The sequence below is a fragment of the Ensifer sp. ENS07 genome, assembly GCF_014852185.1.
GTDB classification, from domain to species: Bacteria; Pseudomonadota; Alphaproteobacteria; order Rhizobiales; family Rhizobiaceae; genus Ensifer; species Ensifer adhaerens.
Map to the genome: position 1 here is coordinate 56,700 of NZ_JACVBE010000012.1, position 180,128 is coordinate 236,827.

The 180,128-nt window shown below is 63.3% G+C and carries 173 protein-coding genes and 2 pseudogenes (1 of these 175 only partly in view); 100 read left to right on the forward strand and 75 right to left on the reverse strand.

The features are described from left to right. From IB277_RS27975 to IB277_RS28005, 7 genes are all read left to right on the forward strand, one after another. Positions 1–82 carry the end of an FAD-binding oxidoreductase gene (locus IB277_RS27975; RefSeq protein WP_060584815.1) on the forward strand. 1,166 nt of this gene lie to the left of the window's left edge, so 82 of the gene's 1,248 nt are visible here — the last part of the coding sequence; its start codon lies off the left edge, out of view; it ends in the stop codon at positions 80–82. A 13-nt stretch (positions 83–95) separates the two neighbouring features. Continuing rightward, positions 96–1,097, forward strand: a complete 1,002-nt coding sequence (locus IB277_RS27980; protein ID WP_060521880.1) for a 4-hydroxyproline epimerase — start codon at positions 96–98, stop codon at positions 1,095–1,097. Further along, positions 1,094–2,785 (forward strand): aconitase X, encoded by a 1,692-nt coding sequence (locus IB277_RS27985; RefSeq protein ID WP_060529346.1) that lies wholly within the window; start codon positions 1,094–1,096, stop codon positions 2,783–2,785. Before IB277_RS27980 ends, IB277_RS27985 begins: the two co-directional genes overlap by 4 nt. 85 nt (positions 2,786–2,870) lie before the next feature. After that, entirely contained in the window at positions 2,871–3,074 is a 204-nt protein-coding gene (locus IB277_RS27990) for a hypothetical protein (protein ID WP_192372179.1), read from the forward strand. Between the two features lie 269 nt (positions 3,075–3,343). Beyond that, complete coding sequence (locus IB277_RS27995; RefSeq protein WP_034798403.1) at positions 3,344–5,293, forward strand: PrkA family serine protein kinase; 1,950 nt, start codon at positions 3,344–3,346, stop codon at positions 5,291–5,293. 25 nt (positions 5,294–5,318) lie between these two features. Continuing rightward, complete coding sequence (locus IB277_RS28000; protein WP_060584813.1) at positions 5,319–6,641, forward strand: YeaH/YhbH family protein; 1,323 nt, start codon at positions 5,319–5,321, stop codon at positions 6,639–6,641. A gap of 12 nt (positions 6,642–6,653) precedes the next feature. Next, on the forward strand, positions 6,654–8,201 hold the full coding sequence (locus tag IB277_RS28005; protein ID WP_034798401.1) for a SpoVR family protein: 1,548 nt from the start codon (positions 6,654–6,656) through the stop codon (positions 8,199–8,201). A 132-nt stretch (positions 8,202–8,333) separates the two neighbouring features. On the opposite strand, the gene IB277_RS28010 is transcribed toward IB277_RS28005, so the two are convergent. Beyond that, the gene (locus IB277_RS28010) at positions 8,334–9,251 is read right to left on the reverse strand and encodes a LysR family transcriptional regulator (protein ID WP_051659435.1); all 918 of its coding nucleotides are present in this window, start codon (positions 9,249–9,251) and stop codon (positions 8,334–8,336) included. A 321-nt stretch (positions 9,252–9,572) separates the two neighbouring features. Between IB277_RS28010 and IB277_RS28015 the strand changes: the two genes are divergently transcribed. Beyond that, positions 9,573–12,029, forward strand: coding sequence for a penicillin-binding protein 1A (locus IB277_RS28015; RefSeq protein ID WP_192372181.1), 2,457 nt, complete (start codon positions 9,573–9,575; stop codon positions 12,027–12,029). A gap of 1 nt (position 12,030) precedes the next feature. Continuing rightward, positions 12,031–13,767, forward strand: coding sequence for a penicillin-binding protein 2 (locus tag IB277_RS28020; RefSeq protein ID WP_051659434.1), 1,737 nt, complete (start codon positions 12,031–12,033; stop codon positions 13,765–13,767). Positions 13,768–13,822: 55 nt separating this feature from the next. Here the strand turns inward: IB277_RS28020 and IB277_RS28025 are convergent, their stop codons facing one another. Continuing rightward, on the reverse strand, positions 13,823–14,509 hold the full coding sequence (locus tag IB277_RS28025; RefSeq protein WP_034798399.1) for a TetR/AcrR family transcriptional regulator: 687 nt from the start codon (positions 14,507–14,509) through the stop codon (positions 13,823–13,825). Positions 14,510–14,653: 144 nt separating this feature from the next. On the opposite strand from IB277_RS28025, the gene IB277_RS28030 reads away from it, so the two are divergent. The 3 genes from IB277_RS28030 to IB277_RS28040 are packed head-to-tail and all read left to right on the forward strand — an operon-like array spanning position 14,654 to position 17,632. Then, complete coding sequence (locus IB277_RS28030; RefSeq protein ID WP_034798492.1) at positions 14,654–15,664, forward strand: efflux RND transporter periplasmic adaptor subunit; 1,011 nt, start codon at positions 14,654–14,656, stop codon at positions 15,662–15,664. Positions 15,665–15,671: 7 nt separating this feature from the next. Further along, positions 15,672–16,913, forward strand: a complete 1,242-nt coding sequence (locus tag IB277_RS28035) for an ABC transporter permease (protein WP_034798398.1) — start codon at positions 15,672–15,674, stop codon at positions 16,911–16,913. After that, on the forward strand, positions 16,910–17,632 hold the full coding sequence (locus IB277_RS28040) for an ABC transporter ATP-binding protein (RefSeq protein ID WP_112976622.1): 723 nt from the start codon (positions 16,910–16,912) through the stop codon (positions 17,630–17,632). Before IB277_RS28035 ends, IB277_RS28040 begins: the two co-directional genes overlap by 4 nt. Before the next feature lie 11 nt (positions 17,633–17,643). Here the strand turns inward: IB277_RS28040 and IB277_RS28045 are convergent, their stop codons facing one another. From IB277_RS28045 to IB277_RS38720, 5 genes are all read right to left on the reverse strand, one after another. Then, positions 17,644–19,692 carry a calcium-binding protein gene (locus tag IB277_RS28045; protein ID WP_060521875.1) on the reverse strand — a complete coding sequence of 683 codons (2,049 nt, stop codon included), beginning with the start codon at positions 19,690–19,692 and terminating at the stop codon, positions 17,644–17,646. 302 nt (positions 19,693–19,994) lie between these two features. Next, entirely contained in the window at positions 19,995–20,390 is a 396-nt protein-coding gene (locus tag IB277_RS28050) for a cupin domain-containing protein (RefSeq protein ID WP_034798394.1), read from the reverse strand. Positions 20,391–20,573: 183 nt separating this feature from the next. Further along, a complete protein-coding gene (locus IB277_RS28055) occupies positions 20,574–20,978 on the reverse strand; it encodes a DUF1236 domain-containing protein (RefSeq protein WP_060584803.1) in 405 nt (134 codons plus the stop codon). A gap of 607 nt (positions 20,979–21,585) precedes the next feature. Next, the gene (locus IB277_RS28060) at positions 21,586–21,771 is read right to left on the reverse strand and encodes a hypothetical protein (protein ID WP_034798488.1); all 186 of its coding nucleotides are present in this window, start codon (positions 21,769–21,771) and stop codon (positions 21,586–21,588) included. 77 nt (positions 21,772–21,848) lie between these two features. Beyond that, on the reverse strand, positions 21,849–21,971 hold the full coding sequence (locus IB277_RS38720) for a hypothetical protein (RefSeq protein WP_255381169.1): 123 nt from the start codon (positions 21,969–21,971) through the stop codon (positions 21,849–21,851). A gap of 128 nt (positions 21,972–22,099) precedes the next feature. On the opposite strand from IB277_RS38720, the gene minC reads away from it, so the two are divergent. The 3 genes from minC (at position 22,100) to minE (ending at position 24,040) form a co-directional block, all read left to right on the forward strand. Further along, entirely contained in the window at positions 22,100–22,852 is a 753-nt protein-coding gene (gene minC, locus IB277_RS28065) for a septum site-determining protein MinC (RefSeq protein WP_034798390.1), read from the forward strand. Positions 22,853–22,967: 115 nt separating this feature from the next. Next, complete coding sequence (gene minD, locus IB277_RS28070) at positions 22,968–23,783, forward strand: septum site-determining protein MinD (RefSeq protein WP_034798389.1); 816 nt, start codon at positions 22,968–22,970, stop codon at positions 23,781–23,783. Next, on the forward strand, positions 23,780–24,040 hold the full coding sequence (minE, locus tag IB277_RS28075; RefSeq protein ID WP_034798387.1) for a cell division topological specificity factor MinE: 261 nt from the start codon (positions 23,780–23,782) through the stop codon (positions 24,038–24,040). Before minD ends, minE begins: the two co-directional genes overlap by 4 nt. A gap of 147 nt (positions 24,041–24,187) precedes the next feature. Here minE and IB277_RS28080 read toward each other — a convergent pair whose 3' ends face one another. Then, complete coding sequence (locus tag IB277_RS28080) at positions 24,188–24,925, reverse strand: cupin domain-containing protein (protein ID WP_371813695.1); 738 nt, start codon at positions 24,923–24,925, stop codon at positions 24,188–24,190. Positions 24,926–25,176: 251 nt separating this feature from the next. After that, positions 25,177–26,268, reverse strand: a complete 1,092-nt coding sequence (locus IB277_RS28085; RefSeq protein ID WP_034801767.1) for a citrate synthase/methylcitrate synthase — start codon at positions 26,266–26,268, stop codon at positions 25,177–25,179. A gap of 75 nt (positions 26,269–26,343) precedes the next feature. On the opposite strand from IB277_RS28085, the gene IB277_RS28090 reads away from it, so the two are divergent. The 3 genes and pseudogenes from IB277_RS28090 to IB277_RS28100 all read left to right on the forward strand — a co-directional run. Continuing rightward, the gene (locus IB277_RS28090) at positions 26,344–27,474 is read left to right on the forward strand and encodes a citrate synthase (protein WP_060584600.1); all 1,131 of its coding nucleotides are present in this window, start codon (positions 26,344–26,346) and stop codon (positions 27,472–27,474) included. Positions 27,475–27,800: 326 nt separating this feature from the next. Beyond that, positions 27,801–28,247 (forward strand): hypothetical protein, encoded by a 447-nt coding sequence (locus IB277_RS28095; protein WP_090425993.1) that lies wholly within the window; start codon positions 27,801–27,803, stop codon positions 28,245–28,247. A 193-nt stretch (positions 28,248–28,440) separates the two neighbouring features. After that, positions 28,441–29,619 (forward strand): annotated as a pseudogene (locus IB277_RS28100) (Do family serine endopeptidase); the annotation flags it as partial. Between the two features lie 81 nt (positions 29,620–29,700). Here the strand turns inward: IB277_RS28100 and IB277_RS28105 are convergent. Then, positions 29,701–30,732: an AraC family transcriptional regulator gene (locus IB277_RS28105; protein WP_112985987.1), complete on the reverse strand. Its 1,032-nt coding sequence runs from the start codon at positions 30,730–30,732 to the stop codon at positions 29,701–29,703. 196 nt (positions 30,733–30,928) lie between these two features. Here IB277_RS28105 and IB277_RS28110 point away from each other — a divergent pair, with 196 nt between their 5' ends. Further along, a complete protein-coding gene (locus IB277_RS28110; RefSeq protein ID WP_034801709.1) occupies positions 30,929–31,990 on the forward strand; it encodes an alpha/beta fold hydrolase in 1,062 nt (353 codons plus the stop codon). 126 nt (positions 31,991–32,116) lie between these two features. Here IB277_RS28110 and IB277_RS28115 read toward each other — a convergent pair whose 3' ends face one another. Further along, the gene (locus IB277_RS28115) at positions 32,117–32,758 is read right to left on the reverse strand and encodes a dihydrofolate reductase family protein (protein WP_192372185.1); all 642 of its coding nucleotides are present in this window, start codon (positions 32,756–32,758) and stop codon (positions 32,117–32,119) included. Positions 32,759–32,865: 107 nt separating this feature from the next. Between IB277_RS28115 and IB277_RS28120 the strand changes: the two genes are divergently transcribed. Then, positions 32,866–33,189 (forward strand): helix-turn-helix transcriptional regulator, encoded by a 324-nt coding sequence (locus tag IB277_RS28120; protein ID WP_060521861.1) that lies wholly within the window; start codon positions 32,866–32,868, stop codon positions 33,187–33,189. A 9-nt stretch (positions 33,190–33,198) separates the two neighbouring features. Beyond that, positions 33,199–33,678, forward strand: coding sequence for an SRPBCC family protein (locus IB277_RS28125; protein WP_034801716.1), 480 nt, complete (start codon positions 33,199–33,201; stop codon positions 33,676–33,678). Positions 33,679–33,819: 141 nt separating this feature from the next. Here IB277_RS28125 and pcaD read toward each other — a convergent pair whose 3' ends face one another. The 9 genes from pcaD to IB277_RS28170 form a co-directional block, all read right to left on the reverse strand. Beyond that, positions 33,820–34,605, reverse strand: coding sequence for a 3-oxoadipate enol-lactonase (pcaD, locus tag IB277_RS28130; protein ID WP_134886316.1), 786 nt, complete (start codon positions 34,603–34,605; stop codon positions 33,820–33,822). A gap of 165 nt (positions 34,606–34,770) precedes the next feature. Then, a complete protein-coding gene (locus IB277_RS28135) occupies positions 34,771–36,105 on the reverse strand; it encodes an MFS transporter (RefSeq protein ID WP_082566574.1) in 1,335 nt (444 codons plus the stop codon). A gap of 36 nt (positions 36,106–36,141) precedes the next feature. Continuing rightward, positions 36,142–36,930: a benzoate diol dehydrogenase BenD gene (gene benD, locus IB277_RS28140; protein WP_034801719.1), complete on the reverse strand. Its 789-nt coding sequence runs from the start codon at positions 36,928–36,930 to the stop codon at positions 36,142–36,144. Then, positions 36,927–37,955 carry a benzoate 1,2-dioxygenase electron transfer component BenC gene (benC, locus tag IB277_RS28145; RefSeq protein WP_112977089.1) on the reverse strand — a complete coding sequence of 343 codons (1,029 nt, stop codon included), beginning with the start codon at positions 37,953–37,955 and terminating at the stop codon, positions 36,927–36,929. Before benC ends, benD begins: the two co-directional genes overlap by 4 nt. Positions 37,956–37,989: 34 nt before the next feature. Further along, on the reverse strand, positions 37,990–38,478 hold the full coding sequence (gene benB, locus IB277_RS28150; RefSeq protein WP_034801721.1) for a benzoate 1,2-dioxygenase small subunit: 489 nt from the start codon (positions 38,476–38,478) through the stop codon (positions 37,990–37,992). Continuing rightward, positions 38,475–39,833, reverse strand: coding sequence for a Rieske 2Fe-2S domain-containing protein (locus IB277_RS28155; protein WP_112977090.1), 1,359 nt, complete (start codon positions 39,831–39,833; stop codon positions 38,475–38,477). The genes benB and IB277_RS28155 overlap by 4 nt, the downstream gene beginning before the upstream one ends. A 100-nt stretch (positions 39,834–39,933) precedes the next feature. Beyond that, complete coding sequence (gene catA, locus IB277_RS28160; protein ID WP_034801723.1) at positions 39,934–40,872, reverse strand: catechol 1,2-dioxygenase; 939 nt, start codon at positions 40,870–40,872, stop codon at positions 39,934–39,936. Positions 40,873–40,947: 75 nt separating this feature from the next. Beyond that, positions 40,948–41,238: a muconolactone Delta-isomerase gene (gene catC / locus IB277_RS28165; RefSeq protein ID WP_034801725.1), complete on the reverse strand. Its 291-nt coding sequence runs from the start codon at positions 41,236–41,238 to the stop codon at positions 40,948–40,950. A gap of 10 nt (positions 41,239–41,248) precedes the next feature. Next, entirely contained in the window at positions 41,249–42,430 is a 1,182-nt protein-coding gene (locus tag IB277_RS28170) for a muconate/chloromuconate family cycloisomerase (RefSeq protein ID WP_060584588.1), read from the reverse strand. 159 nt (positions 42,431–42,589) lie between these two features. On the opposite strand from IB277_RS28170, the gene IB277_RS28175 reads away from it, so the two are divergent. Next, entirely contained in the window at positions 42,590–43,525 is a 936-nt protein-coding gene (locus IB277_RS28175) for a LysR family transcriptional regulator (protein WP_192372222.1), read from the forward strand. Here the strand turns inward: IB277_RS28175 and IB277_RS28180 are convergent. The 6 genes from IB277_RS28180 to IB277_RS28205 all read right to left on the reverse strand — a co-directional run bounded on the left by IB277_RS28180 (position 43,518) and on the right by IB277_RS28205 (position 49,353). Beyond that, complete coding sequence (locus tag IB277_RS28180; protein ID WP_089042900.1) at positions 43,518–44,399, reverse strand: xylose isomerase; 882 nt, start codon at positions 44,397–44,399, stop codon at positions 43,518–43,520. The two genes, IB277_RS28175 and IB277_RS28180, sit on opposite strands and share 8 nt — an antisense overlap. Continuing rightward, positions 44,399–45,604 (reverse strand): NAD(P)/FAD-dependent oxidoreductase, encoded by a 1,206-nt coding sequence (locus IB277_RS28185; protein WP_113136389.1) that lies wholly within the window; start codon positions 45,602–45,604, stop codon positions 44,399–44,401. The genes IB277_RS28180 and IB277_RS28185 overlap by 1 nt, the downstream gene beginning before the upstream one ends. A 222-nt stretch (positions 45,605–45,826) precedes the next feature. After that, on the reverse strand, positions 45,827–46,771 hold the full coding sequence (locus IB277_RS28190; RefSeq protein WP_060529331.1) for a substrate-binding domain-containing protein: 945 nt from the start codon (positions 46,769–46,771) through the stop codon (positions 45,827–45,829). A gap of 79 nt (positions 46,772–46,850) precedes the next feature. Further along, the gene (locus IB277_RS28195; RefSeq protein WP_034801776.1) at positions 46,851–47,162 is read right to left on the reverse strand and encodes a MocE family 2Fe-2S type ferredoxin; all 312 of its coding nucleotides are present in this window, start codon (positions 47,160–47,162) and stop codon (positions 46,851–46,853) included. Between the two features lie 8 nt (positions 47,163–47,170). Continuing rightward, entirely contained in the window at positions 47,171–48,205 is a 1,035-nt protein-coding gene (locus IB277_RS28200) for a sterol desaturase family protein (RefSeq protein WP_060584590.1), read from the reverse strand. A 146-nt stretch (positions 48,206–48,351) separates the two neighbouring features. After that, positions 48,352–49,353, reverse strand: a complete 1,002-nt coding sequence (locus tag IB277_RS28205) for a LacI family DNA-binding transcriptional regulator (protein WP_060521854.1) — start codon at positions 49,351–49,353, stop codon at positions 48,352–48,354. A 150-nt stretch (positions 49,354–49,503) separates the two neighbouring features. On the opposite strand from IB277_RS28205, the gene IB277_RS28210 reads away from it, so the two are divergent. Continuing rightward, positions 49,504–50,229 carry a glutathione S-transferase gene (locus IB277_RS28210; protein ID WP_060521853.1) on the forward strand — a complete coding sequence of 242 codons (726 nt, stop codon included), beginning with the start codon at positions 49,504–49,506 and terminating at the stop codon, positions 50,227–50,229. Positions 50,230–50,241: 12 nt separating this feature from the next. Here the strand turns inward: IB277_RS28210 and IB277_RS28215 are convergent, their stop codons facing one another. Beyond that, positions 50,242–50,484, reverse strand: a complete 243-nt coding sequence (locus IB277_RS28215; RefSeq protein WP_060521852.1) for a hypothetical protein — start codon at positions 50,482–50,484, stop codon at positions 50,242–50,244. Positions 50,485–50,634: 150 nt separating this feature from the next. Next, a complete protein-coding gene (locus tag IB277_RS28220; protein WP_060521851.1) occupies positions 50,635–51,594 on the reverse strand; it encodes an MBL fold metallo-hydrolase in 960 nt (319 codons plus the stop codon). A 91-nt stretch (positions 51,595–51,685) separates the two neighbouring features. Between IB277_RS28220 and IB277_RS28225 the strand changes: the two genes are divergently transcribed. Next, complete coding sequence (locus IB277_RS28225; RefSeq protein WP_112977093.1) at positions 51,686–52,597, forward strand: LysR family transcriptional regulator; 912 nt, start codon at positions 51,686–51,688, stop codon at positions 52,595–52,597. A 65-nt stretch (positions 52,598–52,662) separates the two neighbouring features. Here IB277_RS28225 and IB277_RS28230 read toward each other — a convergent pair whose 3' ends face one another. Together IB277_RS28230 and IB277_RS28235 are read right to left on the reverse strand one after the other, a co-directional pair. Beyond that, complete coding sequence (locus IB277_RS28230) at positions 52,663–53,043, reverse strand: DUF427 domain-containing protein (protein ID WP_034801745.1); 381 nt, start codon at positions 53,041–53,043, stop codon at positions 52,663–52,665. 78 nt (positions 53,044–53,121) lie between these two features. After that, a complete protein-coding gene (locus IB277_RS28235) occupies positions 53,122–53,874 on the reverse strand; it encodes a DUF599 domain-containing protein (RefSeq protein ID WP_082584675.1) in 753 nt (250 codons plus the stop codon). 200 nt (positions 53,875–54,074) lie between these two features. On the opposite strand from IB277_RS28235, the gene IB277_RS28240 reads away from it, so the two are divergent. The 11 genes from IB277_RS28240 (at position 54,075) to leuB (ending at position 65,291) form a co-directional block, all read left to right on the forward strand. Continuing rightward, entirely contained in the window at positions 54,075–54,758 is a 684-nt protein-coding gene (locus IB277_RS28240; protein ID WP_034801749.1) for a GntR family transcriptional regulator, read from the forward strand. Further along, positions 54,755–56,200, forward strand: a complete 1,446-nt coding sequence (locus IB277_RS28245; RefSeq protein WP_112977094.1) for an aldehyde dehydrogenase family protein — start codon at positions 54,755–54,757, stop codon at positions 56,198–56,200. The genes IB277_RS28240 and IB277_RS28245 overlap by 4 nt, the downstream gene beginning before the upstream one ends. An 80-nt stretch (positions 56,201–56,280) precedes the next feature. After that, on the forward strand, positions 56,281–57,027 hold the full coding sequence (locus tag IB277_RS28250) for a glucose 1-dehydrogenase (RefSeq protein ID WP_192356996.1): 747 nt from the start codon (positions 56,281–56,283) through the stop codon (positions 57,025–57,027). Between the two features lie 56 nt (positions 57,028–57,083). Then, entirely contained in the window at positions 57,084–58,559 is a 1,476-nt protein-coding gene (locus IB277_RS28255; RefSeq protein WP_192372187.1) for an ABC transporter substrate-binding protein, read from the forward strand. A gap of 137 nt (positions 58,560–58,696) precedes the next feature. Beyond that, positions 58,697–59,647 carry an ABC transporter permease gene (locus IB277_RS28260; RefSeq protein WP_034801757.1) on the forward strand — a complete coding sequence of 317 codons (951 nt, stop codon included), beginning with the start codon at positions 58,697–58,699 and terminating at the stop codon, positions 59,645–59,647. Next, positions 59,647–60,507, forward strand: a complete 861-nt coding sequence (locus IB277_RS28265) for an ABC transporter permease (RefSeq protein ID WP_060521844.1) — start codon at positions 59,647–59,649, stop codon at positions 60,505–60,507. The genes IB277_RS28260 and IB277_RS28265 overlap by 1 nt, the downstream gene beginning before the upstream one ends. Continuing rightward, positions 60,504–61,520: an ABC transporter ATP-binding protein gene (locus IB277_RS28270; RefSeq protein ID WP_060608125.1), complete on the forward strand. Its 1,017-nt coding sequence runs from the start codon at positions 60,504–60,506 to the stop codon at positions 61,518–61,520. Before IB277_RS28265 ends, IB277_RS28270 begins: the two co-directional genes overlap by 4 nt. Beyond that, entirely contained in the window at positions 61,517–62,491 is a 975-nt protein-coding gene (locus IB277_RS28275; RefSeq protein ID WP_192372189.1) for an oligopeptide/dipeptide ABC transporter ATP-binding protein, read from the forward strand. Before IB277_RS28270 ends, IB277_RS28275 begins: the two co-directional genes overlap by 4 nt. Positions 62,492–62,501: 10 nt before the next feature. Next, positions 62,502–63,890 (forward strand): amidase, encoded by a 1,389-nt coding sequence (locus IB277_RS28280; protein WP_089042908.1) that lies wholly within the window; start codon positions 62,502–62,504, stop codon positions 63,888–63,890. Positions 63,891–63,901: 11 nt separating this feature from the next. Next, on the forward strand, positions 63,902–64,117 hold the full coding sequence (locus IB277_RS28285; protein WP_134886311.1) for a hypothetical protein: 216 nt from the start codon (positions 63,902–63,904) through the stop codon (positions 64,115–64,117). 64 nt (positions 64,118–64,181) lie between these two features. Beyond that, a complete protein-coding gene (gene leuB / locus IB277_RS28290; RefSeq protein ID WP_192339325.1) occupies positions 64,182–65,291 on the forward strand; it encodes a 3-isopropylmalate dehydrogenase in 1,110 nt (369 codons plus the stop codon). Between the two features lie 116 nt (positions 65,292–65,407). Here the strand turns inward: leuB and IB277_RS28295 are convergent, their stop codons facing one another. The 10 genes from IB277_RS28295 to IB277_RS28340 all read right to left on the reverse strand — a co-directional run bounded on the left by IB277_RS28295 (position 65,408) and on the right by IB277_RS28340 (position 75,432). Then, complete coding sequence (locus IB277_RS28295; RefSeq protein ID WP_192356993.1) at positions 65,408–66,157, reverse strand: SDR family oxidoreductase; 750 nt, start codon at positions 66,155–66,157, stop codon at positions 65,408–65,410. A 20-nt stretch (positions 66,158–66,177) separates the two neighbouring features. Then, positions 66,178–67,020 (reverse strand): fumarylacetoacetate hydrolase family protein, encoded by an 843-nt coding sequence (locus IB277_RS28300; protein ID WP_192356991.1) that lies wholly within the window; start codon positions 67,018–67,020, stop codon positions 66,178–66,180. 41 nt (positions 67,021–67,061) lie between these two features. After that, positions 67,062–68,084 (reverse strand): hypothetical protein, encoded by a 1,023-nt coding sequence (locus IB277_RS28305; RefSeq protein WP_034787909.1) that lies wholly within the window; start codon positions 68,082–68,084, stop codon positions 67,062–67,064. Then, complete coding sequence (locus tag IB277_RS28310; RefSeq protein WP_060582278.1) at positions 68,081–68,974, reverse strand: SMP-30/gluconolactonase/LRE family protein; 894 nt, start codon at positions 68,972–68,974, stop codon at positions 68,081–68,083. Before IB277_RS28310 ends, IB277_RS28305 begins: the two co-directional genes overlap by 4 nt. Before the next feature lie 9 nt (positions 68,975–68,983). After that, on the reverse strand, positions 68,984–70,096 hold the full coding sequence (locus tag IB277_RS28315; RefSeq protein WP_034787903.1) for a mannonate dehydratase: 1,113 nt from the start codon (positions 70,094–70,096) through the stop codon (positions 68,984–68,986). 19 nt (positions 70,097–70,115) lie between these two features. Further along, positions 70,116–70,901 carry an SDR family NAD(P)-dependent oxidoreductase gene (locus IB277_RS28320; RefSeq protein WP_034787900.1) on the reverse strand — a complete coding sequence of 262 codons (786 nt, stop codon included), beginning with the start codon at positions 70,899–70,901 and terminating at the stop codon, positions 70,116–70,118. 108 nt (positions 70,902–71,009) lie between these two features. Beyond that, on the reverse strand, positions 71,010–72,002 hold the full coding sequence (locus IB277_RS28325; RefSeq protein WP_034787896.1) for an ABC transporter permease: 993 nt from the start codon (positions 72,000–72,002) through the stop codon (positions 71,010–71,012). Further along, positions 71,999–73,543, reverse strand: coding sequence for a sugar ABC transporter ATP-binding protein (locus IB277_RS28330; RefSeq protein ID WP_113135777.1), 1,545 nt, complete (start codon positions 73,541–73,543; stop codon positions 71,999–72,001). Before IB277_RS28330 ends, IB277_RS28325 begins: the two co-directional genes overlap by 4 nt. Before the next feature lie 74 nt (positions 73,544–73,617). Further along, positions 73,618–74,577, reverse strand: coding sequence for a substrate-binding domain-containing protein (locus IB277_RS28335; protein WP_051659114.1), 960 nt, complete (start codon positions 74,575–74,577; stop codon positions 73,618–73,620). A 111-nt stretch (positions 74,578–74,688) separates the two neighbouring features. Then, positions 74,689–75,432 (reverse strand): FadR/GntR family transcriptional regulator, encoded by a 744-nt coding sequence (locus IB277_RS28340; RefSeq protein ID WP_051659113.1) that lies wholly within the window; start codon positions 75,430–75,432, stop codon positions 74,689–74,691. A 201-nt stretch (positions 75,433–75,633) separates the two neighbouring features. On the opposite strand from IB277_RS28340, the gene uxuA reads away from it, so the two are divergent. Further along, positions 75,634–76,824 (forward strand): mannonate dehydratase, encoded by a 1,191-nt coding sequence (uxuA, locus tag IB277_RS28345; RefSeq protein ID WP_112975292.1) that lies wholly within the window; start codon positions 75,634–75,636, stop codon positions 76,822–76,824. Positions 76,825–76,832: 8 nt separating this feature from the next. After that, positions 76,833–77,525 carry an RraA family protein gene (locus IB277_RS28350; RefSeq protein ID WP_089042912.1) on the forward strand — a complete coding sequence of 231 codons (693 nt, stop codon included), beginning with the start codon at positions 76,833–76,835 and terminating at the stop codon, positions 77,523–77,525. Positions 77,526–77,558: 33 nt separating this feature from the next. Here the strand turns inward: IB277_RS28350 and IB277_RS28355 are convergent, their stop codons facing one another. Continuing rightward, positions 77,559–78,041, reverse strand: a complete 483-nt coding sequence (locus IB277_RS28355; protein ID WP_060529326.1) for an Lrp/AsnC family transcriptional regulator — start codon at positions 78,039–78,041, stop codon at positions 77,559–77,561. A gap of 100 nt (positions 78,042–78,141) precedes the next feature. On the opposite strand from IB277_RS28355, the gene IB277_RS28360 reads away from it, so the two are divergent. The 9 genes and pseudogenes from IB277_RS28360 (at position 78,142) to IB277_RS28400 (ending at position 86,043) form a co-directional block, all read left to right on the forward strand. Beyond that, positions 78,142–79,638, forward strand: a complete 1,497-nt coding sequence (locus IB277_RS28360) for an aminotransferase class V-fold PLP-dependent enzyme (protein WP_082566296.1) — start codon at positions 78,142–78,144, stop codon at positions 79,636–79,638. Next, positions 79,631–80,506: an MBL fold metallo-hydrolase gene (locus tag IB277_RS28365; RefSeq protein WP_060517836.1), complete on the forward strand. Its 876-nt coding sequence runs from the start codon at positions 79,631–79,633 to the stop codon at positions 80,504–80,506. Before IB277_RS28360 ends, IB277_RS28365 begins: the two co-directional genes overlap by 8 nt. A gap of 28 nt (positions 80,507–80,534) precedes the next feature. Then, positions 80,535–81,296 carry a sulfite exporter TauE/SafE family protein gene (locus IB277_RS28370; RefSeq protein WP_060517834.1) on the forward strand — a complete coding sequence of 254 codons (762 nt, stop codon included), beginning with the start codon at positions 80,535–80,537 and terminating at the stop codon, positions 81,294–81,296. A 157-nt stretch (positions 81,297–81,453) separates the two neighbouring features. Then, positions 81,454–82,449: an SLAC1 anion channel family protein gene (locus IB277_RS28375; protein ID WP_034787853.1), complete on the forward strand. Its 996-nt coding sequence runs from the start codon at positions 81,454–81,456 to the stop codon at positions 82,447–82,449. After that, positions 82,449–83,408 (forward strand): GlxA family transcriptional regulator, encoded by a 960-nt coding sequence (locus IB277_RS28380; protein WP_034787850.1) that lies wholly within the window; start codon positions 82,449–82,451, stop codon positions 83,406–83,408. Before IB277_RS28375 ends, IB277_RS28380 begins: the two co-directional genes overlap by 1 nt. Before the next feature lie 45 nt (positions 83,409–83,453). Continuing rightward, positions 83,454–83,831 (forward strand): annotated as a pseudogene (locus tag IB277_RS28385) (amidohydrolase family protein); the annotation flags it as partial. Further along, complete coding sequence (locus IB277_RS28390) at positions 83,791–84,078, forward strand: ABC transporter permease subunit (protein ID WP_371813699.1); 288 nt, start codon at positions 83,791–83,793, stop codon at positions 84,076–84,078. The pseudogene IB277_RS28385 and the gene IB277_RS28390, both read left to right, overlap by 41 nt. Continuing rightward, positions 84,029–84,916, forward strand: a complete 888-nt coding sequence (locus tag IB277_RS28395; RefSeq protein WP_210333189.1) for an ABC transporter permease — start codon at positions 84,029–84,031, stop codon at positions 84,914–84,916. Before IB277_RS28390 ends, IB277_RS28395 begins: the two co-directional genes overlap by 50 nt. A 2-nt stretch (positions 84,917–84,918) precedes the next feature. Then, positions 84,919–86,043, forward strand: a complete 1,125-nt coding sequence (locus IB277_RS28400) for a P1 family peptidase (protein WP_192372191.1) — start codon at positions 84,919–84,921, stop codon at positions 86,041–86,043. 36 nt (positions 86,044–86,079) lie between these two features. On the opposite strand, the gene IB277_RS28405 is transcribed toward IB277_RS28400, so the two are convergent. Further along, on the reverse strand, positions 86,080–86,958 hold the full coding sequence (locus IB277_RS28405) for a helix-turn-helix domain-containing protein (RefSeq protein ID WP_060517825.1): 879 nt from the start codon (positions 86,956–86,958) through the stop codon (positions 86,080–86,082). A 94-nt stretch (positions 86,959–87,052) separates the two neighbouring features. Between IB277_RS28405 and IB277_RS28410 the strand changes: the two genes are divergently transcribed. The 3 genes from IB277_RS28410 (at position 87,053) to IB277_RS28420 (ending at position 90,538) form a co-directional block, all read left to right on the forward strand. Continuing rightward, positions 87,053–88,615, forward strand: a complete 1,563-nt coding sequence (locus IB277_RS28410; RefSeq protein WP_192372193.1) for a 4-hydroxyphenylacetate 3-hydroxylase N-terminal domain-containing protein — start codon at positions 87,053–87,055, stop codon at positions 88,613–88,615. An 8-nt stretch (positions 88,616–88,623) separates the two neighbouring features. Continuing rightward, on the forward strand, positions 88,624–89,136 hold the full coding sequence (locus IB277_RS28415) for a flavin reductase (RefSeq protein WP_192372195.1): 513 nt from the start codon (positions 88,624–88,626) through the stop codon (positions 89,134–89,136). Between the two features lie 148 nt (positions 89,137–89,284). Further along, positions 89,285–90,538, forward strand: coding sequence for a sensor domain-containing diguanylate cyclase (locus IB277_RS28420; RefSeq protein WP_090426072.1), 1,254 nt, complete (start codon positions 89,285–89,287; stop codon positions 90,536–90,538). A gap of 84 nt (positions 90,539–90,622) precedes the next feature. Here IB277_RS28420 and IB277_RS28425 read toward each other — a convergent pair whose 3' ends face one another. Continuing rightward, entirely contained in the window at positions 90,623–91,330 is a 708-nt protein-coding gene (locus IB277_RS28425; protein WP_034787819.1) for a YitT family protein, read from the reverse strand. Positions 91,331–91,494: 164 nt separating this feature from the next. Beyond that, the gene (locus IB277_RS38985; RefSeq protein WP_060517820.1) at positions 91,495–93,222 is read right to left on the reverse strand and encodes an amidohydrolase family protein; all 1,728 of its coding nucleotides are present in this window, start codon (positions 93,220–93,222) and stop codon (positions 91,495–91,497) included. 177 nt (positions 93,223–93,399) lie between these two features. Between IB277_RS38985 and IB277_RS28435 the strand changes: the two genes are divergently transcribed. Continuing rightward, positions 93,400–94,302: a LysR family transcriptional regulator gene (locus IB277_RS28435; RefSeq protein ID WP_060582286.1), complete on the forward strand. Its 903-nt coding sequence runs from the start codon at positions 93,400–93,402 to the stop codon at positions 94,300–94,302. 45 nt (positions 94,303–94,347) lie between these two features. On the opposite strand, the gene IB277_RS28440 is transcribed toward IB277_RS28435, so the two are convergent. Further along, positions 94,348–95,826 carry an aldehyde dehydrogenase gene (locus tag IB277_RS28440; RefSeq protein WP_060582287.1) on the reverse strand — a complete coding sequence of 493 codons (1,479 nt, stop codon included), beginning with the start codon at positions 95,824–95,826 and terminating at the stop codon, positions 94,348–94,350. 71 nt (positions 95,827–95,897) lie between these two features. Next, positions 95,898–97,349: an APC family permease gene (locus tag IB277_RS28445; RefSeq protein WP_060582288.1), complete on the reverse strand. Its 1,452-nt coding sequence runs from the start codon at positions 97,347–97,349 to the stop codon at positions 95,898–95,900. A gap of 297 nt (positions 97,350–97,646) precedes the next feature. Between IB277_RS28445 and IB277_RS28450 the strand changes: the two genes are divergently transcribed. From IB277_RS28450 to IB277_RS28475, 6 genes are read left to right on the forward strand one after another with little or no spacing between them, the layout of a single operon-like run. Next, complete coding sequence (locus IB277_RS28450) at positions 97,647–98,429, forward strand: IclR family transcriptional regulator (protein WP_060517815.1); 783 nt, start codon at positions 97,647–97,649, stop codon at positions 98,427–98,429. Then, positions 98,429–99,682 carry a Tm-1-like ATP-binding domain-containing protein gene (locus IB277_RS28455; protein WP_060582289.1) on the forward strand — a complete coding sequence of 418 codons (1,254 nt, stop codon included), beginning with the start codon at positions 98,429–98,431 and terminating at the stop codon, positions 99,680–99,682. Before IB277_RS28450 ends, IB277_RS28455 begins: the two co-directional genes overlap by 1 nt. Then, positions 99,679–100,353, forward strand: coding sequence for an HAD family hydrolase (locus tag IB277_RS28460; RefSeq protein ID WP_371813700.1), 675 nt, complete (start codon positions 99,679–99,681; stop codon positions 100,351–100,353). The genes IB277_RS28455 and IB277_RS28460 overlap by 4 nt, the downstream gene beginning before the upstream one ends. Positions 100,354–100,355: 2 nt before the next feature. After that, positions 100,356–101,711 carry an aspartate aminotransferase family protein gene (locus IB277_RS28465; RefSeq protein ID WP_060582290.1) on the forward strand — a complete coding sequence of 452 codons (1,356 nt, stop codon included), beginning with the start codon at positions 100,356–100,358 and terminating at the stop codon, positions 101,709–101,711. A 3-nt stretch (positions 101,712–101,714) separates the two neighbouring features. Further along, the gene (locus tag IB277_RS28470; protein ID WP_060517809.1) at positions 101,715–102,998 is read left to right on the forward strand and encodes an aspartate aminotransferase family protein; all 1,284 of its coding nucleotides are present in this window, start codon (positions 101,715–101,717) and stop codon (positions 102,996–102,998) included. Positions 102,999–103,005: 7 nt separating this feature from the next. Further along, a complete protein-coding gene (locus tag IB277_RS28475; RefSeq protein WP_112975287.1) occupies positions 103,006–104,016 on the forward strand; it encodes a phosphotransferase enzyme family protein in 1,011 nt (336 codons plus the stop codon). Between the two features lie 20 nt (positions 104,017–104,036). Here IB277_RS28475 and hpaR read toward each other — a convergent pair whose 3' ends face one another. After that, positions 104,037–104,525: a homoprotocatechuate degradation operon regulator HpaR gene (gene hpaR / locus IB277_RS28480; protein ID WP_034787802.1), complete on the reverse strand. Its 489-nt coding sequence runs from the start codon at positions 104,523–104,525 to the stop codon at positions 104,037–104,039. 108 nt (positions 104,526–104,633) lie between these two features. Between hpaR and IB277_RS28485 the strand changes: the two genes are divergently transcribed. The 14 genes from IB277_RS28485 (at position 104,634) to IB277_RS28550 (ending at position 119,435) form a co-directional block, all read left to right on the forward strand. Continuing rightward, complete coding sequence (locus IB277_RS28485; protein ID WP_112975286.1) at positions 104,634–105,026, forward strand: 5-carboxymethyl-2-hydroxymuconate Delta-isomerase; 393 nt, start codon at positions 104,634–104,636, stop codon at positions 105,024–105,026. A 64-nt stretch (positions 105,027–105,090) separates the two neighbouring features. Next, a complete protein-coding gene (gene hpaE / locus IB277_RS28490; protein WP_112975285.1) occupies positions 105,091–106,608 on the forward strand; it encodes a 5-carboxymethyl-2-hydroxymuconate semialdehyde dehydrogenase in 1,518 nt (505 codons plus the stop codon). Positions 106,609–106,641: 33 nt separating this feature from the next. After that, positions 106,642–107,622 (forward strand): 3,4-dihydroxyphenylacetate 2,3-dioxygenase, encoded by a 981-nt coding sequence (gene hpaD / locus IB277_RS28495; RefSeq protein WP_112975284.1) that lies wholly within the window; start codon positions 106,642–106,644, stop codon positions 107,620–107,622. 50 nt (positions 107,623–107,672) lie between these two features. Then, on the forward strand, positions 107,673–109,109 hold the full coding sequence (locus IB277_RS28500) for a pyridoxal-dependent decarboxylase (RefSeq protein WP_060582292.1): 1,437 nt from the start codon (positions 107,673–107,675) through the stop codon (positions 109,107–109,109). Then, the gene (locus IB277_RS28505) at positions 109,106–109,975 is read left to right on the forward strand and encodes a fumarylacetoacetate hydrolase family protein (RefSeq protein WP_060529317.1); all 870 of its coding nucleotides are present in this window, start codon (positions 109,106–109,108) and stop codon (positions 109,973–109,975) included. The genes IB277_RS28500 and IB277_RS28505 overlap by 4 nt, the downstream gene beginning before the upstream one ends. Before the next feature lie 3 nt (positions 109,976–109,978). After that, a complete protein-coding gene (gene hpaH, locus IB277_RS28510; RefSeq protein ID WP_034787788.1) occupies positions 109,979–110,782 on the forward strand; it encodes a 2-oxo-hept-4-ene-1,7-dioate hydratase in 804 nt (267 codons plus the stop codon). Between the two features lie 8 nt (positions 110,783–110,790). Then, the gene (hpaI, locus tag IB277_RS28515; RefSeq protein WP_112984983.1) at positions 110,791–111,597 is read left to right on the forward strand and encodes a 4-hydroxy-2-oxoheptanedioate aldolase; all 807 of its coding nucleotides are present in this window, start codon (positions 110,791–110,793) and stop codon (positions 111,595–111,597) included. A 134-nt stretch (positions 111,598–111,731) separates the two neighbouring features. Then, on the forward strand, positions 111,732–112,964 hold the full coding sequence (gene pepT / locus IB277_RS28520) for a peptidase T (RefSeq protein ID WP_192372197.1): 1,233 nt from the start codon (positions 111,732–111,734) through the stop codon (positions 112,962–112,964). Between the two features lie 96 nt (positions 112,965–113,060). Continuing rightward, complete coding sequence (locus IB277_RS28525; protein WP_192372199.1) at positions 113,061–113,993, forward strand: AraC family transcriptional regulator; 933 nt, start codon at positions 113,061–113,063, stop codon at positions 113,991–113,993. Positions 113,994–114,220: 227 nt separating this feature from the next. After that, positions 114,221–115,498 carry a sugar ABC transporter substrate-binding protein gene (locus IB277_RS28530; protein WP_192356989.1) on the forward strand — a complete coding sequence of 426 codons (1,278 nt, stop codon included), beginning with the start codon at positions 114,221–114,223 and terminating at the stop codon, positions 115,496–115,498. Between the two features lie 90 nt (positions 115,499–115,588). Further along, positions 115,589–116,449, forward strand: a complete 861-nt coding sequence (locus tag IB277_RS28535; protein ID WP_034787778.1) for a carbohydrate ABC transporter permease — start codon at positions 115,589–115,591, stop codon at positions 116,447–116,449. After that, entirely contained in the window at positions 116,449–117,270 is an 822-nt protein-coding gene (locus IB277_RS28540) for a carbohydrate ABC transporter permease (protein ID WP_034787776.1), read from the forward strand. The genes IB277_RS28535 and IB277_RS28540 overlap by 1 nt, the downstream gene beginning before the upstream one ends. 32 nt (positions 117,271–117,302) lie before the next feature. Further along, positions 117,303–118,349 carry an NAD(P)-dependent alcohol dehydrogenase gene (locus tag IB277_RS28545; RefSeq protein ID WP_112984982.1) on the forward strand — a complete coding sequence of 349 codons (1,047 nt, stop codon included), beginning with the start codon at positions 117,303–117,305 and terminating at the stop codon, positions 118,347–118,349. A 3-nt stretch (positions 118,350–118,352) separates the two neighbouring features. Next, positions 118,353–119,435: an ABC transporter ATP-binding protein gene (locus tag IB277_RS28550; protein WP_060582299.1), complete on the forward strand. Its 1,083-nt coding sequence runs from the start codon at positions 118,353–118,355 to the stop codon at positions 119,433–119,435. 40 nt (positions 119,436–119,475) lie between these two features. Here the strand turns inward: IB277_RS28550 and IB277_RS28555 are convergent, their stop codons facing one another. Further along, a complete protein-coding gene (locus tag IB277_RS28555) occupies positions 119,476–120,783 on the reverse strand; it encodes a hypothetical protein (RefSeq protein ID WP_246812839.1) in 1,308 nt (435 codons plus the stop codon). Positions 120,784–121,059: 276 nt separating this feature from the next. On the opposite strand from IB277_RS28555, the gene IB277_RS28560 reads away from it, so the two are divergent. Then, the gene (locus tag IB277_RS28560; RefSeq protein WP_162727333.1) at positions 121,060–121,512 is read left to right on the forward strand and encodes a hypothetical protein; all 453 of its coding nucleotides are present in this window, start codon (positions 121,060–121,062) and stop codon (positions 121,510–121,512) included. Positions 121,513–121,565: 53 nt separating this feature from the next. On the opposite strand, the gene IB277_RS28565 is transcribed toward IB277_RS28560, so the two are convergent. Continuing rightward, positions 121,566–122,207, reverse strand: a complete 642-nt coding sequence (locus IB277_RS28565) for a response regulator transcription factor (protein ID WP_034787767.1) — start codon at positions 122,205–122,207, stop codon at positions 121,566–121,568. A gap of 5 nt (positions 122,208–122,212) precedes the next feature. Continuing rightward, on the reverse strand, positions 122,213–123,598 hold the full coding sequence (locus tag IB277_RS28570; protein WP_034787765.1) for a sensor histidine kinase: 1,386 nt from the start codon (positions 123,596–123,598) through the stop codon (positions 122,213–122,215). Positions 123,599–123,876: 278 nt separating this feature from the next. On the opposite strand from IB277_RS28570, the gene IB277_RS28575 reads away from it, so the two are divergent. The 7 genes from IB277_RS28575 to IB277_RS28605 all read left to right on the forward strand — a co-directional run bounded on the left by IB277_RS28575 (position 123,877) and on the right by IB277_RS28605 (position 130,365). Beyond that, the gene (locus tag IB277_RS28575) at positions 123,877–124,629 is read left to right on the forward strand and encodes a hypothetical protein (RefSeq protein WP_176960302.1); all 753 of its coding nucleotides are present in this window, start codon (positions 123,877–123,879) and stop codon (positions 124,627–124,629) included. Positions 124,630–124,704: 75 nt separating this feature from the next. Continuing rightward, on the forward strand, positions 124,705–125,472 hold the full coding sequence (locus IB277_RS28580; protein WP_192372201.1) for an EAL domain-containing protein: 768 nt from the start codon (positions 124,705–124,707) through the stop codon (positions 125,470–125,472). Between the two features lie 355 nt (positions 125,473–125,827). Then, complete coding sequence (locus tag IB277_RS28585; RefSeq protein ID WP_051659110.1) at positions 125,828–126,136, forward strand: hypothetical protein; 309 nt, start codon at positions 125,828–125,830, stop codon at positions 126,134–126,136. A 244-nt stretch (positions 126,137–126,380) separates the two neighbouring features. Next, positions 126,381–126,761, forward strand: coding sequence for a hypothetical protein (locus tag IB277_RS28590; RefSeq protein WP_060517777.1), 381 nt, complete (start codon positions 126,381–126,383; stop codon positions 126,759–126,761). Between the two features lie 66 nt (positions 126,762–126,827). Continuing rightward, a complete protein-coding gene (locus IB277_RS28595) occupies positions 126,828–127,502 on the forward strand; it encodes a response regulator transcription factor (protein WP_034787757.1) in 675 nt (224 codons plus the stop codon). After that, positions 127,499–128,968 (forward strand): HAMP domain-containing sensor histidine kinase, encoded by a 1,470-nt coding sequence (locus IB277_RS28600; protein WP_192372203.1) that lies wholly within the window; start codon positions 127,499–127,501, stop codon positions 128,966–128,968. The genes IB277_RS28595 and IB277_RS28600 overlap by 4 nt, the downstream gene beginning before the upstream one ends. Before the next feature lie 143 nt (positions 128,969–129,111). Then, on the forward strand, positions 129,112–130,365 hold the full coding sequence (locus IB277_RS28605; RefSeq protein WP_034787751.1) for an adenylate/guanylate cyclase domain-containing protein: 1,254 nt from the start codon (positions 129,112–129,114) through the stop codon (positions 130,363–130,365). A 64-nt stretch (positions 130,366–130,429) separates the two neighbouring features. Here IB277_RS28605 and hutC read toward each other — a convergent pair whose 3' ends face one another. Together hutC and IB277_RS28615 are read right to left on the reverse strand one after the other, a co-directional pair. Beyond that, positions 130,430–131,209 carry a histidine utilization repressor gene (hutC, locus tag IB277_RS28610; RefSeq protein WP_089043037.1) on the reverse strand — a complete coding sequence of 260 codons (780 nt, stop codon included), beginning with the start codon at positions 131,207–131,209 and terminating at the stop codon, positions 130,430–130,432. Between the two features lie 140 nt (positions 131,210–131,349). Beyond that, entirely contained in the window at positions 131,350–131,541 is a 192-nt protein-coding gene (locus IB277_RS28615) for a hypothetical protein (RefSeq protein ID WP_192372204.1), read from the reverse strand. 287 nt (positions 131,542–131,828) lie between these two features. Between IB277_RS28615 and repA the strand changes: the two genes are divergently transcribed. From repA to IB277_RS28635, 4 genes are all read left to right on the forward strand, one after another. After that, positions 131,829–133,025, forward strand: a complete 1,197-nt coding sequence (gene repA / locus IB277_RS28620) for a plasmid partitioning protein RepA (protein ID WP_034787965.1) — start codon at positions 131,829–131,831, stop codon at positions 133,023–133,025. Between the two features lie 3 nt (positions 133,026–133,028). After that, the gene (repB, locus tag IB277_RS28625; RefSeq protein ID WP_060582302.1) at positions 133,029–134,030 is read left to right on the forward strand and encodes a plasmid partitioning protein RepB; all 1,002 of its coding nucleotides are present in this window, start codon (positions 133,029–133,031) and stop codon (positions 134,028–134,030) included. Between the two features lie 155 nt (positions 134,031–134,185). Continuing rightward, positions 134,186–135,454: a plasmid replication protein RepC gene (gene repC / locus IB277_RS28630; protein ID WP_112984978.1), complete on the forward strand. Its 1,269-nt coding sequence runs from the start codon at positions 134,186–134,188 to the stop codon at positions 135,452–135,454. 736 nt (positions 135,455–136,190) lie between these two features. Beyond that, positions 136,191–137,357: an RHE_PE00001 family protein gene (locus IB277_RS28635; protein ID WP_192372206.1), complete on the forward strand. Its 1,167-nt coding sequence runs from the start codon at positions 136,191–136,193 to the stop codon at positions 137,355–137,357. 43 nt (positions 137,358–137,400) lie between these two features. Here the strand turns inward: IB277_RS28635 and IB277_RS28640 are convergent, their stop codons facing one another. The 9 genes from IB277_RS28640 to IB277_RS28680 form a co-directional block, all read right to left on the reverse strand. Then, positions 137,401–137,616, reverse strand: coding sequence for a hypothetical protein (locus tag IB277_RS28640; protein WP_034787730.1), 216 nt, complete (start codon positions 137,614–137,616; stop codon positions 137,401–137,403). A gap of 55 nt (positions 137,617–137,671) precedes the next feature. After that, entirely contained in the window at positions 137,672–138,370 is a 699-nt protein-coding gene (locus IB277_RS28645) for a helix-turn-helix domain-containing protein (protein WP_162727332.1), read from the reverse strand. A gap of 89 nt (positions 138,371–138,459) precedes the next feature. Next, positions 138,460–138,855 carry a hypothetical protein gene (locus tag IB277_RS28650; RefSeq protein ID WP_112975274.1) on the reverse strand — a complete coding sequence of 132 codons (396 nt, stop codon included), beginning with the start codon at positions 138,853–138,855 and terminating at the stop codon, positions 138,460–138,462. Between the two features lie 180 nt (positions 138,856–139,035). Further along, complete coding sequence (locus tag IB277_RS28655; RefSeq protein ID WP_089042940.1) at positions 139,036–140,541, reverse strand: tripartite tricarboxylate transporter permease; 1,506 nt, start codon at positions 140,539–140,541, stop codon at positions 139,036–139,038. 10 nt (positions 140,542–140,551) lie between these two features. Then, the gene (locus tag IB277_RS28660; RefSeq protein WP_034787711.1) at positions 140,552–141,013 is read right to left on the reverse strand and encodes a tripartite tricarboxylate transporter TctB family protein; all 462 of its coding nucleotides are present in this window, start codon (positions 141,011–141,013) and stop codon (positions 140,552–140,554) included. 219 nt (positions 141,014–141,232) lie between these two features. Continuing rightward, complete coding sequence (locus IB277_RS28665) at positions 141,233–142,210, reverse strand: tripartite tricarboxylate transporter substrate-binding protein (protein ID WP_112984977.1); 978 nt, start codon at positions 142,208–142,210, stop codon at positions 141,233–141,235. 228 nt (positions 142,211–142,438) lie between these two features. After that, complete coding sequence (locus IB277_RS28670; RefSeq protein WP_060604427.1) at positions 142,439–143,224, reverse strand: pseudouridine synthase; 786 nt, start codon at positions 143,222–143,224, stop codon at positions 142,439–142,441. A 77-nt stretch (positions 143,225–143,301) separates the two neighbouring features. Then, on the reverse strand, positions 143,302–144,864 hold the full coding sequence (locus tag IB277_RS28675) for a D-aminopeptidase (RefSeq protein ID WP_112984976.1): 1,563 nt from the start codon (positions 144,862–144,864) through the stop codon (positions 143,302–143,304). Between the two features lie 97 nt (positions 144,865–144,961). Next, positions 144,962–146,680 (reverse strand): ABC transporter ATP-binding protein, encoded by a 1,719-nt coding sequence (locus tag IB277_RS28680; protein ID WP_060517758.1) that lies wholly within the window; start codon positions 146,678–146,680, stop codon positions 144,962–144,964. Positions 146,681–147,015: 335 nt separating this feature from the next. On the opposite strand from IB277_RS28680, the gene IB277_RS28685 reads away from it, so the two are divergent. Then, positions 147,016–147,309 carry a DUF6074 family protein gene (locus IB277_RS28685; RefSeq protein WP_034787698.1) on the forward strand — a complete coding sequence of 98 codons (294 nt, stop codon included), beginning with the start codon at positions 147,016–147,018 and terminating at the stop codon, positions 147,307–147,309. Between the two features lie 10 nt (positions 147,310–147,319). Here the strand turns inward: IB277_RS28685 and IB277_RS28690 are convergent, their stop codons facing one another. From IB277_RS28690 to IB277_RS28700, 3 genes are all read right to left on the reverse strand, one after another. Further along, positions 147,320–148,540 (reverse strand): adenylate/guanylate cyclase domain-containing protein, encoded by a 1,221-nt coding sequence (locus tag IB277_RS28690; RefSeq protein ID WP_112984996.1) that lies wholly within the window; start codon positions 148,538–148,540, stop codon positions 147,320–147,322. 68 nt (positions 148,541–148,608) lie between these two features. Beyond that, positions 148,609–150,675, reverse strand: coding sequence for a pyridoxamine 5'-phosphate oxidase family protein (locus IB277_RS28695; protein WP_192372208.1), 2,067 nt, complete (start codon positions 150,673–150,675; stop codon positions 148,609–148,611). Positions 150,676–150,734: 59 nt separating this feature from the next. After that, positions 150,735–151,346, reverse strand: a complete 612-nt coding sequence (locus tag IB277_RS28700; protein ID WP_060529297.1) for a glutathione S-transferase family protein — start codon at positions 151,344–151,346, stop codon at positions 150,735–150,737. A gap of 147 nt (positions 151,347–151,493) precedes the next feature. On the opposite strand from IB277_RS28700, the gene IB277_RS28705 reads away from it, so the two are divergent. Beyond that, complete coding sequence (locus IB277_RS28705) at positions 151,494–152,387, forward strand: LysR family transcriptional regulator (protein WP_034787688.1); 894 nt, start codon at positions 151,494–151,496, stop codon at positions 152,385–152,387. A gap of 10 nt (positions 152,388–152,397) precedes the next feature. Here the strand turns inward: IB277_RS28705 and IB277_RS28710 are convergent, their stop codons facing one another. The 3 genes from IB277_RS28710 to IB277_RS28720 form a co-directional block, all read right to left on the reverse strand. Further along, positions 152,398–153,201: a LytTR family DNA-binding domain-containing protein gene (locus IB277_RS28710; RefSeq protein ID WP_060604437.1), complete on the reverse strand. Its 804-nt coding sequence runs from the start codon at positions 153,199–153,201 to the stop codon at positions 152,398–152,400. Further along, positions 153,198–154,286, reverse strand: a complete 1,089-nt coding sequence (locus IB277_RS28715; RefSeq protein WP_192356983.1) for a sensor histidine kinase — start codon at positions 154,284–154,286, stop codon at positions 153,198–153,200. Before IB277_RS28715 ends, IB277_RS28710 begins: the two co-directional genes overlap by 4 nt. A gap of 122 nt (positions 154,287–154,408) precedes the next feature. Then, the gene (locus tag IB277_RS28720; RefSeq protein WP_210333186.1) at positions 154,409–155,503 is read right to left on the reverse strand and encodes a sensor histidine kinase; all 1,095 of its coding nucleotides are present in this window, start codon (positions 155,501–155,503) and stop codon (positions 154,409–154,411) included. A gap of 256 nt (positions 155,504–155,759) precedes the next feature. On the opposite strand from IB277_RS28720, the gene IB277_RS28725 reads away from it, so the two are divergent. Both IB277_RS28725 and IB277_RS28730 read left to right on the forward strand, forming a co-directional pair. After that, entirely contained in the window at positions 155,760–158,801 is a 3,042-nt protein-coding gene (locus tag IB277_RS28725; RefSeq protein ID WP_192372210.1) for an autotransporter domain-containing protein, read from the forward strand. Next, complete coding sequence (locus IB277_RS28730; protein WP_034787678.1) at positions 158,801–159,337, forward strand: invasion associated locus B family protein; 537 nt, start codon at positions 158,801–158,803, stop codon at positions 159,335–159,337. Before IB277_RS28725 ends, IB277_RS28730 begins: the two co-directional genes overlap by 1 nt. 168 nt (positions 159,338–159,505) lie before the next feature. Here IB277_RS28730 and IB277_RS28735 read toward each other — a convergent pair whose 3' ends face one another. Further along, positions 159,506–160,084: a flavin reductase family protein gene (locus tag IB277_RS28735; RefSeq protein ID WP_110818750.1), complete on the reverse strand. Its 579-nt coding sequence runs from the start codon at positions 160,082–160,084 to the stop codon at positions 159,506–159,508. Between the two features lie 219 nt (positions 160,085–160,303). Between IB277_RS28735 and IB277_RS28740 the strand changes: the two genes are divergently transcribed. The 3 genes from IB277_RS28740 to IB277_RS28750 are packed head-to-tail and all read left to right on the forward strand — an operon-like array spanning position 160,304 to position 161,291. Then, entirely contained in the window at positions 160,304–160,627 is a 324-nt protein-coding gene (locus IB277_RS28740; protein WP_034787670.1) for a helix-turn-helix transcriptional regulator, read from the forward strand. Continuing rightward, positions 160,624–161,034, forward strand: a complete 411-nt coding sequence (locus IB277_RS28745) for an SRPBCC domain-containing protein (protein ID WP_034787666.1) — start codon at positions 160,624–160,626, stop codon at positions 161,032–161,034. The genes IB277_RS28740 and IB277_RS28745 overlap by 4 nt, the downstream gene beginning before the upstream one ends. A gap of 41 nt (positions 161,035–161,075) precedes the next feature. Further along, on the forward strand, positions 161,076–161,291 hold the full coding sequence (locus IB277_RS28750) for a hypothetical protein (protein ID WP_034787664.1): 216 nt from the start codon (positions 161,076–161,078) through the stop codon (positions 161,289–161,291). Between the two features lie 19 nt (positions 161,292–161,310). Here IB277_RS28750 and IB277_RS38990 read toward each other — a convergent pair whose 3' ends face one another. Both IB277_RS38990 and IB277_RS28760 read right to left on the reverse strand, forming a co-directional pair. After that, positions 161,311–161,586, reverse strand: coding sequence for a helix-turn-helix domain-containing protein (locus IB277_RS38990; protein WP_089042948.1), 276 nt, complete (start codon positions 161,584–161,586; stop codon positions 161,311–161,313). Positions 161,587–161,657: 71 nt separating this feature from the next. Then, positions 161,658–162,551 (reverse strand): LysR family transcriptional regulator, encoded by an 894-nt coding sequence (locus tag IB277_RS28760; RefSeq protein ID WP_192372212.1) that lies wholly within the window; start codon positions 162,549–162,551, stop codon positions 161,658–161,660. 122 nt (positions 162,552–162,673) lie between these two features. Here IB277_RS28760 and IB277_RS28765 point away from each other — a divergent pair, with 122 nt between their 5' ends. Further along, the gene (locus IB277_RS28765) at positions 162,674–163,369 is read left to right on the forward strand and encodes a type 1 glutamine amidotransferase domain-containing protein (protein ID WP_060517861.1); all 696 of its coding nucleotides are present in this window, start codon (positions 162,674–162,676) and stop codon (positions 163,367–163,369) included. A 241-nt stretch (positions 163,370–163,610) separates the two neighbouring features. Here the strand turns inward: IB277_RS28765 and IB277_RS28770 are convergent, their stop codons facing one another. After that, on the reverse strand, positions 163,611–164,084 hold the full coding sequence (locus IB277_RS28770; RefSeq protein WP_060517743.1) for a VOC family protein: 474 nt from the start codon (positions 164,082–164,084) through the stop codon (positions 163,611–163,613). Positions 164,085–164,338: 254 nt separating this feature from the next. Between IB277_RS28770 and IB277_RS28775 the strand changes: the two genes are divergently transcribed. Further along, positions 164,339–165,103, forward strand: a complete 765-nt coding sequence (locus IB277_RS28775) for an SDR family oxidoreductase (RefSeq protein WP_034787952.1) — start codon at positions 164,339–164,341, stop codon at positions 165,101–165,103. 169 nt (positions 165,104–165,272) lie between these two features. After that, positions 165,273–166,037, forward strand: coding sequence for a glutathione S-transferase family protein (locus IB277_RS28780; RefSeq protein WP_246812840.1), 765 nt, complete (start codon positions 165,273–165,275; stop codon positions 166,035–166,037). Between the two features lie 75 nt (positions 166,038–166,112). Here the strand turns inward: IB277_RS28780 and IB277_RS28785 are convergent, their stop codons facing one another. The 3 genes from IB277_RS28785 to IB277_RS28795 form a co-directional block, all read right to left on the reverse strand. Beyond that, positions 166,113–166,490: a hypothetical protein gene (locus IB277_RS28785; protein WP_034787648.1), complete on the reverse strand. Its 378-nt coding sequence runs from the start codon at positions 166,488–166,490 to the stop codon at positions 166,113–166,115. 10 nt (positions 166,491–166,500) lie between these two features. Then, on the reverse strand, positions 166,501–167,415 hold the full coding sequence (gene yghU / locus IB277_RS28790; protein WP_034787644.1) for a glutathione-dependent disulfide-bond oxidoreductase: 915 nt from the start codon (positions 167,413–167,415) through the stop codon (positions 166,501–166,503). Positions 167,416–167,543: 128 nt separating this feature from the next. Further along, a complete protein-coding gene (locus tag IB277_RS28795; RefSeq protein ID WP_034787642.1) occupies positions 167,544–167,963 on the reverse strand; it encodes a GNAT family N-acetyltransferase in 420 nt (139 codons plus the stop codon). A gap of 239 nt (positions 167,964–168,202) precedes the next feature. Between IB277_RS28795 and IB277_RS28800 the strand changes: the two genes are divergently transcribed. Beyond that, complete coding sequence (locus IB277_RS28800) at positions 168,203–169,171, forward strand: TerC family protein (RefSeq protein WP_210333184.1); 969 nt, start codon at positions 168,203–168,205, stop codon at positions 169,169–169,171. A 136-nt stretch (positions 169,172–169,307) separates the two neighbouring features. Here IB277_RS28800 and IB277_RS28805 read toward each other — a convergent pair whose 3' ends face one another. Beyond that, positions 169,308–170,723, reverse strand: a complete 1,416-nt coding sequence (locus IB277_RS28805) for an aldehyde dehydrogenase family protein (protein ID WP_060517859.1) — start codon at positions 170,721–170,723, stop codon at positions 169,308–169,310. A gap of 96 nt (positions 170,724–170,819) precedes the next feature. On the opposite strand from IB277_RS28805, the gene IB277_RS28810 reads away from it, so the two are divergent. The 7 genes from IB277_RS28810 (at position 170,820) to IB277_RS28840 (ending at position 180,035) form a co-directional block, all read left to right on the forward strand. Then, positions 170,820–171,761 carry a LysR family transcriptional regulator gene (locus tag IB277_RS28810; RefSeq protein ID WP_192372214.1) on the forward strand — a complete coding sequence of 314 codons (942 nt, stop codon included), beginning with the start codon at positions 170,820–170,822 and terminating at the stop codon, positions 171,759–171,761. A 117-nt stretch (positions 171,762–171,878) separates the two neighbouring features. Continuing rightward, positions 171,879–172,421 (forward strand): RNA polymerase sigma factor, encoded by a 543-nt coding sequence (locus IB277_RS28815; RefSeq protein WP_034787638.1) that lies wholly within the window; start codon positions 171,879–171,881, stop codon positions 172,419–172,421. A 165-nt stretch (positions 172,422–172,586) separates the two neighbouring features. Continuing rightward, a complete protein-coding gene (locus tag IB277_RS28820) occupies positions 172,587–173,585 on the forward strand; it encodes a FecR family protein (RefSeq protein ID WP_060604463.1) in 999 nt (332 codons plus the stop codon). Positions 173,586–173,702: 117 nt separating this feature from the next. Beyond that, positions 173,703–176,009: a TonB-dependent receptor gene (locus IB277_RS28825; RefSeq protein ID WP_192372216.1), complete on the forward strand. Its 2,307-nt coding sequence runs from the start codon at positions 173,703–173,705 to the stop codon at positions 176,007–176,009. 110 nt (positions 176,010–176,119) lie between these two features. After that, positions 176,120–176,410 (forward strand): DUF2218 domain-containing protein, encoded by a 291-nt coding sequence (locus IB277_RS28830; protein WP_034787636.1) that lies wholly within the window; start codon positions 176,120–176,122, stop codon positions 176,408–176,410. 102 nt (positions 176,411–176,512) lie between these two features. After that, positions 176,513–178,297: an IucA/IucC family siderophore biosynthesis protein gene (locus tag IB277_RS28835; protein WP_192372218.1), complete on the forward strand. Its 1,785-nt coding sequence runs from the start codon at positions 176,513–176,515 to the stop codon at positions 178,295–178,297. After that, on the forward strand, positions 178,281–180,035 hold the full coding sequence (locus IB277_RS28840) for an IucA/IucC family siderophore biosynthesis protein (protein ID WP_192372220.1): 1,755 nt from the start codon (positions 178,281–178,283) through the stop codon (positions 180,033–180,035). Before IB277_RS28835 ends, IB277_RS28840 begins: the two co-directional genes overlap by 17 nt. The last annotated feature ends 93 nt before the right edge of the window (positions 180,036–180,128 follow it).

Consider the following 180,128-nt stretch of genomic DNA (forward strand, 5'->3'; position numbering starts at 1 on the left):
CACCGCACGGCTCGTTGCCGACCTGCTCACCGGCCGGCGGCCGGCGATCGATATCAGTTGCTTCTCGCCCCAACGTTTCTGACAGAGTTTAGACCATGGCCAACCACACCTTCTCCTGCATCGACGGCCACACCTGCGGCAATCCGGTCCGCCTCGTTTCCGGCGGCGGGCCACGACTCGAAGGCGCCAACATGCTGGAGAAGCGGGCCCATTTCCTGCGCGAGTTCGACTGGATCCGCACTGGCCTGATGTTCGAGCCGCGCGGCCACGACATGATGTCGGGCTCTATCCTCTATCCGCCGACCCGGGCCGACTGCGATGTCGCCGTGCTCTTCATCGAAACGTCGGGCTGCCTGCCAATGTGCGGCCACGGCACGATCGGCACCATCACCATGGCGATCGAAAACGGCCTGATCACGCCGCGCGAACCGGGCAAGCTTTCAATCGACGCGCCGGCCGGCAAGGTCGACATCACCTATCGCCAGGAAGGCCGCTTCGTCGAGGAAGTGCGCCTCACCAACGTTCCGGGCTTCCTCTACGCCGAGGGGCTGACGGCTGAAGTCGAGGGTCTTGGCGAGATCGTCGTCGACGTCGCCTATGGCGGCAACTTCTACGCCATCGTCGAACCGCAGAAGAATTTTCGCGACATGGCCGACCATACGGCCGGAGAACTTGTCGGCTGGAGCCCGAAGCTCCGCGCGGCGCTCAACGCCAAATACGAGTTCGTGCATCCGGAGCACCCGGAAATCAAGGGCCTCAGCCACATCCAGTGGACCGGCAAGCCAACACAGGCAGAAGCGCATGCGCGCAACGCCGTCTTTTACGGCGAAAAGGCGATCGACCGCTCGCCCTGCGGCACCGGCACGTCGGCGCGCATGGCCCAGCTTGCCGCCAAGGGCAAGCTCAAGGTCGGTGACGAGTTCGTGCATGAATCGATCATCGGTTCGCTGTTCAAGGGCCGTGTCGAGGCGGCGACCAAGGTCGCCGACCGCGACGCCATCATCCCGTCGATTGCCGGCTGGGCCCGCATGACCGGCATCAACACTATCTTCATCGATGACCGCGACCCCTTTGCTCATGGATTTGTCGTAAAATGACCCAATCGATCTCCGCCCGCAGCATTCTTTCCGGCTCCGCCGATGGCCCCATCATCGCCACGGAGGAGGCGCTGAGCTTCTGGGGCGGGGTCGATCCGGCAACGGGTCGGGTGATCGACGTGCACCATCCGCTGCACGGCCTCTGTCTGACCGACGGCATCCTGATGATGCCGTCGAGCCGCGGCTCCTGCACCGGTTCGGGCGTGCTGCTCGACATGGCGCTGACCGGCCGTGCGCCGGCGGCCCTGGTCTTCTCGGAAGCGGAAGACGTGCTGACGCTCGGCGCGCTGATCGCGGCCGAAATGTTCGGAAAATCCCTGCCGGTGCTTCGGCTTTCGCGCGACGCCTTCAAGGCGCTGGCGCAAGCAAAGACCGCGCGCATCAGCGATACGGCAATCGAAGCCGATGGCCTGACAATTCCGGTCGCTCCGCCGGCAATGACGGCGCTTGATCTCACCGACGACGATCGCGCCATGCTCGACGGTCGTGACGGCATCGCCGTGCAACAGGCGATGCGCATCATCGCGGCGATGGCGGCGCAGCAGGGTGCGGAAAAGCTCATCGACGTGGTCCAGGGCCATATCGACGGCTGCATCTATGCGAGCCCGGCAAACCTCACCTTCGCCGAGAAGATGGCGGACATGGGGGCCAAGGTTCGCGTACCGACGACCATGAACGCGATCTCGGTCGACCGTGCCAACTGGCAGGCGCAGGGCGTGCCGGAGAGCTTCGGCGATCCGGCAGCAAGGCTTGCCGACGCCTATGTGCGCATGGGCTGCCGCCCGACCTTCACCTGCTCGCCCTATCTGCTCGACAGCGCGCCGAAATCCGGCGAAGCCATCGCCTGGGCGGAATCGAACGCCGTCATATTCGCCAACACGGTGCTCGGCGCGCGCACGGCCAAACACCCCGACTTTCTCGATCTCTGCATTGCGCTCACCGGTCGTGCACCGCTCTCGGGCGTCTATCTCGACGCGCCGCGCAAGGCGACGCGCGTCATCGACGTGGAACTGCCTGAGAATATCGACGATGCCTTCTGGCCGCTGATCGGTTATCTCGCCGGCAAGGCAGCACCCGACCGCATCCCGCTTTTGCGTGGTCTTGCATCGGCAAAGCCCTCGCGCGACGACCTCAAGGCGCTTTGCGCCGCCTTCGGCACCACGTCCGCATCCCCGATGCTGCATGTGGAGGGCGTGACCCCGGAAGCGGAAGGTGCCGCCGCCAAGGATGCCGACCACACGACGATCACGCGCGCCGACATGGCCGCGGCCTGGTCGCTCCTGAACGACGGTCCGGCGGAGGTCGAGCTTGTCGCCATCGGCAGCCCGCATGCGTCGCTCGAGGAGTGCCGCGCGCTGGCCACAGCCTTCGACGGCCGCAAGCGCGATAGCAACGTCGCCGTGATCGTCACCGCCGGGCGAGACGCGATAGCCGCAGCACGGGACGAAGGTCTGCTTGCCCGCCTTGAAGAGAGCGGCATCCAGGTCCTGCCGGATATTTGCTGGTGCTCGATCTCCGAACCGGTCTTTCCGACCAAGACCCGGGCGCTGATGACCAATTCCGGTAAATACGCCCATTACGGTCCCGGTCTTTCCGGCCGCGCCGTGCGCTTCAGCAACCTCGCCGACTGCGTCGAGGCGGCGCTCACCGGCCGCGTTTCGGTGCGCCTGCCAGCCTGGCTCGCCTAAAGGCTCGTTCCTTCTCTCCGGCGTCGCCGCGTGGCGGCGCTGTCGAGGCGCCGAGCTCGTCGCCTCCCGACCCCAACTGATCTGCGTGGGGCTCGATGATTCCCTGACGCCGCCTCAAGCGGTGGAGCGCACCTGTGACGAGACGCAGGCTGCCTATCGGGCGGCCGCCGTCGAAGACGACTTATCTTTGGTTGCAGCGCCGGGCATCGGCCATGTCGAGACAGCGACCATGCGAGACGCGGTTCTGGCCCTTCTTTTCCACCACCTCGGCGCACCCGGCGGCGGCTGACGCAACCGAACATGGCGCTCGCACAGAAAACGCCTGGGCGCATGCGGCGCCAATCGCGCACGCCCTGCGTTCAACGCCTTATAACCACCGCTTCGATCAGGTTTTCGTGATGCCACAGTCACGATTTTTCATTCATTGAAACAACCCCTTCGAGAATCACGAGAAAGCGAGTACTCTGAAGGAACATTGCGCATGGGACGCCGTTTATTCGAATGAGCGAGCCGATAAGCAGCGATCCCCGTCTCAGCCAGCGGCCGCGGGAGAGCATGATGCAAAAGAGCGAATGCGACGTCTTTGATCTCTTCTCGGAGATCTATACAAGTGCAGCGCAAGAAGAAATCAGTCTTCAGGAATACCTTCTGGCATGTCGCGACGACAAAAGCATGTATGCCACCGCACAGGAGCGGATGGTTACAGCCATAGGTAATCCAACCCTCATCGATACCAGCGCGGACGAACGTCTCGGCCGCATCTTCTCAAACCGGACCGTCAAGATCTATCCATCCTTCGCCGACTTCTACGGCATGGAAGATACGATCGAGCGCATCGTCGGCTACTTCCGCTATGCCGCGCAGGGGCTGGAGGAGCGCAAGCAGATCCTCTACCTGCTCGGCCCGGTCGGCGGCGGCAAGTCGTCGCTCGCCGAGCGGCTGAAAAAATTGATGGAACTTCAGCCGATCTACACGCTGGCGGTCGGCGGCAAGGTCAGTCCCGTCTTTGAATCACCGCTTGGCCTCTTCCATCCCGACCGCATGGCCGACCTGCTCGAAGACAAATACGGCATCGGCCGACGCCGGCTGACCGGCTTGATCTCACCCTGGGCGACGAAGCGCCTCGACGAAGTCGATGGTGACATCTCCAAATTCAGCGTCGTCAAGCTGATGCCGTCGCGCCTGCGCCAGGTGGCTATCGCCAAGACCGAGCCCGGAGACGAGAACAATCAGGACGTTTCCTCGCTGGTCGGCAAGGTCGACATCCGCCAGCTCGAAAACTACAGCCAGGCCGATCCCGATGCCTATTCCTATAGCGGCGGCCTCAACCGCACGACGCAAGGCTTGCTCGAATTCGTCGAGATGTTCAAGGCGCCGATCAAGGTGCTGCATCCGCTTTTGACCGCAACCCAGGAAGGCAACTACAACGGCACCGAAAGCTTCGGGGGCTTCCCCTATCAGGGCATCGTTGTTGCGCACTCGAACGAGTCCGAATGGCTGCAGTTCAAGAACAACAAGAACAACGAGGCCTTCCTCGACCGCATCCTCGTGGTGAAGGTGCCTTACTGCCTGCGCGTCACCGAAGAGCGGCAGATCTACGAGAAGCTGCTGCGCGAAAGCGAACTGACCAAGAGCCCCTGCGCGCCGGAAGTGCTGGAAAGCCTCAGCCGCTTCACCGTCTCCACCCGCCTTGCCCGTCACGAGAACTCGCCGCTCTACACCAAGATGCGGGTCTATGACGGCGAAAACCTGAAGGACACCGATCCCAAGGCGAAGTCCGTTCAGGAATATCGCGACGCGGCCGGCGTCGACGAGGGTATGACTGGCATCAGCACCCGCTTTGCCTTCAAGGTTCTGTCGGAAACCTTCAACTACGACACCAAGGAGGTCGCGGCCGATCCCGTGCACCTCATGTACATTCTGGAACAGGCGATCCGCCGCGAACAGTTCCCGAAGGAGACGGAAGCGAGCTACCTCGACTTCATCAAGTCCGAGCTGGCATCGCGCTATGCCGAATTCATCGGCCACGAAATCCAGAAGGCCTATCTCGAATCCTACAGCGAATACGGCCAGAACCTGTTCGACCGTTACATCGCCTATGCCGACGCCTGGCTCGAAGATCAGGACTTCAAGGACCCGGATACCGGACAAATCCTCAACCGGGAGATCCTCGACAGCGAACTGTCGCAGATCGAAAAGCCGGCCGGCATCGCCAATCCCAAGGACTTCCGCAACGAGGTCGTCAAGTTCACCCTGCGCGCCCGCGCCAAGAACCATGGGCGCAACCCCTCCTGGACGAGCTACGAAAAGCTTCGCGACGTGATCGAGAAGCGCATGTTCGGCCAGGTCGAAGACCTGCTTCCGGTCATCAGCTTCGGCTCGAAGAAGGACAGCGCATCCGAGAAGCAACACGCCGAGTTCGTCCAACGCATGACGGAACGCGGCTATACGGAGCGTCAGGTCCGGCGGCTGGTCGATTGGTATATGCGGGTCAACAAGGCGGGCTGACGATGCCGAAGCAGGGGATTGGTATATGCCGAATTTCATCGACCGGCGGCTCAATCCGAAGGATAAGAGCCTCGGCAATCGACAACGCTTTCTGAAGCGGGCCCGCGAAGAGCTCAAGCGGGTCATCAAGGATCAGGTCAAGTCGGACAGGATCATCGACGTCGACGCCGCGCATGGCGTGCCGATGCCGACTGATGGCGCCAGCGAGCCCACGTTCCAGCCGTCCCGCGGCTCCGGCGAACGCAACTACGTGCTGCCCGGCAACAAGGAGTTTTCGGCAGGCGACCGCCTGCCGAAACCGGAAGCGGGCGGCGGTGGCGGCGGCGGCAAGGGCAAGCCCGGAACCGGCGAAAGCGACGATGATTTCCAGTTCATCCTGTCGCGCGAGGAAGTACTGGACCTCTTTTTCGAGGATCTGGAGCTCCCCGACATGGTCAAGCTCAGCCTCAAGGAAACGGTCACCTTCAAGCCCCGCCGCGCCGGCTTCGCCACGGCGGGAACGCCGACGAACATCAATGTCGGGCGCACGATGCGCAACAGTTTTGGCCGGCGCCTGGCGCTGCACCGGCCGAAGGAGAAGGAACTGACCGCGGTCACCGACGAGATCGCGCAACTGGAAGTGGAACCGGAGCCGACGGCGAAGAGCCGACAGAGGCTCAAGGAACTGCGGGTCGAGCTGGAAAGGATCGAGAAGAAGCGGCGGCGCATCCCTTACGTCGATCCGGTCGACATCCGCTTCAACCGCTTTGAGCAGCAGCCGCTGCCGAACGCCAACGCCGTGATGTTCTGCCTGATGGACGTCTCGGCCTCGATGGGCGAGCGCGAGAAGGACCTCGCCAAACGCTTCTTCGTGCTTCTGCACCTGTTTTTGAAACGGCGCTACGAACGCATCGACATCGTCTTCATCCGCCATACGGACGAGGCGCGCGAAGTCGACGAGGAGACCTTCTTCTACAGCACCCAGAGCGGCGGCACGATCGTATCGACCGCGCTCGAAGAGATGATCAGGATCGTCGAGGACCGCTACCCCTCGCAGATCTGGAACATCTATGCGGCCCAGGCCTCCGACGGCGACAACATCATCGGCGACAGCGAACATTGTGCGGCACTGCTGCGGGAAAAACTCACGAAGCTCTGCCAGTACTATGCCTATGTCGAGATCATCGACGAGCGCGAGACGGAAATCTTCGGCTCGACAGACAACGGCACCGCGCTCTGGCGCGCCTATCGCACGGTGGACGGCGAGAAGTCGAATTTCCAGATGACCCGGATCGCCAAGCCCGCCGACATCTACCCGGTCTTCCGCAGGCTTTTTGCCCGGCAGCCGGCCGCACGCACCCGGAAGTGAGGGGGAGACCGGATGGCACGACGCACGACCTCAGGTCTCCTGTTCCAGGGGTCCGACTGGAATTTTGCGACGCTGTCGCGTGCTTACGACGCGATCGAGCAGGTCGCGCTCGAAGAAATGGGCCTCAGCGTCTACCCGAACCAGTTGGAGATCATCACCTCCGAACAGATGCTCGACGCCTATTCCTCGGTCGGCATGCCGCTCATGTACCAGCACTGGTCCTTCGGCAAGCGCTTTGCCTATGAGGAGCATCACTACCGTAAGGGCCACCGCGGTCTTGCCTATGAGCTGGTGATCAATTCCAATCCCTGCATCACCTATCTCATGGAAGAAAACACCATGGCGATGCAGGCGCTGGTGACCGCGCATGCCGCTTTCGGCCATAACCACTTCTTCAAGAACAACTATCTCTTTCGCCAGTGGACCGATGCCGGCGCGATCCTGAGCTATATGGATTTCGCCAAGAAATACGTGACCAAATGCGAGGAGCGGCACGGCACTGCCGCCGTTGAAGCCATTCTCGATTCCGCCCATGCGCTGATGGACCAGGGCGTCTTCCGCTACCGCCGCCCGCCACGCCTCTCCTCTGAAAAGGTGCGCGAAAGGGCGCGCGAGCGGCTGGAATATGAGGAGCAAACCTATAGCGACCTCTGGCGGACCCTGCCGCAGGTCGCCGAGAGCCGTGATCCGGCCGAGGCCGAGCGCGACGCTTCGGAGCGCAAGAAGGTGCTCAACCTGCCGGAGGAAAACCTGCTCTATTTCCTCGAAAAACACAGCCTGATCCTGGAGCCCTGGCAGCGCGAGCTGCTCAGGATCGTGCGTGTCATCGCGCAATATTTTTCACCGCAGCGCCAGACGAAGGTCATGAATGAGGGCTGCGCCACCTTCGTGCATTACACCATCATCAACCGCCTCTACGACCAGGGCAGGATTGGCGAAGGTCACATGCTGGAACTGTTGCAGAGCCATTCCAACGTCGTGTTCCAGCCGGATTTCAACGACCGGCGCTACCCGGGCATCAACCCCTACGCGCTCGGCTTTGCGATGATGCAGGATATCCAGCGGATTGCCACCGAACCGACGGAGGAAGACCGCGACTGGTTCCCGTCTTTCGCCGGCAACGGCGACTGGATGGAAACGCTGCGTGACGCCTGGGCGAACCATCGCGACGAGTCCTTCATCCTGCAGTATCTGAGCCCGGCGGTGATGCGCAAGTTCCGGCTGTTCCAGCTCTCCGATCGCTCGTCGGATCGTTTCGTCGAAGTTGCCTCGATCCACAACGAGCGCGGCTATTCCGCGGTCCGTTCGGCGCTCGCCAACAGCTACGACGTTGCTGCCAACCAGCCGGACATCCAGGTGATGGACGTCGATCTGCTCGGTGACCGGCAATTGCGGCTACAGCACAATGTCAAGCACGGTATCCTACTCGACGAGGGCAGCCGCGACGCGACGATGCGCCATATCCGCCATCTCTGGGGCTATGAGGTGAGCCTCGCCGGCGTCGATGCCCAAAGCGGGCGCACGGTGTACGAGTGCTCGACGGCAAAATCGTCCGAGTGAACGGATAAAAGCCGTGGGTCGTGGCCATCATTAGAATTGGTGGCAGGCATTAGAATTATTTGGTTATCAAGACGCGCCGCCGCGGGACCCGGTTGAGGCGCAGCTTGCGCTGCACGGCCCTGTGGCGGACGTTCAGCCTGCGATAACGTCGGGCGTGGCCGGCAAGGCCGCTGCCTCCTGCTCGGCCGCCGCAGCGAGCCAATCGTGGAAGGCGGTCATCGCCGGCGTGACGGGACGCGATTTCAGCCGCGTCAGCCAGTAGCTTCCCATCGAGGTGTGAACGTCGAAGGGCTGGCGCATCGTGCCGTTCGACAGCAGCCGCGAGAACATCAGTGGTGGCGCCAGCGCCACGCCGATCCCCTGGGCCGCTGCCTCCATCATCGCCAGCGAACTATCGAAGACGATGCCCTTGAGCAGGGGCGCCGGATAGGCGATGCCGGCTGCATCGAACCAGGTCACCCACTCGTCGGCCCGATAGGACCGGAGCAGCGTTTCGTCGAGCAGATCGGCCGGCGTCTTCAGCCGCTCGGCGATCTCGGGGATGCAAAGCACGGATAGCGGCGCCTCGAAGAGCCGCGTCGCCTCGATATTGTGCCAGGAGCCGCCGCCGAAGCGGATAGCGAAATCCAGCCCCTCGGCCGCCATGTCGACGCGGTTGTTGTTGGTGGAGAGGCGAACGTCGACAAAGGGATATTTCGCCTGGAAATCCGCGAGCCGCGGCAGCAGCCAACCGACCGCAAACGTGCCGACGGCGCCGATCATCAGCACTTCGCGAATATGCCCCGCCTCGAAGCGGTCGAGCATGTCCGCCATCCGGTCGAAGCTATCGCGCAGAACCGGCAGCAACGCCTCGCCCTCCGCCGTGATCATCAGTCCGCGCGGCAGCCGCTTGAACAGGGTCACGTTCAGGCGGTTTTCGAGAAGCTTGACCTGATGGCTGACCGCGGCTTGCGTAACGCAGAGCTCGATTGCCGCGCGCGTAAAGCTCAGATGCCGCGCTGAGGCTTCGAAAGCGCGCAGCGCATTGAGCGGAAGATATGGCCTGACCATGAATGCCCTAACTCACCTAATGGGTCTCGCAAATAAACGTGGTTTGTTGCGTAAGCACAATCCCTCTACGGTGAACTTTATCGGCGGTGCGTGCCGTTGCCCGGAAGTCGCCAACTCAGGAAAGGCGCGGTCAGCCGCACCGCTTTCGGAGACCTGATCCATGCGCCGTTTCATCTGGCCCTAGCGGCGCAGGCACCGTCACCGAGCCAACGTCCGCGGACGTAGGCGCATCCCAATACTCCGCTCCGCATGCGCTGCCCGCCACACGAACACCTGTGTCGGCGACGCTGCCTGCTGCCATGAAGGTCCGCTCTGCCCGTTATGAAGCTCCTCGTAAATCTGCTCGGCACATGCCTCAATCTTACTGTCGTCGTCGCGCTGGCCGCCGCCTCGCTCGTCGCAGCCCTGACGCGACACCTGCCCGATCACCGCACGCTCGCCAACTGGGAGCCGGCGGTGACCAGCCGCCTCTATGCCGCCGACGGCACGATGGTCGCGGAGCTCGCGCGGGAACGCCGGCTGTTCCTGCCCATCGCCACCATCCCCGCACGCGTGCGCCAGGCGTTCCTCTCCGCCGAGGACAAGAACTTCTACACCCATCCCGGCATCGACGTTGCGAGCATCGGCACGGCGCTCTTTGCCAATCTCGCCAACTACGGCTCCGGTCGCCGCATGATCGGCGGCTCGACGATCACGCAGCAGATCGCCAAGAATTTCCTGCTGACGTCGGACCGGACTGTGGAGCGCAAGCTGCGCGAGGCGATCCTTTCGCTGCGGATCGACCAGACCTATTCCAAGGACCGCATCCTCGAACTCTATCTCAACGACATCTATCTCGGGCGCGGTGCCTATGGCGTGGCGCAGGCAGCGCTCACCTATTTCGACAAGCCGGTCAGCGAGCTCTCGGTCGCGGAGGCAGCCTTCCTCGCAGCCCTGCCGAAGGCGCCCAACAATTACGACCCGGACCGCCAGGCGGAGCGGGCAACCGGCCGCCGCAACTGGGTGATCGACCAGATGCGGCAGAACGGCGTCATCGACACCGCCGCCGCCGCAAAGGCATCCGCTTCCTCGCTCGGCGTCAGGCAACGCCAACAATCGCCCGCGGTCGCCAGTTCCGACTATTTCACCGAGGACGTCCGCCGCCAGCTCAACGCCCGATACGGCGATGCTGCCCTTTATACGGCCGGCTTCTCCGTGCGCACGACGCTCGATCCGCGATTGCAGGTCGCCGCCATGACGGCGTTGCGCAAAGGCCTCGTCGCCTATGACCAGGCAAAGGGCTACCGCGGCCCCGTCGCCAGGCTCCCTTCGACCGGAAACTGGGCGCCGGCGCTTGCCAGGCTCCAGCCGCTCGCCGACGTGTCGGAATGGCGGCTCGGCGTGGTGCTGGCGACCGACAAGGATGGAGCAGAGATCGGGCTAAGGCCGACGGTCGCGGAACGAAGCGGTGCTCTTGGCACCAACGAGACGATCCGCCTTGGCCGGGCGGGCATGGCCTGGGCGCTCTGCCGCTCGGCCAAGGCAAAGCGGGGCTGCGCCGCGGGACCCGACGGGGCTCTGGCGCCCGGCGACGTCGTCTATGTGGAAAAGGCGGGCGACGGCTACTTGCTCCGGCAGCCGCCGCTCGTGCAGGGCGCGCTCGTTTCCATGGATCCGAACACCGGCCGGGTGCTGGCGGTCGCCGGTGGTTTTTCCTATGCCCAGTCGGAATTCAACCGCGCAACCCAGGCCTATCGCCAGCCGGGCTCGTCGTTCAAGCCCTTCGTCTATGCCGCGGCCCTCGACAACGGCTATGCGCCGACGACGCTGGTGATGGATGCGCCGATCGCCCTTGCCGACGGCGCCGGGCGAATGTGGAAACCGAAGAACTACGACGGTCGCTTCAGCGGTCCCTCGACGCTGCGCGTCGGGCTCGAAAACAGCCGCAACCTGATGACCGTGCGCCTTGCCCGCCATCTCGGCATGGATCTGGTCGCCGACTACGGCAAGCGTTTCGGCATCTATGACGAGCTGAAGCCTTACCTGCCGATGTCGCTCGGCGCCGGCGAAACGACGCTGCTCAGGCTGGTCTCGGCCTATGCGGTCATCGCCAATGGCGGCAGGGCCGTCACGCCTTCGATGGTCGATCGCGTCCAGGATCGTTACGGCCGCACGATCTTTCGCCACGACCAGCGCAAGTGCGACGCTTGCAACGCCTCCGACTGGACCGGCCAGGAAGAGCCCATGCCCGTGGACGACCGCGACTACGTGCTCGATCCGATGACAGCCTATCAGGTCACTTCGATGCTGCGCGGCGTTGTCGAACGTGGCACCGCTCGAAATGTCGGCTCGCTCGGCGTGCCGATCGCCGGCAAGACCGGCACCACCAATGACGAGAAGGACGTCTGGTTCGTCGGCTACACGCCCGATATCGTCACCGGTGTCTTCCTCGGCTACGACACGCCGAAGCCCATGGGCTACGGCGAAACCGGCGGCGGCCTCGCCGCACCCATTTTCATCGATTTCATGAAGGTGGCTCTTGCGGGGCGGGCCGCGGCCGATTTCCACGCGCCAACAGGCATGATGGTCGAGGCGATCGACCGGAAGAGCGGCCAGCCGGTCCCGGCGGGCACGCCGGGTGCCATTCTCGAATCCTTCAAGCCGGGCACTGCCCCTTGCGCCGGCGGCTGCCCGGTCATCGACGGCTTCGAGACGGCGAGCACATCGGCCACGGCCGATGCGGACCTTACGCCCGAACAGCGGGCGAAGCTTCTTACCAACAGCAACGGACTTTATTGAGATGGCACGCAAGGCTCAGCTCCGGCCGGATCCCCGCGGCCGCCTTCTCCTCGTCATCGGCGCGTTCGCGCTCGTCTTCGGCCTCATGCTCGCGCGTCTCGTCCAGCTCGGCGCCGCCGACTACGAGCGCACCGGCTACATACCGCCGCCGCCGTCGCTCGGCCGTCCCTCGATCCTTGACCGCAACGGCAATCTGCTGGCGATCGACGTGCCGAGTTCCGGGCTTTACGCCGAGCCTCGACTGATCGTCGATGTGGACGAAGCAGTCGAGAAACTGACAGCGATCTTCCCTGATCTCGACGGGCGCGACCTCTATCGTCGGCTGAAGAGCGGTGCGGCGTTTGCCTGGATCAAGCGGCAAGTGACGCCGGCCGAAGAGCAGGCCGTCTGGAACGCCGGCCTTCCAGCGATCGGCTTCCAGCGCGAGAAACAGCGCTTCTATCCCAACGGCACGCTTGCCGCCCACGTGCTCGGCGCGGTCGATATCGACAATATTGGCATCGCCGGCATCGAGCGCTGGATCGAGGGCCAGGGGCTGGAGGTGCTTCGCCAGAGCGGCATGGATCTCTCCCATCGCAACCTCGAGCCGGTGAGCACGACGCTCGATATCCGCATCCAGCATGCGCTCGAGGTCGAGTTGCGCAAGGCGATCGCCAAGTTCAGCGCCAAGGCCGGGGCCGGCTTGGTGCTCGACGTCACCAATGGCGAGATCCTGGCGCTCGTTTCTTACCCGGATTTCGACCCGAACCTGCCCGTGGACGCGCTGAAGCCCGACCGTATCAACCGCATCGCCGCCGCCACCTTCGAGATGGGCTCGACCTTCAAGGCACTGACGACGGCCATGGCGCTCGATTCCGGCCAGTTCACGCTCCGCTCCGTCATCGACGCCAGCAAGCCGCTCGCCTTCGGCCGCTTCCGCATCAACGACTACCGCGGCCAGCATCGACCGCTGACGGTGCCGGAGGCCTTCATCTATTCGTCGAACATCTCGATGGCGAAAATGGCGATATCCGTCGGCCCGGAGAACCTGCAGGCATTCCTGACGCGCTTCGGGCAGATGTCGCGGCTGACGACGGAACTGCCCGAAAGCGCCCATCCACAATTGCCGCGACGCTGGGGCGAGATCGAAACGGCGACCGCCTCCTACGGCCACGGCATCGCCGTGACGCCGCTGCAGGCGAGCATCGCGGTGGCGGCGCTCGTCAACGGTGGGCGCCTTATAAGGCCAACTCTGATCAAGGGTGCGGCGCTCGACGAACGCATCATCGCGCGCAATCTGATCAAGCCGGAGACCGGCGAGGCGCTGCGCTATCTGCTGCGGCTCAACGCCAAGACCGGCTCGGCAAAGAAGGCGGAGGTCAAAGGCTATTTCATAGGCGGCAAGACCGGCACCGCCGAAAAGGTGGTCAGCGGGCGCTACTCGAAGGAGCTGAACATCACATCCTTCATGGGCGTCGTTCCCGTCGACAATCCGCGCTATCTGCTTCTCACTTTGCTCGACGAGCCCAAGGGTCTGAAGGAGACCTATGGCTTCCGCACCTCCGGCTGGAATGCAGCACCGCTGGGCGGCGCGGTTTTCGAACGGATCTTGCCGATGCTTGCGCTCATGCCCGATTTCGAAATCGCAGACGTCAGCTTCCCCGAGATCAGCAGCCAGGGCGCCTTTGGCTCCCAGCTCTTTCCGTCTCCGACGAACACAGGCGAGCGCAACAGCGGCGCGATCGACGGAGCGCTTTGATCCCTGCCGCCGCCGCGGCAGGCAATGACGCGCGAGCCGGCAACCGAACCGTCGGCTATGCTTCAAGGAAAGCGCGGGAGAAACCCGGTTCGGTCACTTCGATCGTTCCATCCGGGAGCTTCAGAAAGCGCTCGATGGCGGTGCCGTAGGTTCGCATCCAGCCGTCGAGCATCGCAGCCGCGCCGTCGAGGTCGCCGGCCTCCTGTCGCTGCAAGGCCTTGTGCATCACTTTGGCGACACTCAGCCGCAGTTGCAGCAACATCAGGGCGGAAGCTTCCGGATCGGGCGCATCGAGCGTTCCGTCCGCGTGCCCACGCCGCAGCATTTCGGCGACCAGCGGCAGGCTGACGGCCATCAGCGCCTCGTCGATACGATGATAGAGCGCGACATTTTCGGGCTTGAAGAGGGCGTTGAAGCTGTTCTTCAGCTGCGGCGCCATGTCGAGCTTCAGCCGCCGCGAGCCGGCGAAAAGCGCATTCAGCTGGCCGACTGCATCGAGCGACGGATCTTCGAAAAGCGGCTGCAATTCCTTCAGGTTCCGCTCAGCCAGGCGGGTCGCGACCGCCTCCAGCAAGGCCTCCTTCGAGACGAAATAGTGGTAGAAGGCGCCCTTGGATAGATTGGCCTCGCGGATGACGTCGTTGACCGTCGTATTCTCGTAGCCGTGCAGAAAGAACAAGCGCTCGGCGCAATCGATCAACTCGTTCGATCGGACTTCCGGCGATTTCTTCGTTCTGACCATGAGCGCTCCCAGGACGGCGGCTTAGCACGGGTTTGCGGCGCGGTCCACGACGCTCCTGAAGGTCGAGGAAATCGGCAGCCTTGAAACAAACCGACCGTCGGTCTATTTATACAGAACGGATTGGAAGCGTTCAAGGAGCGTCTCGTGCGGCTCACTCGTTATGCAATCGGAGCGGCCGTTGTCGTTGCCGTCGGTGCGGCAAGCGCCTGGTATTTTCTTCGCCCGGTTCCCGTCTCCGTCATTTCGCCGAAACGCGGCGATGCGGCGGAGATCATCTATGCGGATGGCGTGGTGGAGCCGCGCACCTGGGCGAAAGTCACCCCGACGGTCGCCGAGCGCATCGTCGAGCAGTGCAATTGCGAGGGACAGCGTGTCGCCAAGGGTGACGTGCTCGCCCGCCTCGACGACACCGAGGCACGGGCGGCGCTTGGCGAACTACAGGCGCGGCTGACGCTGGCGCAGGAGGAATATCGGCGCAAGCTGGCGCTCGCCGAACGCAGCACGATCAGCGAACAGGAAGTCGACCGGGCGCGCAGCGAACTCGGCCAGCTCGAAGCGCTCGTCGCCGGCCGCCAGGCGCGGCTCGCGACCTATGTGCTGCGCGCACCGAGCGCCGGCCAGGTACTCAGGCAGGACGGCGAGATCGGCGAGGTCGCGGATCTCGGCACGGTGCTCTTCTGGGTCGGAGAGCCGAAACCGCTGATCGTCACCGCCGACGTCAACGAAGAGGATATCCCGCGCGTCGAAGTCGGCCAGAAGGCGCTGCTCCGATCGGATGCCTTCCCCGACCGCAAGCTGGAAGCGACGGTCGACAGCATCACGCCCAAGGGTGATCCGGTAACGAAGACCTATCGCGTGCGCTTTCGGCTGCCCGACGACACGCCGCTTCGGATCGGCATGTCGACCGACGTCAACATCATCGTGCGGGTCGCCAATGGCGCCTTGATCATCCCGACCGTGGCGCTGGAAGGAGCGAAGGCCGCCGTGATCGACGGCAATCGCGCACGGATCCGAGAACTGAAAACGGGCATCCGCGGCGCCGACGGCGTCGAAGTCCTCTCCGGCCTCAAAGACGACGCGCGCGTCGTCTCGCCCTTCCCGACCGGTCTTGCCGATGGCACGCGGGTGAAGGCCACCCCTTCGCCGGAGAAATGAGCCCGCCATGCGCCTCATCCTCGACATCGCACTGACGCACATCACCGGCCGAGGCCGACAGACGATCGTCGCGATGCTGGGCGTGGCGGTCGGCGTCGGCTTCTCCATCGCCATGGCAGCGCTGATGCAGGGCGGCCAGGACGACTTCGTTCGCCAGCTCGTCGACACGATGCCCCATGTGCAGGTGACCGACGAGCAACGCACGGCGCGCCGCCAGCCGGCGGAAGACCTGTTTAGTGCCGCGGCCATTTCCGGCCTCAGGCCACGCGACGACCGCCGCGGCATCATCAACCCAACGGCAGCGCTCTCCTGGCTCGACGGCTGGATCCCCGGCCGCTTTGCAGCCACCCTCAGGGCGCAGGGCGTCCTTCGCTATTCCGGTCAGGAGGTCGGCGCCGCCGTCATCGGCATCGATCCGCAGGCGGAGCCGCGGGTCTCGCCGATCATCGGAGATTTCAGGGCGGGCAGCTTCGCCGCCCTTGCCGCCGGCGGCAACAATGTGGTGATCGGCGATACCATGGCCTCCCGGCTCGGTGCCAAGATCGGCGACACGATCACCGCCGTCTCTTCGGAAGGGCTCAGCCGCCGCTTCAAGATCGTCGGCCTCTTCCACACCGGCACGACGGCGCGCGACGAGGGCGAGGCCTATGTGCTGCAGAAAAACGCCCAAATCCTCTCAGCCCGGCCCAACGCGATCAACGTGATCAACATCAAGCTCGACGATCCGAACGCCGCCCCGACCGTCGCCCGGCGTATCGAGGCGGAACTCGGCTACAAGGCGATCGCCTGGCAAGAGGCCAACGAGTCGATCCTCGAGGCGCTCGTCGTGCGCAACGTCATCATGTACACGGTCGTCGCTGCGATCATGCTGGTCGCCGGCTTCGGTATCTTCAACATCATCTCGACGATCACGCACGAGAAGGCGCGCGACATCGCCATCATGAAATCGCTCGGCTTCACCGAGACCGACATGCGCATCCTCTTCGTGCTCGAAGGCGTGGCGATCGCGACAGTCGGCACGCTTGTCGGCTGGGCGTTCGGCTTGGCAATGATCTATGGCCTTTCGCTCGTCCGCTTCGAGCTCGCCGCCACCGGCCAGGAGATGACCCGGCTACCGATCGCCTGGAGCATGTTGCACTATCTGATCGCCGCCGCTTTCGCGCTCGGATCGGCAGCGGTTGCCGGCTACCTGCCGGCGCGGCGCGCGGCCCGGGCAAATCCCGTCGATATCATCCGGGGCGCGACATGAGCACGCTGATCGAAACCAAGGATGTGACGCGGATCCTCAGGGAGACCGTACCTGTCACGCTGGTGAAGGACATATCGCTCACCATCGGCGAGCGGGAATTCGTCGCTGTCACCGGCCCCTCCGGTTCCGGCAAGTCGTCGCTCCTCTATCTGCTCGGCCTGCTCGACCGGCCGACGGGTGGCACGCTTATGATCCGCGGTCGCGACACGGAGCGAATGGACGAGAACGAACGGGCAGCCACGCGGCTCGCCAATATCGGATTCGTCTTCCAGTTCCACTTCCTGTTGCCCGAATTTACCGCCCGCGAGAACGTCGAAATTCCCATGCGCAAGCTCGGCCGCCTCGGCCGGAGCGAGATGCGTGGGAAGGCAAGCGAGCTGCTTGCGGCACTCGGGCTTGCCGATCACCTCGACAAGCGGCCCGATCAGCTCTCGGGCGGCCAGCGCCAGCGCGTGGCGGTCGCCCGTGCACTCGCCAACGACCCGCCGCTGATCCTCGCCGACGAACCGACCGGCAGTCTCGACAGCACGAGCTCCGAGCAGGTCTTCAGGATCCTGGAAACGCTGGTGCGCGAAGAGGGCAAGACCGTGGTCGCGGTCACTCATGACCTGGATATGGCCGCGCGCATGGACCGGCGCCTTCATCTCATCGATGGGCACCTAACCACGGAGACGATCAATGCCGCGCGCCAAGACGAAGGCGCAGCTCCGGAGGCCTGACGAACGAGGCCTCAGCCGAAGACGAGATCGCTTTCGGAGAGAACCGAGAGCGAGCTATCCTCGATCAGAATGCCTTCGGTTTCCGAGCCATTGAAGGAGACGAACACGCCATCGGCCGTGTCGCGCGCTGCGGCAAGGAAATCCGCATAGCTGTGAATACCCGTTGTGTCCTGGGCCTCGTGGGAAAAGGCGATGCGGTCACCCTGCCGGCCATCGAAATCGAGAATGCGATCGAGGCCCACCTCGCCGGAGGTTTCCGACGACCAGTAAAAGGTGTCCGCGCCGCGGCCACCCGTCAGCACATCACTGCCGTTACCGCCGCTCAATAGGTCGTTCTCGGACCCTCCATCGAGGAAATCCGCCCCGTCGCCGCCGAAGAGCTGGTCGTTTTCCGACGCGCCCGTCAGCTTGTCATCCCCGCCGCGCCCCTCGAGGATATCGTTGCCGCTCGAGGCGTAAAAAGTGTCGTTGTCGTCGCCGCCGCGCAGTACGTCGTCGTAGCCCCCGCTCGAAACGTTGAAATATTCGATACCGGTGAACGTCAGGCCGGTATGGGTGACACCCCGTGCCGCGTCGAAGTCCATCGCCTCCGGCAGGCCGCCATAGTTGAGGTTCAGGAGGTCCCGGCCTTCACCGCCATCGACCTCGCCGACGTAGCGGGCATTGATCGTGTCGTTGCCCGCGCCGCCGCGCAGGATCGACGCAACACCGAGGCTGCCACCGCCGGGGAAGGTGTCCTGCAGCCAGTCGTCTCCGGCGCCGCCATCGAGCACGTCGCTGCCGCCGGTATTGGCTAGCGTGTCCATTCCGTCGCCGCCATAGGCCACATCGTCACCGGCGCCCGTGACGATCGAGTCGTTTCCGGCACCCCCGTGAATGTAATCATTGCCGTCTTCGCCATAGAGCGCATCCCCTCCGGCGCCGCCCTCGAGGTGATCGTTTCCAGCGCCGGCCTCGACCACGAGATAGGTCAGATCGCCGGCGATCACCCGATCGTTGCCGCTGCCGAGCATGAGGCTCGCCTCCTCGATGCCGCTAATGACGGTGCCGGTCGAGGCCCCTCCGGCGGAGAAGTCGACCGTCAGGTCGCTCGTGCGCTGCGTTTCCTTGATCCATAACCAGTCCTGGCCCGCCCCACCGTCGATTTCTGCCGAATACAGCGTCGAGGTGATCTGATCGCGGCCGTCACCGCCAAATAGGCGATTGGCGCCGAGCCCGTCGATGATCGTATCGTCGCCGACACCCGCGTCGACGAAGTCGTTGCCGCCGCCGGTCTGGATGACATCGGAAAGCGTACTCCCCAGGATCCGGTCGTTGCCGCTTCCCGTCGTCACTTCGATCTTTTCGATGCCGTCATAGGTGACGAAGATATGGCGCTCGCCCGATGTCTGATGACCGATGATGCCGTGGCCGTTTTGCAGGTTGAAGACGACGGGGGCTTTGGCGGCGACGAGATCGATAGCCAGCGTATCGGTGCCGCTGCCGCCGGAGACGGTGCTGCCGGTACCGATGAGAACGAAGCGGTCGTTGCCGGCGCCGCCATTGAGACGATCGTGACCGCCGCTGTTGGTTATGAGATCGTTTCCGCCACCGGCGTAGACGACATCGTTGCCGGCGCCCGTCGAGATGTTGTCGCCTGAGGCGGTGCCGGCGATCCGGTCGTCGCCGCTGCCGGCAAGCACCCGCAACCACTCGATATCGTGGAAGAAGACGTGGCGCCCGGCGAGCGCAGGATCTCCGACATAACCGTGGCCGGACCCGCCGTTGAACACCATGCGCTCGGAGGTTTGTGAGAAATCGACCACGAGACCATCATAGCCGGCCCCTCCGGTGACCGCACCGCCGGTCCCGTTCAGCACGATCTGGTCGTCGTCGGCACCGCCGTCGAGCCGATCGTAGCCGCTCGAGCTTATCAGGGTATCGCGCCCGCCGCCGCCGCTGACGAAATCATCGCCAGCGCCGCCGTCGATCGTGTCGGCGCCGAAAAGCCCCCAGATGCGGTCGCTTTCCGCGGTACCCTTCAAAACGTCGTTCCCATAGGAACCTACGATCCTCGCCATGCGATCACTCCCCTTCAAACAATTTTCAAGAATACTTTGCCACGGAAATATCGACACTTCTATGCGGACTGTATTTATATAAACTCGTAAAGCAATACCGAATAAATACTCGAAATACTGGCAATATAATTCGAGATTTATATTAGTTGTTTCGCGCGTATATTTTCATCCTCGGCGCCGTGCGTCCCTCGGCGTGAGAAACACGCGTGCGAGCTTTTCGGGAAAGAGCCTCGATAGCCGGTCGCTGCCGGACACGACGGCTTTGCCCGAAGTTCGGGTGGTGGCTTATGGGAGGTGCCGACCTATCCCTGCACCGGCGCGGCTGCCCAGCGCCTGGTCGCTTCCGCTGCATCGTCAAAGCTTGCCTCGAAGGCTGCGGATGCGAGCACAGCGCGAATGTGGAGCGTTTCGCCGCCGACATTTGCAAACCCGTGCCGACGCAATTTCGGCACGATCAGCGATTGATTGCTGGTGAGGATGAAACGTTCGTCGTCGATCCACATTTCCGCCTGCCCCGCCACCACCGTCAGCACCTCTTCGACGGGATGGCTATGGGTGGGCGCGCCGGCGCCGGGCGCGATCCATTGTTCGAACAGGCACAATCCGGAAGCGCCATTGAGCGCGGAGATGAGCATGCGGGTCTCAACCCCCGGGCGCCACATCTCGATCGGCCAGTCTTCATGCGCGACAGCTCCCATGACGTGCTCCCCGCCGATGAAATCCGGCCAGCAGTTTATCAGGTTGAACCAATCGACACGACCGATCCCGCTGAGCGCTCAAGGGCATTTGATGCCTCGCCTTATCGATAGCTGGGCAAAAGGAAGGGGCGGCGCGGAACGCCACCCCTCCCTGAGAGACTACGGTATGAAGACCGCCTACGGTCAGTTGATGACTTGGACCACCGTTCTCGACTGCGGCTCGACGATCACGCGGTGGTCATTTACGACCGCATAGGCGTAGCGCGGATTATCGGGTACGGGCGTCAGGACGACGGCTTGCGGGATGGGTTTACCGATCACGACCTGCTCCTGCACGACGACCGAAGGCGGTGCGGGCTGCTGTTCGACATAGGTGATGACTTCCGGCGGCGGCGGCGTCAGCGCTCCGCCGAGCGCGCCACCGACCACGGCACCCACACCGGCACCGATCGGCCCGCCGACGACGGCACCCGCGGTTGCGCCGCCAACGATGCCTGCGGCCGTGCCGGCTTTCTGGTTGGCATCCTCAGCAAATGCGGATCCTGCCATCAAAGAAACAACAGCCGCGGCGATTATAAGCTTCTTCATGATCTAATCCTTTCGTTTGATCACCACATCAACGAAAAGAATAATAATTTGTTCCGAATCCACGCTAATTTCAGCGCATCACGCTTGATAAATTTCATTAACAATCAATGTATGATCGACATCAACGCCATACAATTCAAAGAGGCACCGACCATTATCAATTCTATAGTACAAATAGCAGAGAATCACCCTCTATGTGACTGAGACGCCTTCGTGCGCTCTCAAGGCAAACCCATCTGCCCCGCCACGCTTTCTGCCCGCACCGCCCATCAGTCACGGGGCAACCGGCCAAGAAGCAGTTTGTTCCCTTCCCTGTTGCCGCAGCGTACGCATTTCAGCGCCGGGCCGATGGAATTGAGAGAGACGCCCCATCCGCGCCTGTTTGCAACAAGCCGGCGATCGATCCGCCCCTGGTGTCGACATTTCCCGCATTGCGCCACGAGCACGTACCATTCCGGCAAGAGTTCCAAGGTCGCCCCGTCAACGGTGGCGTCTTCGCGCGGCATCAGGTCGATGCTTCGACGATGCCTCATGTTCATTCCTCTCGAAGCTTCGACTCGCTTCGCCCGTCATCCAGCTGCCGGGCCTTGAGCGGCCCGCTCCTTCGTCAGCGTGCGGAACCGTCGAGCCGAAGCGAAAGCTGGACACCGCCACGCTTCAGCCGCGGCAACGGCGGCGCCATGTCGATGCGGCCGAAGGTGCGCTTGCGCCATTCGGCCTCGCGTTCCCGCTTCTTTCGGGCGGCCGCAACGGCGGCCATGGCGCGTTCGATCACTTCTTCCGTGTGGGTCATGGTCTCCATCCGACTCATGGGAACCTCCGCTTTGTTCTTGTTATGTTCTTATTTTAGCGTTCCAATGTCAACTCCCCTCATGAGCCCGGACGAATCGCTCTTGCCGTATCGAGGCTTTCTGCGTCGCTCGGCGCCGGGCGCAGGGTCTGATCGGCCGAAGCCAAGGCGACGATGGGCAAAAGAGCGGCTTTTTCGGCCACCCGATTTTCCTTGTTTTCCAGCGGCCGGCGACCGGTCCTCAGCGCCGCCTCATTAACCTTCGCATTGCCGAATTAACCATTTGTTAACCATTTGATCGATACACCGAAGCAACGGAAAATTTACCAAGATGAATGATGTGTTAACCGAATCCCGGCCGATCCGCCTCAAGGGGCGATCCTTCCTTGCGCTAGCGCTGACCCCCGAGCTTCCGCTCGAGGATTGGCTCACCCGCCTCGACCATCTCGCCTCCCGCTCCGCCGGTTTCTTCCTGCGACGCCCGGTCGTGCTTGATGTCGACGGCCTTGATATCGACCGGTCGCAACTGCGCGAACTCGTCGACCAGCTCGGCAAGCGCAATGTGCGCATCATGGGCATCGAAGGCGCGCGCCAGTCTCTGCTCGGCGCTGACCTTCCTCCCGCGATGACCGACGGTCGCCCGGCGGCGGACTACGAAGCCAAGATGGCGGAACAGGCCGAAAAGAGCGAGACGCCGGAAGCGGAAGCAGCCGCGGAAACCGTGATCACGGCAGAACCGCTTGCCACCAAGGCGACGCCGTCGATCGTCGTCACCCAGCCGGTGCGCTCCGGCCAGTCGCTGTTCTTCCCCGAAGGGGACGTGACGATCATCGGCTCGGTCGCCTCGGGCGCCGAAGTCGTCGCCGGCGGCTCGATCCACATTTACGGCGCGCTGCGCGGCCGGGCGATGGCCGGCACCACGGGCAATGCTTCGGCGCGGATCTTCTGCCGCAAGCTCGAAGCGGAATTGATTGCGATCGACGGCTTCTACAAGACGGCCGACGACATGGAGCAGAACCTGCGTGGCAAGTCCGTGCAGATCTGGCTCGACGGCGAACAGCTGAAGGCCGGAACGCTCGGTTAGGCCGAGGCAAGGAAAGGTGTGGATGCTTGCCATCCGCATCTGGTGATTCAGGTCGATCCGGCCGGGGTCACGAGGACGTAGGCGAAGGCGAATTCTTAGATACTTGGAGAGACGAATGGGCAAGGTAGTCGTAGTTACATCGGGCAAGGGCGGCGTCGGCAAGACGACGTCCAGCGCCGCACTGGGCGCCGCACTCGCTCAGAACGGCGAGAAAGTCGTCGTCGTGGACTTTGACGTCGGTCTGCGCAATCTCGACCTCGTCATGGGCGCGGAACGCCGCGTCGTCTATGACCTGGTCAACGTGATCCAGGGCGAGGCCAAGCTGTCGCAGGCGCTGATCCGCGACAAGCGCTTGGAAACGCTCTATCTGCTGCCGGCCTCCCAGACCCGCGACAAGGACAACCTGACGCCGGAAGGTGTCGAGAAGGTCATCGCCGCCCTTCAGAGCGCCTTCGACTGGGTCATCTGCGACAGCCCCGCCGGTATCGAGCGTGGCGCCACGTTGGCCATGCGCCACGCCGACATCGCGATCGTCGTGACCAATCCGGAAGTCTCGTCGGTGCGCGATTCCGATCGCATCATCGGCCTGCTCGATTCCAAGACGCTCAAGGCGGAAAACGGCGAGCGCATGGAAAAGCACCTGCTGCTTACCCGCTACGACCCGGTACGCGCCGAGCGCGGCGACATGCTGAAGGTCGACGACGTGCTCGAAATCCTGTCAATCCCGCTGATGGGCATCATTCCGGAAAGCGCCGACGTGCTGCGCGCGTCCAACGTCGGTTCGCCGGTCACGCTGGCCGACACCCGCTCGGCCCCGGCGCTTGCCTATTTCGAGGCGGCTCGCCGACTGAAGGGCGAGGCCCTGCCGATCAACATCCCCGGCGAGAAGCGCAGCTTCCTCGGCAAGATCTTCGGAAGGAAAGCGGCATGAACCTTTTCCGTTTCTTCTCCCGCACACAGTCAGCGCCGGCCGCCCGCGAACGGCTGCAGGTGCTGCTCGCCCATGAGCGCGCATCCGCCGGCGATAGCGATCTCGTCACCAAACTGCGCGACGAAATCCTCCAGGCGATCTCCAAACACATGCAGATCGACGACGACAAGGTCCGCGTAACGATGGAACGCGGCCCCCAGGTCTCAACGCTCGCCGTCGATATCGAGATCCCCTTCGACGCAAAGAAGGCGGCCTAAGGGCCGCCAACTTATTTGGGAAACAACGTTCCTCTCGGCCGACTTCCTGTTTTCAGATACGGCAGCATCCAGCGGGTACTGCCGTATTTTTTGTCTGAGATCAGTACTCCGGGGCGACACCGAAGACGAACTCCACCTTGTCGCCCGTCATGTTGAAATATTGGTGATCGAAACCCGCCGGAAGCCGTCGCGCGGGTTGAGCTCGAACCAGACCTGGCTTTCGGCATCGGGCACATGGATGTTCACGATACCCGACACCAAGTAGAGGCATTCGTCACCCTTGTGGCGCTCCATGCCGGTGCGTTTTCCCGAAAGCAGCGTCGTCTTGCCGACGGTGAGCTGATCGGTCGCGCAATAGAGGCCGGTATAGGCGCCCTGCGTTTGCCGATCGAGGCTTAAGAGCAGATCGGCATCGCGCATCGAATGGATTGTCCTGGCCTTCCGCTGGGCGTCGGCGTCCATCGGCCAGCGACCGATGGACCTGCTCTGGCCATAGCGCGATTGCTCGATCTCGATATAGGGCTTGGTGCGCGCATAGGGGCCTGACGTGCCCTTGGCCGGCGGCGGCGCGAAGAATTCCAGCACGCGGACCTGCTCGTTGCCAAGGTTGAAACCGTGGTGCCAAGTTTCCTTGCGGAAGAACAGCGCCTCGCCTTCCTTCGCGATGCAGAATTCACCCGTCTCGGGGTTGGCAAGGCCAAGTGTACCGCTCAGCACGTAGAGAACCTCGTACGCCCCGAAGATCGCGGGAGGCCATCGTATGCTTGAAGCAGCCGCCGGGCTGCATGAAGACGATCTGGTGAATGCTTTCCGTCGAGGCGTAGATCCAGCCGTCAACGAGACCGGCATTTTCCTCGCCCCAGAGATGCCGCGTGACGCCGGCATAGGGGATGTGGCTAGGACGATCAAAGACAGGACGGGGAGACGGCTTGTATCCCATTGGTAAACTCCTTGGTTCTGGGCGCGAAGCGGCGCGCCGATGTGGGGGGGGGGGGGAGGTCAGTCTGCGCCGTCTCGCCGACGACGGTCGCCCGTTTTGCGACCGTCCTTGGTTTCGATGACTTCCGCGACCTGAAGGCGTTCTTTCAACAACACCTGCGAAATGCGCGGATGGTCTCCGCCTCAGCATAGAACACTCACGCGGCCTGTTGCGGCAGCGGCCCGACATAGAGCGAACGCGGCCGGATAAGGCGGCCTTCCAGCGCCTGCTCGCGGGCATGGGCGATCCAGCCGACGGTGCGACCGATCGCGAACACGCCGGTGAAGGCGTCGCGCGGGAAGCGCAGCGCATCGAGCAGCAGCGCCGTGTAGAACTCGACGTTGACGTCGAGCGGGCGGTCGGGCTTGCGCACCTTCAGGACGGCGAGCGCCGATTGTTCGACCTCTTCTGCCAGTCGAATGCGATCGCGGTTGGCCGGATGCGCAGCGATCAGTCGTTTCAGCGCGCCCTTCAGCGCATCGGCGCGGGGGTCGCGGACACGATAGACACGGTGGCCAAAGCCCATCAGCCGTTCGCCGTGGTCGAGCGCGTCGGAAAGCCAGGCCTCCGCATTCTCAGGCGTTCCAATCGCGTCCAGCATGTCGAGCACCGGACCAGGCGCGCCGCCATGGAGCGGCCCCTTGAGCGCCCCGATGGCGGCAAGCACCGAAGAGGTGAGACCGGCCTTGGTGGAGGCGACCACGCGTGAGGCGAAGGTCGAGGCGTTGAGGCCGTGGTCCGAGATCGTCACCAGATAGGCGTCGAGCGCCGCCACTTCTTGTCTGCTCGGCACCTTGGCACAGAGCATCGCCAGGATATCGGCGGCGTGCGACAGCGCCGGCGTCGGCGCGACCGGAGCTTCACCGCTCTTCATGCGCAACGCCGCCGGCAGGAAGACGGCCGGCGCGGCGAGCAGACGTAGGGCCGTATCGAGGTCCTCCCCATCCGGGAGCCGGGCGATGAGCGCGCGCATGATGTCGACCGGCGGCAGTTCCAGCAACGCATCGTCGATGGCGCCAACATGGGCGAACACTTCCGCTCGCTTCTCACCCAGCCGCTTCGCGAGTTCAACCCGGTCCGGCATCGGCCCCAGCAGCCCCTCGAACAACAGCGCCACGACATCCTCATAGCTTGCGTGGCCGGCCAGGTGATCGAGCGAGACGCCGCGGATGATCAATTGACCCGCCTCGCCGTCAACATGGGAGAGCTGCGTTTCGGCGGCGACGACGTCTTCAAGTCCGTTCTTCATCATCAAGTTTCTCCTTTACGCCGAGGATGATCCGACCTAGACCTATTGACGTCAATCTTGATGCTATTGATCAACATGAATACACTCTGGATCACCGCCGAAGAGGCGCTCGCCAAGCTCGGCAGCAAACGGCAGACGCTCTATGCCAATGTCAGCCGCGGCCGCATTCGCGCCAAGCCCGACCCCGCCGACCCGCGCCGCAGCCTCTACCAGGCCGACGACGTGCACCGGCTGGCCGAGCGCCACGCCGGCAGGCGGCAGGCGGCGGTCGTGGCGGCCGAGACGATCCGCTGGGGCGAGCCGGTACTGCCAACGACGATCTCCAGCATCGCCGGAGGGCAGCTCTCCTACCGCGGCAGCAACGCGATCGAACTTGCCACCACAGCGACCCTGGAGGAGGTCGCCGCCCTGCTCTGGCTGACACCGGCGGCGGTTGTTGTTCCAGCGCGCGATCCCGGCAGCAGCCAATCGCGGCTAGCAACGACCTTTACGCTTCTCGCCGGGCGCATCGAAGCCGACCTGCCGGCGCTCGGACGCAGGCCCGCCATCCTGAAGGCCGAGGCCGCCGAGGTGCTGGCGACCGTTGCCGCCGGACTTGCGCCGTCGCGGGAAAATGTGCCGCTGCACGAGCGCCTGGCGCACGGCTGGGAGCGGCCGGAGGCGGCGGAGCCGATCCGCCGATGCCTGGTGCTGACGGCGGAACACGAGCTCAACGTTTCCGCCTTTGCAGCACGGGTCACCGCGTCGTCCGGCGCCGCACTTTCCGCCGCCACACTTTCGGGGCTTGCCACCCTCACCGGCCCCAGGCACGGCGGCGCCTGGCTGAGCGTCACGCGGCTTGCCGAACAGGCGGCCGTGGGCGGGGTGCGCGAGGCGATCCGTACCATGCTGTCTTCGGACGGCGTGGTCCGGGCTTTCGGCCACCGGCTCTATCCGGACGGCGACCCGCGCGCGAAGGCCATCATGTCGAGCTTCGACGTGCCGCCGCTCTATGCCGCGCTGGCCGAGGCCGGCGAGGAACTGCTCGGAGAACCGGCCAATCTCGACTTCTCTCTGGCGGCGCTCGCTGCTGCCTATGATCTACCCGATGACGCGCCGATGGTGATATTCGCCCTTGCACGCACCGTCGGCTGGCTCGCGCACGCAATGGAACAGGTCGTCAGCGGCGATCTGATCCGGCCGCGCGCCCACTATGCCGGATCGTAGCTCCTCCTCCGCGCCCTCAGCCCTAAGCTCGATTGACTAGAAAAGGCGCGGGCGGGCGGCCGCAAAAGGGCCACAATACGCGCCTGGGGAAAGAATATCCGTCAATCTGGAGCGAATTGGCCTTTATTAAATAATGTTAATGAAGCGGATTTCCGGAGATGTTTACCGAAATATTACGCGTTATTAACATGACGGCGGCGCACGGAAGTAATACCTTCATTTTCGAGGCTGAATATTGCCGGCGACCGCTTCGGCCGTGACGCGACAATAGGAGACAGCCTCGAACGGAAGCGCGCGGCGCTTCCTTCAATTCAGGAGATGCAGTCATGCGCTCGCCCTTCAAGACCACCACCATCGCAACCGTCGCCCTCGTTCTCTTAAGCGGCGCCGCCTTTGCTGCCGATCACCACGATTTCGGCCGCGACAACGACAAGGGTGCCTATACCGGCGATTACTACCAGGGCATTTTCGCCCAGGACGACATGGCAACCCCGGCCATGCCGGTCTACCGGACACCGACCCACATTGCATCGACGCGGCTCGATCACGTCCTGCATGAACTCCGGGTCGACAACCACCGCATCAACGCCGACCACGAACAGGGCAAGCTGACGGCAGCAAACTACCGGAAGCTTGAACGCGAAGACGGTGCTGTGCGCGCCGACGCCGTCAAGACCGCCGCCGCCCATCACGGCATGCTGCCGGCCCAGTCCTACGCCCGGCTCCAGGGTGACGTTCGCCATCTCGACCGCGACATCGCCCGAATGGCTTGACCGACACGTTGAGGCTCACCCGTCTTCGGGTGAGCCGTAACCGATGGGGCCGGGCCTGCTCAAGGGCCTGGTCCTTCGGTAACCAGACCGCCCCTTAATCCAATGCCGGCCGACGGTGCCCGCAGACCCGACCTGCCTCGGGCTGCGTCCGGCCAAGTTCGTCCGGCAAACAGGCAGCGAAAGGAACAGGATCATGTCAAACATTCTCACGAGGTATCGAGCTGCCGCCCTCCTTGGCGCAGCCGTCATCATTGCGCCCTTGTCTGTAGCAGCCTTCACAGGCCATGACGTGGCCGCTGCGGCGGCCAGTCCGGCCGTTGCAGTCCCGGCCACATCCGGCGGATCCTTCGCGCCGGTCGTGTCGGCAGACAAGCCGGCGGTCGTCACCGTGACGACCGTGATCAAGGCCGACAACGCCGGTGCGAGCGAACCGTCGCAACCGGGCGGAAATTCGCCCTTCGACGAACAATTCCGCCAATTCTTCCACGATCAGGGCATCCCCTTGCCGGACCAGGCGCCTGAGCAGCGTCAGCGTGAACGGGCCGAAGCGCTCGGCTCCGGTTTCATCGTGACCGCGGACGGCTACGTCGTCACCAACAACCACGTCATCGACAAGGCATCGAGCATCATGGTGACGCTCGACGACGGCACGCAAGTGCCGGCCAAGCTTGTCGGCGCCGACCCGAAGAACGACCTCGCAGTCCTGAAAATCACGGCGCCGAAGCCGCTCGCAACAGTTGCCTGGGGCGATTCCGACACCTTGCGGGTTGGCGACCAGGTGCTGGCGATCGGCAACCCGTTCGGCATCGGCACGACGGTCACGTCGGGGATCGTCTCGGCGCGCGGCCGCGACCTGCACAGCGGTCCCTATGACGATTTCATCCAGATCGACGCCCCGATCAACCACGGCAATTCCGGCGGACCGCTGGTCGACGCAAAGGGCCAGGTGGTCGGCATCAACACGGCGATCTATTCGCCGAACGGCGGTAGCGTCGGCGTCGGCTTCGCCATCCCCTCGGACCAGGCGCAAAAGGTCGTCACTGAGTTGATGAAGGATGGTTCGATCCAGCACGGCTTCATCGGCGTGCAGATACAGCCGGTCACGGCTGATATCGCCGACGCCATCGGCCTTGCCCAGCCTGAGGGCGCGCTCGTTGCCGGCGTCAGTGGCGGAACGCCCGCGGCCAAGGCCGGCATCAAGGCCGGCGACATCATCATCGCGCTTGGCGGCAACCCGGTGAAGTCGCCGCGTGACCTGTCGCGCATGGTCGCCGACCTCTCGCCCGGCACCTCGAAGAACCTGAGCCTATGGCGGACCGGCAAGACGAAGGATGTTGCGATCACGATCGGCGACAATGCCGCAGACCAGCAGTAACCGTCGCAAGTACGTCACCGCACACCTTGCCTCCAACCAGCCCGGCCGCACCGCGGCCGGGCATCGCCATGGCATCAGTCAGGCGGCAAGCGCTCCGGTCCGGTTCTGCTCGCGCCAGGCGACGGGGCTCAAGTCGGTGACGCGGCGAAACTCGCGATTAAAATTCGATTTCGTCTGAAAGCCGGATTCCAGCATGGCCGCGGTCACCGACATGTCGGTTTCGCGCAACAGCCGGCAGGCCTCAGCAATCCGGATATCGTTGATGTATTGCGAGACGTTCTTGCCCGCCAGCCGATTGACGGCGGTCGATATCTGCCGGGCGGGCAGGCCCGCGCGCCGCGCCAGACGTGACAAGGTGAGGTTTTCGTCGCGGGCCAGTTTCTGACTGACGAGCAGTTGATCGATCCTGTCGAGGATTTCGCGGTCCTGCGGCTTTGCAACAGGATCCTCGTCGGTGACCGCGCCGGCGGCCGGAAGCGCACGCGCACGGTCCGCGACCATGGCTGTCAGCCCGATGAAGAGCAGGCCCAGCAAGTTCGCGTTACTGACGATGAGGCCGATATTCGCGCCCCTCGTCCATTCGAAATCCAGAAGGATCGCAAGATCGAAGAGCGCCGAAAGGCAGAGCGAGAACGCGGCAATGAGCAAGGCGCGGTGCGCCGCGGCCGCACCTTCGAAGCGCGCTTCCTCCAGCGCATCCGTACCGACGCGCGCCAGGTTCAGGAGCGCCAGCGCGTATCCGACATATTCGACGATCAAGGCGAAATCGATGTAGCGCGGCGCGAACAGCACGAGCGCGAACATACCGATCGTCGGCGCCGCATGGACCCACCCCGCCGCAGCAGCACTGCGCTCGTCTCTGCGGATCAGGCTGTGGAAACTCGCAAGCACCAGCGGCGGCACACCGCTCGCAAGCACCGGCAGCGCAAACTTCAACGCAGTGACGTCATAGCCCCAACGCAGCCCGACGATCACCGACTGGAGCGCACAGAGCGCCACCAGAGCGAGGAACGGCCGGTTGCGCCGCCCTGGCTCGTCGCCATGCAACATGAACGCAAGCAGGATAAAAAGCAGCAAGGCGACGACGAACGGGAGCGGCAGAAAGATCAAGGCATGTCCTTCAGACAAAGGCGGACAGACAAAGGCGGACAGACAAACGGCAGGCAGGCGAGCGGCAAGCAGGCATTTCGATGAGCGGATCATTGCCCAGATCGCGATTCGGGACGACCTCAATCGCGATCGAGGACGCGGACAAACGGGGCGTCGGTGACGGTCGGCCGTCTTTTCCAACACAGCGAGATGCCCAATGCCCCTCCTCCAGTTCATTCCCGCCGCTGCCTTCCTTCTGAGCCTGGCCGCCTCGGCGCAAGCCGATGACGTCGGCGTCCGCGAGATCGACGTTGCCGCACCGAAGCGGGAACGCCAACTCGCCGTCACCGTCTGGTATCCCGCCAAAGCCGGCGGTGAGCCGGTGCTTGTCGGCGACAATCGCATCTTCGAGGGATCGCCCGCATCGAAGAACGCCCCCTTGCGCGAGGGCCGGTATCCGCTGGTGGTTCTGTCCCATGGTTCGGGCGGCCGCGTCGAGGCGATGAGCTGGCTTGCGGCCGAGCTCGCGGCGGCCGGCTTCATCGTCGCCGGCCCCAACCATCCCGGCACCACCAGCGGCGACTCGACGCCTGCCAACACGCCGAAGCTTTGGGAAAGGACGGCCGACCTCTCGGCATTGATCGACACGTTCACCCGGGATCCGCAATGGAGCGCTGCAATCGACCCCGGGCGGATCGCCGTCCTCGGATTCTCTCTCGGCGGCTCGACCGCCATGGAGATTTCAGGGGCAAGAGCGAGCCTCGAGGCCTATGCCGGCTACTGCGACAGCTACGGCAAGTGGGATTGCGCCTGGTTCGTCGGCGGCAGGGGCTATGTCGACGACACGCCGGTCGACGTCGACAAGCTCGATCTTCGCACCGTCGACAAGGCGCGTTTCGAGCAGTCGAACCGGGATCCTCGGATCAAAGGCGCCGTACTCGTCGACCCCGGCCTCGCCCAGGCCTATGTGGAAGACAGCCTCAAGGCGATCGCGATCCCGATGCATTTCATCAATCTCGGCAGCAAGGAGACGATCCCGCTTGCGGTCGCTTCCGAGCCGCTGGCGGCGCTGACGCCGAAGGGCTCCTATGCCACGGTCGCCGGAGCAGACCACTTCAGCTTCCTGCCGATATGCAAGGACGGCGCTGCCGAACTGCTTGAATCCTTCGGCGAGGTCGATCCGATTTGCGGCACGACGGAACGGCCGCGCGCCGATATTCATGCCGAGATCAGCAAGCTGACCCGCGAGGCCCTGCAGAAAACACTGGCGAATCGATAGCATCGTCATACTGGCCGCAGGGCGATGACACGCGTCGCCCTGTGCTCGGTCTGTTCGATTTCGGTCTTGCCCGGAGAGATGGCATCGTCCGAGGAGACGAGAAGCTGCCATCGCTCTGGTCCGCTGCTAGCGCTGAAACGTGAGGTGGACAGTCCCACTCTCGGCCGTTTCTGCCTTGACGGTGTAGCCGGCCTCCAACCCGCGCAGATCGTCCCAAAGACGGATACCCCGCCCGAGCAGGATGGGTGCGATCGCCACATGCAAGCTATCGACAAGGCCTGCCTTGAGATAGGCGCGCACGACCGTGGGTCCGCCGCCAATACGGACATCCTTACCGTCCGCAGCGCTCGTCGCCTGCCGGAGTGCATCGGCAAGGGACGTGTTCAGAAAATGAAATGTGGTGCCTCCGGCCATCTCGATCGGAGGCCGCGGCATGTGCGTGAGCACGAAGACCGGGACGCGAAACGGAGGTCCTTCCCCCCACCAGCCGCGCCAGTCGGGATCGTTTGGGTGAGCGTGAAATCCAAACATGGCGGCACCCATAATCTCAGCACCGATGTTTGAGAAGTATGACTGCGCATATTGCTCATCGACGCCCGTGGTGCCCGCTCCGGACGTGTCCTTGAACACGCGCTCCCGCATCGTTCGGGTCGCAGCATAGGCGGCAACCAGACGCGGCCAATCAGCGCCAAACGGATTGTCCGGGGTCTGATCTGTGGTTGTCGCGAAACCGTCCAGGGAAATGTTGAGATCGACACGAACTGCCATTGGTCTCTCCTAATAGTAAGGTAGGTGCCTTATTAATTTCACCCGAATACAAAGGCAAGTACCTTATTATCATTGACGCGCGTGCGCGGTCCGCTTTAGTGTGGCGCATGCCCTATCATTCGACCCCGCTTGACCTTGCCTTCCATGCACTCAGCGACCCGACGCGCCGCGCCGTTGTTTCACGGCTTGCGGACGGGGAGATGCCCGTGAGTGTCCTTGCCGAGCCCTTCGACATGGCACTGCCCTCCTTCGCCCAGCACCTCAAGGTGCTTGAAGATTGCGGACTTATCGCAAGCGAGAAACGTGGCCGCAGCCGCTGGTGTCGACTGGAGCGGGGGCGCTTCGAAGAGGCGGCAACCTGGATGGAAGCGGAGCGACGACGTTGGGCCGAACGGCTCGACCGATTGGAAGCCTATCTGGACAAGACGTAGGGAACGGCAATGGAACCGATTTTTGAGACCTGGTCGCCCGACCGCGAAATCGTTTTGGTCAAGGTGCTGAAGCACCCGCGACAAAAGGTTTTCGCCGCCTGGATGGACCCGCAAGCGCTGGCACAATGGTATGGCCCGGCTGGCTTCAGCATCGAGAACCATGAGGCTGACATCCGTGAGGGCGGGGTATGGCGCTTCGACATGGTGGGCGAGTTTGATGGTCGGCAGCAGCGCTTCCCCAGTCTGATGCGCTTCCTGAAGATCGTGCCCAACGAATTGATCGTAGTGGACTATGGCACTGCTGAGCCCGACGACCCCGATCGCTTCTATATGACGATTACTTTCGATGAACAGGCCGACGGCAAGACCGTGCTGACCCTGCGCCAGCTTCACCCAAGTCGCGAGCGCCGCCAAGCGGTCATCGACTTCGGCGCGGTGGAGTACGGGCTGCAGACGCTTGACAGTCTGGCCGCCTGGCTCGATGGCTGACGCGGCCCGCCTGGACGTTGGTCGCCGCCTTCATGATTGACCGCTTTCAGGATTGTTCGGAGCCACGTCTGAGCTTGCGACTGGCACCGTCGGCGAAGCCGTCGCCGCTCGTTCCGATCAAGTGACGGATCTGCGCGGCACCTATGGCCGAAGGAAGTCGAGAAGCTCCGAATTGAAGGCCTTTGCCGACTCGATATTGACGATATGCCGACCAGGCAGCGACAGGTGCCGGCCTCGCTGCACCCGGGCGGCGATATATTCGAGGTCCGCCGGCGGGCATACCGGATCGCCGTTGCCGGAGATGGCGAGCACGGGGTTGGCAATCGCTACGATCTCCTCCCTCAGATCCGCGCCCGCGAGCGCGGTGCAGCCACCGATGTAGCCGTCGGTCGAGGTGGCGGTGAAGGCGCCCAGAATGCGATCGACGGCTTCTGCATGGCTGGCTGCAAACTGCGGGGTGAACCAGCGTTCTGCCGTGGCCGCGGCGAGCCCTGCGAGACCGTCCGCCCGAACGCTGTCGATGCGGGTGGCCCAGCTCTCGGGCGTCCCGATCCGCGCCGCCGTGGCACAGAGCACGATCTTGTCGAAACGTTTGCCGGCATGGATACCTAGCCATTGTCCGGTCAGGCCCCCGATCGACAGGCCGCAGAAATGTGTCCGCTCGATCCCCAGGCCATCCATGAGCGCGAGCACATCCTGGCCGAGGTCGGAGAGCGCATAGGGCGGCGGCGGCGCCGAGGACTGGCCATGACCGCGGCGATCGTAGCGCAGCACGCGGAAATGGGGCGACAGATCGGCGATCTGCGCATCCCACATGGAGAGGTCGGTGCCGAGCGAATTGCAGAAGAGCAGCCAGGGCGCGTTGCCGCTCTGGTCGCCTTCGATGCGGTAGTGAAGGCGATGGCTGGACAAGTCGAGATAGGCCATGAAACAGGAACTCCAATCGGGAAAGCCGCCAGCAATGGCGGCTTTGTCGTTCTTGGCGCAACATCGCGCCTCGGGTGGTACGCGGCGCTGCAATAGGTAGATATCGACAGCGCGTGCTCAAGGGTGGCAACCGATCCCTTCGCGGCCCGGCCGCCTCGCCTCGATCTATGCCGCCGCCAGTCGCGCGATCTCCACGCGGCGGGCGTTGCTGACCGCGAAGACCAGCATGGCGACAGCCGAGATCGCCGCCGGTACGGCGAAGATCGCGAAGTTCTGCTGCAGCGGAAGCTCCTGCGCCAGGAGCACGCCGCCGAGCGTCGGGCCGACGATCGCGCCGATGCGACCGACACCGGAGGCCCAGCCCAAACCGGTGGAGCGAACCGACAGGTTGTAGAGCTGCGCCACGCTGGCATAGAGCAGGATCTGCGTGCCGATCGTGGTGGCGCCGGCAACAAAGACCATCAGAAACAGGACACCCGTCGGCGGATTGAAGCCGATCAGCGCGATCGAGAAGGCGGCGGCAACGAAGAAACCGACCACCACCTTGGGCAGGCCGAAGCGGTCACCGAGCCAACCGCCGGCAATGGCGCCGACCATGCCGCCGAAATTCAGCGAGAACAGGCTGAGCAGGCTCGCCTTCTCGGCATAGCCAGCTTCCTGCAGCACCTTCGGCAGCCAGGACGACAAGAGATAGACGAGCAGTAGGCAGCAGAAGAATGCGACCCAGAGCATCACGGTGCGCAGGGTCCGCTGATGGCGGAAGAGTTCCAGCACCGATGCCGAGGCCCCCTTCCTCTCGGAGAAGACCAGCCTGTCGGTGGTACCGAGACGCGCGTTCGGATCGATCTTGGCATAGATGCGTTTGGCCTCTTCCTGCTTGCCCTGGCGGATAAGGAAGCCGAGCGATTCCGGCAGCTTCCAGAGGATCACTGGCAAGAGGAGCAGCGGCACGGCGGCGATGAAGAACATCGGCTTCCAGCCATAGGACGGGATGAGGCCGATACCGAGGCCGGCAGCGACCATGCCGCCGACGGAATAGCCGGAGAACATCAGCGCCACCAGCGTGCCGCGCAGACGCTTCGGCGCATATTCGTTCATCAGCGCCACCGCATTCGGCATCAAGCCGCCGCAGCCGAGACCGGCGAAGAACCGGAAGATCTTGAATTGCTCCGGCGAATTGGCAAAGCCGGTCAAAAGGGTTGAGAGCGTAAACAGCAGGAAGCTGATGGCGATTCCCTTCTTGCGGCCGATCCGGTCGGCGAGCGGGCCGAAGATCAGCGCCCCGAACATCATGCCGAACAGCGCCCAGGCCTGCAGCGCGCCGGCCTGCGGCTTGCTCAGGCCCCATTCGGCAATCAGCGTCGGCAGCACCGTGCCGGCGACGAAGACGTCGTAACCGTCGACGATCAACAGCAGCGCCGAGAGCACTACCACCATCCACTGGAAGCTCCCAAGCGGGCTCCCGTCAATTGCTTCATTCACATCGATCGTGCGCATCATCTCCTCCCCAGGTGTTAGCGCGTTGAAAAAGGTCCGTCAGCCGAGATCGCCGCCGGCGACCGGCAGAACACTGCCGGTGATGTAGGAGGCCTCGTCGGAGGCCAGGAACAGGATCGGCGCCGCTTGCTCTTCGATGCTGCCGTAGCGTTTCATGAAGCTCGACTGCTTCACCTGGGCGACGACGTCGCCCATCCAGGCCTTCTCGGCCTCATTGTCGCCTTCGGCATTGCGCGGGATGCGGCGCGGCGGCGCCTCGGTTCCGCCCGGTGCTGTGGCAACGACGCGGATGTTGCGGTCGGCAAGCTCCATCGCCAGCGACTGGGTGATGGCATTGACGCCGCCCTTGGCCGCCGAATAGGGCACGCGGTGAATGCCGCGCGTGGCATTGGACGACACGTTGACGATGGTGCCGCCACCGCGGGCAAAGAGATGCGGCAGCACCGCATGGCAACAGTAGAGGGTCGGCATCAGCGAGCGGCGGATCTCTGCATCGATCTGCACCGGTTCGAATTCGGCAAAGGGACGCATGCGGATGGCGCCGCCGACATTGTTGATCAGGATGTCGATGCCGCCGAATTTTTCCGCGGCAAAGTGCATTGCTGCGGCTGCCCCCTCGTGCGTTTCAAGATCGGCTACGAAGGCAGCCGCCCATTCACTGCCGGCCTCCGCCGCCACCTCGGACACGAAATCGGCACGGTCGACAAAGAGAACCTTGCCGCCTTCAGCCACGGCACGCAGCGCCACGGCGCGGCCGATCCCTTGCGCGGCACCGGTGACGACGATTGCCTTGCCGGCAAACCGTCCTTCGAAACGAGCGGAGGTCATGCTGCCTCCTTCGCCACCGCATTGGGCGTGAACTTCTCATAGTGGAAACTGTTGGGCCTTACGCCGGTGTCGTCGAGATGCTTGCGCACTGCGTCCACCATAGGCGGCGGGCCGCAGAGATAAACGTCGACATGGCCGCCGTTCAGCACGTCCTCGGGCATGTGCTGGGTCACCCAGCCCTTGCGCGGATGGCTGGAGGCGACATCCGCCACCACCGTGTCAAAGGTGAAGTTGGCAAGCCGCTTGGTATAGGCTTCGATCTCGTCGACAAGCACCAGATCGAGGTCGCGGGTGACGCCGTAGATCAGATGCACTTTCTGCTCCGGGTTGGTGCGGGCCAGAACCTCAAGCATCGACAGGAACGGCGCAAGACCGGTGCCACCGGCGAGGAAGAGCAGGGGGCGCTGAACCTCGCGCAGATAGAAACTGCCGAGCGGCCCGGTCAATTCCAGTTTCGTGCCGACTTCGGCGTGTTCCAGCCACGTGCTCATCAGCCCGCCCGGGATCTTCTTGATCAGGAAGCCGACGCGCGTCTCGCCCGATGCCGAGGAGAAGGAATAGGAACGGCTCTGGCCGCTGCCGGGCACGTCGATGTTGACGTACTGCCCCGGCAGAAAGGCCGGCGCTGCAGCGCCCTCGATATCCAGTTCGAGCACGATCGCCGCATCGTTGTGCGGGACGACGCTTGCCACACTCGCCGTAAACTTCTGCTGTCCGGTCTTACAGGCCGCTGCTGTCGTCGGCACCGCGATGACGCAGTCGCTCGACGGCTTCATCTGGCAGGTCAGCACCAGTCCGCTTGCCGCCTCGTCCGCTGTCAGCGCATCGTCGATGAAGTCGTCGCCGAGGTCGTAGGCGCCGCTTTCGGCGCGGCACTTGCAGGTGCCGCAAACCCCGTCCGAACAGTCCATCGGCAGGTTGATCTTGTTGCGGAAGGCGGCGTCGAGCACCTTCTCATCGTCCCTGCATTCGACGAAGCGGGTGACGCCGTCCTCGAAATTCAAAGCGATCCTGTAGCTGGCCATGGTTGTTCCTCCCATTCCTGTCAGGCGACGGCCGTCAGATGTGGTAGACGTCGATGACCTGGCGGATGTAGTCGTTCTTCAACACGATCTTCTTCCGTGAGATCAGCAGTTCACTGCCGCTCTTGCGGAGCGTGACGAACATGGTCCCGAAGAAGTGGTCGGTGACCTTGTAGCGGTGGTTGAGCGTGTGGAAGTTGTAGCGGAAGTCCGCCTCCTCGCCGCGATCGGCCACAAGCTCGACATTGGTGACGTTGTGGCTTGTGCGCGGCTCCGGCGTGGACGCTCCAGAGCGTTCGGTCTTGATGCGAAAGACGCGATCTTCCAGGCCATCGCGGCTCGGGTAATAGATCAGCGAGATCTGCGACTGCGGATCTTCGGTCAACTGATCGTCGTCGTCCCAGGCCGGCATCCAGTAGCTGACGTCCGGCGCATAGCAGGTCAGCCATTCGTCCCATTGCCGGTCGTCGAGCAGGCGCGCTTCGCGATAGAGGAAGGCGCAGGCGGTGTCATAGGAGATCGTCATGCGACCGCTCCCTGCTTTTCGGAGGCAAGTGCTGTGCGCATCACCTTCGCCCAATATTCGTGCTGGCGGACAAAGAGGCCTTCGTCTTCGCTGCGCTCGCCCGAGAGCAGCGGTGCGATGCCCATGCGCCTGGCGTTCTCATCCGGACCGTCGATCCAGAGCGGCGCACCGCGAGAGAGATCGTTCCAGAGCGCGGTGATGCCGGCGTAACCCTGCTGGCAGGCGCGGAACTCCTCGAGATCGTCGGCCGTGCCCATGCCGGAGACATTGAAGAAATCTTCGTATTGGCGGATGCGCAGCGTGCGATCGGCCGCATTTTCACCCTTCGGCGCGAAGCAGAAGATGCTGATCTCGGTCTTGTCGACGCTGATCGGACGGGTGACGCGGATCTGCGTGCTGAACTGGTCCATCAGGAAGACGTTCGGATAGAGGCAGAGATTGCGGGTCTGGTTGACGATGAAATCCGCCTGCACCTCGCCGACGCGCGCCTTGATCTCCTCGCGGTGGCTGTAGATCGGCCGGACCTCCGGGTTCATGGTGTTGGTCCAGAGCAGGATGTGGCCGTTGTCGAAACCGTAGACGCCGGCAATCGAGCGGCTCCAGCTCGAGGCATCGACCGCCTTTGTGCCCTCCTCGTTGCGCCGGCCCATAGTGGCGGCATAGTTCCAGTGAACGGAGCTGACGTGATAGCCGTCGCAGCCGTTCTCCATCTGCAGCTTCCAGTTTCCGTCGTAGATATAGGAGGAATTGCCGCGCAGTACCTCGAGACCGTCAGGCGCCTGGTCGACGATCTGGTCGATGATGACTTTCGTTTCGCCGAGATAGTCCTCGAGCGAGGTGACATCACGATTGAGGCTGCCGAACAGGAAGCCGCGATAGCTCTCGAAACGGGCAACGCGCTTCAGGTCGTGCGAACCGTCTTTGGCAAACTGCGGCGGATACTGCGTCGTCTTCTCGTCCTTCACCTTCAGGAGCTTGCCGGTGTTGGAGAAGGTCCAGCCGTGGAAGGGACAGGTGAAGCTGCCCTTGTTGCCGTGCTTGCGCCGGCAGAGCATAGCGCCGCGATGGGCACAGGCATTGATGACAGCGTGCAGTTCGCCCGTCTTGTCACGGGTGACGACAACCGGCTGCCGGCCGATATAGGTGGTGTAATAGTCGTTGTTCTCGGGGATCTGGCTCTCGTGGGCGAGATAGACCCAGTTGCTCTCGAAGATGTGCTTCATCTCCAGCTCGAAGAGGTCTTCGTTGGTGAAGATGTCGCGGCGGCAGCGGAACGTGCCGGCCTCATGATCGTCCTCGACCGCGGTGGCGAGCAGGTCGTCGAGGGCTTGGGCTTTGTTGATAACGGCGGACATGGTTCTTCTCCCGCAAACGGCTGATCCGTGCTCGGCTCTAGCGATTGCAACAATGTCTGATGTCAGGGGGCGGCGGCTCAGTCGGCCGCCGCAGAGGTGATCAGGCGGCGGCGCGCTTACGCTGCTCGTTGATCTGGTTGTCGACGCCGTTCACCAGTGAGGTGAGATGGATGTCGAATTCGATCTCGGCGAAGGGGCCGGAGAGGTTGTTCGCCTTGATGCTCGCCTCGTCGGTCCGCTCGGTGACGTCAGGCACCAAGCCATCCCTCGTCGCATAGGCGAAGTCGTCGTTGACCAGCGGGTCGCCGGCGATGTTGATCTGGGTCGTCAGCTTGCGGTGCCCATCGGCGCTGATGAAGAAATGGATGTGGGCCGGGCGCTGGCCGTGACGGCCAAGGGCGGAAAGCAGCTGCTCTGTCGGGCTTCCCGGAGGCACGCCGTAGCCGTGCGGCACGATGCTTTGAAACTTGTAACAGCCCTTGGCGTCGGTGACGATCGTGCGGCGCATGTTGAACGGCGCCTGCAGGCCGGTCGGGTCGAAGTGCGAATAGAAACCGCGGGTGTCACAGTGCCAGACTTCGACCGTCGCGCCCTTCAGCGGCTGGCCGTCGGCATCATAGACGGTGCCGTGCATGATCAGCGTCTGGCCATTGGTGTCGCGGCCATCGTCGAGACGGGCGAAGCCTTCCGAGGCCGGTGCGCCGGCGACATAGAGCGGACCTTCGATGGTGCGCGGCGTCTGATTCTCGATGCCGAGCGCTTCGTCGATCGCGTCGAGACGTTCATCGAGGAAGTGATCGAGGCCGAGGCCGGGCGAGATCAGGCCGGCCTGGCCGGCAGCGCCGATCTCGTTCAGCCAGGCAATACCGGTCCAGTATTCGTCCGGGGTGATGTCGAGATCGTCGATCGCCTTGAACAGGTCGGACATCAGCCGGTGCACGATCTCTTTGACACGCGGGTTGCCGCCGTCCTTGTCGAGGCCGCTGAGAACCTTCAGGAAAGCTTGAGTCTCCGGCTTGTCGAAAATCTTCACGTTCATATCAATTCCTCCACTTGGATTGTCTTGAAGCTCAAGCCGCTTGCCAAACCTCCCGGCCGCGGCACGCACAAATTCTCAGCTATCGTCCTCGCGGATCGAGGATGGGTGCCGAAGCAGCGGCGTGACCTCGATCTGCATGAACTTGAACAGCGGCAGCCCCGAGAGGATCTCGTGCAGCTCGGCATTGTCCTTCACGTCGAAGACGCTGTAGTTCGCGTACTGCCCGGCGATCCGCCAGATATGCCGCCACTTGCCGCTCTGCTGCAGCTGTTGCGAATAGGCCTTTTCCCGGGCGAGGATCTCCGCCGCCTGCTCGGCAGGCAGATCGTGGGGAATGCGAACATCCATTCTGACGTGAAACAGCATGGTTCAGTCCTTACTTCGCAACGCTGATCGTCTTGCGCAGCCCGTCGCGCGCGAAGAATTTCAGCCGATCTTCATCGAGTTCGATCCCGAGCCCTGGAGCATCCGGCACCGTCAGCTCGAAGTCGCTGTAGTCGAGCGGCGTCGCCAGAATTTCCTCGGTCAAAAGCAGCGGACCGAAGAGCTCCGTGCCCCATTGCAGCTTGGCGAAGGTGGAAAACACGTGGGCTGACGCCACTGTGCCGACACCACCTTCCAGCATCGTGCCGCCATAGAGTTCAATGCCCGCGGCATCGGCGATGACCGCCACGCGCTGCGCATTGAACAGACCTCCGCTCTGTTCGATCTTGACCGCGAAGACGTCGGCCCCCTTGGTCTTGGCGATCTCGAAGGCGCTCTCGGGTCCGGTGAGGGACTCGTCGGCCATCAGCGCCAGCGGGAAACGGCGGACGAGGCGACCGAGCGCTGCGGTCGAAGCCACCGGCTGCTCGACCAGTTCACATCCGGCATCGGCGAGCGCTGCCATGCCGTAGGCGGCCTCAAATTCGCTCCAGGCCATGTTGACGTCGACGCGCACCGCGCCGCGCTCGCCGAGCGCCTTCTTGATCGCCGCCACATGGGCGATATCGTCCTTCAGCGGCCTGGCACCGATCTTCAGCTTGAAGATCCGATGACGGCGTAGCTCGAGCATCTTCTCGGCCTCGGCGATATCCTTGGCCGTGTCACCCGACGCCAGCGTCCAGGCGACCGCCAGGCGCTTGCGCAGTGCCCCGCCGAGCAGTTCGCTGATCGGCAGACCCAGGCGCTTTCCATGGGCGTCGAGCAGCGCCGTTTCCACCGCGCTCTTGGCGAAACGGTTTTCCTTGATCGCCTTGCCGATGCGCGCCATCAGCGCCTTCACGTGGGTCGCGTCCTCACCGACCATGACAGGCGCAAAATAGGTATCGATCGCAAGCTTCATGCTTTCCGGGCTCTCGCCGCCATAGGCAAGCCCGCCGATCGTCGTACCCTCGCCAATGCCGACCGTTCCGTCGCTGCAATGGACCTTCACCAGCATCAGCGTCTGGCCGGTCATGGTCGCGACCGACAGCTTGTGCGGCCGGATGGTCGGCAGGTCGACCAGCATGGTCTCGACCCGTTCGATCACGGGGAAGAGGGCTGCTGTCGGGGCGATGGGTGCAAGGGTCGTGTTCATGACCTGAATGTGCGCCCACGCAGCGGGTGACGTCCAACACCAAATAGGTTACCTATGATACCTTGACGGTATAGTATGGCAAAGATTACGCGCATTCATGCGCTTGCCGCACTGCAACATACCGCAACGGTAGGAAAATGGGGGCTGTAACATAAGGATCTGCGCCAGCTTCGCTACTTCGTCGCCGTCGCCCGCGAGCGCAACTTCACCCGCGCTGCCGAGCAGCTGCACATCGCCCAGCCGCCCTTGAGCCGGCAGATCCAGCTTCTTGAGGAAGAACTGGGCGTGCCGCTGATCATCCGCAAGAGCCGGCCGGTGCGGCTGACGGAAGCGGGGCGATTGTTTTACGAACAATCGCTGCAAGTGCTCGGCCGGGTGGAACAGATGGTAGAGGCGACCCGCCGCGTCGGTCTCAACCAGAACCGCGTGCTGTCGATCGGCTTCGTCGCGTCCACGCTCTATGGCGGGCTGCCGACGCTGGTGCGCAAGCTCAGGCAGAACGCGCCGGAACTCGATATCCGGCTGTTGGAGATGGTGTCGGTGCAGCAGATCGCGGCGCTGAAGGAAGGCCGGATCGATGTCGGCTTCGGGCGGCTGCATCACAACGATCCCAATGTCGCCGGCATCCTCATGCGGGAAGAGCGCCTCGCCTTGGCGATACCGCAGGGCACGCCGTTTGCCGATGACACATCTCCGCTTCCGTTGAGTGCGGTTGCCGGGCAAAAACTGATCGTCTACCCGAAGGAACCGCGCCCGAGCTATGCCGATCACGTGTTGAGCCTGCTCCACGCGCAGGATGTGCGCCCGGCCGAGGTGCATGAGGTGCGTGAGATCCAGAGTGCGCTTGGCCTCGTCGCCTCGGATGCCGGACTTTGTATCGTCCCGTCCTCTGCGCGTCAGGTCCGCTCCGATCTGCACTATCGCATGATCGAGGGCGAGCGGGCGACCTCACCCGTCATCCTCAACCATCGGGTCGGCGACAATTCCCGTTACATCGAGCTGATCAAGGCGCTGATCGTGGAAATGTATGCGGAAAACCCGCCCTGGCTCGGCCTCGAGCACAATCTGCCGTTCCGGCCGTCCTTCGTTAAATGACGAGTTCAGGCGTCCTCAGATCCCGTGCTTCACCCGTCGGGGAATTGGCACTTTCCGCCCAGATCTCGCAGGCCATCTCGCGAAGCAAAAGCGCCTCGGCCCAGCGATCAGTCGTATCGTTACCGTCCCTGTCGGTGATGGCATAGGGCCTTGGGCCGAGTTCGCAGGTCATGACCAGCTCGGCATCGTTGGCAGCGTGGGAGCGCCAGTGCCGGAAGCCGTAGTCCCACCACTCGCGGAAGAGAGCGACCCAGGGCAGATGGTGGGGAAAGGAAAGCTCGATCTGGATCTGCTGGCAGGAGCCGATACGGCCGTGGAAGGCGCCGGCGTTGCGCAGAATGCGTTGGATCTGGGCGTGGCTTTCGTCTTCCACCGGAAAGGCGAATTCCCGGCCAACGAGATAGTGCGAGAGGTCGGCCAAGAGCGGCAGATCGGGCCGCCGGTCGAGCAGGTCGAGCGTGAAGAGGAGGTCGTTGGTGATCCGGTGACGGTGGGTTTCGATATAGACGGGAACATCCATTTCCTCAGCAAGCCTGGCCCAGCCGTCAAGCAGCGGCAGGCAATCCTCGACCCGGCGCGGGCGAACATCGGCCTGCAGATCGATGTGGCTCACCGGAAACTCCGAGGCCAGTTCCAGCGTCAGGCGCAAATCCTCGACGCTTCGAGGAAAACAGACGCCCTCGATCTTCAAGCCCGTTCCGCGGATCACGGCATTGAGGTGCTCGACATCGCGCCGATTGGTATAATGCGCGCTGATGCCGTCGAACCCGGCCTCGACGATCATTGCGATGTTCTCTTCGAGACTGCGCTCAAAGCCGTCCGCATGCCGGCGCTCCATCGCCCAGAGCGATTGAAAGACAAGCAGCTTCTGCATCAGGCGGCCCTGGCACTTTTGAGCAGCGCCTTGAGGTTCACGCTGGCGTCGGCGAGCGCTCCCGGATCGGGACTGACGCCGGCAGCAATCAGCATTTCCGAGAGCTTGATATCCTTGGCGAGACCATTGCCGAAACCGAGGCCAGCGGCGGCGACGAGACGCCCGCCATCGAGGTAGAATTCGAGTTCGCCACCATCGAGCTGGCGTGTCACGCTTTGATGGTCCGGATGGGGCAGGCCCGCCACCTGCAGGCCGAGATCGTATTGATCGGTCCAGAACCAGGGGATGGCAGAAAAAGCCTCCTTGCCGCCGGCCATGTTGAGGGCCGCGACCTCGGCCTGGGTGCGTGCATTGCGCCAGCTTTCGAAGCGCACATACCCGCCACCCGGCTGGGCCACGGCGGCGCAATCGCCTGATGCATAGATGTTCGGATCGCTGCTGCGCAGATAGCCATCCGTCAGGATACCGTTGCCGACGGCAAGCCCCGCCGCCTCCGCGAGTGCTGTATCCGGCTGGACGCCGATGGCGGCGACGGCGATATCGGCCGGCACCGGAGTGCCGTCGGAAAGAACAACCGCATCACCGGTGATTTCGGCGATCCCCTGCCCCAGATGGAAGGTGACGCCCTCATCCTGATGCCGGGCATGAAGCTTCGCGGCAAAACGCGGCGGCACCGCGCGACCGAGCGGCTTCGGCGCCATTTCGATAACGCTAACCATGATGCCCTTGCCGCGCAGCACCGCCGCAAGCTCCATGCCGATCAGTCCACCGCCGATGATCGCAACGTGTCTGCCGGCTTCGGCACGGGCGAAGATCGCCGCCGCATTGGCGTAGGTGCGGAAATCCAGTGCGCGCTCGGCCCCTATGCAAGCGAGGCGCCTCGGACGGGCGCCGGTGGCGAGCAACAGCTTGTCATAGGTGAGCGTCCGGCCATCGCTCAAGGTGACGGAGCGGTCACCGGCATCCAGTCGGGATGCAGAAACACCTTGCCGGTAGTCGATACCGGCGGCCTCCAGCGCCTCAGCGCCGCAGATCGGCTTCATCTGTACGGCGCCATTGAGCGGCTTCGACAACGGTGGCCGCTCATAGGGCAGATGCGGTTCCGTGCCGATGAGCGTGACGCTGCCGGCAAAGCCAGTTTCACGCAGGGCAAAGGCCGCGCGCGTGCCGGATTCCCCGGCGCCGATTATGACGATGCGATCCATAGCTTGCTCCGTAGATCATGCGTTGACGTGCGGGGCGGTCGCAAAACCGCACGCAAGATTTGTCAGCCCGTTCAAAAAGGTGGCCGGCGCAGGCAGGAGAAGTGCGCCGGCCCACAGCGCCGCGCATCCGTTCAGACGCGCAAAGGTCGCTGTAAAACTCTGAATTCCTGCATGTTTCTGTGCTTCAATCGGCGACGATTAAGGAAACATGCAGGAGGAGGATCAGTTGCGCGCCGCGTAATCGGCCATGTTTTTCGGCGTAACGAGCTCGAAGGGAACCCAGACGTTCTTTTTGACGCTTTCACCGCGCACCAGCGAGACGGCCGTGTCGACGGCGCTAGCCGATTGCCCCTTGGCGTTCTGGAATACGGTTGCGTCGAGGTCGCCGGCGGCCATGGCGGCAAGCCCGTCCTGGGTCGCGTCGATGCCAACGACGATCACGTCGTCCATCGATACACCGGCGGCCTTCAGCGCCTGGATGGCGCCGATCGCCATTTCGTCATTGTTGGCAAAGACCACGTCGATCGGCTGTCCGGCGGTGATCCAGTTGGTGGTGAGATCCATCGCATTGGTGCGCGTCCAGGCGGCCGACTGCTCGTCGGCAATCGTCGCACCCTTGCAGTCGCCGGCAGCGAGCGTTTCCTTGAACGCCGAGGTGCGGTCGCGCGAGGCCTGGTGAGCAAGGTCTCCCATCAGGATATAGACCTGCGCATCACTGGCCTTGCCCTTTTCCTTCAGCAGCGAACAGGCAGCTTCCGCACCCAATCTGCCGGAGTCCGTTTCTTTCGAGCCGACATAGGCCTGCTTTTCCGGCAGCTTGCCGAGGTTATCCGGCTCTAGATTGAGATAGACGAGCGGAATACCGGCCTTCTCAGCGGCTTCGCTGATGCCGGGGGCGGCCGAGGTATCCGTCAGCGTCATGATGATCGCGTCGACGCCGCCCGCGATGAAATTGTTCACCTGGTTGAGCTGCTTGGAGATGTCGGTCTGTGCGTCTTCGATCTGAACGGTGGCGCCGTTGACTTCGGCAGCGCGGGCATTGATGCCCTCACGCAGCAGCGTCTGGAAGTTGTTGTCGAAGCTCTGCATCGAGACGCCGATCGTCTCCGCCGAGGCAGCACTTCCCATCAAGGCGGCAAGTGCTGCCGCCAGGTACATGGATTTCATGATTTCCTCCCGAGGGTGCCGGATCACCCGATCGCATTCCGGAGGCCCGATGGGCCTGATCAATGCTTGCGTGGTGGCCTTAGCCGAGCGCCACACGAACCTCGCCGTCGACGATTTCGGCGGGATAGGTCTTGAGATTCTCGCAGGCCGGAAGCCTGATGGCTTCACCGGTGCGATAATCGAAGGCGCCGGAATGCTTGGGACATTCCACCTCGTAGTCCATGACGAGGCCATCAGCGAGGTGAACGGCCTCGTGGGTGCAGAGCCCGGCGGTGCAATAGACGCTATCGTCGGGACCGCGGTAGACGGCGTAGGTTCGGCCGCCATGGTCGAAGCGGATCGCCCCTTCCTGTTCGATATCGTCCAGCTTGCAGGCTGGTACCCAGGTGATCACGTTGCTCATTCTGCTGCCTCCCCGATGGTGTTGCGTGCCTTGCGGGCTGCGAGTTTTTCCTTGCGTTTGCGGTAGCGCTCCTGCATCCGCGCCTCGCCCTCCTTGGAGCCGTCGTGCCAGGTGCCGAACCAGCGATCGAGCGGGATCAGGGCGTCGCCGTAATTCACCTCGAAATACTTGTGGTGCAGGTAATGCGCATAGGCGTGGCTATCGACGAGCGTCTCTTCACCGACCTCGACCTTGTCGAAGCCGACATGGCCGGGAATGGCACCGAAGCCCGCGTAGTGCAGCTGGTAAAGCATCAGGATCGGGTTGGACGGCAGGATCAGGTGATAGAAGGCGGTGGCGAAGTAGAGCAGGTGCTCGACCGGATGCATCGACAGCGACGACCAGGGCGACGGGTTCACCGAATTGTGATGGACCGAATGCACCCACTTGTAGAGCAGCGGCGTGTGGATGAGCCGGTGGATGCAGAAGAAATGGAACTCGTGGATAACAGGCACCACCAATGCGACGAGCGCGAGCGTCCAGGGATTGTCCGCGAAGCTCAGCCACGGCGCATAGCCATTGGCGTAGGCCCAGAGCATGGCGACTTCGACGGCGGTCCAGATCGTCACGCCTGAGAGGAACGTGCGCAGGATGTTGTCGAGATTCTGGCTTTCGAACCAGAAGGCTTTGCTCTTCTGCTCGGCCGGAAACTTGCCGTTGTACTTGAACCGGTTTTCCTGCCGTTTCAGCACATAGAGATGCAGCTCGAAAGCGCCGTAGAAGAAGAAGACGCAAACCGCGTTGACCGCATAGAGCCAGGCGATCCAGCCGACGCTCAAGCTCTGCATCGCCTCGACCGGCGGGATCACCCAGGCCCAATAGACGACGGCCGACGCCGCGAAGATCGCATTCCAAGGAAAGAAGTAATGCGGCAGCCACTTGACGAGCGCCAGCAGTTTTGGCGGGAAGGCAAACAGCGGCGCCGTTTCGATCGGCTCGTTCGGCGCCCAGTCGCCGCGCTTGTTGCGGGTTCCATATTTCAGATCGTCCATGTCGCTCTCCTCCCGGCGGACCGCATGCGCTCCGCCCTAAATCCTTCGAAGGAGGTTGCTTTCCGGGTCTGTCGGAGCGCCTCCTTCTTGATAAAAATCTAGCAGGAGGCGGTCGGAACGGCGAAAGCTTGTTTGATCAAATCAGATCAAAGGCTTTCGGCTGTGATGGTAATGAAGCGAATGGGGGCGGTGTCCGGCTCCATCTCGGAAAGCCCGATCCGCCGCAGCATCAGGTCAAGCGAGCGACGGGCCTGTGCCTCCGGCGCCTGGTCGAGCACGACGTCCATGATGCCGTCGCTAAGCGCCTTGCGGGTGTAGTCGGTCAGCTCATGGCCGACGAAGAAGATTTCGGTGCCACGCTTATGTCGGCGAAGCACGTCGATCAGGGCCGCATTCGCGCCGCCGGCATTATAGAGCCCGGCCATATCCGGATACATGTCGAGCGCCCATCGCAACGCTTCGGCGCCATAGTGCTCCTCGTCGCGGGTAAAACCCAGCCACTCGAATCGGCGGTCGCCCGGATGCCCCTCAAAATAGTCCGAGAAGCCACTGAGGCGGTCGCGATGGACCTGATAGATCGGGTGGCAGAGCGCGACGACGGGCCCCGCCTTGCGCGCCATGCGCGCGATGAAGAGTGCCGCCGTTCGTCCGGCCGCGTGATTGTCGATGCCGACGAATTCGCCCAAGTCGTGCGAGGCCCTTGTCACGACATGGACCACCGGCACGCCGCGCACGATCACGGCTTCGACAGCGGCGCTGATCAGCGGATGATTGGGCACGGCCAGGATCAATCCGGCGCGGCTAACCTCGGCTGAAAGGATGCGCCTGGCGATCTCCTCCGGCTTCATTTCCTCGGTAAAGCTGCGATGCACGACGACGAGCGGATCCAGCGTCTCGGCGATCCGCTGAAAGGCCTGCGACAGGCGGCGATAGAAGGTCGTCTCCGGCCGCACCATCAGCACATCGATGCGCAAAAGCCCGCGATGGGTCTCGGGAAGGGTTCGCGGATAATTCAGCGCGCGCGCCGCAACGACGACTTTTTCGACGAGGTCCGGGCGAACACCACCGCGGCCGTTCAAGACCCGCTCGACCGTCGCGGTACCGACGCCTGCCAGTTCAGCAATGTCGCGATAGTTCGGCTTGCTCACCTGGACTACTCCCCACCACACGTGTTCATAGCGCCTTAGCATGTGATCGCCCCTGTTCGACAGAGCAGGCGTCCGAAGTCAGGGCCTCCCCTCGCCGCCGCTGCCGCGGCGCCTATATCAACCGGGTATCGAGAATGGGATCGAGGCATCATGACCTATGAATTGTACTACTGGGACGGCATCCAGGGGCGCGGTGAATTTGTCCGACTGGCACTCGAGGACGCCGGCGCCGCTTATGTCGATGTGACGCGCGCGCCGGGCCGCGGCACCGGGGAGATGCTGAAGCTGATGGAGAGCGCCACCGAGGCGCACGTGCCATTTGCGCCGCCCTTTCTGAAAGATGGCAACCAGATCATCTCGCATGTCGCCAACATCCTCTTCTACCTCGGCCCCAAGCTCAGCCTTGCGCCTGACGGTGAGGCGCTGCAGTGGTTCGCCAATGGCCTGCAGCTCACCGTCACCGACTTAATCGCCGAAGTGCATGACACGCACCATCCGATCGCGACTTCGAAATATTATGAGGAGCAGAAGGCGGAGGCGAAGGACCGCGCATTCGAATTCGTCACCAACCGCATCCCGAAGTTTCTCGGTTATTTCGAGCGGATTCTCGCGCAAAACCCTGATGGCAGCGGCCATGCAGTCGGGAACGCCGTCACCTATGTCGACCTTTCGCTGTTCCAGGTGATCGAGGGGCTACGCTATGCCTTTGCCAAAGCGATGCGGCACTATGAGGAGGACTACCCCAATCTCATGAAACTGCACGCCTCGGTGAAAGCCCGGCCGAACATCGCCGCCTATCTCGCCTCATCGCGACGGCTGGCCTTCAATGAAGACGGCATCTTCCGCAATTACCCGGAACTGGATATCGCGCCCTGACGGAAACTCCCCTCAGGCGGCCGCCGCCTGGTGCTCCCGCAGGAACGCGGAGACGCGCCTCAAGCCTCCGCGTAGAATGCCTTCGTTGTTGGCGTAGCCGATCCTGAGATAGCCTCCCATGTCCATGGCGCTGCCCGGCGTGAACATCACGCCGGTTCGCTGTAGCAGTTGCAGGCAGAATGCCTCTGAAGTCATCGGCAGGTCGTATTTCAGAAGCGCCGTCGTGCCCGACTGCGGCTTGATCCAGGCGATCAACGGCTAAGCACCCACTCAGTCCGAGAGAATGGCGAGGTTGGTGCACCGTCTACAGCTCGGCGCAGGCCTATGCCTACATCAATGACGGCGACGGCGTCGTGACCTTCGTCCGCAACGTCATCTCGTAGACAAGGCCTAAGCTGCCACCCGCTACTCGACGTAGTTCCAGGGGACGAAGCGATAGAGCGTCTCGTCGCGCGCCACATGGCCAACACCGGGGAACGGCAGATGCGCACCGGCGACGAGGTATCGCCCATCGGCCGCATCCGCCAGCGCCACGGCACGCGTCGCTGCCGCCGCGGTGCCGTCGACGTCGAAGCTGACGAAGACGTCAGGCGTGTCGAACTGGATGTAGTCGCCGTGAATGACGTCCCCCCAGAATACGAGGCGCTGGCCGTCATCCGCTTTCAGCACGATCGCGGAATGCCCGGGCGTGTGCCCGGCGCGCAGGGTCGATCCGAGGTTCGGCAAGACGTCCGCGTCGTCGGCGAAACGCTTCACTTTTCCGGCGGCGATATAGGGGGCCAGGGCATCGTGCGCTCGCTGAAAGTCGGTCTTCTGCGCCTCGGTCAGCGCCGTCACGCCCTCCCGCTCGATCCAGTAGCGGTATTCGCGCTCGGCGAGATGGATCTCGGCATTCGGGAATTGTGCTTTGCCGTCGATGGTGAGGCCGCCCGAGTGGTCGGCGTGCACATGGGTCAGGATCACCGCGTCGACCTGGTCGGCGCGATAGCCGGAGGCCGTGAGATGCCTCAAGAGCTTGCCGGCGGCAATGCCGAGCAGGCTCCCCGACCCGGCATCGATCAGCACCAGCCGTTCGCCGTCGTTGACGAGATAGGCGTTGATCGACAGATGCGGCTCCTTGCCGAGGAAGTTTTCGTCCAGCCTGCGCTGCAGCTCGCCTTCCGGTTCGTTCTGATAGATCTTTGTCATCGGCAACGCCAAGGTGCCGTCCGACAAGGCGGTGACTTCGAACTTTCCGAAGCGGAAGCGATAGTAACCGGCATTGGCGACGGTCGATAATGGCGCGGCGGAAAAGGCGATCCGCGGTGCGAGCGGCAACAGGGCCGCGGCGGCAAGAAGGCCCAAAGCTTGTCTGCGAGTGGTCATGATCGGCTCCTTCGATTGGATGCCGAGACGCTATCAATTCAACCGTCGGTCGATTATCCTGCGATCGTGGAAGTAATTGTTCCGGAAACGCATGAAATCCCCCCAATCTGCCGATCTCAACAGCCTCAGGATTTTCCTCGAGGTCGCCCGCTCAGAGAGCTTTTCCTCAGCTGCGCTTCGCCTGCACCTGCCACCGAGCACGGTCAGCCGGCGCCTGGGCGAGCTTGAGGCAGCGCTTGGCGTCGCCCTGCTGCTGCGCTCCACCCGCCGGGTCTCCTTGACCGAGGCCGGAAAGCATCTGCTGGAATCGGTCGGGGGCGCCGTCGAGCTCATCGACCGCGGCATCGCCGGCTTCCAACCGGCCGACGGTACGGCGCGCGGGCGCCTAAGGGTCGCGACGTCAGTCGCCTTTGCCCGTACCTTCCTGCCACCGATCCTGAAGCGCTATGCGGAACTCTGCCCAGAAGTCCAGGTCGACATGCAGACCACCCACCAAAATGTCGATCTGATCGGCGAAGGCGTCGACGTGGCCTTAAGGATGGGCGAACCCGTCGACAGCGAGATGATCTACCGCAAGATCGGAACGATCGAGCAGCGCCTCTATGCCGCGCCCGCCTATTGCGCAGGATTGGCGCTGTCTTCGCCCGAGGACCTCATGCACGTCGCCCTGGTGGCACACCGGACACGCATGCGACGGGAGCTTGCCCATTGGGTGCTGTCAGACGGCAACAGGCACTTTACGCTCGAGCGCCCGCCATCGATCGTCGTCGACGATCCGGCGATCGGTGAGCGCCTGATCTCCGAAGGTCTCGGCATCGGCATGCTCAGCGACGCGCTCGCCGCTGACGGCGTCGCAGCAGGAAGACTTGTGCCGGTTCTTCCCGAATGGTTCGGGCCGCCTACGCACCTCTACTACCTCTACCACCAGCAACTGGGCGACCTGCCGAAAGTGGCGGAGTTCCTGAAAGCGGTGCGCGAGACGTTTCAGGTTCGGAGCAAGTAGCGTCGCACCGCCGCCGCTTCCAGCAACCGTCATGCGGCGACGCGCGGAGGGCCGGGCTTTCGCGCCTAGGGCCGAAGCTCTTCGATCGAATCCACCCGGTCCGGATAGAATGCCAACCGATCCCGGATGTCGGCGACCGCCTCATGCGGGTTCTCATAGCTCCAGACTGCGTTTCGCGATCGCTCGCCGCCGGATGGGATGCTGTAGTAGGACGCATCCCCCTTATAGGGGCAGTGGGACGCGTGATCCGTGCGCTCAAGCAAGGACATGTCGACATCCTCACGCGGGATGTACTGCACCGGCGGATAGGACGCCTCGCGCAAGGCGAGCGCATTGCGGGTGTCGGCAACGACGCGCCCGCCAAGCGTGACGACGACCCGCGCCGGGTTTTGCTCGATGGTGATCGGATGATCGGGGCCGGGAATCTTGATCGGTTTGTCTGACATGGGCGACCGCCTCCAGAACGTTACGGATACTAGGTGGTTACCTCGCCGGCCAATTCCAACCGGTCACGCCAAAAACCCTCAGCTGTTTGCCGCCGGAGAACGGACGGCTGTTGAGGGTTCTACCGCGGCCGCCGTCGGATGGCTCTCGTCGAGCAGCTTGCGCACCTCCATCACGCCCTTGGCCGTATCCGACCAGCTGTGTCTCCAGACGAGAAGCGCGACCGAGCCGACGATGGCGATAATAAAGGCGATCGGCCCCAGGAACCAGAGCGCGGCGGCAACGGTGAAGTAATAGGAGCGGACACCCTGGCTGAAGGATCGAAGGGCCGGATTGATCATCAGCGACAGGGCGTGGGCCCATGCGGCGATGTCGCGGGCTTCTTCGCGCGAAGGGCTCGCTCCGATCGCTGCGAGGCAATAGTTGATCTGCCGCACCGCCCAGATGAATTCGGACAGCCCGCGCAGCAAGGTCGCCATGACGAGCAGCACCTTGCATTGAAACAGCCACAACGGCTCGATCGGCGCGAACATTGCGATGATGCCCGACTGAAGGCCAATCGTCGGCTGGATGAAAAGCGCACTGCTCATGGCGACGATGACGATGAGATTGGCCGAGCCGAAGAACGAGGCCGAATTGATCGTGTGACCGAGAATGGCGGCGTCACCGATGAAGTTGGTATCCCGCGTCAGCACCTCGCGCATCCAGGCCTGCCGGACACGCACCATGTCTAGCATCAGGCTGTCTGTCCGGCGCGGCCAACCAAGCGCCATCATCGGCTCCAGTCCCACCCAGGTCACGAGGAACAGGATAATCGCAATCCAATCAAGCATCTGCACGGCCAGCCTCCCACCATAGCAGTTCCTAATAGAAGCCGCGGCGAGCGGCGCGTCAACGCGGCGGCGCAAGTCGGGACTGCCGAAGCCGACGGCGTCGCCAGTACTTGCTGACAATCCCTGGGACTTATGTGTCATCACCGGATTGACTCGGCCTGTATCCTGGATACAATTTGCCTCGATCTTGGGAGGGATCGATGAACCAATCCTTTGAATGGCGAAGCCAGTCACGCTTGCTCGACGAAGTGGCCCAGGCCCTTCGCGAACGTATTTATGCCGGCGTCTATGCGCCGGGCGCGACGCTGCGCCAGGAAAAGATCGCCGCCGAGTTCGGCATCAGCCGCACGCCGCTGCGCGAGGCGCTGCGCGTGCTCGAGCGCGACGGGCTGGTTGTCAACAAGCCGGGCAGCGGTGTCCGGGTCGCAACCGCCGACCTGCCGAAACTGCTGGATGCCTACGCGGTGCGTGAGGCGATGGATGGCGTGGCGGCCCGCAACGCCGCCGAGCGGGCGACAAATGCCGAGATCAAGGATCTGGCAAAGCAGGTGGAGCGCCAGCGCAAGACCGTCGAAAACTGGGATCCAGGCGCCTACACACAGTCCAACGTCGTCTTTCACGAGGCGATCGTTGCGGCCTCGCGCAATGCGTCGCTGGCGCCGCTCGGGCCGCTTCTGCGCATGACCTCGCAGGTTTTTGCCCCAGCCTTTTCGCTTTCGAGCGAGCGGGCGAGCACTGCGGTCGCCGAACACGGGCTGATCGTCGAGGCGATCGCCGCACGGAACCTTGATGAATCCGAGAAACTGGCCCGCGCCCACATCAACGCGACGGCCATGAGATTGAAGGCGCTGCTTGAAGAGCGCGGGACTGACAAAGAGGCATGACTGTGAAGACCTACGGCAATTTCATCGCGAACAAGTGGCAGGACGCAACGGGCGGCGAGTTCATCGCCGTCAGGGATCCTTCCAACGGCCTGGAATTTGCGCGCATCGCCCGGGGCACTCGGGACGATATCGATCTCGCCGTGCGTTCGGCACGCGCGGCACTCTCAGGTGAGTGGGGACGCCTGACGCCGACCGAGCGCGGCCGGGTGCTGACCCGGATTTCGGCCGGTGTGCTGCGCAACATCGACCTTCTGACGGAGCTCGAAGCACGCGATGTCGGCAAGCCGCTGACCCAGGCGCGCGCCGATGTCGTGGCGCTTGCGCGCTATCTCGAATTCTATGGCGGCGCCGCCGACAAGGTTCATGGCGACACCATCCCCTATCAGAACGGCTTCACCGTACTGACCGTCTACGAGCCACATGGCGTCACGGGCCATATCATCCCCTGGAACTACCCGATGCAGATCCTCGGCCGCAGCCTCGGCGCGGCCCTTGCCATGGGCAACGCCGCCGTCGTCAAGCCGGCCGAAGAGGCCTGCCTCACCATCTTGGAGTTCGCCCGCATCGCCGAAGAAGAGGGCTTGCCCTCGGGCGCGCTCAACATCGTCACCGGCTTCGGCTCGGAGGCGGGCGCAGCGCTTTCGGAACACCCCGATGTCAACCACATCTCCTTTACCGGCTCGGTCCGCACCGGCGAGATGGTGCAGGCGGCGGCGGCGAAGAACGCCGTGCCGGTGACGCTGGAACTCGGCGGCAAGTCGGCGCAGATCGTCTTTGCCGATGCGGATCTCGACCGCGCGGTCCCCTTCCTCGTCAATGCCGGCATCCAGAATGCCGGTCAGACCTGTTCGGCCTCGTCGCGCATTCTGGTTGAGCGTGCCGTCTATGAAGAAGTGGTCGCGCGGATGAGCGAACGGTACCGCGCCTTGAAGGTCGGTCCTGCTGGCAGCGATCTCTCGGTCGGCCCGGTCGTCTCGCAGCGGCAGAAGGCGATCGTCGAGGGCTTCCTTGCCGACGCCGCCAAGGATGGCCTGAAGGTCGCAGCGCAGGGCGAGATCGTCGCCGACGCGCCGGCCGAGGGCGCCTATGTCGCGCCGACGTTGCTGCGCGACGTGCCGCACCAACACCGCACGGTGCAGGAAGAGATCTTCGGCCCGGTTCAGGTGATCATGCCCTTCGACGGCGAGGAGGAAGCCATTCGACTTGCCAACGGCACCGACTATGGCCTCGTCTGCGGCGTCTGGACCAATGACGGCGGCCGGCAGTTGCGCATGGCGCGCGCCGTGCACGCCGGCCAGGTCTTCATCAACAATTACGGCGCCGGCGGCGGCGTCGAGCTGCCCTTCGGCGGCGTCAAGAAATCGGGCCATGGCCGCGAGAAGGGTTTTGAGGCCCTCTACGGCTTTGCCAGCATGAAAACCATCTCTGTCTACCACGGCTAGAGCGCGCAAAACCGCAGGCGGCGTTCCACCCGCATCGCGCTCCAACCCATGATCTAAGTCTCCTTGGGAGGAACAACAAAGTGTCACTGGAAGGTAAAGTCGCTCTCATCACCGGCGCAGGCTCCGGTTTCGGCGAAGGCATTGCCAAGCGCTTCGTCGAAGGCGGCGCCAAGGTCATCGTCGTCGATCGCGATGCTGCGGGTGCAGAGCGCGTCGCCAAGCAACTCGGCAGCAATGCCATCGCCGTGGTTGCCGATATCGCCAAGGAAGCCGACGTTAACGCGGCCGTTGCGGCGGGTCTCAAGCAGTTCGGGCACGTCGATATCCTGATCAACAATGCCGGCATCGGCCACAAGCCGCAGAATGCCGAGCTGGTCGAGCCCGACGAATTCGACCGTATCCTCGGCGTCAATGTGCGCGGCGTCTACCTGATGACGCGGGCGCTGCTGGCGCACATGAAGGAAAACAAGGCGGGCGTTATCGTCAACATCGCTTCGACCGGCGCCAACCGGCCGCGTCCGAACCTTGCCTGGTACAACGCGACCAAGGGCTGGGTCGTTTCTGCCACCAAGGCGCTCGCGATCGAACTCGCGCCCTTCAACATCCGCGTTGTCGCGCTCAACCCGGTTGCCGGCGAAACGCCGCTGCTGACCACCTTCATGGGCGAGGACTCCGACGAAATCCGCAAGAAGTTCCGCGATTCCATTCCGCTCGGACGCCTGCTGAAGCCGGAAGACCTTGCGGAGGCCGCCTTCTTCGTCGCCTCGCCGCAGGCGTCGATGATCACCGGCGTGGCGCTCGACGTCGACGGCGGACGCTCGATCTGATTATTTCGACCTGATTTCCGGGACCATAAACAACGAAACCGCAAAGCGGGGGAACCATGATGAATTTGACGAAACTGGCGCTTGCCTCGTGCTTCATCGCCGCGTCGCTGACGCCGGCGATGGCCAAGGATACGATCACCGTCGGCCAGGTGCTCGAGCCGCCGGGCCTCGACCCGACCGCGGGCGCCGCCGCACCCATCCGCTACATCACCTACGGCAACCTTTTCGAAGGTCTCGTCCGGGTGGTGGAAGACGGCACGGTGAAGCCGCTGCTCGCCGAGAGCTGGACGATCTCCGACGACCAGAAGACCTACAGCTTCAAGCTCCGCCAGGGCGTCAAGTTCCATGACGGCACGGCTTTCGACTGCTCGGTGGTGAAATTCTCCTATGAGCGCGCCGTCTTGGCCGATTCCACCAATGCGCAGAAGGGCCTGTTCGAGCCGATCGAAAAGACCGAATGCCCGGATCCGGCCACCGCGGTCGTGACGCTGAAGCGCCCGGCCTCCAACTTCCTCTTCAACATGGCCTGGGGCGACGCGGTCATGATCGCGCCGTCGTCGGCCGCCGACAACAAGACCAAGCCGGTCGGTACCGGCCCGTTCAAGTTCAAGGAATGGGCGAAGGGCGACAAGGTGGTGCTGGAAAAGAACGCCGACTATTGGGGCGAACCGGCCAAGCTCAGCGAAGTGACCTTCAAGTTCATCAGTGACCCCTCGGCTGCAGCGGCCGCCGTTCTTGCCGGCAACGTCGATGCCTTCCCGATGTTCCAGGCCGCAGAACTGGTCAGCCAGTTCCAGAGCGACCCGAACCTGCAGGTTGAGGTCGGCAGCACCTCGGGCAAGGTGGTGCTTGCGCTCAACAATGCGAAGAAGCCCTTCGACGACGTGCGCGTGCGGCAGGCGCTTGCCCATGCGATCGACCGCAAGGCGCTGGTCGAAGGCACTTACTCGGGCTTCGGCACGACCATCGGCTCGCATTATTCGCCGGTCGAACCCGGTTATGTCGATCTGAACGAGACCTACCCCTATGACCCCGGCAAGGCGCAGCAACTGCTGCAGGAAGCGGGCGTTCAGAACCTCGAAATCACCATCATGCTGCCGCCGCCGGCCTATGCCCGCCGCGGCGGCGAGATCATCGCGGCCATGCTCAGCGAAGTCGGCATCAAGGTGAACCTCGTTCCGATCGAGTTCGCACAATGGCTGGATCAGGTCTTCAAGAACTCGAACTTCGACGCAACGATCATCGCCCATGCGGAAGCCCGCGACCTCGATATCTATGCGCGCGACAAGTACTACTTCAACTACCAGAACCCGGAATACAAGGCGCTCTACAAGTCCTACACGCTGGCTGCGACCGAGGCCGAGCAGATGGACCTGATCGGCCAGCTCCAGCGCAAGCTCGCAGCGGACGAACCGAACGTCTTCCTCTACGCGCTGCCGAAGATCGGCGTCTGGAACAAGAAGGTGAAGGGTCTCTGGAAGAACATGCCGGTGCCGGCCGACGACCAGACCCAGACCTATTGGGAAAACTGATCGACTTTCATTGAGCGGGATGCGGACGGAAATCCGCACCCCGCTCCAGCATCTGCCCCTCGTTGGGGCGGACGCAGATCTGCCGTTGATTGACGCACCCGGCGCCGGTCAACGCTCGCTCTTTCCGGGAGGTTGATGTGATTTCCTTCATTGGCGGTCGCCTCGTGTCGCTCTTGCTGACGACGCTGGTCGCCTCAGTCATCGTCTTTCTGCTGATGCAGGTGCTGCCCGGCGACCCCGCCGTGCTGATGCTCGGCATGAATGCCGACGCAGATGCGATCGCGGCGCTGCACCGGCAGCTCGGCCTCGATCAGCCGATCTGGATCCGCTACCTCCACTGGATCGGCGGCTTCGTCGTCGGCGATTTCGGCATGAGCCTCACCTATTCGGTGCCGATCCGGGAGCTGCTTGGCCCGCGCATCCTGGTGACGCTGCCGCTGGCGCTGCTCTCCATGGCAATCTCGGTCGCCGTCGCCATCGCCATCGGCGTCTATGCCGCCGCCAACCGCGGCAAGGCCGGCGACACCGTCGTCATGGGCATCGCCCAGGTGGGCGTCGCCATCCCGAACTTCTGGCTGGCGCTTCTCTTCATCCTGCTCTTCGCGCTGAAGCTCGCCTGGTTCCCGGCCTCCGGCTTTGCCGGCTGGGAAGGTGGCATCTGGAACGGCCTGCATTCGCTCATCCTGCCGGCGCTCGCACTCGGGCTGCCACTTGCGGCCATTCTCGGACGCGTCACGCGCTCGGCCGTCATCGAGACGCTCGGCGAGGATTTCATCCGCACCGCGCGCGCCAAGGGGCTTAGCCGTTCGGGCGCTCTCTGGAAGCATGCGGTGCCCAATGCGCTCATTCCGGTCGTCACCATTATCGGCCTGCAATTTTCCTTCCTGCTTGCCGGCACGATCATCATCGAAAATGTCTTCAACCTGCCGGGTATCGGCCGCCTCGTCTTCCAGGCGATCGCGCAGCGCGATCTCGTGACGGTGCAGACGCTGGTGACCCTGCTTGCCGCCTCCGTCATCACCATCAATTTCCTCGTCGATCTGGTCTACGGTTACCTCGATCCGCGCCTGTCGAGGGGAGGCCACTGATGTCCGCTCCTGCAACCGCCGCGCAACCCAGCCTCATCTCCAAGCTTATCGGCAGCCGAAATCTGACGATCGGGGCCACCGTCACCGTCATCCTCGTGGCGATGGCGCTCGTCTCCTATGTCTGGACGCCCTATTCGCCGACGGCGATGAATTTCCGCGACAAGCTGCAGGGACCGAGCCTTGCCCATTGGTTCGGCACCGACAACTTCGGCCGCGACATCCTGTCGATGATCATGGTCGGCGCCCGCAACTCGATCAGCGTCTCGATCGTCGCGGTTCTCGTCGGTGCCGGCATCGGCGTGCCGCTTGGCGCTTGGGCGGCTGCTCGCGGCGGCTTTGTCGATGGTCTCGTCATGCGCATGAGCGACCTCGCCTTCGCCTTCCCGGCGCTTCTGACCGCCGTCATCATCACCGCGATCTTCGGTCCGGGCGCTACCAACGCGATGATCGCGATCGGCATCTTCAACATTCCGGTCTTTGCCCGCGTCACCCGCGGTGCCTCAATGGGCCTCTGGAAACGCGAATATGTGCAGGCCGCGCGCTGCGCTGGCCGCGGCGACGTCGCGATCACGTTTCTGCACATCCTGCCCAACATCAACCACGTGCTGCTCGTTCAGGTGACGATCCAGTTCGCCTTGGCGATCGTTGCCGAAGCCGGCCTTTCCTATGTCGGCCTCGGCACGCAGCCGCCGATGCCGAGCTGGGGCAAGATGCTGAACGACGCCCAGACCTTCATCTATCAGGCGCCCTGGCTCGCGATCTTCCCGGGCCTGGCGATCACCTTCGCCGTGCTCGGCCTCAACCTGCTCGGCGATGGCCTGCGCGACATTCTCGACCCGCGCGTGAGGCGGCAACGATGACCAAACCCTTGCTTCACATGGCCGGCATGTCGGTCGAACTCACCGCGGGCAAAAGCACGGTCGATATCGTCTGCGACATCGATCTCGAACTCAACCGCGGCGAACGGCTTGGGATCGTCGGTGAGTCCGGCAGCGGCAAGTCGATGACAGCCCTTGCCGTCATGGGCCTGCTTCCGCAGCGCATGCGGGTGCGCGGCGAACTTTCCTTCGACGGCCGCAATCTCGCGGGCTTGGACGAAGCCGACTATTGCGGCTATCGCGGCCGGCGCATGGCGATGATCTTCCAGGAGCCGATGACGGCGCTCAATCCGGTCAAATCGATCGGCGCGCAGATCGCCGAGGGACGGCGGCTGCATCTCGGCGAAACGAAGGCCGATGCGGAGAAGAAAGCGCGTGCGCTGCTCGACCGCGTCGGCCTGCCGGCGCCGCGCTTCGACCTCGATCTCTACCCGCACCAGCTCTCCGGCGGCCAGCGCCAGCGCGTGATGATCGCCATGGCGATCGCCTGCGAACCGGATCTGCTGATTGCGGACGAGCCCACGACGGCGCTCGACGTTACGGTGCAGGCGCAGATCCTCGATCTGCTCGACGAGCTGATCGAAGACACCGGCACAGCACTGATGCTGATCACCCACGATCTCGGCGTCGTCTCCGAGATGACCGACCGCATCGCGGTCATGTATGCCGGCCGCATCATCGAAACCGGGCGCACGGACGATGTCTTTGCGCGCATGGCGCATCCCTATGCCCGCGGCCTTTTCGCCGCGTCGCCGCATGGCGCGGCCCTTGGCTCCCGCCATCAAGGCGATGGGCGCCCGCGGCTGAATGCCATCCCCGGTATCGTTCCGGATCCCTTTGGCCGTCCATCCCACTGCTCCTTTGCGGACCGCTGTTCCTTCGCCGAGGCCGACTGCCGTCAGGCGATCCCGGCACTCGACCTGATCAATACCGATGGAAACGTGGAGCATCGCGCCGCCTGCTTTCATCCGCGCGAAAGGATGGTGGCCCCGTGAGCGAGGTGATCCTCAAAACCACCGATCTGGTGCGCGAATACGACCTGCCACGCCCGTCGATCTTCTCGAAGCAGAGCCGCCTGCGCGTGCTCCATGGTGTCAGCGTCGAACTCGCCGCCGGCCAGAGCCTCGGCATCGTCGGCGAAAGCGGCTCCGGCAAGTCGACCCTGGCCCGCGCCGTGATGGGGCTGGAGCGGCCGCAATCGGGCCAGGTATCGATAGCCGGCAAGGACATCTACGCGCTCGATCGCGCCGGACTGCGAGAGGCGCGCAAGGGGTTTCAGGCGATCTTCCAGGATCCCTACGGCTCGCTCGATGCGCGCCACACGGTTCGGACGATCATCTCCGAGCCGATCGTTTCGCTGGAGCGTGGAACGGGCACCACGGAGCGCAACCGGCGCATCGCCGAGGTGCTGGAAGCCGTCGGCCTACCCTTGGCGTCGGCCGACAAGTATCCGCACGAATTCTCCGGCGGCCAGCGCCAGCGCATCGCCATCGCCCGCGCGCTGATCACCCGGCCGGCCCTGATCGTCGCTGACGAGCCAGTGTCTGCACTCGACGTCTCGATCCAGGCGCAGGTTTTGAACCTGATGATGGACCTGCAGGAAAGGCTCGGCCTTTCCTATCTGTTCATCAGCCACGATCTCGGCGTCGTGCGCGCCATCACCGACCGGGTTGCCGTCATGCATCTCGGCCGCATCGTCGAGGAAGGACCGACGGCCGAGGTCTTCGACAACCCGCGCCATCCCTATACTCAGGCGCTGGTCGCTGCCGTGCCGAAACCGTTTTCCGGACGGCGCAAGCGGGTGCGTTCCGCTGGGCCGCCGCAAACGCCCGTCCATACCGCAACGACCGCAGCCGGCTGCGCCTATGCTGCCGTCTGTTCCCGCAGGCAGGAGATCTGTCTGACCCGAACGCCTGAGGCCAAGCCGGTGACGCCGGCCTGGTCCGCCCGCTGCCATTTTGCCTAGGAAGTGCCCCATGTCCGAACTCGCCGATCTCTCCGCCGTCGATCTCGTCGACGCCTACCGCTCGAAGAAGCTTTCCCCCGTCGAGGTCACCGAAGCGGTGATTGCCCGCATCGACGCTTCCGAGCCAAAGCTGAACGCGCTTTGGGCCTATGACCCGGCCGAGGCGCGCAAGGCCGCCAAGGCATCGGAAGAGCGCTGGGCAAAGGGTGAACCTCTGGGCGCAATCGACGGCGTGCCGGTGACGATCAAGGAAAACATCGCAACCAAGGGCACCGCCGTGCCGCTCGGCTGTGCTGCCGTGTCGCTGACGCCTGCAACCGCCGACGCGCCGCCGGCAGCCCGCACCCGCGAGGCGGGCGGGATCCTTCTCGCCAAGACCACCATGCCGGACTACGGCATGCTGTCTTCCGGCCTTTCCAGCTTCCACAAGCTTGCCCGCAATCCGTGGGACCTTTCGGCCAATCCCGGCGGTTCAAGCGCTGGTGCCGGTGCTGCCGCTGCAGCCGGCTACGGACCGTTGCACATCGGTACGGATATAGGCGGCTCGGTCCGGCTGCCGGCCGGCTGGTGCGGCATTGTCGGGCTCAAGCCTTCGGCCGGCCGCGTGCCGATCAACCCGCCCTTTATCGGCCGCGTTGCCGGCCCGATGACCCGGACGGTCGCCGACACGGCACTCTACATGTCGGTGCTGTCGCAGCCGGACGCCCGGGACACCATGTCCCTGCCCTATGCCGACATTCCCTGGCTCGATCTTGATCGTGATCTGAAGGGTCTGAAGATCGGCCTCTGGCTCGACGCCGGCTTCGGCCAGTCGGTCACGCAAGAAACGGAACAGGCGGTCAAGAAGGCGGCACAGCTCTTTGCCGATGCCGGCGCGATCATCGAGCCGATCGGCCCCTTCCTGACGCGCGAAATGATCGACGGTCTCGACCGCTTCTGGCGGGCGCGCGGCTGGGAAGACGTGTCGCGCCTCTCGCCGGAAAAACAGGCGCAGATCCTGCCCTATATCTTCGACTGGATCAAAACGGCCGAGAATTTCTCCGGCCGCGAGGTCTATACCGGCTTCGCCCAGATCGACGCCATGCGCAACGCGCTGCATGCGGCACTTTCCGGCTATGATTTCATCCTGTCGCCGACGGCCCCGACGGCCTCCTATCCGGCCGAATGGGCCTCGCCGGTCAACGACCCGCAGAAGCCGTTCGAACACATCGCCTTCACAGTCGCCGTCAACATGGGCGGCCAGCCGGCAATCTCGCTCAACTGCGGCTACACCTCGGGCGGCCTGCCGATCGGCCTGCAGATCATCGGCCAGCAGTTCGACGACATCGGCGTGCTGCGCCTCGCGCGTGCCTTCGAGACAATGCGCCCTCAGCAGCGCCCATGGCCAAAGGTCGCATGATGAGCAACACCATGCGTTACACCATCGAAAGCGGCGATCTCGAAAACATCGTTTCCCGCCTGCTCGACATCGTTCGCCGGCTCGGCGTCAGCGTCTCGAAACTCGCGATCGAGGTAGACGGCGGCAACGCCAATCTTGAAATCGCCCTCGCTCCGGCTTCGCAGGCTGTCGCCAACACGCTGCGAGAGCGCATCGGACAGATCGAAGGCGCGAAGGCAGCGGTCTAGCCCGCATCATTATCAACGCGGCCGTGCCGCTTTACACCGACTGAAAACCACAGGAGTGCCGACAATGGCCCGCAAACTTTTCATCCTCCCCGGCGACGGCATCGGCCCGGAAGCCATGGCGGAAGTCCGCAAAATCATCGCCTACATGAATGCCGAGCTTGGTGCCGGCTTCGTGACGGACGAGGGCTTGGTCGGCGGTTCGGCCTATGACGCCCACGGTCAGGCGATCTCGGAAGAGGACATGAAGAAGGCGCTTGCCGCCGATGCGGTGCTGTTCGGCGCCGTCGGCGGTCCGAAGTGGGATGCGGTGCCCTACGAGGTGCGCCCGGAAGCCGGTCTGCTGCGCCTGCGCAAGGATCTCGAGCTCTTCGCCAACCTGCGCCCGGCGATCTGCTACCCGGCGCTTTCCGCCGCCTCGTCGCTGAAGCCCGAACTGGTCGAAGGCCTCGACATCCTGATCGTGCGCGAGCTGACCGGTGGCGTCTATTTCGGCGAACCGAAGGAGATCATCGATCTCGGCAACGGCCAGAAGCGCGGCATCGACACCCAGGTCTACGACACCTACGAGATCGAGCGCATCGCCGGCGTCGCCTTCGAGCTGGCCCGCACCCGCAACAACCGCGTCTGCTCGATGGAAAAGCGCAACGTCATGAAGTCGGGCGTGTTGTGGAACCAGGTGGTGACCGAGACGCACAAGGCGAAATACTCCGACGTCCAGCTCGAGCACATGCTGGCGGACGCCGGCGGCATGCAGCTGGTGCGCCAGCCCAAGCAGTTCGACGTCATCGTCACCGACAACCTGTTCGGCGACATGCTGTCGGACGTGGCGGCGATGCTCACCGGCTCGCTCGGCATGCTGCCCTCGGCCTCGCTCGGCGCGCCGGATGGTGTCAGCGGCAAGCGCAAGGCGCTCTATGAGCCGGTGCACGGCTCGGCACCCGACATTGCCGGCAAGGGCATCGCCAACCCGATCGCGATGATCGCCTCGTTCGCCATGTGCCTGCGCTATTCCTTCAACCTGGTGAAGGAAGCCGACAATCTGGAGAAGGCGATCGCCACCGTGCTCGACCAGGGCATCCGCACCGGCGACATCATGGCCGAAGGGGCAAAGAAGGTCGGCACCACCGAGATGGGCGACGCCATCCTTGCCGAGTTCAAGGCGCTGTCGGCGTAAGCGACAACCCATCCTGAACGGCGTCACGCCGACGCCCACAAGCCTACGAAAACCAACACCTCCGGAGCGCATCCGGAGGTGTTTTGCATTTCACGGCCTTGCGAGAATGCGGCGTCTCAGATCGTGATGCCGCCGTCTATGTTGATTGCCTGGCCGGTAATGAAGGCCGCCTCGTCGGAGGCGAGGAAGGCGCAGATGGCGGCGACTTCTTCGACCGTGCCGAACCGGCCGGCCGGCTGGCGGCTGATGAAGGACCGGTAGGCCTCATCCCGGCTTCCAAGCTTTTCGCCAAGTTCGCCGATGCGCTCTTCCAAGGAGGGTGACGCGACAGTGCCGGGGCAGACCGAATTGCAGCGAATGCCCTGAGAAACGTAGTCAGCTGCCACCGCCTTGGTCAGGCCTATGACGCCACCCTTGGCGGCGCCATAAGCGGCACGCCGCGGGAAACCCTTGATCGAGGAGGCAACCGATCCGATGGTGATGATGCTGCCGCCATTGGCCTTCATCTTCGGGATTGCGCCGGCAATGACGTTGTAAGCGCTGTCGAGCGTAATGTTCACCGAGCGCCGCCAATCGGCGGGCGAGCATTCCTCGATCGTGCCCTGATGCACGTAACCGACCGCGTGCACGAGGATATCGACCCGGGCGAAGGCGTCGAAATAGGCACCGACCGCCACATGATCCGTCGCATCGAGCCGCGTCGTCGCGGCGCCGTCGAGGGTGGTGAGCAGCTCGGCATTGATGTCGCTGGCGTGGACCTCGGCGCCTTCAGCCATCAGTCGTTCGGCGACCGCGCGGCCGATGCCTTGGCCGGCAGCCGTGACCACGGCAATGCCCCCGGTCAAACGTCCCGTCTTTTCCTTCATGGTGAGACCCTTCTGCATGTCTAGAGGGATTGAACGACCTGACGCTGGCGGCCGAGTCCATCGATACCGAGTTCGACCACGTCACCGGGCCCAAGATAGCGCGGCGGCTTCTTGCCCATGCCGACGCCGGGGGGCGTGCCGGTGCAGATGAGATCGCCGGGCTCCAGCACGCAGAACTCGCTCATGTAGGAGACGATGGTCGCGACGTCGAAGATCATGCGCGCGGTCGTACCCGCCTGCATGCGCTCGCCGTTGACGTCGAGCCACATCGACAGGGCCTGCGGGTCCGGAACCTCGTCTTTCGTCACAAGCCAGGGGCCCGTCGGGCAGAAATTCGGGAAGCTCTTGCCCTTCACCCACTGCCCGCCACGCTCCATCTGCCAGGCACGTTCGGAGACATCGTCGACGATCGTGTAGCCGAGGACATGGTCCATAGCCTCGGCGCGCGATACGTTGAGCGCCTGCTTGCCGATGACGATGCCGAGCTCGACCTCCCAGTCCAGCTTCGACATTTTCTCGGTGTGGAGAAGCGGTGCGTTCGGGCCGCAATAGGTGCCGGCCGCCTTGTTGAAGAGGATCGGTTCGGACGGCACTGGCAGTCCCGCCTCTTCCGCATGGTCGGAGTAGTTGAGGCCGACGCACCAGATTGTACCGGGCCTTGCGACCGGCGGCAGGATGTCCGCATCGACCACCGGCATCACAGGGAGCGCCGCGAAATCGGCGCCGGAGAGCACTGCCAAGACACTAGGCAAAGTCTCCGCCGTGAAGTCCTGGACGAGCGAAGACACGTCCCGCGCCTTGCCCTCGCCATCGAGGATGCAGGGCACGGCAGAGCCGTCGACGGTGAGACGCAACAATTTCATTCTCTTGGCTTTCAGTTGGATATGTCTCAGCGAGCGACCATTCAGCCGATCGGAGCGGCTTCGACGGAAAGCCGATAGCGGGTGGTGAAGGTCTGATCGGGTTCGAAGGCAATCGCCGTTGCAACGCCGGATCCCGCGATGGGGCTGTCGCCCGTGGAGACAGCCGGTCCGAGATCGAAGGCGGATGCGATCGGCTCGACGCCGAGCGCCACGTGCCGCCCATTCCAGGGGTAGGCCTTGCGACCGCGGTTGCTGTACCAGAGCAGCAAGCTTGGGAAATGCTCGTTCTGCCAAGTGAGCCGCGCGCGAAAACCCTCGTCGCGATAGTGGAGCGCGAGGCTGCCGTCGATGCCCGAGAGCTGCAGCAGGTCCTCGGTCTCCTCGACAAGCGGCACCTGCGACGCATCGAGCATGACACCTTTGCGCGTCTCGACCTTGCCGAGCGATAACCATTGCCGATCGGGCGAGAACAGAGCCGCGCCCGGTTCGACATCGCCGGGAAAACTCCAGACGCGATCATGGGCGCCGGGTTCGATCGTGACCGAACCGGGACGGCTCGGCAGTCGGAACGTCGGATGCAGGCCGATCGGCAGGCGGCACGGACGCCGGGCCTCGATTTCCAGGGTGATGTCGATGGAGGGCGCATTTGGATCCGGCACGATCTGCCGCCGCAACAGTCGGATCGGATGGTTCTCCGGATAATGGCATTCCATCGCTATCTGGCGGTCGTCGCAGGCACCCCACGCCCAATGGACATTGGAGCTATGGCCATGCGGCACGCCGGCGCCGTCGAAACTCTCACCGTCTACGGACCAGCCTGCAGGAAGCGTGCGGCTGGCGTCGCTGCCGAAAGGCACACACGGCCACTCGCCACGCAATTCCTTCAGGATTTCCGGCAGCGTCTCGCGCTCGGGATCGTTGCCCCAAGGCGCAACTTGCAAGGGGCTGACTTGCCGCCCGTCCGGAAGCAGGAACAGCACCGGGCCGAGCATGCCGCCGAGCGACTGCACCGAGAGGCAGCCATGCGCCCAGGCGAGCGCGCGCCGTGTGGTCTCCGCGCTCACTTTGTAGCCGCCCCGAACCGGTTTTCCGGCATGCCGGCGACCGTGACGCGCATGGCATAGAGGCTGCCGGCGAGACGCTCGGCTGGCCCCGCACCGGCCGTGGTGATGTAAAGCGTCTTCAGGTCGGCGCCACCGAAAGTGCAGGTGGTGATGTTGGTGACCGGCATATCGATCGTCTCGGCAAGGCTGCCATCCGGCGCAACACGGGCGATGCAGCCACCGCCATAACGGCAGTTCCAGAGGAACCCCTCGCTGTCGATCGCCGAGCCGTCGGGCGCGCCGCGATCGAAACCGGTGAAGAAGGGTCGTTCGCCGGAAATCGAGCCGTCCACGGCATGATAGTCGAAGGCGTAAATCTCGTTTGCCAGCGTATCGCCGAAGTAGAAGGTGCTTCGATCCGGGCTCCAGCAGAGCGTGTTGGAAATGCCGAGGCCATGCCGCCATTCGGTGACGGTGCCATCGGGTGCGATCCGGTAGAGGATGCCCTCGCCCGGGGCAACGTCGCCAAGCTGGCCATCCGGAAGCACGTTGTTCTTCATCGAGCCGACCCAGAAGTTTCCGAGGGGATCGGCGCGACCGTCATTCAGCCGAACACGCGGTGAACCGGGCAGGACGAAGCCGTGATCCTGCCGCCGGTCGGTTTCGGGCCACCACCATATGAGCTTCGAGCCGAGAGCGATGAGCAGACGCCCATCTTCACGGGTCAGCGAGATCGCCACCACCGGCTCGTCGAAGAGCCACGTCCTGACCGCGCACGTCGCCTCGTCATAGCGGTGGATCAGAAAGCGGTTGATGTCGGTCCAGTAGAGCGCCGCCTCTTCCGCCGACCAGACGGCGCCCTCGCCGCAGCGGTCGCCGACGGGCGCGACACAGACGAGCTCACGGGCCATCTCCGCCTCCTATTCCGCTGCGATGCTTGTCGGGATCGAACGCGCGGGGCCGAGCGCCTCGGCATTCTGCACAAGCGCCTTCATGTAGCCGAGCGCAAAGGCCTTGCCCGCATGCCAGGAGGCGCCGCAGGTCATGGCCGGCGTATGGTCGGGGATCATCACACCCTGGTAGTTTTCGTCGCGCAGGATGCGGATGATTTCGGCCATGTCGATATCGCCCTCGTCGACGAAGGTCTCGACATAACGCGGCATCTTTCCGCGTACGTTGCGGAAGTGGATGTAGCCGATGCGGCCGGAGCGGGCGAAACGACGAACGTGCTCGTAGATATCCCCTCCCGGCATTTCCTGCAGCGAGCCGAGGCAGAGTTCGAGCCCGTTCGAGGGCGAGTCGACGATCGCCATCAGCCGGTCGTACTTCTCCGGACGGTTGACGAGCCGCGCGGTGCCACGCAGTTCCTCGGCTGGCGGATCGTCCGGGTGAGCGCCGAGCACCACGCCCGCCTCCTCGGCGACCGGCACGACCTCCTTCAGGAAGTGGCTGAGGCGGTCCCAGAGCTCCGCCGAGCTGACGGAAACGGAGGCAGCGCCGGCGACGCCACGACGATAGCGCATGTTCCAGACCATGCCGTCTGGGATCGGCGCATCCGGGCTTGGCGCGATGCTGTTTTCGACGCCGAAGCCGACGGATTCCGCACCGCCGCGGGCATAGGGGCCGCGGGTCCAGCCATAGACGCCGGCAAGCGAGAAATTGTAGCCGATGCAGGGAATGCCGGCGCGACCGGCGTCGCGAATGAGCTGCTTCAGCCCCTCGATCTGCTGCGCCCGCTCTGGCCCGTCGAGCAACACGTCATGCCAGAAGCGCGGCGAGAAGTTCTCGATCGCCGCCACTTCCAGCCCACCGGCCCGCACGTCCTTCACCAGCGCCGACAGCTCTTCGTAAGTCCAGAGCCGGTCACCGGAGCAATCACCCCAGCCGCCCTGGTCGCCACTGTCGATCTTCGGATCCTTGCCGGCGAAATAGTTGGTGAGATGCGCGACGACGTGGGTCGCGCCCGCCTGCAAGGCAAACTGAAAGTTATCCGGGGTGAGTTGCTCCCGGTAGAGCCCAAGGCCGATTTTCATCTTGTCGTTTCCTATCCGATTATTTGACGCCGATGCCGGCGGTGAGGCCGCCGTCGATGCGGAAGTCCGAGCCGGTGACGAAGGCGGCGCGATCCGAGGCGAGATAAGCGACCAGCTCGGCCACCTCCTCCGGCTCGCCGATGCGGCCGATCGGGTGTGCAGCGCCGAAGCGGGCAAAGGCTTCCGCCTCGCTGACACCCTCGCCGCCATAGGTGCGGGCTGCAAGCGATAGCAGCGGCGTGCGCACCGAGCCTGGGCTGACCGAATTGACCCGGACCTTCGCCGCCGCATGATCGAGCGCCATGGCGCGGGTCAGCGCATGGATCGCGCCCTTGGAAGCGACATAGGCGGCGACGTTCTGCTGGCAGGCATGACCCTGCACCGAGGAGATGTTGACGATCGCGCCGCCGCCGCGCTTCATCATTTCCGGAATGCCGAAGCGGCCGGTGAGATATATCGAGCCGACATTGACCGACAGGCAGCGCGCAAAGGTCTCGGCGCTGGTGTCGAGCACGGTGCCATAGGGGTGAACGGCGGCGGCATTGACGATGATGTCGAGGCCGCCGTGGCGCAGCACCGCCTCGCGCACGGCCGCTTCGACCTCTGCTTCCACGGCAACGTCCGTCAGTCGGGTCGACATCGGCAAGTCGCGCTCTTTGGCTATGCGGTCGAAGATCTCGTTGGTGGCGACGTCGTTGCCACAGGCAAGCACGGTGGCGCCTGACGAGGCGAGCCGGATCGCCGAGGCAAGCCCGATCCCGGACGTGCCGGTGACCAGCGCGATCTTTCCCTTGAATTCAGTCATGATTGTCTCCGCGATGGATCGCGATGATCCGGGCCGGCGTCGACCCGAGATCATAAGCGTGATCGTTGGTCATAAGGGGGAGCGGGATGCGGACACCCCGCGCCGGTCTCAGCGCACCCGTTCCAGAACCTGGTTCAGGAGCACGGCGCCGAGGATGATCCCGCCGCGCACGACGTATTGCCAATATTCGCTGACATTCATCAGCGTCATGCCGTTGGAGATGCATCCAAGGAAGAGCACCCCGATCAGCGTGCCCCAGATCCGGCCCTTGCCGCCGAAGAGCGAGGTACCGCCGATGATGACGGCCGCGATCACGTCGAGTTCCATGCCGGTCGCCGTCGTCCCGGTGCCGGCCCCGATCTGCGAGGCGATCAGCGTGCCGGAGACGGCGGTTAGCGCGCCGGTCAGGCCCAATGTCAGCGCCTTCACCTTCCAGATGTCGATGCCGGAGAGACGTGCCGCCTCCATGTTGCCGCCGACCGCGTAAACCTCACGGCCGAAGCTTGTGTACTTCATCAGGAAGTGCATCGCCGCGAAGGTCAGCGCAAAGATATAGACCGGGAACGGAATGCCGAAGAGATAACCGCCGCCGAGGAAATCGAAACCGAGCGGGAAGGACGACATCGGGAAGCCGCCGGTGATCAAATTGGCGACACCGCGGAGTGCCGCGAAAAGCGCCAGGGTGGTGATGAAGGTCGGCACGTTGAACCACTGCCGGAAACGGCCGGTGAGATAGCCGAGCGAGAAGCCGAGCAGAAGTGCCACCGCAAAACCGACGGTGACCGCGCCCCAGTCACCGAACGTGTCGGTGAAACGGTCGGCGAACCAGGCAACGATGCAGCCGGCGAGCGCGGCACCGGCGCCGACCGAGAGATCGATCTCCCCGCTGATGATAACCGCCGTCATGCCGAAGGCGATGATGCCGAGCATCGAGACGGTGCGCAGCACGTTCAAGACATTGCTGGTGGAGGCGAAGCCCGGTGCGACGAAGATCAGGAAAATCACCAATGCGGCGAGAATGATCTCCATCGGGTAGGTTTTCAGAAACTTGAGCGGCGTGTTCTGTCCGCCTGTTTCCGTGGTCTGGCTCACGAGTGTCATTGCTTGGCCCCTTCCATGCACAGGCCGTAGAGTTCGGTCAGGTCGGTTTTCGTCGGATCCACTTCGGCGACGACGGCGCCGTGATGCATGACGAGGATGCGGTCGGCGACTTCCAGCACCTCCTCGAGCTCGGTCGAGACAAAGAGGCTGGCAAGGCCATCGGCGGCCTGTTGCCAGATGATGTCGAAGATCTGGCGCTTGGCCTGGACGTCGACGCCGCGGCTCGGCTCATCGAAGAACATCACCGACGGCTGCCGGTTCAACCATTTGCCGATCACCACCTTCTGCTGGTTGCCGCCCGACAGCGACGACACGGGCAGTTCCGGATCGCCGCACTTGATGTGCAGATCGGCGATCTGGCGGCGCACGTGCGGCTGTTCGCGGCGGCGCGAAATGAAGCCTCTGTTGGAGATCGGGCCGAGGCTCGCCATGCAGAGATTGTCGGCGGTCGAAAGCGACTGCACGAGGCCGACCTCCTTGCGATTTTCCGGCGTGTAGCCGAGTCCCGCCTTGCGCATGTCGCGTGGGCTGGCACCGGTCATATCGCGACTGTTGAACGTCACTGAACCGCTGTCGATCCGGTCGGCGCCGAAGATCGCCCTCATCAGTTCGGTGCGCCCGGCGCCGAGCAGGCCGGCGATTCCGAGGATTTCGCCCGGATAGAGATCGAAAGAAACATTCTGAAAATGCCCGGAGCGGCTGAGATCCCGCACCTCGAGCACCGGCCGGGTGCGATCGAGCGTGCGCCGCGGCGGCCGCGTTGCGCGGGCGGCATCGCCGAACATCATGCCGACGATCGCCGAAGGCGTCGTCGCCTTCATCTCGACCGCGCCGATGTAATGGCCGTCGCGGATCACCGTGCAGGTATCGGCAATCTCGAAAAGCTCGCTCATCCGATGGGTGATGTAGATCATCGTCACGCCGCGGGCGCGCAGCCGTTCGATCAGTGCGAAGAGCTGCTTGACCTCGCGCGACGCCAGCGCCGAGGTCGGTTCGTCCAAGAGCAGGATCGACGGGTTGAAGGACATCGCCTTGACGATTTCCACCACCTGCTGCTGGCCGACGCTCAGCGCCGAAACCGGCTGGCGGGAATCGATCGCAAGCCCCATGTCGGCAAGCAATTCGCCGGCGCGCTTGTGCAGGCCCGCCCAGTCGACGACGCTGAAACCGGCGCGAGGCCGATGCGGCAGCCGGCCGAGAAAGATGTTCTCGCCGACAGAAAGCTCCGGCACCAGCGAGAGCTCCTGGTGCACGGTGACGATGCCGGCGGCAAAGGCATCATGCGGCGAGGTGAAATGGCGATCCTCGCCATTGACACTGATCGTGCCCGATGTCGGCTCGGTGACGCCGGCAAGCAGCTTGACGAGCGTTGATTTGCCCGAGCCGTTCTTGCCCATCAGGGCATGCACCTGGCCGGGGGCGAAGCTGTGGGTGAATTCGGAGAGGGCGACAGTCGGACCGTAACGCTTGGTCACGGTCCGAAAGTCCAGCCGTCCCTGCACCCCTTGCAACGCGGCTGAACTCGGTTGCGGATAGCTCATGCGGATTTCCTGCTGTGCAAGACGAGGGAGTGGCGGGCGCGATGTCCCGCCGCTCGGCTGACGTCAAAACCCAATCACTTCAGCGCCTTCAGGCCTTCCTTGTAGGCCGCGACCGCCTGCGTATCGGCGCGCGTCAGAGGCAGCACCGGCACGTTGACCTTGGTCTCGATCTTCTTGCCGTCGAGCAGGTTCTGTGCCGCTTCGATCGCCTGCTTGCCGACCTCGAGCGGCTGCTGCGCCGTCGTTGCCTGCAGTACGTTGTCGGAATTCAGCAACATGTTGGCGAGCTGCTCGGAACCGTCGGTGCCGAAGACGAAGACCTTGCCTTCGAGGCCTGCCTTTTTCACGGCCTGGACCGCACCGATCGTGCCGCCCTCGTTGGCAGCGTAGATCACCTGGATATCGGGATTGGCCGTCAGCATGTCGCTTGCGACCGCGAGCGCCTTTTCGGCAAGCCAGGCATCCTGCTGGGCGACGATATCGACCTGGTCCTTGACGACGCTTAAGAACCCGTCGACGCGGGCGTTCGACTGTTCAGGCAGCAGTGCCTTGAAGGCGAGCGTGCCGATCTTGACCTTGCCACCATTGCCGAGGGTCTTCAGGAAGTCGGTTGCGGCGTTGCCTGTGCCGATGCCGATATCGCGGTCCGAGCTCGTCACCGTCGCCTGGGCGACGTCGCCATTGGCCGAAGTGCCGTAGGTGACGACCGTGATGCCAGCATCACGCGCCTTCTTCAGCGCCGGCACCGAGGCATCGGCCGAAAGCGGCGCCACGACGATCGAGTTCACGCCGCGAGCGATGTAGGTGTCGATGAGCTGCGCTTCCTTCTCCAGCTTGCTGTCGCTGTTGCCGGCGAGAAGCTCGTCGCCGGCGGCTTCCGCAGCCTTCTCCATGCCGATCTGGATGCCGCGGAAATACTGGTCCTGCTGGAAGACGATGCCAGCGATCGCCTTGCCGCCAGCAAAGGCTGCGCCCGGCGCAAAGCTGACGGTGGCAAGAAGTGCGGCAAGCGCCAGACGTTTCATGTTGCTCATATTGGTTCTCCTCCCAAGTGCCCTGTTCGTGCCGCCGGACCAACGGGCGAAAATCCGGCAAATGGCTGCCCGCACCGCGTGAAGCGCGGTTCGGACCCAATCTCCAAATGTTTATCGTGGCTGCGAGCTGCCCGGCACGGCATCGACGAAGCGGATGCCGAACTCCAGATGACGGCTCATCAGGTAGACATAGGCGATGCGGTCGCGCGCCCTCAGCGCCCGGATGATCTCGGCATGCGCCTCGAAGGTCGCCGCGTGCACCGGACGTTCGGCCTTGCCGAGCCGCATGACCTCCTCGATCACCGAACGCAGCATGTGATAGGCGGCAAGCGTCGTGCGGTTGCCCGAGAGTTCGACGATCGCCGAATGGAACTCATAGTCGCACTGTGCGGCTGCCTCGACGCTCTCGGCCTCAAGGATCCTGGAATTGATCGCATCGAGCCGGTCGAAATCGGCGTCGCTGGCCGTCAGGATGATGTGTTCGCCGACACCGGTCTCGATGATGCGGCGGAAGCCCTGCAGGTCATGAAACGAGTCCGGTGAGATACCGTTGTGAAAGGCAAAGAGCCGGCGGATCGCCTCGCCGTGGCCACCGCTGATCACGGCGCCCACCTTCGGCCGGGTCTCGACCATGCCATAGGCGCGCAGCACCTGCAGCGCCTCGCGCACGGTGTTGCGGCCGGCCTGGAACTGTTCGCCGAGATCACGCTCGGTCGGCAACGCGTCACCGACACCAAGGCCACGCTCAGAAATCATGTCGCGGATCTGCTCGACCAGCCGATCGACGGCCGAGGTCTTGCCCGGCTCCACGGCCTCGACGCCCGACAACACCTCTTCCCTTACCGAACTGCTCACCGGCTCTCCTCCCTGCGATGCCTTATTTGTTGGTCCAGATTGCAGTTTCCGTCAAGCGAAAATTTGAAGGCCTCAGCTTAATCGGTGATTTTCACGCGAAATCTCCGCTTTCAGACTTGAATTGTTGGACCAATGGGACATTATTGCTGGCTGTGGTCCAACAATAGCCACGGAAGCGGGTAGGAGTTCTGCATGAGACTGATGGAAGAGTGCTTTCGCTGGTACGGGCCCAACGATCCGGTGCCGCTCAGCCACATCCGGCAGGCGGGCGCCACAGGGATCGTCTCGGCGCTGCATCACATTTACGACGGCTCGCCGTGGTCCGATGAGGCTATCCTTAAGCAGAAGGCGCTGATCAAGGCGGCCGGCCTGCGCTGGAGCGTCGTCGAGAGCATTCCGGTGCACAATTCGATCAAGCTCGCGACGCCAGATAGCGATCGCTATATCGGCTGGTACAAGGATACGCTTCGCGCCCTGGCACGTTCGGGCATCAGCATCGTCTGCTACAACTTCATGCCGGTGGTCGACTGGACGCGCACGGAACTGATGCAGCCTTTGGCCAATGGCGGCTTTGCGCTGCGCTTCGATGCTGTCGATTTTGCCGCTTACGACCTCTTCGTCCTGCAGCGTCCGCATGTGGAGGACAGCTACTCAACGCAGCAGATCGCCGCCGCCCGCCAGCGTTTCGACGAGATGGACCAGGCGAAAATCGACCGGATCGAACGCAATCTGATCGCCGGTCTTCCGGCCACCGAGCGCCAGTTCAACCGGGCGAGCTTCCTCGCAGCCCTCTCGGAATATAATGGCGTCACCGCCGACATCTTGCATGAGAACCTCGCGCGCTTCCTCAGGGAGATCGTGCCGGTCGCAGAAGAAGTCGGTATCCGGCTCTGCATCCATCCGGATGACCCAGCCTTCTCTCTCTATGGCCTGCCGCGGATCGTTTCGACGCCGGCCGACGTCCGGCGCATTCTCGCTGCCGTCGACAGTCCGGCCAACGGCATCACCTTCTGCACCGGCTCTTACGGCACACGCGCCGACAACGATTTGCCGGCCATGGTGCGCGAATTCGGCCCGCGCATCCATTTCGCCCATCTGCGCAACGTCCAGCGCGAAGAAGACGGATCCTTCTACGAGGCCGACCATCTTGGCGGATCGAGCGACATGCCCGCGGTGATATTGGCATTGATGCAGGAGCAGGAGCGCCGCGTCCGCGAGGGTCGCACCGACTGGCAGATCCCGCTTCGGCCCGATCACGGCCATCTGCTCGCGGACGATATCGGCAAGGAGCGGATCAACCCCGGCTATTCGCTGATCGGGCGCTTGAAGGGTCTCGCAGAAATCAGAGGCGTCATGCAGGGCATTGCAACGGCCATGGCGCACAAGGCTTGAGGGAAGACATGAAACATTTTGAAGACGATACCGAACTCTTTACCGCCATGCGCAGCCGGCTGTTCACGGCCGTGGTCGGCGACATTCTCGACACGATGGGCCTGCAGCACCAGTTCCTGCCGCCGCAGATCAAGGCGCTGCGCGACGACATGGTCGCTGTGGGCCGAGCGATGCCCGTGCTGGAGGCGGATTTTTTCGCGACCGCTGAGGCCGGCGGCCATTCGGAATTCAGCGCCAAGCCTTTCGGCCTGATGTTCCATGCACTCGACAGCCTGAAGGAAAACGAGATCTACGTCTGTTCCGGCTCGTCGCCGCGCTATGCGGTCTGGGGCGAACTGATGTCGACGCGAGCAATGAAACTCAAGGCGGCCGGTGCGATCTGCGACGGCTATTGCCGCGACAGCGCCGGCATTCTCGCGCTCGATTTCCCGACCTTCTGCTACGGCTCCTACGCCCAGGACCAGGGCCCACGCGGCAAGGTCGTCGACTACGGCATCCCGATCGAGATCGGCGGCATCCGCATCCGGCCGGGCGACATCCTCTTCGGCGACCGCGACGGCGTGCTCGTCATCCCGAAGTTGGCGGAGCGCGAGGCGATCGCGCTGGCGCTGGAAAAGGCCGAGACTGAAAACAAGGTGCGGCTGGCGATCGAGGCCGGCATGAGCACCGTCGAGGCCTTCGAACGCTTCGGCGTCATGTAACGACAGAATGATGAGGTGCCGGGAGACGGCGCCTCACCTCAACCGGCTCAGATCCACGGGGCGACCGTTGATGATCGCCTCCATCGAGAAGAAGCCGGTGACCGTGGCGAGGTCGAAATTGGTGATGAGCTTCTGGTAGAAGGTGTCATAGCCGCGCATGCCGCGGGTCACCACCTTGATCAGATAATCCCAATCCCCGCCGATGCGATAGAAATCGATCACCTCCGGCAACCGCTCGACATGCTGCCGAAAACCGTCGCTCCATTCCTTGGAGTGATGGCGGGTGCGGATCATCACGAACACGGTGAGATCCAGCCCCAAAGCGTCGAGATCAATGTCTGCATGCGAGCCCCGGATCACGCCGATTGCCTGCAGGCGCTGGAGGCGTCGCCAGCAGGCGTTTTGCGACAGGCCGACCTTTTCGGCCAGATCCCGCTGCGACAGCGACGAATCTTTTTGCAATGCGGTAAGAATGTTCAGATCGAAAGCATCGATTTTAAACGACGATTCGATCATTTGACACAATTCCTCGATGAAACCGCAGAAGATAGGTGAGGTTTTCGACCCTGGACGGGATTACAATTGCTGTCAATGTCCGCTCCGAGGAGTAAGCGCGATGATCGTGCCCGCCGTCCACCAACCCTGCGAGGCGCTCTCGCCGCTCGCCCGGTTCCGCCAGTCCCTCAACCGGCCGGGTCTCGTCGCCGAGCTACGCGACGATCTGGTCGGAGCGAAGGCGCGGATCGCCGGTCCCTACGGCACGAAGGCACTGGTTTATGCCGACTACGTCGCCTCCGGCCGCGCGCTGCGCGTGATCGAAGATTTCGTGCTCGAAGAGGTCCTGCCTTACTACGCCAACAGCCACACCGAAGCCTCCTATTGCGGGGGCTTCATGACCCGGATGCGGCGGGAAGCGCGAGCGCTGATCGGGGAATTCTGCGGCGCCACGGCCGACCATGCCGTGATCTTCACCGGCTCCGGTGCGACCTCCGGCATCAACCGTCTGGTCAAGCTCGTCGGCGTTAGCGACGCGGTTGCTGCCGGCCAAACCGTCCGCGTCATCATCGGCCCCTACGAGCACCACTCCAACATCCTGCCCTGGCGCGAAAGCGGCGCTGAGATCGTTGAGATCGCCGAATGCCCGGCGGGTGGACCGGACCTCACGGAACTTCGCAAAGCGCTGAGCGTTGGCTCGTCCGACCTGACAGTCTGTACCCTCTCGGCCGGCTCGAACATCACCGGCATCACCAGCGACGTGGCCGCGATCACCCGCATGGTCAAGGCTGCCGGTGCGAAGATGATCTGGGACTATGCCGGCGCCGGCCCCTATGTTCCAATCGCCATGTCTCCCGTTTCCGGTGCCGAGATCGACGCCATCGTCGTCTCGCCGCACAAGTTCATCGGTGGCCCGGGTGCTTCCGGCATCCTGATCGTTCGCCGCGACAGTGTCACGACCGACAAGCCGACCTGGCCGGGCGGCGGCACGGTGAAGTTCGTTTCGCCGGATACACACGACTACAGCGCCAACATCGAGGCCCGCGAAGAGGCCGGAACGCCGAACGTCGTCGGTGACATCCGTGCAGCCCTTGCCTTCATCGTCAAACACGCGATCGGGCTTGAGAGCATGGAGCGGCGCAACCGCGAACTGGCGGAGCAGGCGTTTGCCGCCTGGAGGGCCATTCCGCAACTGGAACTGCTCGGCCTGCAGGAACCGGACCGGCTGCCGATCTTTTCGTTCCGCATCAGGAACGGCAAGGGCGGCTATGTCCACCAGCAGCTCGTCACCCGCATGCTGAGCGACCGCTTCGGCATCCAGGCGCGCGGCGGCTGCGCCTGCGCCGGACCTTACGTTCATCGGCTGCTGTCGATCGATGCCGAGCACTCCGAACAGATCCGCCAGGCGATCCTTGCCGGCGAGGAAATCGAGAAGCCGGGCTTCACCCGGCTGAACTTCAGCGTGCTGCTTTCGGAAGACAAGGTGAAGTACATTCTCGATTGCGTCACGCAGCTCGCCGCCGACGCGCCGAGTTTCGAAGCCGATTACGATTTTGACCCCGCCCGCGCGATCTTCTTCCCGTGCGCCGCGGCTGAAGAGGCCCTCGCCTATGCATAAGCCCGATGTGACCGGCTTCTACGATCCCCGCACCGGCAGCATCCAATATGTCGTCGCCGACCCGGCGACGGGCAAATGCGCGATCATCGATCCGGTGCTGGACTTCGATGAAAAGTCCGGCTCGACCGCGACGCGGAATGCCGATGCGATCCTCGACCATATCGCCGCCAAGGGTTTGACGGTCGAGTGGATCCTCGACACCCACCCGCACGCCGACCATTTCTCGGCGGCGCGCTACCTCAAAGCAAAGACCGGCGCGCCGACGGCGATCGGCGAACATGTGAAGGGCGTGCAGCGGATCTGGAAGGAGATCTACAACTGGCCGGACTTCGCCTGCGACGGTTCGCAATGGGACCGGCTGTTTGCCGACGGCGAGACGTTTCAGATCGGTGAGCTCAAGGCCCACGTCATGCATTCGCCGGGACATACGCTCGCCTCGATCTCTTACGTGATCGGCGACGCCGCCTTCATTCACGACACGCTGTTCATGCCCGACAGCGGCTCGGCCCGCGCCGACTTTCCGGGCGGAAGCGCTGCCGACCTCTGGCGCTCGATCCAGGCCATTCTGGCACTGCCGGACGAAACACGGCTCTTCACCGGCCACGACTATTGCCCCGGCGGCCGCGAGGCGCGCTGGGAAAGCACGGTCGCCGAACAGAAGGCCACGAACCCGCACGTTGCCGGCAAGTCCGAGGCCGATTTCGTCGGCCTGCGCGAGGCGCGCGACCGCACCCTGCCGATGCCGAAGCTCATCCTGTACGCGCTGCAGGTGAACGTGCGTGGCGGCGAGCTCCCTGTCGCCGAGGACAACGGCCGACGCTACCTGAAGATACCGCTCGACGCGCTGCCCGGTTCGGTCTGGGGGTAGCGGCATCGTGGCGGACCCCTTCCAGCAGATGCTGCTTGCGATCGGCTCCGGTTCGCTCACCGGCTTCACGCTCGGCCTGATCGGCGGTGGCGGCTCGATCCTGGCGACGCCGCTCCTGATCTATGTCGTCGGCATCCGCGACGTGCACACCGCGCTCGGCACCGGAGCGCTTGCGGTTTCCGCCAATGCCTATCTCAACCTGATAAGCCACGCGCTCCGCGGTCATCTCTGGTGGCGCTGCGCGCTGATCTTCACGGTCGCGGGTTCGCTTGGCGCCTTTTTCGGCTCCAGCCTCGGCAAGCTGATCGATGGCCAGCGATTGCTGTTCCTCTTCGGCCTCGTGATGATGTTCGTCAGCTTCGCCATGCGGAAGGTCAGGTGCGACACGGCGGCGACACCGCAGTCGCTTTCGCTCGGCACACACGCCAAGACCGGCTTGACAGCGCTTCTGACCGGCACCTGTTCCGGCTTCTTCGGCATCGGCGGCGGTTTCCTCATCGTTCCCGGACTGCTGCTTGCGACCGGCATGCCGCTCATCAACGCTGTGGGCACGTCGCTGCTTGCTGTCGGCACCTTCGGCCTGACGACCGCGATCAACTATGCCGCCTCTGGATTGGTGGATTGGCGCATCGCCGGCTACTTCATCCTGGGTGGCGTCGCGGGTGGCGTGATCGGCACGATCGTTTCGACGCAGCTTTCGACCCAGCGCGATACGCTGACCAAGATTTTCCGTGCGATCATCTTTTCCGTCAGCCTTTACGTTCTCTGGCGCAGCTACGGAGCCGTGTGACCGGCTTCGCCGTCCGCAATCCATATGACGGCGCGACTGATCGGTCCTTGGCCGGAAACATACGCAGCGAGTCCGGAATCGTACTATCTGGATCATTCAAGACAACGGCGTGGCGTGTTTTAATCCTGTCAGCACTCTTTCGGACAGGAATAATCCAATGACCGTTCAATCCATGGACCTCTCGAACAGCACGCCGTTGACCCGCAGGTCGATCTCGCAGCTTCCGATCAACCTGTTCGCCTCGGTAATGGGCATAACCGGCCTGAGCCTCGCCTGGCGCGAAGCCACCAGGACGATCGGTCTGCCGGCCCTTCCCGGCGAATATGTCGGCTGGCTCGGGACTTCGATCTTTCTAAGCCTTGCGCTCGGCTACGCTTTCAAGTGGCACCGCCATCCGGCCACGGTCGCCGCCGAATTCGCCCATCCGGTTCAAAGCAACTTCTTCGCAACGGTCGCAATCGGCTTGCTTCTGCAGTCAGCTTTTCTGAACCGCTATAGCCCGCTGCTGTCAGAAGTCGTCTGGACGGCTGCGTCGGCGCTGACCTTCGCCCTCGCCTATGTCGTCGCCAGGGGCTTCCTCGGCCGGCAACAGTCGCGCGATACGACGCTGCCGCCGCTGCTCATCCCCGGTGTCGCCACTCTGGATATCGCCGTTACCGGCCACGCCATGCCGTTCGCCTGGGCACATGAGGTCAACATGCTTGCCTTCTCGGTCGGCAGCGTCATCGCCGCAGTCTTCATTGCGCTGATCTTCTCGCGGTTGCGCCATGAAGATCCACTTCCGGCGCTGGCTCGGCCGTCTCTCATGGTTCTGGTCGCCCCCTTTGCCGTCGGCTTCCTCGCCTATACCAATGTCACGGGTTCGGTCGATCTCTTCGCCACGGTCCTGTTCTACTTCGCGCTGTTTCTGATGCTCGTCCTGTCGCCGATGGTATTCCGCTCCCATGTCCCCTTCAGCGTCGGCTGGTGGGCGATCAGCTTTCCGCTTGCTGCGCTCTCGATCGCCTTCTTCCGGTATGCTGCGTCTGCCGAGAGCACCGTCCTCACCGGGCTGGCTGGACTGTTCTTTCTGTTTCTGGCTGGCGCGATTGCGGTTGTCTTCTATCGGACGATCAGCATCATCCTCACCGGCAGATTGTTCGAGGTTCGCTAATGGCCGTTCACAAAGTCGCGATCGTCGCAATGCAGGGCGTCCAGCTCCTCGACGTTATCGGCCCTTCGGACGTGTTCGCGGAGGCCAACCGTCAGAGTGGCACCGACCATTATTCGGTGGAGGTCGTCAGCGCCTCCACCGCCCCGGTGCGTGGGTCTTCCGGGCTGACCCTCCTTCCCGACCGTGCGATGGATGACGGCATTGCCGACATCGATACCCTGCTGGTTGCCGGGGACCCGCTCATTCACGAACGACCGCTTCCGATATCGCTTCTGACTTGGGTGAAGGACGCATCCGCCCGTGCCAGTCGCTTCGGATCGGTATGCTCCGGCGCCTTCGTGCTCGGCGAAGCGGGCCTGTTGAACGGCAGGCGGGCGACGACGCATTGGTCGCAAGCGGCGGAATTCGGCAAGCGCTTTCCGGAGGTGAAGCTCGAGCCCAACCGCATCTTTACCAAGGACGGCAATGTCTGGACCTCGGCGGGCGTGACAGCCGGCATCGACCTCGCACTTGCCATCGTCGAAAAGGATCTCGGCCTGCACATCGCCTTGAAAGTCGCGCGTGAACTTGTTGTCTTCCTCAAGCGACCCGGCGGCCAGACCCAGTTCAGCACGCTCCTTGCCGGCCAGCTTGCGCAGAAGACCCCTATTCGCGCGGCGCAGGACTACATTGCCGACAACCTCTCTGCCGATCTCGGTGTCGGGGCGATCGCCAGGCGCACCGGCATGAGCGAGCGAAACTTCTCCAGGCAATTCAAGCAGGAGGTGGGCATGACGCCGGCTGACTATGTTGAGAGCATGCGGCTTGAGGCGGGGCGCAGATTGGCCGAAGACACAAGCATCCCGCTCAAAAAGATTGCGACCGATATCGGCTTCCATGACGATATCGCCTTCCGTCGTTCCTTCGTTCGTCGATTCGGCACGTCGCCGGCGGCTTATCGAAAGAGCTTCGGCTCCTAAGCCTCGCTCAAGGCCCGCGCCGTTACCGCCACCGGAGAAACCAGCATGTTCGACCTGATCATCCGCAATGCCAATCTTCCGGACGGACGGCTTGGCGTCGATGTCGGCGTCAAGGGCGGCAAGATCGCAGCGATCGAGATGGCTCTTGCCGCGACAGCGGGCGAAGAAATCGACGCCACCGGCCGCCTGCTCAGCCCGCCTTTCTGCGACCCGCATTTCCACATGGACGCGACGCTGTCGCTCGGACTGCCGCGCATGAACGTCTCCGGCACGCTGCTGGAAGGCATCGCGCTCTGGGGCGAGCTGCGCCCGATGTTGACCAAGGAGGCGCTGGTCGCGCGGGCGCTGCGCTATTGCGACCTCGCCGCTCGGCGCCGGCCCCGTGCGCACCTTCTTGCGCATCATCCTGCCCTTAACCGCACCCGGCATTGCCGGCGGCGCCGTCATCGTCTTCATCCCGGCGCTCGGCAACTTCGTCGTGCCGGCGGTGCTTGGTGGCGCCAAGGTGATGATGTTCGGCAACCTCATCGAGCAGCAGTTCCTCGCCGCCCGCAACTGGCCCTTCGGTGCAGCACTGGCGATGATGGTGATGAGCGTCATGCTGATCATGATGATCGCCCATGTCATCCTTTCCGGACGGCGCGGCGCTGCCGCCGCACTGGCACGGTGAGGCGCCCGTGAAGATCGCTCGATCCCTTTTTACCGGTGGCCTGCTTGCCTACACCGGCTTGTTCTTCGCCTTCATCTACATCCCGCTCGTGGTCATCGCCGTCTATTCGTTCAACGCCAATCCGGTGAACATGATGACCTGGACCGGGTTCACCACCGAATGGTACGCTCAGGTTCTCGGCTTCAAGACCAAGGTCTCCGAGAGCGCGCTCTACATCGAATCGACGGGGCAGCTGCTGCAGGCGGTGTGGAACAGCCTGGTCATCGCCGCCTCGACAACGGCCATTGCAACCGTCTTCGGCACGGCGATCGCGATTGCGCTCTACCGCTTCGAATTTGTCGGCCAGCGCTTCTACCGGGTGGTGATGTTCATGCCGATGCTGATGCCGGATATCGTGCTCGGCATCGCGCTCCTGATCTTCTTCGTCAATTCCGGCATCCGGCTGGGCCTGACGACGATCATCATCGGCCAGTGCACCTTCCTGATCTCCTACGTCTTCATCGTCGTCTCGGCCCGCCTTGCCGGCATGGATCGCACGTTGGAACACGCGTCGGCCGACCTCGGCGCCAACGAATGGATGACCTTTCGTCGGGTGGTGCTGCCGCAGCTTTTCCCGGCGATCGTCGGCGGCGCGCTGCTCGCCTTCATCATCTCGATGGACGATCTCGTCATCACCTATTTCATCGCCGGCGTCGATGTCACGACGCTGCCGATGTTCATCTTCTCCATGCTTCGGCGCGGCATCAAACCGGAGATCAACGCCATCGCCGTGATGATGCTGACCTTCTCCTTCGTCGTCGCCTCGCTCGGCCTTTACCTTCGCTCCCGGCAGAAATGATCATGAACGACAAAACCTCTACGCCCTCCAGCGCCCGCGCCCGCGATATCGGCCTGCCCTTTGCCGGCCGCACCGGCCGCTTCAACGCCATCACGGATGTCGAAGGCATTGCCGTCGGCTTCCGCACTATCGAGGAGCAAACGCCGCGACCCGGCCGAAAGCGCCCGGTGCGCACCGGCGTCACCGCCATCCTGCCGCATGCCGGATCGGAAACACCGGTCCCGGTTTATGCCCGGGTGCACCGCTTCAACGGCAACGGCGAAATGACCGGCACCCACTGGATCGAGGATGGCGGCTTCTTCCTCGGACCCGTGATGATCACCAACACCCATGCGGTCGGCATGACCCACCACGCCACCATCCAATGGATGCTGGAGCGCTACAGGACGACCTACGACACCGATGATTTCCTCTGGCTGATGCCGGTGGTCGCCGAAACCTATGACGGCGTTTTGAATGACATCAACGGCCAGCCGATCACGGAAGCCGATGTGCACGCCGCACTCGACGCTGCCGCGTCCGGCCCGGTCCAGGAAGGCAATTGTGGTGGCGGCACCGGCATGATCGCCTATGGCTTCAAGGGCGGCACCGGCACCGCCTCGCGCGTCGTTGAATTCGGCGGCCGCGACTACACGATCGGCACGCTGGTCCAAGCCAATCACGGGCAACGCGACTGGCTGACGATCCGCGGCGTTCCGGTCGGCGAACACATGCGCGACGGCACGCCGCAAAGCCAGATGCAGGAGCGCGGCTCGATCATCGTCGTGATCGCGACCGACCTGCCGATGGCACCGCATCAACTCAAGCGCCTGGCGCGACGGGCGGCGATCGGCATCGGCCGCAACGGCACGCCCGGCGGCAACAATTCCGGCGACATCTTCCTCGCCTTCTCCACCGCCAACACCCAGCCGATGGCCCACAGGGCGCCGCCGCGACTGTCGCTGGAAATCGTCAACGACGAGCTGCTTGACCCCGTCTATCTCGCGACCGTCGACAGCGTCGAAGAAGCAGTGGTGAACGCGATGATCGCGGCCGAAGATTCCGGCGGTACAGCCCATGATCGCTTCAAGATCCAGGCGATCCGGCATGAGCCTCTGATGGCGGTTATGCGGGCCTATGGCCGATAACCGACGGACTTGGCGATACCTCTCGGAGCCGGTGACTTAGCCGGCTCCAGGCGAGTTCAACCGCGCACGGCGCCAGTCGCTCGGGGCTTCGCCGACCCTCAGGCGGAAGAAGCGCGAGAAATAGGCGGCGTCGGCAAAGCCGATCTCATAGGCAATGTCTTCGAGTGGCCGGACCGTAAAGAGCAGTAGGCGCTTGGCCTCGAGCAATCGCCGCTCGTTGATCAGTTCCTTCACCTGCATGCCGAAGGCATCCCTGCTCGCCTTGGCAAGCAGGTGCGGCGTCGTGGCAAGCGCATCGGTGTAGTGCCCGACGCTCCAGTTCTCGCGGAAACGCAGATCGATGAGCCGGCGCAGTTCCGTGGCCAGCATCGCCTGTGTCGGCTGGGCGGTGGGCGGTGCTGCGGCTGCCAGGCGAGCGATCTGGGTCAGCACGGCGGCGACCAGAGATGCCAGCATCCGCTGCGTGCCCGTGGCACCGCCGGCGTACTCATCAGCGACGATATCGAGCAGTTCCGCAAGACGGCGCCAATGCCGGTCTTCACCGTCGCCACGGATCATCATGGGCGTATCGAGCGCCAGCGTCGTTTGCTCGCGGATAGAGAGCAGCGCACCATCGGCAATCGAAACGACAATCGCGTCGCTCGTCTCTGGATCGACCGAAAACCCGTGCACGATGCCGCTCGGCACGAAGCTGATGGCGGGTGCGGAAAAGTCCAAAGGCTTGTCGTCGATGAAGTAAGTTCCCCCGCCGCTCAGCCAGTAGGTGATCTGTCCCATCTGGTCGTGCTTGTGCGCCTTGACCTGGCCCTGATGCAGGTTCCGCCGCGCCATCACCGTCTCGACATGGAAGAACCCGGGCTCGACCTTCTGCTCCGGTTCGCCATAGACGAAGAAACTTGGAATGCTGCTGCTCATGTTCCACCCGAAAAAGTCCAAGTCATTTTGCCATTCTGTCCATGGCCGCTGCCGATTTCAACGCCTAGCCTTGACGAAACTCAAGGAGGAGAAAATGAGAGCAGAGGATTTCCGCGCCGACAGGGCGCGGCCCTTCACCGGCGCCGAATATCTGGAAAGCCTGCGCGACGGCCGCGAAGTCTATATCAATGGCGAGCGCGTCCACGACGTCACCAGCCATCCGGCCATGCGCAATTCCGCCCGGTCGCTCGCAAGGCTCTATGACGCGCTGCACGACCCGGCGAAGAAGGATATCCTGACGTCACCGACCGACACGGGCTCGGGCGGCTACACCCACAAATACTTCCGCGTCGCCCGCTCCTCCTCCGATCTTGCGGCACAGCAAGGCGCGATCGCCGAGTGGGCACGCATGTCCTATGGCTGGATGGGCCGCACCGCCGACTACAAGGCGGCGCTGATGAACACGCTGGGCGCCAATGCCAACTGGTACGGGCCGTTCAAGGACAATGCGCTCGCGTGGCACCGACGCGCCCAGGAAGCCGCCCTCTTCATGAACCATGCGATCGTCAATCCGCCGATCGATCGCCACAAGCCGGCGGATGCGGTGAAGGACGTGTTCGTCCACATCACCAAGGAAACGGATGCCGGCATCTACGTCTCCGGCGCCAAGGTGGTCGCAACCTCCTCTGCGCTGACGCACTACAATTTCCTCGCACAGAGCTCGGCGACGGTGACCGAGGATCCCTCGCTCTCCGTCATGTTCATCGTTCCGATGAACGCGCCGGGCATCAAGATGTTCTGCCGGGTCTCCTACGAGCAGACGGCCAACACGGTCGGCCATCCCTTCGACTATCCGCTGTCGTCGCGCTTCGACGAGAACGACGCGATCCTGGTGCTCGACAATGTCTTCGTGCCCTGGGAGGATGTTCTGGTGCTGCGCGACGCCGCCAAGATCCTCTCCTTCCACCCGGCCTCCGGCTTCATGCACGGCTACTGCTTCCAGGGCTGCACCCGCTTCGCGGTGAAACTCGACTTCCTCGCCGGCCTGCTTGCCAAGGCTTTGAGGGCGACTGGCGGCGACGCCTTCCGCGGCAACCAGGCGGCGCTCGGCGAGGTCATTGCCCTTCGACACATGTTCTGGAGCTTCTCCAACGCCATGGCGCACAACCCCATTCCCTGGGCCGACGGCGCGGTGCTGCCCAATCTCGAAGCTGCGCTTTCTTACCGCACCTTCATGTCGGAGGCCTATCCGCGCGTCGTCGAGACGATCCGCAGGGTCGTCGCCTCCGGCCTGATCTACCTGCCCTCCTCGGCGCGCGATTTCGGCAATCCCGAAATCGATCGTTACCTGGCGCAATATGTGCGCGGCTCCAACGACATGGGCCATATCGAGCGCATCAAGATCATGAAGCTGCTCTGGGACGCGACCGGCACCGAGTTTGGCGGGCGGCACGCGCTTTACGAACTCAACTATGCCGGTGCACCTGAAGAGGTGCGGCTGCAGGTGTTGAAGGGCGCCGAGCGCGGCGGGCGCCTGAAGGAGATGGAGGCGCTCGTCGATCAGTGCATGTCCGACTACGACGAGAACGGCTGGACCGGCAATACCTGGCTGCCGCCGCTCGACGACAAGGCCACCCTTCGCAGCGCAGCCGAGTGAGGCCGGCCATGGAACCGCTCGTTTCAAAGACCGAGTTTCGCAATGCGATGGCGCGGGTCTGCGCGCCGGTCAACGTCATCACCACCAATGGACCCGCCGGACGCGGCGGGTTCACGGCCACCGCCATGTGCTCGGTAACCGACGAGCCGCCGACGTTGCTTGTCTGCATGAACCGGAACTCCACCCAATGCGGGCTGTTCATCGACAACATGCGCTTTTGCGTCAACGTGCTCAGCCACGACCATCGGGATCTCGCCGGCCATTTCGCCGGCGCGACGCAGGACATGGCCGCACGCTATGCCGCCACCGACTGGGTCGAGATGCAATCGGGCAGCTTCGCCGTCAAGGATGCGATCGTTTCGCTCGACTGCGAACTGGCCGAGGCGCGGCTCTTGGGAACGCACCATATCCTCATCGGCCGGGTCGTCGGCATCCGCTCGCGCAGCGATGGTAATGCGCTGCTCTACTTCGACCGCAACTATGTACACGTGCCGACGCAGCTCGGAAGTTTCGGCGGTTAAGCACGGACGCAGCGTCGCTGGTTCGGTACAAACACAGCATCTTTCGCCACAGAGCCGGCGCAATCCACATCCAGTTGCTGTTCAGCGCCTTTTGTTTTTTCCCTAAAACGCGTCTATTGCCGGGCGTGGAATGAGAAAGGAAAACGGAATGGTGGTTGCTGGGCCAGCCGGACGTCCGACGACGGACGCGAAAGGCAGGGAATTCGATCGCTTGGCCGCCCTTGGACATCTCGATATCCTCGACACGCCAAGGGATGAAGGCCTTGAACGGGTCGTACGGCTGATCAAACAGGTCTTCTCCATAGAGATCGGCATCGTCTCCTTGGTCGATGCACATCGCCAATGGTACAAGGCCTGCTCCGGCCTTTCGGCCGACGAGGTCCCGCGTAAAGAGACCTTCTGCCGATATGTCGTCGCCTCCGAGGAGCCTCTCGTCGTCCACGACGCCACGAAGGATGCACGCTTTTCGCAGCACCCTGCCGTGGCAGGCCCCGAACATGTCCGGTTCTACGCAGGCGTCCCGCTGAAGACGTGGGACGGGCATACAGTTGGGACCGTGTGCGCGATCGACCGCGCGCCACGTCAGTTCACTGAGACGGATCTTGCGATCCTGATGGAGCTGGCGGGCGTGGCGATGGACCGGATCGATCTGCTCCGCTCGGCCGCGACGGATGGACTGACCGGGACGCTGACGCGGCGCGCCTTCCGCGAGGAAGCGGACAAGCTGATCTCGCTCGCGGTGCGGCACCAGCATGACCTGTCTTGCATCGTCCTCGATGTGGACCATTTCAAGCGGGTCAACGACACACACGGGCATGCGGCGGGAGACGAGGTCTTGAAGGCCGTTGCCTCCATCTGCCAGTCCAATCTGCGAGCAAGCGACCTCTTTGGGCGGCTCGGCGGAGAGGAATTTGCCGTCATGCTGCCGCATGTCGACGCGACAGGCGCGCTGACGGCGGCGGAAAAACTGCGGGCAGCGATCGCCGCTCAGACGATCCACGGTGAATTCGGCCAGCTCGCGGTGACTGCGAGCTTCGGCACCGCCGCCCTTTCGGCCAATAGCAGGGATAACGCCACCTTGCTCGCCCAGGCGGATGCGGCGATGTATCTCGCCAAGGCCGGCGGACGAAACCGCTGCGTCGAATGGAGCAGTCTCGAAGCCGGCTATCCGCTCGGTCCGCGCCAGCGCGTGCTGAAGGCCGGAACCATTCTCTTCGACGACAGGCATTCACGGATCGACTGCACGATCCGGTCGCTGGGCGCCGATGGCGCGGCGGTTACGGTTTCGAATTCCGCCGGCATACCACCGGAACTCGTTCTGGTGGTCGCCGGCGACGGTTTCGAAACCAAGTGCCAGGTGGTGGCACGGGACCGGCAGAACCTCGAACTCGCTTTCGGATAAGCCTGTTCGCCCGTAAGCAGAGATCACGACACATGATGAAGGGGCGCCGGTTGGGCGCCCCTTCTCGCATCTTTGCGCGGGATGCTATTCCGCGGCCGCTTCCAGGCCCTTCGGCGAAGGTGTCGCCTTGCCCTGGAACTTCCTGAACAGGAAGAAGTAGAGCTTGATGTACTGCCCGACGAGAATGGCGTTCAGGATCGTGCCTTCGCGGATGAACTTGACCTCTGCGAGGAAGAGCAGACCGATACAGGCCGACAGAACCAGCAGCGTGCAGTCGAAGCCGGTCTTGATGTTGCCCCACTTCCAGCCGGTGCGCTTGAAGATGGTGTTGACGAACATGTCGATCGGCATCAGCACCAGATTGGCGCGGATCATCAGGAACAGGCCGAAGGCGAGCGCCGCATCGGCAAAGACCAGCAGCGCCACCCGCAGCGGATAGGCCTCGAGCTTGATGAACTCGGTGATCCCCAGGTTGAAGTCCAGGAAAACCGCCAGCACGAAAGCCGGGATCAGCGAGGCGAAGTTCTTGAGCTTGAAGTCCTTGGGCAGGACCAGATAGGTCAGGAACAGCATGATCAGTTCGAGCATGAAGTTGTAGGTGCCCTGGCTGAAGGGCGGATAGACCAGCGTCATGGTCCGCGTCAGGCTGCTCTGGGGTGAAATGCCGATGCCGGCCCGGATCGCCAGGCTGACACCGAAGGTCAGCACATAGATGCCGACGACATACATGATCCAGCGCCGCGTCAGGCTGCCGGTATCGACGATTTCGGCTTCCGCCGCATTATGTGCCATTGTTTCCTCCCTCGAAACGAGGCGGAGCTCCTTACCCCGCCGGCCCATCGCCCCCTCAGCGATGCGCTTTTAAATCTTTCGGCATGTCCGCCCATTGTCGCGGAAGCACGCCACTTTCCAGGCAGACGGACGCCGAAACGCCCGTCTCCTTTTTCTGAATGGCTCTAGGCCATGAAGCGGAACCGGTGCAACGAGATGAACAGGCTGAGCAGCTTGTTGACCACCGGTTCGCCTTCGTTGCGGTTGCCAAGAGCTTCGAGCGCCGCATCGATCGCAGCGGCACTGGCCGTCAGTTGCTCGACGCTCATGTTCGCCATGACCCCGTAGATCTCCAGCGGCATGACGGCCTTTTCCACCCTGTCGTCGGTGACGATGCAGGCGCCGGCATGGGTATCGACCCGCTTGAGGCAATGGCACATCTCGGCGCTGTCCTGACCGACGACGACGAAATAGGGCTTCGGCGCCGGCCAAAAGGTCGCCACTGCGCCACGATCGACATGAACGCCCTTGAAAAGCCCGTTCACCACATGGCGTTTGCCGTCGGCATAGCGCTGGACGACCGACAGCCGGCTCATCTTCTTGCCCTCATGCTCGACAACGACCTTGCCATCCTTCAGCGGAACCCAGATTTCCTGGTAGAATTTGGCGTGGCCGCGGCCGTAGACATCGAACAAATAGACCTTGGCCTGCGTGCCGTCTTCCGACACTTCCAGGGGCACGATGTCCAGTTGCTCCGGCGAGAGATCGGCGAGGCCGGAAACGCCGTCCTTGCACATGCCGGAATAGTCGATGTCGGCATTCTTCAGCAGCTTGCGGTCTTTTGCGACCAGTTCGCCATCCTTGAACACGTAGAGCGGATTGATCTTCGACAGGCTGTCGGTCAAGACGATATCGGCGAACCGGCCGGGCGTCAGCGAACCGATCTTGTCTTCCATGTGGAAAGAACGCGCGGTGTTGTAGGTCGCCATCTTGATCGCGTGGATCGGGTTGATGCCCATTTCGGCTGAGAGCGAAATGATCCAGTCCATGTGGCCCATGGTGAGCAGTCGCTCGATCGAGATGTTGTCGGTGCAGAGCATGAAATTGTCGGTCGGCCATTTGCGGTCGACGATCGCGCGCAACAGCACCTTGATCACCTCGCTGCTGCCGACCCCGAACTTGATGTGCGTCGGGAAGCCGTAGCGAATGCTCTTCTCGATATCCTTCTCGTTCCAGACGTCGTGATTGTTGGAGACGCCGATCGCCGGCAGATAGTTGAGGATCATGTCGGAGAGCGCCGTGACGCCCCAGTGGCCGTTCATAAAGCCGCCCTTGGCGCGGACCCAGGCCGCCTTGCGGAAATCGTCGTCGTTGCCGGAACTGTAGGTGAAGTGCTCGAACTCCCCGAGGCCGATCACCGGTTCCATCTTGAGCACGGCTTCCGTCACCGATGCCGCCGTCTTCTTGCCCGGTGCGAAGGCATAGAGCCGGTAGGGCAGCTGCTCGTAGTCCCGGAAAAGGCTCTCGGCCGCTTCGATGCCTTCCTTGCCCGCGGCGCTGAGCAGATCCAGGCACTCGGCATAGATCGTCGTCGTGCCGCAGGGAACCATCGCCTCGGCGAGCGCCGTCGGGTGCGCGAGCTGGGATTCGAAATGGATATGCGCGTCGATCAGGCCGGGGATCGCATAGAGGCCCTTGCCGTCGAAGACTTGCTTGACCTTCAAGACGGTCTCGTCGGGGTTGAGCGCAACGATGCGCTTGTCGTAGACGAGAATGGACCCCTGGTAGACGGTCTCTCCATGAACATCGAGGATGTTCAGGTTCTTCAAAAGAAGATCCGCCTCCCGCTCGCCGTTCAGGATATCGAAGATGGCGCGCACCTTTTCGTAATGCGCGGCTTCAGTCTGGTTCACGAATAGTCCTCCACTTTCATAGTCGTCGGCGCCTGCCCATAACCCGCCATATTCAGCGGGTGCAGTGCCGGCAGCGCGCCCCTCGCCAACCATAAGAAGTCATTGCACCGCTTCCGAAAAGCAGTATTTTCTGCTCGTACCGTTCGCTTTTCGAGAACGATTAAATTGGGGAAGACCATGCTGCATTCACGCGTGCTGCGCTATATCGACGAGGTGGCGCGCTCAGGCTCGATCCGCGGGGCGAGCGAACGGCTGAACGTCGCTGCCTCGGCCATCAACAAGCATGTGTTGCAGCTTGAGGAGGATATCGGCGAGCCGCTGTTCGAGCGGCTGCCGCGCGGCCTCAGGCTGACGCCGGCCGGCGAAATCCTCGTCGCGCATGTGCGCCGGACCATGAAGGAATACAGCCAGGTCGAAGCCGAAATTCGCGATATCAAGGCGCTGCAGAGCGGCGAGGTGATCATCGCCACAATGAACGGCCTTGCCGGCGGCATCGTGCCGAAGGTGGCTGCGATCTTCGGCGCACGCCATCCACGCCTCAAGATCACGATCCGGGTAATGTTCGCCCGCGAGATCGTTCAGGCGGTGGCCGGTGGCGAGGCCGACCTCGGCTTTGCCTTCAGTCTCCCGCCGACGCCGCAGATCGAGACACTCTGGAAGATGGACACCCGCCTCGGCGCGGTCGTTGCTCCTGAACACCCGCTCGCCGGCATGGAATCATTGCCGCTGGCCTATTGCCAGCCCTACCCGCTGATCTTTGCCGACAAGTCGATGCAGATCCATGGCATCGTCGCCGACGCCTTCGCTGAGGCCGGGCTGACAGTCGAGCCGAGCTATCTCACCAATTCCATCGAGGCGATGAAGTTCCTGGCCGCGGCCGGCGACGGCATCGCTTTCCTCAGCAAGTTCGACATTACCGAGGAACAGCGAAACGGCGTCCTGACATACCTGCAGATCCGTGACCGGACTTTTGCAAAGAACGTGCTTTCGCTGGTGCAGCGGGAAAGACGCGGCCACGGCCTGGCCGCCGCCATGTTTGCCGAAGAGATCATCCGGGCCTTGCGGGCGACGATGGAATAGCCTTCTTACCCGGCCCAACGCCGATACGGTTTGTCGTCCCGGGGGTCAGAGCTGAATCCAGGCGGTCTTCAGATCGATGTATTTGTCGAGCGCGTGCAGCGACTTGTCGTGACCATTGCCGGACTGCCTGACGCCACCGAGCGGCACTGTGTTGTCGGCGCCGCCATAGGTATTGACGTGCACCACGCCGGCGCGGATGCCGCGCACCATGCGGTGCGCGCGTGACAGGTTCGCAGTCCAGACGGCCGACGCCAGACCGTAGTCGGTCGCGTTGGCGATCCGGAGTGCGTCGACCTCGTCATCAAACGGTATGACCGCAAGCACGGGGCCGAAGACCTCCTCCTTCGCCAGCTTCATATCCGGCTGAACGTCGAAGACAGTCGGCTGCATGTAGGAGCCACCGGTTTCTTCGAGGATGCGCTTGCCGCCGGAGCGCAGCCTTGCACCTTCAGCCTCGGCCTCTCTGACGAAATCGAGGTTCTTCTTGAGTTGAACCTCGCTCGAAATCGCGCCGGCCTCGGTCGCAAGAAGCAGCGGGTCGCCGACCTTCACGGATCCTGCGATCGCTGCCACCTTCTCGGCGAAGGCTTCGTGAATGGAGCGCTCGACAAGCAGCCGCGAACCGGCAACGCAGACCTGGCCGGAGTTGCGGAAGATGCCATAGGCGGAAATGCGCGCGGCCTGGTCGAGGTCGGGTGCGTCGGCAAAGACGACGTTCGGCGACTTGCCGCCGAGTTCGAGATAGACGCGCTTCAGGTTCGAGCGCGCGGAATATTCGAGCAGCCGACGACCGACGCCGCCGGATCCGGTAAAGGCGAGAACATCGATATCGCCATGAAGGCCGATCGCCTCGCCCGTGGTCGCGCCGCGACCAGTGACGACATTCAAGACACCCTCTGGCAGACCGGCCTCGGCGCAGATCTCAGCGAGCCTGAGCAGGCTGAGCGAGGCGCCCTCGGCCGGTTTCAGCACCACGGAATTGCCGGCGGCAAGCGCCGGCGCGATCTTCCAGGCGCCGATCATCAGCGGAAAATTCCAGGGAACGATCGCGGCGACCACGCCAATCGGTTCGCGGTGCACGAGACCGAGAATATTGTCGGCCGTCGGAGCGATCTCGCCATAGACCTTGTCGAGCGCCTCAGCATAGTAGCGGAAGGTGCCGGCGGCACTGCCGGGTTCGGCCTTCAGCGCCATAGAGATTTCCGTGCCATTGTCGCGTACGCCGAGAACGGCCAGCTCGAGTGCCTGCGCCTCGATGATCTCGGCAATGCGCGTGAGAACCTTTTTGCGCTGGGCCGGGGCAGCCTTCGACCAGCTTCCCTTCTCGAAAGCGGCGCGGGCGGCCTGGACCGCGGCATCGACATCACCGGCTGCCGCGTCGGCGATCGTCGTCAGATGCCTGCCGTCGATCGGCGAGACGACATCGAGGCTTTGACCGGAGAGGCTCTCCTGCCAACGCCCCCCGATGAACAGTTTTTGGGCCGCAACGGGCAGGTTGCGCAATTGATCGATCTTGTCCTGCATCGTGTCCTGTCCCGTTTGGTTTGCAGGGATGGCGGCGGGCCGCCATCCCCAAAAGCGATATTCCCGAGAGATCAGATCTCCTGGCCGGCACCCAGGCGGGCGAACTCAATCGGATTGCCCGATTTCAGCGAGGCCGCCAGGAACAGCCCGATGACCCCAAAGATCACGACGAGCCCCGGCAAGAACACCGCGAGCATGCCGGTAGCGCCGGCGAGATCGCCGAAATTGGCCGCGATCGCGATGATGACGGCAACGAGGATCAGACCGGTGACGACGGGAATGACCTTGGTGACCAGCGGGTTCGTTTCAAGCCCAGGATTGCGGTTGAAGAAGGCGACGATCGCAAAGGCGGTAAAGGCCATCAGCGTCATGACCGCAAGCGTGCCGACGTTGGTCAGCCAGGAGAACAGCGCCAGCACCGGGTCCTGGCCCGTTGCCGCAAAGAGCGCGACGATTAGCACGGCAATAACCGTCTGGATCAGCGAGCCGACATGCGGGCTGTGGTAGACAGGATGTGTGACGCCGATCGAGGCGGGCAGCAGGCGCTCGCGGCCGGCGACGTAGAGATAGCGGGCGACACCGTTGTGGAACGCCAGCACGCCGGCAAAGAGGCTCGTGACGAAGAGCACGTTCATCAACGGCGGCAGCCAGCCGCCGGCATAGCGTTCGGCGAGGCCGAAGAGAAAAGTGGTCGGATCGGCAAGGCCCTGCAGTTCGGGCACCAGCTTGTCCGCGCCGGCGGCGTTCACCATCAGCCACGAGGTGAACATGTAGAAGATGCCGATGATCAGCACCGAGATATAGGTCGCACGCGGCACGGTCTTCTCCGGATCGCGGGCTTCCTCGCTGTAGATCGTCGTCGCTTCGAAACCGATGAAGGCGGCGAAGCAGAAGAGAATGCCGATCGACGGCGAACCGGAGAGGATCGCCGAGGGCGTGAACGAAACCGTCGTCAATCCACCGTCGCCGCCCTTGGCGAGGATCGCGACGTCGATGACGAGCACGACCAGATATTCAAGGATGACGAGGACAGTCAGCACCTTGGCGGAGAGATCGACGCGGCGATAGCCGAGAATGCCGACTGCAGCGATGCCGATAAAGGTCCAGACCCACCAGGGCAGATCGATCCCCAAGCCGGCGAAAAGCCCCGCCGTTGCCGCGCCGAAGAGGCCGAAGACGCCGATCTGCATCGCGTTATAGGCAAGGATCGCGATCATCGCCGCGGCACCGCCCATCAGCCCGCCGAGGCCCTGTGCCGTATAGGCATAGAAGGCGCCGGCATTGCGGATATGCCTCGCCATGGCGACATAGCCGACCGAGAACAGAAGCAGGATCGCGGTGACGATCAGGAAGGTGCCGGGAATGCCCGCACCGTTTCCGAGCATCATCGACAATGGAACGCCGCCGGCAACCGCGGTTAGCGGTGCAGCGGCGGAAACGACGAGAAAGGTGACGGCGCCGACGCCGAGGGCGTTCTTGCGCAATTGGTTCGCCCCGGTCACGGGCGCAGGCGAATTGGTCATGGTCTTGGCTCCCCTTGCTGGCGCGAACGCCTTTTCGCCTCCGGTCCTTCTCTCCGGCGGCTGCTCCCTGAAGCGGACTTGAGGCGCGGGGCTTGCTTTTTGTCTTTGCCGCGCAAGTCTTTCGGTTCAATATTTGAACCTTAGCTTCAAATATAGACTTGCAAATTGCATCTGGCCCTGTCAAGTTATTTCGCATGTTAAGTATCTCGACCCAGAACGACCGGGAGAGCGGGTCTACCGCTCCTTAGGAGGGAACAGGCAAGAGGACTGACGGGGCGCTCGACAACGGAGGAATGGATGAGCACCATCGGTAAGGCCCTGACTTTGCTCGACGCGATCTCGCGCCTTGAGAAAGAGGCGGGGTTGAGCGACATCGCCCGCCACTGCGGGCTCGACAAGGCGACGGCCAGGCGCTTCCTCGTCGAACTGGAAAAACACGGCTTCGTCGAGCAGGACGTGGAAACGCGCCGTTATCGGCTGGGCGGTGCACCGGTGCGGCTCGCCCGTATCCGCGAGGCGCGCTTTCCCTATCTGAGCGTGGCGACCCCTTTTGCGCGGGAACTCGCAAGCCTTGCGGGCGAGACCGTCCACCTCTCCGAATACGCCGCCGGCCGCCTCTCGACCATTCATGTGGAGGACTCGCAACGGGCGCATCGTGTCATCGTCGACGTCGGCAGCATCCTGCCCTTCCACGCGACCGCATCCGGCCTCGGCTTTCTCGCCTTCTGCCCGCAGAAGGAGATCGACGCGGCCCTGTCGGCGCCGCTCCAGGCCTTCACCGACCACACGCTGACGGATCCGGCCGCACTCCGCCAGACGCTCGGCGAGACGCTCCGGCGTGGCTACTCGATCTGCCATCACGGGCTTGAGACCGGCGTCGTCAGCGTCGCCGCCCCGATCCGTGCGCCCGGCACAACGCCGGTCGGCGCCATCGCTATCGCCGCACCTGCAACGCGTGCCGACAAGGAGACGGTGGAACAGATGGGGCGCGCCGCTATGGCTGCGGCAAGACGCATTTCCGAAAGACTTTTCGGGTTGGAGCAGGTTGCTGCCGATCCGCTGGCAAGGAGGGCCGGCTGATGAATGCAATGAACCGTCTCCCCAATATCCTGGTCGTGGGTACGGGAGACACCAAATGCGACGAACTCCAGTTCATGGCGTCCGTCATCCGCGAAGCCGGCGGACTGCCTGTGATGATGGATGTCAGCATTCTCGGCGACCCGCCCTATCAGCCTGATTACTCGCGCCACGACATTGCCGAAGCAGCCGGCGTCTCGATCGCGGCCATCGCATCCAGCGGCGACGAACACAGCGCCATGGCGCTGATGGCAACAGGTGCCGCCGCCCTTACCCGTTCGCTCTACGAGGCCGGCCAGGCCGATGGCGTCATCATTCTCGGCGGCTCCATGGGCACCGATCTGGCGCTCGACGTCGCCGCGGCGCTACCACTCGGCGTGCCGAAATTCATCGTCTCGACGATTGCCTATTCGCACCTCTTGCCGCCCGAGCGCATCGCGCCTGATCTGATGATGATCCTCTGGGCTGGCGGGCTCTATGGTCTCAACGGCATCTGCCGCTCGGTGCTCTCCCAGGCCTGCGGCGCGGTCGTCGGTGCTGCGCGGTTCGGTACAAAGCCGGATGGATCGCGGCCGCTGATCGGCATGACCTCGCTGGGATCGAGCTGCCTCAAATACATGAAATACCTGAAACCCGAACTCGAGCGCCGCGGCTACGACGTCGCCGTCTTCCATTCGACCGGCATGGGCGGGCGCGCTTTCGAGGCGATCGCGGCCGAGAAGGGTTTCACGGCCGTCTTCGACTTCTGCATCCAGGAGGTCAGCAACCACCATCACGGAACGGTCGTCACCTCAGGGCCGGACCGGCTTGAAAATGCCGGGCGAGCCGGCATCCCCCAGATCGTCGCGCCCGGCGCCGTCGACATGGTCGACCTGCCCGCCTGGCAGCCTGTTCCGCAAGCCTTCGCCGACCGCCCCTATCACGCCCACAACCGGCTGCTCGGCTCGGTCACCACGTCAGTCCAAGGGCGGCGCGAGATCGCTCGCGTCATCGGCGGCAAACTGGCCGGCACCGGCGCCGAAGTCGCCTTCATCCTGCCGCTCAAGGGGATTCAGGAGTGGGATCAGCCCGACGAGCCGCTCTTCGAACCGGAGGCGCTCGACGCCTTCATCGACGAGATGCGCCGGTCGATCCCGTCAGGCGTCGCGCTGCTTGAGGTCGACAGCCACATCAACGCCCCGGAATTCTCGAAAGCAGCACTTGCGATCTTCGACGACTGGGTGTCGCGCGGCATCGTGCCCGAGGGTCGGCCATGACGAAGAACATGACCGACAAGGCATTGATCCTCGACTTCGGCGGCGTCGTCACCCGAACGCTATTCGAGACCCACGACGTCACCGAGCGCACACTTGGCCTTGCGCCGGGCACGCTCACGTGGCGCGGCCCCTTCGATCCGGCGACCGACCCGCTCTGGGCCGCCATGCAGCGGCGCGAGATCACCGAACGGGACTACTGGACGACACGCACGCGCGAGATTGGACAGTTGCTCGACGAAGACTGGAGCGACATGAAGACCTTCGTGCAGCGGGCGCGCGGGGCCGAACCGGAGCTGGTGCTCAGGCCCGAGGCACGCGACGCGATCCTTGCCGCTCACAGGGCCGGCATCCGCCTCGCGATCCTCTCCAACGAACTCGACCTCTTCTATGGCGTCGCGTTCCGCGAGCGTTTCCCGCTGATCGAGCTCTTCGAGATTATCGTCGACGCCACCTACACCAACATCCTGAAGCCCGATCCGCGCGCTTACGAACTGGTGCTGAGCCAGCTCAGTTTGTCGCGCGAAGCCTGCGTCTTCGTGGATGACCAGTTGAAGAACATCGAGGGTGCGCGGGCCGTCGGCCTGCCTCACGTCCATTTCGACGTCACCCGCCCCGCAGAAAGCTATGCCAGAGCGCTTCAGATGCTCGGCCTCGAACTGACAGGAGCATGAGCATGCGCGAAACCAACTTCCTCATCGAGAACAACGCCCGCCACCTCTGGCATCCGATGGCGCATCCGGCCGAGATGCAGGCGACGCCGCCGCGCATCATCAATGCCGGCGAGGGCGTCGAGATCGTCGACATTCACGGCAAGAAGGTGCTCGACGCGGTCGGCGGTCTCTGGAACGTCAATCTCGGCTATTCCTGTGAACCGGTGAAGGAGGCGATCCGCCGCCAGCTCGACGACCTGCCCTATTATTCGACCTTTCGCGGCACCACCAATTCGCCGCTGATCGAGCTGTCCTACGAGCTCGCTGAATGGTTCCGCGAGGACGGGCTGACGCGCTCGTTCTTCACCTCGGGGGGCTCGGATTCGGTCGAGACCTGCCTGCGTCTCGCCCGCCAATACCACAAGCTCAACGGCCAGCCGGAGCGCACCAAGTTCGTCGCCTTGAAGAAGGGCTATCACGGCACCCATTTCGGCGGCGCCTCGGTCAACGGCAATGCCAATTTCCGTCGCAACTACGAGCCGCTGCTGCCCGGCGTCTATCATCTGCCGGCGCCCTATACCTATCGCAACCCGTTCGACACGACCGACGGCGCTGTCATCGCCAAGTCGATCGCGCGACTCTTCGAGGACGAGATCGCCTTTCAGGGCGCAGACACCATCGCGGCGCTGATCATGGAGCCGGTGCTTGGCGCCGGCGGCGTGATCGTGCCGCACGAGACCTTCATGCCGCTGATGCGCGAGATCTGCGACCGCCACGGCATTCTGCTGATTGCCGACGAGGTGATCACCGCCTTCGGCCGCGCCGGCGCCTGGACCGGCTCACGTCTCTGGGGCGTGAAGCCAGACTTCATGTCGACCGCGAAGGCGATCACCAATGGCTACTATCCCTTCGGCGCAGTGATGATCGCCGACAAGGTGGCCGAGGCTTTCGAAAGCAACAAGACGGCTGCCGGATCGATCGGCCATGGTTACACCTACTCCGGCCATCCGGTCGGTGCTGCGGCAGCACTCGCAACGCTGAAGGAGACGCGCAAGCAGAACGTGGCGGCGAATGCCGGTGCCCGCGGCGAGGAACTCATCGCCGGTCTCGAAGCGCTGAAGGAGCGGCACGAACTGATCGGCGACGTGCGTGGCAAGGGTCTGATGTGCGCGCTCGAACTGGTCTCGGACCGCGAGAAGAAGACCGCTGCGGCGAAGGATGTGGTGCAGAAGGTCCAGGACGTGACCTATGACGCCGGCGTCATGGTGCGAACCTCGGGCGCCAATGTCATCCTCTCGCCGCCACTCGTCATCACCGCCGGCGATGTCGCCCGTATTCTGACGGCGCTGGACGCCGGCCTCACCGCCGCACGGGGATAAACCATGACAGGCAACGCGGATCTGATCGCGCGCCGCGAGCGGCTGCTCGGGCGCAACATGTCGCTGTTCTACGAGGAGCCGGTCCATCTGGTGCGCGGCGAAGGCGTCTGGCTCTTCGACGCCGATGGCCGCCGCTATCTCGACTGCTACAACAACGTGCCGCATGTCGGCCATTGCCATCCGCGGGTGACCGAGGCGATCGCCCGGCAGGCCTCAACCCTCAACACCCACACCCGCTATCTGCACGAAGGCATTCTCGACTATGTCGAGCGGCTGACCGCGACCTTCGACAAGAGCCTCGACGCGGCGATCCTCACCTGCACCGGCAGCGAGGCGAATGACGTGGCGCTGCGCATGGCTCAAGCCGTGACCGGCAAAACCGGGGTGATTGCCACCGACCACACCTATCACGGCAACACCGCGGCCGTGTCGCAGCTTTCGACCCGAATGCCGCCAGTCGGCGGCTTCGGCGGCCACGTGCGCCACGTGCCAGCACCCGACAGCTACCGACCGCTCGGCGGCGAGCCGGGTGACGCATTCGCTGCGGCCTTCACCGCCAAGGTCGAAGAAGCGATCGCCTCGCTTGAGCAGAGCCCGCACGGCTTCTCGGCGCTGATCATCGACCCCTTCTTCGCCAATGAGGGCTTTCCGGAGTTGCCATGGGAATTTCTCGACGGGGCTGTCGCCGCGGTCAGAAAAGCCGGCGGCCTCGTCATTGCCGACGAGGTCCAGCCGGGCTTCGGCCGTACCGGCGGCCATATGTGGGGACACCAGAAGGCCGGCATCGTGCCCGATATCGTCACGCTCGGAAAACCGATGGGCAATGGCCATCCGATCGGCGGCGTGGTTGCCGGCGCCGACACGCTCAACGCCTTCCGCAAGGCGTTTCGCTACTTCAACACCTTCGGCGGCAACCCCGTATCCTGCGCTGCCGCCATGGCGGTGCTCGATGTGATCGAAAGTGAGAAGCTCATCGAGAACGCCGCTGCCGTGGGCGCTTACGCCAAGGCGGGTCTCGCGCGGCTTGCGGACAAACATGACGTGATCGGCGACATCAGGGGCAGCGGCCTGTTCTTCGGTGCGGAACTCGTCACCGATCGCAGCGAGAAAACACCGGCGAGCGGTCTCGCGACAAAGGTGATCAACGGCATGCGAGGGCGAGGCGTGCTGATGGGCAAGCTTGGCGTCCACCAATGCACGACGAAAATCCGGCCGCCGATGCCGTTTACCCGCGAGAATGCCGACGTCATGCTGTCGACGCTCGACGACGTGCTCTCGGGTCTGTGAGCCGACGATGATCGCCGACCTGCCTCCGCAATTTCGCGCCGCGCTCGACAGGCGGGCCTGCCAGGCGCTCTCGCACTGGGGCGTCGCCGACCAACGGCCGGAACTCCTGAAATACCGGGAAAACGCGGTGTTTCGCGTATGCCTCCCCGATGGTCGGTCGGCGGCGCTGCGGCTGCACCGCGCCGGCTATCACGGCGAAGCGGCCCTTCGCTCGGAACTGCAATGGATGGCAGCACTCGGCGATGCCGGTCTCGCGGTGCCGCGGCCGATCGCAACGGCGGACGGATGCCTGCTTGTTGCCCTGCCGGAAGATGAAGCGTTTGCCGCGCAGCACGCCGATATCATCGGCTGGATGGACGGACAGACGCTCGGCGAAAGCGGAAAGCCGCTGTCCCACACACCCGAAAAGCTCGGCGCGATCTTCTCGGCACTCGGCGCCACCATGGCCGAGATGCACAATCTCGCCGACCGCTGGACGTCGCCGGAGGGATTCTGGCGCCCCGCCTGGGATGCGGAAGGACTGCTCGGCGAGCGGCCGCTCTGGGGACGGTTCTGGGACTGCGACGGCTTGTCTTCGGCGCAGACAAGAGCACTTTCGGCGTTGCGCCATGATCTCCGGCGGCGCCTGGCAACGATGCCGACTCCGGCGCAGGATTTTGGGCTGATCCATGCCGATCTCGTTCGGGAGAACGTGCTCGTTGCCGAGAACGGCGTGACCGTCATCGATTTCGACGATGCCGGCTACGGCTTTCGCCTCTTCGACATCGCGACCGCACTCCTGAAAAACCGGCGCGAGCCGGCATATGAGACGATCGAGGCTGTGCTGATCTCAGGCTATCGAAGCCGCCGCGCCCTGCCGGACGAAGCGTTTTCCTGCCTGCCGCTGTTCCTCGTGCTTCGCAGCCTCACCTATATCGGCTGGTTTGCCTCGCGGCCGGAGTTGCCCGCGGCGCGCGACCGCGTCCTGCGATATGCCGACGAGACGGTGGCGCTTGCGGAAGAACTGGGGGTTCGATGATCAGGGCGCCGTCGAAGCACTCAGTCGTTGAGACTGGCGAGTTCGTCCAGCATATCGAGCAGGACTTCGACGCGCTCGTGGCCGTAGCGAGCTTCGAGCTCCTCGTAGATCGCGCGGCTTTCCGGGCTGACGTCGGCGATCACCCGCATGCCCTCGGGCGCGATCTCGAGCAGAACGCGCCGGCCGTCGTCGGCGTCCTTATGCTTGGTGATCAGGCCGCGCTCCTCGAGCGAGCGGATGATGCGCGTCAGGCTTGGCGCCAGGATGAAGGCCTTGTCGGCCATCTCGGACGCATCGACCCGGCCGGCTTCGGCGAGAATGCGGATCACCCGCCATTGTTGCTCGGTAATATCGTGACGCGCCAGCATCGGTCGAAAATGCGCCATGACGGCTTCGCGTGCGCGCAGAAGCGCGATCGGCAGCGAACGGCGCGTGTTGTGCGGCAAAAGGGCGTCGTGGCCCAGGTCGGTGGGAGGCTTTTCGCGGCTCATAGGCGTTCTATCGGACATTTTCTTTCGTTCTGCAATCGGCAGGCGCAGCTGCGGGAAACGGGCTGCTTGACAATGCCGGCAATTTCGTTAACGTGTTAAATATATGAGAGCGCATCGGGAGGAAAGATGCCGCATCTGACAATCGAATATTCCGGTAACCTCGACACTCGCGTCGACTTTGCCAAGCTGTGCCGCACGGTGCACGCGACCATCCTCGGCACCGGCCTCTTCGAGCTTGGCGCCATCAGGGTGCGCACGATCCAGAGCCGCGACTATGCGATCGCCGACCTCCTGCCGGAAAACGGCTTCATCGACCTGTCCTTCCGCATCGGCCGCGGCCGCACGGAAGCGGAGAAGAAGGCGACCGGCGACGCGATTTTCAAGGCCGTCAGCGAAGAACTCTCGACGCTCTTCTCGACGCCGCATTTCGCCCTCAGCCTGGAGATCCGCGATATCGATCCGGAGCTGAGCTGGAAGAAGAACGCCATTCACCCCAGGCTGCGCGCCTCCAACGGCTGAGCGCGGCCCACCCACAAAAACACAGCAGTGCGCGGCGAAGTCTGCGCCAGCATCGGAGACCATCATGTCCAAGCTCGCCGAAAACCTCGCCAAGGCGGAACGCTATCTTGCCCGCTTCAGACGCGAAGGCGTGCTCAACCACATCAACGGTGAAGCCCTTCCCTCGCTTGATGGCGAGACTTTCGAGACCATCTCGCCCATCGACCTGAAACCGCTGGCAAAGATCGCGCGCGGCAGGGCTGCAGACATCGACCGCGCCGCCAAGGCCGCGAAAGCAACCTTCGCCGAATGGGCGTCCATGCCCGGCGATGCGCGCAAGAAGCTCCTGCATAAAATTGCCGATGCGATCGTCGCGCGCTCCGAGGAGATCGCCTTCGTCGAGTGCGTGGATACCGGACAATCGCTGAAGTTCATGGCCAAGGCGGCGCTGCGCGGTGCGGAAAACTTCCGCTTCTTTGCCGACCGGGCGCCGGAGGCACGCGACGGCAAGATGCTGCGCGGCGGCAACCAGATCAACATGACGACGCGCGTGCCGATCGGCCCAGTCGGCATCATCACGCCCTGGAACACGCCCTTCATGCTGTCGACCTGGAAGATCGCCCCGGCGCTCGCCGCCGGCTGCACGGTCGTCCACAAGCCGGCGGAGTTCTCGCCGCTGACCGCACGGCTGCTGGTGGAGATCGCCGAGGAGGCCGGGCTGCCGAAAGGTGTCTGGAACCTGGTCAACGGTTTCGGCGAAGACGCCGGCCGGGCGCTGACCGAGCACCCCGATATCAAGGCGATCGGCTTCGTCGGTGAAAGCCGCACCGGCTCGATGATCATGAAGCAGGGTGCCGAGACGCTGAAGCGCGTCCATTTCGAACTCGGCGGCAAGAACCCGGTGATCGTCTTTGCCGATGCCGATCTCGAACGCGCGGCCGACGCCGCCGTCTTCATGATCTATTCGCTGAACGGCGAACGCTGCACCTCGTCCTCGCGCCTTTTGGTCGAAGACAGCATCTATGACCGGTTCACCGCGCTCGTCGCCGAGAAGGCCAAACGCATCAAGGTCGGTCATCCGCTTGACCCCGAGACCGTCGTCGGCCCGCTCATTCACCCCGTGCATGAGAAGAAGGTGCTCGACTATATCCGAATCGGCCGCGAGGAGGGTGCAACCATTGCTGCCGGCGGCGAGAAATTCGACGGTCCGGGCGGTGGCTGCTATGTGACCCCGACGCTCTTTACCGGCGCCAATAACGGCATGCGCATTGCCCAGGAAGAAATCTTCGGGCCGGTGCTGACGGCGATCCCGTTCAAGGACGAGGCGGAGGCGCTGGCGCTTGCCAACGACACGCAATACGGCCTGACCGGCTATCTCTGGACCTCCGACGTCACCCGCGCGTTCCGCTTCACCGATCATCTGGAGGCCGGGATGATCTGGGTGAACTCGGAGAATGTGCGCCACCTGCCGACGCCGTTCGGCGGCGTCAAGAGCTCGGGCATTGGCCGCGACGGCGGCGACTGGTCGTTCGATTTTTACATGGAAACCAAGAACATCGCCTTTGCCAGCTCGGCGCACGCGATCGCCAAGCTCGGCGGCTGAGCGCGCTGGCAAAAAAATCTGGAGGAGACATCAATGCCCTTGCCGAAACCCAACCTCTACCCGCCCTTCAACATCGTGCGGCTGAGCCATGTGGAGCTCGCCGTCACCGATCTCGCCAAATCACGCGCCTTCTATGTCGACGTGCTGGGCCTGCAGGTCACCGACGAGACGGCGGACACGATCTATCTGAGGGCCATGGAGGAACGCGGCCACCACTGCATCATTCTGAAGATGGCGTCGAGCGCAGAGGCTCGCGACCTCGGCTTCAAGGTCTTTGGCGACGAGGATCTCGAAAAGGCCGCGCATTTCTTCAAAGCGAAAGAATTGCCTGTCGAGTGGATCGAACGCCCCTACCAGTCACGCACCTTTCGCACCCGTGACCCGCAGGGCATCCCGCTCGAATTCTATTCGAAGATGGACCGCCTGCCGCCAATCCACCAGAAATACACGCTCTACCGCGGCGTCAAACCGCTGCGCATCGACCACTTCAACTGCTTCTCGCCCGATGTCGACGAAGCGGTCGCCTTCTACAACGAGATCGGCTTCCGGGTAACGGAATACACGGCCGACGAGGAGACGGGACGTCTCTGGGCCGCCTGGACCCATCGCAAGGGCGGCGTGCACGACATCGCCTTTACCAACGGCCGCGGCCCGCGCCTGCACCACACCGCCTTCTGGGTACCGACGCCGCTCAACATCATCGACCTGCTCGACCTGATGTCGACCTCCGGTTGGCTCGCCAATATCGAACGCGGCCCCGGCCGCCACGGCATTTCCAACGCCTTCTTCCTCTATGTCCGCGACCCTGATGGACACCGCATCGAGATCTACTGCTCCGACTACCAGACCGTCGATCCGGATCTGGAACCGATCAAGTGGGACCTGAAGGACCCGCAGCGCCAGACGCTCTGGGGCGCGCCGGCACCGAAATCCTGGTTCGAGGAAGGCAGCGCCTTTGCCGGTGCCGAGGCGAGGGACTCGATACTGAAAGCCCAACCGATCGTCGCGCCGTGACGTTTGGCGAGTGGATCGGGTAAGGGCCTCGCATCGAACGGGAGTAGAAAATGGACGAGAAGAGTTTCACCGAATGGTCGCTGAAGGCGGCGAAATGGGGTGCGGACTATCGCGCCTCGCTGCGTGACCGCCCCGTGCGGGCGCAGACGGCACCGGGGGCAATTGCCGCCCAGATCCCGGCGCAGCCGCCGCGGACCGGCGAGGACATGCAGGCGATCTTCGAGGACTTCGAAAAGATTATCCTGCCTGGCATGACCCATTGGCAGCATCCGCGTTTCTTCGCCTATTTCCCGGCGAACGCGGCACCCGTCTCCGTCGTCGCCGAATACCTCGTCACCGCCATGGCGGCGCAGTGCATGCTCTGGCAGACCTCGCCGGCGGCGACCGAGCTCGAGACCAAGGTCCTCGACTGGCTGCGCCAGGCGATCGGACTGCCCGAGGGCTTCTCCGGTGTGATCCAGGATTCGGCGTCCTCGGCGACACTCTCGGCCGTGCTTGTCATGCGCGAGAAGGCGCTCGGGTGGAACGGCAACAAGAAGGGCCTCGCCAGCCAGCAGCAGCTTCGCATCTATTCCTCCGATCAGGTTCACACCTCGATCGACCGGGCGATCTGGGTCTCGGGGATCGGCGAGGAGAACCTCGTGCGTATCCCGGCGAACGGGCCGCGGCGGGCGATGGACTGCCAGGCGCTCGAAGCGGCGATCCTCCGCGACAAGGCAGCAGGCCTCGTGCCGGCGGGCGTGATCGCCTGCACCGGAGGCACAAGCACGGGTGCCTGCGACGACATCGCCGAGGTCGTGCGGGTCGCCCATGCGCACGGTCTCTACGTCCATGTCGATGCCGCCTGGGCCGGTGCCGCGATGATCTGCGAGGAGTTTCGCGAACTCTGGGCCGGCGTCGAAAACGCTGACTCCGTCGTCTTCAATCCGCACAAGTGGCTGGGCGCGCAGTTCGACTGCTCGGCGCATTTCATCCGCAGTCCCGATGATCTGGTGAAGACGTTGGCGATCCAGCCGGAATATCTGAAGACGCACGGGCGCGACGGTATCATCAACTATTCCGAATGGACGATCCCGCTCGGCCGGCGTTTCCGGGCTCTGAAACTTTGGTTCCTGCTGCGCTTCCATGGTCTCGAAGGCCTGCAGACGATGATCCGCAACCACGTGCGCTGGTCCCGGCAACTGGCGGAGCGGCTGGCCGAGCACCGGGATTTCGAGATCGTGACCGCACCGATGCTGTCGCTGTTTTCGTTCCGCCATCTGAGCGAAGGGGATCCGGACGCCCACACCATCGCTTTGGTCAACGCGATCAACGATGACGGCCGCATCTACCTGACCCAGACGCGCGTCGATGGTCGCGTGGCGATCCGTTTCCAGGCGGGCCAGTTCGACATGACGCAAGAGGATGCCGAGACGGCGTTCGAGGTCATTGTCGAGGTCGCCGCCGCGCTCGACGGACAACACGAAAAAACGAAGGCTTCCCGATGACACCTCCCCGTTTCGTCACCTTTTCGGCCGGAAACAGGCGGGGCTACGGCCTCGTTTCCGGCAATGGATTGATCGACCTTAGCACACGATATGGATCGACCTTTCCGACGCTGCGCGAGGTGATCGAAGCCGGTGCCCTTACCCGGCTTGCCGACGAAGCGGCCGGACTGCCGGCGGACATTTCGCTCGACGATATCCGCTACGAGATCCCTATACCGGCACCGGAAAAGATCATTTGCGTCGGCGTCAATTTTCCGGACCGCAATGAGGAATACAAGGACGGGCAGGTGGCACCCTCCAACCCGTCGCTGTTCATCCGTTTCCCGCGCTCCTTCACCGGACACGGGCAGCCGCTGATCCGCCCGCCGGAAAGCGCACAACTCGATTATGAAGGCGAGATCGTCATCGTCATCGGCAAGGGCGGTCGTCGTATCCCCGAGGCGACGGCGCTCGACCACGTCGCCTCGCTTTCGCTCTCAAACGAAGGCACGATCCGCGACTGGGTGCGCCATGCCAAGTTCAACGTCACCCAGGGCAAGAACTTCGACCGCACCGGCTCGATCGGTCCTTGGCTGGTGCCATTCACCGACGAGGCCCAGCTTGCCGACATCAAGCTGGAAACCCGCGTGAACGGCGAGGTTCGCCAGCAAGACCGCACCAGCCGGATGATCTTCTCCTTCCGCAAGATCATCAATTACGTCTCTACCTTCACGACGCTGGTGCCCGGCGACGTCATCGTCACCGGCACGCCGACTGGCGCCGGTGCCCGTTTCGATCCGCCAATCTGGCTGAAGCCTGGCGACATCGTCGAGGTCGAGGCCCAAGGCATCGGCACGCTCATCAACCCAGTTGCCGACGAGGCCTGACCCATGCTCGACAAGAACCAGATCGAGTCAGCCGCGACGGCACTCGACATCGCCGAACGCGAGCGCGTCCAGACCGGACTGCTGTCGCTCCAGCATCCCGACATGACCATGGACGACGCCTATGCGGTGCAGGCCGCCTGGGTGAAGAAGAAGATCGCCGCTGGACGCCGGGTGATCGGCTGGAAGATCGGCTTGACCTCGAAGGCGATGCAATATGCGCTCAACATCGACATCCCCGATTCCGGCGTGCTCTTCGATGACATGCTGTTTGAGGACGGCGCGCGCATTCCGGGCAATCGTTTCATTCAGCCGCGCATCGAGGCCGAGATCGCCTTCGTGATGAAGGCGCCGCTTTCCGGCCCCAATGTCACCGTCTTCGACGTGTTGAACGCCACCGATTACGTGACGCCGGCGCTCGAAATCCTCGATACGCGGATCCTGCGCGTCGATCCGGAAACGAAGAAGGCGCGCACGATCGTCGATACCATCTCCGACAACGCCGCCAATGCCGGCATCGTGCTTGGCGGAAGACAGATGCGGCCCGATGCGATCGACATGCGCTGGATGGGCGCGATCGTCTCGCGCAATGCCGAGGTCGAAGAGACAGGACTGGGCGCCGGCGTGCTCAACCACCCGGCCCGCGGCATCGCCTGGCTCGCCAATCGCCTGGCGCTCTACGGCGACCGTATCGAGGCCGGCCAGATCGTGCTTGCCGGCTCCTTCATCCGCCCGGTCGAGGCCCGCCATGGCGACACCATCGTCGCCGACTTCGGCCCGTCCGGCACCGTCAGCTGCTTCTTCGAATAGGAACGCCCATGCCCGCTCCGCGCAATCCGTTCAAACAGGCCCTCACTGACAAGCGTCCGCAGATCGGCCTCTGGCTGGCGCTCGCCAATCCCTATACGGCCGAGATCTGCGGCGGCGCCGGGTTCGACTGGCTGCTGCTTGACGCCGAGCATGCGCCGAACGACGTGCCGCTTCTGGCGGCACAGCTCCAGGCGCTCGCCGCATCGCCAAGCCACGCCATCGTCCGGCCGCCGATCGGCGAGACCTGGATGATCAAGCAGATCCTCGACATCGGCGCGCAGACGCTGCTGGTGCCGATGGTCGAAAGCGCCGAACAGGCCTGCGCCCTGGTGCGCGCCGTGCGTTATCCGCCCCATGGCGTGCGTGGAGTCGGTGCCGCCCTTGCCCGGGCATCGGCCTTCAACCGTATTCCCGACTATCTGCAGACCGCCAATGACGAGATCTGCCTGCTCGTGCAGATCGAAAGCCGGGCCGGCCTTGCCGCGCTCGACGAGATCGCCACGACCAAAGGCGTCGACGGTGTCTTCATCGGCCCGGCGGATCTTGCCGCCGACATGGGCTTCCTCGGCAAGCCCGGTGCGCCGGAGGTACAACAAGCAGTCGAGGCGGCGCTCTTTCGCATCCAGTCGCACGGCAAGGCGGCCGGTATCCTGACCTCCGATCAGGCCCTTACCCGCCGCTACCTAGAACTCGGCGCGACCTTTGTGGCGGTCGGCAACGATGTCGGCCTGCTGGTCGGCGCCACGTCGAAGCTGGCAGCGGAGTTCAAGGGTACCAGAGGCGAGACCGAGACGACGGCTGGAAAAATCTACTGATCGGCATCGTCTGCGCCGCGACCGGAGGAGCCAGTCAGGCCACGACCAACCGCATGCGTTGGGCGGTCACGACTTTCCCTCGTCTCGGTCTGGGGGTATAGCGGTCTGACGCCCACCAGCATTGGATTCCCGCCATGACCGATACCGTTCTCGACCGCTTCCTTCGTTATGTCGTCATCGACACCCAGTCCGACGCGAGGTCGAAGACGCAGCCGTCGACGGAAAAGCAGAAGAACCTCGGTCGCGGGCTCGTCGAGGAACTGCTGACGATCGGCCTTGCCGACGCCCATCTCGATGAAAACGGCTACGTCTATGCCACCATTCCTTCGAACGTGGACAAGCCGGTGCCGGTCATCTGCTGGTGCTCGCACATGGACACGGCGCCGGATTTCACCGGCACGAACGTCAAGCCGCAGATCGTCAGCAACTACCAGGGCGGCGATATCAGGCTCACGGGAGATCCGCAGCAGGTAATCCGCGTCGCCGACCACCCGGTTCTCAACGACCAGATCGGCAATGACATCGTCACGACCGACGGCACGACGCTGCTCGGCGCCGACGACAAGGCCGGGCTTGCCGAGATCGTCGCGGCCGCTCAAGTTCTCGTCGACAATCCCGAAATCAAGCACGGCACGATCAAGCTGCTCTTCACCACCGACGAAGAGATCGGCCGCGGCGTCGACAAGGTCGACTTGAAGAAGCTTGGGGCCCAATTCTGCTATACGGTCGATGGCGAAACCGCCGGCCATATCGAGGACGAGACCTTTTCCGCCGATGGCGTCGAGATCGTCATTCAGGGCGTCGCCATCCACCCGGGCTTTGCCAAGGACAAGATGGAGAACGCCATCAAGATCGCCGGCAACATCATTAGCCGGCTGCCGCGGGAGGTTTCGCCCGAGGGCACCGAGGGCCGCGACGGCTTCGTGCATCCGACCGGCGTGACCGGCTCGATGGACAGGGCGCAGCTCGGCCTCATCGTGCGCGACTTCGACGAGGCGGGCCTTGCCTCGAAGGAAGCCATGCTCGAAGGCATCGTCAAGGACGTGATGAAGGCCTATCCGGGCTCCACCTACAGTTTCGAGGTCAAGCAGCAGTACCGCAACATGAAGGCCATCCTCGACCGCCATCCGGAGATCGTCGAAAACGCCATCGAGGCGATCCGCCGGGCCGGCATGCAGCCGGTGCGCGGCAGCATCCGCGGCGGCACCGACGGTTCGCGGCTCTCCTTCATGGGTCTGCCTTCGGCCAACCTCTTCGCCGGCGGCCACGCCTTCCATTCGCCGCTCGAATGGGTCAGCCGCCAGGACATGGAGCGCAGCGTAAAGACGCTGGTCGAGCTCGCCAAGATCTGGGCCGAACGCGCCTGACATAGTCCGGAAAACGGGGCGGCTTGGGTGCAATAGGCAGCCGCTCCTTCTCCAAAGGAGACGACCGATCGACACGGCGCGAAGGAGGGTCAGGCGATGAGTACGGCGCGAGGCTCAAAACGCGCGCCGGCAAAGCCCGCTTCGCTCGCAACCAACCCGCCGACCTTCGAGCACATCGTCACCGGCGTCAACGAGACGTTCCTATGGCGTCTCGACAACTATCCCTGGGAACGGAACGTCTGGAACTTCCATCCGGAGATCGAAATCCATCTCATCCGCAAGGCCTCGGGCCTTGCCTTCGTCGGTGATCATATCGGCCAGTTCGGTCCGGGTTATCTCACCGTCATCGGCAGCAACCTGCCGCATGACTGGGTAACGGTTACCGAACCCTATGAGATTATCGAAGGCCGTGACATCGTCATGCAGTTCCACCCGGATCGCATGCGCGAGATCACCGACGCCCTACCGGAATTTGCCGAGCTCGAGGCCTTCTTCGCCCGCGCCGAGCGCGGCCTGGTGTTTCATGGCGAAGCCCGCGCCAAGGGCGCCGATCTGATCGAACGTATGGGCAGCCTGAAAGGGCTCTCGCGCTTCTCGCTGTTCATCCAGCTGCTCGATCTGCTGGTCAACACCGAAGAATACGAGTTGCTCTCCTCGCCGGAATTCGCGCCAGAACTCGACCAACAATCGCTTGACGTGCTGCGCGGCGCTCTGGCCTTCATCTACGAGAACATCGCCACCGACATTCATCTTGCCGATCTTGCCCGGCAGGCCGGCATGAGCGAAACGGCCTTTTCCCGTTTCTTCAAGAAGAATACCGGCAACACCTTTACCGACCACGTCAACAAGCTGCGCATCTGGCAGGCGTGCAAGCTGCTTGCCGAAACCGACGTGCCGATCACCGACATCTGCTTCGAGGTCGGCTACCTCAACATCTCCAATTTCAATCGCACCTTCCTGCGCCAGCACAAGATGACGCCTTCGGCCTACAGGCGGCTGACGGGCCAGCGTCGTACTTCCCGTTCTTAGGCGCGTTTCACCCACCCAGGCAATGAATCCTTGCGTTTGCTGCGCTGCAAACGGCTGGCATCTGGCAATTTTCTGCAAGAAAGTACAGAATTGCCGCATCGCGCACGCTAGTTCGGCAGAGCGTAAGGCCTATCATCGAACCCAGCGAAACGGTTCGCTATGAGGAAAACGCACTGGATCTGAGGAGTATCCGGCGCGCATCGCAGACCTGGGGAGGTCTTTTCACAATGAAAAAAGCCAAAACGCTCGTTTCGAGCATCGCCTTCGCATGCCTTCTTTCCACCGGCCTGACGACTGTTGCGGTCGCTGCCGAATGCTCCGGCACGATCAAGGTGCTCGCCCAGCCGCGCGACGGCCTGACGCTGCTCGAAGACTACAAGTCCGAATTCGAGAAGCTCTCGGGCGGCGCATCCTTTGAGATCGACTATCTCAACGAAAACGACCGCCGCGCCAAGACCAAGGCGGACGCCTCGACCATCGGCAAGTACAACGTCTATTACATCGACGAGGCAAATGTGGCGCTATTTGCGTCGGCCGGCTGGGTCGCGCCGCTGATGGACTATTATCCTGCCGACTACGACTACGCCGATTTCGATCCGGGCCGCGAGAAGGTCGCGACCTATGACGGCAAGGTCTGGTTTGCGCCGGTCACTGGCGGCGGGGACCTCATGGTCTACCGCAAGGACCTGCTTGAGGCGGCCGGCATTACGCCGCCGAAGACGCTCGACGAATATGTTGCCGCAGTGAAGAAGCTCAATCAGCCCGACCAGGGTATCTACGGCACAGCCCTTCGCGGCCAGCGCGGCTCGGGCGCCAATGTCTGGCGCTGGATGCCATTCTTCAAGGGCTTCGGCGGCAACTGGTTCGACGGCAAGACGCCGGTCTTTGACGGCGAACAGGCGGTCAAGGCGACCGAGACCTATCTCGAACTCTTCAAGTACTCGGCACCGGGCAGCCAGACCGGCGGCTGGGACGAGGCGGTTGGTGCTTTTACCTCCGGCCAGGTGGCGATGCTGATCGAATCCACCCCGCTCGTCGGCATGGCGATCGATCCGAAGTCCTCGAAGGTGGCCGGCAAGGTCGGCTACCTGCCGCCTCCGGCACCGTTGACGGGCGGCGGCTACGGCCATGGTCTGGCAATCGGCATGAAGGCCAACAAGGATGAGGCCTCCAAGGCCTGCGCCGGTCTGTTCGTAGCTTGGGCGACCTCGAAGGAAAACGAGGCCCGGCGGCTCGAAGCCGGACAGTTCAGCGAACTCAATCGCACCAGCATCATGACCAGCCCGAAATTCGCCGAGCTCTACGGCCCCGATCTCGGCCAGGCGCTTGCTGATACCGGCAAGGTCACCGCCGTCAACTTCTGGCAGAACCCGCAATGGCCTGATCTTGGCGACCGCTGGGGCATCATCCTCGAGGAGCTGATCACCGGAACGCGCACCGACATCAAGGAAGGCCTCGACGAACTCGACGGCTTCGCCAAAGACCTGGTTGCCCGCAGCCAGTAAGCCGGTTCCTCCCAAGGGCCATCGGCCGGCAAAGCCGCCGGTGGCCCGCACCATCGGGGGCGTTCAAAGCCCAGCCGTAGGACTGATCACATGAAGCAGAAAAACAGCCTGCCGGCGGTGTTCCTCACCCCGGCCATGGGCATCCTTGCCGTTCTCGCCCTCGTGCCGACGGCCTATGCGATCTACATATCGTTCCAAAACCGGGAACTCAGCCGTCCGGACGGCAGCTTCGTCGGTTTCGCCAATTATATCGACCTTTTCTCGGACCGCCGCTTCATCAATGCGATCGGCGTCTCCCTGACCTGGGAAGCCGTGACCGTCGGCATGACGCTCGCCATCGCCGTCGGCCTTGGCATTCTGCTGTTCGAATGCGTCTCGCCGCGAACGCGCAACCTGCTGGCGCTCCTGTTTCTGGTACCGGTGATCCTGCCACGCGTTTCGGCCGCCTTCGTCTGGAAGTTCGCCTTCCATCCGCTCTATGGCATCGCCACCTATCCCTACAAGGCAATCATCGGTCAGCCACTCGATCTCCTGTCCAATCCGGCGACTGCACTTGCGACAGTCGCATTGGTCGATGTCTGGCAATGGGGCCTGTTCTTCGCCGTCATCGTGCTGAAGCTCCTGGAAACGCTGCCACCGCAACCCTTCGAGGCAGCAAAGCTCGACCATGCCCGCACATGGGAGATCTATGCCTTCATCGCGCTGCCGATGCTGAAGGCGCCGCTGATCTCGCTTGCCTTCGTCAAGATGATCGAGTCGCTGCGCGCCTTCGACCTGATCTACGTCATGACCCGCGGCGGCCCCGGCATCGCGACCGAAACGCTCGACATGTACGCCTTCTCGCAAGGCTTCATCGAGTCCGGCCGGATTTCCTACGCCTCCAGCATGGCGGTTCTGATGATGATCGCCACCTCGATCGCCTTCACCTTCATCTGGAAGAGGGTTCAGTGATGACCGCCCACGCCCTTGGCCGCTTCATTGGCCGGCTCATCCTTGCCGCCGCCGCCTTCTCTGCCGTGTTTCCAATGTTCTGGACCGCGCTCAATGCCTTCAAGAACCGGGTCGACATCGTGACACCGACCCCGCTCTTCTTCTTCGAGCCGACGCTCGACAACTTCGCCTATGTGCTCGGCCGCGAAAGCGTCTTTGCCGGCCTCGTCAATTCGCTGCTGATATCGGGCGCTGCGGTGCTGATCGGTGCCACTCTCGGCCTGCCCGCCGCCTATGCGATCGCGCGCTATCCCAACCGCTGGTCCCGCGACATTCAGTTCTTCGTTCTGTCGCTGCGCTTCCTGCCGCCGGTCGCGATCGCCATTCCGCTGATGGTGATCTGGCTCGATTTCGGCCTCTATGACACCCGCCTGTCGATGATCGTCACCTATTCGCTGCTGACGCTCGCGACCATCATCTGGCTGAGCGTCCCGGCCTTTGCGCGAGTGCCGAAGGAAGTCGAGGAGGCTGCCCGCGTCGATGGCTACGGTCCTTATGCGATCTTCTTCCTTATCGCGCTGCCGATTGCCCTTCGGTCGCTGATCGGAGCGGTCGCCTTTGCCTTCGTGCTCGTCTGGAACGAATTCCTGATTGCGCTGATGCTGACGACGTCCGACGCCAAGACGTTGCCGATCGTCGCCTCGGAGCTGACGCAACTCGGTCGCGACGTGCCCTGGGGCATCCTCAACGCCTCCGTCGTGCTGCTCTCCATCCCGCCGCTGCTCTTCATCGGGGTTCTAAGTGGCATGCTCAACAGCGCCTTCAAGCGCAAGACCCAATGAATCCCAAGACTGGAAAAACAAGGAAATCCTTCATGCAAGCGTTGGTCCTCGAGCAAAAAGGCAAGCTCGCAATCCGGGAGATCGATCTCCCGCTGGAACTTGGTCCCGATGATGTCAAGATCGCCATCGACACGGTCGGCGTCTGCGGCAGCGACGTGCACTACTACACCCACGGCGCCATCGGCCCCTATGTGGTGCGCGAACCGATGGTGCTCGGTCATGAGGCGGCCGGCACCGTCGTCGCGGTCGGAAGCAATGTCGAAACGCTCGACGTCGGCGACCGGGTCTGCATGGAGCCGGGTGTTCCAGAACTGACCTCCCGGGCTTCCAAACTCGGCATCTACAATGTCGATCCCAAGGTGCGGTTCTGGGCAACGCCGCCGGTTCATGGCGTGCTCGCTCCCTTCGCAGTCCATCCCGCCGCCTTCACCTACAAGCTTCCCGACAACATCTCCTTTGCCGAAGGCGCGATGGTCGAACCGTTCGCCATCGGCATGCAGGCAGCCGCCCGCGCGCGGATTGCACCGGGCGATGTCGCCGCGGTGATCGGCTGCGGGCCGATCGGCATCATGGTGGCGCTCGCAGGCCTTGCCGGTGGCTGCAGCCGTGTCTTCATCTCCGATTTCAGCGCGGAGAAGCTGGCGATCGCCGCTCAGTATCCGGGCATCATCCCGGTCAACATCGCCGAGCGGCCTTTTGCCGATGTCATCGCCGCGGAAACCGGCGGCTGGGGCGCCGATCTCGTCTTCGAGGCGAGCGGCAGCGCCAAGGCCTTTTCCGGGATATTCGATCTGGTCCGCCCGGGCGGTGCCGTGGTTCTGGTGGGCCTGCCGGTCGAACCGGTACAATTCGACGTTCCGGGCGCAATCTCCAAGGAAGTCCGGATCGAAACGGTGTTTCGTTACGCCAACATCTTCGACCGCGCCCTGCAATTGATCGCGTCCGGCAAGGTCGATCTGAAGCCGCTGATCACTGAAACCTTCCGCTTCGAAGACAGCATCAGGGCATTCGAGCGGGCCGCATCCGCCCGACCGACTGATATCAAACTACAGATCCGCATGGACAGTGGGAAGGATTGAGCCATGGCGAACATCGTCTGCTCCAATGTCGACAAGCAATACGGCGCCGTTGATGTCATCAAGGATTTCAACCTCGATGTCGCCGATCATGAATTCATCGTGTTTCTCGGTCCATCCGGCTGCGGCAAGTCCACGCTGCTGCGCATGATTGCCGGTCTCGAAGACATATCCGGCGGCATCGTCTCGATCGGCGGGCGGGCGGTCAACGACCTGCCGCCTCGCGACCGCGGCGTCGCCATGGTCTTCCAGAACTATGCGCTCTACCCACACATGACGATCTACGACAACATCGCTTTCGGACTGAAGCGCATGAAGGTGCCGAAGGCGGAGATCGATACGCGGATTCGCGCTGTTTCGGCAACGCTCGGCCTCGAGCCCTATCTCGCCCGCAAGCCGACCGAGCTGTCCGGCGGGCAGCAACAGCGCGTCGCTATCGCCCGCGCGATGATCAAGACGCCGCGGGTCTTCCTCTTCGACGAGCCGCTCTCCAATCTCGACGCGAAGCTGCGCAATCACATGCGGGTCGAGATCGCCCGGCTGCACCAGAAGCTAAAGACCACGACGATCTATGTGACCCACGACCAGTTGGAGGCGATGACACTTGCCGACCGGATCGTCCTGATGAAGGGTGGCGCGATCGAGCAGGTCGGAACGCCCGCCGAGATATACGAACGCCCGCGCACGCTCTTCGTCGCCGGCTTTATCGGCACACCCAACATGAATTTCATCGACGTGACGGCCGAAAAGACCGAAGGCGGCTGGCTGTTGCGCAGTGCGGGCGGCAGCTTCGCGATCTCGGACGACAGGTTCACGCTTCGCCATGGCCAGACGCTAGTGCTGGGCATACGTCCCGCCGACCTGGCGCCGGCGGAAAGCGGGCTCAATCGTATCGAGGGCATCGCCGACCTGGTCGAGTTTCATGGTAACGACGCGCTCGTGACCTTTCTGTTTGCCGGCAAGGAAATTGGCGCACTGGTCAAGGCCAGCGGCTGCCCCAGGCCGGGGGAAGCCGTATCCTTCACAATCGAGCCAAACGGCTTGCACCTGTTCGACCGGGAGAGCGGTCTCTCGGTGCTGAGTACGTGAGCGGCAAGCAACAGCCCTGCCCCGACAGGACTGTTTGCCTTCAGGCCGCGTTGGCGAATGAGGCGGCCGGGAGCGGCCCGGCCGTCATCATCGTAAAATCGAAGGGCGCGCGAACGTCGGCATCGAGCACGTATTGGCGGTGCACACGCAGGAAGTCGCGCTTGATCCGGCCATAGCGCTCCGGTGACAGCATATGCTTGAGCCGGATGAAAACGATGGGCGGCTGGGGCGCATCGCCGTGTCCGGCAAGCGCCACCACCTGGCATCTGTAGAAATTGATCGCGTCGGTCAGGCACTGGACGTCGAACCAGAAGATATCCTTCACCCGGGCGATGGCGCCGACGCGCGCGCGCAACACTTCGGCTGAGCGCAGCAGCGCACATTGCAGGATCGCGCCGCCGAGCGTGACGAAGACGATGCGTTTTCCGGCAAAGAGGCCTGGCTCCCGCTCCACCAGGGCGCCGATCACTTGGGTGGCGATGCTGGAGCCCATGCTGTGAGAGCTGATGACGTACTCGTCGGCCGGTTCGTTGAGCGCGGCCCGCGCGGATGCCAGGCTGTCTTCAACCCATTGCTTTAAATATGGTTTTTCCAGACGCGCAACGGCAACCGCCAGCTCCCAGTCGGAAAAGAGATGCAGGGTATGCCACCGCTCCGACCAGGGGAGAAACAGCTTGAAAAAGACCAGGTAGGCGACGATCGCGCTCAGGACGAGAAGCGATGATTCAAGCGCAAGCCAGTAGGGGGCGGTGCCGATCAACACGCTCCCCGCGACGCCAATTGCCACCAGCAGGAACGGAAAGAGAAAGAACAGGCCGAACCGCCAGGCATGCCGGAAGTAGCCGAATGCGCCGCCTTCCCAGACGACGCGCAGGGCGCTCAGGTAGCCCGCGACCATTCGATGCAGCGTGCCCCGGCCATTCAGGCGTCGGACGATCTCGTCGTGATCGAAGATGTAGACGCGGCTGGCCGTCTGCCAGTCGGCGCCCTGGCTATCCACGTCGAAATAGCGGCCGGGTCCCTCGCTCTCCACCTGCCCGACCTGAACATCGAAATCCTGAAGTCTCGCCGTCTTGACCGCCGATCGCTTGTAGCGCGCCTGATGCTTGACGGCATCCAGCGGCTCGAAGCCCGGAAAATGCAGCACGATGCGTTTCTTGACGTGCCCGGTCGATTTGTCGTGTGACAAGTGTTGATCTTTCAAAAGGCGCAAAACGCCCGTCCCCGGGCCTCCGAAGAGGTGCAGGAGCGGGCGCTCGATGAGCGCCGGGTGGTCCCAGCCTGCCGGAGACGTCAACGATCTCGATGTCGAGAATATGGCCAAATGAAACGATGCAACGGCGTGCATGACAATTTCAATCGCGCCATCGCCTGACTACCCGTCACGCCACGGTCGCTGCTCGGCAAGAGCGCAGGCCACAGCCGCCAAACGACGACGCATGGAACCCGACTTTGGTCCTAAGGGAATCCGACGATTGTCCGGCCGTCGCCGGGGAAAGGTCTGGGAAAGCGTAACCGGCGCAGACGCGCGTTGACTGGCCATGCCGGCCATGAGCAAAGTCGAACTTGCCGGTATCCGCCGGAGCGTGCCCACCCTGTGCCGCGACATCGCCAGAGGACTGAAATGCCCAATCGCCGGATTTTTCTTGCTGCATTCTTCTGGCCCGCGATCCTGTTGGTGACGACCCTTCCCTACAAGCTCGATCTGACCCGCGCAGGTCTGTCGATGACCGAGACGGTCGCCCTCGCCAAGAACGGCAATAATGGCGGCGGCAACGGCGGTGGGAATGGTGGTGGTAATGGCGGAGGGAACGGGAACGGCGGTGGCGGCAATGGCGGTGGCAACGGCAATGGAAACGGGAATTCCAACGAAACCCGTTCCGGCGGAAACTCCAAGGCCTCCCGTGCCAATGAAGACGCCACCGACGATGGCGAAACCGGTATCCGTCACAAGGGCGGCATAACCGAGCAAGTCAGGAAGGGGCGCTACATCATGAAGGATGCCCGCGGACGGACGATCATCAACCGCCGCGCGACATCAGCCGACAAGCAGCGCATGGAGACCCTGGCGCATTAGCACGCGCCGCCGATCGGCGTCGGCGGTGCGACGGTATCGGTCGGTCTTAGAGACTAAAGCTCGCGCGCGTCGCGCAGAACCATTGCCGCTTCGGTGCGGTTTGCGACCCCCAGCTTCGTCATGATCTGCGTCATGTGATGCTTCACGGTCTTTTCCTGCAGGTCCAGCTCGATGGCGACATGCTTGTTGCTCATGCCGGCGGCCACCAGGTGCAGAACCTCTTTCTCGCGGGGCGTCAGGGTTGCGACCAGACCGGATTTTCCAGGCTGGGCCGGGCCCTTCGTCGACAAAAGCTTGGCCGAAAGGGTCGGCGCCACGTAACGCTCGCCCGAAGCGACAGTGCGAATGACCTCGGCGAGCGCCGAGGCGCCGACCCCCTTCAGCACATAGCCGGTGGCACCCCGGTCGAGCGCCGTGGTCACGTCATCTCCGTCTTCGGAAACCGTGAGCATGATGATCTTCTGCGACGGAGCGACCTCCAGGATCGCCGGTATCGCCTCCAGCCCGCCGCCCGGCATGGAGATATCCATGAGCATCACATCCGGTCCGAGGCTTTGCGCGATCCCGGTCGCGTCGTCCTTCGAACTGCCCTCGGCGACGATCTCAAACCCCTCGATCTCCGACAGGCTCCGGGTCACGCCTTCGCGAAACAGAGGGTGGTCGTCGACCACGGCAACGCGTATCCTTGACGTCATGATTGTCAGATCTCCTTGACGCTGGTCGTCATGCGAACGGTGGTGCCGGTCGGCTCGATGATGAGCTCAAACGTTCCGCCGAGACTTTCGATCCGTTCGCGCAGGCCGGCAAGACCAAGACTTGTGGGCGGAACTTTGTCCGGATCAAATCCGGGTCCGCCATCGGCGACCTCGATGGTGACACGGTCGCCGACTGTTCGTTGCGATACCTGCTGCCTCACGCCGCCGGCATGCCGGTAGCCGTTGTTGAGGGTTTCCTGCACGAAGCGGTAGATGCAGATCTTTGCCGCCTGCGACAGACGGTCCGGCGGATCGGCCAGGGCGAGCTCGACCGCCGCCCCTGTGCGCTGCTGATGGGCCTTCACGCAACGCTGCAGGATCTCTGCCAATCCGGCCGTCTCGATCTGCGGCAGGACCAGGCCGCCGCAGATTGTGCGGATCTCCTGCATCGCCTCGTCGAGGCTCGCCTTGATCGCGCCGATCTCGCGCGCACGGGTGGCCGCCGGCGTCGCGTCGCGCTTCAAGGTCTCGCTGCCCAGTCTTAGCGAAGCATAGGCGACGAGTTGGGCGGGGCCATCATGCAGGTCCGCGCCGATGCGCCTCAGATAGCTTTCGTTCAACGCGGTGGCGCGCTGCGATGCGCGCTGCAGCCGGCCGCGCAACGTTTCGTTCTGCGCCAGCGATGCCGAAAGCTCGTCGACGCGCTGGGCGAGCGCATGCCGCTGGCTCTCGATCGTCTTGCTGCCCCGAAGCACGATCGCCGACAGCACGACGAAGAAGGCAAGCGTGAAGGCTGCGACCGCCAACCAGGTGTGTGCGCGCGCCTGATTGAGGCTTTGTTCGAAATCATTGGCCACCTCATGAAATTCCGACACGGCCACCACCTGGCCGGACCAGGGCTGGAGCACCGGATTGTAGATGGCAAGCGCCGGCTCGGCCGTAGCCCTGTCCGCCGTCCCATCCCCGGCCTGGTCGAAGCGGGCGACCATTTTGCCTGAAAATGCCGTCTGAAGTTCCTCGCTTGGCTCCACCTTGGTGCCGACGGCCGCCTGGTCACTCGAATAGAGAAGCGTGCCATCCGCACGCCAAAGGCGGAACGAGAGGAGGCGTTCGCCGAGCGCGCCCTGGCCAAGGGTCTCGTCCAGCGCACGGGCAACCGTTTCATCGAGCACTTCATTCGTCTGCATATCGGGCAGCAACGGCGCGATCACGCTGTCGACGTAAAGCGCCGTCGTTGCGGCGGAATTCCGGGTGACTGCGTCTTCGATCCTGTTCGATACGAAGGCGCCGACCAGAACCATCGCACAAGCGGCGACCGCTCCTCCGATCAGCAGGAACTGGGTGGCTAGAGATTGAGAATTCCAGCGGGTGATAAGCTGTTGGACGCGCACCAGGTCTCTCGGATCGGGCCGCCGGCTCGTGCGGCGCGACGATTGTAGCAAGGCCGCGCCAACCTAACCACTCTCATGACAGGGTCAATGGCGCAGCCATCGCGACCGAACTGTTCGGACCTTTGATGCTGCGGAATAGGACCTAGGTCCTAGGCGAAAAGGCAATGGTCGGGGGCCGATGGCGCCGTCTCGGAGGCGCAGATATCGTCTTCACATCGAACGTCGTGTCTCGATCCGTAAGCAAATGAGAACGACCAGTTGGAAATGAGGAGATATCTATGCCTGTGACGAAGCTGATCGCCCGGAGCATCATGGCGCTGACGCTGGCAGTCGCGCCAATGGCTGCCGGTTCCCTGAGCCTGATCGATTCCGCCTACGCCAAAGGCGGCAATGGCGGCGGTGGTGGCAATGGTGGCGGCGGCGGTAACGGCGGGGGCAACGGTGGTGGCAATGGCGGGAGCCACGGTGGCGGTTCCGGCCACAGCAAATCCGACACTTCCCGCGGAAGCAAGGAAACGAGCACTGGCAAGTCCAGTGGAAAATCGCAGCACAAATCCGGGACCTCCGGCAGCAAGACCAAGGCGACCAAGGCAGCCAAATCGGCAAAAGCCGAGAAACCCGCCAAATCGGTCGTGGTTGCATCGGACCCGGTGGTCGATCCGGTAGTCGATCCCGTTGTGGCGCCCGGGTCTAAGCGAGGGTTCAACTCGCTCAACCGCAACTACCACGCCTATCTCAATTCAAACGATCCGAAGATGGCGGCCGTTTCCGCTTACGCAATCGCCTATGCGCAGTTCGAGGCGGAAAATGGCGTCGACGCCATCCCAGCCGATCCTGCGCTGAGCGACGAAGCGCTGCGCCAGGCGCTAGCGGGCTTCACCAAGGATGGCGTGGTAACCGACGACATGGTCGACGAAGCCAAGGGGATTCTCGGGGTCGGCCCCGCCGTTGGCAAGATCGACGAAATCCGCGGCACGCTGCCGCCGCAGACGGTGGTTGTTGTCGAACCGGAGCCGGAGACCGCCCAATAACGAGGAACTGGCCACCGGCTCACTTGGTGAGCCGGTGGCTGCATCCGGACCCGCGTCCAAGCCAATGGAGTTTAAATGTTTGACCGTGTTGTGGAAATCTTCGACCACGCAGCAAAAGAAGGGCGCGTCGGGTTTTCACTTCAACACGTCAATGCCGTCGCCGATGTCGGCACCGTGCTCTATTCGGAGTGTCTGGGAAGGATCATCCGACCCGACGGCGAGGTCATGACCGCCAGCGAGTTCATACGCTATCTGGAGGCGGCCGGCCGCATTGCTGCGCTGGACAGGCACATGCTCACGCTCGCCTTCGACTGGTTGGCGCATCATCCGACCGGCGACCTCGGCTGCAACATCTCGGTCGAGAGCATCTGCGACGAGCGCAACCGGACGCTGCTCCTGGATCTGCTGTCGACCCATCGGTGGCTGGCATCGCGCCTCGTGCTCGAACTCGCCGAAAGCCTGCCGATCTCAGCGCTCCCGACGGCCGGGTGTTTCGTTCGAAGCGTACGCGAGCTTGGATATCGGGTCGCCGTCGATGACTTCGGAACGGGATTTTCGACGCCGGAGGCACTTTTGTCCCTGCCCGTCGACATCGTGAAGATCGACGGCTTCTTCCTGCGGCTCGGACGTCCCGACGCGGAGCGGTTCCTTCTGCACATGGTGGGTCTGGCGTCCTGCGTCGCTCCCGTCGTTGTGGTCGAAGGTGTTGAAACTTATGCACAATTTGAGGTCGCGCAAGGCGCCGGCGCAACGCACGTGCAAGGGTTCCTGCTCTCCGAACCGACCCTCAGCCCACTATTTGGCGGCGAGTTGCGTCCAGCTCAAACCGCGATGCTCTGCTAGCGTCGCGCGCAATCATTCAAGCGCACTGCACTCCCTCCCCTTATGCTTTCCTGATCTTTCCATCCCATCTTCCCAGGCGAAATCCTATGCCGATCTGCGCGATAGAAGGAGCGGGCGGCAATGTGCCTGTAGGTCGTTTTGCCTCAGGCATGCTGCCATGCTGGTGCCGCTTTTGAATGGCTTGAGACGTGCCGCGCCGCAACACCCGGTGCCGCAGCATTCACCTTTCCTGTGATCGGCCGGATTTGCGTTGGCGGCAACCCACCCGGCTTCGGACGCGAAAGCAACAGAACAGCGCAGACGCTTGCCAGTACCGGCATGTCCGGTTCCGAAGGCGTCACAGACGAGCAAGACTATGAAATTCACAAACGGGTTCAAACTCTCCTCCAGAGCCAGCCGCCGTCTGCCGACGGAATATTTCATGCTGGTGGATGTCGCGTTCGAGGGCGACGTTATCGGCTCTCTGGGCAGTTGTCCGATACGGGAATCCGTGCGCGACGGAGAGGGCCTTGTCTATCGTTTCGTCGGCGTGGCACCGCGCCTGGTGAGCGGCGGCTTTGATGTACTGGCACTTCGCACGGGCGAGTGGATCGTCAAGCCGGGCCTGGTTTACGCGGCTGATCCCAAGGTAGCGCAAACACGTGACACAGACCGCGCTGCCTAGGAAGTATGCAGCGCTTCTTCGGCAGTAACGACATCCGTTGCCCCCGCCACCGGCTTCGTCGGCGCAGCTTTCGCCAGCTTTGCGCCGGCCCTGCAATGCCCCTGTAATCTTGGCCCTTTAGCTCCCGGTCAGCCGTCGCATCGCTCCGGATCGCAGTCGTTCCGGACGGGCGGCACGTCAACGACAACTGCTGGCTTCGCGCGTCCCGTGGACGAATGGCGCTGCAGGAAAACCGGGATCCGTCATGCTCTCCATTAAGGGGTTTTGCACCCTCGCCTGCTTCGCCGCCACCGCCGCCCTGCTGGCCGGCTGTGCATCCGATACGATGAAGACCTATATCGGCCAGCCGGTCGAATCCGTCATCATCGACTATGGTCCGCCCACCAATGTTCTCGATCTCGGCTGGAACGAGCGCGCCTATCAATGGCGCAAGATCTCAACGAATGTCGTCTCCGGCACATCCAGCGGCGAAATCAGGGACACCCGGCGCGGAATGCGCTACGAGGAGTATTCGACGCCGGGCTATGTCGAGGAACAGGAGTGCTTCTATAGCTTCTACGCCCGGATGCAGCACGGCCGCTGGTACATCACCAACTTCCGCCAGCCGAAGCTGGAATGCGAGTGACGCCTCGGGCAGTCGACGTGACGGATCAGCGACCCGCATAGATGCGGGCACAGAAGGGAAAGTGGCATGCGCATCTTGCTGCTGGAAGACGAGCCGGAGATGGCCTCGGCCCTCAAGGCTGCCCTGGCGCGGCGCCAGGTGATCGTCGATCATGTCTCGACGCTCGCCGACGCCGAGGCCGTTGCCGAACTCTGGCCCTATGACGTGGTCGTGCTTGACCGCCGGGTGCCGGATGGCGAGGGGCTGGATCTTATCCCGAAGCTCAGAAGCCTTGGCGTCGAGGCGCCGATCCTGATGCTGACGGCATTGGGATCGATCAACGACCGGGTCAGCGGGCTCGATGCCGGTGCCGACGATTATCTTTCCAAGCCTTTTGCCGTCGAGGAACTGATGGCGCGGCTGCGCGCGCTTGCCCGCCGTCCGGTCACGCTCAAATCGGAGCAGACCAAGGTCGGGCGGCTCATCTACGACTTCCGCCACCGGGAGGCCGCCGTCGACGACAAGCCTCTCGACCTCCTGCGCCGAGAACGGCTTGCGCTCGAAGCGCTGATGCGGCGGCCCGGCCGAACCGTGCTCAGGGCGACGCTGGAAGAATCGGTCTACGCCATGGAAGATGAGATCGAATCCAACGCGCTCGACTCCCATCTTTCGCGCCTGCGCCGCAAGCTCGACGACGTCGGCGCCGGCGTCGAAATCCGGGCGATCCGCAATCTCGGCTATCTCCTGCGCGCGACGACATGATCAAGGTTCGTCCGCGCTCGCTGCAATGGGTCCTCGTCCGTCGGCTGATCCTCCTGCAGGCGGCCACGTTGTTCGTCTTCATCGGCCTGCTTTTCCTGGGCGTGTTCATCGCCCAGCCACGGTTGCTCGTCGACAACGAAGCCGCCTTGGATGTGCTCGACCGCGCCGTCGGTCGCGACGCGAACGGCGTGCTGGCCGTGCACGAGACCGAGGACCTGCGCGAGCTTCGCCAGTCCTATCCCAATCTCTGGTACATCGTCCGCGACGCCGCCGGCCAGGTCGTGCGCTACGGAAACGTCCCTGCCCCCTATGAAGAAGCCGGTGGCGACCTGCTGCAACGGGTGGAGGGGGCGAAACTGCTTTTCGAAGAAGGCGGCACGCTTCCGGACGCTGTCCTCCACAATGTCGAGACCGAAGCCGGCCGGGTCCAGATCCTCGCGGCGACCCTTTCCTCCCGCCGCGACAATGAGCCGTTGGACGTGCAGATCAGCATCAATGTCGATATGGCGCGCGACCTCGACGGCAGGACGGCGTGGATGGAGGTCATGCCGACGCTCGTGCTTGTTGTCCTTTGCTTCCTTTTGCCGATCGTCTTGGTCATGGGCGTCTCCACTCTGCTGACGACGCCGGCCGTCGTGCGCCGTTCGCTCGCGAGCCTCGTCTCGACCGCCGACCAGGCGGGGCGCATCGACATCGACAACCGCGCCGTGCAGCTCGAAACCGAGGAAGTGCCGACCGAAATCGCCCCTTTGGTGCGGGCCTTCAACCGGGCCCTGGCGCGACTGGGAGAGGGATACGACCAGCGCAACCGCTTCCTGACCGATGCGGCCCATGAATTGCGCACCCCGATCGCGATCCTGCGGACCCGCGCCGAGCTTCTGCAGGAAGACCCCGAAACCACCCGCCTGAGGCTCGATATCGAGCGCCTGTCGCATCTCGCCCAGCAGCTTCTCGACCGGCAAGTCCTCGAACATGCCGGCGGCCCGCTCGAGGTGGTCGACCTCGTTGCTCTCGGGAGGGTCATGGCAGCGGACTTCGCACCGCTTGCGTTCGAAGGCGGCTACGAGCTGGCCTTCGAAGCCGAAGCGCTGGGCGCCCTGGTCAGCGCGCGGCCGCGGCAGATCGAGCAGGCTGTCGCCAACCTTCTGCGCAACGCCATCGAACATGGCGGCGGTGCCGGCACGATCACCGTTCTGGTCGATGCCGCCGGCGGGCTCGAAATCCACGACGAAGGCCCCGGCATTCCGGTAGAGGAGCGCGATCGCGTCTTCGAACCTTTCTATCGCTTGCGTCCGCGCTCCACCGGCGCCGGGCTGGGGCTCAATCTCGCGCGCGAGATCGCCCGGCTCCACGGCGGCCGTATCGGCATTCTCACCGGTCCATGGCGTGGCACGCGGGTGCGCCTGCACTTGCCGCTGATCGACGGAAGCCGGCCTGCGGCCGCGCCGGCACGCCCGATCGTCTGACAGAAGCGGCGGCATGCCGCCCCAGATTTCTCAAAAGCTTTTCAGGTTGCCCCTTATCAAGGCGGTGCCGATGCTCCACATTTGCTGCGATACATCGTTCGGCTTACGCGGCTTCACCCGCTTGAGCGCCATGGAGAACAGCAATGCAGACCCCATCTGAGGCCCCCTCGCCTTCACCCGAGGATGGCAGCTTTCCGGCTCGACGCCAAGGCGTGCTCGACTGGCTGATCATCGAAACGCGCAACGAGCGCTTCATCGACAATATCCTTGTCGAGTTGGGCGAACGGCTGCAGGCCGCCGGTATTCCGGTTGCGCGCGCCACGTTGCACTTCCGCATCAACCATCCGCAATGGCTCGGCGCTCGCATCCTGTGGCGCAAGGGGCTGGCCGAGGGCGAAATCGATCTCTACGACTATGGCACCCAGAACACCGCTCTCTACCTCAACAGCCCGCTCTACGTGATCAATAACGGTGGCACCGAGGTTCGAACCAACCTCGAGGACTTGACGGAAGAGCAGGAACAGAGCTCGCTCTATGTTGACCTCAGGGCCGAGGGCCTGACCGAATACATCGCCTGGCCGCTTGAGCACACGCTCGGCAAACGCCACATCGTCACCTTTGCCAGCGACCGGAAGGGCGGCTTCGAAGACGAACATCTGGCCTTTCTCGCGAAGATCGTGCCGGCGCTGGCGCTGGTTAGTGAAATCAGGCTGAAGAACCGTTTCGTCCGAACGCTGCTCGAAACCTATGTCGGCCCGCACGCGAGCGAACAGATCCTTGCCGGCGCCACCACACGGGGCAGCGGCGTCACCGTCGGTGCCGCCATCCTGATCTGCGACCTGCGCAATTTCACAAAGCTTTCCGATCTCTGGCCGCGCGACGACGTGATCGAACTGCTGAACGCCTATTTCGACGCCATGTCGGAACCGATCGAGCGCCATGGAGGCGAGATCCTCAAATTCATGGGTGACGGGCTGCTGGCGATCTTTCCGCTAAGCAACCCCGACGCCGCGGAGAATCTGCTCCAGGCGATCCGGGAGGCGGAGGCAGCCATCGCCGTCCTGAACCAGGACAACCTCTCGAAAGGTCGCGAGCCGCTCGGCTACGGCATCGGCGTGCATGTCGGCGACGTGATGTATGGCAATATCGGCTCGCGCCGCCGGCTCGACTTCACCGTAATCGGCCCCGCCGTCAACATCGCCTCAAGGCTTGAGAGCCTGACCAAGGAAACCAAACGCCCGGTGCTGTTGTCGCGCGCCTTCGTCGAGCTGGCCGGCTGCGCCTCGAGCATGGAGCATCTCGGCGCCTACCCGGTCAGGGGCATCGGTGAACCCATCGAGGTCTTCGCTTTTTCCGGCAACGAACCGGCACCGAAGCTGCGCCTCGCCGCAGGATAATCGGCGCGGAACCGCCGATCGAGGGCCTGCTTCATCGGTTGTCCGCGGACAACCGATCCTTCGACTAGCCGATGGGGCTGGGCGCGAACTGCGCAACGAGTTCGTGGCGGTCGCCGGGATAGGTGAGCCGCACATGCGTGACCGGCGCCCGTCCGCTCCAGGTCCGCCGCTCGATGACGAGGCAGGCTGTGCCGGTGGCGATATCGAGCGCCTGCGCTGCCGATTTGCTGGCCGCAACGGCGCGAATGCGGTGTTCGGCCGTGCTCCACGGTACCTTGCCGAGCAGCCACGAACCGGGCGCCGCGGTCTCGAATGTTTCCTCTTCGGCCTCCGGAACCGCAGAAAGGCTGATCAACCGCTCCTCGAAGCAAAAGGGACGCGAGCCGGCAAAATGCCGGCACGTTACATCCAGCAGCTTGCCCGAGCTCGGGAGATCCAGGCGTTCACGATCCCGGCCTTCGACCTTGCGCACTTTTCGCTCATCCACGCGGAAGCTGTAATCGAGCCCCAGCGACTGGACTTCGAGTTTAACGTCGTGGATCTCCATGACGGCGGACTGGACCTGCGGAAAGGTAACGTAGCTTCCCGACTTGCGCCGCCGCTCGATCAGCCCGCGTTTGACGAGTTCGGTCAGGGCCTTGTTCACCGTCATGCGCGAGCAGTCGTATTGCTCGGTCAGTTCGTGCTCGAACGGGATGCGGTGTCCGGGTGGCCACTCCCCGGAAAGAATGCGCCCTTCGACGTCACCGAGGATGCGCTGGTGCAGCGATAGCACCTGCCCCTGATTGTCGGCCGCATCGCCAGGCGGGTCACTTGAAACGGATCGATCTTGCTTGGTGTCCATGACAGCGAACTTAATCAATTCGCCGCCGCGAAACAGCCCTTCCCTCGCCGATTTGCGCTTTTCCACGGCGGCTGAAACGGCTCTCGCCGTTGACAGCTGTCAACGCTTGGGCGGCGCAGTTCGGCGCCACGCCTCACTCCTCAGTAAAGGAGGTGCCACGGCGTCAGGAACGAGCGCGCCCATTCCTGATTACGATCGGACTCTTCGCACGCCGCCTTGTCGAGCGTCGTCGAGGCGACATCCACTTCCGCCTGCCGCTTTGCCTTCATCGCCTTCGGCAAAGGCGGGGGCGGCTCAAGATAGCCAAGGGTCATTCCACCGAGATAGAACATCAGGAAGCTCCATGCATCCAATCGCCAACTTAACACAATCCTGACACAATCAGACCTGCTGTCAATAGTCTATTAAATCTATGCTCTAATTGGAGATGCGCGAACGTGCCCGAAGGGAAGTTGTCCGCGGACAACTCGACCGCTTCACAAGCTCGCTTTCCACCGCAAGGGCAGCACCTCCGCCAAAACGCTATGCATTTGTAAAACCGCGCCGAATCGGAGCATAGTGCATCTGCGCATATTGTCCGGATATGACGATTTTTGCGCAGTTTTCGGGGATATCAATGTTGCAGCAAAAAATTCAAAGCCAGGACGCACAGGAGCATCTGCCGACGCTTCTGGCTGCCGACGCTTTGGAACTTGCCCATCAGCTGCAGCAGCACCAAAAGAAAATCTTTCCCCCGCAAGCGCAAAAGCAGATGCGTCTCTTCAGCCCTGCCGAAGCGGCAGCCTTCATCGGAATCGGCGAAGGCTATCTGAGGCAGGTGGCCTCAGAGGGCCACGGCCCAGCGCCCTTGTCAAACGGTCGGCGCATGTATGCCGTTTCCGACATCGAACGCATTCGCCGCGTTCTCGACGATGGCGGCAAGTCGGGCAAATATGTCCCGCACCGGCGCGGCGATGAAAAGCTGCAGGTCCTGTCTGTGATGAACTTCAAGGGCGGGTCGGCTAAGACGACGACCTCAGCCCACCTCGCCCAATATCTGGCACTTCGCGGCTACCGCACGCTCGCGATCGATCTCGATCCGCAGGCTTCGCTTTCCGCCCTCTTCGGCCATCAACCGGAGTTGGATGTCGGAGAAGGCGAGACGCTTTACGGCGCGATCCGCTATGACGCCCCGCGGTCGATCGCCGATATCGTGCGGTCGACCTACACCGCCAATCTGCATCTCATTCCCGGCAATCTCGAACTCATGGAATTCGAGCACGAAACGCCGAAGGCGATGATGACGGGCGGGGCTGCAGAAACCCTTTTCTTCGCCCGCATCGGCGATGTGCTCGCCGATATCGAGAGCTTCTACGACATCGTCGTCATCGATTGCCCCCCGCAGCTCGGCTTCCTCACCATGTCGGCGCTCTGTGCCGCAACGTCCGTCCTGATCACCGTGCATCCGCAGATGCTCGACGTCATGTCGATGTCGCAGTTCCTGTCGATGACGAGTGAGTTGATGAGCGTCGTCGAAAAAGCCGGTGGCCGCACCAGCTATGACTGGATGCGCTATCTCGGAACACGGTTTGAGCCGAACGACGGCCCTCAAAGCCAGATGACCGGTTTCATGCGCGCCATTTTCGGCAATCGCATGCTGCAGAACGCCATGGTGAAGTCGACAGCTATCTCCGACGCCGGCGTAACGAAGCAAACGCTTTATGAAGTCGAGCGCTCGCAGTTTGTCCGCGGCACCTACGACCGCGCAATGGACTCTCTCAACCTCGTCAATGGCGAGATCGAGGACCTGGTCCGCAAGGTCTGGGGGAGGAAGTAATCCATGGCCCGTAAGAACCTGATCGGGATATCGGAGGAACGCGTCGACGATGCCAACGGCGCACCGGGCAACGACCGCCCGATCGCCGGGCTGATGGCCGGTGCCCGCCCCCCGACTGCTGTCGGTGGCATCACCCGGTCGCTGTCGAACATCACGCAGAAGGTCGAACGCGCCCAGGAGCTCGAGCGGCAACTTGCCGAAGGGCAAGCGGTCGTCGAACTCGATCCGGCGCTCATCGACGCATCCTTCATCGTCGATCGCCTCGGGATTGCGGCCGACGCGCAACTGAGCCTCGCTGAACAGATGCGAGAGCACGGACAACAGGTGCCCATCCTGGTCCGGCCGCATCCAACCATCGAGGGGCGATACCAGGTCGCCTACGGCCATCGCCGCCTGGCTGCTGCCCGCGACATCGGTAGCAGTGTTCGTGCGGTCGTTCGCAATCTCAATGACGAGCAATTGGTCGTCTCGCAGGGACAGGAAAACAACACCCGTTCCGACCTCTCCTTCATCGAGCGCTCGCTCTTTGGCGGCCGCCTTGAGGATCGCGGGTTTTCGCGTGAGATCATCATGTCGGCGCTGGGTGTCGACAAAGCCGCCCTGTCGAAGATGATTTCTGTTGTTCGCCGGCTACCGATTGCGCTGATCGAGGCCATCGGACCGGCACCATCGATCGGACGGCGCCGTTGGTTTGAACTCGCTGAGCTTCTCGCACAAGATGGCAAGCCGGAGGCCGCAGCCGCCTTCACGCAAGGCCGAGAATTCCAGAAGGCCGGCAGCGATCAGCGTTTCGACGCCTTGTGCACCTTCTTAAGCGCCTCTAGGGCGCGTGCCCGGCCTATCCCATGGCTGGCGCCAGACAACACAATCCCGGTGCGTATCCGTGAAACGGACGTCGAGACGACGCTTGCCTTCAACAGCAAGACGGCACCAGGCTTTGCAGATTTCGTGAGGCAGAGGCTCAAATCTCTGTACCTCGAATATCAAGAGGAAACAGGAGACTAACTGAGCAAAAGAAAAAGGCTTCCGAACGACTAGCGCTGCGGAAACCCTTCTCTCGTGTAGCAACTAGAGAATCCCATTTCCGCGAATCGGTGTCAAGAGTTTTCAACGTCGTTTCGGCGAACGGATTTCTTTTGCCTTGGAAAAGGTGAAGAAGAATGGATCGTGGGATTGTCACGACGCCCTTCGGGCGGCGGTCGATGACGCTTGGGATGTTGGCACACCAACTTTCCAGCGCGTCGCCCGTCGACGACGGGAGCGTCGACAAGTGGAAATTGTTTCGAACGGTATGTGCCGCCAAGACAAGCCTTGGGGTTTCCGACCGTTCGCTTGCGGTGCTGAACGCACTGCTGTCCTTTTACCCAAAGAGCGAACTCGACCCGGCCGCCGGCCTCGTCGTGTTTCCGTCGAATGCGCAGCTTTCGCTCCGTACGCACGGCATGGCCGAGACGACGCTGAGGCGGCATCTGACGGCGCTTGTCGAGGCTGGGCTCATCGTCAGGCGCGACAGTCCCAACGGCAAGCGTTACGCCCGGCGTGACCGCAAGGGCGCGATCGGCCAGGCCTTTGGCTTCGATCTCGCACCGATGCTTGCACGGGCGTCCGAGTTCGCAGCGGAAGCGGCACGGCTGGAAGCGGATCGTCGCTACCTGCAGGTGATGCGCGAACGTCTGAGCCTTTGCCGGCGCGACGTCGTCAAGCTCGTCGAGCTCCTGCGCCAGTCCGATGTCCTCCAAGCGGAAGAAGCGGAAACGCAGTGCCAGGCGGTCTACACGGCACTGTCGCGCAAGCCGCTGATCACCGAAGTGGAGCGCGCCCTCGCCGTTTTGTCGGCGCTCCGCGACAATCTGACTAATTACCTGGAAAACTTGCTGAAAACGCAGAATACGGCTGCCAATGAACGCCAGTATGAGCGGCACATACAGAGTTCAGAATCCGATTATCAATCTGAATCTGAAAACGCTTGTGAAAGACCTGAAGCGGCATTTTCGGATCTGGCTGGCACCAAGACGTCATGCACCGCGGATGATGATACCGTTGCAGGCAGTGCAAAATCGCCCGGCCTTTCTCGCCTTCACGATCATATCGGCGCGCTGCCGGTGGTGCTGAAAGCCTGCCCGCAGATCCGTGACTATGGACCGGCGGGGCGAATTGGCAACTGGCGGGACATGTTCCTAGCCGCAACCGTTGTCAGGACGATGCTCGGCGTCAGCCCGGAGGCCTACGACGAGGCGTGCACGGTGCTTGGTCCCGAAACGACGGCAACGGTACTCGCCTGCCTTCTTGAACGATCCGAGCACATTCATTCGGCCGGGGGCTATCTGCGGGACCTGACGCGCCGCGCGAGAAACCAGACATTCACCGTGTCGGCGATGCTGTCGGCGCGCTTGCGAGCCCAGGCTGGAGTGGTCGCCGTGAGCGGATGAACAGCGACAGGGGGCATGAGCGTCGCCTCTCGCGGAAACGCTTTGGCTTGTCTGTGACGTTGAAATGCGGGACACTGTAAGTGCAGGGATTCGTTGACATCTCTACGTTATTCTTAAGTCTGAGATTGTTTTCAGACTCTGGCCACCCATCAGAAAACATTGCTGTTTCTCCTTCTTTTGGAAAGGAAGGGGCGGTTCAGTTCCGTTGCGTGGACTCAGCGTACAAGACTTCGAATTTCTCGATCTCGAGCCGAATGATTGAGCGTCCTCCCTTGTTAGAGCCCGTTCTAGCGGCTGAATCCGTTCAGGTGGCGAACTCGCGGGCTGTTGCCAGCTGTCAACAGGTTGCTGGTTTAAAGCCGAGCGCCCTCCCCCAAAAAGCTGGGTCGCGAAAGGGTAAACTAAAGCGACAAAGCACCAAGCATAGTTGGATCTCACTGCCGCGTGATTGCGAACACGGTATGGCTGGGGGAAACAGCGAGTATGGTACTCAACTCACTGACCGGGTTTGGCGTTGATAGACGAGACATCAACACGGTTGACAGCTGTCAACACATTGGCGTGCGCCGAGACACATGCAAGTCCTGTTTGAATAGAAATATTCGCCCCGTCGTCGTTTGCGAAATCAGGCGGCGCAGCTTGCTGGTCTTCAAGCGGTGGAGAAAGCGTCTCCTGCCTGTGGGGGAAGTGATTCTCATGTTACGTTCCACATCCGCAGGAACCGTTTATTTTCAAAATGCGATACCAGTCTCCCGATCCCTACAATCCAACGCTGATCCCGCTGATGATTTCGGCGGAAGACGCCTTGGCGCGGCTCGATGAGCGCACGAACCGTCATGTCGTCGAAGACGGGTACCGCGAGCGCGGGCATTTCTTCGATGCGACTGCAGCACTTTGGGTGGCCGGCGAACTCGTTCATGTCGAGGATCTCGTGCTGCACGATGCACACATGGACGCGCGAGCGCCGACCCACGAGTTGACCATCGCCCATTCGGTCCTGAAAGTCCGCCGCCGCATCTGGCTCGGCGAGCCTGGTTGGGCCCTTTCTGCCCAGGGGCTTGCAGCACTCAGCGGCGAACAGAGCCCGGTCCCGGAGCTCGATATCCCTTCACTTGCGCCGGCCGAAACACGTCAGGCGGCGGGTGTCGATCGTGAGCCGGAGCGGGGCGAGCCGGAGGACGACGGCGACAGCAATCCGATGGCGGCCGAATTCGCGGCCATCGACGCCGCCATCGCTCGCTCGCAGCGCCTGCTCGATGCGCATGACCAGGACACGCTGGAAGTCGCGGAACGGACGGCGTTAGCGACAGCCCGCGAGCCGATGGGACAGCTCGGCCTGCTCTTCGACGAAGAGTGGGATGAGGAAGTGCGTCTTGACGAATGGCGCCAGATGGTGGCAGCGGCTGATCAGCTGCCGCCCTGTCTTGGAGCCGCCTTGCTCTTCGATGCCTGGGAGCGGAGGGAGCCTCTGCGCCGTCAGCATTGGCTGGGGTCATTGTTGGTCGGCGCTTACCTGCGCTCCAGAGGCAAGGTCACCTCGCACCTGCTGTCGTTCAACACCGGGCTAAAGACCATCCGCTATGAGCGACGGAGGTCCCAGGACGCACTGACCCGTTGGAGCGCCTTTCTGGAGGCGATGACGGTGACGGCGGATCTCGGTCTCAAGGAACTCGACCGTCTGTCGCTTGCGAAGACCCAGATGGACATGCGCATTCGCGATCGTCGTTCCAACAGCAGTCTGCCGGCCTTGATCGACCTGGTTCTGTCGCGGCCGATCGTATCGGCGGCTTTGGTCGCCAAGCATGTCGGGGTGACGCCGCGCGGCGCGCTGAACCTCGTTCGAGAGCTTGGCATCCGCGAGATGACCGGCCGCGGGCGTTACCGCGGCTGGGGCGTGCTTTGAACCGGCGGCAGCGCGGAAAGCTTGCCGCCGGACCGTATAGGCGTCAGCCCATCGTGATCACGATCAACAGAACGAAGATCACCGGCACCAGCGTCAATGCCGGAATGATGATCGCCGGGTAGCCGAAGGCGACGATGGCGAGCAGCCAGAGCAGCGCGCAGTTGATCAGAAACAGCACCTTGGCCGTCTGTGAACCTTGCACGGCCTCCTTGAGCATCCAGCCGAACACCGGCACGTGGTAGACAAGTCTCGCAATCATGGTTTTTCCTTTGCGTGGGTGGCCGCATTGGGGGGACAGGCGGCGCGGGTTTTATTCAAGGGCGTGTCGTCTCGCCGGTCTGTTGTCGGGTGAAGCCGGCGGTCGCTTCGAGGCGTTCGGGATCGAGGACACGCATTGTCTTCGGGTGGCTGAAGTCGATCAGGCCCTCGCGCTTGAAACGGTTGAGACAGCGGCTGACCGTTTCGACGGTAAGGCCAAGCCAATCCGCAAGGTCGGCGCGGGTGAGATGGAGATGAAAGCTCAACCGGGCAGGGGCGCCGTTACGGCCGGTCCGATTGAACAGGCGCGATAGTTCCACCAGCGCACTGGCGACTTTCTCGCTGGCGGTCTTGCGACCAAGCAGCGTGGCATGGATCTGCATGCGGTGAAGCGTCGTCTTCAACTCGCTGGCGACGGCCGGATTGGTGGCGTTGAGATCCGCGTCACCCAGAGGCTCGATGCGCGCGATACTCAGCGTTTCGGCGGTGGCGATGTTGCGGCCGTCGATAGTGAAGCCGAAGAGCCGGCCCGGTCCGAGCACGTCGGTGATCTGGCGGCGACCGTCGTTGAGAAGTTGCGAAAGCACGACGCAGCCGTCAACGACACGGTAGAGCGCGCGGTTGCGTCCGCCCTCATAGAGCAGGGTCAGGTTTTCGCCGACGACACGACTACGCGAGGCCGGGCGAGGCGGCCTTATCGAGGACGCGCGAGGGGGAGCCGCTGGCGCGGCAGTGGTGATCAGGGTTTCTGGCATGAAAAACGTCCGCATGACCGACGCAAGGAGGCGTGATGCCCCGATGCCGACGGGCGTCGAAGGAGGATGTTGACAGCTGTCAACGGAGGTCAAAGCCGGATGACGACCTGTGGCGGGCCTCGCGGACGGGCATTGGGTGCGTGAACTTGTGGCACCGGTCGAACTGCCGCAACCCGGATCGCAGGTGTGCGGTTTGTCTCCAGGCGCTCGCTGAGAGAACCGTCCGGCGGCGTCAGCAGCGCCCAGAAGAACCGACAGGCGCTGCAAACATGTTTATGGCCGGGCTGGTCTTTGCCGTCTTCACCCAAACCGGTCTGGCAAAAATCGGGCAGGGACCCGTCGGGCAGGGCATAGAGCGCCAGTTCGGCCGCCGGCAGGCGAGTGGCCAGGGCAGGGCCGAGATGGGCAAAACCAAGCAGGAACAGCGCCGCGGCGCAAAGCATGCGCACGGCATTGTTCCATCTGATCTTCTCGCGACGTGTCATCGCCCCGGCTCGTTCCTGTTTCGATGGGGCAGAGATTGGCGACCGGCTTGATAAAGCTCAATGTGGCAAACCGCGCAGGGGCAGAATGCCGCAGCCAGAAGAACGCCGCGCCTCCGATTGGGGCGCGGCGATTAACCTATTGAATTATATTGTTATTGTTGCGAAATCGGCGGGCAGGGATCAATCCTCCTCGACAAAAACCTCGTGGCGCTTGGCCTTCACACTCGGCAGGAACACGACGACGAGCACCAGGGCTGCGATCAGAAGCAGGATGGCGCTGATCGGTCGAGTGACGAATGTCGTCGGGTCTCCGCGCGACAGGATCATGGCGCGGCGGAGGTTTTCTTCGAGCAGCGGTCCGAGCACGAAGCCGAGCAGCAGCGGAGCGGGTTCGCAGCGCAGCTTCAACAGCAGGTAGCCGACGAGGCCGAAGAAGGCGACGGCATAGAGGTCGTAGACATTGGAGTTGACGCTGTAGACCCCGATCGAGCAGAACGCCATGATGATCGGGAAGAGCACGTAATAGGGGATCTTCAGCAGCTTCACCCAGAGCCCGATCAACGGCAGATTCAGGACCACGAGCATCAGATTGCCGATCCACATCGAGGCGATGATGCCCCAGAAGAGGGCGGGCTGTTCGCTTGCGACGTTCGGACCGGGCACGATGCCCTGGATGATCATCGCGCCGATCATCAGCGCCATCACCGGATTGGCGGGAATGCCGAGGGTGAGCAGCGGAATGAACGAGGTCTGCGCGCCCGCATTGTTGGCGCTTTCCGGACCGGCGACGCCGGCAATCGCACCGTGGCCGAACTCTTCGGGGTGGTCCGAGACGCGCTTCTCCACGGTGTAGGAAGCGAAGGCCGCAAGGATTGCGCCGCCACCGGGCAGAATGCCGAGCGCCGAACCGATGATGGTGCCGCGCACGACCGGCGCGAACATGCGCTTGAAGTCGTCCCTGGTCGGCATCAGGTCGGTGACTTTGGCCATCAGCACCTCGCGGGTGCGTTCGTTTTCAAGGTTGCGCAGGATCTCGGCGATGCCGAAGACACCGACGGCGAGCGCTACGAAGTTCAGGCCGTCGGCATATTCCCGGATGCCGAGGGTAAAGCGCGGTGTTCCGGAATAGATATCGGTGCCGACGAGGCCGAGCAGGAGGCCGAGGGCGACCATGGCCAGCGCCTTGACGATCGACCCGTGCGCGAGTGCGATCGAGGAGACGAGGCCGACGATCATCAACGAGAAGTACTCGGCAGCGCCGAACTTCAGGGCGATTTCGGTCAGGGGCGGCGCGAAGACCGCGACGAGGAAGGTCGAGACGGTGCCGGCAAAGAATGAGCCGAGGGCAGCGATTGCCAGGGCGGCGCCGGCCCGACCTTTACGGGCCATCTGGTATCCGTCGATCGCGGTGACGGCTGACGACGATTCGCCCGGCATGTTGATCAGGATCGCCGTGGTCGAGCCGCCATACTGCGCGCCGTAATAGATGCCGGCGAGCATGATCAGCGAGGAGACCGGCTCAAGTTGGAAGGTGATCGGCAGGAGCATGGCGATGGTCGCCGTTGCGCCGATGCCCGGAAGGACCCCGATCAGGGTGCCGAGAAGCACGCCGATGAGGCAGAAGAGCAGGTTGGCGGGGGAACCGGCGGTTACAAAGCCGAGCGCGAGATTGTTGAAAAGTTCCATTGCGCGTCTCCTAGAATTGGACCCAGGGGCCGAAGCGCTGGAAGGGCAGGCCGAGACCATAGCTGAACACGGCGACGGAGAAGGCCGTCAGCGCTGCGGAGAGCGCCAAAGCCATAAGCGGCGTCATGCGGCCGGAGGCAAAGCAGGCGATGAGTGCCGTGAAAAACAGTGCCGGGACGAAGCCGAGACCGCGGACCGTGAGGCCGAAGAAAACCGGCGCCGGCAAAATGAAGAGCATGCCACGCAGCGCAATCGCGCCGATCGGCTCCCCCTGGACGCGGGTGGACTGTACGAGGATCACGATGCCGAGGAGCGTCAGGATGATCGCGAGCACGAGGGGGAAATAGCCGGGCCCCATGCGGAAGGCTGTGCCGAGCTCGAGGTTGAAGGCCTGCCAGGCGAAGAACAGGCCGACCGCGGTCAGGATCCCGCCGCAGAGCGCATTGGTGCTATCGAAGGAGAGTGATTTCATCGTGTCCCCATTTGTTTTCGCGGGGTAGCCGGGCCGAGGCGTCGACGGCCCCCCGCATTGGCATTGCCGGCTCGCGCCGGGTTCGCACATTGGGCAACGTCGCGTTGACAGCTGTCAACCGCTGTTGACGGCGCCTGTCCGGACACCGTCGGGAACATGCCCATGTCAGAACCGCCGCGCCCCGAGATGGCTCGAGAGCGCGGCGCGATGAGCGGTGGATTAGTCGGCGTACTGGCCGGCCGCTTCGATCACCGGCTTCCAGCGGGCGATCTCGCCTTCGAGCTTGGTCTTCAGCGCGGCCGGGGTGGCGTCGGCGTCCGAAGACGGCTCGGTGCCGAGTTCGCCGAAGCGGGCAACCACGTTCGGATCCTTGAGCGCCACCTGCAGCGACTTCGACAGGCGTTCGGTCACTTCAGCCGGCGTACCCTTCGGCGCGTAGACGCCGTGCCAGATGCCAACCTGCAGGTTCGGCAGACCGCCTTCGGTGGTCGTCGGCAAGTCCGGGAAGACCTTCAGGCGTTCGGGCGAGGTGACGGCGTAAGCCTTGATCGTGCCGCCCTGAATCTGCTTGGTGGTGTTGGTCGTCTGGTCGCACATGATGTCGACCTGACCGCCGAGGAGATCGGTCATCGCCGGACCGGTGCCCTTGTAGGGAACGGTGGTCAGCGGCGTTTCGATGGCGCTCATGAACATCATGCCGCAGAGGTGCGAGGCGGCGCCGATGCCGGCGTTGGCGACGGTGACCGTGTCCTTGTTCGCCTTCACATATTCGACGAGACCCTTGAGGTCGGTCGGTTCGAGGTCCTTGCGCGCGACGATGGTCATCGGCACTTCGGTGACGAGGCCGACATATTCGAAGGCGTTCAGCGTGTCATAGGCGAGTTTGCGGTAGAGCGTCGCGCTGGTTGCCATGCCGATGTGATGGAGCAGCACGGTGTAGCCGTCCGGATCGGCCTGGGCGACGCGACCAGCGCCAAGCGTACCGCCGGCGCCGCCGACGTTCTCGACGATGATCTGCTGGCCGAGGTCCTTCGACATGGATTCAGCAACCAGGCGCGCAACCGTGTCCGTCGGGCCACCGGCGGAGAAGGGCACGACCATGGTGATCGAACGTTCGGGGTAGGTCTGTGCGTTGGCGGAAACGGCAAAAATGGAAAGGGCGGCAACGGCGCCGAGCAATGCTTTGAGGGTTTTCATCTTCTTCCTCCCGGATGAAATATGGCCAGCCGGCAAGGTTTCCTCCCACGCCGGTGCTGGATGCCCCCATTTGCGGACGCAATCTTAGCACAGACAACGGGCTGTCCGCACGATCCGACGCATTTGTCAGGAGCCTGGATCGGCTTTGGGTGGATTCGGAAACATGGCGGTGCTCGCGTGGGTGGATTTCCACCCATCGCGCGATTGGCTGCGCGCCGCGGGAAGGGCCTAGAGGCCGGTGCGCCGCTTCAAATCGGCGATTTCGTCGGCGGTGAGGTTACGCGCAGCACCCTTCGGCAAATCACCGAGAGCGATCGTCCCGATCGAAACCCGCAGCAGCCGCAGCACTTCGAAGCCGAGCGCATCGAGCATGCGGCGAATCTCGCGGTTTCGACCCTCTTCGAGTTCCACCTCGATCCACATGTTGCGGCCGCCCACCCTTAGGCGTTCGGCCCTGGCGGCCCGCAACATCTCGCCGCCTTCGTCGATGCCGGCGACCATTTGCGCAAGCTGCGCGTCGTCGATCTGCCCGGTCAGTTGCACGTGATAGACCTTGCCGACATGGGTTTCCGGATCGAGCAGCCGCTGCGCAAGCACCGTGTCGTTGGTGAACAGCAGAAGGCCCTCGCTCGCCTTGTCGAGGCGTCCGACCGGCGACAGATGGGTGGAGTCGATGTTCTTCAGGCAGTCGAAGACCGTCGGCCGGCCCTCCGGGTCATGCCTGGTCGTCACCAGCCCGCGCGGCTTGTTCAGCATCAGGTAGACCTTCTTTTCGGCAAGCACGGCCTTACCGTCGACGGCGAGACGGTCCTTGTCGACATCGACCCATGCGGTGAGGTCAGTTGCCTTGCGCCCGTTGATGCTGACGCGGCCTTCAAGCACCAGTTTCTCGGCCTGCGTGCGCGAGCAGTAACCAAGCTTGGAAAGGGCGCGGGCGACCGTCACGCGTTTTCCCGTATCGGCCGCGGGGCGGCGGCCGGTATCTCGGGCGGCTGTCGGTCGCTTCTGTTTCACGTTCTGGTCTTCCGGTTATGGTCATCTTGTGCCGCATGGTCCCGCCTGCGAGCATCGCCGGCGACGCGATCTCGACATCAGCCGATCTTGCTATAGTCGATCCGCCGGGCGAGCCAGCAGCCGATCGTCAGCCCCGTCACCTTGCCTTCTGCGTCACGCGAAACGACTACGGTCCAGTCTCCCGGTGCCGGCGCGTCCATCGAGCGTTTGCAGCGCAGCAGCCAGACATCTTCGGCGAGCGGCCGCAGGGCGTGCATGGCGCCTCTGCCAAGCGATCCGTCGAAACCACCATAGAAGACGCCGTTGGTGGAGACGATGTCGAGATCGGCATCGAGTTCTGCCGCATGGTAGCGGCCGGCGATATCAGGCTTTGCGGCGCCGGAGATGCGCGCGGCGTGAACCGTCAGGTTCTCACGCGGGCGCTCCATGTGTAGCGAGGCGCCTTCCACGCGAAGGGTAACGGCCGCTGACTGCGCGCTGCCATCCGGACCGACCGCAAGCGTTTCGGCACCCGTGGCGAAGTTCAGCGCGACGCGGGATTTGCCGGCGGGCCTGGTAACGAGTGCGAGGCCCGTTTCCGGATCCAGATAGCTGCCGGTGCCGTCGGCATCCCAGGTGCCTGTCGCGGGCTCGGCATCGCTGTGGCCAAGGGCGACCTTCATCAATGCGGTCGCCGCCGCATGGGCGTCGGCTTCATGGTTGAACATCACCACGACCGAAAGGCGCTCAGCGGGCGCGTAGAGCCTGCGGCTGCGGAAGCCGCGCAGCGCGCCGCCATGGCCGGTGATGGCGACGTCGCCGATCTTTTCATGCGCAAGGCCGAACCCATAATGGGCCGGGCGGCCATCGGCATAGGTCTGCGGTACGGACAGGCGGCGATAGAGACTGTTTTCGTCATTCCGCGTCCGGTCGATGAAGCATTCCCAGGCGAGCATATCGTCGAGCGAAGCGGAAACACCGGCATCGCCGGCCCAGTAGATGTTGTTGGCCGCCTCGAAATAGCCAGCCGTCTCATTGCCCTCGTAGCCGACGATACCGTCGGGGGGCAGGCTCGTATCGGCGGTGAGGGCAGCGGTCTGCATGTCGGCCGGGCCGAACACGGAACGCTGATAGAGCTCGGCCATCGAGCGCCCGGTATGCGCTTCGATGAGGTCGGCGAGAATGCGGAAATTGCCGTTCGAATAGGAGTAGCGCGTGCCCGGCTCGAAATGGGTCGACCGCGCGGAGGAGAGCAGGGGCCGTGCGTCCTCGCGGCGGAAGGCGCCGTCGTGCCTGGCGCCTTGCAGCACGGTCAGCGCCCAGTAGTCGCGCAGCCCCGACTGGTTGTGACAGAGATGGGCCACGGTCGGGCGCTTGCCTTCGAGCAGAGGCAGGTAGGCGTCGAGCGCGCGGTCGAGCTTTGCCGGTTCGCCGACGGCGTCCAGAAGCACGGCGCAGGTCATCTGCTTGGTGATCGAGCAGATCGGTACGCGGGTTGTCGCCGTCATCGGCCTGCGGGCGGTCAGGTCGGCGTAGCCCCAGCGGTGGCTGAGGATCACCTGACCATCCCGGACCACACCGGCGACGCCGCCGGGACCGGGATAGTGTTGGGGCAGGGCTTTTAGGGCGCGTTCGAGAGCGGAAAGTTCGGAAGTGGTCATGGCGCTGAAGAATCGGTCCGACGAAGGGCAGGGCGGTGTCTGCCTTCGTTCGTACCGTCCCCTCCCGGCACTTGCAATGCCGCGCCGACAGCTCTCCTCAGCCGGCGCCTGCCTGGGCGTGATAGAGGCGGCTGTAGGCGCCCTTGGCGGCCAGCAGCGTTGCATGCGGTCCCTGTTCGCGAATGCCGCTACCGTCGACCACGACGATGCGGTCGGCATCGCGGATCGTTGCCAGCCGGTGCGCGATGATCAGCGTCGTGCGCCCCTTGGAAAGCTCGGTAAGAGACTGCTGGATTGCTCTCTCGGTTTCCGTGTCGAGCGCCGAGGTGGCCTCGTCGAGAATGAGGATCGCCGGGTTTTTCAGGAACATGCGGGCGATCGCCAGTCGCTGTTTCTGTCCGCCGGAAAGCTTGACGCCGCGTTCGCCGATCACCGTGTCCATGCCGTCGGGCAGGGCCGCGATCATGCCGTCGAGCCGGGCGCGCCGCGCCGCTTCCAGGATGTCGGCTTCGTTTGCTCCGAGCCGGCCATAGGCGATGTTGTCGCGAATGGTGCCGGCAAAGAGGAAGACATCCTGCTGCACGATGCCGATCTGGCCGCGCAGCGACGACAAGGTGATGTCGCGGATATCTGTGCCGTCGACAGTGATTGCGCCTTCCATCACTTCGTAGAAGCGCGGCAGAAGCGAGCAGATCGTCGTCTTGCCGGCGCCCGACGGGCCGACGAAGGCGATCGTCTCGCCGGCGCGGATCGTGAGGTCGATATTCTGGATGATCGGCTTTTCGGCGCTGTAGCCGAAGGAGACGTTGCTGTAGGTGATGTCGCCCTTGAGATCAGCGACGTCGGTCGCACCGGGACGATCCTCGATATCGGGCTCGGTCTCCATCAGTTCGAGGAAGCGCTTGAAGCCGGCGATGCCCTTCGGATAGGTCTCGATCACCGAATTAATCTTCTCGACCGGCCGGAAGAAGACGCCGACCAGAAGCAGGAAGCTGACGAAGCCGCCATTGGTCAGCTCGCCCGTCAACACGAAGTAGCAGCCGGTAATCATCACGATCAGCTGCGTCAGCCGCATGCTCATGTAGCTCAGCGACGTGCTGGCCGCCATGATACGGTAGGCCTCAAGCTTGGTGCGGCGATAGTTCTGGTTGTCGGTCTCGAACAGGCTGCGCTCATGGGCCTCGTTGGCGAAGGCCTGGACCACGCGCATGCCACCGACATTCTCCTCGATACGGGCGTTGAAGTCTCCGATCCGGCCGTAGAGATTGCGAAAATTCCGGGTCATGCGCCCGCCGTAGCGGCTGGTTACCCAGGCGGTCAGTGGCACGACGGCGGCGGTAATCAGCGCCAGCTGCCAATGCACCATCAGCATCAGGATCAGCGCACCGATGAAGGTCATGACGGCAATGAACAGATCCTCCGGACCGTGATGCGCGACCTCGCCGATTTCTTCCAGATCCTTGGTGAGGCGGCCGACGAGATGGCCGGTCTTCTGGTTGTCGAAGAACGAGAAAGAGAGCTTCTGCAGATGATCGAAGGCCATGCGCCGCATGTCCGTCTCGATATTGATGCCGAGCATGTGGCCCCAATAGGTGACGGTTGCCATCAGGCCGGTGTTGAGCAGGTAGACGATCAGCAGCCCCACGGAGGACAGCAGGATCAGTGTCCATTCCTGGCTCGGCAAGAGCTGGTCGACGAACAGCTTCACCGCAATCGGGAAGCCGAGTTCAAGCAGGCCTGATAGTACGGCGCAGGAAAAGTCGAGAATGAACAGGCCGCGATAGGGGCGGTAGAACGCGAAGAAACGCTTCAGCATGCACGTGCACTCACTGGGGGCGGGGGCGCCATGGGCGCTGATAGAAAGATGATTTTTAATGTCATGTTTTTGGATCGAAACCAACCCAGAAAAGCGTGAAAGCGTGTCGGCCACGTGACGCGACCGATGTCTCGTGCACCTGCGAGACGCAATCGGTTCACTTCGGCACCGGTGGGAAGGAAACGTTAACCATAGGCTTCGTAGAAATGGAATCAGCAGAGCAAATCGCCTTCGGTTGGGGACACCGGAAGCGGAGCCATTGCTCGATATCACTACGCGTAGGGCGTCTTTGTGCGTTCGCGTCAACGCACGAAGTCCAGGGGGCAAACGAGACGATGGCAAGCAATCAATCAGTGGAAGCCACGGAAACCAACACCATTGTTCCGTTTCCGGTGGTCAGGAGATTGCATGCCATTCGCAGTGCTGCCGCCGAGCTTGAAGATCTGCACGGTGCCGAAGCGCTGCAATTCTGGCGCCGCCGCTGCCGCGCTCTAGCGGATGAGCTCTTTGCCTGCGGATGTTCGGAAGACGAAGTGCGCCATCAGGTTCTGGTTTTTCAGGACGAGGTGCAGATCGAGCTGCAGCATCGCCACCTCTCGCGTCTTTCTGCAGGCGCGATGAGCCAGTAGCCGCTGCGTCTCAGGCCATCGGCAATTCCGGATCCCAGGTAAACAGCTCCTTGGCCCTCGCGATGCCGCGCAGCGCAAAGCGGCCGAGCGAGACTGCGTGGACCCGTTCATCCGGCGGGCAGGCTTCGACGAAATCAGACGACATGATCATGTGCCTCTCGACGGAACGGCACATCGAGGAAATGCGGCTCACCTCATTGACCGCCGGGCCGACCACGGTGAAATCGAGGCGGGTCTGGCTGCCGATATTGCCATAGAAAACTTCGCCGATATGGAGCCCGAGATAGACCTCGGTGGTCGGCTTGCCTTCGGCCTGCCGGCGGGTGTCGAGTTCCGCAAGCATGCGGCGCAGCTGCCGTTCGGCGCCGATTGCATTGGCGCAGGCGGTCCCCGGATCGTCGGCATTGAAGATCGCCAGAACACCGTCGCCGATCAGCTTCAGCACGCTGCCGCCATGGTCGTGAATGGCGGTGATCACGGTTCCTGAATAATCGTTGAGAAGCGGGATGATCTCGTCGGGTGCTGCGGTGTCGGAGATGCGCGTATAGCCGCGCAGGTCGGAAAACCACATGACCGTTTCGATGCGTTCGGCCGAACCGCGGGCAATGCTGCCCTTGACGACGCGCTGGCCGGCATCGGCGCCGAGATAGACGTCCGCAAGCGTGCTGATGATCCGCACGCATGAGCCTGCCTTCACCGCTAGCGCAAGCGTTGGCAGCAGGATACGGAGTGCTGCGATGTCATCCTCGCTGAAGCCACCGTCGTTCCGCGTCGTCCAATAGGAATAGAAACAGTCCATCTCGCCGACGCGGCCCTGGTCGGTGAAGTGGTGGATCATGCTGACGCAGTCGGTGTGGCCTTCGGCTTTCAGCTTGTCCAATATGTTGTAGGTGGTGCCCTCGTCGGAGGAAAGCCGGATGCGGCGCTCCGCGGTTCGGTCGCAAAGCATGTGGTAGAAGATCGAATTCTGCCAGTTCAGCAGCGCCTCGCCCGTGGTCGTCGAGCCGTATTGGATGACCTCCGGCGTGATCTCGCTTTCGTCGTTCCACTGGAACGCGCGCCCCTCGAATTCGGGATGCAACGTGTCGATCAATCCGAGCGCGCGGGCAAGGTCGAGACCGGCTGCCCGACATTGCTCGCAGAAGCCGGCAAACAGCTCCGGCTCGTCCAGTCCCTTCAGGCCCTGTTCTGAAAGCCAGAGCACGATATCGCGTAGCTGTTGGTCGTTCATGGCGCATCCCGCTCGGCCGAGGTCGACTGCCTGATGATGTGGTGCATCATCCATAGCCGAACCAGGGCTCAGAGCGAAAGATGCAGTTTGCCCGTTTCGCTCTCCGCCGGCACGGCGCAACAGATCAGCGCTTCGCCTTCGCCGACCGGGAAGGAGGGCTGCGAGGGGTAGGTCACCCTGCCCTCCAGCACCGGCGTTCGACAGGTGCCGCAACTGCCGTTGCGGCAGCCGTATTCCGGGTTCAGGCCACGCGCCTCCGCCAGATCAAGCAGCGTGCCTTCGCCCGGCTGCCAGCGCGCCTCCTTGCTCGACTTGGCAAAGACGACGTGAACCGGGGCGTTCGCCGCCGGTACCATCACCGGGGCAGAACCGCCGTCCGGCCTCCGGGTCAGCGACGACAGCCCGAAGGCCTCCGCGTGGATGCGGGCATCGGCGATGTTGAGCGCCCGCAAGCCGTCATAGAGCGACTGGGTGAAGGCGGCCGGGCCGCAGAGATAGAAATCGTAGTCGTCGAAGGGCAGGGTGGCCTTGAGATGGGTGAGGTCGATGCGACCGGCAATGTCATAGTCCTGGTTTTCGATGGCCGTTGCCGGCTGGCTCAGCGCCCGCACCAGACGAATATTGCCCTCGCCTTCCGCGACCAGGTCGGCGATCTCCCGATCGAAGGCGCGCTCCTCCGGCGAGCGGGCCGCCTGAAAGACCCAGGTCGGGCGCGTGCGCCGCTTGCGGCGGCTTTCGGCGACAATGTGCTTGAGCATGGCAAGGATCGGCGTGATGCCGACGCCGGCGCCGATCAGCACGGCGGGCCGCCGCTCGGTTCCATCGATCGTGAAGCTGCCGGCAGGCGCCCGCGCCTCGATCCGGTCTCCAGGCTTCAGTCCGTGCAAGTGCCGGGAAGCCACGCCGTCCTTCTTGACGCTGATGCGGTAGAGACCATCCGTCGGTGCCGAGGACAGCGTATAGCTCCTGACGAGCGGTCTTTCGCCGTCTCCGACGTTGATGCGGATCGGCAGGTGCTGGCCGGCCTGGTGGGCCATGAGCCCGACGCCATCGTCCGGCGCGAGGTAGAGCGAGCGGATCGTCGTGCTCTCGTCCTCAACGCGGGCAATCCGGAACGGGCGCCACGCATCGGCAAGGGCCGCGGCGTCAAGCCGGACCTTCGCCTGATCCCAGTCGCCGGTGGAATTGAGGCTGGGAGACCAGCCGCCCTCCTCGAAGGCCCAACGAAGCGGCAGGCCGTCCTCGCGATAAATGACCTTCTCCGGCCGGAAGCGCCACAGGCGTTCGGCGCCCTGAAATGCCGCGACCTCCGGAGAAGACAGGATCACCTCGGCGCTGCCGGTCATCTGCAGCATGTCGCCGGCCGCAAAATCGACGAACAGCAGTCCTGCGCGCGGGTTGACCATGAAATTGCCGAGCGTGTTGAAGAACAGGTTTCCGGAGAAGTCCGGAATCGTCAGCACGCCGTCCTCGCCGATCTGTACGAAACCCGCCTTGCCGCCGCGATGCGAGACGTCGACCTGGCGCTCGCCGCTGTCGCGATCGACGTAGGACGCGACGAAGAAGGTGTCGGCCTTGGCGATGATGGCCCGGGCGCGGGCGTCGAGCACGCGACCATGCACCGGGCGCACCGAGGCCGGCTGGTGCGGGTCGCGAACGAAGGCGAACTGGCGAAGCTGGATATATTGCGGGCAGTTGCCGAAGCTCTGCCGGACGCGGAGCGTGAAGCCGTCGTCGGCATCGCGCCGGATCGCGCCGTTCAACCGGTTCCTGCGCCGGGTTTCGAGCTGGATGCCGAGCATGCCGATGGAGTGCGCGTCCTCCATGCCGGCATCGGCCGGATCATCCCTGTCACGCGGCAACCGTATATCGAGATTCCAGGCGTCCGGCGCCTGTATGAAGCCGGGGGCTGCCGCGCGCATCGTCGCCCAGACATCGCCGCTCGCGTCGACGGCCCCGAACATGGCGAAGGGCAGCATCGGGAAGAATTGCTGGTGCTGCTCCGGCATGAAGCTGCGCACGAAATTGCGCCCGGTCGCATCCATGCGCTCGGCGACCCCGAGGCTGCGCTGGATGGCGAGTTCGCCTTCGTGCCACGGCGAATCCGGCTTTTTCTGCTGTGCGTTGTCCGGCATGGTCGGGTGTCCCGGTTGGAAGGGGGCCGGGGCAGCGCTGCCGCCCCGGGGAGCTTGGATCAGGCGGCGAGGCCGACGGCGGTCTTCTCAAAGCCGACGAAGCCGGGCAGGCGCTCGATGCGCGAAAGCCAGGCACGAACATGGGCGTAGTCGGAAAGGTCGACATTGCCTTCCGGTGCTGCCGACACGTAGCTGTAGAGGGCGACGTCGGCGATGGTCGGCCTTGCGCCCACGAGGAAGTCGTGGCCGGCAAGCTCCGCATCGATCTGTGCAAGCACCCGGTGGGCCCTGGAGATCGCCCCTTCTGCATCCAGATTGGCGCCGAAGACCGTGACGAGACGCGCGGCTGCCGGACCGAAGGCGATGTCACCGGCGGCAACCGAGAGCCATTTCTGCACTTTCGCCGCCGCGGCCGGATCTTCCGGCAGCCAGTCGATGCGGCCGAGCTTCTTGGCGAGGTAGACGAGGATGGCGTTGCTGTCGGCGATGACCGTGCCTTCGTCGTCGAGCACCGGAACCTGACCGAAGGGATTGAGCGCCAGGAATTCCGGCGCCTTGTGTGCCCGCGCCTTGAGGTCGACGTCGATCAGCTCGTGCGGCACGCCGAGCAGCGACAGGAAAAGCTGCGCCCTGTGCGAGTGGCCGGAGAGCGGATGGCGGTAGAGTTTCATGGGAGATGTCCTCGAAGAGCTTGAGAACCGTCACGGCCCTCCGGCGGTTCGGAATGAACCACCTTCGAGATCAATCTATGACTTTCCAATTTTCGGCAGTAGAATGCGATTTCGATAGTCTGATTTCCGAATTATGGAAGGATAAAAGTGGACCGTCTCGACGCCATGGGGGTTCTGATCGCCGTCATCGAAAACGGCAGCCTGTCGGCAGCCTCCCGGCACCTCAAGGTGCCGTTGGCCACGATCAGCCGGAAGGTTTCCGAGCTTGAAACGCATCTGGGCGCGCAACTCATCACCAGGACCAACCGCAGGATCCAGTTGACCGAGGCGGGCCGCGTCTATGTCGAGGCTGCCAAGGAGATCCTTGCCCGCGTCGAAGAGGCGGAACGGGTGGCAGCCGGCGAATACAGCACGATCAAGGGCGATCTGACGGTCTCTGCGCCCATCGTCTTCGGACGCCTGCATGTGCTTCCCGTCGTGGTCGATTTCCTCAAGGCCCATCCCGAGGTCGATATGCGGCTCGCCTTGGGCGACCGGTTCGCCAATCTCGTCGACGATCACATCGACGTGGCGCTGAGGATCGGCAACCTGCCCGACAGCAATCTCGTGGCGACGAAGATCGGCACGGTGCGCCGGGTGGTCTATGCAAGCCCCGATTATGTCGCGCGGCATGGCGTGCTCCGGCACCCGAGCGAACTTGCCGATCACGATTGCATCACCTTCGAAAACGTCACGGCCGCCCATGTCTGGCGTTTCCTCGACGGCGGGCGCGAGCTGGCCGCGCCGATCCGGTCGCGGCTTATCGTCAATACGGCGGAATCCGCCGTCGACGCGGCGATATCCGGTCTTGGATTGACGCGGGTGCTTTCCTATCAGGTGGCGCGCCAAGTGGCGGACGGCCTGCTCGTGCCGCTGCTGGAAGACTTTGAGCACCCGGCGCTGCCGGTCCAGCTCGTCTATCTTCCGCAGGGGCTGGTGCCGATGAAGCTCCGGGCCTTCGTCGACTTCGCCGCCCCGCGGCTGCGCGCGGTCCTGCGATAGTGGGCGGCGGCTAGTCCGGCTGGCTGCGTTCGCCGGTCGTCGGGCGGATGTGTCGGGCGTAGGTTCGGCCGACGCGGATCTCGCTGCCGTCGGAGAGAAGGGCGATGAGCGCGGCGAAGGGGGCCTGCTTCAGCCCCACGATACAGTCCCGGCGCACGATCGAGCTGCGATGCAGCCTGAGGAATTCTGCGGGATCGAGGCGACGCTCGAGCGAGGCGAGGCTTTCGTGGTGCAGATAGGACCGGCCCTCGACGTGAATGCGGACATAGTCGCGTTCCGCCTGAAAGCGCACGACCCGGTCGAGCGCGATCCGCACGAATTCTCCCCGGGCCTTGATCCAAAGGTCGCCGGTCTGGGTTTCGTGCTTGCGCAGCGCCTGGCGCAGCGCCGTCACGGTTTCGTTGAGTTCGAGCACCCGCTCGGCGCTCGTGCGCGCCGCGATTGCGATGCGGGCGCGCTCGATCGCCGTGCGCAGCCGGCTGGATTCGATCGGCTTGGTGACATAGTCGACCGCAGCAGCTTCGAAGGCGCGCAGCGCATAGTGGTCGAAGGCGGTCACGAAAACGACTGCGGGTGCGTGGTCGCCCAGCCGTTCCAGGACATCGAAGCCGGTGCCGCCCGGCATCTGGATGTCGAGCAGGATCGCATCCGGCGAAAGTTCGGCAACCATGGAGCAGGCTTGCTGCACGTTGCCGGCCGTTCCCACCACCTCAACGGCGGACATGGCGCCGAGCAGGCGCAGCAGGCGCCGCCGCGCCAGTGGCTCGTCTTCGATGACGAGGATTGAAAGCGGAACAGTCTGGATTTCATTCATGCAAGCCTCAGCGGCATTGTGATTGCAGCTCTGAAACGACCGGGCGTGACGAGACCCGAAACGCAGGCGCCGACGCCGGGAAAACGGGCCTGGACGCGATCGGCTACATTCTTGAGGCCGATCCCCGTGCCCGGTCTCCGCTCGGTTTCGGGAGTTGCCGCAATGTCGTTTTCGACGGAGATTTCCAGCGCATGGCCCACTTTGGCGGCGCTGATGACGATTTCCACCTGATCCGGCGAGCGGCTGACCCCGTGCTTGACGGCATTTTCGATCAGCGGCTGCAGGATGAGGCTTGGCACCAAGGCCTCCTCGAGACCGGTGTCGATGTCCATTCGGAGCCGCATGCGGTCGCAATAGCGCTCGCCCTCGATATGCAGGTAACCGGCCTGGAGCGCGAGTTCGTCGGCAAGCCGCACGTCGTGCAGCGGATCAAGCTCCAGCGTCGTGCGCAGAAAGTTGGACAGCGACATCACCATGCGCGTCGCGGCAACGGGCTGCCCCTCCTCGATCAGGCCGGTGATGGAGTTCAGTGTGTTGAACAGGAAATGCGGGTTGACCTGGTAGCGCAGCGCCCGCATCTGTGCGGCGAGTGCCTCCTCGCGCGTGATCGCCAGGCGTCGCTCGCGCTCGCGCAGTTCGAAGCTGTAGAGCAATGCCACGAAGAAGAAGGACCAGCCGACGAAGGTCGCCATGCTGTAGACCAGCGTGTAGCCGATGCTGGTCCAATCGGGCGTGATCGGGTCGGGACGCACGATAAAAAGATAGAGAAGAAAGTCGACGCCGGTATTGGCGATCGCAGCCATCAGAGCGGTCGTAAAGCCGACGACGATCTTCAGCGCGATGTGTTGATGGCGGACGCCGAACATCGCAGCGGCGATGCCATAGGAAAAGACCATGCCGCAGGACATCAACAGGAGCTTGCCTGGCGCGGACATGATCGGGTCGATCCCGAGGATCGCCCAAAGAATGCTGCTGATGAGGAATTCCACGAACCAGTAGAGAAAACCGAGCCAGAGCGTCGCGCGCCGCACGCTGGCGATGTAAGCGCTCTCGTCCACCGATCTTGCGTCGTCCTCAGGTTTCATGGCCATTTTTATCCTTCAACCGGCCGCCGATGTCGATTGCCGTTCGTCGGCCAAATCGAGCGGTTTGCAGAAAGGCCCGGACTTTCGACCTTTGCCGGCCGTCGTTGGCCGGAGAGCGGCGATCAGACCAGCCGCAGCGGCATGGTGATCGCTGCCCGAAAACGGTGCGGTGCCACGAGGCCGGATATGAAGGCTCCGACCTCGGGGAACCGGGCCTTGATGCGGTCGGCGACATTCCTCAGTCCGGTGCCGGTCCCGGCAGGTTTATTCGCCGGGCGCGGCGGCTCGTTCGCCATGTCGTTTTCTACGGAAAGCTCCAGCGTCTCGCCTTGCCTTGCCGCCCGGATAACGATCTCGACCACGCCGATCGAACCGCCGACGCCGTGCTTGACCGCATTTTCGATCAATGGCTGAAGGATGAGGCTCGGGACCAGCGCCTGCTCCAGGCCCGGTGCAATCTCGAGCTTGACCCGCATGCGGTCGGAGAAGCGTTCGCCCTCGATGTTGAGATAGCCGAGCTGCAAGGCCAGCTCGTCGGCAAGGCAAACGTCCTGCATCGGATCCAGCTCGAGTGTCGTGCGCAGGAAGGAAGAGAGCGAGAGCACCATGCGGCGGGCGGTCGTCGATGCGCCCTCTTCGATCAGCCCGGCAATCGAGTTCAAGGTGTTGAACAGGAAGTGCGGATTGACCTGGTAGCGCAGCGCCCGCATCTGCGCCGTCAGTGCTTCCTCCCGTGTCACGGCAAGCCGGCGTTCCCGCTCGCGCAGTTCGTAATTGGCGAGAAGGGCGATGTAGAGAAACGCCCATCCGTGAAACAGCGCCATGCAATAGATGAGGGTGTAGCCGACATTGGTCCAGTTGATTGGGCCCGGATCGCCATGCTCGATCAGGCCGTGACTGAGGAGATCGACGCTGGCATTGATCGCTGCGGCGACGAGCGCCAGGGCGGAGCCGAGCAGAAGCTTGAAGAGGATGGACCTGCCCCGGAAGCGAAAGAGTGCCACTGCCATCGCATAGGACATGAGTGTCCCGTTCAGCATCAGGATCAGGGTGATCGGCGCGATCGCAATCGGGTCATATCCAAGGAAAGCCCAGAGCGTACTGCTGATGACGAACTGCATGAACTGGTAGAGGAGCCCGAGGAAGAGCGTCGCCCGCCGAACGCTTGCGGCATATCCAGCCTCGTCAGGCAAAACCGTCTCATGTCCTCGCGCCATGCGAGGTTTTATCCTTCAAGTCCATATGGTTGTCGACCGCCGTTCGTCGCCGAAAACAAGCCGTTTGCAGAAAGCCACAGCCCTTCGACGCCGCAATCTGCCGTTTGCAGAAAGCCGAATTCTCGCTTTTTGCGGGCTTGCTATAGCCGCCCCATGACCCGTGCTTTCCCGGCGAATCCGTTCGCCTGGGATTTGTACGCCCACGAATGAAAAGGAAAAGGGGCAGACATTGAATACCTGTGCGAAGGCGGACGTTTTGAGGATCAACCTTCTGAGTTCGACGGCGCTCGGTCGCGCCGGCCTGCTCTCGCTGGCTCTGGCCGCCGTGCCACTCGTGCCGTCGCCCGCAAAGGCGGCCGGATTGTTGGTTCCAAACGACACAACGTGGTCCAGCGACCATACGATCAACGGCAATCTCGTTATCCGCGGCGGGCCGGGTGGCGCGACACTGACGATCAACAATGGCGCCAAGGTTGAAAGTACCGATGGTTACATAGCAGACAGTCGCGGCAGCGTCGGCACGGTCGTCGTCTCCGGGCCGGGCTCGACCTGGGACATCGTCAATGCCAATCCCAACGGCGACCGCATGCTCTTTGTTGGCGGCTTCGAAGGCGGTATCTTTGGCGGCAAGGGCACGCTGATCGTCGAGAACGGCGGCAAGGTTTCGGCTAAGGAGACCTATGTCGGCGCCCTGCAGGAGGGCGACGGAACGCTCGTGGTGCGCGGCGCGGGTTCCATGCTAAACACCGAGTTCCTGGGGGTCGCTTACGGTGCACTGACGCTCAACACCGCTACAGTTCGGATCGAGGACGGCGGCCTCGTCAACACCAACAAGACCTACTTCGAAAACGGCACGGTGCTCGTCACCGGCGACAATACGCGCTGGGTCAACACCGGTGAATTCACGATCGGCGACAGCTTTACCGTCGAGAAGGGCGCTGTCGTTTCCACCAACACCGCGATCCTGCGTGAGGACGAGAGCACCGACACCATCCAGGCCGTTATCGACGGCGCCGGCAGCGAACTCAAGGTCGCCGACAGGTTGCTGATCGGCGAGGCTGGTCGGGCGAACCTTTCGATCGCCAACGGCGGCAAGCTCTCGGTTGGCGGTGACATCGTGCTCTCCGCCGTCGGCGGCATCAACAACGAGGGCATGGGCAACCTGACGATTGGCGGCAAGGTCAATCTCAACAACATCGCTGAACCGATCGCCGAACAGGCGCAGGCGGCAGGCACGGTCAATTCCTCGGCGAAGATCGATTTCGGACCGCGCAAGGGCTACGTCAACTTCAACCATACGAACACGGGCTACGAGTTCGCCAACACGATGGTCGGCAAGGGCACGATCACCAACTTCTCCGGCGAGACCATCGTTGGCGGCGACCTGTCGAAGTTCTACGGCAAGGTGAATGTCTCCGGCGGCAAGCTGGTCCTGAAGGGCAATATAGACACGATCGACAACGACCCGGACAACGGTCCCGTGGACTTCAGCGAGACCCGCTTCGAAGTGAGCGGCGGCACCCTGATCGTCGATGGCGAAACGGGACGTGTTGAGGGCGATCGTTTCTATACCAATGAAGTGAATGTGCTCGGCGAGTTGAACCGCATTCGCAATCCGAACTCGACCGCTTTCGGCAGGCTCGGCGGCTCCGGCACGGTCGGCGACACGTTTATCGACAAGAATGCGATCATCTCGCCCGGCAACAATTCGACCGGAACGCTGACGATCATGGGCCGGCTGGATATGGCCTCTGGCTCGATCTATGAGGCCGATATCGCCGGCGACGGCCGCTCCGACCGGATCGTTGTCAAGAGCATAGGCACCAACGACAACACCGGTATCGCCAAGATCGGAACCGGTACCAATGTCCAGGTGACGGCACTCGACGCCAACACCAGCTACAAGACCGGTCAGACCTACACGATCCTGACCGCCGATCGTGCGATCGAAGGCAAGTTCGCCGAGGCGATCTCCAAGTCCGCCTTCCTCGAAGTGTCGCTCGACCAGCAGGAAAAGCAGGTCGATCTCAAGATCAAGGTCAAGAACGGCGGCACGAAGCCGGGAGAAGAACCCAAGCCGGGCGAGGAGCCGAAGCCAGGCGAGCCGAAGCCGGGTGAGCCCGAACCCGGTGTCTTTGAAGGTGAGGCGAACACCGGCAACCAGCGACAGACGGCGCTTGCCCTCAACACGCTCGCCCAGAGCGGTCCCTCGCTCGGGCTCTACAACGCCCTGATCCTTCAGGATGGAGATGCAGCACGCCGCGCCTTCGACCTGTTGTCCGGCGAGGTCCACGCTTCGGCGCAGACGGCGCTGATCAACGACAGCAGTCTCTTGCGCAACGCCGCCAACAACCGCATTCGCGATGCATTTGGCGACGTGGGTGCGGCAAACGTTCCGGTTCTCGCTTACGGTCCAGAGGACAAGATCACGACGGGTGCTGTTGCCGCCGTCAACGCTGTACCCGTCGCGCCGCCGGCAATGGTCGGCTGGGGACAGGTGTTCGGGTCCTGGACCAACACGGACGGCAACGGCAACGCCGGTGCGCTCGATCAGTCGACCGGCGGTTTCGTTACCGGTTTCGACGCGGCGGTCTCCGACAATGCGCTCGTCGGTATCATGGCCGGCTACAGCCGGACCAACTTCGACGTCGACAGCCGCTCGGCGAGTGGCAACAGCGACAATTACCACCTTGGTGTCTATAGCGGCAGCCGGTGGGGCGACGTCGCACTGCGCTCGGGCCTTGCCTATACCTGGCATTCGATCAACACGTCGCGCAATGTCGCCTTCCCGGGCTTCAGCGATCAGTTGAAGGCCGATTATGACGCAGGCACCTTCCAGGCCTTCGGTGAAGTCGGCTACCGCATCGACCTGCCGAGTGTCGCGCTCGAGCCGTTCGCCAACCTCGCCTATGTCAGCCTGCACACCGACGGCTTCACCGAGCGCGGTGGTGCGGCGGCTCTGTCGACCCGGAGCAACACGACGGATACGACCTTCACGACGCTCGGTCTTCGCGCTTCAGCTCCGCTCAGCCTTGGCACAACCGAAGCGAAGCTGCGCGGCATGCTCGGCTGGCAGCATGCCTTCGGCGATACGACCCCGTTCTCGTCGATGGCGTTCGGCACGGGCAGCGCCTTCTCGGTCGCCGGTACGCCGATCGCCGAGGATGCGGCGATCATCGAAGCCGGCGTCGACTTCGCGCTGACCGGCACTGCGAGCCTCGGCATCACCTATACCGGCCAGTTCGGTTCGGGCACGACGCAGAACGCGGTCGACGCCAAGCTCGACGTGCGCTTCTGATGCGCAGGTTCGTCTGGCTCTCGACAATGCTGATGGCGACTTTCGTCGCCATCACGCCGCTTCATGGGGAAGACGCCGCCGGCAAACCCGCGGCGCCTTCCCAGCTTTCGGAGACTTACGAGGACTGGAGCGTCGCCTGCGCCGAGATCGAGGGAAAGAAACATTGCCTCCTCTCGCAGCGCCAGTTCCACAAGAGCGGTCAGCATGTGCTGACGATCGAGCTTCGCACTGCGGCCGAAGCCGGGCTTGAGGGGAGCCTCGCGCTCCCCTTCGGTCTTTATCTGGACAAGGGCGTGACGCTTGGCGTCGACGACGCGACCGGCGGTAAGCCGACCCGCTTCCGCACCTGCTTGCCGCTCGGCTGCATCGTGCCTTTGACCTTCACCGAAGCGACGGTTGCGCTACTTCGTAGCGGCACGGCATTGAAGATCGGCGCGTTCGCCAGCGACAGCCAAAAGGACGTGGCGTTCGCTGTCTCGCTCAAGGGCTTCGCTGCAGCACTCGACCGGGTGATCGCCCTGTCCGGAAAGAGCTGAGGCAACGTCACGGCCTTCGCTTCACCGCCAGGCTTTTGGCCGGTTTTTTTAAGATGCGTAGCCTCCCGGGGCGGGCCCGGTCGTGCGAAAGAGCGCGGCCGGGTCTTCTCCATGGGGGGAACCGAGTGTCGCCATCCGGACGCGCCACCGTTGGTGGGCGCTTTCGGCCTATCGGGAGGACACGTCGATCGCATCGCCGATGGCGTAGAAATGCCCGCCCGCCACATAGTGCAGGCTGCGCAAGGCCGGATCGGCCGCCTCGAACATCCAATGCCCGTCGCGAAACACGCGATCGTCGGCCCAGGCCGCGAAGACTTCGCCGATGAACAGGTCGTAGCGGCTCTCGATCGACGGCTCGCTGATCAGCCGGCAGGCGAGCCAGGCGGAGCAGCCGGTAACAAGCGGAAGATCATAGTCCGGCATGTCGAACAGTTTGACGCCGGCGTTGCGAAGTTTGTCGGGATCGTCGTGAAGGCTCGTGGTGCCCACCGCATGGGTCAGCAGCGCCTGGGCGGCGGTCGGCACCTGGATGACGAACACGCCCGCTTCCTCCGCGAGGCTGCGGGTACGGGTGGCGCTGTCGAGCACGACCGTCAGCTTGGGCGGATCGTAATCGAGCGCGCAGGCCCAGGCTGCCGCCATCACATCCTGAACGCCGCCATGGCGGGCGGAAACCAGGACTGTCGGGCCATGGTTCAGCAGCCGGTATGCCTTTTCGAGAGGAACGGCACGAATATGCGAAACCATCAGACTACCTCACCGCCATTGGCGGACATTGACCGATCATGCCTCTTCTATAGGGGCGCTGCATTTCGCCAACAAGCGCAAGCTTTCGCGGTGCCGGAGGGGCGGTACGGCAGCGGCTGCAAGGCACTTGAAAGGGATGGGGGCCGACGAAACATAAGCGTTTGACAAACGCATACCCGATTGGCTATATATCATCTCATAGCCAATCGGGTATGAGACATGACTGAGTTACAGGACGCGGTTTTTCGGGCGCTCGCCGATCCCACACGCCGTGGGCTCTTCGAACACCTTTGCCGCCAGGGGGATACCACGGTCGTCGGCTTGTTGGCCGATGCCGGGGTTTCGCAGCCGGTCGTGTCCAAGCATCTCAAGATCCTGAAGGCTGCAGGGCTCGTGCACGACCGGCATGAGGGCCGCTACACCTATTACAGCGCCCGGCGCGAAGCGCTCGCGACGCTGGTTGACTGGACGACGGAGATGGCCGGCTTCTGGCAGGACCGCTTCGACGATCTCGATGATCTCCTGAAGAGAATGGACCAATGATCGAAACAACGGAAACCACCCGCTCTGTCGTCGTCGAACGCGACTTTCCCTATCCGCCGGAGAAGATCTGGCGCGCGCTGACGCAGCCGCATCTGATTGCCGAATGGCTGATGCGCAACGATTTCATTCCCGAAGTCGGCCGTCGCTTTACCCTTTCCGCCGATTGGGGCCAGGTCGATTGCGAGGTTCAGACGATCGAGGCGAACCGCTCGCTCGCCTATCGCTGGGACACCAAGGACTTGACCAGTGTCGTCACCTGGACGCTCGCGCCCGCCAGGGGCGGCACGAGCCTGCGCATGGAACAGCGCGGCTTCAGAGCCGACCAAAAGGCCTATTTCCAGGGCGCGACGGTCGGATGGCCACGCTTCTTCACCCAGCTGGAAGACGTCGTCGCGAAACTCGACTGATCGCAGCCTTCACGACCGTTGCTCAAACCCAAGGTGCCAGAATGACCGCCCTGATCCGGAAAATCCATCGCTGGACGTCGCTGCTCTTCTCCCTGGCCGTTGCCGCCATCTTTGCCGGCATGCCAGTAATGACGCTCCCCGAATGGGTCTACTACCTGCCCCTGCCGCCGTTGGCGGTGCTGCTACCGACCGGCATTTACCTTTTCGTGCTGCCCTATCTGGGCAAGCCCGAGGGCAGGATGCAGGCGGCGGAGTAGGGAATAGCGCCAGCCCGGCTCAATCCGCGGACAGAGCCGGGCTGGCAAAGCGCTTGCGATATTCGGCCGGCGTGACGCCGACATGTCGCATGAAGGCGCGCCGGAGCGTATCGGCATCGGCAAAGCCGCAGCGGGCGGCGACCTCCCATTTCTCTTCCGGTTCGCTCGCGATCTTCAACATGGCCGCTTCTCCTCTTCGAAGGACCGGCAGAAGCCGGCTCAACCGCGCGACGATCGGCGCACCATCGGGCACAAGCGACCAGCGAAGCAGATAGGGCGCAAAATCGCTGCTCATTGTCATACTGCGGATCCGCTGATTGCGCGCGGTGGCACCACGGCCACGGCGCGAACTGACGAGCGCTTCCCTCAGGCCTGCTCCACGAGGCAGTCGATCAATGCTCGGGTCGCAGCCGGTAGGTTTCTGTGCGGCGGATAAATGAGGGAGAAGGGGCGCGACCGGCCACCGAATTCCGGCAGAAGCTCGACCAGGCTGCCGCGCGCCAGGCGGTCGCGCGCGATGAAATCATAGGTTTGGCAGATCCCGAGGCCTGCCTCCGTCAACGAGACGGTGCCGAGCACGTCGTCCTCCACCTGGATCGGGCCATGGGGTATCCAGTCGAGGTCGGCTCCGGCGACGCGCAACAGCCATGGGGCCGGACGCCCGCTGCTCGGCATGATGAAGGGCAGGCAGGTATGTGCTGCGAGCTCGTCGACAGAACGCGGCATGCCACGCCGCGCGACGTAACCGGGCGAGGCGACCAGCCTCAACGGCGCGTCTTCGAGCCTTCTGCCGATCATGCCGCTGTCGGGGAGCTGGCCGAGGCGTATGGCAAGGTCGTAGCCCTCGGCGACCAGATCGACATTGCGGTTGGCAATCGACAGCTCGACGGTGACGGATGGATGCCTCGTCGCGAAGCGGGTCAGCTTTTCCGGCAGCTGGAAATGGCCATAGGTCGTGGGCGCACTGAGCCGAACGCGTCCGGCAACAACGCCGTCGCCTTGAATGGCGCGTTCGGCCTGATCGATTGTCTCGAAGGCCGCCCGCACCTGATCGAGGTAGACCCGCCCGGCGTCGGTGAGGCTGATGCGCCGCGTCGTCCGCCGCACCAGCTGCGTGCCGAGCTTCGTCTCGAGCCTGGTGATGGCGCGGCTCAGCACGGAAGGCGTCGTGGCCAGCGCGACGGCTCCTGCGGTCATCGACCCCTTGTCCATGACGGTGATGAAAGCCTCGACATCGGCGAGGTGATCGAAGCGACGCATTTTTGCCTCTGAAGACCAGATCATTTCCTGGGCGGCGCATTTATCGCCGCAGATGGAAGCAATAAATAAGCAGCATCAATTGAGAGCCGCAATGTCAGGCTCGCTTCAACCAGGAGAAAATGATGCCAGAGACGACATCCGTTCCGAAAAAGCCTGTGCTCTTTGTGCTCACCAGCCATGGCATCAAGGGGGAGGGCGGCCAACCCACCGGCTTCTATCTTGGAGAGGTCACCCACCCGCTTGCCGTGCTCGAGGCGGCCGGCATTGCCGTCGAGTTTGCTTCGATCAAGGGCGGCGAGCCGCCGGTCGACGGGCTCGACCTCAATGACGGGACCAATGTCCGCTACTGGAACGACGAAGGGTTCCGTGCCGCAATCCGCACGACGGTTCGGCTCGATGATATCGATCCCGACCGCTACGCGGCCATTTTCTTCGCCGGCGGTCATGGCGCCATGTGGGACCTGCCACAAAGCCGCGCCGTCGACCGGGTGACGCGTTCGGTGTTCGAGGCCGGCGGTGCTGTCGCGGCGGTCTGCCACGGACCGGCAGCCCTCGTAAACGTCAAGCTTTCCGACGGCCGCTATCTGGTTGCTGGCCGCAACGTCAGCGCCTTCACCGATTCCGAAGAGCGCGCCGTCGGCCTCGACAAGACGGTCCCGTTCCTGCTCGCAAGCACGCTTGTCGAGCGCGGTGCGACGCACCATCCGGCCGCGGACTGGACATCGAAGGTGGTTGTCGATGGCAGGCTGATCACCGGCCAGAACCCGCAGTCGGCGACTGGGGTCGGCGAGGCGCTTCGCGATATCCTGAGTGCCTGATCCCGCGTAGCCGGGCACTTGGAAAGGTTCGGCAAGTCTGTCCCGATCGTGCTGCCGGCGATGCGTCGCCGACAGCGTGAGGCGAACCGGACAGGTGGGGCGCTCGACTGCCATTGCGTTGGCCATGGCGGGAAACCGGAAAAACCGCCATGTTCACCATCCCTGTCGCGTCCGGTTGACACTGCCCGCACACCATTGGGTAAGCCGTGTCGGGCCGGAAAGTTCCGTCGGAGCGGAGGCTTCAGCCGCGCCGCGCCGCCTCGATCGCAGCGACGTCGATCTTGCCCATGGTCATCATCGCCTCGAAGGCGCGCTTTGCTTCGGCACCGCCGGCCGCCAGGGCATCGGTCAGGACCCTTGGCGTGATCTGCCAGGAAATGCCCCACTTGTCCTTGCACCAGCCGCAGGCACTCTCCTGTCCGCCATTGCCGACAATGGCGTTCCAGTAGCGGTCGGTCTCCTCCTGGTCGTCGGTGGCGATCTGGAACGAAAAGGCCTCGTTGTGCTTGAACATCGGCCCGCCGTTGAGGCCGAGGCAGGGAATTCCGGCGACCGTAAACTCCACCGTCAGCACGTCTCCCGCCTTGCCGGACGGAAAGTCGCCGGGCGCGCGATGCACGGCGCTGACCCGGCTATCGGGAAAGATCTCGGCGTAGAAGCGAGCGGCCGTCTCGGCCTCCTTGTCGTACCAGAGGCAGATCGTGTTCTTGGCCATGACGCGTCCTTTCGTTTTGAAGCCGGAGGGGCCGTTTCCTTCGCCACCTGCTCTGCGAGATAGGTCGGCGCCCCCGTTTCTCCACCCTGAAATCTTCCCGCACTTGCCTTTGCCCGACGGAACGCGCGTCGAAGGCATGTGCGCCGGGTCGTCGCATCCGGCGCTTTCCCGTTGGAAATTCAACCGCTGATACCTAATTGTGCAGCCTCGATACGCGCGCGAGGCTTCTCTTCGCGCGCTCCTAGGGGATGCGGATGATACAACTGAATGGAACTGTTGCGGTGGTAACAGGTGCTGGTCGCGGCCTCGGAGCGGCCCTGGCCTATGCATTGGCCGAAGCGGGCTGCGCTCTCGTGTTGTGCGGGCGCAGCCAGAGCGCGCTCACGGACGTGGCCGAACCGATTGTCCGTGCTTTCGGGCGACGGGTACAAACCGTTGCGCTCGATCTTGCGGATGCGAAAAGCGTGGCTGCGGCAGTCGAGGGAATCAAGGCCGAGAACGGACGCATCGATATCCTCGTGAACAACGGCGCCATGTGGCTCGAGGACAGTGACGAGGATCATCCTGATGACGCGGTGCTCGGCGTCGTCAACGCGGCGGTTACCGGGACCTTCCTGTTCACCCAGGGGCTGCTGCCTTTGTTCGCTCACTCGCCCCGGCCGGATATCGTCACGATCGGCTCGATCAGCGGCCTGCCTAATGCCGCACTCCAGACCGTGTCCGTGCCCTTTTATGCTGCCAAGCGGGCGCAGGCCGCCCTGGCCGATGGCCTGCGCCAGAAGCTTGCAGGTACCCCCGTCCGTTCGATCGTCGTCCACCCGCCATACATTGAGGACATCTCGCCGCTTGATGGCGCATGGGAGGCGGCCGGCAGTCGACGGAAGGGCGAGGCGGCGACGAACCGGGACATCGCCGAGGCAGTGCTGTTCGCGCTGACGCGGCCGCGGCATGTAACCTTGTCGATCACCGTCGATGCCGACGAAGGCGGCCTCTATCCGTCTCCGGCTCGCTCCGCCTAGCGGCGGGGCCCTGTCAGAGACCGATCCGATACATTGCCGAACGCCCCAATGGCGTTCGGCGAAAATCAGGCATCGTTCGCCGAGATCCTTCAATCTCGATCGTCCACATATGCAGACGATAAGTCCAATTTAGGCGGACTACAGAGGCGCCGTCCACGTCGATATATCCATGACATCAACAATGGAAAACGACATCATGCACAGTGTCTCTGAACCGATCTTCACCTCAGGCTTTCCACTCGGAAGTTCCGCCGGCCTGGTCACCGCCTTCGAATGGCTCGGCCAGCCCTATCGCCTCACCCGCGTCGACATGCTCGGGGAAATGCGCACCGACGCCTATGAGCGCTTCAACGGTCGGGTCGAAACGCCCGCTCTCGTGACCGACAAGGGCGACGTGCTGACCGAGACCATGGCGATCGCCTTATGGCTGGAGGGGCGCGATCAGGAGCGTCGCATCAGCTTCGCCCCGGGCACTTTCGAGGCGGACCGCATGCACCAGTTCATCGCCTTCCTCAACACCGGCTTTACCGGCGCGTTCTTCTCGATGTGGGTGGCGCTGGAATCCGAAGACGCCACGGAGGAATACCGCGAAACCTTGCGCGCCTTCGGCCGCGAATTCGTCGCCAAGCGTCACAAGCAGCTCGAAGCGATGATGGGCGACAGCGATTACCTCATCGGCGACCGCCCGACGCTTGCCGATGCGGTCTTTGCCGGCGTGGCCCGCTGGGTCGATTTCCATGAGGCGATCGATCCGAAGGACTATGCGCGCAACTATCCGCGCATCCACGCGCTGCGCCAGCGCATCGAGGCCGATCCGGCCTTCCGCTTCGCAGTGGCGATCGAGGATGGCGAGCCTGTTACCGGCAGCGGTGCGATGAAGGGCCTCGTCCCGCTCGAGGATGTGTTGCGGATGACGGGCGCACTCCGCGCGTGATTTAAGAAAGTGAGGTGGCGCACCGGCAGGCGGTGCGCCACCTCAAACAGTTGGAGCGGCCAGCCGCCGCCGACATCACACCTCGAATACGTCGACGAACGATTCCGGGAAGCTTTGCCGGGCAACCTTCTCGTTGATGACGAGCAATGCTTCGTAGGACACGGGATCGAAATCCTTGTCGACCGGCAGCACCTCGCGTCCGAACAGGAGGTTCAGCCGGGCGGCATCGAGATTGCCGCGCTCGAATGGTTCCGCGCCGAAATGATGCCAGAGGGCGTGGAGGAAGGCCGCATCGATGCGGTGCGCCCCGGAGCCGGGCCGGGCATGGCGGGGCAACGCCTTGATCGGCGTTGCTCCCTTGGGGTTGGCCCGACGGATGACGAACTGGATGCCCGTGCCCGGCATGGCGTAGGGAAAACCCCGGTGTTTCGTCATATCAGCCAGCTTGGCCATTCTATTCTCCTTAGGCGGTCTGCTTCTCGACGATCTTGTCCTCAGTCTTCGTATCGAAGTCGGAAGCGTCGTGACGCTCATGCAATTGTTCGGACGGGTTGCCGCTCAAGCGGTTGACCATGCGGCCACGCTTGACGGCCGGCCGGGCGGCGATCTCGGCCGTCCAGCGCTGGACGTGCTCGTAGCTCTGAACCTCGAGGAAAGTACCGGCATCGCCATATACCTGCCCGAGCGCCAGATTGCCATACCAGGGCCAGGTGGCCATGTCGGCAATGGTGTATTCCGAGCCGGCGAGGAAGCGGTTCTCCGCGAGATGGCGATCGAGCACGTCGAGCTGGCGCTTCACCTCCATCGCGTAGCGGTCGATGGCGTATTTGATCTTCATCGGCGCATAGGCATAGAAATGGCCGAAGCCGCCGCCGAGGAACGGTGCCGAGCCCATCTGCCAGAACAGCCAGTTCAAGGTCTCTGTGCGGGCGCGAAGCTCGCTCGGCAGGAAGGCGCCGAATTTCTCGGCGAGATAGGTGAGGATCGAGGCCGATTCGAACACGCGCACCGGCGCGCCGCCGCCCTTGGGCGCATGGTCCATCAGCGCCGGGATCTTGGAGTTCGGGTTGACGTCGACGAAGCCAGAACCGAACTGGTCGCCGTCTCCGATCCGGATCGGCCAGGCATCGTATTCGGCGTCCTTATGGCCGGCCGCCAGCAGCTCTTCGAGCATGATCGTGACTTTCACGCCGTTCGGCGTCGCCAGCGAGTAAAGCTGCAACGGATGCTTGCCGACGGGCAGATCCTGATCGCGCGTCGCGCCGGCGGTCGGACGGTTAATGCTGGCAAACGCGCCGCCATTGCCCTTGTCCCAGGTCCAGACCTTGGGAACGTCATAGCCGGCGGGGAAATTGTCAGCGGGGGATTTTTCGGTCATCAAATCTGTCCTTGTCTTGGCGGAAACCTCGAACGTCGTGTTCGCTTATATAGGAAGTTTATCAAGCCACCACATCGACTTGGCTGCGAGGACGACCATGCTCAAAGGCCAGACGCTGGAGAATTTTTTTATCGAAGTTGGATGAGACCGGCATCCGTCGGCACGAAACCGCACCGGTCGACGTAGAATTCGCGCAGATGCGGGTCGAAGTCTACATGCAGCCATTCGCAGCCCGAGGCCTTGGCGTGCGTTACGGCCTCTTCGACGAGCAGCGTGGCGTAACCCTTACGCCTCAACGGTAGCGTCACCATCGTATCGAGCAGGAAAGCATGCACGCCACCGTCCCAGGCGACATTAACGAAGCCTGTCAGTGCGCCCGAGATCCGCATGGTGACCCAGCCGAGGCTGAAGCGGTTGACCTGGCTCCACCAGTCGTCATCGGTCAAGGCGTGCTCGAAGCATTCGGCGTGCAGGGTATTCAGTTCCTTGTTTTCAAATGCGCCGCGCCAGGCGAACGCGGGTACTTCAGTCGGATTCTCTACCGTCACGGTTCAACCTCAGAGTTTGCCGGGATCGATTTTGACCACCAGGGCTCGGCTGCCAGCAAGCGCGGCCGAGTTCTTGAAAAAAATCATAGGCCTCCCTTGATACCGGAAAACCGAGCTCCTATCTGCCGCCTAACCCGCTGGTCCGGGCCCCTCTGGCGAGAGCTTCGGCACTCTTGCGATGTCGGACCTTATTCCGACAACATGTGCCGATTGGGGACCCGTCTGTGGACTTTTCCTTCATGTCTGTAGTGTGGCTGGGAACGCCACTGTGGCTGTGGGCGAGCTTTTTCGCCCTCGTGATCGCTATCCTGTCGTTCGACCTTGGTATTCTCCATAAGGAGAACAAGGAGATCAACGTTGCCGAAAGCGTCAAGCTTTCCGCCTTCTATATCGCCCTCGGCCTGAGCTTCGGCGGCTTCGTCTGGTGGTATCTCGGTGCCGAGTCCGGCCTTGCCTATATGACCGGCTTCGTCGTCGAAAAGACCCTGGCGCTCGACAACGTCTTCGTCATCGCCCTCATCTTCTCCTTCTTCGCCGTCCCGCGCATCTACCAGCACCGCGTTCTCTTCTGGGGTATCCTTGGCGTTATCGTGCTGCGCGCGATCATGATCGGCGTCGGCGCGACGCTCGTCGCCGAATTCTCCTGGGTTCTCTATATTTTCGCTGCGTTCCTGGTCTTTACCGGCATCAAGATGCTGGTGATGAAGGAGGCCGAGCCCAACGTTTCGGACAACGCGCTCGTGCGCTTCATGCGCAGCCGTTTCAACGTCACCGAGGAACATCACGGCGAGCGCTTCTTCGTGAAGCTCGTCAACCCGAAGACCGGCAAGATGACCTGGTTCATCACGCCTCTTTTCATGGCGCTCGTCATGGTCGAGGTGGCCGACGTGATCTTCGCCGTCGACTCGGTTCCCGCGATCTTCGCGATCACCACGGACCCGTTCATCGTCTACACCTCGAACATCTTCGCTATCCTCGGCCTGCGCGCCCTCTACTTCGCGCTCGCTGCCATGATCCATCGCTTCCGCTACCTGAAGCCGGCGCTGGCCGTCGTCCTGATCTTCATCGGTTCGAAGATCTTCGTCGCCGATCTCCTGGGGCTAGAGAAGTTCCCCGCGGCCCTGTCGCTCGGTGTCACCTTCGCGATCATCGCTTCGGGTGTTGTCTGGAGCCTGGTCAAGACCAAGGAAGAGCAACTGCCGGCATAACGCCCGGGCTCATCCGACCGTGACGAGAAACGCGGCGGCCTTCGAAAGGGGGCCGCCGCGATCTTTTTGGCCTTGCCGAGCGTGGGGTTGACCCTCGCCCGGACGACCCGTCGGGTCGAGCCGTCCGGGCGAGGCATCACCCGATGATCGCCTTCGGTTCGAGGAAGGCGTCGAGGCCGAAGGGACCGAATTCGCGGCCGATGCCGGATTGCTTGAACCCGCCGAAGGGCGCTTGAGCGTCGGCCGGGGTTTCGTTGATCACCACGCGCCCCGCCTCCAATTGTCGGGCGATGCTGCGCATACGTTCGGCGTCGGTGCCAAGAACGTAGGACTGCAATCCGTATTCCGTGTCGTTGGCAATCGCGATCGCTTCCGCTTCCGTTTCGTAGGAAAGAACGCTGAGCACGGGGCCGAAGACTTCCTCGCGCGCAATCCGCATGTCGTTGGTCACACCGGAAAAGACGGTCGGGCGGACGAACCATCCCCGTTGCAGCCCTTCCGGCCGGCCTTCGCCGCCGACAAGAAGCGTCGCACCCTCTTCCTGCCCCAGGCGGATATAGGCCTGGACACGCTCCCACTGCCGGGCGCTCACCATCGGGCCGATGTCGGAGGCCGGATCGCTCGAAGGTCCGGGTCGCAGCGCGGAAACGGCGTGCGCAAGGCGCGATATCACCTCCGTATGTCTTCGCTTCGGAACAAGAAGCCGGGTTCCGGCGATGCAGGCCTGCCCGCTGTTGCGGAAGGCCGATGCCAGAACATGCGGGATCGCCCGGTCGAGGTCCGCGTCATCGAGCAGGATCTGCGGCCCTTTTCCGCCCAGTTCGAGCGTCACGCGCTTGAAGCTTTCCGCTGCATTGCGCAGGATCTCCCGACCGGTCGTGGTGGAGCCAGTGAAGGTGATCTTGGCGATGTCGGGATGCCGGCTGAGTTCCGCGCCGACCACGTGGCCGTAGCCGTTGACGACATTGAGGACGCCATCGGGCAGTCGCGCTTCGTGCAAGACTTCGAGCAGCACCTGGGTCTGGATAGCGCTCATCTCCGACGGCTTGATCACGATGGTCGTGCCGGCCGCGATCGCCGTGGCGAGTTTGGTGCAGATGAAGCCGATGTTGCTGTTCCAGGGTGTGATTGCCGCGGCCACGCCCACGGGTTCCATCACCACCTCCGCATTGCCGATACGACGGGTAAAGGCGTAGTCGGCCACGGTCCTTGCCGCGACGTCGAACACGTTCGCGGCGTGCGGCACGGAGAATGCGAGGAACGACTGCGGCGCGCCGTATTCGATGGTCATGGCCGCACGAAGCGCATCGGCGTTGGCGGCGACAGCCTTCGCCAGCGTTTGCAGCATGGCGATGCGTTCGGCCGGTGTCGTTTGCCGCATGGCCGGGAAGGCCCGTTTCGCGGCAGCAATGGCCGCGTGCGCATCCCGATTGTCGCCCAGCCGGACCTCGCCGATCTTTTCCTCCGTGGCGGGATTGAAAAGCGCGAAGCGCTCGTCGCCGTGAGGCGCAACGAAAGCGCCATCGACATATATCTGCTCAATGATCTTCATCGTCCGATTTCCTGTTGCGATGAAAAGGATATGCATCGGAACGATCGTCAGGATAAGATCATCAATCACAGACACTCTGATGAGGAAAATAGCGCAATGAAGGCGAGCCTGTCCGAACTGGAGGCGGTGGCGGCAATCGCGCGGCTCGGCGGCTTTCGGGCCGCTGCCCGGGAACTCGGGGTTTCGTCCTCGTCGTTGAGCCATGCGGTCCTGGCGCTGGAGGCGCGCCTCAATGTGCGCCTGTTCAACCGCACGACGCGATCGGTGGCGCTGACGACGGCAGGCGAGGCTTTCGTTGCCGAGATCCTGCCGGCTCTTGCCGCCATCGACGGCGCCGTCGAGCGGGCGACGGAGTCTCAGGCACGACCGAGCGGCATGCTGCGGCTCAACACCTCCCCGGGAGCGGCGAAGATGGTTTTGCGGCCGCTACTGATCGAGTATCTGAGGCGATATCCAGAGATGGCGCTGGAGGTTGCGACCGACAATGCGCTGGTGGATATCGTAGCGCTCGGTTTCGACGCCGGGTTTCGTCTCGCCGAGGCGGTTCCTCCGGATATGGTCGCCGTTCCGGTCGTGCCTCAGTCGCGCATGATCGTCGTGGGTTCGCCGGACTATTTTCGCGAAAGAGCGGTGCCGCTGCTGCCGGGCGATCTGAGGCAGCACGCCTGCATCCGGGCGCGCATGGCAAGCGGCAGGATCTATCACTGGGAGTTTTCCCGGCGCGGGGAAAGCGTCGAAATCGATGCGCCGGGACCGCTCATCCTCGACGACAGCGAACTCATGCTTCAGGCGGCTCTCGGCGGGGTGGGACTGGCCTATCTCTCCGATCATCACGTCCGCGACGACGTCGAGGCCGGGCGTCTGGTTCCGGTGCTGGAAGAGTGGACGCCGCCCTACGATGGGCTATGTCTCTATTTTCCTGGCCGCCGGCACGTACCGGCGAAATTGCGTGCCCTGATCGATCTGGTCCGGGAACTGCGTTCCGGCGGCCCCCGCGCGCCCGCTCACAGCCCGCATTCGCCAGCCTTGAAATTTTAACATGAGTATTACAGACAAGTTTATTTCTGCGTGCTAAGAGACACGGCGCTCGATTGGTCCCTTGGCCATAGATCGCCTCTCGGCAGGGGTGCGCACGCCGCGCCAAATCGAAATTATATGATCGGATCAGACACAGTGGTCGACATCGATACGCGCCATCAGGTCTATTTCGCCAACCGTACTGCCCTGGTCGCCTATGCCACGCGGATCGTCGGATCGCGGGAAACGGCCGAAGATATCGTGCAGGAGGCCTTCATTCGATTTGCGCCGGCAAACACCGGCAATCCGCCTTCTGCCGGACCGTCCGGGCTTTCGCTCGCGTATCTCTACAAGATCGTCCGCAACCTGTCCCTCGACCTCTTGAAGCGCCGCAAGATCGAAGCGCGGGAAGAGCAGAGCGAGCCGCCGTTCTGGTCGATGCCGATCGAGGTGCCGACGCCCGAGGACATCATTCTCGTCAGCGACGAAATCAGACGCATCTCCGGCATTCTCGAAGACCTTCCCGAGGAAGTGCGGGTCGCGCTCGAGATGCACCGTTTCGGCGGCTACACCCTCGAAGAGATCGCCGCCCATCTCGACATCTCCGTCGCGACGGCGCACCGCCACGTGCGCGCCGCCATGATGCGGGTTGCGACAACGCTTGCGGGTGGGGCCTCCTAGAATTTCAGGGGTCCCCGTGTGAAAAAAAATCGGGTGCTGGTCGTCTTTATGACAGAGCGAAAGTATCACGGAAGCGTCCCGCTTCCCGGTGACGCCGCTTGACGGGGTTGGGGGCTACAGAAACAAAGTGCTAGGGCGTCGAACATCCAAGCGGCAGGCAGGGCTTTGACCAAGGACAACCACATATCGGAGGCGCTGCTCGAAGAGGCCATGGATTGGTTCCTCGAGTTGAAGGCGCGCCCGAACTGTCGCGACACGCAAGCCCGGTTCCGCGCCTGGCTGGGCCAGTCGGAATTGCATGGCCAAGCCTGGCAGACGGCGTTGCGGACCTGGCAGCTGCTCGGTGAGGTGCCGCCGGTGCACGAGCATCTATGGCGTGGGGCAAGGCCGTCCGTTTTCGTCGAGCCACCGGTCCGCCAACGTCGCCGGATGGGAACGGGCGGCTTGGTCGCCGGCGTGGCGCTGGCGCTTGCTGCCTGCCTCGTCCTCTTCGTCTCCCTGCCGTCGCTTCTCGTGTGGTGGCAGGCCGATCACGTGACCGATACGGCGCAAAACAGGACGATTACGCTTGCGGACGGGACGATCATCGAAATGGGCGGCGGCAGCGCCATCGCCACCGACATCAGCGCCGGCACCCGCCATGTCAGGCTGCTGAAGGGCGAAGCCTATTTCAACGTCGCCCGCGATCCCTCGCGTCCCTTTGTCGTCGAGGCGGGTGGCGTCGAGGTGTCCGTGCTGGGGACTGCGTTTGATGTGCAGCTGGCGAGCACGGAGACGACCGTCGAGCTGGCGCACGGCACGGTGGCCGTCTCCTATAGTGCAAACGCGCACAAGCAGAATTTCGAACTGGCCCCGGGAGAAATGGCGACGGTGAGCCATGCGACCGGCGCAGTCTTGCGAAGCGCGATCGCGGCGGATGATATCGGCGCCTGGCGAAGCGGCAGGATGTTCGTCAATGATGTCACGGTCGCCGCTGCCGCCGAGCGGCTGCAGCGCTACCATTCCGCCTGGATTTCCATTCCGCAGCCGGATCTGGCAGGGCGGCGTGTAACCGGCGTCTACGATCTGAAGGATCCGGATCGGGCGCTCCAGGCGCTGGTGCAGCCTTTCGGCGGCAAGGTACGCGAGGTGACCCCCTATGGCCGCATCCTGACGCGGTTTTAATTGGAGTAAAAAAATCAGGAAAAAATCGCGCGCCGGTGAAAAAAAATCCGGGGCCGGTCGTCTTTGGTTGGAAACGCGCGCCCGCAAGGCCGCGTGGAATGCCGAGACGGGGGTAAAATGCGTTCGCCGAAATGCCGCAAGGGACATCTGAAATTCGATACGGGACGTCGCCGTGAAAGACGGCGCCTGCTGACGACGACGGCGATCGCCGCGTTTTCCTCCCTCGCGCTGATGCCCGTTTCCACGGCCTCCGCCCAGCAGACCACGTCGCGCGTCAGCAACGCCCGCAGCTTCGACATCCCGTCGCAGCCGCTTTCCACCGCGCTCAACGCCTTCGGGCGGCAGTCCGGCCTGCAGGTGACCCTGGCGGCTTCCACCTCGCAGGGGCTTCGCTCGGCGACGGTCAGCGGAACGATGACGGCGGACCAGGCGCTTGCCCGGCTTTTGTCGGGCACCGGCATTTCCTACAGGATATCGGGCGGCACCGCGCTGGTCGGCTCGGCCGTGTCGGCGGGTGGCAGCGCTGCTGTCGCTGCGGACGGAGCAACGGTGCTCGATCCGATTTCGGCCTTCGGTGCCGGGCCGCTCGGCGCCGGCGAGATCGTCATCTCGTCGGAAGACCTGAAGCGCAAGAACCCCGCCAACATTGCCGACGTGTTTTCCGGCGAGCCCGGCATTTCGGTCGGCAGCTCGTTGCCGATGTCGCAGAAGGTCTACGTCCACGGCATCGAGGAAACCAGCCTCGCCGTGACGATGGACGGCGGCCGACAGAACAACAAGGTCTTCCACCACAACGGCACCAACCTCATTGACCCCGGCCTGCTGAAGGCCGTCAACGTCGATGCCGGCGTTGCGCCGGCCGATGCCGGTCCCGGGGCGCTTGCCGGCGCGATTGCTTACGAGACGATCGACGCGCGCGATCTGCTCGATGGCGACGGCTTCGGCGGCTTTGTCACGTCGAGCTACAATTTCAACAGCGACACGGTGACGACCGGGATCTCCGCATACGGCATGCGCGACGGGCTCGAGTTTCTCGGCTACTTCAATTTCGGCAACGGCAACGATTTCACCGCCGGCAACGGGCAGGACGTGGAAGGCACCTCGACAGACGTGTTGAGCGGGCTTGGCAAGCTTGCCTACGAGTTCGACAGCGGCGACCGTTTCGAGATCAGCCACGACCGCATTCGCGACGACGCGCCGCGTCCGTTTCGCGCTAATATCGGCTTTATCGACGGACGCCCACCATGGGAGCCGCGCGTGCGCGACTACACGCTCGACCGGCAGAACACGGTGTTTACCTATACCGACAGCACGCCGGAGGGCTGGTGGGATCCAACGCTGATGCTCGCCTACTCCAGGACGGAGGTCGAAATTCCGATCATCCTGCCGCCGCGCCTCAACATTCCGCCCTATCCCGCCACCGGCACCACGAGCAGCTTCAACGGCAAGTTCGAGAACAAGTTCTCGTTCGACATGGGTAGCGTCATTGCCGGCGTTGACTTTTATGACGACAAGGCTGACCTCGACGACATGTTCGATGCCAGCACCGAGAAGGCGCGCAATGTCGGCATCTATGCCCAGGCCCGGCTCGAGCCCTGGGAGAGAACGCGGCTCTCCTTCGGTGCGCGCGGCGACACGCAGCAGTTTACCGGGACGACGGGAGAAGAGTGGAACAATTCGGGCCTCAGCGGCAACATCTCGGGCGAGTACGACCTCATCGAGGACCTGCTGACCGCCAAGGCGGGCTATTCGCACGTCTGGGCAGGCATTCCGCTCGCCGAAAACTTCATCATGAATCCCAACTGGAACTATGGCAGCGGTCCGAAGCCGGTGACGGCGGACAACTATATCCTGGGCCTGGAGGCGAACTACAACGACTTCACCGTCGAGGGCAGCGTCTTCCAGACCGATATCGATGACGCGCGCACGCCGCGTTATGCGGTCACGCGCGGGATCGAAGCGCATGACGTCCGCTCGCGCGGCTTCGAGATCGGCGCCGGCTACAGCTGGGGCGATGGCTTTTTCAAGGTGAAATACGCCAATATCGACGTCGAGATCGACGGCAAGCCTGCCGATTCTGATCTCGGCACCTATCTGGCCGCGCCGGCCGGCCAGATCATCACGCTGCAAGCGGTCCACACGCTGACGGACTGGGGCGTCACTTTCGGGGCCGACGCGGAAATTGCGCTCGACTACGACGACGTTGCCGACGGCAGCAAGCCCTTCGAGGGCTACCAGGTCTTCAACGCCTTTGTCGAATACGTGCCGCCGGAGCGACCGAACCTGTTGCTGCGCGCCGAACTGAAGAACATTTTCGACGAAACCTATTCGGACCGGGCGACCTACGGTCAGGAGTTCGGAACGGTGACGCCGCTCTACGAGCCGGGCCGTTCCTTCATCCTGACCGCCAAGGCGACTTTCTAGGGCGTCCGCGACCGCAACGGCCGCCGCCTCCAGGTGGCCGTTGCCTCAACAAGCGGAGGCGGCCACCCAAGCGCCGCCCACGCAAGCGAAAGCCGAAACAGGAGTTCCAGATGCAAGAAGCCACCACCCATTTTGCGACGGAAGACGGCCAGAAATACCTGACGCAGCTCTGCAAGCATTTCGCCCACAAGGTCGACGTCGAACAGGAGGGCCCGCGCGCCGAGCTCAGGTTTTCCTGCGGCACCGGCTACCTCCATGCCACATCAGAAGGCTTGAGCATCCGCGCCCGCTCACCCGATGACGCCAACCTTGCGGACACGAAATCGGTGATCGAAAGCCATCTTCTGCGCTTCGCGTTCCGGGAAGAGCCCGATCCGCTTGCCTGGCAGCCCGCCGGCTAAGCGAACCGCTCGCAAGCTAGTTCCGACAAGAAAATTCAATGTGTTGGTCGAAAGCGCCCAACGCAATTGCGCGGCTATGCGTGTCGCGTGCCGAGGATCAGGATGCAATCGTCTAGGCAAATCGCAGAAATCGCCACCTTTCAAAGCTTCGCAAACTGCTACCTGCGCGAAGTCAATCCGGGCATCCGGGCCATGCATCGCGCCGCAGGCGGCGCCGTCGATTGCGTGGAATGGTCTCTTCCCAGGCAGCAGATGATCCTGCGCGCCGAGGTGACGTCGCCGTCGCTCTGCGGCCCACACCATTTCGGCAGGGTCTGGGGCAGGGGCGTGTCCGACGCCACCTGGCGCCAGATTGAACTGATATCGGCCCTCCATATCCTGGTGCACGAATGCTACCGCCAGGTCGACGAGGCCAAGGCCGACGTTTTGCGCGGCTTCGAGCTCGAACTCTTGATGCGCGTGCTCGAAAGCTACCAGCAGACGGCGCTCTACATCGACAGGGCCGCGCCGGAGCCGGCGGACGGCGACCATTTCATCGAAGCGGAGCAGTCACTCGTCTTTGGCCATTGGCAGCACCCGACGCCGAAGAGCCGCCAGGGCATGACCTATTGGCAGCAGGAAAGCTACGCGCCGGAACTGGGCGGCCAGTTCAAACTGCACTACTTCGCGGCAAAACGCGGCGATATCAGGCACGATTGCGCGCGCGCGGTTGCAGCGCCCGAGATCGTGCGGTCCCTCGTCGGGCCGGATGCCAACGGGATCGCGCTCGGCGACGACGATTATCTGTTGCCAATGCATCCGCTTCAGGCTGAAGCCCTGCTGCTTGATCCCGATATCCGCGGCATGCTGGGGGAGGGGCGGCTGCGGCATCTCGGCCCCGCCGGCCCGGCCTTTACCGCGACCTCGTCGGTGCGCACGGTTTACGGCGCCGATGCCGGCTGGATGCTTAAATTTTCCCTGCCCGTGCGCATCACCAACTCCGTGCGTCTCAATCGTCGTCAGGAGCTCGAAGCGGGTGTCGCAATGGCGAAGCTGATTGACCGGATCGGTTTTGCCGAACGCTCGCGAAACTTCCGCATCATTCAAGACCCCGCCTATATCACGCTCGAGCTGCCGGGACGCAGCGAGAGCGGCTTTGAAGTCATCCTGCGGGAGAACCCATTTGCGGACGGCGGCGGGCGGGGCGTCGTCACCGTCGCGGCCCTGACGGCCGATCCGCTACCGGGGCTGGTTTCGCGCCTCGAACGGCTGGTTCGGACGGTCGCCGCCCGCACGGGCGAGAGCCTGCTCGATGCGACGCACCTCTGGTTTCGCCGGTATCTCGATTGCGCCGTCGAGCCGCTGATCCGCCTCTATGACGACTACGGTATAGCGCTCGAAGCCCACCAGCAAAACAGCCTGCTGGACGTCGGCACCAGCTATCCGTCCGTCAGCTACTATCGGGACAATCAGGGCTTCTATCTCTCGGAGCGGTACCGCAGCCTGATTGCCGGCCATGTGCCCGAGACGCAAACGATCGCGTCCCTCTATTTTGCCGAGAGCGAAATTCGGGATCGCTTCGCCTATTACCTGATCGTCAATCAGGTCTTCTCGGTGATCAGCCGCATGGGCCATGACGGGCTCTGCGACGAGAGCCTGCTCCTGCGCGAACTGCGCGCGCATCTCGAGCGCTATGCCACCCGAATGAGTGGCGCCGGGCGTGACTTTGCCCGTCACGTGCTCGACATGCCGACGATCGTCTCCAAGGCCAACCTGACGACGCGTCTCTACGACGTCGACGAACTGCAATCCAGCAACGCGCCGTCCCTTTATCGCCCCGTGCCGAACCCGCTGAGGGCGCCGGCTGTTCTGACTGCGCCGAGGACCGACCATGCCATTGCCTCTTGATCTCAAGGGCCGCCCGGACGAGCGGGTGCTTCGCCAGCTCGTTGCCGCGCTGCTGTTCGAAGGTATCGTTGAGGCCAGCGAGCACACGGACGGGGATGTCACCACCTTCCACTGGTCGATCGGCGGCCGGCAGTTCCGCTGCCACGGCGCCATCGGCCCCTTTGGCCGGCTCCGGCTGGCTGCCGGATCGGTAGAGATGCGCGATGATGCGGACGGCTGGGTCGTGCCGCCGCTGGCGCAGCTGGTATCCGTCCTGCCGGGCAGCGGACCGACGCGCGGAAAGCTGCTCAACGAACTCACGCAGACGATCGCCTTCAGCGCCTGGAACGAGCGTCAGGTACCGGCGCGGCTGCGCCGCGCTTTGTCATTTGCGGAGTTGGAGGGAGCGCTTGAGGAGGGCCATCCCTATCATCCCTGCTACAAGGCGCGTACCGGCTTTTCCGTCGCCGACCATGCAGCCTATGGGCCCGAAATGGGAGGAGCGTTCCAGCTCGTCTGGCTTCTGGTGGCGCGCAAGCATCTTCGCTGCGCGATCCCCGGTGACGAGGATGCCTTCTGGGAAGCGGAACTGGGGGAGGAAACCTGGTCCGAACTCCGGGCGAAGCGGCAAGAGCGCGGTGTTTCGCCTGATGCGTTCGGTCTCGTACCGCTGCATCCCTGGCAATGGCGCGAACTCCGTGAGAGACAGCTTTCTGGCTGGATCGCCGCGGGCGAAGCCCTTTGCCTCGGCCCGGCGGGGGACCGATACACGGCGACGCAGTCGGTCCGATCCCTGTTGAACCGGGACCGACCGTTGGCCGCGAGCGTCAAGCTGCCGCTCAACATCGTCAACACCTCGTCGCGCCGTACCCTTGAGCCGCATTCGGTCTGCACGGCGCCGGTGATCTCGCGCTGGATCGCCGAGATGGTTGCCGGAGATCCGGCCTTTCGCGACCGCTATCCGCTCACCGTCCTGCAGGAATATGCCGGCATCATAGCCGACAGCGACGGCCCTTTGGCCGGACAGGTCGCAGCCATCTGGCGCGAGAACGCGGAAGCGACGCTTGGCTCCGGCGAGGCCGTCATTCCCTTCAACGCGCTGATGATGGTCGAAGCGGACGGGCGTGCCTTCGCCGACGACTGGATCCAGCGCTTCGGCTTGATGCCCTGGATCAACCGCCTGATTGAAGTCGCGGTCCTGCCTGTCTGGCACCTGCTGGTGCACCATGGGCTTGCGGTAGAAGCGCACGGGCAGAACATGCTGCTCGTCCATCGCGATGGCTGGCCGGCCCGGCTGATCCTGCGCGATTTTCACGAGAGCATCGAGTTTTCGCCGGGCTTTCTGCGCGCGCCGGAAAAGGCGCCGGATTTCCTGTCGCTCGAGCCGATCTACCGGGAGGCGGAGCCCGACCAGTTCTATTGGACGGACAACCTGGATTCGCTGCGCGAATTGGTGATGGACACGCTGTTCGTCTACAATTTGAGTGAGATCTCCCACCTTCTCGACCACTGCTACAACCTGCCGGAAACGCTCTTCTGGCAGCGCGTTCAAACCGTGCTTGCCGCCTACGAGGCGGAGCACGGCGCGACGGAGCGGCTGGCGCAGCTCGGCTGCGACCAGCCCCGCATCCTGACCGAATCCCTGATGACGAGGAAGCTGCTCGCGCTCAAGCCGGAATACCACCACGAGGTGGCAAACGCCTTGGCCGCAAGGATGCTTCAACGAAGGAGGTGGCATGAAAGAGACCGCGTCCGCTGAGAGAACGGATCACTGAGATGGCGATGATGATTGAGGGACAGCCACGCTTCCGGCCTTTCGGCTTATCCTGTTGGGGTTTTGGAGATCTCAACA

Excerpts from the sequence above, each read along its gene's own strand:
- IB277_RS27980 (WP_060521880.1), top strand. The coding sequence starts at position 96 with ATGGCCAACCACACCTTCTCCTGCATCGACGGCCACACCTGCGGCAAT.
- IB277_RS27985 (WP_060529346.1), top strand. The coding sequence starts at position 1,094 with ATGACCCAATCGATCTCCGCCCGCAGCATTCTTTCCGGCTCCGCCGAT.
- IB277_RS27995 (WP_034798403.1), top strand. The coding sequence starts at position 3,344 with ATGCAAAAGAGCGAATGCGACGTCTTTGATCTCTTCTCGGAGATCTAT.
- IB277_RS28000 (WP_060584813.1), top strand. The coding sequence starts at position 5,319 with ATGCCGAATTTCATCGACCGGCGGCTCAATCCGAAGGATAAGAGCCTC.
- IB277_RS28005 (WP_034798401.1), top strand. The coding sequence starts at position 6,654 with ATGGCACGACGCACGACCTCAGGTCTCCTGTTCCAGGGGTCCGACTGG.
- IB277_RS28010 (WP_051659435.1), bottom strand. The coding sequence starts at position 9,251 with ATGGTCAGGCCATATCTTCCGCTCAATGCGCTGCGCGCTTTCGAAGCC.
- IB277_RS28015 (WP_192372181.1), top strand. The coding sequence starts at position 9,573 with ATGAAGCTCCTCGTAAATCTGCTCGGCACATGCCTCAATCTTACTGTC.
- IB277_RS28020 (WP_051659434.1), top strand. The coding sequence starts at position 12,031 with ATGGCACGCAAGGCTCAGCTCCGGCCGGATCCCCGCGGCCGCCTTCTC.
- IB277_RS28025 (WP_034798399.1), bottom strand. The coding sequence starts at position 14,509 with ATGGTCAGAACGAAGAAATCGCCGGAAGTCCGATCGAACGAGTTGATC.
- IB277_RS28035 (WP_034798398.1), top strand. The coding sequence starts at position 15,672 with ATGCGCCTCATCCTCGACATCGCACTGACGCACATCACCGGCCGAGGC.
- IB277_RS28040 (WP_112976622.1), top strand. The coding sequence starts at position 16,910 with ATGAGCACGCTGATCGAAACCAAGGATGTGACGCGGATCCTCAGGGAG.
- IB277_RS28045 (WP_060521875.1), bottom strand. The coding sequence starts at position 19,692 with ATGGCGAGGATCGTAGGTTCCTATGGGAACGACGTTTTGAAGGGTACC.
- IB277_RS28050 (WP_034798394.1), bottom strand. The coding sequence starts at position 20,390 with ATGGGAGCTGTCGCGCATGAAGACTGGCCGATCGAGATGTGGCGCCCG.
- IB277_RS28055 (WP_060584803.1), bottom strand. The coding sequence starts at position 20,978 with ATGAAGAAGCTTATAATCGCCGCGGCTGTTGTTTCTTTGATGGCAGGA.
- IB277_RS28060 (WP_034798488.1), bottom strand. The coding sequence starts at position 21,771 with ATGACCCACACGGAAGAAGTGATCGAACGCGCCATGGCCGCCGTTGCG.
- minC (WP_034798390.1), top strand. The coding sequence starts at position 22,100 with ATGAATGATGTGTTAACCGAATCCCGGCCGATCCGCCTCAAGGGGCGA.
- minD (WP_034798389.1), top strand. The coding sequence starts at position 22,968 with ATGGGCAAGGTAGTCGTAGTTACATCGGGCAAGGGCGGCGTCGGCAAG.
- minE (WP_034798387.1), top strand. The coding sequence starts at position 23,780 with ATGAACCTTTTCCGTTTCTTCTCCCGCACACAGTCAGCGCCGGCCGCC.
- IB277_RS28080 (WP_371813695.1), bottom strand. The coding sequence starts at position 24,925 with ATGCCGGCGTCACGCGGCATCTCTGGGGCGAGGAAAATGCCGGTCTCG.
- IB277_RS28085 (WP_034801767.1), bottom strand. The coding sequence starts at position 26,268 with ATGAAGAACGGACTTGAAGACGTCGTCGCCGCCGAAACGCAGCTCTCC.
- IB277_RS28090 (WP_060584600.1), top strand. The coding sequence starts at position 26,344 with ATGAATACACTCTGGATCACCGCCGAAGAGGCGCTCGCCAAGCTCGGC.
- IB277_RS28095 (WP_090425993.1), top strand. The coding sequence starts at position 27,801 with ATGCGCTCGCCCTTCAAGACCACCACCATCGCAACCGTCGCCCTCGTT.
- IB277_RS28110 (WP_034801709.1), top strand. The coding sequence starts at position 30,929 with ATGCCCCTCCTCCAGTTCATTCCCGCCGCTGCCTTCCTTCTGAGCCTG.
- IB277_RS28115 (WP_192372185.1), bottom strand. The coding sequence starts at position 32,758 with ATGGCAGTTCGTGTCGATCTCAACATTTCCCTGGACGGTTTCGCGACA.
- IB277_RS28120 (WP_060521861.1), top strand. The coding sequence starts at position 32,866 with ATGCCCTATCATTCGACCCCGCTTGACCTTGCCTTCCATGCACTCAGC.
- IB277_RS28125 (WP_034801716.1), top strand. The coding sequence starts at position 33,199 with ATGGAACCGATTTTTGAGACCTGGTCGCCCGACCGCGAAATCGTTTTG.
- pcaD (WP_134886316.1), bottom strand. The coding sequence starts at position 34,605 with ATGGCCTATCTCGACTTGTCCAGCCATCGCCTTCACTACCGCATCGAA.
- IB277_RS28135 (WP_082566574.1), bottom strand. The coding sequence starts at position 36,105 with ATGATGCGCACGATCGATGTGAATGAAGCAATTGACGGGAGCCCGCTT.
- benD (WP_034801719.1), bottom strand. The coding sequence starts at position 36,930 with ATGACCTCCGCTCGTTTCGAAGGACGGTTTGCCGGCAAGGCAATCGTC.
- benC (WP_112977089.1), bottom strand. The coding sequence starts at position 37,955 with ATGGCCAGCTACAGGATCGCTTTGAATTTCGAGGACGGCGTCACCCGC.
- benB (WP_034801721.1), bottom strand. The coding sequence starts at position 38,478 with ATGACGATCTCCTATGACACCGCCTGCGCCTTCCTCTATCGCGAAGCG.
- IB277_RS28155 (WP_112977090.1), bottom strand. The coding sequence starts at position 39,833 with ATGTCCGCCGTTATCAACAAAGCCCAAGCCCTCGACGACCTGCTCGCC.
- catA (WP_034801723.1), bottom strand. The coding sequence starts at position 40,872 with ATGAACGTGAAGATTTTCGACAAGCCGGAGACTCAAGCTTTCCTGAAG.
- catC (WP_034801725.1), bottom strand. The coding sequence starts at position 41,238 with ATGCTGTTTCACGTCAGAATGGATGTTCGCATTCCCCACGATCTGCCT.
- IB277_RS28170 (WP_060584588.1), bottom strand. The coding sequence starts at position 42,430 with ATGAACACGACCCTTGCACCCATCGCCCCGACAGCAGCCCTCTTCCCC.
- IB277_RS28180 (WP_089042900.1), bottom strand. The coding sequence starts at position 44,399 with ATGCAGAAGCTGCTTGTCTTTCAATCGCTCTGGGCGATGGAGCGCCGG.
- IB277_RS28185 (WP_113136389.1), bottom strand. The coding sequence starts at position 45,604 with ATGGATCGCATCGTCATAATCGGCGCCGGGGAATCCGGCACGCGCGCG.
- IB277_RS28190 (WP_060529331.1), bottom strand. The coding sequence starts at position 46,771 with ATGAAATCCATGTACCTGGCGGCAGCACTTGCCGCCTTGATGGGAAGT.
- IB277_RS28200 (WP_060584590.1), bottom strand. The coding sequence starts at position 48,205 with ATGGACGATCTGAAATATGGAACCCGCAACAAGCGCGGCGACTGGGCG.
- IB277_RS28210 (WP_060521853.1), top strand. The coding sequence starts at position 49,504 with ATGACCTATGAATTGTACTACTGGGACGGCATCCAGGGGCGCGGTGAA.
- IB277_RS28220 (WP_060521851.1), bottom strand. The coding sequence starts at position 51,594 with ATGACCACTCGCAGACAAGCTTTGGGCCTTCTTGCCGCCGCGGCCCTG.
- IB277_RS28225 (WP_112977093.1), top strand. The coding sequence starts at position 51,686 with ATGAAATCCCCCCAATCTGCCGATCTCAACAGCCTCAGGATTTTCCTC.
- IB277_RS28230 (WP_034801745.1), bottom strand. The coding sequence starts at position 53,043 with ATGTCAGACAAACCGATCAAGATTCCCGGCCCCGATCATCCGATCACC.
- IB277_RS28235 (WP_082584675.1), bottom strand. The coding sequence starts at position 53,874 with ATGCTTGATTGGATTGCGATTATCCTGTTCCTCGTGACCTGGGTGGGA.
- IB277_RS28240 (WP_034801749.1), top strand. The coding sequence starts at position 54,075 with ATGAACCAATCCTTTGAATGGCGAAGCCAGTCACGCTTGCTCGACGAA.
- IB277_RS28245 (WP_112977094.1), top strand. The coding sequence starts at position 54,755 with ATGACTGTGAAGACCTACGGCAATTTCATCGCGAACAAGTGGCAGGAC.
- IB277_RS28255 (WP_192372187.1), top strand. The coding sequence starts at position 57,084 with ATGATGAATTTGACGAAACTGGCGCTTGCCTCGTGCTTCATCGCCGCG.
- IB277_RS28265 (WP_060521844.1), top strand. The coding sequence starts at position 59,647 with ATGTCCGCTCCTGCAACCGCCGCGCAACCCAGCCTCATCTCCAAGCTT.
- IB277_RS28270 (WP_060608125.1), top strand. The coding sequence starts at position 60,504 with ATGACCAAACCCTTGCTTCACATGGCCGGCATGTCGGTCGAACTCACC.
- IB277_RS28280 (WP_089042908.1), top strand. The coding sequence starts at position 62,502 with ATGTCCGAACTCGCCGATCTCTCCGCCGTCGATCTCGTCGACGCCTAC.
- IB277_RS28285 (WP_134886311.1), top strand. The coding sequence starts at position 63,902 with ATGCGTTACACCATCGAAAGCGGCGATCTCGAAAACATCGTTTCCCGC.
- leuB (WP_192339325.1), top strand. The coding sequence starts at position 64,182 with ATGGCCCGCAAACTTTTCATCCTCCCCGGCGACGGCATCGGCCCGGAA.
- IB277_RS28295 (WP_192356993.1), bottom strand. The coding sequence starts at position 66,157 with ATGAAGGAAAAGACGGGACGTTTGACCGGGGGCATTGCCGTGGTCACG.
- IB277_RS28300 (WP_192356991.1), bottom strand. The coding sequence starts at position 67,020 with ATGAAATTGTTGCGTCTCACCGTCGACGGCTCTGCCGTGCCCTGCATC.
- IB277_RS28310 (WP_060582278.1), bottom strand. The coding sequence starts at position 68,974 with ATGGCCCGTGAGCTCGTCTGTGTCGCGCCCGTCGGCGACCGCTGCGGC.
- IB277_RS28315 (WP_034787903.1), bottom strand. The coding sequence starts at position 70,096 with ATGAAAATCGGCCTTGGGCTCTACCGGGAGCAACTCACCCCGGATAAC.
- IB277_RS28320 (WP_034787900.1), bottom strand. The coding sequence starts at position 70,901 with ATGACTGAATTCAAGGGAAAGATCGCGCTGGTCACCGGCACGTCCGGG.
- IB277_RS28325 (WP_034787896.1), bottom strand. The coding sequence starts at position 72,002 with ATGACACTCGTGAGCCAGACCACGGAAACAGGCGGACAGAACACGCCG.
- IB277_RS28330 (WP_113135777.1), bottom strand. The coding sequence starts at position 73,543 with ATGAGCTATCCGCAACCGAGTTCAGCCGCGTTGCAAGGGGTGCAGGGA.
- IB277_RS28335 (WP_051659114.1), bottom strand. The coding sequence starts at position 74,577 with ATGAGCAACATGAAACGTCTGGCGCTTGCCGCACTTCTTGCCACCGTC.
- uxuA (WP_112975292.1), top strand. The coding sequence starts at position 75,634 with ATGGAAGAGTGCTTTCGCTGGTACGGGCCCAACGATCCGGTGCCGCTC.
- IB277_RS28350 (WP_089042912.1), top strand. The coding sequence starts at position 76,833 with ATGAAACATTTTGAAGACGATACCGAACTCTTTACCGCCATGCGCAGC.
- IB277_RS28355 (WP_060529326.1), bottom strand. The coding sequence starts at position 78,041 with ATGATCGAATCGTCGTTTAAAATCGATGCTTTCGATCTGAACATTCTT.
- IB277_RS28360 (WP_082566296.1), top strand. The coding sequence starts at position 78,142 with ATGATCGTGCCCGCCGTCCACCAACCCTGCGAGGCGCTCTCGCCGCTC.
- IB277_RS28365 (WP_060517836.1), top strand. The coding sequence starts at position 79,631 with ATGCATAAGCCCGATGTGACCGGCTTCTACGATCCCCGCACCGGCAGC.
- IB277_RS28370 (WP_060517834.1), top strand. The coding sequence starts at position 80,535 with ATGCTGCTTGCGATCGGCTCCGGTTCGCTCACCGGCTTCACGCTCGGC.
- IB277_RS28375 (WP_034787853.1), top strand. The coding sequence starts at position 81,454 with ATGACCGTTCAATCCATGGACCTCTCGAACAGCACGCCGTTGACCCGC.
- IB277_RS28380 (WP_034787850.1), top strand. The coding sequence starts at position 82,449 with ATGGCCGTTCACAAAGTCGCGATCGTCGCAATGCAGGGCGTCCAGCTC.
- IB277_RS28395 (WP_210333189.1), top strand. The coding sequence starts at position 84,029 with ATGTCATCCTTTCCGGACGGCGCGGCGCTGCCGCCGCACTGGCACGGT.
- IB277_RS28400 (WP_192372191.1), top strand. The coding sequence starts at position 84,919 with ATGAACGACAAAACCTCTACGCCCTCCAGCGCCCGCGCCCGCGATATC.
- IB277_RS28405 (WP_060517825.1), bottom strand. The coding sequence starts at position 86,958 with ATGAGCAGCAGCATTCCAAGTTTCTTCGTCTATGGCGAACCGGAGCAG.
- IB277_RS28410 (WP_192372193.1), top strand. The coding sequence starts at position 87,053 with ATGAGAGCAGAGGATTTCCGCGCCGACAGGGCGCGGCCCTTCACCGGC.
- IB277_RS28415 (WP_192372195.1), top strand. The coding sequence starts at position 88,624 with ATGGAACCGCTCGTTTCAAAGACCGAGTTTCGCAATGCGATGGCGCGG.
- IB277_RS28420 (WP_090426072.1), top strand. The coding sequence starts at position 89,285 with ATGGTGGTTGCTGGGCCAGCCGGACGTCCGACGACGGACGCGAAAGGC.
- IB277_RS28425 (WP_034787819.1), bottom strand. The coding sequence starts at position 91,330 with ATGGCACATAATGCGGCGGAAGCCGAAATCGTCGATACCGGCAGCCTG.
- IB277_RS28435 (WP_060582286.1), top strand. The coding sequence starts at position 93,400 with ATGCTGCATTCACGCGTGCTGCGCTATATCGACGAGGTGGCGCGCTCA.
- IB277_RS28440 (WP_060582287.1), bottom strand. The coding sequence starts at position 95,826 with ATGCAGGACAAGATCGATCAATTGCGCAACCTGCCCGTTGCGGCCCAA.
- IB277_RS28445 (WP_060582288.1), bottom strand. The coding sequence starts at position 97,349 with ATGACCAATTCGCCTGCGCCCGTGACCGGGGCGAACCAATTGCGCAAG.
- IB277_RS28450 (WP_060517815.1), top strand. The coding sequence starts at position 97,647 with ATGAGCACCATCGGTAAGGCCCTGACTTTGCTCGACGCGATCTCGCGC.
- IB277_RS28455 (WP_060582289.1), top strand. The coding sequence starts at position 98,429 with ATGAATGCAATGAACCGTCTCCCCAATATCCTGGTCGTGGGTACGGGA.
- IB277_RS28460 (WP_371813700.1), top strand. The coding sequence starts at position 99,679 with ATGACGAAGAACATGACCGACAAGGCATTGATCCTCGACTTCGGCGGC.
- IB277_RS28465 (WP_060582290.1), top strand. The coding sequence starts at position 100,356 with ATGCGCGAAACCAACTTCCTCATCGAGAACAACGCCCGCCACCTCTGG.
- IB277_RS28470 (WP_060517809.1), top strand. The coding sequence starts at position 101,715 with ATGACAGGCAACGCGGATCTGATCGCGCGCCGCGAGCGGCTGCTCGGG.
- IB277_RS28475 (WP_112975287.1), top strand. The coding sequence starts at position 103,006 with ATGATCGCCGACCTGCCTCCGCAATTTCGCGCCGCGCTCGACAGGCGG.
- hpaR (WP_034787802.1), bottom strand. The coding sequence starts at position 104,525 with ATGTCCGATAGAACGCCTATGAGCCGCGAAAAGCCTCCCACCGACCTG.
- IB277_RS28485 (WP_112975286.1), top strand. The coding sequence starts at position 104,634 with ATGCCGCATCTGACAATCGAATATTCCGGTAACCTCGACACTCGCGTC.
- hpaE (WP_112975285.1), top strand. The coding sequence starts at position 105,091 with ATGTCCAAGCTCGCCGAAAACCTCGCCAAGGCGGAACGCTATCTTGCC.
- hpaD (WP_112975284.1), top strand. The coding sequence starts at position 106,642 with ATGCCCTTGCCGAAACCCAACCTCTACCCGCCCTTCAACATCGTGCGG.
- IB277_RS28500 (WP_060582292.1), top strand. The coding sequence starts at position 107,673 with ATGGACGAGAAGAGTTTCACCGAATGGTCGCTGAAGGCGGCGAAATGG.
- IB277_RS28505 (WP_060529317.1), top strand. The coding sequence starts at position 109,106 with ATGACACCTCCCCGTTTCGTCACCTTTTCGGCCGGAAACAGGCGGGGC.
- hpaH (WP_034787788.1), top strand. The coding sequence starts at position 109,979 with ATGCTCGACAAGAACCAGATCGAGTCAGCCGCGACGGCACTCGACATC.
- hpaI (WP_112984983.1), top strand. The coding sequence starts at position 110,791 with ATGCCCGCTCCGCGCAATCCGTTCAAACAGGCCCTCACTGACAAGCGT.
- pepT (WP_192372197.1), top strand. The coding sequence starts at position 111,732 with ATGACCGATACCGTTCTCGACCGCTTCCTTCGTTATGTCGTCATCGAC.
- IB277_RS28525 (WP_192372199.1), top strand. The coding sequence starts at position 113,061 with ATGAGTACGGCGCGAGGCTCAAAACGCGCGCCGGCAAAGCCCGCTTCG.
- IB277_RS28530 (WP_192356989.1), top strand. The coding sequence starts at position 114,221 with ATGAAAAAAGCCAAAACGCTCGTTTCGAGCATCGCCTTCGCATGCCTT.
- IB277_RS28535 (WP_034787778.1), top strand. The coding sequence starts at position 115,589 with ATGAAGCAGAAAAACAGCCTGCCGGCGGTGTTCCTCACCCCGGCCATG.
- IB277_RS28540 (WP_034787776.1), top strand. The coding sequence starts at position 116,449 with ATGACCGCCCACGCCCTTGGCCGCTTCATTGGCCGGCTCATCCTTGCC.
- IB277_RS28545 (WP_112984982.1), top strand. The coding sequence starts at position 117,303 with ATGCAAGCGTTGGTCCTCGAGCAAAAAGGCAAGCTCGCAATCCGGGAG.
- IB277_RS28550 (WP_060582299.1), top strand. The coding sequence starts at position 118,353 with ATGGCGAACATCGTCTGCTCCAATGTCGACAAGCAATACGGCGCCGTT.
- IB277_RS28555 (WP_246812839.1), bottom strand. The coding sequence starts at position 120,783 with ATGCACGCCGTTGCATCGTTTCATTTGGCCATATTCTCGACATCGAGA.
- IB277_RS28560 (WP_162727333.1), top strand. The coding sequence starts at position 121,060 with ATGCCCAATCGCCGGATTTTTCTTGCTGCATTCTTCTGGCCCGCGATC.
- IB277_RS28565 (WP_034787767.1), bottom strand. The coding sequence starts at position 122,207 with ATGACGTCAAGGATACGCGTTGCCGTGGTCGACGACCACCCTCTGTTT.
- IB277_RS28575 (WP_176960302.1), top strand. The coding sequence starts at position 123,877 with ATGCCTGTGACGAAGCTGATCGCCCGGAGCATCATGGCGCTGACGCTG.
- IB277_RS28580 (WP_192372201.1), top strand. The coding sequence starts at position 124,705 with ATGTTTGACCGTGTTGTGGAAATCTTCGACCACGCAGCAAAAGAAGGG.
- IB277_RS28585 (WP_051659110.1), top strand. The coding sequence starts at position 125,828 with ATGAAATTCACAAACGGGTTCAAACTCTCCTCCAGAGCCAGCCGCCGT.
- IB277_RS28590 (WP_060517777.1), top strand. The coding sequence starts at position 126,381 with ATGCTCTCCATTAAGGGGTTTTGCACCCTCGCCTGCTTCGCCGCCACC.
- IB277_RS28595 (WP_034787757.1), top strand. The coding sequence starts at position 126,828 with ATGCGCATCTTGCTGCTGGAAGACGAGCCGGAGATGGCCTCGGCCCTC.
- IB277_RS28600 (WP_192372203.1), top strand. The coding sequence starts at position 127,499 with ATGATCAAGGTTCGTCCGCGCTCGCTGCAATGGGTCCTCGTCCGTCGG.
- IB277_RS28605 (WP_034787751.1), top strand. The coding sequence starts at position 129,112 with ATGCAGACCCCATCTGAGGCCCCCTCGCCTTCACCCGAGGATGGCAGC.
- hutC (WP_089043037.1), bottom strand. The coding sequence starts at position 131,209 with ATGGACACCAAGCAAGATCGATCCGTTTCAAGTGACCCGCCTGGCGAT.
- IB277_RS28615 (WP_192372204.1), bottom strand. The coding sequence starts at position 131,541 with ATGTTCTATCTCGGTGGAATGACCCTTGGCTATCTTGAGCCGCCCCCG.
- repB (WP_060582302.1), top strand. The coding sequence starts at position 133,029 with ATGGCCCGTAAGAACCTGATCGGGATATCGGAGGAACGCGTCGACGAT.
- repC (WP_112984978.1), top strand. The coding sequence starts at position 134,186 with ATGGATCGTGGGATTGTCACGACGCCCTTCGGGCGGCGGTCGATGACG.
- IB277_RS28635 (WP_192372206.1), top strand. The coding sequence starts at position 136,191 with ATGCGATACCAGTCTCCCGATCCCTACAATCCAACGCTGATCCCGCTG.
- IB277_RS28640 (WP_034787730.1), bottom strand. The coding sequence starts at position 137,616 with ATGATTGCGAGACTTGTCTACCACGTGCCGGTGTTCGGCTGGATGCTC.
- IB277_RS28645 (WP_162727332.1), bottom strand. The coding sequence starts at position 138,370 with ATGCCAGAAACCCTGATCACCACTGCCGCGCCAGCGGCTCCCCCTCGC.
- IB277_RS28650 (WP_112975274.1), bottom strand. The coding sequence starts at position 138,855 with ATGACACGTCGCGAGAAGATCAGATGGAACAATGCCGTGCGCATGCTT.
- IB277_RS28655 (WP_089042940.1), bottom strand. The coding sequence starts at position 140,541 with ATGGAACTTTTCAACAATCTCGCGCTCGGCTTTGTAACCGCCGGTTCC.
- IB277_RS28660 (WP_034787711.1), bottom strand. The coding sequence starts at position 141,013 with ATGAAATCACTCTCCTTCGATAGCACCAATGCGCTCTGCGGCGGGATC.
- IB277_RS28665 (WP_112984977.1), bottom strand. The coding sequence starts at position 142,210 with ATGAAAACCCTCAAAGCATTGCTCGGCGCCGTTGCCGCCCTTTCCATT.
- IB277_RS28675 (WP_112984976.1), bottom strand. The coding sequence starts at position 144,864 with ATGACCACTTCCGAACTTTCCGCTCTCGAACGCGCCCTAAAAGCCCTG.
- IB277_RS28680 (WP_060517758.1), bottom strand. The coding sequence starts at position 146,680 with ATGCTGAAGCGTTTCTTCGCGTTCTACCGCCCCTATCGCGGCCTGTTC.
- IB277_RS28685 (WP_034787698.1), top strand. The coding sequence starts at position 147,016 with ATGGCAAGCAATCAATCAGTGGAAGCCACGGAAACCAACACCATTGTT.
- IB277_RS28690 (WP_112984996.1), bottom strand. The coding sequence starts at position 148,540 with ATGAACGACCAACAGCTACGCGATATCGTGCTCTGGCTTTCAGAACAG.
- IB277_RS28695 (WP_192372208.1), bottom strand. The coding sequence starts at position 150,675 with ATGCCGGACAACGCACAGCAGAAAAAGCCGGATTCGCCGTGGCACGAA.
- IB277_RS28700 (WP_060529297.1), bottom strand. The coding sequence starts at position 151,346 with ATGAAACTCTACCGCCATCCGCTCTCCGGCCACTCGCACAGGGCGCAG.
- IB277_RS28710 (WP_060604437.1), bottom strand. The coding sequence starts at position 153,201 with ATGAATGAAATCCAGACTGTTCCGCTTTCAATCCTCGTCATCGAAGAC.
- IB277_RS28715 (WP_192356983.1), bottom strand. The coding sequence starts at position 154,286 with ATGAAACCTGAGGACGACGCAAGATCGGTGGACGAGAGCGCTTACATC.
- IB277_RS28720 (WP_210333186.1), bottom strand. The coding sequence starts at position 155,503 with ATGGCGCGAGGACATGAGACGGTTTTGCCTGACGAGGCTGGATATGCC.
- IB277_RS28730 (WP_034787678.1), top strand. The coding sequence starts at position 158,801 with ATGCGCAGGTTCGTCTGGCTCTCGACAATGCTGATGGCGACTTTCGTC.
- IB277_RS28735 (WP_110818750.1), bottom strand. The coding sequence starts at position 160,084 with ATGGTTTCGCATATTCGTGCCGTTCCTCTCGAAAAGGCATACCGGCTG.
- IB277_RS28740 (WP_034787670.1), top strand. The coding sequence starts at position 160,304 with ATGACTGAGTTACAGGACGCGGTTTTTCGGGCGCTCGCCGATCCCACA.
- IB277_RS28745 (WP_034787666.1), top strand. The coding sequence starts at position 160,624 with ATGATCGAAACAACGGAAACCACCCGCTCTGTCGTCGTCGAACGCGAC.
- IB277_RS28750 (WP_034787664.1), top strand. The coding sequence starts at position 161,076 with ATGACCGCCCTGATCCGGAAAATCCATCGCTGGACGTCGCTGCTCTTC.
- IB277_RS38990 (WP_089042948.1), bottom strand. The coding sequence starts at position 161,586 with ATGAGCAGCGATTTTGCGCCCTATCTGCTTCGCTGGTCGCTTGTGCCC.
- IB277_RS28760 (WP_192372212.1), bottom strand. The coding sequence starts at position 162,551 with ATGCGTCGCTTCGATCACCTCGCCGATGTCGAGGCTTTCATCACCGTC.
- IB277_RS28765 (WP_060517861.1), top strand. The coding sequence starts at position 162,674 with ATGCCAGAGACGACATCCGTTCCGAAAAAGCCTGTGCTCTTTGTGCTC.
- IB277_RS28770 (WP_060517743.1), bottom strand. The coding sequence starts at position 164,084 with ATGGCCAAGAACACGATCTGCCTCTGGTACGACAAGGAGGCCGAGACG.
- IB277_RS28775 (WP_034787952.1), top strand. The coding sequence starts at position 164,339 with ATGATACAACTGAATGGAACTGTTGCGGTGGTAACAGGTGCTGGTCGC.
- IB277_RS28780 (WP_246812840.1), top strand. The coding sequence starts at position 165,273 with ATGACATCAACAATGGAAAACGACATCATGCACAGTGTCTCTGAACCG.
- IB277_RS28785 (WP_034787648.1), bottom strand. The coding sequence starts at position 166,490 with ATGGCCAAGCTGGCTGATATGACGAAACACCGGGGTTTTCCCTACGCC.
- yghU (WP_034787644.1), bottom strand. The coding sequence starts at position 167,415 with ATGACCGAAAAATCCCCCGCTGACAATTTCCCCGCCGGCTATGACGTT.
- IB277_RS28800 (WP_210333184.1), top strand. The coding sequence starts at position 168,203 with ATGTCTGTAGTGTGGCTGGGAACGCCACTGTGGCTGTGGGCGAGCTTT.
- IB277_RS28805 (WP_060517859.1), bottom strand. The coding sequence starts at position 170,723 with ATGAAGATCATTGAGCAGATATATGTCGATGGCGCTTTCGTTGCGCCT.
- IB277_RS28810 (WP_192372214.1), top strand. The coding sequence starts at position 170,820 with ATGAAGGCGAGCCTGTCCGAACTGGAGGCGGTGGCGGCAATCGCGCGG.
- IB277_RS28815 (WP_034787638.1), top strand. The coding sequence starts at position 171,879 with ATGATCGGATCAGACACAGTGGTCGACATCGATACGCGCCATCAGGTC.
- IB277_RS28825 (WP_192372216.1), top strand. The coding sequence starts at position 173,703 with ATGCGTTCGCCGAAATGCCGCAAGGGACATCTGAAATTCGATACGGGA.
- IB277_RS28830 (WP_034787636.1), top strand. The coding sequence starts at position 176,120 with ATGCAAGAAGCCACCACCCATTTTGCGACGGAAGACGGCCAGAAATAC.
- IB277_RS28835 (WP_192372218.1), top strand. The coding sequence starts at position 176,513 with ATGCAATCGTCTAGGCAAATCGCAGAAATCGCCACCTTTCAAAGCTTC.
- IB277_RS28840 (WP_192372220.1), top strand. The coding sequence starts at position 178,281 with ATGCCATTGCCTCTTGATCTCAAGGGCCGCCCGGACGAGCGGGTGCTT.